Genomic DNA, 230,686 nt, shown 5'->3' with positions numbered 1-230,686 from the left:
TCGTGCATCGCAAGAATGGGGAAGAGACCCGCGTGCCGGTCACGTGCCGCCTCGACACCGCGGCCGAGGTCAGCGTCTACCAGGCCGGTGGCGTACTGCAGCGCTTCGCCAAGGATTTCCTCGGCCAGGCCTGAGGCACGCCAGTTCCGCACATGCTCTGTGGTTCGTTCGCAGAGCGTGTGCGCAGCGGCGACATTTCATTCCTGCGCGACCGTCCGGTGGCGCAGCTTCATGAGGACCAGATTCCCATGGCTCATTTTCCCCAGATCAGGATTCCTGCCACCTACATGCGTGGCGGCACCAGCAAGGGCGTGTTCTTCCGTCTGCAGGATCTCCCGCAGAGCTGCCAGGTGCCGGGTGCTGCGCGCGACAAGCTGTTCATGCGCGTGATCGGCAGCCCTGACCCGTACTCGGCGCACATCGATGGCATGGGCGGCGCCACATCGAGCACCAGCAAATGCGTCATTCTGTCGAAGAGCAGTCGCCCCGATCACGACGTCGAGTACCTCTATGGCCAGGTGTCGATCGACAAGCCCTTCGTCGACTGGAGCGGTAACTGCGGCAACCTCTCTACCGGCGCCGGTGCCTTCGCGCTGCACGCAGGGCTGGTGGACGCCTCGCGTATCCCGGACAACGGCACCTGCGTAGTGCGGATCTGGCAGGCCAACATCGGCAAAACCATCATCGCCCATGTGCCGGTAGCCAACGGGCAGGTACAGGAAACCGGCGACTTCGAGCTGGACGGTGTGACCTTTCCGGCTGCGGAAATCGTACTGGAATTCCTCGATCCGTCCGATGATGGCGAGGAGGGCGGCTCGATGTTTCCTACCGGCAACCTGGTCGACGACCTGGAGGTGCCCGGTATCGGCACGCTCAAGGCAACCATGATCAGTGCGGGCATCCCGACAGTATTTGTCAATGCCGAGGACATCGGCTATCAGGGCACGGAGTTGCGTGAGGACATCAACGGCAATCCGGAGGCGCTGGCTCGTCTGGAGTCGATTCGTGTGGCCGGTGCGCTGCGGATGGGCTTGATCAAGACCGCGGAGGAGGCGTTGACCCGCCAGCACACGCCGAAGGTTGCGTTCGTTTCCCGGCCTAAAAGCTATCGTGCGTCGTCCGGCAAGAACATCGAGGCGGGCGAGGTCGATCTGCTCGTCCGCGCACTGTCCATGGGCAAGCTGCACCACGCCATGATGGGTACCTGTGCGGTGGCCATCGGCACGGCGGCGGCGGTGCCCGGTACGCTGGTCAATCTCGCCGCGGGTGGTGGTGAGCGTCAGGCCGTGCGCTTCGGGCATCCGTCCGGCACGTTGCGCGTCGGTGCCGAGGCGAAGCAGATAGACGGCCAGTGGACCGTGACCAAAGCCATCATGAGCCGCAGCGCGCGGGTGCTGATGGAAGGCTGGGTGCGGGTCCCCGGTGATTCCTTCTAAGGCTGGTACACGACCAGGTCGAGTGGGTCCTGCGCAGATTTTTCTTGCGCCTTGAACGCAAAAAGTCCGCACCAAGCGGACTTTTTGTTGTCTAGCGAAGCGGCGGTTATTTGAGTCGACGCTCGACGCCTTTCTCCACCAGGATCTTGGCCGAGATTTCCTCGACCGAAAAATGCGTGGAGTTGATGAAGTTGATGTTCTCGCGGCGGAACAGGTTTTCCACTTCGCGCACTTCGAATTCGCATTGGGCGAAACTGGCGTAGCGGCTGTTGGGCTTGCGTTCGTTGCGGATGGCAGCCAGGCGGTCCGGGTCGATGGTGAGACCGAACAGCTTGTCCTTGTACTCCTTGAGGGCACTGGGCAGCTGCAGGCGCTCCATGTCGTCCTCGGTGAGCGGGTAGTTGGCGGCGCGGATGCCGTACTGCATCGCCATGTACAGGCAGGTTGGCGTCTTGCCGCAGCGGGAAACGCCAACCAGGATCAGGTCCGCCTTGTCGTAGTAGCGGGTGCGCGCACCATCGTCGTTGTCGAGGGCGAAATTGACTGCCTCGATACGCTCCATGTAGTTGGTGTTGTGGCTGATCGAGTGGGATTTGCCCACGGAATAGGAGGAACGTGACATCAGCTCATGTTCCAGCGGAGCAAGGAACGAAGAGAAGATATCGATCATGAAGCCATTGGATTCGGCCAGAATGTCACGGATTTCCTGGTTAACCAGCGTGTCGAAGATGATCGGCCGGCCACCGTCCTTTTCCGCGGCATTATTGATTTGCTGTACCATGGCCCGCGCTTTTTCCGCGGTGTCGATGTACGGGCGCGTCAGTTTCGTGAAAGTGATGTTCTCGAACTGTGCCAGAAGACTCTGGCCCAGGGTTTCCGCGGTGATGCCTGTGCCGTCCGAAATGAAGAAAGCAGTTCGTTTCATGTGCCTTGGGCCTTAAGTCGAGAACGGTTCCCAGCTATAGTAGGCCCTTCGCCGAGCCCGGTTGGCGGGCATTGTTACTTATTTTGCAGGGTCGGGCCACAGTCGTGCGGCCCGGCTCCGGTTGAGTTTCCAACACTAATGTGGAGAGATCACCTTGGTAGAGTACGTAGTTTCCCTCGATAAGCTCGGCAATCATGACGTTGAGCGTGTAGGGGGCAAGAACGCCTCCCTGGGCGAGATGATCAGCAACCTCGCCGGTGCCGGCGTTTCCGTACCGGGCGGTTTCGCCACGACGGCTCAGGCCTATCGCGACTTCCTCGAACTCAGCGGTCTGAACGATCAGATCCACGCTCTGCTCGATGCCCTCGATGTGGATGACGTCAACGCCCTGGCCAAGGCCGGCGCGCAGATCCGCCAGTGGGTCATGGACGCCGAGTTCCCGCCGCAGCTCGATGCCGACATTCGCAAGGCCTTCGCCGAAATGTCCGGCGGCAACGACAACATGGCCGTCGCGGTCCGCTCCTCGGCCACCGCCGAAGACCTGCCGGATGCGTCCTTCGCCGGCCAGCAGGAAACGTTCCTCAACATCCGAGGCGTGGACAACGTGATCCGCGCGGCCAAGGAAGTGTTCGCTTCCCTGTTCAACGACCGTGCCATCGCCTACCGCGTGCACCAGGGCTTCGACCACAAGCTGGTCGCCCTGTCTGCCGGTGTACAGCGCATGGTCCGCTCGGAAACCGGCACCGCTGGTGTGATGTTCACCCTCGACACCGAATCGGGCTTCCGTGATGTGGTCTTCATCACCGGCGCCTACGGCCTTGGCGAAACCGTCGTGCAGGGCGCGGTCAACCCGGACGAGTTCTACGTTCACAAGCAGACTCTGGAAGCCGGTCGCCCGGCTATCCTGCGCCGCAACCTGGGCAGCAAGGCGATCAAAATGGTCTATGGCGACGAAGCCAAGGCCGGCAAGTCGGTCAAGACTGTCGACGTCGATGCGGCCGACCGTGCGCGCTTCTGCCTGACCGATGAAGAGGTCACCAACCTCGCCAAGCAGGCGATGATCATCGAGAAGCACTACGGCCGCCCGATGGACATCGAATGGGCCAAGGACGGTGACGACGGCAAGCTGTACATCGTCCAGGCCCGTCCGGAAACCGTGAAGAGCCGCAGCAGCGCCAACGTGATGGAGCGTTACCTGCTGAAGGAGAAGGGCACCGTACTGGTCGAGGGTCGTGCCATCGGCCAGCGCATCGGCGCAGGCCCGGTCAAGGTCATCCACGACGTGAGCGAGATGGACAAGGTCCAGCCGGGCGACGTGCTGGTCTCCGACATGACCGATCCGGATTGGGAACCGGTGATGAAGCGCGCCAGCGCCATCGTCACCAACCGCGGCGGGCGTACCTGTCACGCAGCGATCATCGCCCGTGAGCTGGGTATTCCGGCAGTAGTTGGCTGCGGCAATGCCACCGAAGTCCTCAAGGATGGCCAGCGCGTTACTGTCTCCTGTGCGGAAGGCGATACCGGCCTGATCTTCGATGGCGAACTGGGCTTCGACATTCGCCAGAACTCCATCGACGCCATGCCGGAGCTGCCGTTCAAGATCATGATGAACGTCGGCAACCCGGATCGCGCCTTCGACTTCGCCCACCTGCCGAACGAAGGCGTCGGCCTGGCCCGCCTCGAGTTCATCATCAACCGCATGATCGGCGTGCACCCCAAGGCGCTGCTGAATTTCGAAGGCCTGCCGGCCGACGTGAAGAGCAGCGTCGAGAAGCGCATCGCTGGTTACGACGACCCGGTCAACTTCTATGTCGAGAAACTGGTCGAGGGCGTCAGCACCCTGGCAGCGGCGTTCTGGCCCAAGAAGGTCATCGTGCGCCTGTCGGACTTCAAGTCCAACGAGTACGCCAACCTGATCGGCGGCAAGCTGTACGAGCCGGAAGAAGAGAACCCGATGCTGGGCTTCCGCGGAGCCTCGCGCTATATCAGCGACTCGTTCCGCGACTGCTTCGAGCTTGAATGCCGCGCGATGAAGAAGGTCCGCGACGTCATGGGGCTGACCAACGTCGAGCTGATGGTGCCGTTCGTGCGCACACTGGGCGAAGCATCCCAGGTTGTCGATCTGCTGGCGAAGTACGGGCTCAAGCGTGGCGAGAATGGCCTGCGGGTCATCATGATGTGCGAGCTGCCGTCCAACGCTCTGCTGGCTGACGAGTTCCTCGAGTTCTTCGATGGTTTCTCCATCGGTTCCAACGACATGACTCAGCTGACTCTGGGCCTGGATCGCGACTCCGGCATCATTGCCCACCTGTTCGACGAGCGTAATCCGGCGGTGAAGAAGCTGCTCGCCAATGCCATCCAGGCGTGCAACAAGGCTGGCAAGTACATCGGTATCTGCGGTCAGGGCCCGTCGGATCATCCGGATCTGGCCAAGTGGCTGATGGAGCAGGGCATCGAGAGCGTGTCGCTGAACCCGGATTCCGTGCTGGACACCTGGTTCTTCCTGGCTGATCGCCAGATCTGACCGTTGCGGTAGATCGAAAACGGGGCGTCAGCCCCGTTTTCATTTGCGCCGAAAATCCCTGTCCGTTCCGCCATTGGCCGCTTGCGGCTAATATGTCGCGCCAGATGGTTCTAAGGTCGTTATTCCTAGCAGAAGGAGCTTTCCATGCAATACGTCACGCCTGATCTGTGCGACGCCTATCCTGACCTGGTGCAGGTCGTCGAACCGCTGTTCAGCAATTTCGGCGGTCGCGATTCCTTCGGCGGGGAGATCGTGACCATCAAGTGCTTCGAGGACAACTCGCTGGTCAAGGACCAGGTTGACGTCGATGGTACCGGCAAGGTGATGGTCGTCGACGGTGGTGGCTCGCTGCGCCGTGCGCTGCTGGGCGACATGCTTGCCGAGAAAGCGGCACGCAACGGTTGGGAAGGTCTGATCATTTACGGCTGCGTACGTGACGTCGACGTGCTCGCTCAGACCGAGCTGGGCGTACAGGCCCTGGCCAGCCACCCGATGAAGACCGACAAGCGTGGAATTGGCGATCTCAACGTCCCGGTGACCTTTTGCGGCGTGACGTTCCGTCCGGGCGAGTACGTGTATGCCGATAACAACGGCATCATTGTGTCGCCAGAGCCGCTGTCGATGCCCCAGTAATCCGCTGCACTGGCGGGCATGCCCGTCATCTGTTCCGAGCCCGGCTTCGCCGGGCTTTTCATGAGTGACGACGGTACATCGATGCGGGAATCTCATAGCGAGCAAAACGGTCTGATCCACGCGTTTGTTCTGGATGGCAGCGGCGGTGCCCGACAGATCGGCTATCAGGCCCTGCCGACCTTGCAACTGCAGGCGCATGAAAGCCTCTGGTTGCACTGGGATCGCAGCCAACCCCAGGCGCAGCAATGGTTGCGCAGGCAGAGCGGACTCAGTGCGTTTGCCTGCGATGTGCTGCTGGAAGAGAACACGCGGCCCCGCATGCTGGCCTTGCCTCAGGAGGAGCTGCTGCTTTTCCTGCGCGGCGTCAATCTGAACCCCGATGCGGAACCGGAAGACATGGTGTCCGTGCGGGTGTTCGCCGATCGGCAACGCGTCATTTCCCTTCGGCTGCGGCCATTGCGATCTACGGAAGTGGTCATACAGCTGCTGTCGGAGGGAAGAGGGCCGAAGACCGCGTCTGAGCTGCTGATCTATCTCGCCGAGGCGATGACCGACCGCGTCGATGACCTCGTCATGCAGCTTTCCGAGCGGATCGATAAGGAAGAAGAAGCGCTTGAGGCGAACGAGCGCTACACCCCCGAGCACGATTCGATGCTCTCCTTGCGTCGGCAGGCGGCTGGCCTGCGCCGGTTCCTGCTGCCCCAGCGGGAGCTCTACGGGCAGCTGACGCGCAACGGACTGAGCTGGTTCGTCGATGACGATACCGAGTATTGGAACGAGCTCAGCAACCGCCTGACCCGTTACCTCGAAGAGCTCGAAATGGTCCGGGAGCGGATCAATCTCGTGCTGGAGTCTGAACACCGCAGGCTGAGCGAGCGGATGAACCGGACCATGTATCTGCTTGCTATCATTACGGGCTTTTTTCTGCCGCTCAGCTTTCTCACCGGGTTGCTCGGAATCAACGTCGGGGGTATCCCAGGTGCCGACTTCCCGTACGGGTTCGCCGTAGCCTGCGTACTGATCGGCAGTATCGCCTTGCTGCAGTGGTGGATGCTTCGCCGTTTGCGTTGGCTATGAATGTGACTCCCACCCGGTCGTAGGCCGTCTAGGCGACATACTTTTGCGAGGTTTGCATGCGCGATCCCTTCGAAGAATCCCTGCGCGACCTGCTCAACAAGCCGTCCGTCCATGACGACGATGCTTGTCTGGGGCGCGTTCTGAAAACGGCCAACCGTCAGGTAGGGGCTGGCGATCTGTTCGCGCTGATCGGCCACTGGCTGCAAGCACTGATGATGGCCGCCAACAGCGGCAAAGGTCATCTCGCTCCCGTCTCTCGTCGAGGCACCTCCCACCGTTCGTTCGATAAGGCTGATTGATCATGGAATTCGATCCCTGGACCCAAAGTCTGCTGGCGGCGATGAGTTCGCTCTGGGCATCTGTCGCGGCCTTCATTCCCCGCCTTTTCGGCGCACTGGTCGTGGTGCTGCTCGGTTTCGTGGTGGCCAAGCTCCTGGACACGCTGCTTTCCAAGGTTCTCGCCAAATTGGGGCTGGATCGCCTGATGGCCGGAACCGGCCTCACCAAGTTGCTGGGACGGGCGGGCATACGCATTCCGGTATCGGCCTTGATCGGCAAGGTGGTGTACTGGTTCGTCCTCCTGATTTTCTTGGTTTCGGCTGCGGAATCGCTCGGACTGGAGCGGGTATCGGCGACCCTGGACATGCTTGCGCTCTACGTGCCGAAAGTATTCGGTGCGGCGTTGATTCTGCTGGCTGGCGTGCTGCTCGCACAGGTGCTCAGTGGTCTCGTTCGCGGCGCTGCGGAAAGCGTGGGGCTGGACTACGCCAACGGCCTGGCCCGGATTGCACAGGGTCTGGTGATCATCATCAGCATCTCGGTGGCTATTGGTCAGCTGGAGGTCAAGACCGAACTGCTGAACTACGTCATCGCCATCGTGCTGATCACCTTTGGCCTTGCGGTGGCGCTGGCGTTCGGTCTCGGTAGCCGCGAACTGGTCGGCCAGATCCTGGCAGGTATATATGTTCGCGAGCTGTACGAAGTGGGCCAGCGTGTGCGCCTGGCAGACATCGAAGGGCAGATCGAGGAGATCGGGACGGTCAAGACATTGCTGCTGACCGATGACGGCGAGCTGGCTTCGGTTGCCAACAAAGTGCTGCTCGAGCAGCGCGTCGGCAGCCGCTAGCCATCCGATTCTGGTAAAGTACGTCGCCTTTTTTCCGGTTTCCATGAATGGCGGCCGTGACTTTGATTGCCGGCTCGAAGCGTCTTGACTAAAACCCCATCGTCCATATCGCGCTACGACCCTCGCCAGCTCACCGATGAAGAGCTGGTGCAGCATGCGCATGTCGAGCTGTTTCATATTACGCGGGCCTATGAAGAACTCATGCGCCGATATCAGCGCACGCTGTTCAATGTATGTGCCCGCTATTTGGGAAACGAGCGAGACGCCGACGATGTCTGTCAGGAAGTAATGCTCAAGGTTCTATATGGCCTGAAGAACTTTGAAGGTAAGTCCAAGTTCAAGACCTGGCTATATAGCATCACTTATAATGAGTGCATCACCCAATATCGCAAAGAGCGCCGCAAGCGACGCCTGCTCGATGCGCTGAGCCTGGATCCGCTCGAGGAAGCCTCAGACGAAAAGGCGCCAAAGATCGAAGAGAAGGCCGGTCTCGACCGATGGCTCGTACATGTGAATCCAATCGATCGCGAGATATTGGTGTTGCGTTTTGTTGCTGAACTCGAGTTCCAGGAAATTGCCGATATCATGCACATGGGTTTAAGCGCGACGAAGATGCGATACAAGCGCGCGCTCGACAAGCTGCGAGAAAAATTTTCGGACACCGCTGAAACTTAATCCCGGAAACTTGTCTTATACCTTGCGAACAGCTTGGGCATACAGACAGCCGGTTTCCTTAGATTGTTCTGATTCTAACCACCAGATGGGGATTTACGGATGAAACTTAAAAACACCTTAGGCGTCGTTATCGGTTCGATGGTTGCCGCCACTTCTCTTAGCGCGCTGGCCCAAGGACAGGGTGCCGTAGAGGTGGAAGCGTTCGGCAAGCACTACTTCACCGATAGCTCGCGTGACGTACAGCGTGACGGCGAGCTCTACGGTGCTGGCGTCAGCTACTTCCTTACCGACGATGTTTCGCTGGGTCTTTCCTATGGCGAGTATCACGACCTGACCTCCAAGGATCCGGTTGGCGCCGATGGCAGCCACAAGAACATCAAGGGCAGCCTGACTTCCCTTGACGCCGCGTACCACTTCGGTGCTCCGGGTGTTGGTCTGCGTCCGTACGTTTCCGCTGGCGTTGCGCACCAGAGCATCGGCCAAGCCGATCGTGGTGGTCGTGACCGCAGCACCTTCGCCAACGTGGGTACTGGCGTGAAGTACTACTTCACCGAGAACTTCTTCGCCAAGGCGAGCGTTGACGGCATGTACAACATCGATGCCGACGAAGCCGAGTGGATGGCTGGCGTTGGTGTCGGCCTGAACTTCGGTGGCGGCGCCCGTCAGGTCGCAGCCGTTGAGCCGACTCCGGAACCGGCTCCGGCTCCGATCGTCGACACCGAGCCGGAACCGGCTCCGGAAGTCGTGCGTGTCGAACTGGACGTCAAGTTCGATTTCGACAAGTCGCGCGTCCGCGAAGAAAGCTACAGCGACATCAAGAACCTCGCTGACTTCATGCAGCAGTACCCGCAGACCACCACCGTGGTTGAAGGTCACACCGACTCCGTTGGTACCGACCAATACAACCAGCGTCTGTCCGAGCGTCGCGCCGAAGCTGTGCGCAACGTGCTGGTCAACGAGTACGGTGTTCAGGGTAATCGTGTGAACTCCGTTGGCTACGGCGAGTCCCGCCCGGTCGCTGACAACTCCACCGAGGAAGGTCGTCAGATCAACCGTCGTGTAGAGGCCGAGGTAGAAGCTCAGGTTCAGTAATGCTGAACTGAGGCCTTCAAGCTCGAAAAGCCCGGCATAGACCGGGCTTTTCTTTGCCTGCAGCAAACGTTGCCGGGGCTTCCGCCACAGCGGTGCGCTGGTGATTCCCCGGTGGGTTAGGCGGCGCACACGACTGCGCCCGGATCAGCGTCAATCGGATTCCGAAGAAATCACTGGGCATAAAAAACCCCGCCGGAGCGGGGTTTTTTATTGCCTTACGCAGTCATCAGACTTCGACGACCTTGATCTTGGCCTTTTCCGCAGCGTCACGGAACTCGGCGATCTGGTCGAAGGACAGGTAGCGATAGATGTCGGCAGCCATGCTGTCGATGTTCTTCGCGTATTCCATGTACTCTGCGACAGTCGGCAGCTTGCCGATGATGGATGCGACTGCAGCCAGCTCGGCCGATGCCAGGTAGACGTTGGTTGCGTCGCCCAGACGGTTCGGGAAGTTACGGGTCGAAGTGGAGACCACGGTCGAACCGGTCTGTACGCGCGCCTGGTTACCCATGCACAGCGAGCAGCCCGGCATTTCCATGCGCGCACCGGCCTTGCCGTAGATGCCGTAGTAGCCTTCCTCGGTCAGCTGGTGAGCGTCCATCTTGGTCGGCGGAGCCAGCCACAGACGGGTCGGGATGCCGCCCTTGACCTTGTCCAGTAGCTTACCGGCAGCGCGGAAGTGACCGATGTTGGTCATGCAGGAACCGATGAAGACTTCGTCGATCTTCTCGCCGGCAACGGTGGACAGCAGGCGGGCATCGTCCGGGTCGTTCGGTGCGCAAAGCACGGGCTCTTTCACTTCGGACAGGTCGATCTCGATCACGGCCGCGTATTCGGCGTCCTTGTCGGCTTCCAGCAGCTGCGGGTTGGCCAGCCAGGCTTCCATCGCGCGAGCGCGACGCTCCAGAGTGCGGGCATCGCCGTAGCCTTCGCTGATCATCCAGCGCAGCATGGTGATGTTCGACTTCAGGTACTCGGCGATCGACTCTTCCGGCAGCTTGATGGTGCAACCGGCAGCCGAACGCTCGGCGGAGGCGTCGGACAGCTCGAACGCCTGCTCGACGGTCAGCTGGTTCAGACCTTCGATCTCGAGGATGCGGCCGGAGAAGATGTTCTTCTTGCCTTTCTTCTCGACGGTCAGCAGGCCTTGCTGAATGGCGTAGTAGGGAATCGCATGAACCAGGTCGCGCAGGGTGATGCCAGGCTGCATCTGACCCTTGAAGCGCACCAGTACCGACTCCGGCATGTCCAGCGGCATGACGCCAGTGGCGGCGGCGAAGGCGACTAGGCCAGAACCCGCCGGGAAGGAGATACCGATCGGGAAGCGGGTGTGCGAGTCGCCGCCAGTGCCGACGGTGTCCGGCAGCAGCATGCGGTTCAGCCAGCTGTGGATGATGCCGTCGCCTGGACGCAGGGACACACCGCCGCGGGTCATGATGAAGTCCGGCAGGGTGTGGTGGGTGTTGACGTCGATCGGCTTCGGATAGGCCGCGGTGTGGCAGAACGACTGCATGACCAGGTCAGCGGAGAAGCCCAGGCAAGCCAGGTCCTTCAGCTCGTCGCGGGTCATCGGGCCAGTGGTGTCCTGGGAGCCCACGGTAGTCATCTTCGGCTCGCAGTAGGTGCCCGGGCGCACGCCCTGGCCTTCCGGCAGACCGCAGGCGCGACCGACCATCTTCTGTGCCAGGGTGAAGCCTTTGCCGCTGTCCGCCGGAGCTTCCGGCTTCTTGAACAGGGTGGACGGCGCCAGGCCCAGCTCGGCACGCGCCTTCTCGGTGAGGCCGCGGCCAATGATCAGCGGAATGCGGCCGCCGGCACGGACTTCGTCCAGCAGGACTTCGGTCTTCAGCTCGAAGGTGGTGATGACTTCTTCGGTACCGTGCTTGCAGACCTTGCCAGCGTAGGGATAGACGTCGATCACGTCGCCCATGGCCAGGTTGCTGCAGTCGAACTCGATCGGCAGGGCGCCGGCGTCTTCCATGGTGTTGTAGAAGATCGGGGCGATCTTGGTGCCGAAGCAGAAGCCGCCAGCGCGCTTGTTCGGAACGAAGGGGATGTCGTCGCCGAAGAACCACAGCACCGAGTTGGTGGCGGACTTGCGCGAAGAACCGGTACCGACCACGTCACCGACATAGGCAACCGGGAAGCCTTTGGCTTTCAGCTCTTCCATCTGCTTGATCGGACCGACGGAACCGGGTACGTCCGGGTTGATGCCGTCGCGAGCCATTTTCAGCATGGCCAGAGCGTGCAGCGGGATATCCGGGCGCGACCAGGCATCCGGAGCCGGCGACAGGTCGTCGGTGTTGGTTTCGCCAGTGACCTTGAAGACGGACAGGGTGATCTTTTCGGCAACCGCCGGGCGGTTGGTGAACCACTCGCCTTCGGCCCAGGACTGCATGACGGCCTTGGCGTGCTGGTTGCCGGCCTTGGCCTTCTCGGCGACGTCATGGAAGGCGTCGAACATCAGCAGGGTGTGCTTCAGTTGCTCGGCGGCGACTGCGCCCAGTTCCGCGCTGTCCAGCAGCTCGACCAGGGTGGCGATGTTGTAGCCGCCCTGCATGGTGCCCAGCAGTTCGACGGCACGCTGCTTGCTCAGCAGCGGAGAGGAGGTTTCGCCCTTGGCCAGGGCGGACAGGAAGCCGGCCTTGACGTAGGCAGCCTCGTCGACGCCCGCGGGGACGCGGTTGGTGATCAGGTCAACGAGGAATGCTTCTTCGCCCGCTGGCGGGTTCTTCAGCAGTTCGATCAGGCCGGCGGTCTGTTCGGCGTTCAGCGGCTGGGGCACAACGCCCTGGGCGGCACGCTCTTCTACGTGTTTGCGATAGGCTTCAAGCACAGTTTTTACCCTCATCATTGGTCCCTTGGGTGTTTCGGGACGCGCATCCGGAAGCTGTTTTCAAAGTTTTACGCTGGCGGACGAGGCCGGATGAGCAGGGAACAGGCAGCTCTGCGCATCCGGCACGTTGCCGGGTCAAACTGTGCTCGTGACGCTTTGAAAACAGCTTCGTGCGGACTATGGCGCCAAAAACGGCGGGCTGAGTCTAGCGGAAATGGCTCACGAAGTTAAGTCGAGCGCGGCTGGCCGCTGGGGTGCGAGTCGTGTCTGGCGCGCTTCTCCGGACAAGCTCGGGGCCGCCAATCACAGGGCTCGCGGAGGGATTCGGCCGATCCGCATGCAAAGCCGGGTGACCCCGGTTGGACAAAAGTCTAAGATGCGCGGCCGGCCATCAAACCTGTTCTGCCATGTCCAGCCAGCGCATCAAAACCCCATGCATAGGTCTCTGCTCGACTGTCTACGGTGACGTCGTATGCCGCGGCTGCAAGCGCTTTCACCACGAGGTGGTGAACTGGAACGCCTATGACGATATGGAAAAGCGTGCGGTATGGCGGCGGCTGGAAACCCTATTGGCTCAGGTCATGGCGGCCAAACTCGAGGTGTTCGACCCGCAGTTGCTTCGCCAGCAGTTGGAGGCCCGACAGATCCGTTTCGTCCCGGAGCAATCGCCCTATTGCTGGGCATATCAATTGATAGCTCGCGGCGCTCGGGTCATTCAGCAGCTCGAGGCCTATGGCGTCGTCCTGCTTCCGGAATTTCGCGAGTGGCCGCTACCGGAGCTGCGCGACGCGGTCGACCGGGAATTCTTTCTGCTGTCCGAAGCCCACTACGAGCGTTACATCGCGCCGCGCTTCCTGCGTGAAGGCATGGATCTGCGCATCTGAGAACGAAAGCCCGCTGCAGGGCTTTCGTTTCTACGGTCTCAATGGCGGACCAGATCTTCGAGGTGGTCGATGACGTCGTCCGGCTTGAGTACCAGCACGTCGCTTTCCAGCGTATCGAGCACCACTTCGGCGGTATTGCCCATCAGCGCGCCGGAGAAGCCCGTGCGTGCCACTGTGCCGATGACCGTGACGACGGCCTTGAGCTGATGACAGACCCTGGGGATCAGCGCATCGGCCGGACCCTCCTCGACGTGCAGCTGTGCGTCCGGAATATCGAACTCCTCCTGGAAGCGCTTGCAGGCCTCGCGATAACGCGCCTCGATGGTTTCTTTCAACTGGAACGCCGGGTCGGCCGCGGACAGCATGGCGGAAGGGTGCGCGCTGATCACATGCAGCTTGCCGTCAGCCAGGTTGGCGATCTCGTAGCCGTGGTTGACGATGGTGGCGTGGAGCGTACGGTGCTCGAGATCGGCATTGCCCACATCCACCGCAGCGAGGATGTTGCCACCGGTCCATGGGTTGTCGGTTTTCACCATCAGCACCGGGCAGGGGCAATAGCGCAGCAGCTTCCAGTCTTCCGGCGTAAGCAGGGCGCGCTTGAGCGGGTTGTCCGGCACGTGTTGCTTGACGACCAGACCACAGCCCTCGGCCTGCTGGGCAGCGATGATGGTCTGGTGCAGACTTTCGTGCCATGCCTGTTGTGTGGTGACCTGATGCCCCTCGCTTTCCAGCTGCGCACGCAGATTCGCTAGATGCCCGCTGTGATCGTGCTTGGCATCACAGGCCAACAGGTGCAGACGCGACTGGCTGACGGTCGAGATCAGGCGTGCTCGTTTCAAGGCCAGCTCTTGTGGCTGGTTCGGATCAATTACCACGAGGATGCAGCGAATGGCTTGCATGATCGGCTCCATTTCCTGATGCGGGTTGGTCAACTATAGACAAGCCTGCGACGCCAGTTGTGATGCATATCAAGGAAGACTGGCTGCCCCGCGCGGCATTCGTATAATGCCCGCCCGTTGCGGCGCGGTACCACGCGGCGAAACACTATTTTGTTCCTGAATATGCAAGGTTCGACATGCTGCCTGATCTGAACGACTTCCTCGCCTGCGCCACTCCCGCTGCCTGGGTGGACGCTGCCTTGCAGAACCAGGACGTGATGCTGATCGACCACGGCAACTGCGAGAAAAAGGCGGCGGGGTCGGCGTTCCAATTGATGTTCCGCTATGTCGACAAACCCGACCTGCAGAACAAGATGTCGCGTCTGGCGCGGGAGGAGCTGCGTCATTTCGAGCAGGTGCTGGCGATCATCCGTCGCCGCGAGATCGAGTTGCGCAATGTTGGCTCGTCTCGCTATGCCGCAGGGTTGCGCGAGCTCGTGCGCAACCACGAACCCTATCGGTTAACCGACACGCTGGTGATCGGCGCCTTTATCGAGGCGCGCTCCTGTGAGCGCTTCGCCATGCTCGTGCCGCACTTGGACGAGGAGCTGGGCAAGTTCTATCACGGGCTGCTCAAGTCGGAAGCGCGGCACTTCCAGGATTACCTCAGGCTGGCTTATCTGTATGGCGACGCCGCCGATGTGGACGCCACCATCGTTCGGGTGCGCGAGCGGGAAAGGGAACTGATCGAAAGCCCGGACAGCGAGTTCCGGTTTCACAGCGGCGTGCCGGCGGCAGCCTAGCTCAGGGCGAATGGCGCCTGGTGGTAGCCGTTTTCATCCACCTGCAATGCCCACCCCTGTCGATCCCAGTCGCCCAGCACGATCCGCTTGGCGGGTTGGCCATCTACCTCGAGGTCATGTGTCGCCGGTCGATGGGTATGGCCGTGGATCAGCGTGCGTACGCGATGCTCGGCCAGCACGCCGGGTATCAGCTCCGGGGTGACGTCGATGATGTCGCTGGCTTTCATGCGCGTCTGGGTACGGCTTTCGTTGCGTAGCTTACGGGCCAGTTTCCGGCGAGTGGCGAGTGGGAGGTTGCGCAGAACGAACAGGCTGAGGGGGTTGCGCAGCAACCGGCGTAGCCGCATGTAGCCCTCATCACGGGTGCACAGGCTGTCGCCGTGCATCAGCAGTACCGGCTCGCCGCAGAGCTGGACCACGCTCGGATCAGCCAGCAGCTTGCAGCCGGCCTTGTGGCAGAAGGTCTGGCCGAGCATGAAGTCGCGGTTGCCGTGCATCAGATAGATTCTGATGCCGCGCTCGCTCAGCGCACGCAGGGCGCCGGCAATCGACTCCTGGAACGGTGTCATGGCGTCGTCGCCAATCCAGACCTCGAAGAAGTCACCGAGAATGTACAGGGCTTCAGCCTGGGTAGCGCGCGTCGCGAGAAAATGCAGGAACGCCCGGGTGATATCCGGGCGTTCCTCTTCCAGATGCAGATCTGAGATCAGCAGGATCACTCGCGATTACTCGACGATCTCGGCCTTCTCGATCACCACGTCCTCCACCGGGACGTCCTGATGGCCGGACTTCATGGTGGTTGCCACAGCTTTGATCTTCTCGACCACATCCATGCCTTCGGTCACCTCGCCGAACACGGCATAGCCCCAGCCCTGAACGGTTGGCGCGCTGTGATCAAGGAAGTCGTTGTCCTTCACGTTGATGAAGAACTGCGCGGATGCCGAATGCGGCTCCATGGTGCGCGCCATCGCCAGAGTGCCGGTTTTGTTCGACAGGCCGTTGTTGGCCTCGTTCTTGATCGGCGCGCGGGTAGCCTTCTGCTTCATGCCCGGCTCGAAACCGCCACCCTGGATCATGAAATTGCTGATCACGCGGTGGAAGATGGTGCCGTCGTAGTGGCCGCTCTTCACGTATTCCTTGAAGTTGGCAGTGGTTTCCGGAGCCTTGTCTTCGAACAGATTGACGGTGATGACGCCGTAGTTGGTGTGCAGTTTGATCATCGTGAGGGGTTCCGTTTCGTTGGTGCGGGCGTGCCGCTGCAAGGGTCGTCGTACCGAGTGCCGCCAGTCGCTGATCGTAGCGCCGCCTGAGCGCATTGCTCTGTCAGGGGGTTGACGGGTCCGCTATGATAGGCGCTTTGAATTGGTCGGCCTACCCTGAGAGGGTACTTGCAAACTATTGCACTCGGCATGCGGCGTTGAAACCTGCCTCGCCATCGCTCACTACTTTGTAAACCTCTCTAAGCCGCATACTCGCTGATCGTTAAGGACACCATGAGCAAGCCCGAGACTCCCGCCGCTAGCAACTTTCTCCGTCCGATCGTCCAGGCTGACCTGGACTCCGGCAAGCATGCCAAGATCATCACCCGTTTCCCCCCGGAGCCCAACGGTTATCTGCACATCGGGCACGCCAAGTCGATTTGCCTGAACTTTGGCCTGGCGAAGGAGTTCGGTGGTGAGTGCAACCTGCGTTTCGATGACACCAACCCGGCCAAGGAGGACCAGGAGTACATCGACGCGATCAAGAGCGACGTACAGTGGCTTGGCTTCCAGTGGGCTGGCGAAGAGCGTTATGCCTCCGATTACTTCGATCAGCTGCATGACTGGGCCGTACATCTGATCAAGGCCGGCAAGGCGTATGTCTGCGACCTGACACCCGAGCAGGCTCGAGAATACCGCGGCAGCCTGACCGAACCGGGCACGAACAGCCCGTTCCGCGAGCGTTCGGTGGAAGAGAATCTCGACCTGTTCGCCCGCATGAAGGCCGGCGAGTTCCCGGATGGCGCCCGTGCGCTGCGGGCGAAGATCGATATGGCGTCGCCGAATATGAACCTGCGCGACCCGATCCTCTACCGCATTCGCCATGCGCACCATCACCAGACCGGCGACAAGTGGTGCATCTATCCGAGCTACGACTTCACTCACGGTCAGTCGGATGCCATCGAGGGCATCACGCATTCCATCTGCACGTTGGAATTCGAGGACCATCGTCCGTTGTACGAGTGGTTTCTGGCCAACCTGCCTGTACCGGCCCAGCCTCGCCAGTACGAGTTCGCCCGTCTCAACCTGAACTACACCATCACCAGCAAGCGCAAGCTCAAGCAGCTGGTCGATGAGAAGCATGTGAGTGGTTGGGACGACCCGCGCATGTCGACGCTCTCCGGCTTCCGGCGCCGCGGCTATACCCCAGCCTCGATCCGCAACTTCTGCGACATGATCGGCGTGAACCGCGCGGGCGGTGTTGTCGACATCGGCATGCTGGAGTTCGCGATTCGCGAAGACCTGGACGCCAACGCCGCGCGTGCCATGTGCGTGCTCAAGCCGCTCAAGGTGGTCATCACCAACTACCCGCAGGATCAGGTCGAGAATCTCGAGCTGCCACGCCATCCCAAGCAGGACATGGGAGTGCGGGTGCTGCCGTTCAGCCGCGAGATCTATATCGATGCGGGCGACTTCGAGGAAGTCCCGCCAGCGGGCTTCAAACGGCTGGTTCCCGGCGGGGAGGTGCGCCTGCGCGGCAGCTACGTGATCCGTGCGGACGAGGCCATCAAGGATGACCAGGGCAATATCGTCGAGCTGCGCTGCTCGTATGACGAAAACACCTTGGGCAAGAATCCCGAGGGCCGAAAAGTCAAAGGCGTGATCCACTGGGTGCCAGCTGCCGAAAGCGTCGAATGCGAGGTGCGCCTGTACGATCGTCTGTTCCGTTCCGCCAATCCGGAGAAGGACGAGGAGGGCGGCAGCTTCCTGGACAATATCAATCCCGAGTCGCTCGTCGTGCTCAAGGGGTGCCGCGCCGAGCCGTCGCTGGCCAATGCGGCTCCTGAAGAGCGCTTCCAGTTCGAGCGCGAAGGGTATTTCTGTGCCGACATGAAGGACAGCAAGCCCGGCGCTCCCGTGTTCAATCGCACCGTCACGCTGCGTGACTCCTGGGGTCAATGATGACGCTGGCGATCTACAACACCCTGAGCAAGGCCAAGGAGCCGTTCCGCCCCCTGGAAGGCAACAAGGTGCGCATGTACGTCTGCGGGATGACGGTCTACGACTTCTGCCATATCGGTCATGCGCGGGTGATGGTGGCGTTCGACGTGGTCACCCGCTGGCTGCGCCACCGTGGCTACGATGTCACCTACGTGCGCAACATCACTGACATCGACGACAAGATCATTCGCCGAGCCAGCGAGAACGGCGAGCCGTTCCAGGCGCTAGTCGAACGCATGATTGCGGCCATGCATGAAGATGAGACCCGCCTCAACGTGTTGCGTCCGGACGTCGAGCCTCGCGCCACCGACCATATCGCCGGCATGCATACGATGATCCAGACACTCATCGACAAGGGCTTCGCCTATGCGCCGGGCAACGGGGACGTCTACTACCGGGTCGGCAAGTTCGTCGGTTATGGCAAATTGTCGCGTCGCAAGATCGAAGACCTGAAGATCGGTGCTCGTATCGAAGTGGACGAAGCCAAGGAAGATCCGCTGGACTTCGTATTGTGGAAGGGCGCCAAGCCGGGCGAGCCGAGCTGGGATTCGCCGTGGGGGCCTGGGCGTCCCGGTTGGCATATCGAGTGTTCGGTGATGTCCACCTGCTGCCTGGGCGAGACGTTCGACATCCATGGTGGCGGCCCGGACCTGGTGTTTCCGCACCACGAGAACGAGATCGCACAGAGCGAGGCAGCCACCGGCAAGCTTTACGCGAACGCCTGGATGCACGCCGGTGCGGTGCGTGTCGATGGCGAGAAGATGTCCAAGAGCCTGGGCAATTTCTTCACCATCCGCGAAGTGCTGGAGAAGTATCACCCGGAGGTGGTGCGCTACCTGCTGGTATCCAGCCACTACCGCAGCCCGATCAACTACTCCGAAGACAGTTTGCGTGAAGCCAAGAGCGCTCTGGAGCGTTTCTACAACGGCCTCAAAGGCTTGCCGGAGGCCCAGCCTGCTGGCGGCGATGAGTTTGTTGCGCGCTTCGCTGCGGCGATGGATGACGACTTCAACTCGCCGGAAGCCTGCGCGGTGCTGTTCGAGATGATTCGTGAGGTGAACCGCCTGCGTGAGTCTGATCTGACTGCCGCGGCGGCGCTGGCTGCGCGTCTCAAGGAGCTGGCGGGCGTATTGGGCGTGCTGCAGCTTGAGCCTGGAGCCTTCCTGCAAGCGGGTGCGGCGGGGAAGGTCGATGCAGCTGAGGTCGAAGCGCTGATCGCTGCGCGACTGGCGGCCAGAGCGGAAAAGAACTGGGGCGAATCCGATCGCATCCGAGATCAGCTCACCGCGATGGGGGTGGTGCTGGAGGATGGCAAAGGCGGGACAACCTGGCGTCTAGCCGAATAGTCGAATACAAACAAGAACGGCGCCCAAGGGCGCCGTTCTTGTTTGCGTCGTTCCCGATCAGTCGTGCAAATGTTCTGCAGCGTACAGGGTATTTTCCAGCAGGCAGGCACGGGTCATCGGGCCCACGCCGCCCGGGACCGGAGTGATCCACGCCGCGCGTTCGCTGGCAGGCTCGAACTCGACATCGCCGAGCAAGCGGCCGTCGGCCTGGCGGTTGATGCCGACGTCGATGACGATTGCGCCGGGCTTGATCCACTCGCCCTTGACCAGCCCAGTGATGCCGGTGGCGACCACTACCAGGTCGGCACGCTGTACATGCTCGGCCAGATTGCGTGTGAAGCGGTGAGTCACGGTAGTGGTGCAGCCGGCGAGCAGCAGCTCCAGCGCCATTGGCCGGCCGACGATATTGGAGGCGCCCACGACTACGGCGTCCAGACCGTGCAGGTCGACCCCTGTGCTTTCCAGCAGCGTCATGATCCCCTTTGGGGTGCAAGGGCGCAGCAGCGGCATACGTTGGGCCAGGCGGCCAACGTTGTAGGGGTGGAATCCATCCACGTCCTTGTCCGGACGAATGCGCTCGAGCAGTTGCGACGCATCGAGGTGCTTTGGCAGCGGCAGCTGCACCAGGATGCCGTCAATGGAGGCGTCGTCGTTCAGCTGATCGATCAGAGCCAGCAGGTCCTCCTGGCGGGTATCGCTCGGCAGGTCATGGGCAACGGAGTTGAAACCGACTTCTTCGCAATCCTTGCGCTTGTGCGCCACATATACCTGGGAGGCCGGGTCGCTGCCCACGAGAATCACGGCGAGGCCGGGCGCGCGGAGCCCTTGGGCACGGCGCTCGGCAACACGACCAGAAATCTGTTGGCGAATATTGGCAGCAATCGTTTTACCGTCGATCAGTTTTGCGGTCATGACGCTTGATTAACCATTGGAGAGGACGAGGAAAGGGCGCGTATTCTCGCATGCCATGGTCATACGGCAAAGGCGAACCGGCTAACGGCGGCTGTAACTCCTTTATCTAACTGAAATTTTTTTGAATTTGCTGTTGACGACTGTTTGGAGCCTCTATAACATTCGCCCCGCTTGTCGAGCACAGCCTGCTGCTGGGTAAGATGGCTTAGAAGAATTAGCTTCTTCAACGGCCGGAGCTTCAAGTCTGCGCTCCGAACAGAATGCAGATAAAAGCGCCCGTAGCTCAGCTGGATAGAGCATCCGCCTTCTAAGCGGATGGTCGCAGGTTCGAGTCCTGCCGGGTGCGCCATTTCGGGCTCTGGCACAAGCAAAGCGTAATATGGTGGGCGTAGCTCAGTTGGTAGAGCACAGGATTGTGGCTCCTGGTGTCGAGGGTTCGATCCCCTTCGTCCACCCCATATTCCAGAGAACGCCAGGCGCTGCCTGGCGTTTTCGTTTAAGCCCGCTTGGCGGACGTGGTGAAATTGGTAGACACACCAGATTTAGGTTCTGGCGCCGCAAGGTGTGAGAGTTCGAGTCTCTCCGTCCGCACCATGTAACAAGCTGAAAGCCCCGGATTCCGGGGCTTTCGCGTTTCTGGCGATGTGATTTCTGTTACCCGATGAAGCCGTTGACTGAAACGGCAAAACGTCCTGCTGGATTTTGCGCTCCGCCTGGAGCGACTCTCCGGCTCTCATCCTTGATGACCGCAGCTTCATCCCTCTGAACGTTCCGATGTGTGGCGCTCGACGTTGTTCACCACCGAAATTCATCCTATGATCCATACGTAGGATGAATTTGGAGGTGGCGAATGACGTTGCAGCATGCGGAACGCTTATCGCTGGTGGAGCGCGTCATCGACCAGCTGCGCACGCAAATCACTGCCGGCTCATGGGAGTGCGGTGAGCGTATTCCTACCGAGCCCCAGCTCAGCGACATGCTCGGCGTGGGCAGAAATACCGTTCGTGAGGCGGTGCGCGCGCTGGTGCACACTGGGCTGCTGGAGGTTCGCCAGGGTGCCGGTACGTTCGTTCGGTCAAACCGGGACCCTTCGGAGTTGCTCGAAAGCCTGGACCATGCCGCGCTGCACGATCAGCTGGAAGTCCGTCGGGCTCTGGAGGTCGAAGCGGCGCGACTCGCCGCGTCACGTCGAACCGATGACGACCTGAAAGCGATCAGCGATGCGCTTGGCGCCAGAGGAAGCTGGACTGACGCGGCCTCGCTTGAGGCATTCGTCCACCGCGATGCGCAGTTTCATTTAAGCATTGTCCGGGCCAGTCACAACGCGGCACTGGTTGAGATGTACCGGTTCTTCTGGGCTGGCCTACAGAACACCATCGCCAGGACGGAAGCGGAGAAGCATCTCCCTGAGCCTACCTATCAGGCCCACGCGGCCGTCTATGAGGCCATTGTGCGTGGCTGCCCGGAGCAGGCCGCCATCGCAGCCAGCGAGCTGCTGACTCCGGCGCTACAGGCCCTTTCTTTGACAACAAAAAAAGCAACGAACAAACCGGAGTAGCCATAGACATGGATCATTCGATCGCCACTTGGGCAATCCTGCTCGCCGCTGCTTTCCTGGGTGGTGGGCTGAATGCCATCGCCGGAGGCGGTAGCTTTTTCACGTTCCCGGCCCTGGTTTATGCAGGCGTGCCGCCTGTTGCAGCAAATGCTTCGGGGACCTTTGCGCTGTTGCCGGGATACTTCGCAAGCACCTGGGGCTATCGGGAGGATCTCAAGGCTCCGGCCACGCTGAGCATGCGTTCGCTTCTCGCCATCAGCCTGGGTGGGGGTGCATTCGGCGCGGCACTTCTGCTAACGACGCCGGATGACGTGTTTCGCGCCATCGTGCCCTGGCTGCTTCTGGTTGCCACTTTGCTTTTCGCGCTCGGGCCATGGTTGCTGCGCACGTTCAAGCGCACTGCCGGCTCCGGCGAGGCCGATACCTGGGTGCAGGCCTGCGCGATCGCTGCGGTGAGTGTTTATGGTGGCTACTTCAACGGCGGACTGGGCATTGTCCTGCTGGCTGCGTTCAGCCTGCTCGGCCATAGCAACATCAACGCGATGCAGGGACTCAAGAACCTTGTGTCATCGGTATTGACCGCAATCGCAGTGTCGGTTTACGCCTTTGGAGGCGCCATATTCTGGCGTGAAGCGCTGGTAATAATGCTGGCTGCGACAGTCGGAGGGTATGTCATGGCTCGTGTCGGACGACGCCTGCCGGCAACGCTGGTGCGCGCGGTGGTAATCGTGACCGGATCGATCATGACGATACTGTTCTTCCGGAGCTGATGAGCTATGCCGCCCGTAAGGCTCGAACGGGCCAGCAGGTGCGATTCGCAAGCGCCCTGCGGCTTGCAGGTTGTGTGAGAGGCAGGGTGACTTATGCTGGTCGAGCCACTAGAATGCTTGCCCATTCTGGGGCCGGAACGCCCGGCTTATGTCTGTGCAACGAGGAAAATCCATGCAAGTTTCTGTTGAAAGCACCTCCGCTCTTGAGCGCCGCATGACCATCGGCGTGCCGGTCGAGCGCATCGAGACCGAAGTCAACAAGCGTCTGCAACAGACCGCCAGCCGTGCCAAGATCCCCGGTTTCCGCCCCGGCAAGGTGCCGATGAGCGTGATCCGTCAGCGTTATGAGGAAGCCGCTCGTCAGGAAGCGCTGGGCGACCTGATCCAGTCCACCTTCTACGAAGCCATCGTGGCCGAGAAGCTGAACCCGGCTGGCGCTCCGTCCGTCGAGCCGAAGGTATTCGAGAAGGGCAAGGATCTCGAGTACGTCGCCACCTTCGAAGTATTCCCCGAGTTTGAAGTGGCTGGTTTCGAGGCCATCGAGATCGAGCGTCTGCAGGCTGAAGTGACTGATGCCGACGTCGACAACATGCTGGAAATCCTGCGCAAGCAGAACACTCGCTTCGAGAGCGTCGAGCGTGCTGCCGAGAACGGCGACCAGGTGAACATCGACTTCGTCGGCAAGATCGACGGTGAAGCTTTTGCCGGCGGTTCGGCCAAAGGCACTCAGCTGGTGCTGGGTTCCGGCCGCATGATCCCGGGCTTCGAAGACGCCCTGGTCGGCGCCAAGGCCGGCGAAGAGCGCGTGATCACCCCGACTTTCCCCGAGGATTACCAGAACCTCGATCTGGCCGGCAAAACTGCCGAGTTCACCGTCACCGTGAATAGCGTCGCGGCTCCGCAGCTACCGGAACTCAACGAGGAGTTCTTTGCCCAGTTCGGCGTTCAGGAAGGTGGCGTGGAAGGTTTCCGCGCGGAAGTGAAAAAGAACATGGAGCGCGAACTGCGTCAGGCCATCAAGACCAAGGTGAAGAACCAGGTCATGGAAGGGCTGGTTGCGGGTAACCCGATCGAAGTGCCCAAAGCGCTGGTAGACAATGAAGTGAACCGCCTCCGCGTACAGGCGGTGCAGCAGTTCGGCGGCAACATCAAGCCAGACCAGCTGCCGGCTGAGCTGTTCCAGGAGCAGGCCAAGCGTCGTGTCGTGCTGGGTCTGATCGTAGCTGAAGTGGTCAAGCAGAAAGAGCTCAAGCCGGACGAAGCGCGCGTTCGTGAGCTGATCGAAGAAATGGCTTCCGCCTACCAGGAGCCGGAGCAGGTTGTGGCCTGGTACTACAAGAATGCTGAGCAGTTGAACGAAGTTCGCTCGGTTGTGCTCGAAGAGCAAGTTGTAGATACTGTTCTGCAGCAGGCCAAGGTGACCGACAAGTCGGTCTCCTACGAAGAAGCCGTCAAGCCTGCGGAAGCCCCGCAAGCAGCCTGATTTCTTCATATATTCGAGTGCACAAACATAAGCCAGCCTCGTGCTGGCTTATGTCTTTTGAGGCATGACATAGGGAGTATCGTTGGAACATGTCCCGCAATCCTTTTATGCAAGCTCCGGACATTCAGGCCGCCGGCGGCCTGGTCCCGATGGTGATCGAGCAATCCGCACGCGGTGAGCGCGCCTACGACATCTATTCACGCCTCCTGAAGGAGCGGGTGATTTTCATGGTTGGCCAGGTCGAGGACTACATGGCCAACCTGATCGTGGCGCAGCTGCTGTTCCTCGAGGCGGAAAACCCCGAGAAAGACATTCACCTCTATATCAATTCCCCGGGTGGCTCGGTGACCGCTGGCATGTCGATCTACGACACCATGCAGTTCATCAAGCCTAACGTCTCGACCATCTGTATCGGTCAGGCTTGCTCCATGGGAGCCCTGTTGCTGGCAGGCGGGGCGGCGGGCAAGCGTTACTGCCTGCCGCATTCGCGCATGATGATTCACCAGCCTCTGGGTGGCTTCCAGGGTCAGGCTTCGGACATCGAAATTCACGCCCGGGAAATCCTGACCATTCGCGAGCGCTTGAACAAGGTGCTTGCCCATCACACTGGCCAGCCCATGGACGTGATTGCCCGTGATACCGATCGCGACAATTTCATGAGCGGTGAAGAAGCCGTCAAATACGGCCTCATCGACCAGGTTCTGACCCAGCGCCAACTGGCCGTCTGATCGCCCCAGCCTGCGATATGTGGCTGTTCCGTGGGCTTGAAAAAGCCCACGATTGCCTTCATCTTGTGTTTCAAGCCTTCCCGATTGGATCGATCGAATGACTGACACCCGCAACGGCGAGGACTCCGGCAAACTGCTCTATTGCTCTTTTTGCGGCAAAAGCCAGCATGAAGTTCGCAAGTTGATCGCCGGGCCCTCCGTTTTCATCTGCGACGAGTGCGTCGACCTGTGCAATGACATCATCCGTGAGGAGGTGCAGGAAGCCCAGGCCGAGAGCAACGCGCATAAGCTGCCTGCGCCAAAGGAGATCAGCGGCATTCTCGACCAGTACGTCATTGGTCAGGAGCGCGCGAAAAAGATCCTCGCGGTGGCCGTGTACAACCATTACAAGCGCCTCAACCAGCGCGACAAGAAAGAAGAAGTCGAGCTGGGCAAAAGCAACATCCTGCTGATCGGTCCCACTGGCTCCGGCAAGACGCTGCTCGCCGAGACGCTGGCGCGTCTGCTCAATGTTCCGTTCACCATTGCCGATGCAACCACGCTTACCGAGGCGGGTTACGTGGGTGAAGACGTCGAGAACATCATCCAGAAGCTGCTGCAGAAGTGCGATTACGATGTGGAGAAGGCCCAGATGGGCATTGTCTATATCGATGAGATCGACAAGATCTCCCGCAAATCGGATAACCCGTCCATCACCCGAGACGTTTCCGGTGAGGGCGTGCAGCAGGCGCTGCTGAAGCTGATCGAAGGCACCGTTGCTTCCGTCCCGCCGCAGGGTGGCCGTAAGCATCCGCAGCAGGAGTTTCTGCAGGTCGACACGCGCAACATCCTGTTCATCTGCGGCGGCGCATTCGCCGGCCTGGAAAAGGTCATCCAGAGTCGCTCCACCCAGGGTGGCATCGGCTTCAACGCCGAAGTGCGCAGCAAGGACCCGGGCAAGAAGATCGGTGAAGCGCTGCGTGCGGTCGAGCCGGATGATCTGGTCAAGTTCGGCTTGATCCCCGAGTTCGTCGGTCGCCTGCCGGTGATCGCAACCCTCGACGAGCTCGACGAAGCCGCGTTGATCCAAATCCTGACCGAGCCGAAGAACGCGTTGACCAAGCAGTACGCCAAACTGTTCGAACTCGAGGGCGTGGATCTTGAATTCCGCCCGGACGCGCTGAAAGCTGTCGCTCATCGTGCACTCGAACGCAAGACGGGCGCCCGCGGTTTGCGCTCGATTCTCGAAGGCGTTCTGCTGGACACCATGTATGAAATTCCGTCGCAGAAGGACGTCAGCAAGGTGGTCATCGATGAAAGCGTGATCGAAGGCACATCCCAGCCTTTGCTGATCTACGAGAACACCGAGCCGCCAGCCAAGGCTGCGCCTGAGGCGTGATCGAACAAAGGGGCCTTCGGGCCCCTTTGTATTTGGCTCGCCGCCTTGTTTTTTGCCGAGGGTGCCCTCATCTTTGCTGCAAGGGTATAGCCCATCCGTTTACCGCCGTATGGCCGTCGTAGAGCTGAATTTATGAAAACAACCATCGAATTGCCCCTCTTGCCGCTGCGCGATGTGGTGGTTTACCCGCATATGGTGATCCCGCTTTTCGTTGGCCGTGAAAAATCCATCGAGGCGCTCGAATCCGCCATGTCCGGCGACAAGCAGATTCTCCTGCTGGCGCAGAAGAATCCGGCCGACGACGATCCGGGCGAAGATGCGCTATATCGCGTCGGCACCGTTGCTACCGTGCTGCAGCTGCTCAAGCTTCCGGACGGCACCGTCAAGGTGCTGGTCGAAGGTGAGCAGCGGGGCGTGATCGAGCGATTCGTCGAAGTCGACGATCACTGTCGAGCCGAGGTTTCGCTGATCGAGGAAGCCGATGTCGATGCACGCGAATCGGAAGTGTTTACGCGCAGCCTGCTCAGTCAGTTCGAGCAGTACGTGCAGCTTGGCAAGAAGGTCCCGGCAGAGGTGCTGTCCTCACTGAGCAGCATCGACGAGCCGGCCCGCCTGGTCGACACCATGGCGGCGCACATGGCGCTGAAGATCGAGCAGAAACAGCAGATCCTGGAGATCACCGACCTGCCTGCCCGTGTCGAGCACGTCCTGGCGTTGTTGGACGCCGAGATCGATCTGCTTCAGGTCGAGAAGCGCATTCGCGGCCGCGTGAAGAAGCAGATGGAGCGCAGCCAGCGCGAGTACTACCTGAACGAGCAGATGAAGGCCATTCAGAAGGAGCTCGGCGATATCGATGAAGGCCATAACGAAGTTGATGAGCTGAAGAAGCGTATCGAGAACGCCGGGCTCAGCAAGGATGCCTATGCCAAGGCCCAGGCGGAGCTGAACAAGCTCAAGCAGATGTCACCGATGTCGGCCGAAGCGACGGTAGTGCGGACCTATATCGACTGGCTGGTGAACGTGCCTTGGAAAGCCGCCAGCAAGGTCCGGCTGGACCTCGCCAAGGCAGAAGAGGTGCTCGACGCCGACCACTATGGTCTGGAAGAGGTCAAGGACCGCATTCTTGAATATCTCGCCGTGCAGAAGCGTGTGAAGAAGCTCAAGGGGCCGGTGCTCTGCCTGGTAGGGCCGCCCGGTGTCGGCAAGACGTCCCTCGCCGAATCCATTGCGCGTTCGACCAATCGCAAGTTTGTTCGCATGGCGCTGGGCGGTGTGCGTGACGAAGCCGAGATTCGCGGCCATCGCCGCACCTACATCGGTTCCATGCCGGGCCGGCTGATCCAGAAGATGACCAAGGTGGGCGTGCGCAACCCGCTGTTCCTGCTCGACGAGATCGACAAGATGGGCAGCGACATGCGCGGCGATCCTGCCTCGGCACTGCTCGAGGTGCTGGACCCGGAGCAGAACCACAACTTCAACGATCACTATCTGGAGGTCGACTATGACCTCTCGGACGTGATGTTCCTCTGTACCGCCAACTCGATGAACATTCCGGCGCCGTTGCTCGACCGCATGGAAGTCATCCGCCTGCCTGGCTATACCGAGGACGAGAAGGTCAACATTGCCACACGGTATCTGGCGCCCAAGCAGATTGAGGCCAATGGTCTGAAGAAGGGCGAGCTGGAGTTCCAGGAAGCCGCTATCAGGGACATCATCCGCTACTACACCCGCGAGGCCGGTGTTCGCAGCCTTGAGCGCCAGCTGGCCAAGGTGTGCCGCAAGGTGGTCAAGGAGCATGCGGCCGAGAAACGCTTCCATGTGACTGTGGATGCCGATTCTCTCGAGCATTTCCTGGGGGTTCGCAAGTTCCGTTACGGGCTCGCCGAACAGCAGGATCAGGTAGGGCAGGTCACCGGGCTGGCCTGGACTCAGGTCGGTGGCGAGCTGCTGACGATCGAGGCGGCCGTGGTACCGGGCAAAGGGCGGCTCACCAAGACCGGCTCGCTGGGCGAGGTGATGGGCGAGTCGATTACCGCGGCGCTGACGGTGGTTCGCAGCCGGGCGGTCAGCCTGGGCATTGCTGCCGATTTTCATGAAAAGCAGGACATCCATATCCACGTGCCAGAGGGCGCCACCCCCAAGGATGGCCCGAGCGCTGGTATCGGGATGTGCACGGCGCTGGTTTCTGCCCTGACGCAGATCCCGGTGCGCGCAGATGTCGCAATGACCGGCGAGATCACATTGCGTGGACAAGTGCTGGCCATTGGTGGACTGAAGGAGAAACTTCTGGCTGCGCATCGCGGCGGAATCAAGACGGTGATCATTCCGGAAGAAAATCAGCGTGATCTGAAAGAGATTCCTGAAAATATTAAGCAGGACCTGCAGATTAAACCGGTGAAGTGGATTGACGAGGTCCTGCAAATTGCGCTGCAATACGCGCCGGAGCCCTTGCCCGATGCGGCTCCCGAGATTGTTGCAAAGGACGACAAGCGCGAGCCTGATTCCAAGGAGCGAATCAGCACGCATTAGTCTGGAAGGCCACGTTGACACACTTCAGGTGCCCTTGTTTAATCGGCCTCTTGTGTCAGAGCCATCTAGCACCGCTTTGCTTACACCCGAAAATTAAAGATACGACTCAACAGAAATAAGGGGACTTAGAGTGAACAAGTCGGAACTGATCGATGCCATCGCTGCATCTGCTGATATCCCAAAAGCTGTTGCTGGCCGCGCGCTGGATGCAGTGATCGAATCCGTCACCGGCGCCCTGAAGGCTGGTGACTCCGTGGTACTGGTTGGTTTCGGTACTTTCGCTGTCAAGGAGCGCGCTGCGCGCACTGGTCGCAACCCGCAGACTGGCAAGCCGATCAACATCGCTGCTGCCAAGATCCCGGGCTTCAAAGCTGGCAAGGCTCTGAAAGACGCTGTCAACTAAGCGTTTTGTTACCCGGCCAGTCAGCGTGCGCTGCGCTGGCACGGGGCGGTTGTCGAGCAGGCCTGGCCTGCCGAGATCTGGCTTGGGGGAATAAGCCCAACCGCTCCAAAGGCTCCGAGAAGGCGCATCCCTGGATGCGCCTTTCTTTTATCCGGTTTCCACCCGCGGTGCGCAGTCTTGCGGGCCGCAGACTCCTGGGGGTCGCATGCTTCAGAACATCAGGGACAATTCACAAGGCTGGATTGCCAAAACAATCATCGGCGTCATCGTCGTGCTGCTGGCCTTGACTGGCTTCGATGCCATCTTCAATGCCGCCAGCAACGCCCAGAACGCTGCAGAAGTCAACGGCGAAGAAATTTCCCGCTACGACCTCGACCAGGCCATGAACATGCAGCGCCGGCAGCTCGCCCAGCAGCTCGGGCAGGATTTCGATCCGTCCCTGCTCGACGACCGCCTGCTGCGCGACGCGGCTCTCGGCTCGCTGATCGATCGTATGCTGCTGTTGCAGGCCGCCAAGGGCGCCAACTTCGCATTCTCGCGCGAAGCGCTCGATCAGCTGATCCTGCAGACCCCCGAGTTCCAGGTTGACGGTGCTTTCAACCCTGCCCGGTTTGATCAGGTGATCCAGCAGATGGGCTATTCCCGTCTCCAGTTCCGCCAGCTGCTCGAACAGGAAATGCTGATTGGCCAGCTGCGTGCCGGCATTTCCGGTACCGGTTTCGTTACCGATCAGCAGGTGCAAAACTTTGCCCGCCTGGAGATGCAGACCCGGGATTTCGCTACGCTGACCGTGCCGGCGCAGCACGAAGCCATTGAGGTCAGCGACAACCAGATCAACGAGTTCTACGAGGCCAATGCCGACCGTTTTCGTACCCCTGAACAGGTCGTCGTCGAATACGTCGAGCTGAAGAAGGAGTCGTTCTTCGATCAGGTCGAGGCGTCCGACGAGGAGTTGCAGGAGCTGTATCAGAAGCAGATCGCCAATCTGGCAGAACAGCGCCGCGCCGCACATATCCTGATCGAGACCGGCGGTGAACTGAGCGACGACGAGGCCAAGGCGAAGATCGACGAGATTGCCGCGCGCGTGAAGAACGGTGAGGATTTCGCCACGGTCGCCAAGGAAGTTTCCCAGGATCCGGGCTCGGCCAACGAAGGTGGCGACTTGGGCTTTGCTGGTCCAGGGGTCTACGACCCAGCATTCGAAGATGCGCTTTATGCATTGAACGAAGGCGAGGTCTCGGCACCGGTCAAGTCGGAGTTCGGCTGGCACATCATCAAGCTGCTCGGCGTCCAGTCACCGGAGGTTCCCTCTTTCGAAAGCATGAAGCCGGAGCTGGTACGCGAGCTGAAGGCCCAGCAGGTCGAGCAACGCTTCGTGGAGACCAGCAAACAGCTGGAAGATGCTGCCTTCGAAGCATCCGACCTGGCGCAGCCTGCGCAGGAACTGGGTTTGATGGTGCAGACCACCGAAGCGTTCGGGCGTGAGGGCGGCGAAGGCATCACGGCCAATCGGCAGGTCATCCAGGCCGCGTTCAGCGAGGAAGTGCTGGTGGACGGCGCCAACAGCAGCGTGATCGAACTGGACCCTGATACGGCGGTGGTGATTCGCGTCAAGGAGCACCTGAAGCCTGCGGTGATTCCGCTTGCCGACGTTCGTGACGATATCGTGCAGCAACTCCAGCGCAAGCTGGCGGCCGAAACCGCTCGTACTCAGGGTGAGCAGCTGTTGGCCGAGCTGCGCGAAGGCAAGCAACCTGAAGGGCAGTGGCAGGCGGTCGAAGCGGCCACTCGCAGCCAGGAGGGCGTCGCACCGGCGCTGCTGCAGGCAGTGTTCCGCATGCCGCGTCCGGAGCAGCAGGACAAGCCCAGCTACTCGGGCGTGGCGCTGAACAACGGCGATTACGTGGTTGTGCGACTGAACGGCGTCAATGAGGCTGACGCTGCTTTGTCCGACGAAGAGAAGCTGAACATTCGCCGCTTCCTGGCTTCGCGGATGGGGCAGCAGGACTTCGCGGCGTTCCGTCAGAAGCTGCAGGCCGAAGCGAAGATCGAGCGTTTCTGATCGAATGAATGGCTGGCAAGCTGCGAAGCCTTGCCAGCACCCACGACAACGCCCCGACTGGTTCGGGGCGTTGTCGTTTCTGCCGGGGAAGAAGCGCTACCGCAAAAGCCGGCGTGCGAGCCAGGGGCTCTGGTGCATGAAGGCGGTGTGGACCTGCACGAGTTCTGCGCCCGCACTCATGCGGGCACGCAGATGATCAGCGGTCTGGACCCCGCCGACCGAAAGCAGAGCCATGTCGGGCCCGCAGAACCGGCGCAGGTCTTCGATCTGTTGGCAGGCCTGAGCCTGCCGCTGGGCATCCTGCCAGGCCCGGTAGCGCTCTGCTGTCGCTGGTGGCCCGGGGTCGTGGGCGGCGAGCAGGCCATCGAAGCCCAGCTCGACAAGCAGGCCGGCGATAGAGAAGGGCGTGCGTTCGGGCATGCAGCGCAGCTTGGCCAGCAACGGCACGCGTCGCCGGCCGTCCTGGTTCAGTTGGCGTTGTTCTTCGCAGAGGGCGGCGAGCAGATGGCGGAGTCGTGTCGATTGCGATAGCAGCGGTGCGCTGGTCGGCCCGATCAGGTTGAGCATCAGGTAGTCGGCATGGGGCCACGCGGCCCGCAACATGGCGCGGCTCTCCGCCGAAGCCTGCCTTGCGTCCAGGGTGAGGCTGATGCCGAGACGTGCAGCGCCGTTGTGCATGACGCCGAGCTGCGCCACCTCGTTTGCGGTCAGGCTACCGATTTCGTTGAAGCCGAATCCCAGCGCAGCCACTCGCCGAGCCAACCGTCCGTAGCGATCGAAGCCTGCGGCTATTCCCACCGGGGAGGGAAACCGCAGGCCCATCGCCGTAACCGGTCGAGCGTGTCCTTCGCCAGAACAAGCACAGGCAACGCTGGCCAGTTCCAGTGCCAGGCGTTGTACCGCGCGGCTACGCAAGGCTCGCCAATCGATCCGCTTATCCATGCGCTTGTTCGAACGCCGTCATGAAAGCGATCAGCCGGCGGACGCCTGCCTGAGGCATGGCGTTATACAGGCTGGCCCGGATGCCGCCCTCGGCGGCATGCCCATGCAGGTTGTACAAGCCGTGCTGCGCCGCCTGCTGGACAAAGGTGTCGGTCAATCCTGGCTCGATGAGCCGGAAGCAGACATTGATCGTCGAGCGGTCCGGCGGATGCTGTCGGCAGCGATAGATTCGGCTGGTATCGATGTACCGGTAGAGCTCGCGACTTCTGCTCTGTGCTGCTTCGTCCATCGCCGGGAGACCGCCGTTCTGGCGGATCCAGCGCAGCATCAGCCCGGCTACATAGAGTGCAAAGGTCGGTGGGGTATTGAAACGGCTTTGCTGTTCGGCCTGGACGGCGTAACTGAATGCCGCGGGCAGGTGGCGCGGCGGCCGTCGCAATAGGTTCTGGTGAACGATGACCACGCAGAGCCCGGCAATCCCGAGGTTTTTCTGCGCACTGGCATAGATCAGCCCGAATCGCTCGACCGGAATCGGACGGGTGAGAAAGTCCGAGGTCATGTCGGCAACCAGCGGTACGGCCAACTGTGGAAAGTCCCGCAGCTGAAGTCCGTTTCCGGTTTCGTTGCTGGTGATATGGCAATAACCCGCGTCCGGCGACAAGCACCATTGCTCGAACGAGGGCAGGGCAGTGAAGGAGTGAGCTGCAGCGCTGGCGATGACGTTCACCCGAGCGTGTCGACGAGCCTCACTGATCGCCCTGCGTGCCCAGTGCCCACTTTCCAGATAGTCGGCACTCTGCCCTGGATGCAGCAGGTTGAGCGGCAGCAGCCAGAACTGGACACTGGCTCCGCCCTGCAGGAACAGCACGCGATAACTCCGGGGGATCGACAGCAGCGTACGCAAGTCTGCTTCGACTTCTTCCATCAGCCCCTTGAAGGCTGCGCTGGTGAAGGGTTGTTCCAGTATCGAAGAACCGGAGCCGCGCCAGTCCGGCATCTCTTCGCGGATCTGCGTCAGCACCTCGGCAGGCAGCATCGCCGGGCCGGCGGCGAAGTTATAGCGCTCGGCGAACTCAGTACAGGTGCAGGCCATGGCCGCCGGTCGCCATCAGAAACAGCAAGGGGATGGACAGGATGGTATTGCTGCGCGAGGAGAGAAAGGTGATCCGCGAACAGCGTACCCGCTCTTCCAGCGTCGCCGGAACGAAGCCGAGCAGCTTTTTCTGATGCGGCCAGAGCACCAGCCACAGATTGAGCAGCATCAGCGTACCGATCCAGGCCCCCAGCCCGATCACCGCTAACGGGCCCTGCAGCAGCAGCGCGTCGACCAGCCAGCCGCGCTGCCAGAGCATCACCAGGCCCGACAGCCAGACCACCAGTGAGGCATAGCGGAAGACACCGTGCTCGCGCTTCATCCGCGCCTCCAGATCGCGGGTGAGGACGGCAACGTCGACGCCGTTCTGCAGCGGCACGAAGCGCGGGTTCTGGATGAAGTTCGCGTAGTTGTGGCCGACCCAAACCAGCGCGAACAGAAGATGCGCGTAGCGCGCCAGCAGGTCGAGAACGGGCAGTTGCATGTCAGCTCACCAGCCAGTAGCGCAGCAGCAGATAACAGCCGAGTGTCAGCGCAACGCCGGCGCCTATGGTGCCGGCGAAGGAATCATGGGGCAGCTGCAATTTCCACCCCCTGGCTGGCCTGTCGTGGAATGAGCGTCCCGGCAGGATGGGCCGCGTTCTGCGCCAGCTCGACAGCCTTACGAATCAGCTGATGATGCGGCGACTTGCTGCACGCCGGGTCGGTATTGGCACCGTCGCCCGTGAGCAACAGAGCCTGACAGCGACAGCCGCCGAAGTCCTTTTCCTTCTCGTCGCAGCTGCGGCAGGGCTCGGGCATCCAGGTATCGCCGCGGTAGAGATCGAACACCGGCGAGTCGTGCCAGATCTGCTCCAGGCGTTGCTGGCGCACGTTAGGAAAGGTGATGTGCTTGAAGTTGCTGGCTTGCGAGCAGGGCAGCACGTTGCCGTTGGGCGCGACGGTCACGTGAATGGCGCCCCAACCATTCATGCAGGCCTTCGGGCGGCCTTCGTAGTAGTCCGGGATGACGAAAAAGATGGTCAGCCGCTCACCGAAGCGTTCGCGCGCGGCATGTACTTGGCCCTCGGCGCGCTGCAGCTCGGCGTGCGTCGGCATCAAGGCGTCGCGGTTGAGCAGGGCCCAGTTGTAATACTGCACGTTGGCCAGCTCCAGGTATTCCACGCCCAGCTCGACGGCAAACTCGATGATGTCCGGCACCTGGCCGATGTTCTGCCGAGTGATCGGTACGTTGAGCACCATGGGAAAGTCCATTGATTTGATCAGCTGTGCCATGCCGAGCTTGCGCTCCAGCACATCGACTCCGGCCAGCTGGCGTGCCACGTCATTGTCGGTGGACTGAAAGCCGAGCTGAATGTGGCGCAGCCCCGCATCCTTCAGGGCGCGCAGACGCGCCTCGGTCAGTCCTATGCCCGAGGTGATCAGGTTGGTGTAATAGCCCATTCGGTCGGCTTCGGCGACCAGCGTTTCGAGGTCCTTGCGCAGGGTGGGCTCGCCGCCGGAGAAGCCGATCTGCACCGCACCCATGGCGCGGGCCTGAGCCATCACGTCGATCCACTCGGCTGTGCTGAGCTCGTCCCGACGGTAATCGGCGAAGTTGCGTGGATTACTGCAGAACACGCACTGCAACGGGCATTGATATGTCAGCTCCAGCAGCAGCCAGACCGGGTTGCCGCTGCCATCAAGCCTTAGCTCTGATCCAGCCCTTGGCATGGGACACCTCCAGGAAATTCAGAACGCCTGCACGGATCGCGTCGATGGCGGATGCGTTGTAGTCGCAACCCAGCTGCTCGATCAGCTCGACGACGCTCGTGCTGCCATCGCAGCGCTTGAGAATGTCGCCAGCGGTGGCATTGAGCTTGACGATGCCTTCGGGGTAGAGCAGCACGTGGGCCTGCTGGGAATCCTCCCAGCGGAACAGAAAAGGTGGGCGGATCTCGTAGCGGTCGGTCGGCGCTATGGTTGTTGTGTTCATGGTTCAGCTCCTCGCGGAACCGGCGTGGGACGCATGGCCCGACGCCGGTCAAGGCTCAGCGCACGTAGACGTACGCGGTGACTTCGAAGCCCAGACGCAGATCGCAGAAGTCCGGATCGATCCACTGCATGGCGTATCTCCTTTCATGTTGTCGTTGGGAAATGCGGTACCGCAGCTCGAAGCTAAGGCGCTTTGCAGGGGCGTCTAATAAGACTTTGGGGTCGGTTTTGCAGGCTTTTGGTCGTGCTTTTCTTGCGCTCGGAGAATATTTGCGCTGTGGTTTTGCGCCCTTGTCCGGGGTCATTTTTGCCGCGTGGACGAGGGGCTAGCCTGTGCGGCTTTTTGGTCGAGAAACGCGCGTCGGAGATAGGCTAGAAGCCGCGATACAGCGGGCTGTGCGCCTTGGCATCTACTACCAAATGAGGAGTCCTCCGCTGCCATGGGTGCATACCGGAGCCTGGAGCGGGCTGCCTAAGATCGGTCCATGCCCTGCGCACTTCCCGGCGCAGGCTCTGACAAGCAGAAGAAGAGAGGCCCATCATGATCTACGCCCAGCCCGGTACCCCAGGCGCCGTCGTTTCCTTCAAGCCCCGTTACGGCAACTACATCGGTGGTGAGTTCGTCCCGCCGGTCAAAGGCGAGTATTTCGTCAACACCTCGCCCGTCAATGGTGAAGTGATCGCCGAATTCCCGCGTTCGGGCGCTGAAGACATCGAGAAGGCGCTGGATGCCGCGCATGCAGCCGCCGACGCCTGGGGTCGTACCTCGGTGCAGGACCGCGCCAATATCCTGCTGAAGATCGCTGATCGCATCGAAGCCAACCTGGAAAAACTTGCCGTCGCCGAAACCTGGGATAACGGCAAGGCCGTTCGTGAAACCCTGAACGCCGACGTACCGCTGGCCGCCGACCACTTCCGCTACTTCGCCGGTTGCATCCGTGCCCAGGAAGGCAGCGCCGCAGAGATCAATGAGCACACCGCGGCCTACCACTTCCACGAGCCGCTGGGCGTGGTCGGGCAGATCATTCCGTGGAACTTCCCGCTGCTGATGGCGGCCTGGAAGCTGGCACCTGCCCTGGCTGCCGGTAACTGCATCGTGCTCAAGCCGGCCGAACAGACTCCGCTGTCGATCATGGTCCTGATCGAGATCATCGGTGACCTGCTGCCAGCGGGCGTGCTGAACATCGTTCAGGGCTTCGGCCGCGAAGCTGGTCAGGCGTTGGCGACCAGCACCCGCATTGCCAAGATCGCCTTTACCGGCTCGACCCCGGTTGGCTCGCACATCATGCGTTGCGCGGCCGAGAACATCATCCCCAGCACCGTGGAACTGGGTGGCAAGAGCCCGAACATCTTCTTCGAAGACATCATGAATGCGGAGCCTGCGTTCATCGAGAAAGCCGCTGAAGGTCTGGTACTCGCCTTCTTCAACCAGGGCGAGGTCTGCACCTGCCCGTCGCGTGCGCTGATTCAGGAATCGATCTTCGAGCCCTTCATGGAAGTGGTGATGAAGAAGGTCAAGGCGATCAAGCGCGGCAACCCGCTGGATACCGACACCATGGTCGGCGCCCAGGCGTCCGAGCAGCAGTTCGACAAGATCCTTTCCTACATGGAAATCGCCCAGCAGGAAGGCGCGCAGATCCTCACCGGCGGCGCAGCCGAGAAGCTCGAAGGCGGCCTGGCCTCCGGTTACTACGTGCAGCCGACCCTGATCAAGGGTCACAACAAGATGCGTGTGTTCCAGGAAGAAATCTTCGGCCCGGTGGTCGGCGTCGCTACCTTCAAGGACGAAGCCGAAGCCCTGGCCATTGCCAACGATACCGAGTTCGGCCTGGGCGCTGGCGTCTGGACCCGCGACATCAACCGCGCCTACCGCATGGGTCGCGGCATCAAGGCCGGCCGTGTCTGGACCAACTGCTACCACCTGTATCCGGCACATGCCGCGTTCGGCGGCTACAAGAAGTCCGGTGTCGGTCGCGAAACGCACAAGATGATGCTCGACCACTATCAGCAGACCAAGAACCTGCTGGTCAGCTACGACATCAATCCGCTCGGCTTCTTCTGATGAGGGCCCCGGCGCGTGTGCTCCAGCGCGCCGGTTTATTTTGCTACGCACGTCAAGTGCAGGAACCTGCGCCGCTTCTGAAGTACCCCCTCGAACCGAGCGTATGGTTCCTATCGCAACGCGGCCCCGGCCGCGTTTTTTTTGCTCCGGACTCGACCAGCCATCGCGGCCATCGAACTCCCGCAAGCCGAAGCGCCTCACATCTGCATAGGCCAACATCGAAAGCAGAGGAGGTCACCCATGCCGCAATTGCTCGAGCCCTGCTCGCTGAAGCACCTGCGCTTGCGCAATAGAGCCGTCGTCGCACCCATGACCCGGGTCAGCGCCGAGCCCGAGGGCGCTGCCAACGAACTGATGCGCGACTACTACGCATCCTTTGCCAAAGGCGGCTTCGGGATGATCGTCAGCGAGGGTGTCTATACCGATACCGCTTATAGCCAGGGCTACTTCAACCAGCCCGGGCTCGCCACCGACGCGCACCGGGACAGCTGGAAGCCCATCGTGCAGGCGGTTCACGAAGCCGGTGCGGCGTTCATCGCGCAGCTCATGCATGGCGGTGCCCAGACCCAAGGCAACATCCATCACGCCCGCCATGTGGCTCCATCGGCAGTACAACCGAGCGGATCTCAGCTGAAGTTCTATGGCGGAGAGGGGCCTTACGCGACGCCGGCTGAAATGAGCGAAGAGGATATCCAGGAGGCCATCGCCGGTTTCGCGCTGGCGGCCCGGCACGCGCGGGAGGCCGGCTTCGATGGAGTCGAGCTGCATGGCGCCAACGGCTACCTGCTGCACGAATTCATGAGCGCCGAGTTCAACCAGCGCAGCGATCAGTGGGGCGGGACGTTTCTCGGACGCCTGCGCATGCCACTGGCGGTGATCGCTGCCGTGCGGGCGGAGGTGGGCGAGGAATTCGTGGTGGGGATGCGACTGTCGCAGAGCATGGTCTGCGACGGCCGGCTCAAATGGGAGGGCGGCGAGGAACAGGCCCGGCAGCGCTTCCGTGTACTGGCTGATGCAGGGCTCGACTATCTGCACATCACTGAGCCCGAAGCCCGCGCACCGGCCTTCGGAGAAGGCCCGAGCCTTGCCGCCATCGCCAAGGGCAGCGTAGCGATCCCGGTGATCGGCAACGGTGCCATCGTCACCGGCGAGCAGGCCGAGGCCTTGCTCGGTCGAGGCGAGATGGATCTGGTGGCGGTTGGCAAGGCGGCGCTGGCCAACAACGATTGGCCGCAACGCATTCAGCAAGGCATCGAGCTGAGCGATTTCGACGGTTCGATGTTTGTTCCCATGGCGACCATCACCAACGAACTGGCGTGGCGCAATGCCAATGATCGGCCAGCGCTGCGTTCGAGTTGACACGCCCGGCAACGAGGCGTTAGCTGAATCGCGAAACCTGGTAACAGATGGCTGCCGTTCGTCGGGCACTACCAAGGCACGGCGCTGTCTCCTTCCAAAGTACCATTCTGCTCGAAGCAGAACAGGGGGCTTAATTGGGCTGTCGGAATCTTCCGGCACCATAAAAAGAGGACCGACCTATGTGGACTAAACCCGCCTTCACCGACCTGCGTATTGGTTTCGAAGTCACCATGTACTTCGCAAACCGTTGATCGATCAGCCCCGGCTCCGGCCGGGGCTTTGCTTTTGGGGGCTGTCCATGTTCATCCGAATTCTCGGTTCCGCCGCGGGTGGAGGTTTTCCGCAGTGGAACTGCAACTGCGCCAACTGTGCGGGCCTGCGCGCCGGCACACTCAATGCAAAGGCGCGTACCCAGTCGTCCATCGCCATCAGCGACAACGGTGTCGACTGGATCCTGTGCAATGCGTCGCCGGACATCCGCGCCCAGCTCGAGTCCTTTCCGACCCTGCAGCCGGCCCGTGCGCCCCGCGACACCGCCATCGGTGCGATCGTCCTGCTGGACAGCCAGATCGATCACACCACTGGCCTGCTGACGCTGCGCGAAGGCTGCCCGCATGAAGTCTGGTGCACCGAGATGGTTCATCAGGACCTCACCACCGGCTTCCCGCTGTTCAACATGCTGGAGCACTGGAACGGCGGCCTGAAATGGAATCCGATCGCCCTGAGCGGCAACTTCAGCATTCCCTGCTGCCCGAACCTGCATATCACGCCGATCCCGCTGCGCAGCTCGGCGCCACCCTATTCGCCGCACCGCAACGACCCGCACCCGGGCGACAACATTGGTCTGCTCATCGAAGACCGCAACACCGGCGGCACACTGTTCTACGCGCCGGGGCTGGGCCAGGTCAGCGAAGAGCTGCTGGCCACCATGCGCCGGGCCGACTGCCTGCTGGTCGACGGCACGCTGTGGCGCGATGACGAGATGCTCGTGCGCGAGGTCGGCACCAAGCTCGGCAGCGAAATGGGTCATCTGCAGCAGAGCGGCCCGGGCGGCATGATCGAGGTGCTCGACGGCATGCCGGCGGTGCGCAAGATCCTCATTCATATCAACAACACCAACCCGATCCTCGACGAGGATTCCGTCGAGCGCGAGATCCTTGGCGAGCACGGGATCGAGGTCGCCTACGACGGCATGAACATCGAGCTCTGAAGCCAAGACATCGCCGCAGCCCGGCCACAGGCCGAACGAGCGCAGAACGACAAGAAAGGAACTGAAACCGTTATGAACCTGCCAGCCATGAGTCCCGCCGAATTCGAACAGGCGCTGCGCGCCAAGGGCGAGTACTACCATATCCATCACCCGTTCCACCGGGCCATGTATGCCGGGCAGGCGACGCGCGAGCAGATTCAGGGTTGGGTCGCCAACCGCTTCTACTATCAGGTCTGCATCCCGGTGAAGGATGCCGCGATCATGGCCAACTGTCCGGACCGCGACACCCGCCGCGAGTGGATTCAGCGCATCATCGACCACGATGGCGCGCCGGGTGAGGAGGGTGGCATCGAAGCCTGGCTGCGGCTGGCCGAGGCCGTGGGTCTGGACCGCGAGCAGGTGCTGTCGCAGGAGCTGGTGCTTCCCGGCGTGCGCTTCGCAGTGGATGCCTACGTGAACTTTGCCCGTCGGGCCTGCTGGCAGGAAGCAGCCAGCAGCTCGCTGACCGAACTGTTCGCACCGACCATCCACCAGTCGCGGCTGGATAGCTGGCCGCAGCACTATCCCTGGATCGACGCGTCGGGCTATGACTACTTCCGCAAGCGCCTGAAGGAAGCCCGCCGCGATGTCGAGCACGGCCTGCGCATCACCCTGGACCACTATCGCACCCGCGAGGCGCAGGAGCGCATGCTGGAGATCCTTCAGTTCAAGCTCGACGTGTTGTGGAGCATGCTGGACGCCATGAGCATGGCCTATGAGCTGGACCGACCGCCGTACCATACCGTCACCCGCGACCGGGTCTGGCACAAGGGCATCAGCTTCTGACGGGGCGCACGTCGTGCAGGGTTGGGCTTCGGCCCGCCACTGCCACGGCTGATCGACGCCCGCCCGGCCATTGACGAGAAAAGAGATGAGCGAAATTCAACTGACTCAGGTTCCATCCTTTCGCCGCGGCTTCCGCTTCCAGTGGGAGCCGGCGCAGAACTGCCACGTGCTGCTCTATCCGGAAGGTATGATCAAACTCAACGAGAGCGCCGCAGCAGTGCTGACCGAGGTGGACGGGACAAGGACCGTGGGCGCCATCGTCGCCGACTTGCAGGCTCGCTACCCGGAGGCCGAAGGCATTCAAGAGGATATCGTCGCGTTCCTGGAGGTCGCCGTTGAACGGTTCTGGATCGAGCTTCGCTAAACCCGGCTACGAGCCGGGTCCGCCGCTCTGGTTGCTGGCGGAGCTGACCTATCGTTGCCCGCTGCAGTGCCCGTACTGCTCCAATCCGCTGGACTTCGCCCGCAGCCACGATGAGCTGAGTACGGCTGAGTGGATCGAGGTATTTCGCCAGGCGCGGGAGATGGGAGCCGCCCAGCTGGGCTTTTCCGGAGGCGAGCCGCTGGTCCGTCAGGACCTTGTCGAGCTGATCGCCGCCGCGCGCGGGCTCGGCTACTACTCCAACCTGATCACCTCAGGCATCGGCCTTACCGAAGAGAAGATCGCCAGCTTCGCCGATGCCGGCCTCGACCATATCCAGATCAGCTTCCAGGCCGCAGACGAGGAGGTGAACAACCTGCTCGCCGGGTCGCAGAAGGCTTTCGCCCACAAGCTGGAAATGGCCCGTGCGGTGAAAAAACACGGCTATCCGATGGTGCTCAACTTCGTCACCCATCGGCACAACATCGACAACATCGACCAGATCATTCGTCTGTGCATCGAGCTCGAGGCCGATTTTGTCGAGCTCGCCACCTGCCAGTTCTACGGCTGGGCCGAACTTAACCGCGCCGGGCTGCTACCGAGCAAGGAGCAGCTGGTACGTGCCGAGCGGATCACCAACGAGTGGCGCGACAAGCTCGCCGCCGAAAACCATCCGTGCAAACTGATCTTCGTCACGCCCGATTATTACGAGGAACGGCCGAAAGCCTGCATGAACGGCTGGGGCAACCTGTTCCTGGACATCACCCCGGACGGCACGGCCTTGCCCTGTCACAGCGCGCGACAGTTGCCGGTGACTTTCCCGAACGTGCGCGAGCACAGCATCGAATACATCTGGCGAGACTCGTTCGGCTTCAACAGGTTTCGCGGTTACGACTGGATGCCCGAACCCTGTCGCAGCTGCGACGAGAAGGAGCGCGACTTCGGCGGCTGCCGCTGCCAGGCCTTTATGCTCACCGGCGATGCCGCCAATGCGGACCCCGTGTGCAGCAAGTCGGCACACCACGGCAAGATCCTTGCGGCTCGCGATCAGGCCGACCACGGCGCGCTGGGCCTCGATCAGCTGCAGCATCGTAACGAGAAGGCTTCCAAGCTCATCCTCAAGGTATGAAATCGCCCCGCAACGATTCGTCCATGCTTCATCCATCCGCCGAGGTGCTGCCCTATGGCTTCTGGCCCAGCGACTGGAGTGCCGAAGCCGCTGCGGCCGCTAGCCGGGACTTCGCCGAGTTGCGGGCCGGGCAGGGTGGGTTGTTCTGGATCGAGTACGACCCCGCCGAGGGTCGCTGCAGCCTGTGGTTCTGGCGGGCCGGCCACGCGTGCTGCGTGACGCCAGCCGGCTACTCGGTACGCAGTCGCGTCTATGAATACGGCGGCGGCGCGTTCTGCCTAACCGGGCAGGGGCTCGCCTTCGTCAACGAGGCGGACCAGCAGATCTACCTGCAAACGCAGGCTGACCCGGAAGCCACATCCCTGCCTGCAGCGCTGACCGAGCGTCCCGGCTGCCGTTATGGCGATCTGCAGTACGACCCCAAGGGCGCGACCGTCATCGCCCTGGAAGAGTCCAGCGAAGACAACGGTATCGTGCACCGGCTGGTGGCCTTCACGCTGTCCGACGGCGCTCGCCGTATCCTCGTCGAAGGGGCCGACTTCTACTCGTCGCCCAGGTTGGCTCCGGATGGTCGACGGTTGGCCTGGATCGAGTGGGATCGCCCGGAGCAGCCCTGGACCTCGACCCGTCTGTGCGTCGCCGAGCGTCAGGCAGACGGGGGCTGGGGCGCGGTGAAGTGCGTGGCTGGCGGCGCGGGCGGGGAGTCGCTGCAGCAACCGCGCTTCACCGAACATGGTCAGCTGATCTGTCTCAGTGACCGGTTGGGCTACTGGCAGCCTTGGGCCGAGGTCGACGGTGCGTGGGCATTGCACCCACTGATCGCAGCGGAGTCGGAGGCGACACGTAATTTCGACTGCGCGCCTGCGCCCTGGCAGCTGGGGACCAGCAGCTATGTGCCGCTGGCGGACGGCGGCCTGCTGTTGACCCATATGGTCGACGGCTACGGTTGGCTGTTCGAACACGGCGCCGGAGGCGGGCAGCAGTTGGCCAGTGCGTTCAGCCGCTGCCGCCAGCTCACTGCGGACGCCACCCACCTGTTCTGCATCGCGGGTGCAACGCATCGCGCGCCGGCGGTGCTGGCCATTGACCGGGCCAACGGCTCGGTGCGGGTTCTGGCCGGCGGAGCGACTCCGCTTGCCGCGCCACAGGTTTCGTGCCCGCAGCCCATGCGATTCCCGACCGGCAATGGTGAAACCGCCCATGCGTTCTTCTATGCGCCGCGCAACACGAACTGCCGCGGCGAGCACGGTACATTGCCACCGCTGGTGGTGTTCATCCATGGCGGACCGACGTCGGCGTGCTACCCGGTGTTCGACCCGCGCATCCAGTTCTGGACGCAGCGCGGCTTCGCCGTGGTGGACGTCAACTACCGCGGCAGCAGCGGGTTCGGCCGGGCCTACCGACAACGCCTGCGCGAGCACTGGGGTGTGGTGGATGTGGAAGACGCCTGCCAGACGGCCCGCGCACTGGCGCAGCAGGGCGCTATCGATCCGCAGCGGGTGTTCATCCGTGGCTCCAGCGCCGGCGGCTACACCGCCCTCAGCGCACTGATGGCGACCGATCTGTTTCGCGGCGGCGCCAGTCTGTATGGCGTCAGCGACCCCCTGGCGCTGCGCCGGGTCACCCACAAGTTCGAAGGCGACTATCTGGATTGGCTGATAGGAGATCCGCAGCGGGTGCCGGAGCGCTTTCGCGAGCGCGCGCCGCTGCATAACGCCGAGCGCATCGCCGCACCGGTGCTCTTCCTGCAGGGCGGGCAGGACGCCGTGGTGCTACCCGAGCAGACCGAATCCATGGTGGCAGCACTGCAGAGCCGCGGTGTCGAGGTGCAGTACCGTCTCTACCCGGACGAACGCCACGGCTTTCGTCAGGCTGCCAACCTGGCGGATGCGCTCGAGCGCGAGCTGCGCTTCTACCAGGGGCTGCTGTAGCTCTTTCCGCCGGACGGATGGCGCCGCCAGCCGTTAGGCGCATTGCTTTAACTGAGCAATGCAGTAGGCTTGCGCCCGTTGTTACAAAAAATAAAAAAGGCCGCAGTCATGAGCCCGAATATCAGCCTCCAGCGCAAGTTCGTCTCCCCTGAAATCATCTTTGGTGCCGGCTGCCGCCATAGCGTGGGCACCTGCGCGGGCAATTTCGGCGCGCGCAAGGTGCTGGTGGTTTCCGATCCGGGCGTAGTCAAGGCCGGCTGGGTGGCCGATGTGCAGGCCAGCCTCGCTCGACAGGGCATCGAGCACTGCCTGTTCACTGACGTTTCGCCCAATCCGCGCTGCGAAGAGGTGATGCTCGGTGCCGAGCTGTATCGCAGCGAGGGCTGCAACGTGATCGTTGCAGTCGGCGGCGGCAGCCCGATGGATTGCGCCAAGGGCATCGGCATCGTGGCCGCGCATGGGCGGCATATCTATGAATTCGAGGGCGTCGACACCCTGCGCGTGCCCAGCCCGCCGTTGATCCTGATTCCCACCACTGCCGGCACCTCGGCGGATGTGTCGCAGTTCGTGATCATTTCCAATCAGGAAGAGCGGATGAAGTTCTCGATCGTCAGCAAGGCCGCCGTGCCGGATGTTTCGCTGATCGATCCGGAAACCACGCTCAGCATGGACCCGTTTCTCTCCGCCTGCACCGGTATCGATGCGTTGGTGCATGCCATCGAGGCCTTCGTTTCCACCGGCCACGGCCCGCTGACCGACCCCCACGCGCTGGAGGCCATGCGACTGATCAATGGCAATCTGGTGCAGATGATCGCCAATCCTGCCGACATCGCGCTGCGTGAGCAGATCATGCTCGGCAGCATGCAGGCCGGACTGGCCTTCTCCAACGCCATCCTCGGCGCCGTGCATGCCATGTCCCACAGCCTCGGCGGCTATCTGGACCTGCCCCACGGCGTATGCAATGCCGTGCTGGTCGAGCATGTGGTGGCCTTCAACTACGACGCTGCACCTGATCGCTACCGGATAGTCGCCGAGACCCTCGGCATCGATTCACGCGGGCTGAGCCATCGACAGGTGCGCGAGCGGCTGGTGCAGCATCTGATCGATCTCAAGCAGCGCATCGGCTTCCGCGAAACCCTGAGCCTGCACGGCGTGAACCTCTCCGATATCCCGTTCCTCTCGCAACACGCCATGCAGGACCCCTGCATCCTGACCAATCCACGCTCGTCGACGCAGCGGGACGTCGAGGTGGTCTATGCCGAAGCCCTCTGATGATCAGCATCAGGCACTGACGCAACTGCTCGGCTTCGGCAGTCATTCGGCGCGCAAGAGCCACTACCCCGAGCTGCTGGCACGCCTGGAAGAGCTGGAAGCCGAACGCAATCGCTACAAATGGCTGTTCGAGCATGCGGTGCATGGCATCTTCCAGGCCAGCCTGCAGGAAGGCATCCGCGCAGCCAATCCGGCACTGGCGCGAATGCTTGGCTATGAAGGTCCGGAAGAGGCGCTCTGGGCGCTGACCGATCTGTCACACCATCTGTTCATCGGCGGCGAGGACGAGCTGCGGCAGATCCGCCACACCCTGAGCCAGCAGCACGGGCTGTTCGGTTACGAGACACGCCTGCGCCGCAAGGATGGCAGCGCCATCTACGTGGTGATGAACCTGCTGCTCAAACCGAACGAGGACGGCCTGGTGGAAGGCTTCGTCGCCGACGTCACCGAGCGCAAGCTCGCCCAGCTGCGCCTGTTGCAGCTCAATGAGGAACTGGAGCGTCGCGTCGCCGAGCGCACCTGCGAATTGCGCGAGGCACGAGATGCGGCGGAGGCCGCCAACCTCAGCAAGGACAAGTATCTCGCTGCTGCCAGCCACGACCTGCTGCAGCCGCTCAACGCTGCGCGGTTGCTCATCTCGACGCTGCGCGAGCGTGCCCTGCCGCAGGGTGAACGCCATCTGGTCGAGCGTGCGCACCAGGCGCTGGAGGGCGCCGAGGATCTGCTGACCGACCTGCTCGATATCTCCAAGCTCGACCAGGCGGCCATCAAACCGGACATCGACATCTACACGCTGGACGATGTCCTGTTGCCGCTGGTTTCCGAATTCCAACCGGTGGCGGCTGCCGCCGGGCTTCGCTTGAAGCACCACGTTCCGCGCTTCGCCGTCAGAACGGACTTCCGCCTGCTGACACGGATTCTGCGCAATTTCCTCAGCAACGCCTGCCGCTATACCGACAGCGGCGGCGTGCTGATCGGCGCGCGCAAACATGCCGGCGCGCTGCGCATCGAGGTCTGGGACACCGGAAGGGGAATCCCCCCCGAAGAGTTGCAGGCGATCTTCCTCGAGTTCAATCAGCTGGGCATCGGCAGATCGACCAAACGCAGCGGGGTGGGGCTGGGGCTGGCGATCGTCGATCGTATTGCCAACATGCTCGACTACCCCGTGCTGGTGCGTTCACGACCGGGCCGTGGCTCGGTGTTCAGCATCGACGTCCCGCTGGCCGACGCCTCGCCGCGCGAGCGCATCGCCACGCCAGTGAGCCTGCCGCAGTTGGGCGATCCGCTGCCAGGGCGACGGCTGCTGGTGATCGACAATGAGGAGAGCATTCTATTGAGCATGACCGCGCTGCTGGAGCAGTGGGGCTGCGAAGTGCTCACGGCTACCGACACGCAGAGCGCCCTGCTTGCGCTGGACGGACGGGCACCGGATGCGGTCCTCGCCGATTACCACCTGGACGGCGGCCTTACCGGCTGGGATGTGGTGTTGACGGTGCGCGAACGGTTCGGCCAGGCGCTGCCGGTGGTGATGATCACCGCTGATCGCAGCGACGAGTGCCGTCAGCAATTGCAGGGCTGCGGTGTGCCGGTGCTGAACAAGCCGGTCAAGCCCGGCAAGATGCGCTCGGTGCTCAGCCATCTGCTCGCAGGCAATTCCTCCGCGGTGGGGCTGGAAGCGAGCTGAACCCGATCTTGGTCAAGTTTTTCCCTCTGGGCTGCCGGCTAGACTGCGGTCCATGAAAGCCTACCTGCATCTGTTGCTCGTCCTGCTGCTCAGCCTCGCGCTTCCCCTGAACGGGATGGCGGCGTCGCAGCTGAGCGCAACGCCGTGTCAGATGCAGAAAGATGCCCAGGCGGCCGAGCACCCCGGCCATATGGCGCTCGCGCCGGATGAAGACGGCCACGCCCACCAGAGCAATCCGCTGTGCGACGGCGGGCATCAGTGCAAGACCGGCAGCCCGCTTGTGACGATGCTCGCCAGGCCGGCGTTGAACGCTGCGCCTCCGCTGCTCGGCGCCGCCTATCTCGAGTTCCTTCCCGCCCGTTCCGGCGCCGACGTCTGGCGTCCGCCGCGTCACTGATTCCTTCGTCACCCTGACTCGCTCTGCGCCCGCGCGCTGAGCGCCGGATGCATGCCGCCTGCGGCGTGCAGGACACCGAGGAATCTCGCCATGATGATCCGATTCTTTCGCATGGGCCGAGCGCTGCTGGCCGTGCTTCCCTTGTTCGCCTTTTGGCTGCCCGGCACGGCTGCCGGCCTGACCTTCCACGAGGCGCTGCGTCTGGCCGGCCAGCACGCGCCGTCGCTGAGTGCCGAGGCGGCCCGCGTGCAGGCCGTGCGCAGCGAAGCCATTGCCGCCGGCGAACTGCCCGACCCGAAACTGCTGCTTGGCGTACAGAGCCTGCCTATCGAGGGCTCCGAGCGCTGGAGCCTCAACGACGATGGCATGACCATGCGCATGGTCGGCCTGATGCAGGAGATGCCCAACCGCGAAAAGCGTCGGGCACGCGCCGACGTCGCCCATGCCGCAATCGGCCGCGCCGAGGCCGCACGCGAGATCGAGGCGCTGAAGGTGCGCCTGGTCACGGCCCAGGCGTGGATCGCCAGCCACGCGGTGGAACGCAAGCTGCACCTGTTTGGCGAGCTGCGGGCTGAGAATCGCCTGCTCGCTGAGGCGGTTCGCGCGCGCCTCGCCGGTGGACGTGGTCAGCTGACCGACCAGGTCGCGGCGCGTCAGGAGACGGCCCAGCTCGCCGAACGCGAGGACGAGCTGGAGCAGCAGCGCCGCCTGGCCCGCGCCGCACTGCTGCGCTGGGTTGGCGCCGAGGGCAATCAGCCGCTGAGCGGCGAGTTGCCCAGCTGGCCCATCGAGCGCCAGACGCTGCTCCATCAGTTCGAGCGGCATCCGCAACTCAGCGCCTTTGCCCCGATGGCCCGCGAAGCCCAGGCGCGCATCCGCGAGGCCACCGCTGAGAAGAGGGGTGACTGGACCTGGGAGGTCGCCTACCTCAAGCGTGGTCGCGAATTCGGCGACATGCTCAACCTGGAATTCAGCTTCGACCTGCCGGTATTCCAGCGCAGCCGGCAGAACCCGCGGATCGCCGCACGCCACGCCGAGCTCAACCGGTTGGAGGCCGAGCGCGAGGCCGTGGCGCGCGAGATTGCCGAGCAACTGGAGGCCGAGCTCGCCGAGCTGGCGCGGCTGCAGCGCGCGCTGGCGCGCAGTGGCGAGCTGCAACTGCCGCTGGCTCGCGAGAAGGTCGAGTTGGCGATGAGCAGCTACCGCGCCGGCCGCGGCGATCTGGATGCGCTGCTCGCCGCACGCAACGAGCTGATCGAAGCCCGTCTGAAGCACATCGACCTGCAAGGGCTGGAGGCCATCGCCCGGACCCGTCTGCACCTCGCCTACGGAGAAGCCAAATGAGCCGTACTGTTCTTGCAAGCATCACGCTGCTCGGCGTGGCGATCGCGGTCGGGGCGGGAGGGGGTTACTGGTTCGCCCGCCAATACGGCGACATGGCAGCGCACGGGTCGACATCCGAAGCCGGCAGCCATGCCCAGGTGCTCTATTGGTACGACCCGATGGTTCCTCAGCATCGCTTCGACAGGCCCGGCAACTCCCCCTTCATGGACATGGATCTGGTGCCGCGCTACGCCAACCAGGACGGCGACGCGGCGGCCATCAGCATCGACGCCGGCGTCACCCAGAATCTCGGCGTGCGCCTGGCCACGGTCAGGCGTGGTCCGCTCGCAAGCCGCATCGATGCAGTGGGCGTGCTCGAATACAACGCTCGCGATGTGGCACAGGTACAGACGCGCGCCGGCGGCTTCGTCGAGCGCGTCTACCGCCATGCACCGGGCGACCTGATCGAAAAGGGTGCGCCACTGGCGGATCTGTTGATCCCCGAGTGGGCCGCCGCGCAGGAGGAATACCTGGCGCTGCGCCGTGCCGGCGACGCTGCGCTGCTGGACGCCGCCCGCCAGCGCCTGCGCCTGGCCGGGATGCCGGCCTCGACGATCAGCCGGCTCGAGCGTAGCGGCAAGATCGACGCGACCATCAGCGTGATCGCACCGCTGGCCGGGGTGCTGCAGGAGCTCGAGGTGCGCGAGGGCATGACACTGGCAGCCGGAGCGCCCCTGGCGCGAATCAACGGGCTGGACAGCGTCTGGCTCGAGGTCGCGGTGCCGGAGGCGCAGAGTGCAGGCATCCATGTTGGACAGCAGGCCGCAGCACGCCTGCCGGCGCTGCCGGGCCAGGTCATCGAAGGCGAGGTGAGCGCGGTGCTGCCGGAGGCCAGCGCGGCCAGCCGCACCCTGCGCGTGCGGGTGCAACTGCCCAATCCGGGGGGACGCCTGCGCCCCGGGCTGACCGCACAAGTGGCGCTGGCCGGCAGCGAGACTGCCGCGGTGCTGCTGGTGCCCAGCGAGGCGGTGATCCGCACCGGCCGCCGGGCGCTGGTGATGCTCGCCGAAGCCGGCGGACGCTACCGCCCCGTGGAGGTCGAGACGGGCCGCGAGAGCGGCAGCCACACGGCGATCCTGCGCGGCCTGGAGGAAGGCCAGCAGGTGGTCGCCTCAGGGCAGTTCCTGCTCGATTCCGAAGCCAGCCTGCGCGGTATCGTTGCGGCGCCGATCGTCGATGCTGCCGCGCACGGCCACGTGCACGGTGCTGTCCAGCCGGCGCCCGCGCTGCATGAGGCCGAGGGAAGAGTGCTGAGTTTGGCCGGCGAGCAGCTGAGGATCGCCCACGGGCCGTTCAACACCCTGGGCATGCCCGGCATGACCATGCGCTTCTCGGTGGCCGACGTCGCACTGCTACAGGGGGTACAGCCGCAGGCCCGCATCCGTTTCGCGGTGCGCGAGACCGACCAGGGGCTGCTGATCGAGCGCCTGCAGCTATTGGAGCAGCAGCCATGATCGCCGCACTGATTCGCTGGTCCGTGCTCAATCGCTTCCTGGTGTTGCTGACCACGCTGTTGATGAGCGCGGTGGGCATCTGGGCGGTGCGTACCACGCCGATCGACGCCCTGCCGGACCTTTCCGACGTGCAGGTGATCATCCGCACGGCGTATCCGGGGCAGGCGCCGCAGATTGTCGAGAACCAGGTGACCTATCCGCTGACCACCACCATGCTCTCGGTACCGGGAGCGAAGACCGTGCGCGGCTATTCGTTCTTCGGTGACAGCTTCGTCTATGTGCTGTTCGAGGACGGTACCGATCTCTACTGGGCGCGCTCGCGGGTACTGGAATACCTCAGCCAGGTGCAGAGTCGGCTGCCGGCCGCAGCCAAGCCATCGCTGGGCCCGGACGCCACTGGCGTCGGCTGGATCTACCAGTACGCGCTGATCGACCGCAGCGGCGCACATGACCTGGCGCAACTGCGCAGCCTGCAGGACTGGTTCCTCAAGTACGAGCTGATCACCCTGCCCAACGTTGCCGAGGTGGCCACCATCGGTGGCATGGTCAAGCAGTACCAGGTGGTGCTCAACCCGCTGAAGATGGCCAGCCTGGGGGTGACCCAGGCGCAGGTGATCGAGGCGATCGAGATGGGCAATCAGGAGACTGGCGGCGCCGTGCTTGAGCTGGCCGAGGCCGAGTACATGGTGCGTGCCTCGGGCTATCTGCAAACGCTCGAGGATTTTCGCAGCATCCCGCTGCAGCTCAGCGCTGCCGGCGTGCCGACGAGCCTGGGCGATGTCGCGCACGTCCAGCTCGGCCCGGAGATGCGCCGAGGCATCGCTGAGCTGGACGGGGAGGGCGAGACCGTCGGCGGCGTGGTGATCCTGCGCAGCGGCAAGAACGCGCGGGAAACGCTGGCCGCCGTGCACGCCAGGCTCGACGAGCTGAAGGGGAGCCTGCCTGCGGGCGTCGAAATCATCACCACCTACGACCGCAGCCAGCTGATCGACCGCGCCGTGAAGAACCTCAGCTTCAAGCTGCTGGAGGAGTTCATCGTCGTCGCGCTGGTCTGCGGGCTGTTCCTCTGGCACCTGCGCTCGTCGCTGGTGGCCATCGTCTCGCTGCCGATCGGCGTGCTGATCGCCTTTGCGGTCATGCGCTATCAGGGCATCAACGCGAACATCATGTCGCTGGGCGGCATCGCCATCGCCATCGGCGCAATGGTCGATGCCGCGGTGGTGATGATCGAGAACGCCCACAAGAAGGCCGAGGCCTGGCGGCATGCCAATCCCGGCCAGGTGCTGGAGGGCGACGAGCACTGGCAGGTGATGACCCGGGCCGCGCAGGAGGTCGGGCCGGCACTGTTCTTCTGCCTGCTGATTATCACCCTGTCGTTCATCCCGGTGTTTACCCTCGAAGCCCAGGAAGGCCGGTTGTTCGGCCCGCTGGCCTTCACCAAGACCTACGCGATGGCCGCCGCCGCGGGGCTATCGGTGACCCTGGTGCCCGTGCTGATGGGCTACTGGATCCGCGGCCGGCTGCCGGACGAGACGCGCAATCCGCTCAACCGCGGGCTGATCCAGCTGTATCGTCCGGCGCTGGAAGCGGTTCTGGCGCACCCGAAGTCGACCATCGTGGTGGCGCTGCTGGTGCTGGCCACCACGCTGTGGCCTGTCTCCCGGTTGGGCGGCGAGTTCCTGCCACCGATGGACGAGGGCGACCTGCTCTACATGCCTTCTGCGCTGCCGGGGCTGTCCGCGCAGAAGGCCGTGCAGCTGCTACAGCAGACCGACCGGATGATCCGCACGGTGCCGGAGGTCGAGACGGTGTTCGGCAAGGCCGGGCGCGCCGAGTCGGCCACCGATCCGGCGCCGCTGGAGATGTTCGAGACCACCATCCGTTTCAAACCGCGCGAGCAGTGGCGTGCCGGGATGACCCCGGAGAAACTGGTCGAGGAGCTGGACCGCGCCGTGCAAGTGCCGGGGCTGACCAACATCTGGATTCCGCCAATCCGCAACCGCATCGACATGCTCGCCACCGGCATCAAGAGTCCCATCGGCGTGAAGATCGCCGGTGCCAACCTGGAGGAGATCGACCGTGTCAGCCAGCAGGTGGAAGCCGTGGCCAAGCAGGTGCCGGGGGTAAGCTCGGCGCTGGCCGAACGGCTTGTCGGCGGGCGCTACATCGATATCGACATTGACCGACGCGACGCGGCGCGCTACGGGCTGAACATTGCCGACGTGCAGTCCATCGTGGCCAGCGCCATCGGCGGCGAGACCGTCGGCGAAACCGTGGAGGGGCTGGCGCGCTACCCGATCAGCGTGCGCTACCCGCGTGAATGGCGCGACACCCCGCAGACGCTCGAGCAACTGCCGATCCTCACCCCGTTGGGCAGCCAGGTTACCCTCGGCACTGTGGCACGAGTGCGCGTCAGCGACGGCCCGCCGATGCTGCGCAGCGAGAACGCGCGGCTGGCCGGCTGGGTGTACGTCGATGTGCGTGGCCGCGACATCGCCTCGGTGGTTGCCGACCTGCGCCGGGCCGTCGCCGCCGAGGTCAGCCTGCTGCCGGGCATGAGCCTGAGTTACTCGGGGCAATTCGAATTCCTCGAACGCGCCAACGAGCGGCTCAAGCTGGTGGTGCCGGCCACGCTGCTCATCATCTTCGTGCTGCTTTACCTGACGTTCGGCCGTCTGGACGAGGCGCTGCTGATCATGCTCACGCTGCCGTTCGCGCTGACCGGAGGTGTCTGGTTCCTCTACCTGATGGGCTACAACCTGTCGGTGGCCACGGGCGTTGGCTTCATCGCGCTGGCTGGCGTCGCCGCGGAGTTCGGCGTGATCATGCTGCTCTATCTGAAGAACGCCTGGACCGAGCAGCAGCAAAAGGGGCTTCTCGACGAGGCGGCGCTGTGCGAGGCCATCCGTGAGGGCGCGGTGCAGCGTGTGCGGCCCAAGGCAATGACCGTGGCGGTGATCGTCGCCGGGCTGCTGCCGATCCTGCTCGGCGCCGGTACCGGCAGCGAGGTGATGAGCCGTATCGCCGCGCCGATGGTCGGCGGCATGCTCAGCGCGCCGTTGCTGTCGCTGTTCGTGATTCCGGCCATCTATCGGCTGATGCGCAGGCCCGGGAGGAGCCGCGCAGCCGGGCTACAGCAGCAATAGCAGCCCCGAATAGCCCAGCGACCCGAGGAGGAACGCACCGAAACGGCTGTTGCGCTCGGAAGGCAGTTCTTCCTTGAGCACATTGAGGATGATCGCCCCTGCAATAAAGGCGGTCACGGCCGATACGCCCAACTCGGACAGTTCTGTGGTTGCGCCGACCGCCCAGCCGACCAGCGTGGCGGCCGCCAGGATCCAGCGGCCGCTGCGGGCGAACAGCTGCTGATGGTCGTGCTGCAGGGCGACATCGTTGACCATGAAATGCAACGCCATGGCGACGCTGTACCAGATCAGCTCCAGTGTCTGCGCCGGATCGCGGTTGGCGAGGATGTAGCCAATCAGTGCGTTGTATCCGCCGAAGGCGGCGATATGCAGCCAGAACACGCCGGCATGAGTTGGCTCGTCGTCGGAACGCTCGCTACGGTGAGACTTGATCAGCCGCTCCAGCCCGTAGAAGCCGGCCAGGCCGATCAATGCCAGCAGGTAGGCATGATGTTCGAGGTAGCGCAGCGGGTGAAAACCGCTATCCTCCATGACCTGCTGGCCCTGTGCCAGCTCAGGTAACAGGTGAACGAATACGTAGGCCACTGCCACGCCACCGGCCATCGATAACCAGCGGCTGCGGGGCAGGCTGTGCAGCTTGCTCAGCCTGCCTGCCGCGAAGTGGGTCAGCGTCAGCACCAGAGCGGCAATGAATGTGAGCATGGGAATCCTGAGCGAAAGCCTCAGGGGTTGAGACTTTGACCGTCCATCGGCGTTCAGCATGCAGTTCGTCGGCTGCTGCGGCCGACTACTGATCTCGATCAGTTAGCGGCGTCTTGATCGGTCCGGTCGATGATTTTTTTGGTAGAGTTCGCTCCTGAAAAAGCGAGCAGCCAAGCCAGCTTTCAATACGGTCAATGAGGTGTCTGCTTGATTAGGGTGCTGGTGGTCGATGACCACGATCTGGTTCGTACGGGCATCAGTCGCATGCTGGCGGACATCTCCGGCCTTCAGGTGATAGGTCAGGCGGATTCCGGTGAAGACGCGATCCGCAAGGCTCGGGAACTCAAGCCCGATGTGGTGCTGATGGACGTCAAGATGCCGGGCATCGGTGGCCTGGAGGCGACCCGAAAGCTGCTGCGCAGCTACCCTGACCTCAAGGTCATTGCCGTCACCATCTGCGAAGAAGATCCGTTCCCTACGCGGCTGCTGCAGGCCGGGGCGGCGGGTTATCTGACCAAGGGCGCGGCCCTGGAAGAGATGGTGCAGGCCATTCGCATGGTGTTCGGCGGCCAACGCTACATCAGCCCGCAGATCGCCCAGCAGCTGGCGCTCAAGTCGTTCCAGCCCCAGCTCAGCGAATCGCCGTTCGATCTGCTTTCCGAACGGGAAATCCAGATCGCGCTGATGATCGCCAATTGTCAGAAGGTGCAGAGCATCTCCGACAAGCTCTGCCTGTCGCCGAAAACGGTGAACACCTACCGCTATCGCATCTTCGAAAAGCTGTCGATCACCAGTGATGTCGAGCTGGCCCTGCTGGCGGTCCGCCACGGGATGGTCGACACCGTCAACTGATGACAGAAGCCTTCGATTCCTCGGCGTTCCTGGCCGCCTGCAGCGGCCGGCCGGGCGTCTATCGCATGTTCGACGCGCAGGCCAAGCTGCTCTATGTCGGCAAGGCGAAGAACCTGAAAAAGCGCCTGGCCAGCTATTTCCGCAAGACCGGGCAGGCACCCAAGACCGCTGCGCTGGTGGCCAAGATCGCGCAGGTCGAGACCACCATCACCGCCAACGAAACCGAGGCGCTGCTGCTCGAGCAAACGCTGATCAAGCAGTGGCGGCCGCCGTACAACATCCTGCTGCGCGACGACAAGTCCTATCCCTATGTCTTCCTCTCGGCCGGCGAGTTTCCCCGGTTGAGCATCCATCGCGGTGCCAAGAAGGAACCCGGGCGCTATTTCGGCCCCTATCCGAGCGCCGGGGCGATTCGCGAAAGCCTGAGCCTGCTGCAGAAGGCCTTCTTCGTGCGGCAATGCGAGGACAGCTATTTCCGCAACCGCACCCGGCCCTGCCTGCAGTACCAGATCAAGCGCTGCAAGGCGCCTTGCGTGAAGCTGGTCGATCCGCAGGAGTACGCCGAAGACGTGCGTCACTCGGTGATGTTCCTCGAGGGCCGCAGCAACGCCCTCGCCGAGGAACTGTCGCGCAACATGGAAAAGGCAGCGATGAACCTGGACTTCGAGCGCGCCGCCGAGATTCGCGACCAGATCGGCATCCTGCGCCGTGTGCAGGACCAGCAGAGCATGGAAGGTGGTTCGGGCAACGTGGATATCGTCGCCGCAGTGGTCAGCCCAGGCGGCGCTTGCGTGCACCTGATCACCGTACGTGGCGGCCGCGTGCTGGGCAGCAAGAACTTCTTTCCGCAGGTGGCCATCGAGGAAAGTGTCAGCGAGGTGCTGCAGGCCTTTCTGGAGCAGTACTACCTTGGCGCTACGGAACGCGACCTGCCGAGCGAGCTGATCGTCAATGCCGTGCACGAGGATTTCGCCACGCTGATCGACGCCATTTCCGAGCTGCGCGGCGTGGAGCTCACCATCACCCATCGCGTACGCGCGACGCGGGCGCGCTGGCAGCAACTGGCGCTGACCAACGCCGAGCAGGCCCTGGGCGCGCGGCTGGCCAATCGTCAGCATCTGTCGGCGCGCTTCGAGGCGCTGGCCGAAGCGCTGGAACTCGATGAGCCGCCGATGCGGCTGGAGTGTTTCGACATCAGTCATTCCAGCGGTGAAGCGACCGTCGCCTCCTGCGTGGTGTTCGGCCCCGAAGGCCCGCTGAAATCCGATTATCGGCGCTACAACATCGAGGGCGTGACCGCTGGCGACGATTATGCAGCGATGCATCAGGCGCTCTCCCGGCGTTTCCGCAAGGCGGCAGAGGGCGAGGGCAAGCTACCGGACATCCTGCTGGTCGACGGTGGCAAGGGTCAGCTCAATATGGCCCGCGAGGTGCTGGAGGAACTGGCCGTGCCGGAACTCATCCTGCTTGGCGTGGCCAAGGGGGTCACCCGCAAGCCGGGCCTGGAAACTCTCTATCTGAACGACGCCGCGCATGAGTTCACGCTGCCGGCCGACTCGCCTGCGCTGCACCTCATCCAGCAGGTGCGCGACGAAGCGCATCGTTTCGCCATCACCGGCCATCGCGCTCGCCGCGGAAAGGCCCGGCGCACTTCGACGCTGGAGGACGTTCCGGGCATCGGACCCAAACGCCGCCGCGAACTGCTCACGCATTTCGGCGGTCTTCAGGAACTGTGCAGGGCCAGCCTCGACGAGATCGCCAAGGCGCCCGGCATCAGTAAAAAGCTGGCCGAGTCGATTTATGCGGCTCTGCACAGTGAGTAAACTGTCCCCCGAATTCCGCCGATCAGTGGTACCGATGAATATCCCGAACCTGCTCACCGTTCTGCGCGTGCTGCTGATACCCATCTTCATCCTGCTTTTCTATCTCCCGTTCTACTGGAGCTACCTGGCCGCCAGTGCCGTGTTCACCATCGCGGCGCTTACCGATTGGCTCGATGGCTATCTGGCGCGCCGGCTGGAGCAGAGCACGCCGTTCGGCGCCTTTCTCGACCCTGTCGCCGACAAGCTGATGGTGGCGGTCGCCCTGGTGCTGCTGGTGGAAGAGCATTCCAACCTCTGGCTGACACTGCCAGCCGCCATCATCATCGGCCGCGAGATCGTCGTCTCGGCACTGCGCGAGTGGATGGCCGAGCTCGGTGCCCGCGCACAGGTCGCGGTGTCGAATCTCGGCAAATGGAAGACCGCGGCGCAGATGGTGGCGCTGGTGATCCTGCTGGCCAATCCGCCGCAGCCGACAATATGGGTCGGCATGGGGTACGCATTGCTCATCGTCGCGGCAGGGTTGACGCTGTGGTCGATGATCAATTACCTGATGGCTGCCTGGCCGCACCTGAGCACTACGGAAAAGAAATAAAAACTTTTTTAATCAAAGGGTTGACGGCAGCTTTCGATTGTATAGAATGGCGCCCGTCACCAAGACAACGCGGGAATAGCTCAGTTGGTAGAGCACGACCTTGCCAAGGTCGGGGTCGCGAGTTCGAGTCTCGTTTCCCGCTCCAGTTTGTAAGATCGCGCCGCAGAAATCATGCGGCGCCTTCGTTTTGAGGCCGGTTGGCAGAGTGGTTATGCAGCGGATTGCAAATCCGTGTACGCCGGTTCGATTCCGACATCGGCCTCCATATTGAAGAGCCCCAAGCAATTCGTTGCTTGGGGCTTTTTCTTTTGCGTCCCAGAACTCGCGGCCACCGGTACTGCCAGTGAGTGGCGGCAAGCGATTCCGCCGCTGCTATCTATACTCCATGGGCGCCTCTCGCTCAGGAGAATAGCCATGCGACGCCTCTCAGCCTTTGCCTTCGCGATTCTGTTCAGCTCGCCACTGCTGGCGATGCATTGCCCCATGGACATGGCCAAGATCGACGAACTGCTCAAGACCAACCCACCGAAAGACGCGGCCACCCTGCAGCAGGTGCGCGAACTGCGCGCCGAAGGTGAGCAGTTGCATCAGGCCGGCAAGCACGCCGATTCGGTACGCGTACTGGGACGAGCGCTGTACCTGCTGGGTCAGAAACCCTGATCAGCGGACGCGGCGAACGCCAACCAGCAGCCAGAACAGCAGGCCCAGCACTGGGAAGAGGGCGATACCGATCGCCCAGAGCGCCTTTGCGCCCGCGCTTCGCTCGCTTTTGAACACGCTGATGATCGCCAGCAAGTTCAGCGCGATGAGCGCTACCGCGGCTGCGATAGCCAGGTAAGTCATCGAATCGGACACTTCACATCTCTCCTGACGGCTCAGTTTATGAGGCCGCGAACCGTGCAGGAGGGTTCCGTGCCGTTAAATGCATCAAATGATGCGATGAGCCAGGCCCGGTTCTAGGTTCAGCCCAGCAGCTGCTGGAGTTCGTCGCTGCTGGGCACCTTGCCCTCGATGAGAATATCGTCATCGACCGCCAGCGCCGGCGTGCGCATGATCCCGGCATCGATGATCGCGTTGACGTCGGTGACTTTCTCGAGCTGATATTCCAGGCCGAGGCGACGTGCCGCCGCTTCGGTATTGGCAATGAGTTGCTGGCACTTGGCGCAGCCGGAACCGTAGACGGTCAGTATCATCGTCGTCCTCACATCAGTTGGCCATAGAGATAGCCGCTGAGCGTGGCCATGACCACGACCAGCGTGCAGTACACCAGCGTCTTCTGGGTGCCCAGCACCGTGCGAATCACCAGCATGTTCGGCAGGGACAACGCAGGGCCGGCGAGCAATATCGCCAGTGCCGGACCCTTGCCCATGCCAGCGCCAAGAAGGCCTTCGACGATAGGCACTTCCGTCAGTGTGGAAAAGTACATGAAAGCGCCTAGCAGTGAAGCGAGGAGGGTAGAGGCGAAGCTGTTGTCACCCACTGCCCAGACCACCCATTGACTGGGGATCAGCCCTTCATGACCAGGACGGCCGAGCAGCACGCCGGCGACCATCACACCGCCCAGCAGCAGCGGCATGATCTGTTTGGTGAAGTCCCAACTCTGCCCGACCCACTCCAGTCCGGCAGCGTTCTCACGACTGGCCTGCAACATCAGCCCGCCGATACCGATGACCATCGCCAGTTCCGGCCATTCGGGCCGGAGCAGGGCGCTTGCAGCGACCAACCCGGCCACGACCAGCAACGGTTGTAGCGACCAGCGCCAACGGCGTACCAACAGCGCCGCCAGCAGGATGGCGAGCGCAGCGGTGATCGGCCACTTCCAGGCGTAAACGAGCATCCATGCCGGGCTTTCCGCCCTGGCCCAGTTGGCGAACACCAGGATGCTGATCATCAGGCTGAAGAGGGCGACGATGTCGCCCAGCGGATGCCCGCTGTCGTCGGCGGTGAACCCGCGGGAGCCCTTGGCGGCACGGGCGGCCTCCTCGTGACGGTAGAGCAGGTGCATGATCGCGCCGATGACCAGGGCAAAGAGGATGGCACCGACAGCCCGGGCGATACCCAGCTCGGCGCCAAGCACCTTGGCCGTCACCACGATGGCCATGACGTTGATCGCCGGCCCCGAGTAGAGAAAGGCGATGGCTGCGCCGAGCCCGGCACCGCGCCGGTAGATGCCGCCGAACAGCGGCAGTACGGTACAGGAGCATACCGCCAGCAGCGTGCCGGCGACCGAGGCAACGCCGAAGGCGATCGGCTTGGGCGAGGCCGGGCCGAGGTGCTTCATCACCGCGCCCTGGCTGATATAGACGGCCATCGCGCCTGCGATGACGAAGGCCGGCAACAGGCAAAGGATGACGTGCTCGCGGGCGTACCACTGGGTCAGGCGAAGGCCTTCGAGTACGGCATTCTCGAAGCGAGGCTGACCCAGCGGCAGGAAGAAGATCAGCAGAAATGCGGCAGACATGCCAAGCAGCACCTTGGCCTCGCCAGGGCGGTCGCGCCAGAAACGCGCCAGGTGTTTCCACAGCGAAGGGGAGGCGTCAGCCGAAGGAGCCGATCGCTCGGGCGCGGAGCTGTCCATGACCATGGTCCTGCTGGGTAGTCACGACCATGGTAGTTGGCTGGCGTGCAGCGAGGCTGATCCGCGTCAAGCGCAGGGCTATGTTCGGTTAGCCGTCAGCGCGCGGTTGTACCAGTCGCGGCTGCGATTGACGCTGCGCACCAGCCAGAGCATCACCGGCACCTCGATCAGCACGCCGACCACCGTGGCCAGTGCGGCACCTGAGTTGAAGCCGTAGAGCACGATGGCGACGGCCACCGCCAGCTCGAAGAAATTCGAGGCGCCGATCATGGCCGACGGCCCGGCCACATCGTGGCGCACCTGGAAGCGGCGATTGAGCCAATAGCCCAGCCCAGCGATCAGCAGCGTCTGCAGCAGGATGGGCACGGCCAGCATGGCGATGATCAGCGGCTGGGCGACGATGGCCTCTCCCTGAAAGGAGAACAACAGCACCAGGGTTGCCAGCAGCGCAACGATGGAGAATGGTTGCACTCTTGCCAGGGCGGCCTGGAATGTCTCTTCGCCGCGCTTGAGCAGGCGTGCGCGAATGACCTGAGCGATCGCCAGCGGGATGACGATGTACATCACTACCGAGAGCAGCAGCGTGTCCCAAGGCACTGGAATCGAAGACACACCGAGCAGCAGCGCGACGATCGGGGCGAAGGCGAACACCATCACCACATCGTTCAGTGCGACCTGGGTCAGGGTGAAGTTGGCGTTGCCGTTACAGAGGTTGCTCCATACGAAGACCATTGCGGTGCAGGGCGCCGCGCCCAGTAGGATCAAACCGGCCATGTAACTGTCCAGTTCGGCGGCCGGTAGCCAGGGCGCGAAGACCTGTTTGATGAACAGCCAGCCCAGCAGCGCCATGGTGAACGGCTTGATGGCCCAGTTGACGAAGAGCGTGATGCCCATGCTCGCCCGCTGCGCGTAGACCTCCCGCAGGGCGGAGAAGTCGATCTTCATCAGCATGGGGATGATCATCACCCAGATCAGCAGGCCGACCGGGATGTTCACATGGGCCACTTCCAGGGCGCCCACGGCCTGTGCCGCAGCGGGCATGCCAAGCCCGAGCAGCGTGCCGGCAATGATGCAGAGGAATACCCAGAGGGTGAGGTAACGCTCGAAGAAGCCCAGTGGCGCCCCGGCCTGCTTGCTGGTCACTTCGCATTGAGTGGACATCTGGAACCGTACCTTTTCTTCCTGTAGGTGGTGGGTTGTGTCGCCGCGCTAGCGGGATTGTGCGGACAGCGCTTCGACCACTTCGTTGACCGTACTTCGGGCGCTGCGCGTGACGCCGATCAGCGTGGCAGATGCCGTGCCGGTCCACTCGCCGTAGCCGACCAGCCAGAGATTGGGCTGTTTCACGGCTCGGGTCCCTGCTACCTGCACCTTGCCGTCGGCCTCCACCAGCCCGCACGGGTGAAGATGATCGAGCGCCGGGCGAAAGCCGGTGCACCAGACCACCGCATCGAGGCGAGTCTGACGGCCGTCCGCCCATTCGACGGCAGTTTCGTGCAAGCGCACAAACGGCGGTTGCGCTACCAGCACGCCACGTTCCCGCGCGTCGAGCACCGATGGCACCATGACGATATCGCCGAAGCCCCCGGGCAGGTCATCGACGCTGCGGCCCTCCTGCTGGGCCTTCCAGCGCGCGGTTGCACGCTCGAACAGCACGCGACCATCGACCTCATCGGGAAGGAATGCCGGCGGGTCCTGAGTGACCCATATGGTTTCGCCGACCTTCGAGAGTTCCGCCAGGATCTGCGCGGCTGAATTGCCGCCGCCGACCACCATCACGCGCTTGCCTGAGAAGGGCGCAGGGTCCTGGTAGTACGCTGAATGCAATTGCAGCCCCTGGAACGCCTCGCGCCCCGGATAGTCCGGAATGAAAGGCTTGCTCCAGGTGCCGGTCGCACTGATTACTGCCCGGGCCAGCCAGCGCCGATCGCCGGCCTGAACCTGCCATAGATCGTCTACGCGCCTGATCGCATCGACATGCACCGGGCGCTGAATGGGAAAGCTGTAGCGGGTCTCGTAGCGTTGCAGGTAGTCGATCACATCGTCGCGCCACGGGTTGCCCGGTTCGAGGGGGGTGGGCATCGGCCAGCCGGCGATCGAACTCCAGGCCGCCGGTGAGAACAGCCTCAACGAATTCCAGGCGTGGAGCCAGGCGCCACCCGGGGCGGGTTGATCGTCCAGCAGCAGGTAGGAAAGCGCCGTACGCCGCATGAAGTACGCGGTCGCCAGGGCCGACTGCCCGGCGCCGATGATGATCACATCGAGCACATGGGGGGCTGACATCAGCAGACTCTCATCCAAGACATTCGGTTCGCCTTATATACGAACTTGGGAATATACGCGGATTGCATTACGCCAAGCAAATTCGCCACGCCAGGGGCTGCCTTCAGTACCTGTGCGCGTAACCTGCGCTTTACTCGCATATGCGTTAAGCAATATATTCGCCTACGCATACGTTTCGCGATCATCAACCGATCGGCAAGCGTCAGAAGGGTATTTTCGTGATCGAGCACCTGACACCTACCACCGTATTCAAATGCCTGGCTGACGAGACTCGCGTGCGCATCGCCTTGCTCATCGCCCGCGAAGGCGAGTTGTGCGTGTGCGAGCTGACCTGCGCGCTGGATGAAAGCCAGCCGAAAATTTCCCGTCACCTGGCGATGCTGCGCAGCTGCGGCATGCTGGAAGATCGCCGTCAGGGCCAGTGGGTCTATTACCGTCTCCATCCGCATCTGCCTGACTGGGTCACGGACATGCTGCAACCGATTCTGGCTGCCAACAAGAACTGGCTGAGCGACAACGTGCAGCGTCTGGAGCGCATGCGCAATCGTCCCGAGCGGGCGACGGTGTGTGGCTGAATCGCATCGTTCACTCGCCACAACTTTCAGGATTACCCCATGTACGACGACCTACCCAACATCGATCCAGCGCTGCTCGATCTGCCGGATCTCGCCAAGCTGGGCCTCCCAGACGGGCCTGCGCACAAACCGCGCATCCTGCTGCTCTATGGCTCCAACCGGGAGCGCTCCTACAGTCGCTTGCTGGTTCAGGAAGCGGCGCGGCTGCTGGAGCGTTTCGGTGCCGAGACGCGCATCTTTCATCCGGCAGGGCTGCCACTGCCGGACGATGCGCCTGACAGCCATCCGAAGGTCCAGGAACTGCGCGATCTGATGCAGTGGTCGGAGGGGCAGGTGTGGTGCTCGCCGGAACGGCATGGCTCGTTGAGCGCAGTGTTCAAGGCCCAGATCGACTGGGTGCCGCTGGCCATGGGCGCGCTGCGCCCGACTCAGGGCAAGACGCTGGCGATCATGCAGGTCAGCGGCGGCTCGCAGTCATTCAATGCGCTCAATCAGATGCGCGTGCTGGGTCGCTGGATGCGCATGCTCACCATCCCCAATCAGTCCTCAGTGGCCAAGGCCTATCTCGAGTTCGACGAGGCAGGGCGGATGAAGCCCTCGGCCTATTACGACCGCGTGGTGGATGTGATGGAGGAGCTGATCAAGTTCACCCTGCTGGTACGCGGTCGCGCCGATTACCTGGTCGACCGTTACTCGGAACGCAAGGAGTCGGCCGAAGCGCTGTCCCGTCGTGTCAATCAACGCTCAATCTGACTTCCAGGAATCGCCCGCGTGTCCCATCCCTACGACATCCTCGATGTACCCGGCTGTGCCGGTCAGCTGATCTTCACGCCGTGTCCCGGCAGCAAGGGCAGCAGCCTCGACGAGGCGCTGGCCACGCTGCAGGCGGCTGGTGCCGAAGCAGTGATCACCTTGATGCCCGCCGAAGAGCTGGCCCGTAACGACGCGAGCCAGCTGCCGCAACTCTGTGCCGAACGCGACCTCGAGTGGTTTCACCTGCCCGTGGCCGACGAACAGGTGCCACTGGCGGACTTCGATCGAGCCTGGGAAGGGGCGGCAGCTCGGATCCATGAGTTGCTGGATGCCGGCAAGCGCGTCGCCATTCACTGCAAGGGTGGCTCTGGTCGTACCGGACTGATCGCAGCACGCATCCTGATCGACCGCGAAGTGCCGCGCGCGACCGCCATCGCCCGCGTCCAGGCGCTTCGACCCAAGGCTATCCAGCATCCGGCGCATGTCGGCTGGATCGAACGCTTCGGCGCATGACGGGCCTCTCATGCTGAATACGCTCGGCTTGTTCGTCATTACCGCGATAGCCGAGATCGTCGGCTGTTATCTGCCGTACCTCTGGCTGAAACAAGGCAAGAGTATCTGGTTGCTGGTTCCGGCGGCGCTTTCCCTGGCGCTGTTCGCCTGGCTGCTGTCACTGCACCCCACCGCTGCCGGACGGGTCTACGCCGCCTACGGTGGCGTTTACGTCGCTGTCGCACTGGTCTGGCTGTGGCTGGTCGACGGTGTTCGCCCCACCGGGTGGGACCTGCTCGGCTGCGCCGTGGCGTTGCTGGGCATGGCGATCATCATGTTCGCGCCGCGCAATCTCTGATCCATCATTTCAGGAGCGAGTCATCCATGAGCATAAAAGTAGGCATCAACGGTTTCGGCCGCATCGGTCGCCTGGCCCTGCGTGCGGCCTGGGATTGGCCGGAGCTGGATTTCGTGCAGATCAACGATCCGGCCGGCGATGCGGCCGCCCATGCGCACCTGCTCAATTTCGACTCTGTGCATGGTCGCTGGCAGCACGAGGCGAGCGCCGACGGCGACTGCCTGGTCATCAACGGCCAACGGGTGAAGGTCAGCGCCAACAAGGCGATCGCCGACACCGATTGGTCGGGCTGCGATCTTGTCATCGAGGCGAGCGGCAAGATGAAGACCGTTGCGGTGCTGCAGCAGTATCTGGAGCAGGGGGTCGAGCGCGTGGTGGTCAGCGCGCCGGTGAAGGAGGCGGGCGCGCTGAACGTCGTCATGGGCGTCAATGACGGCCTGTACGATCCGGCGCAGCACCGCATCGTCACCGCGGCGTCCTGCACCACCAACTGCCTGGCACCGGTGGTCAAGGTGATCCATGAGCAGCTGGGCATCCGCCACGGTTCGATCACCACCATCCATGACCTGACCAACACGCAGAGTATTCTTGATCAGCCGCACAAGGATCTGCGCCGCGCCCGCGCCTCGGGCATGAGCCTGATTCCCACCACCACCGGCTCGGCCACGGCGATCGCCGAGATATTTCCAGAGCTGCGCGGCAAGCTGAACGGCCATGCCGTGCGCGTGCCGCTGGCCAATGCCTCGCTCACCGACTGCGTGTTCGAAGTGGAGCGCGCTACCGATGCCGCCGAGGTGAACCGGCTGCTCAAGGCCGCCGCAGAGGGCGAGCTGAAAGGCATCCTCGGGTATGAGGAGCGGCCGCTGGTTTCCATCGATTACCGCACCGACCCGCGCTCGTCGATCATCGATGCGCTGTCGACCATGGTGGTCAACGGCACGCAGGTGAAGATCTACGCGTGGTACGACAACGAGTGGGGCTACGCCAACCGCACCGTTGAACTGGCGCGCAAGGTCGGGCTCGTCGACGGCCGGTAGGGCAGGCTACATCCCCTTAGGGAGGGTTGCAGCCCGCCCTGAGGGTTCGCGCCTGTATCAGTGATCCGTACACATCTTCGAGCCGCCGCCATGCACGCTCTCCAACGTCTCGCGCCGGAAATCCGCCAGTACCTGGTGGTGACCGGTAACTACTGGGCCTTCACACTCACCGACGGCGCATTGCGCATGTTGGTAGTGCTGCACTTCCATGCACTGGGCTACTCGCCCTTGCAGATCGCCGCGCTGTTCCTGTTCTACGAAATATTCGGCGTCGTCACCAACCTGATTGGCGGGTACCTCGGCGCGCGGCTTGGTCTGAACCGGACGATGAACCTCGGCTTGGCGCTGCAGGTCGCGGCCCTGCTGATGCTCACCGTACCGGCCTCATGGCTGACCGTGCCCTGGGTAATGGGTGCGCAGGCGCTTTCCGGCATCGCCAAAGACCTGAACAAGATGTCCGCCAAGAGCTCGATCAAGCTGTTGGTACCCGACAGCCAGCAGGGCACGCTTTATAAGTGGGTCGCGATTCTCACCGGCTCGAAGAATGCCCTCAAGGGAGTAGGTTTCTTCCTTGGCGGCGCGCTTCTTACGTTGCTGGGGTTCGCCGGTGCGGTTCTCTCGATGGCTGCCGTGCTGGCGCTGGTCTGGCTGGCCAGTCTGGTGCTGCTGAAAAAAGATCTCGGCAAGGCCAAGGCCAAGCCCAAGTTCCGCGACATCCTGTCCAAGAGTCGCGCGATCAACGTGTTGTCCGCGGCGCGCCTGTTCCTGTTCGGCGCGCGAGACGTGTGGTTCGTGGTGGCCTTGCCGGTGTATCTGAGCGCGGTTTTCGGCTGGGACTTCTGGATGGTCGGCGGCTTCCTTGCATGCTGGATCATCGGTTACGGCATTGTCCAGTCGGTCGCACCGGCGATCACCGGCAAACGCAGTGGCAAGGTCCCGGATGGTCGGGCGGCATGCCTATGGGCAGCTTCGCTGGCGGCATTGCCTGCGGCAATTGCGATCGGGCTGGCGACGGCTGCGTCGCCACAGTGGGTGCTGATCGGAGGATTGATGCTGTTTGGCGTGCTGTTTGCGGTGAATTCATCGCTACACAGCTATCTGATCGTCAGCTACGCCAAGGAGGACGGTGTCTCGCTGGACGTGGGTTTCTACTACATGTCCAACGCCCTGGGGCGGCTGGTGGGCACGCTGCTCTCGGGTTGGGTGTTCCAGGTCTACGGCCTGCAGGCTTGCCTGTGGGTGTCGTCCCTGTTCGTAGTGCTCGCAGCGCTTATCTCTCTGTGGTTGCCGCGACACGACGGCTAGGGCAGGGCGGGCGCCGAGCGCCCGCCTGACATGATCAATAGCTGTACTGCAGCTGCGCCCAGAGCTTCTCGGTATCCACCGAGTAATCATCGGCGTCGTAGCCGGCGTACTTGACGGTGGCCACCAGTCCTTTGACCAGCGGGATGGCATGGCTGTAGGCGACGTTGATCTCCTCGCCGTATTGCTGGCTGCCGCGTTCGGCGCGGAAATCGTGGTACCAGGCCTGCAGCGTTCCACCGAACAAAGGCAGAGTGCCGCCGAGATAGACATCCTGCACACCGTCCGCAGGCGTCAGCAGGAAGGCATCGGCCCAGCCCTGAAAGGCGTGCTTGGTAGCCAATGGCGTCTGGAAGGCCCGATTGCCCGGCCCCGAGTCGCCACCCAGGACTTCCACGCCCGCTTTAAGCGTGGCCCCCTTGAGGGCGTAACCCAGCTCGGCCAGGTAGTACTCGCTGCTCAGCTCCTGCGGATTGCCGGCGTAGTCCTGCTGGCGGGCATATTCAAGCGCATAGCTGATGCCGTGGAGGCCACCATTCAGACGCAGGCCGGTGGTCTTGCTGGACAGGGTGCCGAGCGCGGCGGTGGGTGCGGTGGCGATGTTGTCCAGTCCCAGCAGATAGCTGTAGGCGGTGGCCGTCAGCTCCGGTGAGTGCACGTACCGAGCGTTGATCAGATGGCTGTGGCCTTCGATGTTGGCGGGGTTCGCCGGGTTGTCGAAGCGATTGTCAGCCGGGCCGAAGATGGTGTTGACGTTGTCTATGTAGGCATAGGTCAGCGTCAGCTCATCGACAGGCTGTAGCTGGCCCAGCACGCCGTCGTAGGTCTGCTCGTTCTGGCGCCAGGCGACACCACCAACGAAGCGTTGATTGTCCAGATTGATCCGCTGCCGCCCGACCACAGCATTGCCGAGTGCATGGTCGTACCGCAGCAGCGCCTGATTGATCTCGCTGCCGTCGGGGTCCGGAACGGTCGAATAGTCGGTCTGGCCGTTGCGCGTGCTGTTGTACGCCGCGTCGCCCAGGCGGCTGACGTTGTCGGCCTCGACCAGCGCGGACAGGCCGTACCACTGACCGGTCTGGAAGCCGATGCGGGTGCGCAGCGTCTGCGCATTGGCATGTTTCAGCGCGTTGTCCTGGTCGATGTGCTCGTAGCGATAGCGCAGATCCAGAATCGGCTTGGCATCGGTGAACAGGTCGCTGAAGTTCTCGCCGGCGAGGATCGCCGGACTGCAGAACAGCCCGACGCTAAGCAGGCAGGGTGTCAGATGATGTGGACGCAGCTTTCTCATGTGTCGCTCCCTTGGTTGGCATCGGAGCGAACGATAGGCTGCTTACTATTTTTGCCATTGACAGCAGTCAAGGCCGAAAAAATGCTCTGCCGCGGGCATTGCAGCCCGCTTCGGGCTGCATGTGGCTCAGAAGTCAGCGTTTCGCTTAATGCGCAATGGCAGCTTTCAACATGCCGATATCGGTTGCGGCACGCTGGATCAGCGCCGCAGCGTTCGGCCCCGTTTTTTCCTGCCCGCTGCGACGACCACGACGCCAGTGCGCCATCGGCTGCAGTGCGCTGATATCCGAACGGGTTACCAGTTCTTCGAGTGATCGCTTGCTCATCGTCGCGTCCTCACATCGTCTGTTCGGGGGAGCGTCCGTGCGCCATGGGGGAGTCCTTGAGCAAAGGATGCGCGGAGTTTGTTACACTTGGTTGGCAGTGACGCGCGTGCGGACGAGCGGCGCCGGGGTGGGCCTACGGCGAAACCTCGCCGATGGCGCTGACACTGGTAATGCCGGCGTTCCAGATCATCTCGTAATGGGCGGTCTGGACAATGGATAGCACATTGCGCGGCGTCATGAGCGCCCAGCAATGCTGGCCAGGCTTGCGCACCGAGCGGTAGCGCAGACCTGCAAAGCCGTCCTGCCGGAGCTGACGACCGAACTGGCGCGCCGCGGAATAGTCGTTCGGATCGTAGATCGGGTCGGTCAGCGCGACGGTCGTGGCATCCAGCAGGCCTGCCTCGTCGAACTGGCACGACAATCCGCGAAAGACGAAGCGCTCGAAGTTCAGACCCACCACGCCGGACCAGTACAGTTCCTGGTGATGGCGCACTTCGGCCAGGGCCGTTTCCATGCTGTCGGCCAGGTAGAGCACGCCGTAGCTGCCATCGCTGAAACGCGAGCCTGAGGGATTCACATGGGTGAACGGAGCGGTGGCATAGGAGCAGCCGGGAATGCCGAACGGGATCTCGCCACGGGGAATCAGCTCGAGTCGGCCGGTCTCGTTGTGCAGGCGCGGGTTCGTCAGGGCCTGGAGCTGATAAAGCATGTCGAACTCATCGGCGTCGGCCACGTCATCGAATAGCTCGATTGGCGGAAACTTCGAGTTCACCAATCGATACGCCTGCAGCTTCGCCGGCGGCCGAACCGGCAGCCGCTTCGGCACTACCACTGCGCGCCCCGCAGGCTGTCGATCCGCCGAAATGTTTCGTACAGCGAAATCATGTCGCCCTGCGCCATGACCGCCAGCGGTGAACGGCCGTTGAAGAACTCGTTGTGATTGGGCATTCCAGGGAAACCGTAGGTGTTCTCCGGATTATCGAAGATCAGTCGCAGAGCGGCGTGGATATTGAGGATGAAACTGATGCGCTGCATCTGATCCGGATCCAGGCTCACCGACCAGTCGGCATTACGCAACTTGGCGCGCGCATGAGTGCTGCGGGAGATACGCAGAATTCGACAGGCCTGTTCAGTCGTGGCCTGCCATTTGTCCAGAATATTCACCGCAGCGCGCAATCCAGTTGTGCATTGATCCTTGGAAAAAGCGGCTACTTGAAGGGTGGCTGACATGGCAATGGTTCCGACAGTTTGTTTCTGTAGATACAGATTAGCACAAATTTATTCTACAGATTTGTAGAGACGCCGATATTGCCCGCAACTTAACGCCCAACAAACGTGAAGGGCTTGAAGTACGCACAATCGAGCGCAACCGATCTTTGAGCGGCTGATGGGATATATAGGAGGGATATTCGAATGGGCTGCGCCGGCGCCAGTTGCTGGAACCAACGGAAGTTTGGTGCCCGGAGCGGGGGTCGAACCCGCATACCCTTTCGGATGAGGGATTTTAAGTCCCTTGCGTATACCAATTTCGCCATCCGGGCGTAGGCTGCGTCGCAGCGCGCCGATGGGGAATCGGCGGCGCAGGACTATAACCAGCCTCCGAGGCCCACGCAACCAGAACGACCGGCGTTCAACCACCAGAACTGCCAGACAAGGCCCACCACCCGGGCAGCAAACGACGCACCTGCGGACGGCCAAAACGATCGTCGATCAGATGCACGACGCCCTCGTCCTGCTGTGTGCGGATCACTCGGCCGGCGGCCTGCACGACCTTTTGCAAACCAGGGTAGAGATAGGTGTAGTCGTAACCGTGGCCGCGCCCGAACAGCTCGTCGAGCCGTATCTTGAATTGTTCGTTGACCGGGTTGACCTGCGGCAGGCCAAGGGTCGCGACGAAGGCACCGATCAGGCGCTGGCCAGGCAGGTCGATACCTTCGGCGAAGGCGCCGCCAAGCACGGCGAAACCGATGCCTTCGCTGTGTTCGGTAAAGCGATCGAGAAAGGCATTGCGCGCCGCTTCCTGCATGCCGCGGGTCTGCTCCCAGAAGGGTACGTCCGGGCATTGCTCGCGCAGCAGCGCGGCGACCTGTTGCAGGTAATCGAAGCTGCTGAAGAAGGCCAGGTAGTTGCCGGGACGCTCACGGTACTGACGGGCAATCAGTTCGACCACGGCGCCCAGCGAGGCCTGCCGGTGCTGATAACGGGTCGAGACATGCTCGGCCAGGCAGACGCGCAGTTGCCGGCTTTGGAACGGCGACTCGACATCGATCCAGGCACTGCCGGCGGGCAGGCCCAGCATGTCGGCGTGGAACCTGCGCGGGCTCAGCGTGGCGGAGAACAGCACACTGGAACGCGCCTGCGCCAGGCGGGGAGCCAGAAAGGGGGCGGGAACCACATTGCGCAGACAAAGGATCGAACGACGGGCCTTGCTGCGAGCAGTCGCCTGCAACAGGCTGATGTCGAACAGAGAGTGTTCACCGAACAGCTCGGCGACACGGCAGAAATGCATGGCGTCGAAATAGGCCCGTTGCAGTTCCGCATCCAGCCCTGCGGGTTGCTCGCCCAGATAGTCGGTGATGGCGCTGACCGCCTGTTGCAGCGCGCCCAGCAGCTTGAGCGGCAACTCCGGTTGCACCTGGTAGTCCGGCAACTGCTCGCGATGCAGCTCGTTCCAGCAGCGCTGCACGCGCCCCAGCGGCCGCTTCAAGGGTGCTGGCGCCTGGCTGGCGAGGCCGGCGAAGGCGCGCTGATCGAGCTCGGCGCTGTACATGCCACGTGCCCGGTCAATCAGGTTGTGCGCCTCGTCCACCAGCAGGCAGATGCGCCAGTCGTTGGCCAGCGCCAGGCCGTGGAGGAGGGCGCTGCTATCGAAGTAATAGTTGTAGTCACCGACCACCACGTCCGCCCAGCGTGCCACCTCCTGACTGAGGTAATAGGGACAGACCTGATGGGCAAGCGCCACTTCGCGCAGGGCCGCCTGGTCGAGCAGGGGCTGCCCCAGCGCGGCGGCCCGCGCCGCGGGCAGGCGGTCGTAGAAGCCGCGGGCGAGGGGGCAGGATTCGCCATGACAGGCCTTGTCCGGGTGTTCGCAGGTCTTTTCGCGCGCCACCAGCTCCAGTACCCGCAGTCCATGGTTGGCGTTGCGTTGCAGCGTCTGCAACGCATCCAGTGCCAGGCGTCGACCGGACGTCTTGGCGGCGAGAAAGAACAGCTTGTCCAGCTGCTGCCCCGGGAATGCCTTGAGCTGCGGGAACAGGGTGCCAAGCGTCTTGCCGATGCCGGTAGGCGCCTGCGCCATAAGCGTGGTGCCCGTGCAAGCCGCCTTGTACACCGCCTCGGCCAGTTGCCGCTGGCCGGTACGAAAGTCGTCGTGGGGAAAGCGCAGGGCGGAAAGCGCCTGGTCGCGCGCAGCGCGGTGGGCCATTTCCTGTGCGGCCCAGTCGATGAACGCCTGACACTGGGTCTCGAAGAACACGCGCAGCTGTGCTGCGGTGTGACGCTCGACGAACAGCGTTTCCTTGTGGCTGGTGACGTCGAAATAGACCAGTGCCAGTTCGAGTTCATCGAGCCCGCGTGTCTGACACAGCAGCCAGCCATAGATCTTCGCCTGCGCCCAATGCAACTGGCGATGATTGGCGGGCTGGCGCTCCAGGTCGCCGCGAAAGGTCTTGATCTCTTCCAGGCGATTGCGCGCCGGGTCGTAGCCATCGGCACGGCCGCGCACGCTCAGTTGCCCGTATTGCCCCTCCAGGGCGATCTCGCGCTCGTAGCCGTCGCCACGCCTGGCGGTGACCTGGGCGTGCCCGGCGATGCCTTCCAGCGCGGTGGGCGAGGGCGTGAAGCGCAGATCCAGATCGCCGACCTTGGCGGTGAATTCGCAGAGCGCGCGCACCGCGACCCGATAGCTCACGCCATGGCCTCGGCCCACTGGACATGGCAGACGGCAATGGGCAAACCGTGCTGATGGGCGTAGTCGATCCAGCGCTTCTGGTTGTCCTGCAGGCGATCGCCCGGGCCCTTCACTTCGATCATGCGATAGCGGCGCGCTTCCGGCCACAGCTGGATCAGGTCCGGCAGGCCGGTGCGATTGCCAGTGACGTCCGCCAGGATGCGCTGGAACAGCAGCTTCAGATGCGCGGCGGGAATGCAGTCCAGCGCCTGCGCCAACAGCTGTTCGTCGAGCAGGCCCCAGGCGACGAACGCGTTATGGATGCCGAGCTTCGCCTGGAAGGTGCGCCAGATGCAGTCACGGTAGTCGTCGCTGTCGAGGCAGGCCAGGCAGGCGGCGAACAGATCGGCGCGGCGCTGGTGGAAGTCCGCGCGGTTCAGGTCGGCCGGCGCCCAGTGGAACGGGTGAAAGAACGCGCCCGGCAACGGCGCGAAGATCGCGTCCCAGCAGAGTAGGCCGAACAGCGAGCCGACCAGGGCGTTCTCCACGTAATACACCGGCGCATCCGGCCTCGTCAGATGCTCGCGCACCGCCTGCTCGACGCTGCAGGTAGGCCTCGGCAGGACCAGATCGAGCTGTTCCGGCTTGCGGCTGCGTGCACGTTCGGTCGGAATGCCCAGGCTGCGTTGCAGACGTGGCAGGATGCGCTGCAGCTGCTGCACTTCATGTTCGCTTTCCGGCGCGGCCCGGGCCTGAAGCAACAGATCCAGCGCGGCCGCTGGCTGGCCGCCGCGCTCCAATACACGAATTGCCCGCTCACGCGCACCGGGATAGCTGTTGGACGCGTGCACGCGCAAGGCCTCGTCGAGCTGGCCGAGCCGTTCGAACTGCTGGCCGATGCGCAGCAGCAGTTTGCCGCGGCGGCTTTCCAGCCAGGCATTGCCGAACGGCGCGGCCGGTACAGCCGCCAGTATCTCCGCCAGCGGCTCGCCGGCATCGAAGCGCTCGCGACAGCGATGCAGATGCAGGTAGGCGTCCAGCTCGGCACGCGAACTGAACGCTCGTGAGGCGGGGGAAAAGGACACCTGCTCGTAGCGATAAACGCCCAGATCAGCCAGCACGAACTCCGACCAGTCCTGATGGATATTGCCGAAGAACAGCAGGCGCAGCCGCTCGCAGAGTTCGTCGATGCACAGGCTGTACACCGCGTCCTCGGAGCCCGCCCACCATTGCCCGAAGGACTTGGCCAGGTCATGGTCGGCGCGCAGCCTTTCGAACAGCTCGGCCTTGCGCAGGCCGGCCGAGTTCGTGGCGCCGAACAGCTGCAGCAGTTCGCCCTTGGTCAGCAGGCCGAACAGCTGTTCCAGCGTCAGCTCACGCTCGGCATCGATCCAGCCCTGCTCGATCAATGGCGCTGCCGCCCGACGTGGACAGCCGATCTCCCCGTAGTGCAGTTTGCTGGCGCGGAACAGCGCGCCCTTGCGCATCACCATGCGCACCAGCAATGCCTGGGACGCCTGCGGCAACAGAGCGAAACGCCCGATGAAGGCGCGTTCGGCGTCGTCCAGCAGGTCGCCATGATGCTGGTCCACCCAGGCCAGGACCTGCTGAAAGTTGTCGAGATAGTAGAAGGGGTTTTCCAGGGCCTGACGCATCGCACATCCGGTAAAACTGGGGCGCGGGCGGCCCGCTCGAAAGCTGGCTATTTATACAGTTCGAGCGGTATTTGGCAATGGCCGGTGATCAGCCGAAGGGGCGGCGTGGGTGCCGCCCCGGACGCGATGGAAGGATCAGACGGTGCGCGAGAAGCGCCCGCGCTGCTCGCCGCCGAGATAGGCATCGAAAGCCATGGCGACGTTGCGCATCATCAGCTGCCCCTGCGGCAGCAGAATCAGCGCATCGTCGCGCAGCTCCACCAGACCATCGGCGACCGGCTCGGCCAGTTTGGCCAGCGAGTCGGCAAAATAGCTGCGGAAGTCGATGCCGTGCTTCTGTTCGATCTGCCGGTAATCGATACGCCCATGGCACATCAACGAGACGATCACATCGCGGCGCAGCCGATCGTCGTCGCTCAGCTTGTAACCACGGTGCACCGGCAGCATGCCGTCGTTCAGTCGCGCGTAGTACTGCGAGAGCTCCTTGACGTTCTGGCTGTAGCTGTCGGCGACCTTGCCGATGGAGGAAATGCCCAGCCCGATCAGGTCGCAGTCGGCATGGGTGGAGTAGCCCTGGAAGTTGCGCTGCAGAGTGCCGTTGGCGCGGGCCAGGGTCAGCTCGTCCTCGGGTAGCGAGAAGTGGTCCATGCCGATGTAGACGTAGCCAGCCGCGGTCAGGCGCTGAATGGTCAGCTCCAGCAGTTCCAGTTTGCGCTCGGGCGGCGGCATGTCCTCGGGGCGAATCAGCTTCTGCGCGCGCACCAGATCCGGCAGGTGCGCGTAGCTGTACGCGGCGATGCGGTCCGGGCGGATGTCGATGATCTTGCTCAGCGTGGCATCGAAGCTGGCGACGGTCTGCAGGGGCAGGCCGTAGATCAGGTCGACGCTGACCGACTTGAAGCGCGCATCACGGGCGGCCTGGACCAGTTCGCGGGTCTGCTCCTCGGTCTGGATGCGGTTGACGGCGATCTGCACCTGCTCGTCGAAGTCCTGCACGCCGAAGCTCAGACGGTTGAAGCCGAGCTTGCGCAAGCCGTGGATCTGCTCCGGGGTGACGGTGCGCGGGTCCACTTCAAGGGAGAACTCGTGGCTGTCGCTGTCATCCATGTTGAACGCCTGATGCAGGCTCGCCATCAGGTCGGCCAGCTGTTCGCTGGTGAAATAGGTCGGTGTGCCACCGCCCAGGTGCAGCTGGGTCAGCTTGCGCGAGCGGTCGAACAGCGCACCCTGCATGGCGATCTCGCGCTTGAGGTACTCGAGGTACTCGACGGCGCGCTCGGTCTTGTGGGTGATGATCTTGTTGCAGGCGCAGTAGTAGCACAGGCTCTTGCAGAACGGGATGTGGATGTACACCGACAGCGGCTTGGGCGGCTGCGCCTGATTGCTGCGCGCAGCGGCAGCGCGGTAGTCGTCCTCGGCGAAGGCCTGATGGAACTGCGGGGCAGTAGGGTAGGACGTGTAGCGTGGACCGGGACGGTCGTATTTCTCGACCAGGGCCCGGTTGAAGCTCGGCAGTTGGTCCATTGTTCGTTTCACCTAAGGGTTGAATTCGGAGTCGGAAGCGGAACGCGGTGCCACCCTCGGGTGTTTCCGGCTCAGGCAGGTCATGGGCGCGAATTATGGACGATCAGGCCTCATGCGCCGACTGTCTCAGATCAAGAATAGCGCCCCGCACCGCACCGCTGGGCGGGATGCAGGGCGCAGAAGACGCGAGACCGCGGCTGGCCTCGCGTGCGTGCTCAGAGCTTGAACTGGCCGACCAGACGGTTCAGTTCGGTAGCCAGGCGCACCAGTTCATCGCTGATCTGCGAGGTTTGTGCCGCGTCGGCCGAGGTGGTGTCGGCAATGCGGCTGATGGTGGTGATGTTGCGGTTGATCTCCTCGGCCACCGCACTCTGCTGTTCGGCAGCCGTGGCGATCTGGGTGTTCATCTCGTTGATGGTGCCCACTTCGTTGGCAATCACGCTCAGGCTCTGTGCGGCTTTCTCGACGCACTGCGAGCCGGAACGCGCACGCAGCTGCGCCTCCTTCATCGCCTGTACCGCGTTGCGCACGCCGCTTTGCAGCTGCTCGATCATGGCCTGAATTTCTTCGGTGGACTTCTGCGTGCGCGAGGCGAGGGTACGCACCTCGTCAGCCACCACCGCGAAGCCGCGGCCCTGTTCGCCGGCGCGGGCTGCTTCGATCGCGGCGTTCAGCGCCAGCAGGTTGGTCTGCTCGGCGATGCCGTTGATCACCCCGAGCACCATGTCGATGCTGGCGCTGTCGCTCTCGACCCGCTGGATCACCTCGGCGGCCTTTTCGATTTCGGCGATCAGCACTTCGATACCATCCAGCGCTTCGCTGGCGACCTTCACGCCGGCCTTCGATTCATTGTCCGCTCCGGTGGAAGCAGTTGCCGTATGGCTGGCGTTGCGCGCCACTTCCTGCACGGTGGCACTCATCTCGTTCATCGCCGAGGCGACCAGATCGGTCTCGCTGCGCTGGTCGTTGACCGCGGCCAGGGTCTTTTCCGCGACATGGGAGACGCGTTCGGACACATCGGTGAGCTGGTGCGTGACCCCGGCGACTGCTTCCAGGCTATGGCGGAACTTGCCGATCATGCGGTTGAAGGCATCGCCCATGGCGCCGATTTCATCCTTTGCACCGACCGCGACACTGCGGCTGAGATCCTCGTCTTCGGCCATGCTGTCCATGGTGTGGCGCATGGCGTTGATACGACGCAGGATCACATGGCGGACGGTCATGCACATCACCACCACGCCGACAATCAGCAACAACAACTGGATCGCGCCGCTGACGAGGATATTGCGGTCGACCTCCTGATCCAGCGCCTTGAGGTCGTAGCTGATGCGCACGGCGCCCATGACGGCGTTCTCGGCGACCTGGTGGCAGGTCAGGCAGTTGGTTCCGCGGTAGTCGGCATGGGCAAGGATCGGGTTGATCACGGTCAGCACCCGGCCGCCATCCTTCTTGTCGACCTGAATGATCGACTCGCCCGTCAACGCCTGACGATCGAGCGCGTCGGCAGGCGCCTGATGCGCGTAACCGGGACCGAACACCTTGGTCACTTCATCGCCTCGGATGATGCGCGCATCGATGACGCCGGGGCGTGCCAGGATCTTGTTTCGCAGCACCTCGCGCTGCGCCATGGTACCGGTCAGCATCATGGTGTTGATGCTGTCGAAGTACGAGTCGGCGGCATCCTTGGTCTGCTGCTCGACCACCTGCAGAACCAGCCGCTTCTCCGTGCTGGCAGCGATGAACAGCGAGGCCGACATGATCGCCACCAGCACCAGCACCAGCGCCAGGTTGATCTTCGTCTGCACGGACATTTGTCGAGGGGCGGAGTTGTTCATGGTTTTCCTTAGTACTACTGCCACGCGGGAGGTAGCTGTCACTGCACTCTTGTTTTATTGGTTTCCCATGACGACGCAGCAACGAGCTGGGCGATCTGAAGCTCGTATCGGCTAGTAGCGTGGATTCTTGAAACTTCGAAGCCGGTGGTAGCCTTGCGCCATTATGGCGCGCGCTATGGTATTGCTTTCCGAGGAATGTGAACCACGTCGCTCGACCAATGACGGAGCAAATGCAGCTTTCACTGACTCAGGTCATGAGTTCGAGGGCAGGGGCGGCGGTCCTGGTTGGCATCTTGCTGTAACCGCGCACTGCTAAAGAACAGAAGCGGCGGTATGCATCACGCCGGTGCAAACGGGCATGAGACATAGCGCCGCTTTACAGAATGGCAAAGCGATATTAGCGTTGCCGACCCGTCTGGCAGGCGATTGGAAAAGACGTCAGTGAACGGGCATCTTTTCTGCATTCCTCCGTTGCGTTCGCTGCGAACCCCTTATGAAAACGATGGTCGTAGGCTCTACGCCGGCAAGACCGGGCAACACCGCAAGGCAGCTGCTGTTCCTACAAGCAGTGCATCGATTGGAACCTTCATTTCAAGGACTCACATGATCAAGAAATGCCTTTTTCCCGCTGCCGGATATGGCACCCGTTTTCTCCCCGCAACCAAGGCCATGCCCAAGGAAATGCTGCCGGTGGTGAACAAGCCGCTGATCCAGTACGGGGTAGAGGAGGCGCTGGCGGCAGGGCTCACGCAGATCGCCATGGTCACCGGGCGCGGCAAGCGCTCGCTCGAAGACCACTTCGATATCAGCTATGAGCTCGAGCATCAGATTCGCAACACCGACAAGGAAAAGTACCTCGTCGGTATTCGTCGCCTGATCGACGAGTGCAGCTTTTCTTACACCCGTCAGGTGGAAATGAAGGGGCTGGGCCACGCGATTCTCAGCGGCCGTCCGCTGATCGGTGACGAGCCGTTCGCCGTGGTGCTGGCAGACGACCTCTGCATCAACCTCGATGGCGACCCGGTGCTGGCGCAGATGGTCAAACTGTACAACCAGTTCCGCTGCTCGATCGTGGCGATCCAGGAAGTACCGCCGGAAGAAACCAGCAAGTACGGCGTGATTGCCGGCGAGATGATTCGCGACGACATCTTCCGCGTCAGCCACATGGTCGAAAAGCCCAAGCCGGAAGACGCCCCGTCGAACCTGGCGATCATCGGCCGTTACATCCTCACCCCGGACATCTTCGAGCTGATCGAGCAGACCGAGCCGGGCAAGGGAGGTGAAATCCAGATCACCGACGCGCTGATGAAGCAGGCAAAGGACGGTTGCGTGCTGGCCTACAAATTCAAGGGACAGCGTTTCGACTGCGGTAGCGCCGAGGGATACATCGAGGCGACCAACTTCTGCTACGAGAACTTCTACCTCACCGGTAAGGCGTTCTGATCCAGTCGGGCCACCTCAGGGTGGCCCGATCGTTTTATGGCGCGGGCAATTCCTCGGCGCCCGGCCCGAGCGGCTGGCCATAGCTGAACTCCACATAGTTGCCCGCCGGGTCGCGTACCCCACAGTAGTAGCCCACCGGATAGGGCTCGTCGCGCGGCTCCCAGATCAAGCAGCCATCCGCGCGCGCCAATTCGGCTACCGCATCCACTTCCTCCCGAGTGGCCATGGCGAAACCGAAATGGCTGTAGTCGTTCTCCGCCAGCGAGCGATCCATGCCGCCCGGCATGATCACGAAGATGAATTCACGCTCCTTGCCGGGCTCGGCCATCCAGACGATGCGTGAGCCTTTGCCAGGGCGTTCGTGGAACACCCGCATTCCGCAAAACCGCGTGTAGAAGGCGATACAGGCGTCCAGGTCTGGCACATGCAGCGCCAGGTGGGTGAGGGTGGGGCGCATGGGGCACTCCTTCGGTGAATCAGGCGCAAAGCCTGGGTTATGCTGTTCGCTACAGAAGGAGACAACTCTACATGGCTTACGACTTCGATCTATTCGTCATCGGTGCGGGTTCCGGTGGCGTACGTGCGGCGCGCTTCGCTGCAGGCTTTGGCGCGAAAGTGGCCGTCGCCGAGAGCCGCTACCTGGGCGGCACCTGCGTCAACGTCGGCTGTGTGCCGAAGAAGCTGCTGGTCTACGGTGCGCACTACGCTGAGGACATCGGCCAGGCGCAGGGCTACGGCTGGACCATCGACGGCGCGACCTTCGACTGGAAGACCCTGATCGCCAACAAGGATCGCGAGATTCAGCGCCTGAACGGCATCTATCGCAGCATCCTGGTGGACAGCGGCGTGACCCTGCTGCAGGCGCATGCGCAACTGGTCGATGCACATACCGTCGAAGTCGAAGGCAAGCGCTACAGCGCCGAACATATCCTGATCGCTACCGGCGGCTGGCCGCACGTGCCGGAAATCCCGGGCCGCGAGCACGCCATCACCTCCAACGAAGCCTTCTATCTGGACGCCTTGCCGCGGCGGGTCCTGGTGGTTGGCGGCGGTTATATCGCGGTGGAGTTCGCCTCGATCTTCCATGGTTGCGGCGCCGACACTAAGCTGCTCTACCGTGGCGAGCTGTTCCTGCGTGGTTTCGATGGCTCGCTGCGCGACCATCTGAAGGACGAGATGATCAAGAAGGGCGTGGACCTCCAGTTCAACGCCGACATCGTCCATATCGACAAGCTTGCCGACGGCAGCCTGCTTGCCACCCTTGAAGACGGCCGCACCCTGGAAGCGGACTGCATCTTCTATGCAACCGGCCGCCGGCCGATGATCGACGGCCTGGGGCTCGAAGCAGCCGGCGTGGCACTGGATGCCCGTGGCTTCATTGCGGTGGATGACGAGTACCGCACCTCGGTGCCTTCGATTCTGGCGATCGGAGACGTGATCGGTCGCGTCCAGCTGACGCCCGTTGCGCTGGCCGAAGGTATGGCGGTGGCGCGGCGCCTGTTCAAACCGGAGCAGTATCGCAAGGTCGACTACTCGACCATCCCTACAGCGGTGTTCAGCCTGCCTAACATGGCAACCGTCGGGCTGACCGAGGAGCAGGCGCGGGAGCAGGGCTACAAGGTCACGCTCTTCGAAAGCCGCTTCCGTCCCATGAAGCTGACCATGACCGACAGCCTCGAACGAAGCCTGATGAAGCTGGTAGTGGATGCGCATACCGACCGCGTGCTGGGCTGCCATATGGCGGGGCCGGACGCCGGCGAAATCATGCAGGGGCTGGCCGTGGCGCTGAAGGCCGGGGCGACCAAACAGGTCTTCGACGAAACCCTGGGGATCCACCCGACGGCGGCCGAAGAGTTCGTCACCATGCGCACACCCGCCGCTATCTGAGGGCAGACAGGCGTGCCGCCCTGCGCGGCACGCCGCTCAGCTCAGTGATGATGGCCGGTTGCGGTATTCCCGGATGCCGGGGCATCGACCTCGATGCTCACTTCGGTGGTGATCTCGCTACCGCTTTCGAACTGCAGGGTTACCGGAAAACTTTCTCCGGCCACCAGTGGCTGTTTGAGGCCGAAAAGCATCACGTGATTGCCTCCCGGTTTGAATTCCACCTTGCCCGCCGCCGGCACCTCCACCGAATCGATCCGCTGCATCTTCATCATGTCGCCCTGATGCACATGGGTATGCAGCTCGGTCTTTTCCGCGCGCGGCGTCTGCGCACCGATCAGTCGCTGCGAATGCTCGCCACGATTTTCCAGAACGAAATACACCGCACCGGTGGGCGCACTCGGCGGCATCGCGCGCGACCAGGCCTGGCTGACAGCCAGCTCCCCGGCGACTGCGGGTGCTGCTGCGTGATGATCGTGGTGGTCCTGCGCGAAGGCAGGCATGCAAAGCATGGTGAAAGCGCCTGCGGCCAGTAAGCGAAGCAGCATGGAAAACTCCGATTATCGTGTGAAGAATGGCGCCATCTTACGCCGCTTGGCGCCAGGCGCTACGTTCGGTTGCATGACGGCCTCCGGGACGTTGATTCCGATCAAACACAAGCCGTCGATGCCGGACAAATCGGCTGGGGACTGCACGCAAGGATGCACATCATGAACCACTCGAAGCCGCTGTTCCTGATGCCGCGCGCGAGAGGGTATTGCACGGCGCCAATCGACTTGCCGAAACGAACCGCAACACCCACGGCTCCGAGTGCACTGCCAGCACGAATGTAGTCAAAATGCATGCAGACCGAGCAAGCGACCAATCAACAGTACTCGCTCTTCAGCGCGGCGGCGACCATAGCGCTTGAGTCGAGCACAGTGAGGCGCCGGCTGACCAGCTCAGAGGGAAGACGGAACGGCGGAACGGTGTCGGTGATCACCAACTGGTCGAATACCGGGCTCTCCAGGATTTCCGGCCCGCCGGTGAACAGGCCGTGGGCCGCCGCCGCGTGGACCTGCCGCGCGCCGGCCTTGCGGCAGGCCTCGCCGGCGCGTAACAGAGTGCCGCCGGTGCTGATCAGATCATCAACGATGATCGCGATCCGCTCGTGAACGTCGCCGACCAGCATCGTTCCGGTCACGATGTCGTTGCTGCGGTACTTCTCCATGTAGGCGCTGCCAACCGCGCGCCCGATATGCCGCTCCAGCGCCCGGCGAAAGGATTCCGCGCGCTTGGCGTCGCCGGCATCGGGGGAGACCGCTACCAGCTCGACGTCACCAGGCAGCTGCGTGAAGTGCGCAGCGAACAGCTCGGCGCTCTCGATATGCCGCGTGGGGATGCGGAACGCGTTGTCGAACGCAGCCAGGTTGTGCACCTCGAAGGTCGTCAGGCGATCTACCCGACAGGCCTCGAACAACGCCGCCACGTAGCGGGTGATGATCGGGTCCTGGGGCTGGGTACGACGCTCCTTGCGTGCATAGCAGAGATAGGGTGCGACTACCTGCACGTGGCGGGCACCGGCGTCCTTCAGGGCGCCGCAGAAGAACAACAGGCGGCAGAGCTTGTCGTTCACGCTGCGCTCGTCATCGCCGTACAACGCATGGAAGACGACGGCGTTGCGGTTTTCCACAGACGTCAGGGCGCGGGTCTTGTGCTCGCCGTCTTCGAAGGCGCGCTCTTCGAGCTCGGCCAGCTCGAGCCCCATGTGCCGTGCGACACGAGCGGCATATTCCTGGGTGCCATGCAGCGCGAACAACAGAGGAGGGCGGGTGTTCATGGATGACTCCTGCTTGGACGGGGACGAGCGGACGCGAGCTGCGGGTAGCCCAGGCCCAGTGCCTGGTGATCGAGCAGATAGAGGCGTGACTGTCGCAGCAACGCACGTGCCTGTTCAGCCTTGGCTTGGGCAGCTTCGGCTGTGGCCTGGCGCTGGGCGCTGCCGGCCAGGGTGAAGCTGCGAGTCGCCGCGCGAACCGATAGGAACAGCGGCAACGGTGCACACTCCTCGGCCTCGCCACTCTCATCCAGATAGGCTCGCAAAACAGTCGGCGCCAGATCAGCCAACTGGTGGTGCTGCAGGTCCATCAGCACGAAGGCGAGGTCATGCAGGACATCGATACAGGCAATCTCGTCGCTGAACTCGATGCCGTCGAACAGGGTAGGCCGCCCTTCGAACAGGCAGATGTTCGCCAATCGCATATCGCCATGGCAGTGCCGCACGCATCCATCGCGGCGCCGCCGGTCCAACTCTGCCGACAGCTGATCGAGCAAGGTCAACTGGTCCCGGTAGAGCGCCTGCACCGCATTTCCATCGAGCAATGCGCACTGGCGGCGCAGCTCCTGATGATTGGTCTCGATGGATCGGCGTATGCCAGCGCTGCCACCAAAGGCCGGCGTTCGCTCGGCACCGGCATGAAAACGAGCGACCTCGACGCCCAAGGTCTGCATCAGCGAGGGCGTCAGCTCGCCGGCCATGGCCATGCGATCGAACAAGGCGGACTGCGGAAAGCGCCGCATCACCACGACCCAATCCAGCACCTCGCCGTCCGCGTCGAAGGCCAGTACGCCAGCGCGATCCCGGGTGATCGCGCTCACCCTGAGGTAAAGGCCAGGTGCCGTGCGCCGGTTCAGCCGCAGCTCGGCATGGCAGGCGCGCTCGCGCTTTTCCAGCGTGAGAAAATCCAGCGACGCATAGGCGATCTCGCGCTTGAGCTTGTAAACGCGTTCGCCACACAGAAAGATCAGCGAGCCATGGGTCTCGATTCGATCGACCGTACCGCCCGGGCAGCCGTAGCTGTCAGCGCGGGAAAGAAAGCCGATGACCTCGTGCTGACCGCTCATCTGTCCCTCAGCATTCTTCGGCACGGTAGGCCCCTTGGGCGCCGTCGGCGCGCAACACGGGGCAGCTGTCTGCGAGTCTAGCTGCGCGACGGCAGGCTGCTCGACGCATCGCTGAATGAAACGCGGGACCGCCTCGCGGTTAGTACAGAACGAGAGCGAAGTGAGGGTGGTGGCAATCAGGAATGTGATGCCTGCTCAAAAAAGAGACTAGATTTTTCATATATAAATCAGTGACATAGCTTCGTTTCAGTTTAAAAAAAAGACAAAATTGGCGAAATAACATCTCATAGTCTATTTTTTAAATGCCGTCTGCGTTGTGACAGGCAATATCACCCTTGGCGATATGTTGCCGAAAGATGTTTCTCTCCAAATTTTGCAGCGAAACTATATATGACAGATCAACTAATTGTTGGGGAGCTAGTAGTCGCAAAGGGAAAGCTTGCCACAATTCAACAGATTCTTAGCGCAAAGAGCATTAGGGTAGTCGTTAAGGCAACTGGCGAAGCTTTGATGGTTTCTCAGCGCGATATTGAGAGGATTGTTGGTCTCACAGGAGGGGTGGCTGGGGGTAATGTAATAAATTTGAATGTGAATGATTATGGAGAAGACGAGCTATCGCTAGCTGTAGAGCGGTACAACGTTATTAGCCAGTGGAGGGTGAAGGAAGTAACAACCGCTCAAGCTTGTGTGAAGCTGAATTTGTCGCGGAGCTATTTTTTTCGTTTGGCTAAGATGTGTGATGAGGAAATTGGTCCTCTGTCATTGGTTCTTCAGCGGCGTGGGGTTAAGAAAGGAGTTACTAGATTAGATGAAGCTGTAGAGGTAATTGTTTTTGATGCGACTCATAAAGTTTACAATTCGAAAGGTGCTAGCTATAGCAAAGTGTGGCTCGAGGTAGATGTCGCATGTAAAGAGCAGGGGTTACCATCCCCTTGTAAAGCTACAGTTTTACGACGTGTGAAGTTAATTCTCTCAGAGAAAAAAAGAGTCAAAATCAAAGCCGGGGCCGATGCCGCAGCACAACAGTTCTCGGCGCGACCGGGAAAGAAAAAAGTCGAAAGGCCGTTGCAATGGGTGCAAATGGATCACACGTTGGTCGACATTATCCTTTTAGCGGATGATCGTATCAATGTGATTGGTCGCCCTTGGTTGACGGTGATAATTGATATATATACAAGAGTGATTGTCGGCTATTACCTCAGCCTTCACGTTCCGTCGTCAGTTTCTGTTGCGTGTGCACTTAGTCAAAGTGTGCTTCCTAAAATAGGTTTTGCCAAAAGCATGGGCATAGATCCCGTAGACTATCCCTATTATGGTAAGCCAGACGTTTTGCACATGGATAATGCTGCGGAGTTCACCAGTCCCAAATTTAAAGCTGGATGCGAGTCATTTGGAATACATCCCGAATATCGACCAGTTGGTGAAAAGCACTTTGGTGGTCATGTTGAACGATTGATTGGTACTTTCATGACGACAAAAGTCCACCTCTTAAAAGGAACAACAATGTCGAACTCAGTTGCACGAAGAGATCTCGACAGCGAAAAGAATGCCACAATGACATTCTTCGACTTTTCTCGTTGGTTTGCACGCGAAGTGGTTGTTTATCACTCGACCATTCATAGTGCGTTGAAAGTTAGTCCGCGGCAAGCTTGGTATGACTATTTTGCTCCCTCCGGTGGGCTTCCGTATCCACCGAAAATTTCAGAACCGGAGCAGCTGAAGCTTTGGTTTATGCCTCAAGAAGTACGAAAAATTAACCCCGAAGGTATAAAGTTACACGGTCAGACGTATTGGGATCCTATTTTAGTGCCCTTTGTTGGGACTAATAAGGCGGTTGTTAAATTTGATCCGTTTAATTTGAATGAGGTGTGGGTTAAGTTAAATGGACAGTTCTGCTCAATTCGTCTATCCGACTTAACGATCCAAGCACCAAATTATGAAGAATATCGTGCAAGCAGGTTACATAGGCGGCCAGTTCGAGTCGGGGCAATTGATAGTGCTGGAGGGCTTAAAGCCTACAGGGAAAAGCAGGGCATCGAGAAAGAGAGCATCGTCTTAACGCGTAAGCAAAGACGCCGAAAAGCTGCGGAAAAAGCCTATCTTGATGCCTACCCTGGTCCTATTGGCGACAATCCGGCAGTTAAGCCCGAAAAAGTCAAGCCTGACTATTCAGCTCTTCCGGAAAGATTCAGATCTGGGGGGAGCAAATGAGTAGCGAACACGTTCGATCTGACATACAGAAGTATTTATCCGCCGATGTGGATACTCGAATAGCCGCAATTCATAATGAGCTTTGGGTTGATAATAATTCCAGCGAAGCAGTTTTTAGAATGATGAATAATATTGCGGAAGTCCCAGATCGCATTAATGCCCCCGCGCTGCTCGTGATCGGCCCTGGTGGTTCGGGGAAAACGGCCATAATATCACAAATCCCGAAGCGAATTAAGAATAGTGAAGGATTGGTTGTTATATCCATGGCCGAGTCGCCTGAGATAAGCGTCAAGAAAAGCCTTAAAGCCGAACTCGCCTTGGCTCTCGGTTTGCCTCTAGCCTCTGGGGTGAGACCTAAAAGCGGCTCGGATATTATCCCAAATGAAATTAGAGAGGTTATCAGGCTTAGAAGAGTTTGGGGCTTGGTTATCGATGAATTTCATGATGCACTTTTGCGTCCTAAGCAAGAGCAGCGAGTTAATATGTCAATCCTCAAGAAATTACTTGGGGTCGAGTATGGATTGAAGTTATTTTGCTTTGGCACCGTTAGCGCGCGGAATGCCCTGCAGTCCAATGATGAATTTAAAAGGCGATTTCATGAGGTTACGCTTACGGATTGGTGTGAAGATGAGGGTTTTAGATCGTTCTTGCTAGAAGTCGAGGAATCATTGCCATTGCGAATGCCATCGCAGCTCTATTCTGAGGAGATGGTAAGGTCGATTTTATCTATTACCTATGGCCGAATGGACAAGACTCTCGAGTTGATTAGAAGTGCTGCATGTTATGCAGTAAAGCTAGGCGTTGAGAAAATTGATCTGAATATGCTGCAGCGTGCAAACAAAAATCTCTGGGGCTACTAGATGTGAGATTAAGTGCGCTACTAACGCCGAATTTTGACGAGACGCTATCGTCATGGCTTTTTCGGTGCAGCCTTAATCGGCATATAATAAAATTTACGCGCCTGGAATTGGCCGAACGTCCGTTGCATTGGTGGGAAGGGCTAGAGTTCAGGTCCGCTGATCCAGATGTTGATTTTTTTTCAGCGTCTCAACGCCTGGGGGAAGGGCGTGAGGACATTAATCCAGAATGGTTGAGTGTTTATTTCGGTTTACGTAATGGAACTGCAGTTGAATGGAGTTATCGCCGTTTCTTTTGTCCGGACTGTTTGCGAAATGACGTAGCCAATGGTCATTTACCTATATGGCGAAAAAGTTGGTGCTATTCCCATTCATGTATTTGCAGTATGCATAAAAAGGAATTGGTCGCGCTATCTGATGCGTCTCGTTACTCGAAAGCGTGGGATGCTTTTGTCCAAGAATGTAATTCGGTCTCAAGAAGTAATGTGGCGGAAGACCCATGGTTTTCACGTTTCCGCTCTACCACTCTTATGAAGATTGAGCACTTTCTTACTGGTAGCAGAGCTAGTCGGAGATATATCGTGGTTGATTTATTCAATAAGTTATTCTGTATTTTTCTTCAAGCTCCTTTTCATGGTGGTCGAGGTGGATCTGCGAGAATCCATTTTCAGACAGAGAGAGGTATGCGGTTTTCTGATCCGACCTCCTTTGAGCAAAGCATATTCAAGGGGGCTTCCATCGCGGACCCGCCAAGTAGATTTGGAAGCATGATATTTGCTGCTTCATTGCTAGATATTATTCCTTATTCAAGATTTTTGATGTTCATTGAAGCGTGTGAGGATGCAAAGATTGGTCTACTAATATCTAGGGACTTACATCGGGCTGCAGCCTTTCCTTATGTCGATGGGGCCGGGTATAGAGCACTGCATCGTTATTTGGGTGGTTTTCCCAGGAAGGACTTTCCGTTATTGGATCGCCACCTTCAACTCCAAGAGGTCAGATATGCTCGTGAGGGTGTGCTCGGCCTGCATTTGTTCGGAACAGTTCTTGACTAGCGGTTGTTAGTCTACGCAACTCTGTTCGTGCATAAATATGACAAATCGTGAATCTTGTTTCTGCCTATGAAAAGGTATTTTGGTACTGCGGAAAATTGACAAGCTGAAGCAAGTAATTCCTATCCTTACTTGTCAACTCAAAATCCATCAATGATCGGTCGATACCGATCGCATTGGGCATCAAGGGGCGCTGTACTAGGGCGTTTTTTCATTGGGGCAGGTTATGCCTCCAACGCAACGCGCATCCATTTTGGAATTTTGGATGTCATTAGTTTCGCTAGGTCTTCAGGTCTAAGCGCCTTTTTAATTGTGACAATACACTCCGGGGTAGAGTTGTCTTTACCGAGGTAAAATAATGCGCTGATGGCGGTGCCTACCTCGGTTCCGCAGTGCTGCATGACCATTGGCGGAGCATGAACCAAACGGATTTCAGCTTTCCCTATAAAAATTGATCGACTGGGGCCGCTTGTGTAATAGATCGGAATAAGCGGCATTTGGGTGCTCAGTCCAAACAATCTGACCGCATCTGCGCCATGAAGCTGCAGAACCTGGTGGTTCTGGCTGGCAATCAAATTTGTCACTTGCCATACGTTTGGGCGAACCCATGCTGTGTATTGACCGGGTTTCGGTCGCATGTAGATTCCTCGATACACCCGCTCAAGTTCACCTCGGTTGACCAGTCGATTTATTGCTTTAGATACGGCGCTTCTCGTTCCAAATTCCGCGAATCGCCGGATACTGAATGGCTGTCCTTTGGGAGTCAGCTTGACTCGTTGAGCAACGCGGGCAGTTACCGAAAGGACTCTATCAGCGCGGATCATTACTTACCCTATGGCTATAGCGTGTAGTTTAATGACGAACTGAAGAGCGGCTGATGGAAAGCAATTACCCTTCGTCGATATTCATCATCTTGCGCATCAATCACCAGGCACTCTTCGAGGCGCCCTAACGAGAAAATTTGGTTAGCTGACGGGTAATGCCTGAGCAGGCTTTTTGCATAGCTGCGGATGTCCTGGGGCAGCTCAGTGTTGCGAGAGAGTTCTCGTAGGAACTCTTCGGTCTTGATGACGCTGCGGGTTCTCTCGTGGGGAAGGGTCAATGCGTTGCCTCCTGATTCAGCCAACCACAAAAGCCGACGTCTGAGCTCTGATATCTACATAAGAAATCAAAAGCAAGCCAGCAACTGCTGACGATAGTGCTTGGAAAAGCTGACCTGGTAGCTTGGTTCGGGGGCAGAGTCTTCCAGAGAGATGCGGGACGTAGCGACGGCTCCAAATACCTGTGCGTTGCTATTTTCAGTACTGCCATCCACTCTGTCGACATTGTCGGCAGACCCAATCAAGCCGGAAATGGAGCTTGAGGTATAGGTTGGCATCTGGACCTCGTTAAGCACCGCCAGGTCATCCGGCAGATCATCTGCAATTCTTTCCGCCATGCACTTCAATGCCGGCTCCGCCAACATGAATAGCCACGCTTGATCATCGGGCTCGCCTGTGCGTCGAAGCACTCGCCCTAGTACTTGTCGGTAATGCAGCTCGGTGCGGATGCGGCTCAGGTAGCAACATACCTGAAGGCGTGGGATGTCCGTACCTTCACTGATCATTCCCACAGCGATAATCCAGCGGCAGTTGCTGTGTCTGAACTCATTGATCACTTGTTGTGCGGCGGGAGTTATGTTGGTCACGATGCGGCAATCGTCACCCCGGGCTTCCAGGGCCCGGGCAATTTGCTGGGCGTGTTCGATATCGGTGGCAACCACCAAACCTGCTGCATCAAGCTTGATCAGGCGAAGCTCATCCAGCTTGCTGCACCCACGACTGAGCAACTGATCGATCACTTCGTCATGGCGCAGCAGCTCTTCGTAGGTGACAGGGGATTCGCCCAATAGTTTGGCGATGCTCGGAAACATCCTGACAGTGCACTCTGTGTCCAGCTCTTCGGTAAGTTTCACCTTTTGATTGTCGAGCAGGACAATGCGGGGAGCGCGGCATACCTGATCAGTGATGGCTTCTTTCAGTCCGTAGCGGTAGTCGCAGATCAGATGCCCTTCGGGGCTCGAATAGCGAGCCAGAGCAATGGGCCGGTCGTCTGAACGCCAAGGCGTACCAGATAGCGCCAAGGTGAAAGTGGCCCTGTCTTGTATTCGCTGAAGAATTTGCTGGCCCCAAGAGTTGCTTAGTGATAGATCGTGGCCGGCGCAGTGGTGAATCTCGTCAAACACCGCAAACACTCGATAGTCAGTGAGGAGTTGCCAGAACGCCTCATCTCGGTACTCCATGGCCTGATAGGTGAACGCTGCGCCTGCTGCGCCGAGTTGGCCGTCAAAGCGTCTACCGAGAACGGCAGCAAAGGATGCGCGAAAGCCCTCGACCACCTGGCAAGATGGCGCGAAGCAGAGCACCAGATCGATTTTGCCCTGACCAAGTAGCCTGCTGGCCAGTTCAGCCGCCATGCGCGTCTTGCCGGCGCCTGGCGTCGCTTGGCAGAAGAAGTGGGGTGTGGATTTAAATCGTTCAAGCGCTTTGTCGATGCAGCGGCGCTGCCAGTTTCGCAGTTGTGTGGTCATCGTGCGGAGGCAAGTGTCTTGAGCGTCTTTTCGATGGCGCGGAGATGGCCCAGCAGGCGTGAGCTTCGGTCTCTGGCCTCCAGATACTCGCTTTCGACCTTGTCGCGGAGATGCGGCATATCCTCAAGAAGCAGCTTATATCGCTCCGCCTCGCCCATCGATGCCAGGAAGTCCAATCGGACCTCTTTGAGAAGCGTCTCCAGATGCTGATCCATACCGGGTGAGGGTTCAGGCGACACTGCTGCATTATCGGAAGTTGATGGTGCCCGGTCTGGCTCACCAGCAGTCTTACGGCTGTTCTCGAACCCGTTGTCAATCAACTCTAGCTGCAGATGTGTCGGGATGGATAAGAGGTGGTAGACCTGTCCCCGTACGCGGCGCTCTTCGTCATGCACGAGCCAACCTATGCGTAACATTCGGCGTATCTGTTCATACACATAGCGGCGCACATCGCCGATGCGATAGGTCATGCCTTCGAGGCGCTTGGCGTAGGCATCGCGCAGTTCACGAATCGTGAATCGTGTGCGGCCTTCCTCCTGAAGCAGCTCATACAGCCGCCTGTCGAAGGTGAACGAGGCTGATTTCATTGCGGCACCAGAGAGGATAGCGCGAAAAATACGGATTATAGTCCGTGGCCTGTGCGTCCGTAAACGCATGATATTGCCGTCTCAGCGGAATTGAGACGGTCATGGATAAGTTGGCGAAAGCGTTGGGCGAACGCATCCGAGCGCAGAGAAAGGCCTGCCGGATTTCTCAGGATGCCCTGGCGCTGGCCTGCAGCATCGACCGCAGCTATATGGGGCGGATTGAGCGGGGTGAAGTAAGCATCACCGTAGAGAAGCTGTATCGAATTGCACGCCAGCTCGCCTGTGACCCGGCCTATCTGCTACCTAAACTGTCCGAACTGAAACCAACCTGAATGATCCTGGGTTGAAAGTCGCAGCTGACCGCCGCGCGGCGGGGCAAGTGATCCACGTCCTCGAGTATTGGTTTGTCGATCTAGTCGTCTCGGCCAGCTTTGCTTTTTGCTGGCGGAGCCGATTTATCTACTGCCACGGTTGCGCGCTCGGCATTCCGTGGCTGTCGGCGGGTGCCTTGCCTGGCCTTGGACTTGCTCAAGCGGTCCAGTTCGCCCTGTAGATCCTGATTGCGCTGCTCCAGGACCAGCTTGATGGCTTCTATCGCGCTGAGTTGGCTCTGCAGAGCTTCAAGGGCCAGAGCTTTCTGATCCAGCAGACGTTGCTGGGCCTGCTGATCCTTGTGCAGCTGCCTTGCTTCGGTGAGAAGGCGCGCGTTGTCGCGATTCAGCTGGGTCAGTTCGTCCTGCTTGACGATTAACGTCTGCTGCAGCTGACGCGTTTCCTGTTGCAACTGCTGCACCTGCGACTCGTGTCGACGCTGTTCCTGTTCGCGCTGTTCCTTGCTGGCCTGCCGGTAGTGCTCCAGGGTGTCGCGTGCATGTTGGTGCTTTTCCTCTAGCGAATGGATCTGTGCGTCGCGATCCTGTAGCCGCTCCTCCAGATCGCGATTGGCCTGCTGCAGGCGGGCGTTCTCGACCTCGGTCTGCTGCCGCTGCTCGCGTGCTTGCTGCAGCTCGTGATGAGTCGCCTGAAGTCGTTCGGCGTCGAGGGCAGCCTGACCTTCCAGCTGTTGGATGCGGCTTTCGGCCTGTTGAATCCGCTGCTGGTAGTCGATCCGTTCGCGGCCCAACTGTTCCCGCTCGCCGGCGACGGCGGCTTGCGCCTCCTCCTGCAACTGGTCGGCCAGTTGGCTCACCAGGTTGGCTAATTGCTCGCTCAGCGAAAGCGGCACCGCCCCGCGGCTGCGGTCGGCGGGTTCCAGCTCTTTCAGGTAGCGGTGAATGGTGGTCTTCGAACCGGTATTGCCCAGTTCAACCCGTATCGCATCGATGCTCGGGTGCTCGCCGCGGGCGAGGAGGGCGGTGCGAGCCTTCTGTACCACCGCCTTGTTGATACCGCCACGCGCCATGTTGGCCTCCTACAATTACGTACTGTATTACATACCCTGTATTTACATTCTATGTTTCAGCGAAAGTTTGCACTAGAAGGAAGCTGAATTAAAATTGGATAATCACGAATTATTCAATATGAATGGCGCAGACGGTCGTTCATTGGCCGTTTTGCAGTACATAAAGGGCATCTCAGTCGATGAAAGACGTCGGGCGCTACCTACAAGCCGGTACGCGGGAAAACACCCGCCGCAGCTATCAGTCGGCCATCGAGCACTTCGAAGTGGCGTGGGGCGGCTTTCTGCCCGCAACAGGCGATAGCGTTGTCCGCTACTTGGTGGACTATGCAGATACGCTGAGCGTGAACACGTTGAAGCAACGCTTAGCCGCTCTCGCTCAATGGCATATCACCCAAGGCTTTCCCGACCCAACGAAGACTCCCACGGTGCGTCAGGTACTCAAGGGCATCCGCACCCTGCATCCGGCACAGGTCAAGCAAGCTGCCCCTCTGCAGCTGCAGCACTTGGAGCAGGCAGCTCAATGGCTGGATCAGGAATCAGAGCGAGCTCGGATGCGGGGCGATTTAGCGAACCTGCTGCGCTGTCGGCGCGACATGGCATTGCTGCTGATCGGTTTCTGGCGAGGCTTTCGCAGCGATGAGCTCTGCCGGCTGCAGGTCGAGCATATTCAGGCCGAAGCAGGCGCAGGCATGCGTCTTTTCCTGCCGCAGAGCAAGGGCGACCGAGAAAATCTCGGTACGACGCACTACACGCCGGCGCTAAAGCGACTATGCCCGGTACAGGCCTATCTCGACTGGATCAGTGCGGCAGGTATCGTTCGAGGAGCCGTGTTCCGCCGCCTGGATCGCTGGGGGCATCTCAGCGAGGATGCTTTACACCCGGGTAGCCTGATCAGCCTGCTGCGTCAGATTCTTCGACGCGCCGGGATTTCGGCTGAACTTTATACCAGTCACTCCTTGCGCCGCGGCTTCGCTACATGGGCCACGGCCAATGGATGGGACCTCAAAGGCTTGATGACCTATGTGGGCTGGAAAGACATCAAATCGGCCATGCGGTACATCGATCCCACTATTTCATTTGGTGGCCTGGCGGTCAGGCCCGCTGTTGAATCTAATACTGGCACTTTGACGCAGCTGCCAGCTTCTCACTAACATCGATGCACGACAGGAGTGACGGTGAAATGAGTACGCAGACCAGCATCGAATGGACGGAAATGACCTGGAACCCCATTGTGGGTTGCACCAAGGTGTCGCCCGGATGCAAACACTGCTATGCGGAAAACATGGCCTACCGGCTGCAGGCTATGGGAACGCCGGGCTATGAAAACGGCTTTCGTTTGAGCCTGCGACCGGAGAAGTTGCAGGAGCCGCTACAGCGCAAGAAACCGACCATTTACTTCGTCAACTCAATGTCTGACCTGTTCCATGAGCATGTACCGGACGAGTACATCGACCAGGTATTCGAGGTGATCAGAAAGGCTTCCCAGCACACCTTCCAAATCCTCACCAAGCGTGCCGAGCGCCTAGCCGTGTATTTCAGCAAGCGGACACCTCCAATCAATGCCTGGCTGGGGGTGTCGGTTGAGGACCGCGAATATGGTGTGCCGAGGATCGATTGCCTGCGTCAGGTAGATGCCACGATTCGCTTCCTCTCTGCTGAACCGCTGTTAGAAGATTTGGGTGAGTTGGACCTGACCGACATTCACTGGGTCATTGTCGGCGGTGAGTCGGGTCCCAAGGCCCGCCCGATGAAACAGGAATGGGTCGACAACGTTCATCGCCAGTGCGACGCCTCTGGCTCAGCGTTTTTCTTCAAACAATGGGGGGGATGGGGCGCTGATGGCGTGAAACGCTCGAAGAAAGCCAATGGTCGACTGTTGAACGGCCAGACCTGGGATGGAATCCCGCTGCTCAATCTCGCCTGATACCAAGGGATACCGCATGGCCAAGGATGATGAGAAATACCGTTGGGATTGGGGCACGCAGACCTTCCCGACCATCGATCCGCACAGCAAGATCAAACATCAGATTATCGACGAGTACATCCAGACTTACATCGACGTGCTGATGCGAAATCAGTTGATGCCAGAACTGGGCCTGTCGATCGTCGATGGCTTCAGTGGCGGAGGTATCTACCACGACGGCGCAGGTGGGAATCACTTCGGCTCTCCTGTGATTGCACTGGAGGCGATTCAGGCTTCGGAGGTCCGCAACAACCTGGAGCGCATCAAGCCGCGTCTCATTCGCTCCCAGCACTATTTCGTGGATGTGAAGCCCGAGAACATTGCCTGCTTGCATTCGGTATTGGCCGCGCGTGGTCATGCCCCTCGGCTTGGCCAAGATGTGCATCTGCATAGCGCTGAATTCACAGAAGCATTGCCGACCATCGCTCAAAAGCTCAAGCATTTCGGCAAAGGTGAGCGTGTGCTCTTCCTGCTGGATCAGTACGGCTATGGCGACGTACCGTTCCCCAAGATCAAATGGATTTTCCAGAACCTCGGTAATGCCGAGGTGCTGCTGACCTTCAACGTCGATTTTCTGGTCACTTACCTGGCCGACCGCCAAGCGAATCGGAAGGCCATCGCTAATATCGGATTGGATCACCATGTGCCGTGGAGCATGCTGAAAGAGCTGAAGGCTCATCAGCCGCGCAATTGGCAGTACCTGATCCAGCGTTTTCTGTCTGACGGGATCAAGCAGGAAAGCGGTGCCCAGTACATGACCGTGTTCTTCATTCGCCCTGCTGGCAGCAGCCCGATGGCCTATTGGTTTATCCATCTGGCGAACAACTACCGCGCTAACGATGTGATGAAGAAGATCCACTGGAAATACGGCAACAACTTTTCCCATATGCTGTCGCCTTCCAGCTTTTTCGGCTACGACGCCAATCGGGATATCGCCGTGACAGGTCAGCACGATTTGCTGTTGGATGAGCATCACTTCGACGATGCCACCGATGACCGCATCCGAGGAGAACTTTCAGAGCTCTTGCCCGAACAGGTCTACGAGGTAGAACGGCAACCTTTTTTGGGTCTGATGAGCGGATTGACCAACTACACCATGGCTGACGAGCTTCGCGTAAAGCAGGCACTCGACATTGCTGTCGCGACCGGTGATCTGCTGGCGGTCGACAAGAACGGCAAAACAAGGCGTCGAAAAGGCACAAGCATCAAGTCGACAGATATCCTGATAGCGCCCCCGCAAAGACCCATCTTCTTCGTGCCACCTCTGAAGAAATCCAGTTCAGAAAACTGAGGGGCGGCATCGCTCTTCGGGTGGTCGGTTCGCCTCCAACGGTAGTGGTACTGGCATGATACAAGCAGTAGTTTTCGATGTGTTTGGCACGCTTCTCCAGATAGATGAGCGCCGCCATCCTTTCCGCCAACTGATGCAGCACCTGCGGCTTCAGGGCAGAACACCAAGGCCGGATGACGCACGGACTCTGATGACTCGAAATCTGGGTTTGGCTGGAGCTGCCGATTATTTCGGTGCGCAGTTGAGCAACTCTGAGTTAGCTAGCCTTGAAAGCGACCTTTTCACCGAGCTGGCCAGCGTTCGCCTTTTCGATGATGCGTTGGAGTCGCTAAATCAGCTAAAGAACGCCGGCCTGAAGCTCGCGTTGTGCTCCAATCTCGCAGCCCCATATGCGATTCCAGCCAAACTGTTACTGCCGTCGTTCGATGTTTACGGATGGAGCTTTGAGGTTGGGGCAATAAAGCCTGAGCCTGCAATCTATCGTCAGATGATCGAACAGCTTGGCTGCGAAGCCTCCGCCATCGCAATGATCGGTGACACGTTGCAAGCCGATATGCTTGGTCCAATTGGGCAAGGCATGCGGGGCTACCACCTACAGCGTGAAGGAAAAGCCGATCAGTGCGGCTTCGTCTCGCTGATGGACTTTGCAGCCCACGTTCTGCAATACCCACCATCCGTTAATGGCTAAAGCTGCGTCGCCAGTTCTAGCTGTCGCCGCTAGACCCGGATGGCTTACAGGCATGACGACACCCTTTTTCTGTAACGGGAGCTCCTTCAGCTCTTGAGCGCCAGAATACGCCGAGCGCCGTTGAGAACGATGAATCCCACAACAGTACCGATAATCAGGTCTGGGTAGTTGGATCCACTCCAAGCGACGAGCGCTCCGGCGACTATGACGCCCACGTTGATGACCACATCATTGGCGGAAAATATCCAGCTCGCTTTCATGTGGGCCCCGCCTTCCCTGTGTTTGGAAATCAGCAGCAAACAACCCATGTTGGCGAGCAATGCCAGGAATGCGACGGCCATCATTATCAGCGACTCGGGCTCGCTGCCGAATACAAAGCGTCTAAATACCTCTACGAGCACGCCGAGAGCCAAAATCAGCTGGAGCACACCAGCAAGGTGTGCAGCACGCACCTGCAGGCTGACGCTACGCCCCACCGCATAAAGGGCTAGGCCGTACACTGCCGCGTCAGCGAACATGTCGAGCGAGTCGGCAATCAGACCCGCGGACCTGGCGACCAGACCAGCGGTCATCTCTACCACGAACATGAAGGCGTTGATGCCTAACAGTAAACGTAGGGAGCGGGACTCCTGTGTAGATTCCGCCGAATTCTCGACGGCTTTAATCATCTCCGGGTCTGCAGTGACGGTTTTCTGAAGTGTGGCGCCTAGCCCTAACGCCGCCAGCTTTGTAGTTATGGGCTCAACGGCCCCGTCATGCATGACGTCTAATCGACGGTCCGATAAATCAAAAGTCAGTTTCCGAATTCCGTCCAAACTATTCAGCGCCAAGCGGATCATTCGCTCTTCTGATGGACAATCCATCTTGGGCACGGCGTAAACACTGACCCATTGCCCCGTCGTATCGGAATGATTTTGCACACCGGCATCGGCGGCTGGTGTCGCATCGCAGCCGCAGGGACCATCGGACTTGCTCATGATACGGCTCCACTTGAAATCGAAGATGGGGTCATTAAAAGCCCTATAGCTACTACAAGGTCAATAATGCAGAGCCGATAAGGATTCACACGATGCGCATTGGTCAATTAGCAAGGCTAATAGGGATTGATACACAGACGATCCGCTTCTATGAGCAGCAGGGCTTGCTGCCACCGCCTGATCGCCAGGCGAACGGCTATCGTGTCTACACCGAGAAGCATGGCGAGCGGCTAGCCTTCATCCGGAGCTGCCGAATCCTGAATCTGTCACTTCCAGAGATTCACGCACTCCAACGCTACCAGGATGACCCTCGCCAGCCTTGTACGGCCGTTAATGCCTTGCTCGATGAACACATTTCTCAAGTCAAGTCGCAGATAACCGCTCTGCAGTCACTCGAACGACAACTCGTATCACTGCGGGCTAATTGCAGTGATGGGCGGGAAGTTGAGGCTTGTGGAATTCTCGCTGGCATTAGCGAGGACGCGTGCATTAAATTAATGGCGTTGGGGCTTACTGGCCTGTTAGCCGTTGTTTATACCAACCGGGGCGCTCAAAAACTCAACCGTATGGATCTTCCCATCAGGGGTCTTAACCTTCATCTCGTACGTTTGAACTTTGCCGTTAGTTCTATAGCTCTGAATCATTCCGGTCGTACCGGTCGTCCCTGCAGGTGCTATGCTCAGCACTTTACCTTCTTTAACAAGTAATTTAAGGGTGGGATTTGTTACTGACGCACTCTCAAGGCGCTGCATTGTTAGTTCCCCTTCGTCTTCAGCCATAGCGAGCGAAGAAGCAGCGGCCAGAAAGAACGGCAGGATTACTTTAGCAGGGCGGTTCATTTGTTACCCTCTTGGGTTAGTAGATACCTTTAGATTAAAGGGTTGACCCTTACCAGAAGATGTTCTTCGCATTACAAAGCAGTAATTAACCATCGCTTTCTGCCGATTCGGCTCTGTTTTAAACTCATCGTTTTTGTAGACCATCCCACGCTCGATTAGGCCATGCATGCATTACATGCATGCATTAAATGTATGGCGTTGGTCTGATGGGGAGTGGGTACCAAGCCGTATCACTTTGAATCAGGCGTGCCGAGGAAAGGTGAGTTCGAATGTGGTCCGACCGTCTTTGCTGGCGACGGCCACGTGGCCTTTGTGGAGGTTCATCACTGAACGGACAATAGCTAGCCCCAATCCTGCCCCACGAGGTTGTATGCCGTTAACGCGGTAAAAGCGGTCGAACAGGTGCGGGAGATGATCCGATTCGATAGTCGCGCCATGATTGGTGACAGCCAGCGAGACGATGTCTATGTCCTTCTCAAGTATCTTAATTTCGACCGTGCTGCCAGTATTCGAATGCCGCAACGCGTTGGATAGCAGGTTGGAAATGGCCCGTTGGACCATAAGCCGATTTCCTAGAACTATGGCATCGCCCGTTACCGTCGTTGCGACTCCGGCTTCTTCGGCGAGGACTTCGAGGTATTCACAGACGCGATTCGCCTCACTTCCCAGGGATAGTTGTTCGAGTTTCAGTGCTGGGCTGGCGTGGCTGGCCTGGGCGAGAAACAGCATGTCTGACACGATTCGATCCATGCGTTCGAGCTCTTCGACCGACGATTCGAGCACTTCCCTATATTGCTCCTTGCTTCGCTCACGCACCAATGTCACCTGCGCCTTGCCTATCAGGTTATTTAGGGGAGTCTTCAACTCATGGGCCACATCGTCCGAGAATTGTGACAGTTGCTGAACTCCGTCATCGAGTCGATGAAGCATTACGTTGAGGCTGTGCGCCAATTCCTGAAGCTCTAGTGGAAGCTGATCGCTGCGGATTCGGGGTGACAGATCCTGCGTCGATACCTTTGTCGCCAAGGCCCGAAACTTGCGAAGCGGTCGCAAACCGTTGTTAGCAACTAGCCATCCAGCCAACCCGATCAACATCAGCAGCATCGGCACAGTCACTAAGGCCGAGCGCAGGAATGCAGCCACTAGCAGTTGATCGGCACTGCGATCTTGCGTAAGTAAAAGCGTCATTGGAGCCAGTCCCGGGACCTGTATTTGCTTGCGCCCGGTTAGCATCTGCACGCCGTCTTCCGTGGTCCAGCCTAGGTATTCACCGTCTCTGTTCACAAGATCCATCTGCTGCGGCGCATGGGCGAACCGGCCGATACTAAAAATGGGGGATTTGGCTCTATCGCCGATGACGGTAATCGAAAGGTTGTCATGGCCGAGTACCGTATCGCTCAGTGCGTGTTGCCAGGAGCGGCCCATACGGGCTTTGGTGTCTTCTAGGAGTCCATGATCGATCTGCGAGAGCTTGGCCGTCACTTCCTCCTGGGCGCGCAGTTCCAGTTGGCGCACAAGTACCCAGTAGCTCAGTGCAATCAACAGCGCGACCAAGACGGCGCCGGTCAATGTGATTTGAAGCGCGAGACGCGATGCGAGGCTGAGTGGCTTCAAGGCCGCGCCTCCAGCACGTAGCCGACACCGCGAATGGTGTGTATCAGGCGATCGCCAAAGGGTTCGTCCACCTTCATCCGTAGGCGACGGATTGCAACATCCACCACATTGGTATCGCAGTCGAAGTTAATGTCCCAGACCAAGGCGGTAATTTCGGTGCGCGTCAGCACCTCGCCAGTCCGGCGCATGAGCAGGTGCAGTAACGCAAATTCTTTGCTGGTGAGATCAATACGCTGACCACTCCGGTAGGCCCGATGCCGGCCAGGGTCCAGTTCGAGGTCGGCTACACGCAGGTTGCTTGGAAGTGCGACTGCCTCGCCTCGCCGCAACAGTGTCCGGATACGAGCGAGCAGCTCGGGGAACTGGAACGGCTTGACCATATAGTCGTCGGCGCCCGACTCCAGGCCGCGGACCTTTTGCTCTAAGCGGCCATTGGCCGTCAGCATGATGACGCGTGTCTGCTTACGTCGCCTGATGAGTTCGAGCACCTCCCACCCATCCATGGTTGGCAGATTTACATCCAGTAGCACGATGTCATAGTCGTTCTGCAGTGCCAGGTGAAATCCATCGAGCCCATCATCCGCTCGATCAACCGTGTAACCACATTCGATAAGGCCCTGCTGCAGGTAGTCCGCAGCTTTGTTTTCGTCTTCTACAACCAGGATGCGCATGTTTTCAGGTAGCTCGGCAAGGAGGTAGGGTGCCGGTTAAACGGAACCAAAAATAATCTATGTAGTAACTATAAGGTCAAGACAAAAGCGACCTGGCCCTAGCGTGAAAGACAGAAGCGAAGATCTGCCTAGGGAAGCGCGAAGCACTCTAGCGCCGTAAAAGACCTGCAGGGCCATCTTGCAGATTTGTAATCTACTGGTCATTTGGTTGACTGGCAGCGCAAGGAGGCTCACTCAAGCAAAAAAAGGCGCCCCTATGGGCGCCTGAAACACATCTTCAAACCAAGGGAGCAAAAAACGAAGATGTGGTGTTGCCCGTGGTGCTTCACAGGATCGAGAGCGGGTACTCGGCGATGAATCGAACCTCATTGAGGTCGGACTCGAAAGCAGTCGCCCGTGTTGTAGCCTGGCGCACCCGCAGAGAGAGGTCCTTGAACGAGCCTGTCTGTACAACGTAGCGTGCTTCGACGTCGCGTTCCCAGCGCTTCTGTCCGGACAGAGGCGCGCCGTTATCGTCTTGGCGCATATATACCTCATTTGCGTTGCTGTAATCGGCGCCCCAGCCGCGGGCGTAGCGAGTCATGAACGTAAGCCCAGGTATGCCGTAACCCGCCATGTTCAGGTCATAACGCAGCATCCAGGACTGCTCTTTAGGTGAGTTGAAATCACTGTACTGGATGGAGTTATTCAGGTAGATCGAGTCCGCTTGGCGCAAGTAGTCAAAGTCGTTGTTACCGTTGTTTCGCTGATACGACGCCGTGACGGTGTGCGCGCCGAAGGCGACACCCAGGCTGGAACTCCAGATGTTGTTGTTGAACTCGCCCAGCAGCTCGCGGCCTTCGTCGATTGCCTTGTAGTAATTGAAGCTGCCCAGCAGCGCGACGACATCAGAAAGCGGATAGGTGGCCGATAGACCGAAGTAATGTTGGTTCCAAGCGTCCTTAAGCCGGCTGGTGTACAGACTAAGACTGAGATTTTCGTTCACGCTATAGTCGCCGCCTGCGTAGCCGAGCCAAGGCGCGTCCACGGCCCCGCCGTAGAAGGTGACGAAGTCATCGTTCGTGTTGCTGGTATTGGGCTGGCTCATCGCGTGCAGGCGGCCGCCCTGGAGGGTGAGGTCGTCCAGCGAGTTGTTCACAACGGTGACACCCTTGAAAGACTCCGGCAGCAGCCGTGCGTCACCAAAGTGCACGACAGGAGTAGCGGGAAATACATCGCCTGCCTTGATCTCGGTGCCCAAGAACCGTGCTTTCACGGCCCCCCCTACTCGAGAAAAGTCATCCTCGGCATCGCCGGCGCTATTGTAGGGGAGAAGATCGACGGTTCCGCCAGCACCGGAACGTCCTGATCCAGAATCGAGTTTGAGGCCGAGCATGGCGAAGGCGTCGACGCCGATCCCCACCGAGCCTTGGGTATATCCGGACTCAAAGAATGCCATCAGTCCGTGAGCCCATTCCTCAGAATAGCCATTGCCGGTGGCGCTCCCACCGTCGCGAAAATCTCGGTTGAAATAAAAGTTGCGATTTATCAGCGAAAGCGTGCTGCCTTCGATGAAGCCCTCCGCTGTTTCCGATTGGGCAAAGACCGGGGCGCTGCCCAGTGCCAGTGAAAGGGCTGTAAGTGAAAGGGCGGCCTTTTTGCTCATGATGATGCTCCTGATATACGGCATGTCAGCGCTCGAATGACGCCTTCGCCTTTTTGTTCGAGTGCCGGGCGATGATCTTCCCCTGTAAATGACCGCAGGATTAGCGGTAAATGACGATCTCGTAATCTTGAGCGGTGCAATCGCAGATATTCCTTGGATTACAAATTTGTAATGTCGTAGTCACCCGGCCGATATCCGCGCTTATCTAAAGTCACGCCGCTTAGCCATCAGCTATCTGGCCGGTTTAGTGCGGCTGAGGAAACGCTATCGACGAAGGGGGCACTGCACTGCAGTGTTGCGTATGTATCAAAAGAAACGCTTGTATCTGCTTGCTAGCGGGCTGCTTGGGCTCGGGCTGGCACTAATGTCGCTCGAGGTGGGCGCGCAAGACGGTCTGACACTGGAGCGGGCCGTGTCCCTTGCGTATGAACGCAACCCAGAATTTTCCGCTGCGCGGTCGGAGATCGGCATCGCAAGCGGTCTGCGCCGCCAAGCTGGGGTTATCCCGAACCCGGAATTAGGATTCGAGGTGGAAGACACTCAGTCCGATCGCCAGACTCGCTCAATCACAATCACTCAGCCGATCGAGTTAGGCGGCAAGCGCGGCGCTCGAATCGGTGTGGCGGACGCCAATCGCTCGATGGTGGATGCCGACCTTGACTTTCGACGCCAGGGGTTGCGTGCAGATGTGATCCAGGCTTTCTTCGCCGCCTTGCGTGCCCAGGAGGGCATGCAACTGGCCGAGGCCTCTCTGTCATTGGCCGAGCGGGCTGCTAAGGTCGCCGACGCACAGGTCGATGCCGGAAAAGTTTCGCCAGTGGAGGCGACGCGCGCCGATATGCAACTGGCGACCGTACAACTGGACCTGCGGCGAGCACGCCAGGAATGGGACAACGCTCGACAGATGCTAGCGCGCCTGCTCGGGACCGACGCACCGGAGTTTGGCAGTTTGCTGGGCAGTTTCGAACACCTGCCAGATGTGCCTAGCGAATCTGCATTATTGGCGCGCGTGCGTGAGAGTGCCGATATGCGTAGGGCTCTGCGCCAAGTGGCCTTGAGTGAAGCCGAGCTGGGGCTTCAGCGAAGCCAGCGCTACCCGGACATAAGCGTCAGTATCGGTAGCCAGTACGACGAAATCGAGCGTGAGCGCGTCAACCTCGTCGGCCTCTCTGTTCCGCTGCCTTTATTCGATCGTAACCAAGGCAATGTTCTGGCGGCCGCACGGCGGGCGGAGCAGGCGCGTGATCTTCGTAATGCGGCAGAGCTGCGCGTTCGTGCGGAGATCCAGCAGGCCCTTCGCGACTGGCGTACCGCACGTGCAGACGTCGAGGAAATACGCAACCGGATACTGCCGGCAGGACAGCGAACCGTGGAAGCGGCCACACGTGGTTTCAGTCTTGGCCGCTTCGCGTTCCTCGACGTGCTCGACGCACAGCGTGCGCTGATAGATGCACGCACGCGCTATCTGCAGTCATTGCAAGCCGTGGTCGACGCCTGGGCGCGTATCGAGCGGCTGTACGGACCTACCACTACCTTCGAATGACCGAAACGCCGCCATTACGTATTGGCGGTGGGGGAGCTTGCATGAAAAAACAGACGGGAATCGCTCTGGCGGTCGCTTTGGTACTGCTGACCGGCGTTGGCGTAAAACAGGGCTTCGTTCTTGAGGCGCAGGCCAGCGATAACAAGGCTGAGCACGCCGAGGATGGCCACGCGCATGAGGATGGAGAAAGCGGTCACGAGGAATCTGAGAACGACCATGGGGACGAAGACGGTCATGACGCTGAAGGCGATGGCCACGGCCATGGTGACGAAAGCGGTCATGGCGGTGAGGAGGACGAGCACGGCAACGAAACGCATGCCGAAGGTGAGATTGAGCTTTCCGAAGAGCAGATACGTGCCGCAGGCATTCAGCTAAGCAAGGCCGGACCGGCTGAAATCGGCTCGTCTGTATCTTTGCCGGGCGAGCTGCGTTTCGACGAAGACCGTACCGCACATGTCGTGCCCCGTGTGGCCGGCGTTGTCGAATCGGTTTCGGTCAACCTGGGTGACCAAGTGAAGAAGGGCCAGTTGCTGGCGGTTATCGCCAGCGAGCAGCTGTCCGAGCAGCGTAGTGAGCTGGCTGCCGCCGAGCAGCGCCTCCGGCTGGCTCGCACCTTGTTCGAGCGTGAGCGCACCCTATGGCAGGAGCGTATCTCTGCAGAACAGGACTATTTGCAGGCCCAGCAGAGCCTGCGCGTAGCAGAAATCGACTTGCGTAATGCCCAAGAAAAAACACGGGCGCTGGGCGGCGGAAGTGGCGCAGGCGTAGGCAACCGCTACGAGCTGCGCGCACCTTTCGATGCAGTGGTCGTCGAGAAGCATATTGTGCTGGGCGAGCGTGTGGATGAAACGACCAGCGTCTTCACTCTGACTGATTTGTCGCGGGTTTGGGCCACGTTCAGCGTACCTGCCCGTGATTTGATGCGCGTAACCGTCGGCCGAGAAGTCGAAGTTGTTGCCGGCGAGCTAGGCGTGCGAACAATGGGGAAGGTCGCCCATGTGGGCAGCCTGCTGGGCGAGCAGACGCGTGCCGCGACAGCCCGCGTGACCCTGGCCAACCCCGATGGGGCTTGGCGTCCCGGTCTTTTCGTGACGGTCCGAGTTAGCGCCGACGGACGTAGTGTTCCGGTCACGGTTCCAGTCGAGGCGGTCCAGACCGTCGAAAACGCGCCGACGGTTTTCGTTCGCACGCCGCACGGCTTCCAGGCGCACCCGGTTTCGCTGGGCCAGCGCGACGAAAATCGCGTGGAAATTCGTGACGGATTGCAGGCCGGCCAACAGATCGCGACCGCTGGCAGCTTCATCCTGAAATCCGAACTCGGCAAAGGCTCCGCCGAGCACGTTCACTGATCCTCCGGATACCTAACTCATGTTCGAACGTATTCTTCGCTTCGCCATCGAGCAGCGCTGGCTAGTGCTGCTGGCGGTCTTGGGCATGGCGGGCGTCGGGGTTTATAGCTATCAGCGCTTACCTATCGACGCTGTGCCCGACATCACCAATGTACAGGTTCAAATTAACGCCGCAGTCCCAGGCGCGTCGCCGCTTGAAACCGAGCAACGCGTTACCTTCCCCATCGAGACGGCGATGGCCGGCTTGCCCCACCTGCGCCAGACACGTTCATTATCGCGCTCCGGGTTCGCTCAGATCACCGTAATCTTTGATGATGGCACCGATCTCTATTTCGCCCGGCAATTGGTGAGTGAACGGCTGCAGGCCGCGAGCAACGAGCTTCCGCAGGGCGTGGAGGTCACTCTCGGTCCCATCTCCACCGGCCTGGGGGAAATCTTCCTCTGGACGGTCGAGGCCGAGCCCGAGGCGCGCCGTCCTGATGGTCAGCCCTACACGCCGACCGACCTGCGTGAAATCCAGGACTGGATCATCAAGCCGCAGCTGCGAAACGTTCGAGGCGTTGCCGAGATCAACACGATCGGTGGCTTCGCCAAAGAGTATCAGGTAGCGCCCGATCCGAAGCGCATGGCCGCTTACCGAATCACTCTGGAACAGCTCGTCGTTGCGCTTGAGCGCAACAATGCCAACGTCGGCGCCGGCTTCATTGAGCGTAACGGCGAACAGTTGTCGATCCGCACACCTGGCCAGCTCGGCTCCCCCGCGGACATTGGCAATATCGTCCTGAGCAACGCAGGCGGCGCGCCCGTGCGGGTTCGCGATATTGCCGAAGTGGGGATCGGTCGTGAGCTGCGTTCAGGGGCAGCCACCGACAATGGACGCGAGGTGGTCCTTGGGACCGCGTTCATGCTGGTAGGAGAAAATAGCCGTAGCGTGTCGCAGGCCGTCGCGCAGCGCTTGGAGATTATCAACCAGAACCTGCCAAAAGGCGTAAGCGCGATAACGGTCTATGACCGGACCGACCTCGTAGACAAGGCAATCGCCACGGTTCGCAAGAACCTGATCGAAGGCGCGATCCTGGTTATCGCCGTGCTGTTTCTCTTCCTCGGCAACCTGCGTGCAGCCCTGATCACAGCAATGGTCATCCCGTTGTCCATGCTGTTCACCTTCACCGGCATGGCCACCAACAAAGTCAGTGCCAACCTCATGAGCCTAGGGGCTCTCGACTTCGGCATCATCGTCGACGGTGCGGTGGTCATCGTCGAAAACGCCATTCGCCGGCTTGCCCACGCGCAGGAAAAACATGGCAGGATTCTGACCCGTAGCGAGCGTTTCCACGAAGTATTCGCGGCGGCCAAGGAGGCACGGCGTCCGCTCATCTACGGCCAGCTGATCATCATGGTGGTCTACCTGCCCATCTTTGCGCTCACTGGTGTCGAGGGGAAGATGTTCCACCCCATGGCATTCACCGTGGTAATCGCACTGTTGGGTGCCATGATTCTATCGGTCACCTTCGTGCCCGCTGCTGTTGCGCTTTTTGTCACCGGTAAGGTGCAAGAGAAGGACAACCGCCTGATGCGCGCGGCGCGCAATGGCTATGCGCCCGTGCTCGACTGGGTCATGCGTCATCGCACATTGGTATTCAGTGGCGCCGTCGCTAGCGTGCTGCTGTCTGCCCTGCTGGTGATGCGAATGGGTAGCGAGTTCATTCCGAGCCTTAGCGAGGGTGATTTTGCGCTTCAAGCTCTGCGCGTTCCAGGGACCAGCCTCTCCCAATCCGTGGATATGCAGCAGCGGCTGGAAAAGGCAATTGCCGAGCAGGTCCCGGAGGTCAAGCGTACATTTGCCCGAACCGGCACCGCCGAGATCGCGGCTGACCCGATGCCGCCGAATATTTCGGACAGCTATGTGATGCTCAAGCCCAAGGAAGAATGGCCAGATCCGGACAAATCCCGCGAGCAGCTCATTGAGGACATCCAAAAGGCGGCCGCATCTGTGCCGGGCAGCAACTATGAGATGTCTCAGCCGATCCAGTTACGCTTTAACGAGCTAATTTCCGGAGTTCGCAGCGATGTGGCCGTTAAGGTGTTCGGGGACGACATGGATATTCTCAACAAAACAGCTGATGACATCGCGGCGATATTGCAAGACGTACCAGGCGCTTCCGAAGTTAAAGTGGAGCAGACGACGGGCCTCCCATTGCTGAGCGTCAATGTGGATCGTGACAAGGCGGCACGCTTCGGGCTCAACATCGGCGATGTGCAGGATACCGTCGCCGCCGCGATTGGCGGACGGGAAGCCGGAACCTTTTTTGAGGGTGACCGTCGTTTCGACATCGTTGTTCGTCTTTCCGATACGCTGCGTGCCGATCCGGATGTGCTGGCTCGCCTGCCGATTCCGGTGCCAGCGGTAGCGGGTGCTGCCAACGACCGAATCGACTTTATCCCGCTGGCTGAGGTTGCCACGCTGGAATTCGTGCTGGGCCCGAATCAGATCAGCCGTGAGGATGGCAAGCGTCTGGTGGTGGTAAGCGCCAACGTTCGAGGGCGTGACATTGGCAGTTTCGTCCAAGATGCGTCTGCAGCAATCGCTGAACGAAACCCGGTACCGCCCGGTTACTGGACGACGTGGGGTGGGCAGTTCGAGCAGCTGCAGGCTGCCGCCAAGCGCCTGCAGCTGGTCGTCCCACTCGCCTTACTGCTGGTCTTCGTGCTGCTGTTCATGATGTTCAACACACTGCGCGATGGGCTGGTCGTCTTCACTGGCATTCCGTTCGCGCTTACTGGGGGAATTCTTGCACTCTGGCTCCGGGACATTCCCCTCTCAATTTCCGCTGGCGTCGGGTTCATCGCGTTGTCGGGTGTGGCAGTACTCAACGGACTGGTGATGATTGCTTTCATTAAAGGATTGCTAGAGGAAGGCCGGCCTTTATCCGAGGCTGTGCGTGAGGGCGCACTGGTGCGATTGCGCCCAGTCCTGATGACAGCGCTGGTGGCGTCGCTCGGCTTCGTCCCAATGGCGTTGGCCACAGGGACCGGCGCGGAAGTCCAACGGCCTCTGGCGACCGTGGTCATTGGCGGCATCCTGTCCTCGACAGCACTGACGCTGCTGGTATTGCCTGCGCTCTATTACACGGCTCTGCAGCGCCGCATGAAACGCAACGAAGAGGATGAGGACGCGAGCTGATATTGGTTTTCTCCCAACGTAGGCCAGGCTTGATGCTTGGCCTTTTTATGAATATCCAATCGAAGCTTCGAAGGGTCACTGAAAGGATTTGTGGCCCCAATGCGCTGGTAACGACTGACGGGTACGTTATCGAGAAACAAAAAAAGCGCCTCGAAAGGCGCTTAAATACAGCTTTACCAACGGGATTCGGAAGCTATCGGAGGCGAAGATTGTTCGGGTGAAGCGGTTATTCAGTTTTGGATTCTTTCTTTATTTGCATATTGCTCTGATCCGGGCGCGGATTCTTAGCTTCTAGTCCGTCTATTTTTTCTTCACCAGACTCGGTTTCGTGAATCCGTTTTTGTTCTGCACGAAACTTTTCGTTAAATTTCATTGAACGATCGTAGCCGTCTCCTGCATAGGATAATGCGGAGCCGAAGATTACCGATCCAACAATAATAGCTTTCAACAGATTCATATGGGCAGTCCTCGCTAAATTCAAAGTGGCTTGTTGAGCTTTCCCGGTGAGCTCTACAGGTTCTAACGAATTTTGCGCGACTGAAGATAACGGCAGTGTGAGCCAAACATTACATTATTGAAATGTAATCTTCCGCTGTGCAGCTTGAACCACGAAAGATGATGTGAAGATTACAAATCTGTCATATTCAGATCATGACAAGGGTTAGCCAGTTATCGGCGTATTGAAGGCAATGGCGCACGAACTCGGGCGATGATGGTCGGATTTCTGTCAACGGTTTGGAGGCTGTCTCCGTGTCAGACGGTACAAAGGCACTAGTATATTTATTTGTTGCTATAGACGACCGTTTGGCTTCCTGTGCTTAGTCTTTTTTTAGATTTTTAAGGGTGGTTAAAAACCAATGGGCCACGAACATAACCATAACACCGAAGCTATAGGCGATAAGCGTCTAATTGCTGCTATAGGCGTTAACGCCGCATTAACACTGGCACAAATAGTCGGTGGAATACTCTCTGGTAGCTTATCACTCATTGCTGACGCGCTACATAATTTGAGCGATGCCGCATCACTGGTTATTGCGCTGATCGCACGTAAGATCGGTCGCAGACCGCCAGATGCATTTAAAACCTTTGGCTATCGACGCAGTGAAACCATAGCGGCTTTGATCAACTTGGTCACCCTGATCATCGTCGGTCTCTATCTTATTTACGAGGCCATAGGCCGGTTGTTTTCCCCGCAGCCCATTGAAGGTTGGACAGTGGTCGTGGTCGCGGGAATAGCCTTGGTTGTAGATATCGTCACGGCCTTTCTCACCTACACAATGTCCAAGAACAGCATGAATATAAAGGCGGCATTCTTGCACAATGTGTCGGATGCGCTGGCCTCCGTCGGCGTTGTTATCGCCGGGACATTGATACTTCTGTATGGGTGGTACTGGGCGGATACTGTACTGACACTGATGATTGCTGGCTACGTGCTCTGGCAAGGCTTTAGCATGCTGCCTAAAACCATCCATCTGTTAATGGAGGGCGCGCCAGAAGGCGTTTCCGTCGCTGATATAATCAATGTCATGGAACAAGTAAACGACGTCGAGGGCGTTCACCACGTGCATGTTTGGGAAATCGCTGAGCATACAATTGCACTGGAAGCACATGTTGTCATCAAGAAGGCGAGTCTGCCTGGGATCGAACGAGTGAAGACTGATTTGAAACGTGTACTCCATGAGCAATTCAAAATCAGCCACTCGACACTCGAGATGGAGCTAGACGGCAGTGTTTGTCTCGACACCAAGCAGACCGACAATCACTGCAGCGAAGCATAAGCTTACTATGCGCTACAATTAAAACAAGGTATTAACAGAGCGAATAGCCGAATATCACTTATTGGCGCTATGCCCTCGACCTGCGACATATTTCAGGTATATAGATAAGCAGCTCGTCACGATAAAATTCAGCTAACTCAAGTGCACCTGCCGCAGGCTGACGCGATAGCAAGTCTCCTAGCCACTACCACTGACAACGCTCAGATCCAGCGGCGGACGCGGGCGCGGTAGCGAACGAATGATTCGCCGAACAGCGCCTCTAGCGCCCACTCTTCGGGTGCGATCTGGAAACGGTTCATGTACAGCACGAAGGCAACCACGCCCAGCAGGGTTAGAGGCGAGCCCAGGGCCAGCGCCCAAGCTGCTAGGATGATGGCGAAGCCCAGATACATGGGGTTGCGGCTGTACTGGTAGATGGTTCACCTCGTTGCAGTTTATCGCTTAACGGGGTGTCCACTCGTGCTGGGCAAGATCAGAACAGCGTCCGCTCATGTCGGACGTCTTCTGAAGCCATACCAGTTGCTGTATCAATCACGTATAGCCATTGATCCTTGCTCAGCGAACGCGCTCCATTGCTCCCTGGAATACGTCTTCCCCGTGAAGGAAGGCGGTTAGAGGCGAATGGGTTGACCTCGGTTAGATCCTCACCAACGGCATAGACAAAGAGGCATTTGCATACAGATATGCACTTATTAAGGGGCGCCTGAGATAGGCCCAATGGTGGGCCGGATAGCGGAGGAGGGGTGCATCCTGAGGAGGTAGATCGATCGCTTTTGGGATTGTGCCAATTGAAAGGCCGCCAGTCGGCATTGACCATGTAGCTGTCTGACTCATGCGCCATCCGACTGCCAATGCGAGTGAACCTGTCCCTTACAACCGGCCCAACCCAGCTGCTCGGCGGCTTAAGGCAGAATGCTACGAAGCTCTCGCTATCCGAGTGGTTGAGCTCTAGGAGCGGCTTCTGGGCCTCCAGGAGCGACCAAAGGAGTAAGCGCTCTGCATCAGTGCGGTAGCTGTTGAATGTTGTCTCGTTATCGCTGCAGGTTTTTAGGAAAGCACGTACTGCAACGTATCCCTCCTTGGCGCGAAGCGCCGCTGGAAACCCTTCCAGAAATGCGCGCACCTCAGGTAGCTCATATCGCAGCTCTGGGGATTGAAACTCAAGCTTTTTGAAGCGAGTAAGCACCTCAAAAAGAGGTTGTGGCGCGATCTTCATGACGTTGATCCCGGCTCTAAGCCCTAATAGCCATCGGCGTGCGTACCCGAGCGCGACGTGCGTTGTACTCATTCAGGCTAGTTCCGGATGCTTAGGGGATCAACTGATCGAGAGATGCGTGACCGAATCGAATGGACGCTCCGGTGAACTGAAGATTAGAAACGGCGAAGCACGTGAACCAAAGATTGGAAACGGGAGGGCACAGAGTGAACCGAAGGTTAGAAACGGAGAGCTCAATCCCGTTTCGAATCTGTAGTTACCAGAAATTCGAATCTTTAGTTCAGATCACTAAAGAATGCATCTAAATCAGCGCTTCTGGATCAGTATAGAGCAATATCCGGGTCTGGTGATTATCGGATATTACAAGCACCTTGACCGCAAGCTGGTCGTTACTTCACTCACGGTAATATCTGCCGTAGGTGTAAGCGATACTCGTAATACGTAGATCTCGCTGCAGTTCGGCGGGCTCGCGGGTTTGAGCAGCACTCCTCGCGCCACTGTCCCTCAAAAACCTGAGGCTAGATCCAAGTAAAACATTCCAATGATCACCACATTCTCCTGAAGAGGTAATAGCCGCATGCACCTGTCTGAGAGCTCCTTGAACAATATCTCGATATTTGACGAACAGAAAGCCCCGGACGCCCATAGCTAGTCTCCAACATGGGTACTCCCTCATCTTGCTCCGGCAACGGCGATAGACCTCGGCTTTTCCGGTAGCGTTTCAGATAGGGCAAGAATTTTGGGTTGACTGCGAGCCTTTGCGACGGCGTGCCTGGAGCATCTAGCACCAGCCACCACTTGCCGTCCTCAAGCACGAAGCAATCCATACTTGGACAGTATTCGCCAGATTTTGCGAGATCCGCAGCTCGCAAGTACATAAAAACCGTCGCCGCCACTATAAAAAGAGCACGCTCGTCTGTCGGATTGACTACTGCGCGGCACTCTAGAATCCGTAATACATGATATAGCTGGTCTGAACTAAGATATCTGCGAACAGGGTAAATCCCACTCTCTGCATTTCCATTGTGCGATCGAGACGCAGTGACCGGATTGAGTGCTGCCGCATCTTCTGCATGGAGAAAATTGTAAAAAGAACTACAGATGCTGTGTATCTGTCGCAAGGTACCCGTAAACGGTCGATAGGAGTCAGCCTCTGTTTGGCTTCGAATATCGAAAGGTCGCCAGCCTTCGTTAAAAGTCCAATTCCCATCATCTTGAATAAATCGGACCGCCGGCGAAGCACCGACCCAATTCGAAGGTGGCTTTTTGCAGAAAGAGAGGAACTGTCCAAATTGATCACGGTTTAACGTCAACGCCGATTTTCCGGCAAAAACCCAGCTCCAAAGAAGCAAGCGCTCAACAAATGTACGGTAATTACCGAAAGTCCCCGGGGCACGGTTATGGCGCGCAAGGAAGCGCAGGCTCCATTTAAAATCCTTCTCGACATCAAGCTCAGTCGAGAAACTCTTGAGGTAGGCCGCAACACAGGGGTAGCGAGCATAATACTGCTCGATGCCCAGGACCATTGACTCGGGACCGGCAAAGAGTGGATGCGGGTCTATGGTGTATGCTGGCATCGGAGACTCCAGCGGCCGGTGGCGAAATCTAGAGTTGCTTTCCGTAACCGTAGCAGAGCATTTCTAGTCTTGTTTTTATTTTTTTTAACCAGTCAAAATTGCTTCAGGAGTCCACTTTTTTGACTGTATATCGGCGGGCAACGAAAGGGTCTCCAGGATCCTGCAGCTTCAATATCATTGATTAATCTGTATTTTTTTTGAGCAAGATTTGTCTCTTTTATTGTCAGGAGCCACAACAGCCGAGGATACGGAGCTGGCAGACGCAACTCACATCCAATTTAACATAATATAGATTATGCGAACTCACATGATATTCCTGCAGGTGCTCGGCCAGCCACTTTTATCGCTCGTCGACCCTGCAGTTGACGCGCCGATCACGCTCGCTTCGATTGCATTTACGCTCTTCCTCGGAATGCTGCGCGAAATTCGCTGGGTTTGAGGCCAGCCTGCTTTCTGAAGAATCGGCTGAAATACGCAGCGTCGGCGTAGCCCAGGTCATGGGCGATCTGCTGAATGTCCAATGCGGTATATGCAAGCTGTCGTTGTGCTTCGCGCACGATGCGTTCGTTGATGACGGCTGTCGGCGATTCGCCGAGTTCTTCGCGGCAGGCTCTGCCCAGCGTGGCCGGCGTGATGCCCAGCGCTTCGGCATACAGTGCGAGCGGCCAATGCTGCTTGAAGTGCTGATCGATCAGTTCGCGGAACTGACCGAGCAATGCCGAGCGTCTGCCGTTGGCCGGCCTTGCGGTCAGGGTCGGCTGATTGAGCCGTGTGATCTGTACCAGCAAGGCGATCAGCAAGGCATGGCCGGCCGCCACGTTGTCGCGTTCCTGGCCTTGCGCTTCGTTCTGAATCAGCTGAATCAGTGGCCAGATGGGTTCCGTGCCATCCGCAATCCAAGGCAAGGGAATCACCACCGGACGCTGCATCATTGCCAGCAGATCGCTGGAGAGAATACGTGCCATGGACTCCAGCGGCCGTTGCGCTGCCGTGATGACCGGGCCATCGGTCTCCGCGCTATAGCGAAACGCATGCACGGTGCGTTGCGGCAGCAGGATCAGGCACGGCGCATGGAATGCCATGCGACTGTTCTCCAGCGATACCTCGCCCTGGCCGTTGCGTACGTAGACGACCTGCAGCAACGCATCGTGCTGATGGGGCCGGATTTCGCGCTGATGCATGTCGCCGCGGTCACTGATCCACTCCAGATGCAGCAGATCCTGCCACGCCGGCAACGCGGCCTGGCCGTACAGCGCGTAATTGGGAATGCGTCTGCTCATGGGAGGCCCAGAAGTCGAAACAACGAAAGTGCGCTGATTGTCCTGTTGCTTGTTCAATTTGTCACATGTGGATGTCGTTAAATGTCACGTCAACGCGTGCCGGCCGCCCTCTCCCGCCCTTGGCCCACGCCTCTCGAACAATACGCCTATGACCATGCCAACCTGGCGCGAATGGCTGTTCTCGGCCAAGGCGCTGATTGCCGCCCTGATGGCGCTGTACATCGCACTGGCGATACCACTGGACAACCCGTACTGGGCGATGGCCTCCGTATATGTCGTGTCGCACCCGTTGTCCGGCGCGACACGCTCGAAGGGGATCTACCGAGCCCTGGGCACGCTGCTCGGCGCCGCCGCGTCGGTCGTGCTGCTGCCGGCCTTTGCCCAGCAGCCGATCATGCTGAGCCTGACAATGTCGCTGTGGATCGGCGCCCTGCTCTACCTGTCGCTGCTGGATCGCTCGCCGCGCAGCTACATCTTTCTGCTGGCGGCCTACACGGTGCCGCTGATCAGCCTGGCCGAGGTCAATCATCCCGCGACCATCTTCGATGTCGCGCTCGCACGCTCTGAGGAAATCCTGCTCGGCATCGTTTGCGCCAGCGTCGTCAATTCGGTGCTGTTTCCCAGCCGTATCGCGCCGACGCTGAGTGCAAAGATGGACGCGCTGCTGCGCGATGGCCGAGCCGCAGCCAGCCGCATGCTCAACGCGCGGCATTTGGGCGAAGCCGACCAGCGGGCGCTGAACGCGCTGCTGGTAGACGTCATGGGTCTGGACGGCATGCTCACGCACCTCGACTACGACAGCCGCAGCTACAGCTCGACGGTCCAGGCCCGTGAATTCCGTGCACGCATGGCCATGCTGATGCCGCAGCTGATTTCCACCGCGGACTCGCTGCACCGGTTGCAGCGGGAGCCGCACGGCCTGCTGCCGGAGCTGGAGGAATACCTGCAGGCGGTGGATCGCTGGATTCAGGGCGATGCGCCATCCAGCGACGCCGACCAGTTGCGTGAGCGCAGCCTGCAGCTAGGCACGTGGCTGAGTGCGGCCCATCCGACACAGGCGCTGGCCATCGACAGCGCCTTGCGCCAACTGCGCGCGCTGCTCGACCTCTGGCAGGACTGCCTGGCGCTGCGGCAGCAGTTTGCCGACGAGCGTGCCGACAGGCTCCCGGCGCTGCGCTATCACGCCCAGCAGCTGGCCGGCGGCCGGCGCCATCATGATTACGGCCTGCAGGGGTTCACCGCTGCTTCCGTGGCGCTGTCGGTGTTCTGCCTGAGCATGCTGTGGTTCGTTTCCGGCTGGCAGCACGGCTACAGCGGCGTGTTTATCGCCGCCGTGGCGGGTTGCTTCTTCGCCGGTCAGGACAACCCGGCGCCATTCATCAGGTCGTTCCTTGCCGCCACACTGGTCTCAATCAGCGCCGCCGGCATCTACCTGTTCGCGCTGATGCCCAACGTGCACGACTTCGGCAGCCTGGCCACGCTGCTCGCCGGGCCGTTGCTGCTGCTCGGGACGCTCGCCGGTCGTCCGCAGCATGCCGGAACGGTGATCCTGGTGGCGGTCCAGACGATCTCCAGCATCACCATCCAGCGTGCCTACCAGGCGGATTTTCAACTGTTCGCCGATATTGCCCTGTCCACTGCCTTGGGCGTGGTGTTCGCCCTGGTCTGGGCGCGGTTGACCCGTCCGTTCGGCACGCTCTGGGCCGCGCGTCGGCTAGTACGCCACGGCTGGCAGAATCTGGCGCAGCTCGCGGACCTGAGCCGCGGCGCCAATACGGTCGCCAGCGCATCGGCGTTCGTCGATCGTATCGCTCAGCTGCTGCCTCGACTGACACAACTCGGTGACCAGGGCCTGGCGCTGAACGATGTCACCCGCGAGCTGCGGGTCTGCTTTCGCTTGCTGGAATTACGCGAGCTACGCCCAAGCGGCCTCCTGCGCCGACAGCTGACGCCGGTCCTGACGATGATTCAGACGTATTTTCGCGATTGCGCCACGGCGCAGCGTGAACTGCCGCCCCCGGCCGCCCTGCGCCATGCCTTGGAAAGCACCGTTGTGTGTCTGCAGCAGGAGGCCCGGCAGGCGGCGCAAGCCCTCCACGGCCTGCGACTGGCCCTGTTCCCGGACGCGCCGGCCAGCGTGCCGTGTCGACCATCCACCGGGCCCGCTGACGCAGGTGCCTTCGCATGACGGGCCATCTCAATCTCTACGGCGTCTATGTGCCAGTCCTGCTGGTGACAATGCTGGCGGCCTATGGCCTGAAGAGCCTATTGGCCGCGCTGTTGCAGCGTGTCGGCTTCTACCGCTGGGTCTGGCACCCGCCGCTGTTCAATCTCGCCCTGTACATCATCGTGCTCGGCGCCCTGTTCTATTTCGTAGCGCGGATTTGAATCGTGAAGAACTGGATACCCACCGCCGGCTCGGTACTGCTGACCCTGCTGGCTGTAGCCATCGCCACCGTCGTCAGCCTGCACCTGTGGGACTACTACATGGAAGCGCCCTGGACCCGTGATGGGCATGTACATGCCGATATCGTCCAGGTCGCGCCGGATGTGTCCGGGCTGGTCACCGAACTGCGGGTGCGCGACAACCAGCGTGTCACGCGTGGCCAGGTGCTGTTCGTGATCGATCGGGCGCGCTTCCAGCTGGCCGTCGACGAAGCGAAGGCCACCGTGCTGGAGCGCCGCGCACAGCTGGAGCAGGCGCAGCGCGAAGCCCGACGCAACCGCGTGCTGAAGGATCTGATCGCCGCCGAGACGGTGGAAATCGGCGACACCCAGGTCAAGCGGGCCGAAGCGGCACTGGCAACCGCTGAGGCGGCCCTTGGCGTGGCGCAGCTGGACCTGGAGCGCACCAGCGTACTCAGTCCCGTGGACGGCTATCTGGGCGACCAGACCATGCGGGTCGGCGACTACGTGAAAACCGGCACGCCGGTGCTGTCCATCGTCGACACCAACTCCCTGCGCGTCGAAGGCTACTTCGAGGAAACCAAGCTGCACGCCATCGAAATCGGCCAGCCGGTAGACATCCACGTCATGGGCGAAACGCAGCACCTGCGCGGCCACGTGCAGAGCATCGCCGCCGGTATCGAGGATCGTGACCGGGTCCGCGGCAACTCGCTGTTGCCCAATATCGACCCGAGTTTCAACTGGGTGCGCCTGGCGCAGCGGATTCCGGTTCGGGTGGTGCTCGACGAAGGCCAGCCGAGCGACATCCGCCTCGTGGTCGGCCGCACGGCTACCCTCTCGGTGCTGCCGTGGCCGGCCGCCGACGCGAGCAGCGCGACACCATGAGCCGCTACCTGTACCCCGCCCTGGCCCTGCTCGTCACACTGCTCGCCGCTTGCAGTGCGGTCGGCCCGGACTACCGCGTACCGGACCAGGCCGTGGTGCGCCAGGCTGCAGCGCAGGCGCCATTCGATGCGCTCGGCAATCCAGAAGTCGAACAGACGCCGCTGCCGGACGGCTGGTGGCAGCTGTACGACGATCCCCTGCTCGACAGGCTGGTGCGCGAGGCGCTGGCGGGCAACCGTGACATACGCCAGGCCCATCACAACCTGCGTCAGGCCTATCAGGGCTTCCAGATGGCCCATCACGCCCAGGAAGTGGTGGTGGGTGGCGACGGTTCACTGGCGCGCGGCCAGCTGTCCAGCGAGGCGCTGGCGCTGGAAGAGAAGCTGCCGGTGATGAACCTGGCCGATGCCGGCCTCGCCGTGAGCTATCAGCTGGACCTGTTCGGCCGGCTGCGGCGCGGCGCCGAAGCCGCCGGCGCGACAGCCGACGCCAGTGCGTCGCTGCTCGAGGCGGCACGCATCAGTGCGGTAGCCGGGGTCGTGCGCAGCTATATGACGGCCTGCCATGCCGGCGAAGAGCTGGCCATCGCCGAACACTCGCTGGCGATCCAGCAGCGCCAGCTTGAGGTGGCCTCCCGCCTGCTCGCTGGCGGCCGCGGCAATGAAGTGGATGTTGCCCGCGCCCGAGCGCAGGTCGAGACCCTGCGCGCCGAGCTGCCTCCCTTCGAGGCGAAGAAGGCCGCGGCGTTGTATCGGCTCGCCGCCCTGCTCGGTCACACACCGGGCGAGCTGCCTGAAGGTGCCGCGGCCTGCAACCACGCCCCACAGCTGAGTCAGCCGATTCCGCTTGGTGACGGCGCCGCCCTGCTCCGCCGACGCCCCGACATTCGCGCAGCCGAACGAAGCCTGGCTGCGGCCACGGCACAGATCGGCGTGGCCACGGCGATGATGTACCCACAGATCAGTCTCGGCGGCACGGCAGGCTACACCGGCATGCTCGAACACCTCGGCGATGCGGTGACGCGGCGCTGGGCATTCGGCCCTTCGATCAGCTGGCACTTTCCAACCCAGGTCGATCGCGCTCGGGTGCGTGCCATGGAGGCCGGAGCAGACGCCGCCCTCGCCCGCTTCGACGGTGTGGTGCTGGAGGCACTGAGGGAAACCCAGACCCTGCTCAGCCGCTATGCGCATGATCTGCAGCGCGACCAGGCGTTGCACGAGGCGCGTGACGCGGCTCGCAACGCCGCCGATCACACCCGCCGGCTGTACCAGGAGGGTCGCCTGGGTTATCTCGACAGCCTGGACGCCGAGCGCACCCTGGCCAACGCCCAGGCCGCGCTGGCCGCCTCGCAGGCGCAGCTTTCACTGGATCAGGTCGACCTGTTCCTTGCCCTTGGTGGAGGCTGGCGCACGAGCCAGCCGCCCGCCGCCAGCCAGGAGGGCGAAGGTTGATGGACATGCTGCATGCGATGCGCGCCTTCGTCCGGGTCGTCGACACCGGTAGCTTCACCGCGGCAGCCAGGCAGACCGACACCTCCACGGCGCAGGTGTCGCGCCTGGTCAGCGAGCTGGAGAACCATCTGCACGCCCGCCTGCTGCAGCGCACCACCCGGCGTCTGGCGCTGACCGAGGTCGGTGCACGCTTTCTCGAGCGTTCCCGCGAGATACTGGCGCAGCTCGATGACGCCCGGCAGGAAGCCTGTGGCGCGCACCTCATGCCGCGCGGTCGCCTGCGGGTGCACTCCACCACCGGCCTCGGCATCCAGCTCCTGTCCGGCCTCGCCGGGCACTACTGCGAGCGCTATCCGGAGGTCAGCCTCGATCTGAGCCTGTCCCAACGCCAACCGGACCTGCTGGAAGCCGGGCTGGACGTGATCATCACCCTGTCTCGTGACCTGCCCGACTCGGAATTGATCGCCCAGCGGCTCGGGCCGGTGTTTCACGTCGTCTGCGCCGCACCGAGCTATCTCCAGCGGCATGGCGTGCCGCGACGGCCGACCGATCTGCATGACCACCGCTGCCTGCGGCTGCTCGATCCGGTGTTCGCCGACGACTGGCACTTCGTCGGCGACGGCGTCGAAGAGGTGATCCGCCCCGGCGAGACGTTCAAGGTGAATGTCGCCGAAGCCATGGCCAGCGCCGCCGAAGCCGGCATGGGTATCTGCCTGCTGCCTGACTACGTGGCGGCGCCGGCGCTGCAGCGCGGGACGCTGTTGCGCCTGCTGCCGCAGTACCGACTGCAGGAAAAGCAGATTCATGCGCTCTACCCCTCCCGCCGCTTTCTCGACGCGAAGATCAGGACCTGGCTGGACTTTCTCGCTCAGGCACTGCCGCGCGCCTTCGACGACTATCACCGGGTGCTGCGGGACGAGACGCATTGGGCCTGAACGATTGTTGCGCGCTCGGTAAAGGTGTTTCACCGGCGGCGCGGTTTTTCCGGCCCAGCGCGCTTCCTAGAATTGGCGGGTGGCAGCGGACGGGCAACCCTCAGTTCCGCGTTGCTGGCCGAATTGCTCCGTCGGCCAGCCGTCCGGCCACCTTCAGGCTGCTCCCCTCGTGGCAGCCTCGTTTATTCCTGACGCCCGCTGCTCGGCGGGCGTCGCTTGCAAGACCTGCCAATGCCCGTCGAAGCGTCTCGGGCGTGCAGGCGTTTCTGGAGGTTACCCGTGAAAAGACTGATCTGGATCGCCGCCCTGGCTTTCAGCGCCCAGCTGGCGCATGCCGCCGATGAGCCCAAGCCCTACCAGTACGGCGACAAGCTCGACATCGCCAAGGTCGTCTCGATGGACGTGCCCGCAGGCGGCTGCGAGATCGTGCAGGCCAGGATGACGTACGTGGACTCCAAAGGCGAAACCCACGAAACCACCTACCTGCGTCAGGGTCCGGACTGCATGGACCACTGAAAACGAAGTGCGACCGCCAATCGGTTGCGCCCGCTGACGCCTCAATAGCGCTGTGTGATCGACGCGCTATTGCCGGTGCCGTTCTGGATGATGGCCGTGGCGGGCACCGGGAATTCGAACTGTGTCGTCTGATTCAGCAGCGCGACGTTGCCATCGCCAGTCTGGGCGATTGACACGGTGCTGTAGGGAGTATGCTGCACCACATCGATTTCGTTGGCCGAACCGTTCTGGGCGATGTCGAGCACCGGGCTGTCATAGATCTGGTCGATATTGACGCGGTTGTCGTTGCCAACCGTATTGCCTCGAATGATCCCGTCACGGGTCGCCTGCCGGGCGTTCAGTTCGTTGCCGCTACCCTCCTGGGTGAAGGTGAGGCTACTGAAACCGGCCCATTGCGTTACCTGCGCGCGGTTAGCGCTACCGAGCTGTCTCAACTCGACCTGGCCGACGTAGTAGCGCCCGCCTTGCTGGTTGACCGCCGCTTCATTCGAGCCGCCGTCCTGATACACCGAGACCAATCCGCCATAAGGCAGGAAACCCTGCTCGATCGTGATCCGGTTGTCGTTGCCGAGCTGGTCGGTACGGGCGCTGCCGGCCCACTCCTGACTGATCTCGGTCAGGTTGTTCGTGCCAACGGAGCGGCTGTCGGCCTCGTTCATGTAATACAGCTGCGTAACCCGGTGAACATTGCCCGCTCCCTCTTGGTGAATGTTCGCCTGTGCGCCATTGCCATCCATCTGACTGACCTCGGCGAGGTTGTCCGTCCCGAGCTGAACGATGGATGCCGAATGTCCGGAGTAGATATCTCCGATCTGAATGACGCTTGCCTGGTTGGACGATCCGTTCTGCACCACTTCAGTCCAATTGTCGAGATTGAGCTGGTTCGTCTGCACCCGATTGTCACCGCCGTCCTGCCTGACCCGCGAATAATTGCGATCCCCCTGCTGCACCTGGCTTGCCGAGTTCCAGCCGTTCTGCTCGAGAATGATTTCGTTGTCATTTCCGGTCTGGGTGGCGGCGGTCTGTGCCAGCGCCAGTGCCGGCAGCGAGCCGAATAGAAAGCAAGCGATCAGCGGTTTATGCGAGAACATAGGGAACACTCCTTTGAAAGTCGTCGTCGGCCGACATCATGCTGACCCTGTCTGGCGTGTCCCTGCCGCTGCCACTCCCTGAACGCGCCGACTGTTTTGCCTGGCGCCGCGGAGCAAGTATTGCCTGTTCGGTGCAGACGAAACGGCGTTCGGACGGATGGCGGCTTAATCCTGTGCATGTTCGGTCCCCAATGCGCGCTACGCCCAATCCCGTACAGATTCCACCAGGTTGCGCTCCGTCCGCGCTGGACCTTTGCGGGCGAACCCGTCGCGCTTGAGCGGTCGGCTAACCATCGCGCTCTCCCGGGCACACCCGATGTCGGCGGCGCCTCGATCGCCAACCGCCCGATGGTCGGAACCCGGTCGGGCAGGTCCGCTCTACAGCCTATGCCACCGTGAGGAGGACCCGCCAATGCCTGCCCTGTCCGCAACCCCTGATTGCTGCTGGAGCGCCAGCGCGCCGCGTGGCGACTTTCCGCGCCTGACCGGCCACAGCGAATGCGACGTGGTGGTGGTCGGCGCCGGCATCGTCGGGCTGAGCGCCGCCATGACGCTATGCGAAGCCGGCAAGTCCGTCGTGGTGCTCGAAGCCCGCGAGGTCGGCGGACAGGTCACCGGGCGCTCCACCGCAAAGGTCACCACCCAGCATGCGCTGATCTATCGCTACCTGATCGATACCTTCGGCCAGGAACTGGCGCAGTGCTACGCCGACGCCAACCGCGAAGCCGTGGAGCGTATTCGTCACTGGGTCACCGAGCACGCCATCGATTGCGACTACGAGCGTCAGTCCGCCTACGCCTATGCGTGCTCGGCGGACTGGCGCCCAGCCATCGACGATGAAGCCGAAGCGGCGCGCCGCCTGGGCTTCGCGGCACGGGTCATCGACCAGCCGCCCCTGCCCTTCGCCACCGCCGGCGCACTGGAATTTCCGGATCAGGCCCAGTTCAACCCGACACGCTATCTGATCGGCCTGGCCAACTCGCTGCACGCCCGCGGCGGGCGCATCCATCAGCACACTCGCGCGACGAGCTTCGAGCGCCAGGGGCGCTGGCAGGTTGGCTTCGATGGCGGAAGTGTGGAAGCCGATCAGGTCATCCTCGCTACGCACATGCCGGTGGAAACGCCGGTCGACCTCGTCAGCCCGACTCAGCCGCGTTGCCACGTGGCCATGGCCTTTCGTCCGCAGGACGGCGCGCATCTGGACGGCATGTTCATCGGCGTCGACGAGCCGACTCATTCCATCCGCATGGGCCGTGATGACCAGGGGCCGCTGTTCATCGTACTCGGTCCGCGCTTCAGGACCGGCCAGGACGCAGACGTTGCCAGGCGGTTCGTCGAACTCGAACACTGGGCGCGCGGCCACCTGCCAGTGGGTGAGGCCGTCTGGCGCTGGTGCAACGAGGATTACGACACCGCCGACCGGGTCGCCTATGCCGGCGAGCCGGACCCGGAACAATCCCCCGGCCTGTTCGTGGCCACCGGTTTCAACGGCTGGGGTATCAGCAACGGCACCGCCGTCGGGCTGGGCATGGCCCGCCAGATCATCACCGGCCGCTGCCCGTGGAAGCAGCTCTACGACCCCAACCGTCCCTCCCCTGATGACTTCAATCAGAGCAGAGATAGCCAGACCAGGGTCGACGACCTTAATGCCATCGGCCCGGGCGAAGGCGGCGTAATCACCCGCGGCGATGAACAGCTCGCAGTGTGGCGCGACGATGCCGGCACCCTGCATGCCGTGTCCGCGGCCTGCACCCACATGGGTTGCAGCGTGACCTGGAACAACGCCGACCGGACCTGGGACTGCCCCTGCCACGGCTCGATCTTCCAGGCGGACGGCGAAGTCATCCACGGCCCCGCCATCGAACCGCTGGCCGCCCGCTCGCTTTGAGCCTTTCTGCAGGGCACCGCACTGGCGGATCCCTGCGTCACGCACGTGGCATGCCGCCCAGGGACGCCGTCGGCCTAATTCAACGCGAGCCTCGACCGATGGACGGCCAACGCCGCAACACGCTGCAGGATTTCCCATGCATTCCGACGACCATGACAGCTCCCGACGCAAGCTCATCCAGGGTGCGGCCGCAACCTTCGCCGCCGGCATGGTGTTGCCGGGCTTTGCCCAGGCCGCAGATGCCGACGCCACGCCGCAGGCGGCGCCCGCACCGCTGCGCGATCCCAAGGCTCTGCATCCGCAACCGCCCTTCGACAAGCAGTCGCAGCCCTGGCCCGGCCTTGCGCGGGACATGCAGCCACCGCCGGATCATGGCGAAAAGAGCTACCGCGGCTCCAACCGGCTTGCCGGGCGCAAGGCGCTGATCACCGGCGGAGACTCGGGAATCGGGCGTGCCGCAGCGATCGCCTTTGCCCGCGAAGGCGCCGATGTCGCCATCGGTTACCTGCCGGACGAGGAGCCGGATGCACAGGCAGTCGTGGCGCTGATCCGCGACGTCGGACGCAAGGCGGTGGCGCTGCCCGGTGACATCCGCGATGAGGCCTTCTGTCGTTCGATGGTCCAGAAGGCGGTGGAGGAACTGGGCGGGCTGGACGTTCTGGTCAACAACGCCGCGCGACAGAGCAGCGAGCAATCGATCCTCGACATTTCCAACGAGGCGTTCGATTGGACGCTCAAGACCAATCTCTATGCCATGTTCTGGATCACCAAGGCCGCCGTGCCGCATATGCCGGCGGGCGCTTCGATCATCAACACCTCCTCGGTCACCACCTACGACCCACCTGCCAACCTGCTGGATTACTCACTGACCAAGGCGGCAATCACCAATTTCAGCAAGGGGCTGGCCAAGCAGCTGATCGACAAAGGCATCCGGGTGAACGCCGTGGCGCCCGGACCGTTCTGGACGCCCCTGCAGGTCAGCGGTGGGCAGACCATGGAGAACCTGCAGCGCTTCGGCGGCGATACGCCCATGAGCCGCCCGGGCCAGCCGGCCGAAATCGCCCCGCTGTACGTGCTCTTGGCGTCCACCGAGGCCAGCTACGTAACCGGCCAGGTGTTCGGCGCCTCCGGCGGCAACGGTCAGCCCTAGCGCCGGGCCTGTGCCGCCTGCTGAAGGCGGCTTCAGCGCTTGTCCTTGCGGTGTCCTGGCAGGATCGCGCCGAGCACCTGCTTGGCGGTCTGCTTGATGATGCCGGCCTGGTCCGGATCGCCATGCAGCAGCACCGAGGCGTAGGCCTTGGCCTGCTCCAGCTTGATGTGCGGCGGCAGCGGCGGCACGTTGGGATCGGTACGAAACTCCAGCAGCACCGGGCGATCGGCGGCCAGTGCCTGCTCCCAGGCGGCGGCCACCTGGTCCTCACGGTCGCAGAAGATGCCCTGCAGCCCAATCAGCTCGGCGAAGCGGTGATACGGCACGTCGGGCAGATTCTGCGAAGCCTCGAATTTCGGATCGCCCTCCATCACGCGCTGCTCCCAGGTCACCTGGTTGAGGTCCTGGTTGTTGAACACGCAGCAGATCCACTGGTGGTTCTGCCACTGGCTCCAGTACTTGGCCACCGTGATCAGCTCGGCCATGTTGTTCATCTGCATGGCGCCGTCGCCGACCAAAGCCACCACCGGGCGGTCCGGATGGGCGAACTTCGCGGCGATGGCATAGGGCACCGCGGCGCCCATGGACGCCAGCCCGCCGGACAGGGACCCCATCATTCCACGCCGCATGCGGATATCGCGGGCATACCAGTTGGCGCAGGAGCCGGAGTCGCTGGTGATGATGGCCCGCTCCGGCAAGCGCGGCGACAGTTCCCAGGCCACACGCTGCGGGTTGATCGGGTCGGCGGCCGCCATTGCCCGCTCTTCCAGCGTGCGGTCCCAATCGGCGCGCCATGCTTCGACCTGTTGCTGCCAGCTGCGATCGCTCTTCTTCTCCAGCAGCGGCAAGAGCGCGCGCAACGTTTCGCCGGCCTCGCCGTGCAGATTCACCTCCATGGGGTAACGGATGCTCAGCATGTCGGGCTTGAGCTCGATCTGCACACCCCTGGCCTGACCTTCCTCCGGCAGGAACTCGGAATAGGGAAAGCCCGAGCCGATCATCAGCAGCGTGTCGCATTCATTCATCAGCTTGTAGCTGGGCTCGGTGCCGAGCAGGCCGATGGAACCGGTGACCCAGGGCAGATCATCGGGCACTGCCGCCTTGCCCAGCAGCGCCTTGGCCACGCCGGCGCCCAGCGTCTCGGCCACGGCAATGACCTCGTCGGTGGCCTGCAGCGCGCCAGCGCCGACCAGAATGGCGACCTTGCTGCCGGCGTTGAGCACCTCGGCGGCGCGCTGCAGGTCCGCGTCATAGGGAACGATCTTCGGCCGGCTGTAGCCGATACCGGAAAGCACGGCACCGTGAGTCCTCGGCGGCTCGCTGTAGGGCGCCTCCTGCAGGTCGTTGGGCAGGATGATGGCGGCGACCTTGCGCTCGCCGATTGCGCTGCGAATGGCCCGATCCACCAGGTGGCGTACCTGTGCCGGCGCGCTGGCCTGCTGGACGAAGGCGCCCGCGACATCCTTGAACATCGCCGGCAGGTCGATCTCCTGCTGATAGTGCGCGCCCAGCGCGGTGCGGGCCTGCTGCCCGGCGATCGCGAGCACCGGCACATGATCCAGACGCGCGTCGTACAGCCCGGTCAGCAGGTGTGAGGCGCCCGGCCCCGACGTGGCCAGGCAGACACCCAACCCACCGCCGAACTTGGCATCGGCCGAGGCCATGAAGGCGGCCATCTCCTCGTGCCGAGCCTGGATGAAGCGAATCTTGCCTCCCGCCCGGTTCAGCGCACCGAGCACGCCGTTGATGCCGTCGCCGGGATAACCATAGATGCGCCGCACGCCCCACTGGTAAAGCCGCTCGACCAGGTAATCTCCGACTGTCATGCCACTCATGCTGCCTCCTCTGATAGTTGCGTGCGCACTGGCGGGATGCCGATGCGGGCCCAGTCGCCGCATCAGGCGTTCAGGCGGTCGCGAATCTTTTTGGTCAGGCGCTGGCGGGTCTTGCCGATGGCCGCCCAGGGGTCGTCGTCACCCAGTTCCTGCAGGCGTTCCAGCAGGTTGCGCACCGTCCACAGGTTGGCGCCCTTGAGGTCCGCCAGCTCGTCGCGGTGGATGGGTACGGAAACCGGCAGACCCTCGCGGGCGCGTACCGAGTACGGCGCGACGGTGCTGGCGCCACGGCTGTTGCGCAGGTAGTCGATGAAGATGCGTCCGACCCGGTTCTTCGGCCCGCTGACCGCGGAGAAATGGGACGGCAGGAGTTTTGCCAGATGCCTGGCAATCGCCTGACTGAAGGATTTCACCTCGCTCCAGTCATGCACGGGGTCGAGCGGTACGACGATGTGCAGCCCTTTGCCGCCGCTGGTCTTGAGAAACGATGCCAGGCCGATCTCGTCCAGCAGCGTCTGGGTCAGCTGGGTCGCCTCGAGCATGCGCTTCCACGGCAGGGCCGGATCGGGGTCGAGGTCCAGCACGAAGCGGTCAGGGTGCTCGAGATCGGGCGCCACGGCGTTCCAGCTGTGCAGCTCGATAGTGCCCATCTGCGCGGCGCCGACCAGCGCCTCGGCGCTGTCTATCACCAGCAGCGCGCCGTGCTTCGGATCGAGCGCCGGGTCCAGCTGGGTGATATGCGGGATGGCCAGCTTGTCGGCGTGCTTCTGGAAGAAGAGCTCGCCGGTGATGCCTTCAGGCGCGCGGACCAGCGCCAGCGGCCGGTTCTGCAATTGCGGCAGCGCCCAGGGGGCGATCTGCGCGTAGAAGCGGGCCAGTTCGATCTTGGTGATGCCGCTGCTGGGGTCGATGACCCGTTCGGGATTGGAAATCTTGATCCGACCGCTGCCGAGGGGATCGGCCTTGCCGGCGACGTTCGCCTTTACCCTGGCGACTGGTTTGGCCCGCTCGTGGGTGATGGCCTCGGCCGGCTTGTCGGTTCGCAGGCCGTGGAACACCGAGTGGCGCACCACACCCTGACGAGTCATTTCGGCATAGGCGACTTCGCACATCAGCTCCGGCTTGAGCCACTGCGCGCCACGTGCATCGGCTGCTGGGGGTGCCTTGGCCAGCGGGCTTTTATCGGTTTCCAGCTTCTTCAGCTTCTTGTGCAGGCTCTGCAGCGTTGCATGGTTGAAGCCGGTGCCGACCTTGCCGGCGTAACGCAGCTCGCCCTTGTCGTCGTGCAGGCCGAGCAGCAGCGCGCCGAAACCGGTGCGGGTACCCTTTGGCTGGGTATAGCCGACGATGATGAATTCCTGCCGGTTGCTGCATTTGATCTTCACCCAGCTGCTACTGCGTCGCGAGGTGTAGGTGCTGCCAGCGCGCTTGCCGATCAGCCCTTCGAGTTTCATCTGGCAGGCGCTTTCCAGAATGCTGTTCGGCTGCTCGGTGAAGTCCTCGGAGAAGCGCAGCAGCTCGCTGTCACTGCGCTCCAGCACCTCGCGCAGCGCTGCGCGGCGCTGCTCCAACGCCACCTCGCGCAGGTCCATGCCGTTCAGGTAAGGCATGTCGAACAGGTAATAGAGAATGCTGCCGCTGCGCCCCGCCTCGAAAGCGTTCTGCAAGGCCTGGAAGTCAGGCGTGCCCTCCTCGTTCGGCACCACCACCTCGCCATCCAGCCACCCGGACTCGAGCCCGAGTCCCGCAAGCGCCGCGGCCTGCTGGGGCATCTTCGCCGTCCAGTCGTGGCCGTTGCGGGTAAACAGCCTGACCTCGCCAGAGTCGATGCGCGCGAGCATCCGGTAGCCGTCGAACTTGATTTCGTACCGCCAGTCCCCGCCCGGTACCGTATCGACCAGGGTGGCCAGCTGCGGTTTGAAATGCTCCGGTAGCTCGGCCGGAACCGCCCCCTCGAGCGCGACCACCTTTGCTTTTCGCCTGGCCGGTGTCCGCTTTTTGGCGGGCGCCTTGACTGGCGCAGGCGGGGTTTCGGCCACGCGGGCCTTCGCGCCGCGCTTGCGCGGCACCAGGGTGCGGTCACTGAGCACGCTGTCGGGCTCGGCGGTGACGATGTCGTACTCGCTCTCCTCGCGCGCCGCCTCGTCACGGGATTTGATGAGGAACCACTGCTCCTTCTTCCCGTCCATCTGCGTGCGCACCAGGTTCCAGCTGCCGGCAAGCTTCTCGCCTTCCAGGCTGAACTTGAGCTTGCCCTTGCGATAGCCCTCCTGCGGGTCGCCCTGTGGCGTCCACACGCCACGGTCCCAGACGATCACGTCGCCGGCACCGTAATGCCCTTCGGGGATGTTCCCTTCGAAGGTGGCGTACTCCAGCGGGTGGTCTTCCACGTGTACGGCCAGCCGGCGCACGCCAGGGTCCAGGCTTGGCCCCTTGGGAATCGCCCAGCTCTTCAGGGTGCCGTCCAGTTCCAGGCGGAAGTCGTAATGCAGACGCGTGGCGTCGTGCTTCTGGATGCAGTACTGCAGCGCCTGGCTCTTGCGGGACTTCGGCCGTGCCTTGCCGGCGGGTTCCGGCGTGGCGGCGAAGTCACGCATGCGTTGGTAATCTTCGAGCGCCATGGCCAACCTCCGCGAGCTATGCCGGCGGCTATTCCAGCTTGCCGGCGTCGGTGGAAGTGTCGTTGGGGCCGCCCGGCGCCGAATGCCGGTCCGGACCGGTTGAAGGTTCCTCGCTGCCCGGCTGTGGTGCCACCAGCTGGCCGTCTTCGGTCACGGTACGGCCCTTGTGATCCTTGCGGGTTTCCACTTCTTCCTGCGGCGTGGGGTTGCCCATCGGGCTCGGACGTGACCCGGTATCGTCACGCGGCGTGCCGGCGGGAAACTGCGCCATCGCAGGCGCCGCAACCATTGCACTGAGCATTGCGCTGAGCAGCAGTCTTTTCATGTGGGGTCTCCGCGTAGGCTGGGTAGTCATGGCTGTTACTTAATTTGGTCATCCCCCGCTGGTATGAGTTCAGGAGGGCGGCGACCGGTCCGCCCGACGGGTTCCGATAAGCGGCACTGGTCTGAAAAGGCTAGCTAGAGCGCCCGGGCGACTTAATCCGCTCAATGGACATATCGCCGCATTTACAAGGCGAACAGTGCTGCTACGGTTGAAGGACGTCGGAACGCCAGCGGTGCGCAGCGGATGCTGTACTGCGCTTCAGTCACCTCCTTTGCTAGGGAGGATTTATGAATACGCGTCTTCCTCTGTTCAAGATCGAAGCCATCCTGCACACCTACCTGCGGCCGTTTCAGTGTGAATGCCGCGATGCTTCCGACAGTTCGCTCAGCGTGCGCCTCTACCATGAACCGCCAGATGAGGAACTGACCGTTCTCGGCATCTCCTACGACCAATGCCGCGACGCGGCCAATCTGGTGCGTCTGGCTCAGGAACTGCGCATCGAAATGTGCGCCACCCGCAGCACGCTGCCCGCCGAAACGAATCGGAGCGTGCGCACGGAGTGACCCGGCTCAGCGCGGCGCACGCGCCGCTCGGCCCCCGGCGGCCTGCCCCCGGCCCATGTACTTGAGAAACACATCGTGGCCGTAGCTGTGGGAGTGGGTCGCCTTCTGCCGGCCGAATCGCTGCCAGGCGCGTTCGTGCAGGTAGAACACCACGGTGTTGCACAGCGGCTCGATTAGGGCGACTGCGCCACCGATAACGACGCTTCCGGTCAACGCATAAACGACGATGAAAGCCGTAGCAAAGTGCAGCACGGCGAAGGTCAGGGTCTTGACGAGCGGTCGTGGTCTCATGGACGGCTCCCGACGGACAGGCACGGCCGTTTGCGGTCCTGCAACGGCCCTGCGAAAGAGGATGGGGAAGGCCCGGCCGAGGTGGCCGGGCAATCAGGCAAGCCGTCTCAGCGCTTGGCTTCGACGTTGGGTTCCAGCGCGCGGGTCAGGTAGGCCTGGGTCAGCTCCGCCAGGTGGTCGCGCAGCCAGTCGGCCATGGCGACCTCTTCCACCAGGATGCGCTCGCAGACTTCCTTGGTCTGCATGTCGCCAACCGCTTCGGCGGCGGCAATCAGGATCTTGTAGGAGGCGATTTCGAGATTCTCGAAGACGTAGCCCATCTGCGCGCCTTTGACGATCTCGTCATTGACCATCATGCCGCCCATGGCCTGCCCCATCGCCATCATCTTGCCGCCGAGGTCCTTGAGGCCGGAATAGGACTTGTCGTAGCGCTGCAGGCAGCCTTCGATCAGCTTGGCCTGGTTCTGCGTCTCGGTGATGTGCTGCTCGATCCGCGCCTTGAGTTCGGGGTAATGCTCGATACGGCTGGCCTGCTTGTTCAGCATGGTCTCGGCCTGCGCTTCCATGGCATGCGCATCGCGCAGCCACTCGATGAGGCGTTCGGTACGGACGTCGTTGCCGGTCTGTGCACTTTGCATGGGATCACTCCTCAGGTCTGGAAAAGTCGGGGGTCGAATGTGGCCCGCTTGGTTTTGTGAGAGACCCTGCCAGCAAGAGTTCCCCCTACCCGACCGGCGCGCCCCCAGGCGCAACGGCCTGAACTTTTGCCAGACACAGCCTGTCACTGGCCCTGACGAACGGTTAACCGGAGCCCCCCGCCATCGAACTGCCCGCCTATCTCTTGCAATGGGACCAGTACATCAGCCAGCCAGCGCTGCGCACGCTCGCTGCAGCCTTGTTCGTGGTGCTGATCCTCAGCCTGTTCGGCCGTCTGCTGACTGCTCTGATGCTGCGCCTGGCGCGGGCCTTCCTGTTCACCCGCGAGCTGTCCGAACAGCTGGAAAAGCCCATTCGCGTGCTGCTGCCACTGATGGGCCTGCAGGGCGTCTGGACCTCGGCGCCTGATGACCTGCTGCTGATCGACGGCGCACGGCATGTGACCACGCTTCTGATCATCGGCACCCTGACCTGGCTGGTGATGCGCCTGCTGCGCGGCCTTCAGCAGTTCATCCAGCTGCGCAACCCGGTGGATGTCGTCGACAACCTGCGTGCCCGGCAGATCCAGACGCAATCTCGGGTATTGCTGCGGACCCTGGCGTTCTTCGTTCTGCTGATCGGTGCCGCGGCGATGCTGATGACCTTCCCCGGCGCACGCCAGTTCGGTGCCAGCCTGCTGGCTTCGGCGGGGCTTGCAGGTCTTGCGGTGGGCTTTGCCGCGAGGCCGGTACTGGCCAACCTGATCGCCGGACTGCAGATCGCCATGACCCAGCCGATCCGCCTGGATGACGTGGTGATCGTCGAGAACGAGTGGGGCCGCATCGAGGAAATCACCGGCACTTACGTGGTGGTGCGGATCTGGGACGACCGCCGGCTGGTCGTGCCGCTGCAGTACTTTATCGAAAAGCCTTTCCAGAACTGGACCCGTCGTGGCTCGAGCCTGATCGGCACGGTGTTTCTCTGGGCCGACTACAGCCTGCCTCTGGAGCCGCTGCGCGAGGAGCTGCGGCGGCTCTGCAAGGACGTTCCCGAACTGTGGGACGGCCGGGTCTGCGTGCTGCAGGTGACCGATGCCAGCGAGAAGTCCATCCAGCTGCGCGCCCTGGTCAGCTCCCCGGATTCGTCGCGCAACTGGGACCTGCGCTGCCACATCCGCGAGAACCTGCTGGGCTTCATCCAGCGGCAGTACCCGCATTCGCTGCCGCAGGTCCGGGCCGATCTGAGCGTCGGACACAAGCAGCGCGTCGATATGTCGCAGCCGGAGCACGTCGAGCCGGAACGCCAGCCTCCGGTTTAGGCGTCAGGCGCCTTCACCCTGCTCGAGCTTCTCCACCAGCTGCGCATACTTGTTTTCCAGCTGGGTCAGGCCGTGCCGCGCCGCCTGCTTGCGAATCTCGACGCGGTCGCCGTCGAACTGCACCGTTTCGCTCACCACCACCTGTCGCTCGCCCCGCATCAGTGCATAGGCGTAGCACTGCGTGCCGCCTTCATCCTCCTGATCGTCGTCGGCCACGCCGGTATTGGCCACTGCCAGCGTGGCGACACTCGCGTTCAGCGCACCGATGGCCATCTCGCGGGCCACCTCTTCGCTGGTCAGGCCGAATTTCTCGATGGTCTCGAAATCCACGTTGAGCAGGCGGTTCTTGGCTTTCGGCGAGTAGACGACGAACCCGCTGTCGAGCACCTGGCCGCAACCCGGGATGTCTCCCAGCAGCGAGGCCATCAAACCGCAGGTACAGGATTCCGCGGTGGTCAGCTTGAGTTCCTCGCGCTGCAGGAATGCCACGACTCGTTCGATCTCTTGCATGTTTTTTGCTCCGCCACAAATGGGCCTTCAGGTTCGTGTTCTGAATTCGGAGCGGGTTGGCCTGGCGCGAGTTCCGACCGCGGTCGTCTGTTCTAGTTTTTTAAGAACTTCTACCGCGACATCGGGTCTGGTTTTTGGTAGGGCCGGCGCAGCTCTACCTGCCCTCGCGGCAGCTCCTAACAATCGTTTTTGCCTGGTCGTGTTCATGGTATGTGGCGGTCATCAGATCGTTGCATGGGAGAAATATGCTCGTAGCTGGCACCGGCACCTGGAACGCCGGGGCTCTGGGGAGATCGTGATGAGTATTGCCGCTGTGAACGCCCGGCCTCTCGGACTACCGAAGGCCCAACCCGCTGTGCCCCCGGTTACTCGCCCTGCTCTGCAGATTCGCAGTAGCCACGATGACAAACGCAAGATCCTGTTCGTGACCTCCGAGCTGACCGACCTGGTCAAGACCGGCGGGCTCGCCGACGTGTCCGCCGCCCTGCCCCGAGCACTTGGCGCACGCCACGATGTGCGTGTGCTGATTCCCGGTTATTCGCAAGTGATCAACAGCGGCCACCCTATCCGCATTGTCGGCTCGCTGAGCGGATACGCCGAGGTACCCGGCTGCCGCATCGGCCGCATCGACATGCCGGATGGCCTGATCATCTATGTGCTGATCAGCCCTGAACTCTACGAGCGCGATGGTTCACCCTACGTCGACGGACACGGCAACGACTGGCTGGACAACCCGGTCCGCTTCGCCCGCCTCGGCCTGGCCGCTGCCGAGATCGCCGCCGGCACCGCCTGCATCAGCTGGGCGCCAGAGCTGGTCCACGCCCATGACTGGCCGGCAGGTCTGGCACCGGCGTACATGCACTGGCGCGGACTGTCGACGCCCAGCGTGTTCACCATCCACAACCTCGCCTATCAGGGCAACATCGACATGTCCCAGCGGCGTCAGCTGGGCATTCCCGGCGAGGCCTGCGACCCGGAGCGCATGGAGTTCTACGGCAAGCTGTCGCTGCTCAAGGCCGGCATCGCCTATGCCAATCACGTCACCACCGTGAGCTCGACCTACGCCAGGGAGATCACCACGCCGGAGTTCGGCTGCGGCATGGAAGGGTTCCTCAGCATGAAGGCCCGCCAGGGCCTGCTCAGCGGCTTGCTCAACGGCATCGACGAAAGCTGGGAGCCGGAGAGCGACCCTTACCTCGTCAGCGGCTTCAGTGCCCGTGACTGGGCCGGCAAGCAGGCCAATGCCGCCTATGTGCGGGACGCGTTCGGGCTGGAGATGCGCGACGCTCCGCTGTTCGCCGTGGTCTCGCGCCTGGTGCATCAGAAAGGCGTGGACCTGACCCTCGATGTGGCCCATGCCATCGTCGAAGGCGGCGGTCAGCTGGCCATTCTCGGCCAGGGCGAGAGCCAGATCGAAGCGCAGGTCCGTCAGCTGGCCGAGCAGTATCCCGGACAGGTAGGAGCGCACATCGGCTTCAACGAGACCGACGCGCGCCGTCTGTTCGCCGGCAGCGACTTCCTGCTCATGCCGTCACGCTACGAGCCCTGCGGCCTGAGCCAGATGTACGCCCAGCGCTACGCCTCGCTGCCCATCGCCCGGCGTACCGGCGGGCTGGCGGACTCCATCGAGGACGGCATCACCGGCTTCCTGTTCGACGCACCCGACGCGGCCAGCTATCGCCAGGCCGTACAGCGCGCCCTGGCGGTGCATCACCACCCTGAACTGCTCGGCGCCATGCGCTGCCGGGCCATGGCGGCCGGATTCTTCTGGCGCCATGCCATCGAACCCTATGACGCGCTCTATCAGCAGCTGCTCGGGGAGCGCCGCGAGGTTCGTCTTTTAATCTGAAGAGGCTATTCAATGCACAAGCAGCGTGCCTTTATCGGGCATCACGGTCCGGAACTGCTGGATGACGGGACCACCCGCTTCAGGATCTGGGCGCCCGATGCGCAAAACGTCAGTCTGATCGTGGTTGGCGCCCAAACGCTGCCGATGACCGCCAACGAAGATGGCTGGTACAGCATCGATGCCCCTTACGGAGCCGGCACCCTCTACCGCTTTCTCATCGACGATGAGTTACAGGTGCCGGACCCCGCCTCCCGCGCCCAGGCCGGCGACGTGCACGCGCCCAGCCTGGTCGTCGACACCAGCAGCAACTATCTGTGGCGCAACCCGAACTGGCTGGGCCGTCCCTGGGAGGAAACCGTCCTCTACGAGATGCACGTCGGGCTGTACGGCGGCTTCACCGCCATGGAAAAACACCTCGCCGACCTGGCGGAGCTTGGCGTTACCGCCATCGAGCTGATGCCGATCGCTGAATTCCCCGGCGATCGCAACTGGGGCTACGACGGCGTCCTGCCCTATGCGCCGGAAGCCGCCTACGGAAGCCCGGAAGAACTCAAACACCTGATCGACACCGCCCACGGGCTGGGCCTGATGGTCTTTCTCGACGTGGTCTACAACCACTTCGGGCCAGACGGCAACTACCTGGGCCGCTATGCCAAGCACTTCTTCCGCCACGACCAGCAGACGCCCTGGGGCGACGGCATCGATTTCCGCCGCCGCGAAGTGCGCGACTTCTTCATCGACAACACCCTGATGTGGCTGTTGGACTACCGCTTCGATGGGCTGCGCTTCGACGCCGTGCATGCGATTCCCGACCGCAGTTTCCTCACCGAGCTGGCCGAGCGCGTGCACGCCAGCGTCGAGCCTGGCCGCCACGTGCACCTGGTACTGGAAAACGAGGACAACCGCGCCAGCCTGCTGACCGCCGGCTTCACTGCGCAGTGGAACGACGACGGCCACAACGTGCTGCATGCCCTGCTCACCGACGAGAGCCAGGGCTACTACGCCGACTATCACCAGGACGCCACGACCAAGCTGGCGCGTTTCCTCGGTGAAGGCTTCATCTACCAGGGGCAGAACAATCGTCGCGGTGAAGCACGTGGCGAGCCCAGCGGCCATCTGCCGCCGACCTCCTTCGTGCTGTTCCTGCAAAACCATGATCAGACCGGCAACCGCGCCTTCGGCGAGCGCCTGGTCAGCCTGGCCGATGCCGACGCATTGCGTGCTGCTACCGCCGTGCTGCTGCTGTCGCCCATGGTGCCTCTGTTGTTCATGGGCGAGGAATGGGGGGCGCGCCAACCATTCCTGTTCTTCACCAGCCACCACGGCGAACTGGCCGATGCAGTGCGCGAAGGGCGGCGCAACGAGTTCGCCGAGTTTGCCGAGTTCGCCGACGAAGCCACCCGCGAGCGCATTCCCGACCCCAACGCGGTTTCCACCTTCGAAAATTCGCGCCCGGATTTCAGCGCCCGCCAGGAACCTGGGCATGCCGAATGGTATGCGCTGTATCGCGAGTTGCTGAGTATCCGCCACCGGGAGATCGTGCCGCGCCTGCAGGGTGCGCGCTTTCTCGAATCCCGTGTGCTGGCGCAAGCGGCGGTGCTGTCCCGCTGGCAGCTCGGCGATGGCAGCCGGCTGCGTCTGGAGCTCAACCTTGGCACCCAGGGCGCACCCCTTCCGACGGCATCGATCAGCGGCGAGCTGCTGTTCGCCAGCCGCGAGGCCACGCATGCGCATGACCAGTTGGCACCTCGTATGGCCAGGCTGTATCTGGAGAAAGCCACATGAGTGACGAAGCCCTGATCCGCCTGGCTGACGCTGCCGGGTTGTCCATCGACTGGGTGGACGCCGACAACCGTCAGCAGCGGGTGGAGCCGCAAGTACTGCGTGAAGTGCTCGGTTGCCTCGGACTCGAAGCAGATACCGATCAGCAGATCGAAGCCAGCCTGAAAGTCATCGCGCATCAGAACAACCACGGCGGTGTACCGCCGCTGCTGACCTGCGACCAGAACGCCGTGCTGGAGCTGGCGGCCTACTTCCCGCCGTCCAGCCGTTACGAACTGATGGCCGAACAGGGCGATGTGCTGCACGGCACGCTGGACGACCAGGCACGGCTGCATGTGCCGGACACCCCGGGCTATCACCGCCTGAGGATCGACGAAACCGAACTGACCGTGGCGGTCGCGCCGCCCTCGTGCCCCACGGTTGCGCAGCTCGCCGGCCCGAACGCCTGGGGGCTGACGGCCCAGCTGTACAGCCTGCGCCGACCAGGCGACGGCGGGCTGGGCGACACCCAGGCGCTGGAAGCCCTGGTGCGCAATGCCGGTGCCCATGGAGCCGACGCGCTAGGCATCAGCCCGGTGCATGCGATGTTCGGTGCGCATATCAATCAGTACAGTCCCTACTCGCCCTCCAGCCGACTGTTCTACAACGTGCTGCACGCGGCGCCGGGCTCCATTCTCGGCGAGTGGCCGGTGCGTCAGGCCATCGAGGCGTGCGGACTCGGCGAGGAACTGGAGCGCCTAGAGCGACTGGACCTGATCGACTGGCCTGCCGTGGCGCAATCGCGTCAGCGCCTGCTGCGCCAGCTGTTCGACGACTTCAGCCAGGGCGAGAACCCGCAACAGGCCGATTTCGACAGTTTTCGCGCCAATGGCGGCGAAGCGCTGGAGAACCATTGCCGTTTCGAGGCGCTGCACCACCATCTGCGTGACGCCGAAGGCCATCCGCAGCATTGGCGCAACTGGCCGCAGGACTACCGCGACCCGGCCAGCCCGGCAGTGGAACGCTTCGCCCGCGAACATGCCGACGAGGTCAGCTATCACGCCTTCGGCCAGTGGCTGATGGCGCGCGGGCTCGAGCGCGCACAGGTTGCCGCACGCAGCGCAGGCATGCGCATCGGTCTGGTCTCCGACCTTGCCGTCGGCGCCGACGGCGGTGGCAGCCAGGCCTGGAGCCGCCAGGGCGAACTGCTCGCTTCGCTGAGCGTCGGCGCACCGCCGGATGTGATGAACCGCGACGGACAGAACTGGGGCATCTCCGCGTTCTCACCCTGGGGCCTGCGTCAGCATGGCTTCCGGGCCTATATCGAAATGCTGCGCGCCAATCTCGCCCACGCCGGCGGCATGCGCATCGACCACGTGCTGGGCCTCAAGCGCCTGTGGGTGGTGCCGGCCGGCGCCGACCCCAAGCGCGGCGTGTACCTCAACTTCCCCTTCGACGACATGCTGCGCCTGCTCTGCCTGGAGGCCTGGCGGCATCAGGCGGTGATCCTCGGCGAGGATCTCGGCACCATTCCCCACGGGTTTCGTGACGTGCTCGCCGCCAAGGGCATCCTCGGCATGCGGGTACTGCTGTTCGAACAGCACGACGGCCATTTCCAGCGTGCCGACCAGTATTCCGACCAGGCCCTGGCGACCAGTACCACCCACGACATCCCGACCCTGAGGGGCTGGTGGAACGGCCATGACATCGACTGGCGCATCAAGGTCGGTCAGGTGCAGGAAGCCGATCGCGATCAGCAATGGCGTTCCCGTGAACATGAGCGCGCCGGGCTCAACCGTGCGCTCTGCGAGGATGGCGGAAAAGATCCTCATCATCTGCTGAGCGCCGAACAAGCCGTCGATGCCGCGGCCTGTTTTCTCGGCCACACCCGCGCGCCGCTGGTGCTGTTTCCGGTCGAGGACGCCCTCGGCCTGGAGGAACAGACCAACATGCCGGGCATCGTCGAAACCCACCCCAACTGGCGTCGCCGCTATCCCGGCGACAGTGCAACGCTGCTCGACGGCGAAGCCAGCCGCCGGCGCCTGGAATGCCTGGCGCAGGCACGCCGCAACCATCGTGGAGCTGCGCATCGATGAAAGACCTTACCGCGACCCTGCGACTACAGTTTCACCGCGACTTCACTCTGGATCACGCCACCGCACTGGTGGATTACTTTGCCGAACTCGGCATCAGCCACATCTACGCTTCACCGCTGCTCACGGCCCGCCCGGGTTCCATGCACGGCTATGACGTGATCGACCCGACCCGCATCAACCCGGAACTGGGCGGCGAGCCGGCGCTGCAGCGTCTCGTCGAGGCCCTGCGCGGCAAGGGCATGGGACTGATCCTGGACATCGTCTCCAACCACATGGCCGTGGGTGGTTCCGGTAACGCCTGGTGGCTGGACGTGCTCGAATGGGGTCGCCGCAGCCCCTATGCGCAGTTCTTCGACATCGAATGGAATTCGCCGGACCCCCTGCTCGAAGGGCAGCTGCTGGTGCCCTTCCTGGGCAGTGACTATGGCGAGGCGCTGCAACAGGGCACCGTTAAACTGCGCCTGGATATCGACAATGGCGCCCTGTACGCCGAGCACTACGAGCATCGCTTCCCGATCACCCCGCCGAGCTACGGCGAGGTACTGCGCGCCGCCGAGCATCCGCAGCTGCGGGCGCTGGCACAGCATTTCGATGCACTGAAGACCGAGCCGGCGCCTTACCAGACCGCTCGCCTGCTGCGTGCCGACCTGGCCGAACAGCTGCAGGACGCTGAAACGCGACAGGCGCTGGAGCAGGCGCTGAACTGCTACGACTCGACCAGCGAGGACGGCTTCAAACGTCTGCACGGCCTCCTTGAACGCCAGCATTATCGACTGGCCAGCTGGCGCACCGCCGGCGACGACATCAACTGGCGACGCTTCTTCGACATCAACGAGCTGGGCGGCCTGCGCGTCGAGCGGCCGGTGGTTTTCGAGGAAACCCACGCCAAGATCTTCGAGCTGATCGGCGACGGCCTGGTCGACGGCCTGCGCATCGACCACATCGACGGTCTGGCCGACCCACGCGGCTACTGCCGGCGCCTGCGCCGTCGTGTCGACCGGCTCAATGCCGGCCGTCCGCCAGAAGCGGTACAGGATCACGTGCCCATCTACGTCGAAAAGATCCTCGCCGGTGGCGAGCGGCTGCATGACGACTGGGGCGTGGACGGCACCACCGGCTACGAGTTCATGAACCAGGTGTCGCTGCTGCAGCACGACCCGGCTGGCGAAGCGCTGCTCTGCTCGCTGTGGAGCGAGACCAGCGGGCGCACCACCGATTTCATGGAAGAGGCCCGCCAGGCCCGCCAGCTGGTGCTGACCGGCCCCTTGGCCGGCGATTTCGAAACCGTCGCCCAGGCGTTGCTACAGGTGGCTCGCGGCGACGTGATGACTCGCGACATCACCCTCGGCGCGATCCGTCGAGCGCTGCTGGAGCTGATCATTCACTTCCCGGTGTACCGCACCTATATCGCTGCGTCAGGCCGGCGCGAGGCGGACGAGCCGTTCTTCCAGCAGGCGCTGGACGGCGCGAAGACGACCCTGAGCGAAGCGGACTGGCCGCTGCTGGAGCATCTGCAGCGCTGGTTGGGCGGCGAAAGCCTGCGTCAGCTGCCGCGCCACCTGCGCAAGATTCGCCGCTACGCCTGCACACGCTTCCAGCAGCTGACCTCGCCGGCGGCCGCCAAGGCCGTCGAAGACACCGCCTGCTACCGCTCCGGCATCCTGCTCTCGCGCAACGACGTGGGCTTCGACCCGCAGCACTTCAGCGCACCCGCGCAGGCCTTTCACGATGAATGCCTGCAACGCGTCGAGCATTTCCCGCGCAACCTGCTGACCACCGCCACCCACGATCACAAGCGCGGCGAGGACACCCGTGCGCGCATCGCGGTGCTCAGCGAGCGCGCCGACTGGTTCGCCGGCAAGGTCCGCCACTGGCGCGAACTGGCAGCAGGACAGATCCGCCAGCTGGACGATGGCCCCGCGCCCTCGCCCGCCGACGAGCTGATGCTGTTCCAGATCCTGCTCGGCAGCTGGCCGCTGGACCTGCGTGCGGACGACCGACCCGCCATGGAGCAGTACAGCGCGCGCATTCTGCAATGGCAGGAAAAGGCCTTGCGCGAAGCCAAGCTGCGCACCACCTGGAGCGATCCCAACGGCGACTACGAAGGCGCCTGCCGGCAATACGTGGAGCACCTGCTGCTGGCCGCCGAAGGCGCACCATTGCGGGACGAAATCGCTGCCGCAGCCGCTGAGCTGGCGCCCGCCGGTGCATTGAACAGCCTCGTGCAGACCTTGCTGCGCATGACCACTCCCGGCGTGCCGGATCTCTACCAGGGCGCCGAGTTCTGGGACCTGAGCCTGGTGGACCCGGACAATCGCCGCCCCGTGGACTTCGCGGCGCGCCGCAACAGCCTCGAGCAGCCCGCAACGCCTGACCAGCTGCTGCAAAGCTGGCATGACGGTCGCATCAAACAGCTGGTGATCAGCCGCACGCTGCAGGCCCGTCGACGTTTTCCGCGGCTGTTCACCGAGGGCCGTTATCTGCCGCTTTCGGTGAGCGGCGAGCAGGCCGAGCGCCTGCTCGCCTTCGCTCGCGAACTGGACGGGCAATGGCTGGTGGTGGTGGTGCCGCGGCTGGCTGCCGGCCTGCTGAGCGACAGCAGACAACCTCGGATTCCAGCGCAGCGTTGGGGCGATACCCGTATCGCATTGCCCGAGGCGCTGGACGGTAGTGAGTTCGAGCGACTTTTCGACGGAACGACAGTCACATCCCAACAAGCCAGCCTCGAGGCTGCGCGCGTTCTGGACGGCTTGTCGGTGGCCGTCCTGCATACGTCTACGAGAGCAACAGGAGAATCCCAACAATGAGTGCAGAAGAAAAACGTATCCGCGAGTTCGCCTACCAGATCTGGCAGTCCGAAGGCTGCCCGCACGGTGAGGAAGAGCGTCACTGGGAGATGGCTCGCAAGCTGGTCGAGGCCGAAAAGGGGGCCCCCGTGGCCAAACCGGCGACCCGCGCGCGCAAAACCGCCACCAAGCCCACCGACGCCACACCGAAGGTCAAGGAAGCGCCGGCTGCGAAGCCCCGCGCGAGCCGTGCCAGTGCCAAGGCTGATACCGCCAAGGCGGACACCGACGCCAAGGCCGGTACACCGGAAACCATCAAGAAGACCCGTACCCCGCGCGCAACGAAGGAAAGCTGACCGGCGGCAGGCAATCTTGTCGGCGTCGGTTCGGTCCAATGACCGTCCGCGCCGACAGGCGCTTCGCTGTGCCTTCCTGAATCCGTCCTTGGAGTTTTCATGAGTAAGAAAAAGCCCCACGCGCCACAGGTCATGACCCCTTCCAGGATTCGCGAGGGCCTGCCCTTCCCTCTCGGGGCGACCTGGGACGGCTTGGGCGTGAATTTCGCCATCTTTTCCGCACACGCCACCAAAGTGGAGCTGTGCCTGTTCGATGCCAGCGGTGAAACCGAGATCGAGCGCATCGAACTGCCCGAGTACACCGACGAGATCTGGCACGGCTACCTGCCCGACGCCCACCCCGGTCAGATCTATGGCTATCGCGTGCACGGGCCCTACGACCCGGAGAACGGTCATCGCTTCAACCCCAACAAGCTGCTGATCGACCCCTACGCCAAACAACTGGTGGGCGAGCTGAAATGGTCGGAAGCGCTGTTCGGCTACACCATCGGCCATCCCGACGGCGATCTCAGCTTCGACGAGCGCGACAGCGCACCTTTCGTGCCCAAGTGCAAGATCATCGACCCGGCCTTCACCTGGGGCCGCGACCATCCGGTGCAGGTGCCCTGGGACAAGACGATCATCTACGAGACCCACGTGCGCGGTTACACCATGCGCCACCCGTCCGTGGCCGACGACGTCCGCGGCACCTTCGCCGGCTTCAAGACGCCGGAGGTCATCGACTACATCCGCAAGCTCGGCGTCTCTTCCATCGAGTTCCTGCCCATTCATGCCTTCGTCCAGGACCAGCATCTGCTGGAAAAGGGCATGAGCAACTACTGGGGCTACAACAGCATCGCCTTCTTCGCACCGCATCCGAAGTACCTGGCCAGCGGCAAGATCACCGAATTCAAGGAAATGGTCGCGCACCTGCACAATGCCGACCTCGAGGTGATCCTCGACGTGGTCTACAACCACACGGCCGAAGGCAACGAGCTGGGCCCGACGCTGTCCATGCGCGGCATCGACAACGCCTCCTACTATCGCCTGATGCCGGACGACAAGCGCTACTACATCAACGATTCCGGCACCGGCAATACGCTGGACATGAGCCACCCCTGCGTACTGCAAATGGTCACCGATTCGCTGCGCTACTGGGCCACCGAGATGCACGTGGACGGCTTCCGCTTCGACCTGGCGACCATTCTCGGTCGCGAGCACTACGGCTTCGACGAGCGTCACGGCTTCCTCGTCGCCTGTCGCCAGGACCCGGTGCTGGCCAAGACCAAGCTGATCGCCGAACCCTGGGACTGCGGCCCCGGCGGCTATCAGGTCGGTGGCTTCCCACCGGGCTGGGCCGAGTGGAACGACCAGTTCCGCGACACCGTGCGGTCGTTCTGGAAAGGGGATGACGGCCAGCTGGCCGACTTCGCCAGCCGCCTGACCGGCTCCGGCGACCTCTACAACCAGCGCGGGCGTCGGCCGTTCAGCTCGGTCAACTTCGTCACCGCCCACGACGGCTTCACCCTCAAGGACCTAGTGTCGTACAACCACAAGCACAACGAGGACAACGACGAGGACAACCGCGACGGCAGCGACAACAACCTGTCCTGGAACCACGGCGTGGAAGGCCACAGCGACGATCCGGAGATCAACGAGCTGCGCTATCGGCAGATGCGCAACTTCCTCGCCACGCTGCTGTTCTCCCAGGGCACCCCGATGATCGTCGCCGGTGACGAGTTCGCCCGGACCCAGCACGGCAACAACAACGCCTATTGCCAGGACAGCGAGATCGGCTGGGTGAACTGGGACATCAGCGAGGACAGCTACGGCCTGCTGGGCTTCGCCCGCAAGCTGATCCGCCTGCGTCAGCGCTTCCCGATGCTGCGCCGCAGCCGTTTCCTGGTCGGCGCCTACAACGAGGAACTGGGGGTCAAGGATGTCACCTGGCTGGCGCCGAATGCCGAAGAGATGACCATCGAGCAGTGGGAAGATGCACACAACCGCTGCATGGGCATGCTCCTCGACGGCCGCGCCCAGCCGACCGGCATCCGCCGCGCCGGTTCGGATGCGACGCTGCTGATCATCGTCAACTCGCACCACGACCTGGTGAATTTCACGCTGCCCGAGGTGCCCCAAGGCATCTACTGGAACCGCCTGATCGACACCAACCACCCCACCGCGCGGCCGGAACGTTTCGACTTCAACGACGAGTACGCCGTCACCGGCCGCTCGCTGTTGCTGCTGGAACTGATCAAGGCTGACGAGTGATGAAGCGCCCCGGACCGTGACAGGTTCGGGGCGACGTCGCTTGGCCTGTCGCGTTCTTACGTTGTCGGCTGCCCACACCGCTGCGGCGTGGGCTCCCGCTTCGGCCGGCCGAGGCGTCCCGTCTGCAGTTCTCGCAACGAAAAAATCCACCTGGAAAAAACGACATGCGGCAGTGAACCTCGCCGCGTGACGCCAGTCCCAAAATCCAGCGCGGCCCCCTTAAACAACCAACGGATTCGTTCTGCTCGTCGCCGGCAGCCTTGTCTTTTCCGTGATGGATCACACGTCATGCTCTCTCTGCGACCGCTCATCTATCCCCTTCTGCTGCTGATCGGGCTGGCTCCGCTGGCTCCCAGCTTCGCCTCCAGCAAGCAAGCGAAAGCAACCGACAAACCGGGCTCGGTACGGCTGCTCATCAACCGTGCCGGCAGCGGCAAGGCCATGGATGTCAGCAATACCCTGGAGGTACCGGTGGAGGTGACGCTGCGCCTGACGCGCATGGTCAACGTGGCGGGCGTCGGCAACGGCGTGATCCGCAAGACGGTGCCGGCCAACAGCCGGGTACGCGTCGCCACGCTGAGCAAGCGTCAGGCGGGCGGGCCGATCATGTTCAAGCACTCGTTCAGCTATGCGCTGATCTTCTCGCCGGAGCCGGATCAGCCCGGTGTCGTCGATGGCCCGGCCTACGCCCTGCCGTGGCAAGGAGGACCGTTCCGGATCTCCCAGGGCGCCGGCGGCGACTTCAGTCACAACTCGCCGAGCGGCCGTTATGCGGTGGATATCGCGATGCCGGTGGGCACGCCCATCGTCGCGGCCCGCGCCGGGACCGTGGTGAAGGTTCGCGACGGCCAGGGCGGGCGGCTGCCCGACCCGGCCGGCAACCATGTGCGCATCGAGCACGACGACGGCACCCACAGCGCCTATCTGCACCTGAGCCGGGGCTCGGTGCGGGTCAAGCCGGGGCAGCGCGTGGAAGTCGGCACGCTGCTCGGCAAGTCCGGCAATACGGGCCGCAGTACCGGCCCACACCTGCATTTCGTGGTACAGAAGCCCTACGGCGCGGCGATGGTGTCGATCCCCTTCCGCTTCAACCAGCCGGTGGAATCGCTGCCCAACTTCGCGCTGAGCAGCCAGTGATGAACTAGAGCATGCGCTGCATGATGTCGTCGCGCTTCACCAGCCGGTGATACAGCGCAGCGCCGATATGCCCGATCACCAGCAGTACGGTCAGCCAGGCCAGCGGCGAGTGCAGACCACCGATCGAGGCCGCCCAGGCGATCTCAGGCCCCTTCTCCACCAGCTGCTGGCCGAACACCTTCAGACCGTAGCCATTGCCGACCAGATAGAGCACGCCGGTGATCGGCATCGCCACCATGCAGGCATACAGCGCCAGGTGCCCAGCCTTGACCAGCCAGGCCGTGGCCGGGTCGTGCAGCGGCCGTCGGCTCAGCTGGCTGGCCGACCAGAAGATGCGCAGCAGCACCAGAACCAGCAGCACGGCCCCCAGAGAAACGTGCCAGGGCACCAGCGTCTGCCCGACCCAGTGCTCCCCCTCTTCGATGCGGTCACCCAGCTTGAGGAACTGCCAGACGATCAGCAGCGCCATCAGCCAGTGAAATACCCGCGAAACGGTGCCATAACGGCTTCTGGAATCCAGCGCGCGGTTTTCGGCCGGCTGTGCGGCTGGCTCGGCACCGGCTTCGGTCTGCCAGGCGATGCCAAGCGGCTCCTCGCCGGCCATGCGCGCCAGGTGATCGGCGACCACCTTCTGCAACTGCTGCAGCTGTGCCCGATCGGTGGACTCCAATCTTGCGTCCAGCACGCCCTCGTTGGCGCGCAGGCTGCAGCGGCCGAGCGGCAGTTCGATGTCGCCGCCCTGCTCGTCCAGCTGCACGGGAAACTTGTGCCGCCAGTGATTGCACAGGCGCTTGATCAGGCGCGACGGATTGCTCGCCGTGATTCGGCTTTGTGATCGGTACATGGTGTTCCCCTCGATGAAATGTGCGCGTCAGCCAAAACGGTAGGCCGACAGCGTGGTGTGCATGACGCGGTCGCTGAAGACCTTGCGTCCGTTCGAATCACCCGCTGCGCCGGCAGCCACCAGCAGCGGGATCAGGTGTTCCTCGGCCCTCGGCGGATGACACAGGCGCGCCGCCGGAGCATCTTCCCAGCGCTGCAGCGCCCGGTCTCGCTCGCCGGGCGGCAGTTCGACCGCAGCGGTGAGCCAATGATCGAATTCGTCCGAAATCGGAGCGAAACGCGGGTCGCCATAGCCGCGCATGTTGTGAAAGCTCATGCCGCTGCCGACGATCAGCACGCCCTCGCCGCGCAACGCGTGCAGCGCGCGACCGGCCTCGATGTGTGCCCGCGGGTCGAGGTCGCTGCGCAACGAGAGTTGCACCACCGGGATGTCCGCGTCCGGGAACATCAGCTTCAGCGGGATGAACATGCCGTGGTCGAAGCCACGCTGGGCATCCTCACGACCGCCAAGTGCCGCACCGTCGAGCAAGCCGGCGATTCGGCTGGCCAGTGCCGGATCGCCCGGTGCCGGGTAGCGCAGTTCGTAGGTGTGCGGCGGAAAGCCGTGATAGTCGTAAATCAGCGTGGGGCGTGCGGCCGTGGTCACGCTGAAGGTCGGCTGCAGCCAATGGCCGGAAGCCAGGACGATGGCGGTCGGCCTCGCCGGCAGCCTCGCGGCGAGGCCCTTGAGGAAGTCCGCCATGGCATTCCAGGCGGTTGGCGGGTTCCAGTCCATGAAGAAACAAGGGCCGGCACCGTGCGGTACGAACAGGGTCGGCATGGTCTGGCCGACGCCCAACGAGCTGAAAGAGGTCATCGCATGAACTCCCGGAACGGATATGCAGGCATCATGGCTTACACTCAGAGGTGCGAGAACCTGGCATTACAAGGCGACACCTTTTACTGATAGTGAGAAATACCATGCTCGATCGCATCACCGGCATGCGTGTGTTCGTTCGCGCTGCCAGCGCTGGAAGCCTGTCGGCAGCAGCGCGGCACCTGGACATGTCCCCGGCCATGGCCAGCAAGCACGTGGATGCGCTGGAACGTCGCCTGGGCGTCAAGCTCTTCCATCGCAGCACCCGCCGCCTGAGCCTGACCGAGGCAGGCGGCAACTACCTGGAGGCTTGCCAGCGCATCCTCCCGGAGATCGACGAGGCGGAAGCCAGCGTCGCCTCCCAGCGGGTGGAAGCCACCGGGCTGCTACGGATGAACGTGCCCCTGACCTTCGGCACGCAGTTCATCGCCCCGCTGATCCCCGAATTCAGCCGCCGCCATCCGGCGGTAAAGGTGGAGCTGGGCCTGACCGACAGTCAGGTCGACCTGCTCGATGGTGGCTGGGACATGGCCGTGCGCATCGGCCGACTCGAGGACAGTCCCTTGCAGGCCAGGCGTCTGGCAGATTGCCCGCTGCTGGTGTGCGCCGCGCCGAGCTATCTGGACCAGCGGGGCGTACCGCGCAGTGTCGCTGACCTCGGTCAGCACAACTGCCTGGGCTACAGCCTTTCGGCGCTGGCGGGGGGCAAGCACTGGGCCTTCGGCGAGCACGCCGAGCTGCGCGTCGCCGTCAGCGGCGACCTGCTCGCCAACAACGGCGAGGCGCTGGTGGCGGCGGCCGTGGGCGGCCAGGGGGTGATCTATCAGCCGCAGTTCATCGTCGCCTCCGCCCTGCGCAGCGGCGAGCTGGTGGCGCTGGAGCTGGACCAGCCGTGCATGGGGCTGGGTGGCATTCATGTGGTCTACCCGCCTGACCGGCGGCCGCCGGCCAAGGTCCGGGTCATGATCGATTACCTGGTCGACGCCTTTGCCGGCGAGCTGCCCTGGAGCCTGCCGCCCGCCTGACCGCCCTTCCCGCCTTCAGCCGGTCACCCTAGTCGTCCGCAGCAGCCTTACCCCCCTAGAAAGCGGCGAGCCCACGTCGCATCGAACTCGCCGCACCAGAAAAAGATGAACCGCCAACGCCGGGAAAAGTCGGAACAGATGTGCCCGGCGAATCCCGTCGTGCGCGCGAGTATTCCAGTACCCCGCGGAGCCTTCGATCCGAACATTCGCGCCGGTCTTCTTTCCCGCCGTGCAGCCTGCTCGTCCGCTCCGCCAGCATCCGTCCCGGTCCGCGAGCCGGGCCAATGGAGTGACCATGAAAGCTGTTGTCTACCACGCCGTTGGCGATATCCGTTTCGAAGACGTGCCGGAACCACGCATCCTGGCGCCCACCGATGCCATTGTGCGCATCACCGCATCGGCGATCTGCGGCACCGACCTGCATTTCGTGCGGGGCACCGTGAGCGGCATGCAGCCGGGCACCATTCTCGGCCACGAAGGTGTCGGCATCGTCGAAGCCCTGGGCGCCGATGTGCGCAACCTGCAGATCGGCGATCGGGTCGTCATCCCCTCCACCATCGCCTGTGGCAACTGTTCCTACTGCCGGGCCGGCTACTTCGCCCAGTGCGATGGCGCCAACCCGAACGGCAAGGAGGCCGGCACCTCGTTCTATGGCGGTCCGCAGACCACCGGACCATTCCATGGTCTGCAGGCTGAGAAGGCCCGTATCCCGTTCGCCAACATCGGACTGGTCAAACTGCCACCGGAGATCAGCGACGATCAGGCGATTTTGCTTTCGGACATCTTCCCCACCGGCTACTTCGGCGCCGAGATGGCCGAGGTGGGTAGTGGCGACACCGTGGCGGTGTTCGGGTGCGGCCCGGTGGGCCAGTTCGCCATTGCCAGCGCCAAGCTGCTGGGCGCTGGCCGGGTGTTCGCCATCGACCGCCATGACGATCGTCTGCGCATGGCGCAGCGCCAGGGCGCGGAGGCGATCAACTTCGATCGCGAAGACCCCGTCGAGACGCTCAAGCGGCTCACCGGCGGTATCGGTGTGGACCGGGTGATCGATGCCGTGGGCGTGGATGCCGAACATGGTTGCTGCGGCGCCGCGGCGACCTCCAGCTCGGCTCAGGGTCAGCTCTGGCAGCCCGGCGATGCTCCCTCCCAGGCGCTGGAATGGGCGGTGCAGAGCATCGCCAAGGCCGGCACGCTGTCGATCATAGGCGTCTACCCGCCAGATGCGGTGACCTTCCCCATCGGCATGGCGATGAACAAGAACATCACCATCAACATGGGCAACTGCCACCACCGCAAGTACATCCCGCGGCTGATCGAGATGGTCCAGGCGCGGCGTATCGACCCGGCGAAGATCCTCACCCAGGTGAAGCCGATGACCGACGTGATCGCGGCCTTCGAGTCGTTCGATCGACGACAGAACGGCTGGATCAAGGTTGAACTGCAGCCGCAACGCAGCGATGCGCGCGGCAGCGAAGAGCGGGTGCTGGATGAGGCGGTGGCCGAAACCTTCCCCGCCAGCGACCCGACCAGCATGCAGAATCCACGCTGACCCGAGGGCAGGCCATGGCGGGTATCCACATCGGCATCTCCGGTTGGCGTTACGCGCCCTGGCGCGGCGACTTCTACCCCAAGGGGCTGACGCAGAAAAAGGAGCTGCGTTTCGCCTCTCGGGCGGTGAGCAGCATCGAGATCAACGGTTCGTTCTATTCACTGCAGACCCCGGAGCGCTACGCGGACTGGTACGAGGACACGCCCGAGGGCTTCGTCTTCAGCATCAAGGGGCCGCGCTACATCACCCACATCCGCCGGCTCAACGAGGTGGAAAAGCCGCTGGCCAACTTCTTCGCCTCGGGCATCTTCCAGCTCAAGGAAAAGATGGGGCCGATCCTCTGGCAGTTCCCACCCTCGTTCAAGTTCGATCCCGAGCTGTTCGAATCCTTCCTCCGCCAGCTGCCCCACGACAGCGAAGCGGCGCTGGCTATCGCCAAGGGTTGCGAACCACGCATGGAAGGTCGCAGCTACCTGGCCATCGACCGCAAGCGCCCCATGCGCCATGCGGTGGAGATCCGCCACACGAGCTTCGTCGATCCCGCCTTCGTCGACCTGCTGCGCAAGTACCGGGTCGCCCTGGTGGTGGCCGATACCGCAGGCAAATGGCCGCACCAGGAAGACCTCACCAGCGACTTCGTCTACATCCGCCTGCACGGTGCCGAGGAGCTCTACACCAGCGGCTACACCGATGCCGCACTGGATGACTGGTGTCAGCGGATCAGACGCTGGAGCGAGGGCAGCCAGCCCGACGACGCACGGCTGATCAGCGAGAAGAAACCGCGGGCCCGGCGTTCGCGGGACGTGTACTGCTATTTTGACAACGACGTGAAGGTTCGCGCGCCCTACGACGCGCGGCAACTGCTGCGCCGGCTCGGCCTGGACGAACAGCTGCAGGCCACGCCCGGTCAACTAGAAGGAGCAATGGTTTGACCCTGGACAAAGACCATCCCATCGAAAGCGCCGATCTCGATGCCCACATGGCAACGGCGGTCAATTCGATCCGCATCCTCACGGTGAACACCCACAAGGGCTTCACCGCCCTCAACCGCCGCTTCATCCTGCCGGAGCTGCGCGAAGCGGTGCGCAGCGTGTCAGCGGACGTGGTGTTCCTGCAGGAGGTGCTGGGCACTCACGAAAAGCACGCGATGCGCTTTCACAACTGGCCGAAGACGCCCCAGTACGAGTTTCTCGCCGACAGCATCTGGACCGATTTCGCCTACGGGCGCAATGCGGTCTATCCCGACGGCGACCATGGCAACGCCCTGCTCTCGAAATTTCCCATCATCCGCTACGAGAACCTCGACATCTCCATCGCCGGCCCCGAGCGTCGCGGCCTGCTGCACAGCGTGCTGCAAGTGCCGGGGCACGAGGAGTTCCATGCCATCTGCGTGCACCTAGGGCTGCGTGAGTCGCATCGCGCGCAACAGCTGGAGCTGCTCTGCAACCTGCTCGACTCGCTGCCCCAGGGTGCCCCGGTGGTGGTGGCCGGTGACTTCAACGACTGGCGGCTACGGGCTACGCACACCCTGGACCGCTGCGCCGGCCTGCACGAAGTGTTCGCCGTCGCCCACGGTCAGGTCGCCAAGACCTTCCCCGCGCGCTGGCCGATGCTGCGCCTGGACCGCATCTATGTGCGCAATGCCACCAGTCACAAGCCGCGAATACTTGGTAACAAACCTTGGACGCACTTGTCCGATCATCTGCCCCTAGCGGTGGAGATACATCTATGAGTTACCACTGGAGAGACGGGAATCGCCTTCAGTTACTGGAAAACGGCGAAGAGTTCTTTCCTCGAGTGTTCGAGGTCATCGCCCAGGCCAAGAAAGAGGTGTTGCTGGAAACCTTCATCCTGTTTCAGGACAAGGTCGGCAACGAGTTGCAGAAAGCCCTGATCGCTGCGGCAGAGAATGGCGCCAGCGTCGACGTCACGGTCGACGGCTACGGCTCGGCCGACCTGCATGGCGAGTTCGTTACGGCCATGACCCGTGTGGGCGTACGCATCCACATGTTCGACCCCGGCAAGCGTCTGCTCGGCCGCCGGCTCAACGTGTTCCGCCGTATGCACCGCAAGATCGTGGTGGTCGATGGCGAGGTTGCCTTCATCGGCGGCATCAACTTCTCTGCCGATCACCTCGGTGACTTCGGCCCTGCTGCCAAGCAGGACTACGCCCTACAGGTGGAAGGCCCGGTGGTGCGCGACATCCATCACTTCGCCCTGAGCCAGATCGCCCCGAACAAGCCGCCGCAGCACCGCTGGTGGCGACGCCGCGTGCGCCAGCAGACGCCGGGCTACGGCGGCATCAGCCGCGGCGAGGCACGCGCACTGTTCGTCGTTCGCGACAACGATCAGCACCGCAACGACATCGAAGAGCACTACCTGCAAGCGATTCGAGATGCCCGCTCCAGGTTATTGATTGCAAACGCTTATTTCTTTCCCGGATACCGCGTACTGCGGGAAATCCGCAATGCCGCGCGACGCGGTGTACGGGTGCGGCTGATCCTCCAGGGCGAGCCGGACATGCCCATCGCCAAGTTCGGCGCGCGCATGCTCTACAACTACCTGATGCGCGACGGCGTGGAAATTCACGAATACTGCCGCCGACCGTTGCACGGCAAGGTGGCGCTGGCTGACTACGAATGGTCGACGGTGGGTTCGAGCAACCTCGACCCGCTGAGCCTGTCGCTGAATCTGGAAGCCAACCTGATCATCCGCGACCACGTGTTCAATCGACACCTGCACGAGCGGCTCGATCATCTGCTGCAGACCGACTGCCGGCGCATCCCCCTTGAACGGATCATCCGCGGCTTCTGGTGGCGCGCACCGCTGGCGTTTCTGATCTTCCATTTCCTGCGGCACTTCCCTGGACTGGTGAACCTGTTCCCCGAGCACAAGCCGCGCCTGGAGCTGATCGACGCCGACGCATCGCCACTCGATACCGTGCCCGCCCCCATTCAGCGAGAACAACGATGAGCGAGACCACCCAGGGCGAGGCGAAGAGCGGCTGGCGCCGTCGCTGGCCGCTGATCAAGAAGATCCTGACGTACGTCTTCTTCGCGCTGGTTGCCGGCCTGCTGATCGGCCTGGCGCGCAACCTCGACTGGCAGGAGGTCTACAACACTTTGCGCAACTACCAGGCGAAGACCCTGTGGATGGCGGGAGCGGCGGCATTCGGCAGTTATGTCGTGTACTGCTTCTTCGATGTGCTGGGTAAACGCTATGCGCGCCACGACCTGCCGGTCCGGCAGATCCTTCCGGTGACCTTCGTCTGCTATGCCTTCAATCTCAACCTGAGCGCCTGGGTGGGCGGCATCGCCCTGCGCTTTCGCCTGTACTCGCGCCTTGGCCTGAAGCCCGCGCAGATCACGCGGGTGTTCACCATGAGCATCCTGACCAACTGGCTGGGCTACATGTGGCTGGCAGGGCTCATCTTCGCCATGGGCTGGATCGAGCCTCCGGCCAGCTGGGAGATCGGCTTCACCGCCCTGCGCGTGGTAGGCGGTGGCCTGTTGGTGGCGTGCGTGGTGTACCTGGGCCTGTGCGGCTTTTCCAGACGGCGTTCCTGGACCATCCGCGGCCACGAGATCCAGCTGCCATCGCTGCGCCTGGCGCTGATCCAGCTGGTCCTCGGGGCGGCCAACTGGTCGCTGATGGCGCTGGTGGTCTATTACATGCTGTCGCAGCAGGCGGACTATCCCGAGGTGCTGGGCATCCTGATGATCAGCAGCATCGCCGGCGTGGTCGCCCACATTCCCGCCGGGCTCGGGGTGATCGAGGCGGTGTTCGTCGCCATGCTCGCCGACGAGATGAGCAAGGGCGCCATCGTCGGCGGCCTGATCGGCTATCGGGTGATCTACTTCCTGATCCCGCTGCTGTTCGCCACACTGGTCTACGTGGTGCTCGAAGCGCGGGCAAAGAAGCTGCGCAGCAGCAACCAGGCCGGTGACCAGGAGCCGGTTTCCCAGGAAACGGGCTGAGGGACCGCGGCATCTGTGGGACGCGGTCTTGATCGCGCATCGCTGTGCAGCCCGCCGCCACGCGTTAACAAGCTGTTGAATTCACCTCTTAAAAAAACGCCGCTCAGGTTGCCCCGAGCGGCGTTCTTCATCGCTGCAGCCTTCAGACCTGCGGTCGCAATACCAGCACGCCCAGCGGCGGCAGGGTCAGCGACAGCGAAACCTTCTCGCCGTGACTCTCCACCGGCTCGGCCAGGATGCCGCCGCCGTTGCCGGTATTGGAGCCGCCGTAGCACTCGGCGTCGCTGTTGAACACCTCCAGCCACCTGGCATCCACCGGCACGCCGATGCGATAGCCCTCGCGCACCACCGGGGTGAAGTTGCCGACCACCAGCAGCGGATGGCCGGTCGAACTCTTGCGCAGCCAGGCGAATACGCTGTTGGCGCGATCGTCGCCGATCAGCCACTGGAAACCGCGCGGGTCGCTGTCCAGTTCGTGCAGCGCCGACTCCTGGCTATACAGGCGGTTAAGGTCGCGCACCAGGTTCTGCACGCCACGGTGATCAGCGTCTTCCAGCAGATGCCAATCCAGCTCGCGGTCGTGGTTCCACTCGCGCCACTGACCGAACTCGCTGCCCATGAACAGCAGCTTCTTGCCCGGGTGGGTCCACATGAATGACAGGTAGGCGCGCAGGTTGGCGAACTTCTGCCAGCGGTCGCCCGGCATCTTGTCGATCAGCGAGCCCTTGCCGTGCACCACCTCGTCATGGGAGATCGGCAGCACGAAATGCTCGGAATAGGCGTAGACCATGCCGAAGGTCAGCTTGTCGTGATGGTACTGCCGGTGGATCGGATCTTCCTGAATGTACTTGAGCGTGTCGTGCATCCAGCCCATGTTCCACTTGTAGGAAAAGCCCAGCCCACCTTCGCTGGTCGGCTTGCTGACGCCGGGAAAGGCGGTGGACTCCTCGGCGATCACCAGCGCGCCGGGGGTCTCGGTGGCCACCACATCGTTCAGGTGACGAAGGAAATCGATCGCCTCCAGGTTCTCGCGCCCGCCATGGCGGTTGGGAATCCATTCGCCGTCCTTGCGCGAATAATCCCGGTAGAGCATCGAGGCCACCGCATCCACGCGCAGCGCATCGACGTGGAACTCGCGCAGCCAATGCAACGCCGAGGCCAGCATGAAGCCGTGCACCTCGGTGCGGCCGAGGTTGTAGATGTAGGTATCCCAGTCCTGGTGGAAGCCCTCGAACGGGTGGGCGTACTCGTACAGCGCAGTGCCATCGAACTCGCCTAGGCCATGAGCGTCGGTGGGGAAATGCGCCGGCACCCAGTCGAGGATCACGCCGATACCGGCGTTGTGGCAGGCGTCGACGAACTCGGCGAAGTCGTGGGCGTTACCGTAGCGCGCGCTGGGGGCGAACTGCGAAAGCAGCTGGTAACCCCAGGAGCCGCCGAACGGGTGCTCCATGATCGGCATCAGCTCGATATGGGTGAAGCCCATGTCCACCACGTAAGGGATCAGCCGCTCGGCCAGCTCGTGCCAGTTGTACATTCGCCCGTCGTCGCCACCTTCGCGGCGCCACGATCCGGCATGCAGCTCGTAGATGCTCATCGGCGCCTCGAGTGACTGGCGCGCGGACCGCTGTTGCAGCCAGGCCTGGTCCTTCCACTGATAATCCAGTGGCCGGGCGATGACCGATGCGGTTCCCGGCGGATGCTCGGTGGCGAGTGCGACGGGATCAGCCTTCAGCGGCAGGATGCCGTTGGGGCCGAGAATCTCGTACTTGTAGGTATCGCCGGGCTGCAGGCGCGGAATAAACAGCTCCCATACGCCGGACGGAAAGCGCAGCCGCATCGGGTGTCGGCGTCCGTCCCAGCCATTGAAGCTGCCGACTACCGAGACGCGCCGCGCATTGGGTGCCCATACGGCGAAACGCACACCCTGCACTCCGTCGACCTCGATCACTTGGGAACCGAACACCCGGCCGATCTGCCGATGGTTGCCCTCGGAGAACAGATGCATGTCCAGCTCGCCCAGCTGCGGACCGAAGCTGTACGGGTCTTCGGTGATCTGCTCACCACCGGCCCAGCGGATGCGCAGCAGGTAGGGTTGCTGGTGAGTCAGACGGGCGACGAAGAAGCCGGGCACCTGGCCCTGCTCCATCACCGTCAGCAATTGCTGGTTGCGGTCCAGCACTTCCGCGCCCAATGCGTTGGGCAGGTAGGCGCGCACCACCATTGCTTCGCCATCGGGGTGCGGCCCAAGAATGGAGAACGGGTTGCCATGCTCGGCTCGCACCAGAGCATCTACATCGGCGTCACTAGGCATCAGGGTTTCCCCTGGCATGGTCAGGGCCGGGCGATCAGTCATTGGAATCTCCATCGAAAAGCTGTTGTGCCAGGGCCATCAGCCCCTGTAGCGGGACGGGCAACCAGGTCGGACGGTTCTCCGCTTCGTAAACGATCTCGTACGCGCATTTCTCCAGGCTGAACAGCAGCAGTGCAGCATTCGCGCCATCCTGCTCCTGCCAGGCATGTGGCAGCTCCCGGGTGGCATCGCGGTACGCATCGAGGAAGGCTTGTTGTGCGCTGCGCTGGTAGCTCGCGGCAATGCGCTGGCGAGCCTGGTCGGCCTCCGGCGTGCTGTCGCTGACCTGTGCACCACGAATGGTCATGGCTGCGGCGTACTCGAACGAGCGCAGCAAGCCTGAGACATCCTTGAACGGGCTGTGTTTCGCCCGTCGTTCGTCCAGCGAACGGGCCGGCTCGCCCTCGAAGTCGATGAAGTACGCATCGCCCTGCACCACCAGAACCTGCCCGAGGTGCAGGTCGCCATGCACGCGGGTGCGCACGCCCCCCACCGTTCTAGCGGCCAGACGTTTCACTTGTGCGAGCAGCTGATCGCGGCGCTGGAGCAGCTGCCCCACCGCGGCGGCATCCCTGCGCTCGAGAGTGGAACGGTGTTCGTCGATCCGCTGCAGTGCCTGCTCGAGCTGGGCGCTGATGCTCTGCGCCCACTGCTCGACGTTCGCCGGGCTGGTGATTTCGTAGGCAAATGCGGCATCGTCGGTGTCCGCTGCCAGGGCCATGTGCATCTCGCCCAGACGCTGCCCGAGCAGCCGGTTAAAGGCCTGCAACTCGTCGAGGGCACTGAACTGGTTCTCGTGCATCGATACACCGCCGGCGATTTCGTCGCGTACGGCGCGGTCGAGGTTGTTCAGCGACCAGACCCAGGCGTCACCCTGGCTGTCGAGGAAGTGCTGGATCACCATCAGCGCCACCGGCTCGCCCTGCTTGTTGATCCGGCTGACCTGCCCGAGCATGCCGGAAATATGGGCGAAACCGCGCGCGGTGAGGAACCCGCCCATTTCCAGTTCAGGGTGAATCCCCGCTGCCACGCGACGGAGCAGCTTGATCATCACCTTGTTGTCGATGATCGCCGAACTGTTGGACTGCTCTGCCGAAATGAATCGTACCTCGGGCTGCTCCGGCAACTGCAGATCGTCCAGTTGCGGCATCGGCACGAAGCGGATTTCACCGTCGCTGCACGGCAACACCCGCTCGTCGCGCAGTCCCTGGATCACAGCGGCGCTGAACTGCTCGAGGGCGAAGGCATCGGTCATCAACCCCACCTGCGGGCCGCGGCGTACTCGGGCCAATGCCAGCTGCTGGGGCAGCGCGGTGCCGAAATCAGACTCGTCGAGGAAGCCCAGCGGCAACTGGTAGAGGTCGCTGCGCCCGGCCGATTCCACGCAGAGTTCGCTGAGCAGCACCGGCCGGTTCGGGTCGCCGAAGGGTATGCAGTAGCTGATGCGGATCGAGTCGATTGCCACATCCTTGGCCGCGAACCAGCGCCGCTTCGGCAGATAGGCCGGCAGCGACTCGGCTTCCAGCGTGCGTCGATTGGCGGCGGTCAGGGTGTCGAGGCGCTTGAGTACCAGGGTCTGGAAGTCCGGCATGGTCTCCACCGGCTCCTGATGCCAGCTGGGCATCTGGTTGGTGGGCGCCAGCTGGAACCAGTAGAACCCGTAGGGCGGCAGCGTCAGCAGGTAGGGCAGCTGGCCGATGGGTGGAAAGGCGCTGCCGCCGACCATCTCCACCGGGACCATGCCGGCGTACTGCGACATTTCCAGTTCCGCCGCCTGGGCCGAACGCGAGACATTGGCCACGCAGAAGATGATCTCGGTCTGGCCATCCGGCCCGGTGAATTCGCGCAGATAGGCCAGGATGCGCCGGTTGCTCGGCGCCAGCATCTTCAGCGTGCCGCGGCCGAAGGCCTTGAACTGCTTGCGGATGGTGAGCATCCGCCGTGTCCAGTTCAGCAGCGAATGCGGGTCGCGCTGCTGCGCCTCCACGTTGATGGTGTAGTAGCCGTAGAGCGGGTCCATCACCGGCGGCAGCACCAGGTTCGGCGGGTCGGCGCGGGAGAAACCGCCGTTGCGGTCCACCGACCACTGCATGGGCGTGCGCACACCGTCGCGATCGCCGAGGAAGATGTTGTCGCCCATGCCGATCTCGTCACCGTAGTAGATTACCGGCGTGCCCGGCATGGAGAGCAGCAGGCTGTTGAGCAGTTCGATGCGGCGACGGTCGCGCTCCAGCAGCGGGGCCAGACGCCGACGGATGCCGAGGTTGATGCGTGCCCGCTTGTCCGAGGCGTAGTAGTTCCACAGATAGTCACGCTCGCGATCGGTGACCATTTCCAGAGTCAGCTCATCGTGGTTGCGCAGGAAGATCGCCCACTGACAGTTGTCCGGGATGTCCGGCGTCTGCCGCAGGATGTCGGTGATCGGAAAGCGGTCTTCCTGGGCGATGGCCATGTACATGCGCGGCATCAGCGGGAAGTGGAACGCCATGTGGCATTCGTCGCCAGGGCCGCCGTCTTCGCCGCCGAAATACAGCTGGGTATCCTCCGGCCACTGGTTGGCCTCGGCCAGCAACATGCGATCGGGATAGTTGGCGTCGATCTCGGCGCGGATGGCCTTGAGCACCGCGTGGGTCTCGGGCAGGTTTTCGTTGTTGGTGCCGTCACGCTCGACCAGGTAGGGAATCGCGTCCAGGCGCAGACCGTCGATGCCCATGTCCAGCCAGAAGCGCATGACGGCCAGTACCGCCTTCATCACCTGCGGGTTGTCGAAGTTCAGATCCGGCTGGTGGGAATAGAAGCGGTGCCAGAAGTACTGCTTGGCCACCGGGTCCCAGGTCCAGTTGGACTTCTCGGTGTCGAGAAAGATGATCCGCGTGCCCTGGTATTTGTCGTCGGTGTCGGACCAGACGTAGAAATTGCGCGCCGCCGAGCCCTTCTTCGCCTTGCGCGCCCGCTGAAACCAGGGGTGCTGGTCCGATGTGTGGTTGATGACCAGCTCGGTGATCACCCGCAGCCCGCGCTTGTGCGCTTCGGCAATGAAGCGCCGTGCATCGGCCATGTTGCCGTACTCGGGATGCACGCCGCGGTAATCGGCAATGTCGTAGCCATCGTCACGCCGCGGCGAGGGATAGAACGGCAGCAGCCAGATGGTGTTCACGCCCAGGTCGGCGATGTAATCCAGCTTCTCGATCAGCCCGACGAAGTCACCAACGCCGTCATTGTTGGAGTCGTAGAAGGATTTCAGGTGCACCTGGTACACCACCGCGTCCTTGTACCAGAGCGGATCCTTGATGAATGCGGCCGGTTTGCGCGGTTTTGCCATGTTGTTCATTCCTGTCGCAATGAAGGGCCGCGGTCGTTCGCAGCCCGGGCAACGACGAAACTGCAGCTGGAACCAACATCAACAAATCAATGCAACATGCTGATTTTCTACAGATTCCAGCCACATCCGAGAAACTACTTGAGGTCGGGGTCCGGTCGCTGGGCAGTCAGGCGCCAGATTCCGAATGGCAGATGCCACGGTTCGATACGCATCCACTGGGTCTTGCCGTACCAGGTCCAGCGATGCCCGTTCATCAGGTCTTCGCCCTGTGTATGCGCGTCGTCCGGCAGGCCGAGCTCCCACAACGGCAGTTCGAAATGCGCTTCCTGCGCGTTGTGCGGATCGAGGCTGATGGCCACCAGGATGAAGTTGGACAGGTCCGGCGAGCGCTTGCCGAAGTAGAGGATGTTGTCGTTCCACGCCAGGTAGGGTTTGAAACCCAGGTGCGTCTGCAGCGCCGGGTTCTGCCGGCGGATACGGTTGAGCTGGGCGATCTCGGCCACGATGTTGCCCGGCGCCTGATAGTTGCGCGGCCGGATCTGATACTTCTCCGAATCCAGGTACTCCTCCTTCCCCGGAATCGCCGCCGACTCGCACAGCTCGAAGCCCGAGTACATGCCCCACAGCCCCGAGCCCATGGTTGCCAGTGCCGCGCGGATCAGAAAACCGGCGCGACCGGAGTCCTGCAGGAAGAACGGGTTGATGTCCGGTGTATTGACGAAGAAGTTCGGCCGGTAGCAGTCGCGCAGCGGCGGCTCGTTCAGCTCGCTGAAGTACTCGGAAAGCTCCGCTTTGGTATTGCGCCAGGTGAAATAGGTATAGCTCTGGCTGAAGCCGACCTTGCCGAGGCGCGCCATCATGCCCGGGCGGGTGAAGGCCTCGGAGAGGAACATCACGTCGCGGTCGCGCTCGCGTATATCGGCGATCAGCCACTCCCAGAACGGCAACGGCTTGGTGTGTGGGTTGTCGACGCGAAAGATCTTCACGCCCTGCTCCACCCAGTGCCAGACCACGTCACGTAGCGCGATCCAGAGGTCGGGCATGGCGTCCTCGGCGTAGAAGTCGACGTTGACGATGTCCTGGTATTTCTTCGGTGGGTTCTCGGCGTACTTGATGGTGCCGTCCGGGCGCCAGGAGAACCAGCCCGGATGCTCCTTGAGCCAGGGGTGGTCCTGGGAGCACTGGATGGCGAAGTCCAGAGCGATCTCCAGGCCATGCTCGCGGGCCGCAGCCACCAGTTCGCGGAAATCGCTCAGCGCGCCCAGCTGCGGGTGAATGGCGTCGTGACCACCCTCTTCGCTGCCGATGGCATAGGGGCTGCCCGGGTCGTTCGGGCCGGCTTGCAGGCTGTTGTTCGGACCCTTGCGGTGCTGGCGCCCGATGGGGTGGATCGGCGGGAAATACAGCACGTCGAAGCCCATGTCGCGGATCGCTGGCAGACGCTTGTGCACGTCGCGGAAGGTGCCGTGTCGATTGGGGTCATCGGTCTCCGAGCGCGGGAACAGTTCGTACCAGCTGGCGAACTGGGCCAGCGGACGTTCGACATCCAGCGGATAGACCGGGCTGCGACTGCAGTGCTCGCGCGGGTCGGCCGCGGCCATGGCTGCAGCGGTTTCCGCCGCCAGCAACAGCGACACGCGTTCGTCTTCCAGGTGCGCCGAGCCCAGCCGGTGCAGCAGGTCGTCGAGGATCGCGCGGTTCTCGCCCTGGGCGCGCGCTACGGCCTTCTCCAGCAGCAGCCGGCCCTCTTCCAGCTCCAGCTGAACCGGCACGCCGGCGGTGTGCTTCTTCGACAGCTCGTAGCGATAGCTTTCGAACACGTCCCACCAGGCCTCGATGACGAACTCGTGTTCGGCCACCTGGGTCGGGGTGAACTGGCCTTGCCAGTTGTCGTTGCCGAGCAGCTTCAATCGCGCGCGGCGCCAGTTGCTCTCGCCTTTCTCGCGCCAACAGACGGCGGCGGCCAGCTGGTCGTGCCCATCGGCGAAGATCCGGCTGGTCACCATCACCGGCTGGCCGATGATCGCCTTGGCGGCGAAGCGACCGTCATCCACCACCGGCAAGGTGGATTCGATGGCGATGCGCGGCATCTGCAAGGCTTGTTCGAGTCGAGGGTGAATCGTCGCGTTGGGCTGTGCATCGCTCATCGAACGGGCTCCTGAGGCGCAAGGGTTCGGATTGCCCGAGCCGCCTCTGGATGCGTCATCGTGCGGTTCGGGTGCCGACCCGCGGATGGCGGTTTTTGTCGGCTCTATCTTCCGAGCCGAGGGGCTGGGGAAAGTTCAGCGTTTTCCGGCCGCCAGGCAGCCCGTCCGGCGGCCGGTCGACCGGCCCGCAGGAGCGATTGCAGCCGGCTGTCGCCGGGCGCTGGAGAGCCGACGTCTGGCCGGAACCGCTGCCCTGTGGCGCCCCTCAATGAAGAACGTTCAGCACAGTCGCAAACCCCAGAAAAGGAGGAGGACGACCATGACGCATGCACGCCCCGATGTGCCACAGCCCGACCCGATCGTGCACGACCAGCCGGGCGACGTGCCGCAGGTACCCTGTGCCGACGAGCTGGACGAGCACAAACCCGGCTCCCCCTATGGCAACCAGACGGTGGTGGATGCCGATAGCGCGCAGCCGGCCTGAGTGCTACTCGCCAAAGACCAGCAGGGGGTTGTAGCCGCTTCTGGCATAGACGCCCTCGTCGGCCAGCATCAGGTCCAGCGGCAGGCTGGCAAGATCGTCGGCGACCGGGTCAGCGCGGCCCTGCAGTTGCCGCAGCACGATCTTCAGGTAGCTTTCGCAGGCGCCGCAGGCTTCCGCCTGTACCGGCAAGAATGGCTCGCCCTGCTCATCGTCCAGCCCCAGATAGAGCAGCTGCCCACCCGTCTCGCAGTTGCTGCACTTGACCCGCTCCAGGTGCCATTCCGTTGCACACAGCGCGCAGTGCAGGAAGCGCACGCCGCTGCGATACGGTTCGTTGTGCACCACGCTCGCTACGGGCGGCGAGCCACAGCACGGGCACAAGGCCCGCGCCTCGGCCAGCGGTTGCGCTGGCGGACGTGGCAAGGCCGCCGCCAGGCGCACCCAGGCCACCTGCAGCGCGGCTGCCACCAGCGGCATCAGCCCGCGGATATCGGCGCTGCCGGCGCGCTGTTCCAGTACATCCTCGGCGATCGCCTGCAGTGCATCGGCATTCGCGTCACGCAGGGCTTGCAGCAGCGGTCTCTGCCGCTCACCGACGTGCAGCGCCAGCGCATCGAGGATCGAGCGCAGATCACCCTGCCAGTCCAGATCGCGGCGCAACGCACGAAAGCCCAGCGGCGGCATGCGATGCTCCAAAGCCTGATCGAAGGCATCCGGCGCCGGACGCCAGGACGGTTCGCGCCCACTCAGGACCTGATGCTGGGCCTGCGCCAGGCGCGCCATGAAGTCGAGAAACTCGTCCAGCGCCGGCACCATGACCATCAGCTCGCGCAGGCGCAGCGCACGGCGGCTGAACAACTGGTCGTCCGGCAGGACTACCTGCGGCGGTTCCATGATGGTGGTGGGTGCGCTGCCGAATTCGTGGCTCGCGGGGCCGCGTTTTCCTTTCATGCTCGATTCCCTTGTTGGTCAGTCATGTTCGGGGTCTGGACGCCGCGGCATCGCCGGGCTCGCGATGGGGCAAGGCCGTCTCGTCGCCACGTTTCTCGCCGGCCATGACCTCGTCGTACCAGAGCTTGTGGTGATGCCGGGCCCAGGCCGGGCTGACCCGGCCCTGGGTCATCGCGCGGATCGAGCCCTTGACCCAGATGGCCGAGTAGACGTGGATGATCAGCGTGAGGATGGCGACGAAGGCCGTCAGCGCGTGGATCAATGCCGCCCAGCGCAGCGCCCAGATCGGCATTTCACTGGCCACCCAGGGCCGCCAGAGCACCACACCGGTTACCAGCAGCACTGGTACCGTGGCCAGGAACACCCAGTACACCAGCTTTTGCCCGGCGTTGTTCTGCCCCACCGGCGGAAGGCGCTCGTCCCGGTTGGACAACACGTCGCCGATCTGCCGCGCCCATTGCACGTCGTAGCGGCGGAACAGATTGGCGCGAAAGAAACGCACCGCCTGGATCAGGAAGAACAGCGTCATGAACACACCGATGTACGGGTGCACGATGCGCGTCGGCTCCGGCCCGCCGAACAGCGCGGTTAGGCCGAAGAACGCCGGGTAGAACAGCGCCAGTCCGCTCAGGGTGAGCAGCACGAAACAGATCGCGACGATCCAGTGATTGGCCCGCGCCCAGGGGCCATAGCGCAGGATGCCCTTGCGTACGTTGGAATGACTCATGGCCGCCGCTCCTCGTCACGCAGATCCTGTTCACGGTCCGCCGCGGCGTTTTCCGCCTCGGGGTCGTCCTCCGGTTCTTCCTTCGGTCCCTTGGTCATGTAGTGGAAGAAGCCGGCCAGCACCGAGACGCCCAGTACCGCGGACATGATCGGCTTGGTCACGCCCTTCCACAGCTCCACCGTCGGGCTGATATGCGGGTCCTTCGGCAGGCCGCTGTAGATCTCCGGCTTGTCGGCATGCTGCAGCACGTAGACCACATGGGTGCCGCCGACGCCGGCCGGGTCGTAGATGCCGGCGTTCTCGAAGCCACGCTCCTTGAGCTTCTCGACCCGATGCGCGCCGTAGTCAAGCATCTGCTCCTTGGTGCCGAACTGGATCGAGCCGGTCGGGCAGCTCTTCACGCAGGCCGGCTCCAGACCGTGATAGACGCGGTCGGAGCAGAGCGTGCACTTGTAGGCCTTGTTGTCCTTCTTCGAGATGCGCGGGATGTTGAAGGGGCACCCGGCCACGCAATAGCCGCAGCCGATGCAGTGCTCGGAATTGAAGTCGACGATGCCGTTGGCGTACTGCACGATGGCACCGGGCGACGGGCAGGCCTTCAGGCAGCCCGGGTCCGCGCAGTGCATGCAGTTGTCCTTGCGGATCAGCCACTCCAGGTCGCCTTCCTCGTTCTCGTACTCGGAAAAGCGCATGACCTCGAACGACGACGGGGTCAGGTCCTGCGGGGCATTGTAGGTGCCGTCGCATTCGCCGACCTCGTCGCGTAGGTCGTTCCATTCCATGCACGCCACCTGGCAGGCCTTGCAGCCGATGCACACCGACACGTCGATCAGCTTGGTCACCTTCTCCACGCCGCCGGAGCGGATCTGCGGCGAAGGCTCGGTGGTCGCCGAACGCGCGATGATGTTCTGCAGGTTGATCTGGTCACCTCGCATCAGGCGTCTCCTATAGCTTCTCGACGTTCACCAGGAACGACTTGAATTCCGGGGTCTGGGTGTTGCCGTCGCCCACGAAGGGGGTCAGCGTATTGGTCAGGTGAGCCTTTCTCGCCACACCGGTGAAGCCCCAGTGGATCGGGATACCGACCTGATGCACGGTGCGCCCGTCCACCTGCAGCGGACGCAGGCGCTTGGTCACCACCGCCACCGCATCGATATGCCCGCGCTTGGAGCGCACCCGCACCTTTTCCCCCGCGGCGATGCCCAGCTCGCCAGCCAGCACCTCGCCGATCTCGACGAACTTTTCCGGCTGGACGATGGCGTTGAGCAGCACGTGGGTCGTCCAGTAGTGGAAGTGTTCGGTGAGGCGGTAGGTGGTCGCCGCATACGGAAACTCTTCGTAGGTGCCGAAGGTATGTCGATCTTCGGCGAAGATGCGGGCAACCGGGTTGTGGTAGGCCAGCGGATTGTCGGGGTGCAGCGGATTGTTGGGGATCGGCGATTCCAGCGGCTCGTAGTGCTCGGGGAACGGCCCCTCGCCTAGCCACTCGCTGGCGAAGAAGTGCCCGGTGCCGCTCTCGGTGAGGATGAACGGCTTGACGTCATCTTCCGGCGGCGCGGCCACGGGGTAGTCCGGTACGTCGGCACCGACCCAGCGTTCGCCGTTCCACCAGACCAGCGCACGGTTCGGGTCCCACGGCGTGCCGTCAGGTCGGGCCGACGCGCGGTTGTAGAGAATCCGCCGGTTCAGCGGCCAGGCCCAGGCCCAGCCGAGGGTGACACCGATGTCGTAAGGGTCCGAGTTGTCGCGCCGGTCCATCATGTTGCCCTGCTCGGTCCAGGCGCCCGAGTAGATCCAGCAGCCGCAGGACGTCGAACCGTCCGCGCGCAGCTCGCCGAAGTCGTTGAGCAGCTCGCCCTTGCGACGGATGATCCGCCCCTGGTCATCGATGTCCGCCAGCGCGCGGCCGTTGTATTCCTTGGCCAGCTCCGACGCGGCGGGATGCGCCGGGTCGCTGTAGTCCCAGGTCAGGTTGAGGATCGGCTCGGGGAAGGCGCCGCCCTCCTGCTGGTAGAGCTTCTGCAGGCGGTGGAACAATCCGGCGAGAATCGCCGTGTCGGTCTTCGCCTCGCCGGGCGGCGGTGCCGCCTGGTGGTGCCACTGCAGCCAGCGCGAGCTGTTGGTGATCGAGCCGTCGTCCTCGGCGAAGGTGGTGGTCGGCAGGCGGAACACCGCGGTCTGGATCTGGCTCGGATCGACGTCGTTGAACTCGCCATGGTTCTTCCAGAACTCGCCGGTCTCGGTGGCCAATGGATCCATGATCACCAGCCACTTGAGCTTCGACAGTCCATCCAGCACCTTCGCCTTGTTCGGGAAGGCCGCGAGGATGTTGAAGCCCTGGCAGAAGGCGCCGGTCATCTTGCCCTTGGTCATGTCGTTGACCGCATAGAGCACGTCGTACAGCGGCTCGGAGAGCTTCGGCAACCAGTCGTAGCACCAGTTGTTCTCGGCGCTGGCGGCATCACCGTAGAACGCCTTCATCATGCTGACGAAGAACCGCTCGTAGTGCTTCCAGTACGACACCTGGTTGGGCAACAGCGGCTGGCGCACCTTCTGCCGGATGTAGTCCTCATAGCGCTGGGCGCCAGCCGCCGGCAGCGTCATGTAGCCGGTCAGCAGGTTGGAGAGCAGGCCGATGTCGGTCAGCCCCTGGATGTTGGAGTGCCCGCGCAGCGCGTTGACCCCGCCTCCCGGCATGCCCATGTTGCCCAGCAGCAGCTGGACCATGGCGCCGGTGCGGATCATCTGCGCGCCGATGGAATGCTGGGTCCAGCCCAGGGCATAGAGGATGGTCATGGTCTTGTCGGGCGCCGCGCTCTGCGCCAGCAGTTCCCAAAGCTGCAGAACCTTGGCCTGCGGCATGCCACAGACACGCTCGACCATCTCCACCGTGTAACGGCTGTAATGCTTGCGCATCATCTGGAACACGCAGCGCGGGTGCTGCAGCGTTTCGTCGCGACGGACGAAGCCCTGCTCGTCCAGGTCGAAGTTCCACGTGGCCTTGTCGTACTGGTGGCGCTCCTCGTCGTAGCCGGTGAACAGCCCGTCGTTGAATTCGAAGCCTTCACGCACCAGGTGCGCCGCATCGGTGTAGTGCAGCACGTATTCGTGGGCGTAGCGATCGTTCTCGATCAGGTAGCTGATCAGCCCGCCGAGGAAGACGATATCGGTCCCGGTGCGAATCCAGGCGTGATAGTCCGCCACCGCAGTGGTGCGGTTGTAGCGAGGGTCGATGGAGATCAGGATCGCGTCGCTGCGCTCCTTGGCCTGCATGACCCAGCGGAAGCCCACCGGATGCGCCTCGGCCGAATTCCCGCCCATGGACAGGATGATGTTGGCATTGCGGATGTCGACCCAGCTGTTGGTCATGGCACCGCGACCGAATGAAGGGGCAAGACCTGCCACCGTCGGTCCGTGTCAGACGCGCGCCTGGTTGTCGAGTTTGAGAATACCCAGCGCCCGGGAGATCTTCTGCGTGAGGTAGGCCGTCTCGTTGGTGCACGCCGAGGCCGCCACCATGGAGGTGGTCATCCAACGGTTGACCAGCTGTCCCTGGTCATCGTGGGTCTCGAAGTTGCGGTCGCGGTCGTCCTTCATCAGGCGGGCGATGCGGTCGAGCGCCTCGTCCCAGCTGATGCGCTTCCACTCGTCGGTACCTGGCTCGCGCACCTGCGGGTAGCGCACCCGCGAATCGCTCTTGATGAAATCGAGCACGCCGGCGCCCCGTGGGCAGAGCGAACCGCGGCTGACCGGATGATCCGGGTCGCCCTCGACATGGAAGATATGGTCATGGCTGTTGATCGCGCCGTCGCCGCGCGCGTACAGCAGCATGCCGCAGCCCACCGAACAATAGGTGCAGATGTTGCGGGTGACCTTCGCACCGGTGAGCTTGAAATGCCGCACCGAGGCCAGCGCCTCCAGCGGGGCGAACCCCATCATCGCCATGCTGGAAGCGCCCAATCCGGCTGCGCCGAACTTGAGAAACTGCCGCCGGGATACTCGTGCCGTCATCGGTATCTCCTGTCATGAATGCTCGGCTCAACTGCTAGAGGGTCGACTGGGTACGGCTGGCAGAGGTTCAGACGGAATGACGGGCGGCTCTACCGCCGGAGGTGCAGGGAGGTCGGAATGCGCTGCGTCCCCGTCGGAAGCGTGACTTCGAGGGTGCACAAAGGGCCGCTTAGCGGCCCTCGCGCAACCGCTCGAGCAGCTCCCGTCCCAGCCGCTGGCGGGTGTTGCCGTAGTCGGACCAGGGGTCGTCGCTGCGCGTGCTCAGGTAGTCGCGGACGTTGCCCAGCCGCCACTGATCGGCGCCTTCCAGGTGGCGCACTTCTTCCAGGCTCACCGGCAGCGACACGCCAAGGCCGGGCCGTGCCCGCACCGAGTAGGCTGCGACCGTACTGGCGCCCTTCTGGTTGCGCAGGTAGTCGACGAAAATGCGCCCGACACGATTCTGCGGGCCCATCTTGTCGACGATCAGCTGCGGCGACTCCCGCGCCAGCCGCTCCGTCACCGAGCGCGCGAAGCTGCGCGCGCAATCCCAGTCGTGGCGCCGCTCGATCGGCACCACCACATGCATCCCGCGCCCGCCGCTGGTCTTGAGGAAGGCGCGCAACCCCAGCTCGTTCAGCAGCGCCAGGGTCAGCTCGGTAGCCTCGACCATGCTCGCCCAGGGCAGTGCCGGGTCCGGATCCAGATCGAAGATCACCCGGTCCGGTCGCTCGATGCGATCGCTGCGGGCGTTCCAGGTATGGAATTCGACGCTGCCCATCTGCACCGCCTCGATGACGGCGGTGATGTTGTCGGCCTGGATCAACCGGGCGTGCTCGGGATCGAGGTTTTTCGGCAGCGCGCGCATGTGCGGCATCTTCAACCGGCCGCAATGACGCTGGAAGAAGCTCTCGCCGCCGATACCTTCCGGCGCACGGACGATGGAAAGCGGTCGCCCGGCGAGCTGTGGCACCAGCCGGTCCGCCACCGCCAGGTAATACTCTGCCAGCGCCAGCTTGGTGGTGCCGCTGGCCTCGTCGACCACCCGCTGATGGCTGCTGATGCCGACACCGCCTACCAGTGGGCGAGCGCTGTCCTTTCGCGCGGCCATGCCTCAGCTGGCCTTCTTGCTGGATTTGCTGCTCGCCGCCGGTGCCTTGCGTGTGCGTGACGAGCTGGACGACTTGCTGGTCTTGGCCTTGCTCGCAGGCTTGGATTTGGCTGGCGCCTTTTCCGGCGCATCGTCCTCTTCGTCCGCCTCGGCGGCGCGCGCCTTGCCCGGCTTGGCAGCCAGGCTGCGCTTGAGCAGCTCGGTGAGGTCGATGACATCCGCCGAGCGGCGATCCACCGCCTCTTCCGGCCCGCCCACGGCTTCCAGCTTGCCTTCGCGCGCCTTCTTCTCCACCAGGTCCATGATCTGGTCCTGGAAGGTGTCCTTGTACTGCTCCGGCTTCCACTTCTCGGTCATGTCTTCCACCAGACGCTTGGCCATGTCCAGTTCGCGCTCGGCCAGGTCCGGATCGAGCGCTTCGTCCTTCAGTTCGAGGTATTCGACGCCGCGCACCTCGTCGGCCCAGCGCAGGGTGTTCATCACCAGCGCCTTGCCCAGCGGCATCACCACCGCCAGATGCTGCTTGTTGCGCAGCACCACGTTGGCGATGCCGACCTTGCCGGTCTGGATCAGCGTCTCGCGCAAGAGCGCATATACCTTTTCCCCGCGCCGGTCCGGGGTCAGGTAGTACGGCGTGTCGATATAGAGAAAGGAGATGTCCTTGGCATCGACGAAGGCGACGATGTCCACGGTCTGCGTGGCCTTGGGATGCGCCGCCTTGATCTCGTCGTCGCTGATGACCACGTAGTGGCCCTTCTCGTACTCGACGCCCTTGACGATGTTCTCGCTGTCGATGTCCTCGCCGGTGGTCTTGTTGATGCGCTTGTAACCGACCCGATCCATGCTTCGCTTGTCCAGCCAGTCGAAATCGATGCCCTGCCGTGTAGTGGCCGGCACCAGCGCCACCGGGATGTGTACCAGTCCGAAACTGACCGCGCCTTTCCAGATCGTGCGTGGCATACCCTGTACTCCTTCGTAGGTGCCGGCCTGCGGTCAGCCGTTGACCACGGTGCCGCCGTTGACGTGAATCACCTGCCCACTGACATAGGACGCATCGCTGCTGGCCAGATAGACGTAGGCCGGCGCCACCTCTTCAGGCTGGCCGGGCCGTTTCATCGGCACGTTGGAGCCGAATTCGGCGACCTTGTCGGCATCGAAGGTGGAGGGAATCAGGGGCGTCCAGATCGGTCCCGGCGCCACCGAGTTCACCCGGATGCCGCGCTCGGCCAGGCTCATGGCCAGGGCACGGGTGAAGGCGACGATGGCGCCCTTGGTGGAGGAATAGTCGATCAGCATCGGGTTGCCCTTGTAGGCGGTCACCGAGCTGGTGTTGATGATCGAGGCGCCTTCCTGCAGGTGCGGCAACGCCACCTGGGTCAGCTGGAACATGCCGAACACGTTGGTACGGAAGGTCTGCTCCCACTGCTCCGGCGGAATGTCCTCGAAACGATCGCGGGGATGCTGCTCGGCAGCATTGTTGACCAGGATGTCCAGCTTGCCGAACTGCGCCAGCGTCTCGTCGACGACCTTGCGGCAGACATCGCGGTCGGCCACGTCACCGGCGAAGGTCAGGCAGCGCCGGCCGTGTTGCTCGACGTCCTTGCGTGTCTGCTCGGCATCCTGGTGTTGGTCGAGGTAGAGGATGGCCACGTCGGCACCTTCGCGGGCGAACAGCACCGCCACCGAGCGGCCGATACCACTGTCGCCACCGGTGATGATGGCGACCTTGCCGGCGAGCTTGCCGGCCGCCTTGTAGTCCTCCCCGCGATATTGCGGCCGCGGGTTCATCAGCCCTTCCTTGCCGGGTTCTGCCTGCTTCTGTGGGGGTAGGGTCTGATTGTCATCGGCCATGGAAAATCCTCCGTCAAGGTAGTGAGCCTGTCTTCGGAGGACTGGAACGGCGCGCGAAAAGTTTCTGCGGGGCGATGAGAGGGCCCGGCCACGGGGCCCTCGCGGATCAGGAAAGCGTCAGGACGACACGACCACGCGGGATGCCGCTTTCGACGTAACGATGGGCCTCGATGGCCTGCTCGAAAGGAAACTGCCGGTCGACCTGCGGACGCACCAGGCGGTCGACGGTCAGTTGGTTGATGTGTTGCAGCGCGCGTTCGACGGCCTCGCGGTTCTGCTCGATCCCGAGTTCCGGCTGCCCGGTGAAGTCGCACAGGCAATGCAGGAAGAACTTGAAGTTCTTCTTGAACGCCGCGCAGACCGGCAGCGCGGTCTCGTTGCCGCCGTTCATGCCATAGAGGATCAGCTTGCCCAGCGGCGCCATGACATCGCCGAGCAGCTTCATCTGCGAGCCGCCACAGGCATCCAGTACCACCTCGACACCGCGCCCTTCGGTCAGCTTCTGCAGGCGACCGACCAGGTCTTCCTCCTCGGTGACGATCACCGTCTCGGCACCCAGTTCACGCAGGTAGTCACGGTCCTCGCTGGTGTCACAGGTGGCGATCACCCGCCCGCCCAGCGCCTTGGCCAGCTGCACGGCAGCCGGGCCGGTGCAATGCGCGGCCTGGTTGATCAGCACGTACTGACCGGGCTCCAGCTGAGCCAGTTCGACCAGGGCGAAATAGCTCACCAGCATCGGCGTATAGTGGATCGCCGCCTCGCTGGCGCTGAGCATGTCCGGGTAATGCACCAGGGCCTGCTGAGGCAGCAGCGCGTGTTCGGCATACAGCGGGTACTGATTGAGATCGTGGGCGGGGAAACCCGCCACCTGGTCGCCGACGCTGAAGCCCTGGACGCCCTCGCCCACCGCCAGCACCTCGCCCGCCACCTCGCTGCCGAGCCCGGCAGGCAGACGCGCATGGCGCGGCGCCAGGTCCTGCCGCCAGAGCACGTCGTTCCAGCTCACGCCGACGGCGCGCACGCCGATCAGGACCTCGCCCGGGCCGGCAACCGGCACCGCGCGCTCTTCCTGACGCAATACGTCGGCCGGGCCGAACTGATGAAAACGGATGATGCGGGACATTGCGACCCCTCGCTTACTACTGTGCAAACGGACTCTATCGTCAGTATCGTCACAACTCCAGCGAGCGACGCGGATTCCCATCGATAGTTGCCATGCACGGCAATGATGGGTTTGCGTATGTATCCCCGCGGGGCGCATCGCAGGTTTGTGCATTTCGAAAGCGGAATCGGGCATGCGCTCGTCTGCGCAAGCTGTCTAGAATGCAGCGACCCACCGAACCGGACCGTGGTCCGGCCACCAGGCTCGACGTGAACCAGGCATGAATCGCAACGACCTTCGCCGTGTTGACCTCAATCTGCTGATCGTCTTCGAAACGCTGATGCACGAGCGCAGCGTGACCCGCGCCGCCGAGAAGCTCTTTCTCGGCCAGCCGGCGATCAGCGCCGCGCTGGCCCGCCTGCGCGCGCTGTTCGACGACCCGCTGTTCGTGCGCACCGGTCGCAGCATGGAACCCACTGCCCGCGCGCTGGACATCGCTCAGCTGTTGTCGCCGGCGCTGGACTCGATCTCCACCGCCGTCAGCCGCGCCTCCACCTTCGACCCGGCCACCAGCACCCAGGTGTTTCGCATCGGCCTGACCGATGAGGTCGAGTTCGCCCTGCTACCGCCGCTGCTGCGTCGCCTGCGCGCCGAGGCACCGGACGTGGTGCTGGTGGTGCGGCGCGCCAACTACCTGTTGATGCCCGGCCTGCTGGCATCCGGCGAGATTTCGGTGGGCGTCTGCTACACCGAGGAACTGCCGGCCAACGCCAAGCGCAAGGTATTGCGCCGGCCCAAACCGATGCTGCTGCGGGCCGACAGCATTCCCGGCCGACTGAGCATGGAGGACTACTGCAGCCGTCCCCATGCCATGGTTTCCTTTGCCGGCGACCTCAACGGTTACATCGATGAGGAACTGGCGCTGCACGGCTGCAAGCGCAAGGTGGTGCTGGCGGTGCCGCAGTTCAACGGCCTGGCCAGCCTGCTCGCCGGCACCGATATCATCGCAACCGTCCCGGATTACGCCGCGGCCGCGCTGGCGGCCAACGGCGGCGTGCGTGCCGAGCCCTTGCCTTTCCAGACCAGCCAGGACTTCGAACTGTCCATGGCTTGGCGCGGCGCTCAGGACAACGATCCCGCCGAACGCTGGTTGCGCTCGCGTATCCAGATGTTCGTCGGCGACCCGGATAGCCTGTAGGGTGGAAAACGGCGCAGCCTATTCCACGCGTAGACGCCCTCCGACACTCTGCCTCGTCATTCCAGTGCCCTGCCCCAGCGGCTCTTTACCAGCCGGGCTAGCGCTCGGTTGGAGGAATGACCCCGGGGTCGTTTTTCCACCCTGCCGATATCGCGTCGGCCTGATGTTCGATGCCCAACCATCACCGTCAATGATATTCACCTTCGGCTCGTTCGATTTCTGCTGAACGGCTTGACCACGCAGACTCCTGCCATCAACAAATCCGACTTGCGGAGTCAAGCATGGAACGTTCGCTCAACGCCTTGCGTTTTCCCCTCATTGCCGTGGCGGTGCTGATCACCGCCGCCTGCGGCAAGGCACCGGAGGCCACCCAGTCGGGCATGCCACCGCCCGCCGTCAGCGTCGCCGAGGTCATCGAACAACCGGTGACCGAGTGGGACGAGCTCACCGGCCGCCTGGAAGCTCCGGAGTCGGTGGAGATTCGCCCACGCGTGTCCGGTTTCATCGACAAGGTGGCCTTCGAGGAAGGTGCGCTGGTGAAGAAAGGCGATCTCTTGTTCCAGATCGACCCGCGCCCGTTCCAGGCCGAGGTCAAGCGTCTGCAGGCGCAGCTGCAACAGGCCCGCGCCACCCAGCAGCGTACCGTGGCGGAAGCCGAACGGGGTGAGCGTCTGCGGCAAAAGAATGCGATCTCCGCCGAACTGGCCGATGCCCGCGTGAGTGCCGCCAGCGAAGCGAAGTCGGCAGTCGCGGCGATCCAGGCGCAGCTGGACAAGGCCCAGCTGGACCTGTCCTTCACTCGCGTGACGGCGCCCATCGACGGCCGCGTCGGCCGCGCACTGATCACCTCCGGCAACCTGGTCAATGCAGGCGAGGCCCTACTGACCACGCTGGTCTCCACCGACAAGGTCTACGCCTACTTCGAAGCGGATGAGCGCACCTACCTCAAGTACCGCGAACTGGCCCGCAATGGCGACCGCGGCGAGACCACGCCGGTCTACCTCGGCCTGTCCGACGAGGATGGCCACCCGCACCTGGGCCACATGAACTTCATCGACAACCAGGTCGACCCGCGCACCGGCACCATTCGCGGCCGCGCGGTGTTCGACAACCGCGACGGCAGCTTTACCCCCGGTCTGTACGCGCGCCTGAAGCTGGTCGGCAGCGCCACCTACGACGCCGTGCTGATCAAGGACGTGGCGGTCGGCACGGACCTGGGCAAGAAGTTCGTTCTGGTCCTGGCCGAGGACGGCACCGTGGCCTACCGGCCGGTGGAGCTCGGGCCCAAGCTCGAAGGCCTGCGTATCGTTCGCAGCGGCCTGGCCAAGGGCGAGAGCATCGTGGTCAACGGCCTGCAGCGGGTACGCCCGGGCAGCCAGGTGCAGCCGGAGAGCGTACCGATGGCCGATGCCGAGACCCTCGCGACCCTCGATCGCCAGCGCCGCGCGATCAGCGAGGCGATGAAACCGCAGGTGGTCGAGCGCACGCTGGCCCAGCGCCCGAGCAGCTGAGCATCGTTCGACAGCTGCTCTGAACCCCGGCGCGCCAGGCGCGCCCATCCGATCGATCCGCCAGGGCGCGCCCGCCGCGCCCTACCCCGGAGTGCGCCATGAATTTCTCGCAATTCTTTATCAAACGGCCGATTTTCGCCGCCGTGCTGTCGCTGGTGATCCTCATCGGCGGCGCCATCTCGCTGTTCCAGTTGCCGATCAGCGAATACCCGGAAGTCGTTCCACCCACCGTGGTGGTGCGGGCCAACTTCCCCGGCGCCAACCCCAAGGTGATCGGCGAGACCGTTGCCTCGCCGCTGGAACAGGCCATCACCGGCGTCGAGGGCATGCTCTACATGTCGTCCCAGGCGACCGCCGACGGCAAGCTGACGCTGACCATCACCTTCGCCCTCGGCACCGACCTGGACAACGCCCAGGTGCAGGTGCAGAACCGGGTGACGCGCACCATGCCGACCCTGCCCACCGAAGTGCAGCGCCTGGGCGTGACCGTGGACAAGGCCTCCCCCGACCTGACCATGGTGGTGCACCTGACCTCGCCGGATAACCGCTACGACATGCTCTACCTGTCCAACTACGCCGCACTCAACGTCAAGGACGAGCTGGCGCGACTGGACGGTGTGGGCGACGTGCAGCTGTTCGGCCTGGGCAACTATTCCCTGCGGGTCTGGCTCGACCCGAACAAGGTCGCCCAGCGCAACCTCACCGCCACCGACGTGGTCAACGCCATCCGCGAGCAGAACCGTCAGGTCGCCGCCGGTGCACTGGGCGCACCACCAGCGCCGGGCGCCACCGACTTCCAGCTGTCGATCAACACCCAGGGGCGCCTGGTGGACGAGGAGGAGTTCGAGAACATCATCGTGCGCGCCGGCGAGGACGGCGAGATCACCCGCCTGAAGGACATCGCCCGCATCGAACTGGGTTCCAGCCAGTACGCCCTGCGCTCGTTGCTGAACAACCAGCCGGCGGTGGCCATCCCGATCTTCCAGCGGCCGGGCTCCAATGCCATCGCCATCTCGGACCTGGTGCGCGAGCGCATGGCCGAGCTGAAGCAGAGCTTCCCCCAGGGCGTGGATTACGAGATCGTCTACGACCCGACCATCTTCGTGCGCGGCTCCATCGAGGCGGTGGTGCATACCCTGCTCGAGGCCATCGTGCTGGTGGTGCTGGTGGTGATCCTGTTCCTGCAGACCTGGCGCGCCTCGATCATTCCGCTGGCCGCCGTGCCGGTGTCGCTGATCGGCACCTTCGCGGTGATGCACCTCCTCGGTTTCTCGCTCAACGCGCTGTCGCTGTTCGGCCTGGTGCTGGCCATCGGCATCGTGGTGGATGACGCCATCGTCGTGGTGGAGAACGTCGAGCGTAACATCGGCCTCGGCAAGTCGCCGGTAGAGGCGACCCGCCAGGCCATGAAGGAAGTCACCGGGCCGATCATCGCCACCGCCCTGGTGCTCTGTGCGGTGTTCATCCCGACTGCGTTCATTTCCGGCCTCACCGGGCAGTTCTACCAGCAGTTCGCGCTGACCATCGCGATTTCGACGGTGATCTCGGCGTTCAACTCGCTGACCCTGTCGCCGGCCCTGGCCGCTACCCTGCTCAAGGCCCACGATGCGCCCAAGGACGGTTTCTCGCGGCTGCTCGACCGACTGTTCGGCGGCTGGCTGTTCCGCCCCTTCAACCGCATGTTCGACCGCGCCAGCCATGGTTACGTTGGCATGGTACGGCGCATCCTGCGCGGCAGTGCCGTGGCCCTGCTGGTCTACGTCGGCCTGGTGGGCCTGGGGTACATGGGCTTCGCCACCACCCCGACCGGCTTCGTTCCGCAGCAGGACAAGCAATACCTGGTCGCCTTCGCCCAGTTGCCGGACGCCGCTACCCTGGACCGCACCGAGGACGTGATCAAGCGCATGTCGGAAATCGCCGGCAAGCATCCGGGCGTTGAAAACACCGTGGCCTTCCCGGGGCTGTCGATCAACGGTTTCACCAACAGCCCCAACAGCGGCATCGTCTTCGTCGCACTGAAGGACTTCAGCGAGCGCAGGGACCAGAGCCTGTCCGCGGGCGCCATCGCCGCTGAGCTCAACGGTCAGTTCGGCGTCATTCAGGAAGCCTTCCTGGCGATCTTCCCGCCGCCGCCCGTGCAGGGCCTGGGGACCATCGGCGGGTTCCGCGTGCAGGTGCAGGACCGCGGCAACCTGGGCTACGAGGAGCTGTACACCCAGGTGCAGAACGTCATCGCCAAGAGTGCCGACTATCCGGAGCTGGCCGGCCTGTTCACCAGCTATCAGGTCAACGTGCCGCAGGTGGATGCCGATATCGACCGCGAGAAGGCCAAGACCCATGGCGTGGCCATCGACGACATCTTCGACACCATGCAGGTCTACCTGGGCTCGCTGTACGCCAACGACTTCAATCGCTTCGGTCGCACCTATCAGGTCAACGTCCAGGCCGACCAGAAGTTCCGCCTGGCACCGGAGCAGATCGGCCAGCTGAAGGTACGCAACAACCGCGGCGAGATGGTCCCGCTGTCGACCTTCGTCAACGTCAAGGACAGCGCCGGCCCGGACCGGGTGATGCATTACAACGGTTTTCTCACCGCCGAGATCAACGGCGCTGCCGCACCGGGCTACAGCTCGGGGCAGGCCGAGGCGGCCATGGAACGTCTGCTCCAGGCCGAGCTGCCCAACGGCATGACCTACGAGTGGACCGAGCTGACCTACCAGCAGATCCTCGCCGGCAACACCGCGGTCTTCGTCTTCCCGCTCTGCGTGCTCCTGGCCTTCCTGGTGCTGGCAGCGCAGTACGAAAGCTGGAGCCTGCCGCTGGCGGTGATCCTGATCGTGCCGATGACGCTGCTCTCGGCCATCACCGGGGTGATCCTGGCCGGTAGCGACAACAACGTCTTCACCCAGATCGGCCTGATCGTGCTGGTGGGCCTGGCGTGCAAGAACGCGATCCTGATCGTCGAGTTCGCCAAGGACAAGCAGGAGGAAGGCATGGACCGGCTCGCCGCCACCCTGGAGGCCTGCCGCCTGCGCCTGCGGCCGATCCTGATGACCAGCTTCGCCTTCATCATGGGCGTGGTACCGCTGGTGCTTTCCAGCGGGGCCGGCGCCGAGATGCGCCATGCCATGGGCGTGGCGGTGTTCTCCGGGATGCTCGGGGTGACCTTCTTCGGGCTGCTGCTGACCCCGGTGTTCTATCTGGTGATTCGCGCCTTCGTCGAGAAGCGCGAAGCGCGCAAAGCGGTATTCAAGGAGGCCCGCGCATGAAGTTCTTCGCCCTTTCCCTGCTCGCCCTGACCATCACCGGTTGCGCCGTCGGCCCGGATTACCGCGCGCCGCAACCGGAGCCGGCCCGGCTGCTTCAGGCCGAGCGCGGCGATCACGACCGCTCGCGCTTCGAGGCGGCCTGGTGGCGGCAGTTCGAGGACCCGACACTGGATGCCCTGGTCGGCGAAGCACTGGCTGAAAACCGCGAGCTGCGTATCGCCTATGCCCGTCTGCGTGCGGCGCGGGCTATTCGCGATGATGTCGGCAATGATCGTCTGCCCACCGTCACCGCAGGTGCGCGCGCCGATATCGGCAAGGCCCAGCAACCCGGTTTCAGCGAAGAGCGGGTGAACGCCGAGCGTTACGATCTGGGCCTGGACATGGCCTGGGAGCTGGACCTGTTCGGCCGTATCCAGCGCAGCCTGGAGGCCAGCGAAGCGCAGGCCGAAGCTGCCGAGGCCGAGCTCTATCAGCTACAGGTCAGCCTGATCGCCGAACTGGTGGATGCCTATGGTCAGCTGCGCGGTGTCCAGCTGCGCGAGCGGATCGCTCGCGACAACCTGGCCAACCAGCGCAATTCCCATGAACTGACCGAGCAGCTGCGCGAAGCGGGTGTCGGCAGCGAACTCGATGTGCTACGCGCCGACGCCCGTCTGGCGGCCACCGAGGCGAGCCTGCCACAGCTGCAGGCGCAGCAGACGCGCGCCCGCAACCGCATCGCCACCCTGCTCGGCCAGCGCGCCGATCAGCTCAGCGTCGACCTCTCGCCGCGCGAGCTGCCGGCGATTGCCAAGGCGCTGCCGATCGGCGACCCCGGCGAGTTGTTGCGCCGACGCCCGGACATTCGTGCGGCTGAACGCCAGCTGGCCGCCGCGACTGCAAACGTCGGCGTGGCCACAGCCGATCTGTTTCCGCGGGTGAGTCTGTCGGGCTTTCTCGGCTTCATCGCCGGACGCGGCTCGCAGATCGGCTCCAGCGCCGCACAGGCCTGGGGCGTAGCGCCCAGCATCAGCTGGGCGGCGTTCGACCTGGGCAGCGTGCGCGCCCGTCTGCGCGGTGCCGAGGCGGATGCCGACGCCGCGCTCGCCGGTTATGAGCAGCAGGTGTTACTGGCATTGGAGGAATCGGAAAACGCCTTCAGCGACTACGCCCGCGCCCAGGACCGCCTGCTGTCGCTGCTGCGCCAGTCCACCGCCAGCCGCGCCGCCGCACAGCAGGCGGAAATTCGCTACCGCGAAGGCACGGCGGACTTTCTCGTACTGCTCGATGCCGAGCGCGAACGGTTGCTGGCCGAAGACGCCCAGGCCCAGGCCGAAGTCGAGCTGTATCGCGGCGTAGTTGCCATCTACAAGGCGCTCGGTGGCGGCTGGAGGCCGAGCGCCTGATACCGGCTCTCTCGTTGGATCGCCTCCTGGTCGATCACTTCTGCCCCGGGTGCTGCAACGCCGCGGGGGATTTTTTTTGCCGCTCAGCAGCACCACTCTTTTGTCCGCCTCGCTCTTGAGCGAAGCACGCCGTGCCTGGCTGCCGATGAATCCACCGGCTGGCGCCAGCTTCGTCCCGTTTGTATTGTCGGAGGCGGACAACAATCCGGACTGACCCAGATGCCCCTAGGAGCGCTCATGAACCCATCCGTGTCCAGCCAGCTCCAGCAGGCACTGGCGCTGCTGCAGCGTTACCTGGGCGGGAACCTGCTGGCCGTGCATCTGTTCGGCTCGGCCGTTGTCGGTGGCCTGAAACCCGGCAGCGATCTCGACCTGCTCGTTACCGTCGCCGCCCCCCTGCCGACAGCCACGCGCCACTCGCTGATGCGCGAGCTGCTGATGATTTCCGCCTGGCCGGCCAACGAGCGAATGCGCCCGCTGGAAGTCACCTGGGTGGTACACCACTCGGTACGGCCCTGGCGTTATCCGGCAATGCGCGAACTGCAATTCGGCGAATGGCTGCGCGCCGATATCGAAGCCGGCCGCATCGAGCCTCCCCAGGAGGACCACGATCTGGCCATTCTTCTGCACCAGGCGCGCAAGAACGGCGTCTGTCTGATCGGCCCTGGCGCGGCCGAATTGTTCGACCCGGTGCCCGAGGAGGACATGCGCCAAGCCTTGCGCGACACGCTGGCGCAATGGCGCGAGCCCGCCGACTGGCAGGGAGACGAGTGCAACGTGGTGTTGGCCGTGGCGCGCATCTGGCTCACTCTGACCACGGACGCCATCGCTCCGAAGGATGTCGCAGCGATCTGGCTGCTCGAGCGTCTGCCGGATGAGCACCGTGCCGTGCTGGAGAAAGCCAGCCAGGCCTATCGGGGCGATGCGATCGAAAAGCCTGCCCTGAAACCAAAGGCGGTGGAGGCGTTCATCCGGCATGCGCAAATGCGGCTGCAGCCGTCGCAACCAACAGGAGCAGAGCGATGATGACCACCGACCAGATCGCCGCCTTCTGCCTGGCTCTGCCCGGCACCCGTGAAGATCTCAAGTGGGGCAGCAATCGGGTGTTTTCCGTGGCGGGCAACAAGATGTTCGCCGTTCTCGATTTCCTTGGCGAGAACCTGGCATTCAAGGTCCACAGCGACCTCTTCCTGGGTTTCGTGGACCGTCCCGGCATCCGCCCTGCTCCTTACCTGGCACGGGCGCACTGGATCAGCATGAGCAGTCGGCAGATCCCCATCGGTGACGACGAGCTGCGCGACCTGCTGACCCGCGCGCACCAGCTGGTGGTACGCAAGCTGCCAAAGCGCCTGCAACCCGGGCTGTTACTGGATCTGGACTGAGTCAGCGCTGGACGGATCAGTCGCAGCGAACCGACGGCGATGCACGCAGGCGATATCGAATCCTCCTGTCATTGCAGCGGCTGCGCCGGTCTCCTCCGCCCTCGGCGCTTCAGACCTGCCGGGCCAGCCGGTGTACCCGTGGCTGCTAGGCCACGGTCGCTGGGCCACCGGCAAAATGTGACGTAGTGCCGCTCCCGCCGGCTTGGCTCGGCAAAGCGCTTTAAGTCGTCACTCATCTTTGGCATAAGGAGCGGCTGAAAGCCGAGAAGCGTCCCCGCGGTCGGTCCGCATGGATGCACTGCCAACCAACCAGAATAAAGAGTCTTTCATGAAGCCGATCATTACCCTTGCCGGGCTCGTGCTGGCTGCCGCCAGCGCCTTCGCCCAGGCAGAGCCCATCGTCATCAAGTTCTCTCACGTAGTGGCCGAGGATACCCCCAAGGGCAAGGGTGCGTTGATGTTCAAACGCCTCGCGGAGGAACGCCTGCCCGGCCAGGTCAGCGTGGAGGTCTACCCCAATTCGACGCTGTTCGGTGATGCCACGGAACTGGAAGCGTTGCGCAACAACGAAGTGCAGCTGCTCGCCCCGTCGCTTGCGAAGTTCGAGCAGTACACCAAGCAGCTGCAGGTTTTCGACCTGCCGTTCCTGTTCGACGACATCGATGCCGTCAACCGCTTTCAGAAACGCACCAAGGGCAAGCAGCTGCTGCGCTCGATGGAAGACAAGAACATCACGGGTCTGGCGTACTGGCACAACGGCATGAAGCAGCTTTCGGCCACCCGCATGCTGCGCCTGCCGGGTGATGCGTCCGGGCTGAGCTTCCGCATCCAGCCGTCCGCAGTACTCGAAGCGCAGTTCGGCGCGGTGGGTGCCACCACCCAGAAGATCGCCTTCGCCGACGTCTACGACGCGCTGCGCACCGGCACCGTACAGGGCGCGGAGAACCCCTGGTCGAATATCTACAGCAAGAAAATGCACACCGTGCAGCCCTACATCATCGAAACCGACCATGGCGTGCTGGACTACATGGTGGTGAGCAACACACGCTTCTGGATGAGCATGCCGCACAAGATCCGCTTCGAACTGGAGGCGATTCTCGACGAGGTCAGCTTCATGGTGAACCGCGAGGCGGAGGAGCTGAACCAGGCCGATCGCGAGCGGATTCGCAAGGCGGGTACCTCCGAGATCGTTACCCTGACGCCGGAAGAGCGCGAGCGCTGGCGCGAAGCGATGCGCCCCGTCTGGAAGGAGTTCGAACCGATGATCGGCGCGGACATCATCAAGGCCGCCGAGACCGTCAACCGCAAGCAGCGCGACTGACGAACATCCAGATGAAAAAAGCCCCGCCAGCTGGCGGGGCTTTTTTGTGTGGCCTGCTCAGGGCTTGCCAGTGCCCGTGGATAGCAGTGGATCCTGTTCCAGCTGCTGCGCGTCCCAGCCGCCGCCCAGTGCAGCGATCAGCAGGACGCTGGCGGTCAGGCGATCCCCCAGCAGGGTCAGGTTGGTGCGCTGGTTGTTCAACGCGGTGGTCTGCACGGTGGCCACGCTGAGGAAGTCGACGGTACCTGCGCGGTACTGGTTTTCGATCAGGCGCAGGGACTCCTGTGCGGCCTCCAGCGCCTCGCGCTGCACCACCGCCTCCTGTTCCAGCACGCGCAGCTGCACCAGGTAGTTCTCCACTTCGCGGAAGCTGTCGAGCACGGTCTGGCGGTAGTTGGCGACCGTCTGGTCGTAGCTGGCCTCGGCCCGCTCCAATTCCGCACGACGGCTACCGAAGTCGAGCAGGGTCAGCGCCAGTTGCGGCCCCAGCGACCAGAAACGGTTCGGCACGCTGAACAGGTCGCTGAAGCTGCTGTTGCGATAGCCACCGCTGGCCGACAGTGTCAGGTCCGGATACCAGGCGGCTTCCGCCACGCCGATGTTGGCATTGGCGGCCATCACCTGGCGCTCGGCCGAGGCAATGTCGGGGCGCCGCTCCAGCAACTGGGACGGCACCGCCAGCGGTACATCGGGCAGCGCCGGGATGTACTCGCGTACGGCGATCTCCAGCTCCGACGGCGCGACGCCCACCAGCACCGCGATGGCATGCTCCATCTGCGCCCGCTGCCACTTGAGGTCGATGGCTTGCGCCTGGGTACTCTTGAGCTGCGTCTGCGCCTGGCTGACATCGGACCGGGGCACGATGCCGGCGCGGTACTGGTTCTCGGTCAGCCGCAGCGAGCGCGCATAGGCTTCAACGGTCTGGTCGAGCAGCCGCTGGTGTTCGTCGATCACCCGCAGCTGCAGGTAGGTCTGCACCAGCTCGGCCTGCAGGCTCAGGCGAGCCGCCGCAAGGTCCGCCGCGCTGGCCTGCATGTTCGCCCGATTGGCTTCGAGGTTGCGCCGCAGCCGGCCCCAGATGTCGGCCTCCCAGGATGCGCTCAGGCCCGCTTCGTAGGTTTCGCCGACACCACTGGCAAAACTTCCGCTGGTGGTATCCGAGCGGCTGCCACCCTGCGCCGAGCGCGTGACGCCTGCGTTGCCGGAGAGGATCGGAAACAGCTGCGAGCGCGCGCCACGAACCAGTGCCCGCGCCTGACGGAACTGCGCCTCGGCCGCGGCGAGGTTCTGGTTCGAGACATTCAGCCGCGCCACCAGCGCATCGAGTTCGGCATCGCCGTACAGCCGCCACCACTCGCCCCGTTGCAGCGCATCGGCCGGCGCGGCGGGTTTCCAGCCTTCGGCCTGCTTGAATTCGCTGGCCACAGGCAGATCCGGTCGCTGGTAGTCGGGGCCGAGCGTGCAGGCTGCCAACGACAGCGTGAGCATGGCTACCGCCAGGGGGCGCAGGACATGGTTCAGCAATGAGGGGTGCAACGACGACGAGTTCATAGCGAGTTTTCCAGGGCGGCATCGGTGCGCACACCGCGCCAGCTGTTGAAACGGTGGCGCAGACGATCCAGGTACAGATAGACCACCGGCGTGGTGTAGAGCGTGAGGATCTGGCTCAGCAGCAGACCGCCGATGATGGTCAGACCCAGCGGCTGGCGCATCTCGGCCCCTTCCGCACCGCCGAGCAGCAGCGGCAGCGCACCGAGGATCGCCGCCATGGTGGTCATCAGGATCGGTCGGAACCGCAGCAGACAGGCGCGATGGATCGAATCGGCGGGCGACAGCTTGTCCTGGCGTTCGAACTGCAACGCCAGGTCGATCATCAGGATCGCGTTCTTCTTCACCACCCCGATCAGCAGGAACAGCCCGAGCAGCGAAATCAGGCTGAACTGGTCGCCGGTAAGGATGATCGCCAGCAAGGCGCCTACCCCGGCCGAGGGCAAGGTGGAGAGGATGGTCAGCGGATGGATGTAGCTTTCGTAGAGGATGCCCAGCACGATGTAGACCAGCAGCAAGGCGCCGAGAATCATCAGCGGCTGGCCTTCCTGGGTCGTCTGGAACGCGCTGCCGGTGCCGCCGAGCCGCCCCTGCACCTCGCTCGGCAGTCCGATGGCCGCTACCGCGCGTTCGATGGCCAGCGTCGCCTGGTCGAGGCTGACGCCGGGGGCCAGGTCGAAGTCGATGTTCTCGGCGGCGAACTGCCCATCGTGGCTGACCCGATCTTCCTCCAGGCTGCGCTCGTAATGGGCGAAGGCCGCCAGCGGCACCCGCCGGCCATCGCCGGTGACGACGTGGATCTGCTCCAGCACCTCGGGGTACTGCGCGTAGCTCGGGTCGATCTCCATCACCACCTGATACTGGTTGAGCGATTCGTAGATGGTCGAGATCTGCCGCTGGCTGAAAGCATTGTTGAGCAGCGTGGTCACTGTGCTCATGTCGATGCCCAGGCGCTTGGCCGCGTCACGGTCGATCTTCAGGCTGATCTGCTGCGCGCCCTCGCCGTCGTTGGCGTCAATGCTGGTAAGCTCCGGCAGTTCGGATAGCGCCCGGGTTACCCGCGGTACCCAGGTACGCAGGTCGTTGAGATCGCTCGCCAACAGCGTATAGGCGTAGGCCGAGCTGCTCTGCCGACCACCGCCAAACTGCAGGTCCTGGTCGGCCATGAGGAACATGCGTCCACCGGGCACTTTCGGCTGGTTCTTGCGGATGCGCTCGATGACCTTCTGCGCCGAAATCTTGCGCTCGCCAAGCGGTTTCAGCCGCACGATCATGAAGGCATTGTTGATGCCGCCCTGCCCGCCGATGAAGCCGGCCACGCTTTCCACCGCCGGGTCGGCGAGGACTGCCTTGCGGAAGATTTCCATCTTCGGCTGCATGACCTGGAACGACATGCCGTCGTCACCGCGGATGAAACCGGTGATCTGTCCGGTGTCCTGCTGCGGCAGGAAGGTCTTGGGCACCTGCACGTAGAGCACCACGTTCAGCGCGATGGTCGCCAGCAGGCTCAGCAAGGTGATGCGCCGATGACGCAGCGCCCAGCTCAGCGAGCGATCGTAGTAGCGCAGCAGCCATTGATGGGCGTCGTGGCTCCAGCGCTGCAGACGCCCTTCCTTCTCCGGTTCGTGCGGTTTGAGCCAACGGGCGCAGAGCATCGGCGTCAGGGTCAGCGAAACCACCAGCGACACCAGGATCGCCGCGGCCAGTGTGATGGAGAACTCGCGGAACAGCCGCTCGACGATGCCGCCCATGTAAAGGATGGAAACGAACACCACCACCAGCGACAGGTTCATAGACAACAGCGTGAAACCCACCTCGCGGGTGCCGACGTAGGCCGCCTTCAGCGGTGGCATGCCGTCGTCGATATGCCGTGCGATGTTCTCCAGCACCACGATGGCGTCGTCCACCACCAGGCCAGCAGCCAGGATCAATGCCATCAGCGACAGCACGTTGAGCGAGAACCCGAACAGGTACATGACGGCAAAGGTGCCCACCAGCGACACCGGCACCGCCAGCGCCGGGATCAATGCGGTGCGCAGGCGGCCGAGGAACAGGAACACCAGCACGATGACCAGGCCCACCGCGATCAGCAGCGTGCGCTCGGCCTCGTGCAGCGTCGCGCGAATCACCGGCGAGCGATCCATGGCGATGTTCAGGTCGACGCTGCCCGGCATGATCGCCTGCAGGGCCGGCAGCTCGCGGCGGATGCCTTCGATGGTCTCGATGATGTTGGCACCGGCCTGGCGGTTGACGATCAGCAACACCGCCTGCTCGTTGTTGAAGAAGCCGCTGTTGTAGCGATCCTCCACCGAATCCCGCACCCGTGCCACGTCGCCGAGACGCAGCGCGGCGCCATCCTGGTAGCGGATGATCAGCGGCGTGTAGTCGGCCGCCTGGTGCAGCTGGTCGTTGGCGCGCACCTGCCAGTGCTGATCGGCGTCCTCCACCATGCCCTTGGGCCGGCGCACGTTGCCGTTGGCGATGGTCTGGCGCACCTCGTCCAGCGACACACCGTACTGCTCCAGCTGCTGCGGCTGCAGTTCCACCCGTACCGCGGGCAGCGAGCTGCCGCCGACCTGGATTTCGCCGACGCCGGACACCTGCGACAGCTTCTGCGCCAGGATGGTGGAGCCGATGTCGTACAGCTCGGCCTTGCCCAGCACCTCCGATGTCAGCGAAAGCACCATGATCGGTGCCTGGGACGGATTGATCTTGCGGTAGGTGGGCATGCTGCGCATCCCGCTGGGCAACAGGTTGCGCGAGGCGTTGATGGCGGCCTGCACGTCGCGGGCAGCGCCGTTGATATCGCGATCCAGATCGAACTGGATGATGATCCGGGTCGAGCCCTGGCTGCTGCGACTGGTCATCTGGCTGACACCGGCGATGCTGCCCAGCGAGCGCTCCAGTGGCGTAGCCACACTGGAGGCCATGATCTCCGGGCTGGCGCCAGGCAGGCTGGCCTGCACGGTGATCACCGGAAAATCCATGTTCGGCAGCGGCGACACCGGTAGCAGGCCGAAGCTGACTCCACCCAGCAGCAGGATCGCCAGGCTGAGCAGCATGGTCGCCACCGGGCGGGCGATGAACGGGGCGGAAAGGTTCATGCCTGCCCCCGCGCGATTGCAGTCCGGCTCACGCTTGCGCCTCCGCCAGCGGCTCGCGACGGCGCCCGAAGCGCTGGCCGAGGCGGTCGAAGAAGAGGTAGATCACCGGTGTGGTGAACAGTGTCAGCAGCTGGCTGAGCAGCAGGCCGCCCACCAGCACCAGGCCGAGCGGCTGGCGCAGTTCAGCACCGGATCCGGATGCCAGCATCAGCGGAATCGCACCGAACAGCGCCGCCAGGGTGGTCATCAGGATCGGCCGGAAGCGCAGCAGTGCCGCGCGGTAGATCGCATCCTGCGGGCTCATGCCTTGCTGCCGTTCGGCCTCCAGGGCAAAGTCGATCATCATGATCGCGTTCTTCTTGACGATGCCGATCAACAGGATGATGCCGATGATCGCGATCAGCCCCAGGTCGTTGCCGGTCAGCAGCAAGGCGAGCAAGGCGCCTACCGCTGCCGAGGGCAGCGTCGAGAGGATGGTGATCGGGTGGATGTAGCTCTCGTAGAGCACGCCGAGCACGATGTACATGGTCACCACCGCGGCGAGAATCAGCAGCAGCGTGCTCGACAGCGAGGCGCGGAACGCTTCCGCGGCGCCCTGGAAGCGCGTCTGGATGCCGGCAGGCAGGCCGATCTCCTGCTCCACCGCCTCGATCACCTGCACCGCCTTGCCCAGCGACACGCCACTGGCCAGGTTGAACGAGAGCGTCACCGCCGGGAACTGGCCGATATGGTTGATCAGCAGCGGGGCGTTGCGCTGCTCCAGCGTCGCCAGGCTGGACAGCCGTACCGGCGTGCCACCTTCGCTTTGCACGAACAACTGTTCCAGCGCCTGCGGACCCAGGCGGTTGCCCGCCTCCGCTTCCAGCACCACGCGGTACTGGCTGGCCTGGGTGAAGATGGTGGAAATCTGCCGCTGGCCGAAGGCGTCGTACAGCGCATCGGTGATGTCCGCGACCTGGATACCCAGTCGCGCCGCCGCGTCGCGATCGATGTCCAGGTAGATCTGCAGGCCATTGCTCTGCAGGTCGCTGGCCACGTCGGTCAGTTCCGGCCTTTCGCGCAGGGCCTCGACCAGGCGCGGCGTCCACTCCTGCAGCAACTCGCTATTCGGCGTTTCCAGGCTGAACTGGAACTGCGTGCGGCTGACGCGATCCTCGATGGACAGGTCCTGTACCGGCTGCAGATACAGCTCGATACCCGGCACCTTGGCCAGCTCCGGCCGCAGGCGATCGATCACCTGACTGGCGGTCAGGTCGCGCTCGCCGTGGGGCTTGAGGTTGATCAGCAGACGCCCGCTGTTGAGCGTGACGTTGTCGCCGTCCACACCGATATAGGACGACAGACTGTCCACCGCCGGGTCGGCGAGGATCACCCGGGCCAGTGCCTGCTGGCGCTCGCTCATGGCGCGGAAGGAGATCGATTGGGGCGCCTCGCTGATGCCCTGGATGACGCCGGTGTCCTGCACCGGGAAGAACCCCTTGGGTACGGCGAGGTAGAGCACCACCGTCAGCCCCAGCGTGGCCACCGCCACCAGCAGGGTCAGGGTCTGGTGGCGCAGCACCCAGGTCAGCCAGCGCGAGTAGCCGCCGATCAACCGCTCGACCCAGTCCGGCTTGGCCTCGGCGACACTGTGCGGCTTGAGCAGCTTGGCGCACATCATCGGCGTCAGGGTCAGCGAGACCACCAGCGAGATGAGGATGGCCACCGCCAGGGTGATGGCGAACTCGCGGAACAACCGGCCCACCACGTCCTGCATGAACAGCAGCGGGATCAGCACGGCGATCAGCGAGAAGGTCAGCGAAATCAGCGTGAAGCCGATCTGCCTGGCACCCTTGAGTGCGGCATTGAGGGGTGTCTCGCCCTCTTCCAGATGCCGCGCGATGTTCTCCAGCATGACGATGGCATCGTCCACCACGAAGCCGGTGGCGATGGTCAGCGCCATCAGCGTCAGGTTGTTCAACGAGAAGCCGCACAGGTACATCACGGCGAAGGTGCCGACCAGCGACAGCGGCACCGCGATCGACGGGATCACCGTGGCCGACAGCTTCTTGAGAAAGACAAAGGTCACCATCACCACCAGGAAGGTGGCGAGCATCAGCTCGTGCTGCACGTCCCGCACTGCAGCGCGGATGGTCTGGGTGCGGTCGGTGAGCACCACCACGTCCAGCCCGGCCGGCATGCTGGCCTTCACTTCCGGCAACAGCGCCTGGATGCGCTCGACCACCTCGATGACGTTGGCGCCCGGCTGGCGCTGGATGTTCAGCAGCACCGCCTGGCTGTCATTGGCCCAGGCGGCCAGGCGCTCGTTCTCGGCACCGTCGACGATATCGGCGACGTCCTTCAGGCGCAGGGCCGCACCGTCCTGGTAGGTCAGGATCAGCTCGGCGTATTCCTCCGGTGTCTTCAACTGGTCGTTGGCATCGAGCATCGACACCCGGGTCGGCCCGTCGAAGTTGCCCTTGGGCTGGTTGACGTTGGAGCTGGTGATCAGCGAACGCACGTCTGCCAGCGACAGCCCATAGGCCGCCAGCGCCTCGGGGTTGGTGCGGATACGTACCGCCGGGCGCTGACCGCCGGCGATGCTGACCATCCCCACTCCGCTGATCTGCGCCAGCTTCTGCGCCATGCGCGTATCGACCAGATCGTGCAGCTTGGGCAACGGCAGCGACTCGGAAGTCACCGCCAGCGTCAGTACCGGCGTGTCGGCCGGATTGACCTTGTTGTACACCGGCGGTGCCGGCAGGTCGTTGGGCAACAGATTGTTCGCCCCGTTGATCGCCGCCTGCACCTCCTGCTCGGCCACATCCAGTGCGACATCCAGCGAAAAGCGCAGGGTGATCACCGAGGCGCCGCCGGAACTGGTCGACGACATCTGTGCCAGCCCCGGCATCTGGCCGAACTGGCGCTCCAGCGGCGCGGTCACGGCGCTGGTCATCACCTCCGGGCTGGCGCCCGGATAAAGCGTCATCACGCGGATGGTCGGGTAATCCACCTGCGGCAGCGCAGCCACTGGCAGCAGCTTGTAGGCGATCAAGCCGGCCAGCAGGATCGCGACCATGCTCAGCGTGGTCGCGACCGGGCGCAGGATGAACAGGCGGGAGATGTTCATTGTGCCTCGCGCTCCGCGGCCTCGCCGCCACCGAGCACCGGGTTCTCGGCGGCCTCTTCGGCCATGCGGCGACTGCCGACCACTTCCACCTCGGCACCGTCACGCAGTCGGTCGGTCCCCTCCATCACTACCCGCTCACCCACCTCGAGCCCCTCGAGCACCACCGTCGTCTCGCCGTTGCTCGGCCCGGCCTTGAGCAGACGCAGCTGAACCTTGCTGTCCTCGCCAACGACGTAGGCGAAGGTGCCGCGCGAGCCGAACTGCAGCGCCGCGGTCGGAATCAGCACGGCATCGCGCAGGGTTTCGACCCGCAGGCGAACATTGACGAACTGGTTGGGGATGAGCAGTTCCTGCTCGTTGTCGAAACGCGCCTTCAGCCGCAGGGTGCCGGTGGTGGCGTCGATCTGGTTGTCGATGCTCTCCAGCACGCCCTCGCCGAACATGACCTTTTCACCACGGTCGCAGATCTGCACCACGAGCTTGTCGCCCTGGCGGTAGCGGGTCAGCACCGGCAGCAGATCGCCTTCCGGCAGCGTGAAGCTGATCGACATCGGTTGTGTCTGGGTGATCACCACCAGCGGCGTGGTGTCGTTGGCAGCGACCAGATTGCCGACATCGAGCTGTCGCAGACCGACGCGGCCATCGATGGGCGCGCGGATCTGGGTGAACTCCAGGTTCAGTCGCGCTTCGTTGACCGCCGCCTGATTGGCCGCCAGGGTGCCCTGGTACTGGCTGACCAGCGCTTCCTGGGTATCCAGGGTCTGCTTGGCGATGCTGTCGTCGGCGTACAGCCCGCGATAACGCTCGAAGTCGACCTGGGCATTCTTCAGCTGCGCGCGATTCTGCTGCAGGGTGCCTTCCGCCTGCTGCAACGCCACCTTGTAAGGGCGCGGATCGATCACGGCGAGCAGATCGCCCTTCTTGACGCGCTGTCCCTCTTCGAAGCGCAGCTCGACCAGCTCGCCCGCCACACGGCTGCGCAGGTTCACCGTGTTGAGTGGCGTGACGCTGCCGAGTGCCTTGTTGAACACCTCGAACTCGCCCTGCTCCACCTTGGCGACTCGCACGGGAACCGCCCCGCCGAACGCACCGAAGCCCGGACGCCCGCCCGGGCGCTGCGGCGCTTCGTTGTTGGGAGCAGGCCACAGCCACCAGAGCAGCGCTGCGATGGCAATGACGACGAGGATCAGGAGCGCCCAGCGGAGGCTGGAGCGCGCGGGAGTGGGATGCGTCTCGGACATGAACGGAGTTCGCTTGAAAAGGAGCGTGAACCATAAGCAGTCGCGAACCGCTCGCAAAGTGCCTTTACGGCATTTTTACGTATCGACATGTATGCGAACGGGTCGGCGCGGCAGACCGGAACCATGCGGCAGGTCTTAAGTCTATTTAACGTTCTTCTCGCGGCTCCGCGGCGAGAAAAACGCTGTAAGCGGGCCTCGCGCCGTGCAGCACGTCGAAATCGGACATTGTCGTGTCGTTAACCGGTCATTGCATCGATGACCGCATAGGATCAAGGAATGAATGTATCGCTGGTCATTCTGGCGTTGACTGTCGCCAGTTTTCTTCTGGGTTTTCTTCGCGACCTGTTCATTGCCCGCTCTTTCGGCCTCAGCTGGGAAGCGGATCTCATCTTCGTTGCGCTCATCCTGCCGCTGTTCTTCGAGAACTTCCTCGGCCTGGCATTGCGCGACACCATGATTCCCTACCTCCAGAAGCTACGCAGCCAGTCGCAGTCTCTGTTCGAATCCGTCGCGCGCTGGCTCTACTGGCGCATCATGCTGCTCGGTGGCGCAGCCTGCGCGCTGATCCTGCTGACCAGCTACTGGGTGCTCAACGCCCTGGCGCCGGGCTGGACGCCCGAGCAGGTCGCCAACGGCCAGCTGGTTTTCTGCGTCGGCGCGCTGCTGATCGGCGTCCAGGCCGCGCTGTACTGCCAGGGCGCGCTACTGAACATGGACAACGTGTTCATCATGCCGATGACCCGCACCCTGCTGCTCAATGCCGGCGCGATCATCGGCATTCTGCTGTTCGAGCCCAGCGGCATGGTCATTTTTCTCGGCATGCTGCTGCCGCAGGTGGTGCTGATCGTCCTGCAGCATCGGCGCATCCATTACCTGCGCGGTGAGGCGATGCCGCTCGAGAAAGGCCATGGCAGCCAGTTCGGCCTGGCTTTCGCGCCCATTCTGCTGGCAGCCGGTGCGCAGCAGGCCTGCATACTGGCCGAGCGGATGTTCGCCTCGTTCCTTGAGGAAGGTAGCATCACCATGCTGTCGTTCGCGTTCCGTATCGTCACGATCCCGCTGACCCTGTATGCCATGTCGGTGCTGTCGGTGCTGTTCCCGCAGTTCTCCTCCAGCTGGAACGACGAGGACCACAACGCCCACGCCGCGGTGATCCGCAAGGGGCTGCTGGCGACTCTGCTGTTCCTGGTGCCGGCGACCGTGGTGCTGTGCTCCTTCCCGGAAGCCGTGGTGGCGGTCCTGCTGGAACGCGGCGAATTCGGCGCTGCGCAGACCCAGGCCACCGCCTCGCTGATGGTCATCTACGCGCTCGGCCTGCCGGCTATGGGTCTCGCGCTGCTCTGGGGGCGCGCGCTGCTTGCGCAGCATCAGGCTCGCCTGTTCCTGGTCATCACATTGATCAGCTCGACCATGACCATCGCGCTCGATGCAGTGCTCTATCGGCATTACGGCGCCGCAGGGCTGGCGCTGGCGTTCTCCAGCGGCGCCGCGCTGCAGGCACTGTTCATGGGCCTGTTCGTCTATCGCGCCTCGCCGCGCGGTGCCGGCGTACCGGTGCTGGTGCGCTGGCTGGCGACGGCAACCGTGCTGGCGGTGGCGCTGCATTTCGTACCGCAGCCAGAGGGGTTCATCCAGCTGTGCCTGTATATCGGCCTGGTGCTGATAGGCTTCGCCGCTGGCGTGATGCTGCTGGGTGAGCGGGATCTGTTCAAACCTGGCTACTGGTCCATGCGCAAGGCCTGAGGGGCGTAAACGGCGGTAAGCGATTGCCGCATCTTCCCGCAATCAATCGCACAAACGAAAAGGCCGCTGCAGATGCAGCGGCCTTTTGCTGTGCGCGTCGCGCTCAACCACCCAGGGCAAGCATCCCCATCGTGTTGATGCAGGGGGCCGTCCAGCCTTCCGACTTCGACTCGACTTCCACCAGCCGCGGTTTGCGCTGCTCCATGACGATATCCAGGGCGCGGCTCGGCAGGATGTCGATATCGTCGAAGGTAATGATCTGGCCAGGCTCGACGGCACGCTTGAGCGCCGTCTTGCGCAGCAGGCCGATCGGCACGTGGTCCGGATGCTGGGCCAGCTTGATCGCCTCACCGCGGAACTGGAAGCCGCCGATGCCACGCTCGATCAGCTCGCCCGGCTTCATGGCGCGCTTGGCGATGGCGGCAACCCCGAGGGTCGGCTCGGTCGAGTTGTTGAGCAGCACGCCGCCGCCGCTGAGCACGCGGCGTACGGTCTTGCCCACTTCCAGCGAGCACAGATGGAACGGCCGCACCAGCGTGTAGAACGGGCCGCGTCCGAGCTTGAAATACTCGATGGCCCGGGCTTGATCCTCGTCGTGCCTGCCCACCAGGAACACGCCGCCAGCCGGATAGCCGGAGGGGATCACGTAATCGACGATGGGCTGCCCGACCCGTTCGGCCATCATGCCGAGCAGGCTGGCGCTGTCGTCCAAATTGGTCGAGGCGAGACCTTCCATACCCTGACGGGTGATGGTCGCACCCAGCCCGTTGCCGATGATCACCTGCTCGATCTGCACCTTGGTGCCGTCGGTGAAGGATGTCGTCTGATCGACGCTGATGCCTTGCCGGTTGGCCCAGTAGGCCATGTCCTCGGGGGAAGGGTCATGGTTCAGATAGCCCTTCATGTTGCCGTAGACCAGCGGCTGGAAGCCCATCTGCAGCGCATCCTCACGCAAGGCCGCCAGCGAACCGGGCTGATCGCCCTCGGCTTCCGTGAGAAAGCCCTTGCCCGCCAGGTACGAACCTGTGGTGACCTGCAACTCGGCGTTGACAGTCACGACCTTCAAGCCGGCTTCGAAGGCGCGCTCAATGACGGCCGTTCCGTGGAACACATCACCACTGCACTCGACGATCAGATCGGAATTGTCGATCAGCTCGTCCAGCGAATTGGTAAGGACGTCCGCCAGCGGGAAGTCGGTCATCGTCGAAAGTGGTCGGCGCGTGAGGACACGGGAAATCTGCATGTCCTGATAGTGCTGTTTGATCAACCGGACGAAGCCGTGGGCGATCATTCCGGTTCCGGATACACCGATTCTTTTGATTTCTGAGGTAGGCATAACTGAATCCATTCAATGGGCATCAGCTCTATGACAGCAGCCGTGCGAAAAGATTTTTTAAAAAAGCTGCCTAATTGCCATGTTTGTGGCGCTGCGCTCACCCTTGAAATCCTGGGCACGGGCATGACGGAAAGTAGTTGGCCACCTCGGTTTGCGCTAATTGACGACGACAGACGGTTTCGCTTGAACTGCTGGCTTTCCGTCGCCAAAAAAAAACGGCGAGCCCCATCAGGGCTCGCCGCCGAGCTGCTAGCGGTGCACTTCAGCCAAGCGAGGCGATGGCCGCCTCGTAGTTCGGCTCGCTGCCGATCTCGCTGACCAGTTCGCTGTGCAGTACGCGGTCCTGCTCATCCAGCACGATCACCGCGCGTGCGGCGACGCCTGCCAGAGGGCCGCTGGCCAGGGCCACGCCGTAGTCGCGAAGGAATTCGGCACCGCGCATGGTGGACAGGTTGACCACGTTCTCCAGCCCTTCGGCACCACAGAAACGCTTCTGCGCGAACGGCAGGTCGGCGGAAATGCAGAGCACCACGGTGTTTGCCAGGGCGCTGGCCTGGGCGTTGAACTTGCGTACCGAGGTGGCGCAGGTCGGCGTATCGACGCTTGGGAAGATGTTGAGGATCTTGCGCTTGCCGGCAAAGGCCGCAAGCTCGACGTCGGCGAGGTCGGCGCCTACCAGGCGAAACGGCTTGGCCTGCTGGCCGGCCTGCGGAAACTCGCCGGCTACCTGGACGGGGGTGCCTTTCAGGGTGACTTCTGTCATTGCTTCGCTCCTCGATGGGTGACACGAAAAGGCCGCGGGGCCATCAGCCCCACGGCCTGAAAGAGGGCCCGAGTGTAGCCTCGGACCGCCGATCGGTGAACCGCCAGCTAGGGCGATTACCGACCGTTATCGGACATCAGCTGCGCGCGAAATACTCCTTGGTCAGCTTCACCACGACCGGGCTCAGCAGCAGCAACGAGACCAGGTTGGGGATCGCCATCAGGCCGTTGAGCGTATCGGCCAGCAGCCAGGCGAAGTCCAGCTGAGCGATCGCACCGAAGGGCACCGCCAGCACCCAGATCACGCGGAACGGCCAGATGGCCTTGGTACCCACCAGGAATTCCCAGCACTTTTCGCCGAAGTAGCTCCAGCCAAGGATGGTGGTGAAGGCGAAGACCACCAGCGCGATGGTCAGGATCACCCCACCGATGCCCGGCATCGCCGACTCGAAAGCCGCCGCAGACAAAGCCGCGCCGCTGGCGCCGCTGGTCCAGACGCCGGTACAGATGATCGCCAGGCCGGTCATCGAGCAGACGATGATGGTGTCGATGAACGTGCCCAGCATACCGATCATGCCCGAGCGCACCGAGCTGGTGGTCGTACCGGCGGCCTGGGCGATACCGGCGGTACCGAGACCGGCCTCGTTGGAGAAGATCCCGCGCGCGACACCGAAGCGGATTGCGGCAATCACCGCGGCACCGGCGAAACCGCCAGTGGCGGCGATCGGCGTGAAGGCATGGGTGAAGATCAGGTCGAACGCGGCCGGGATCGCGGAGGCATTCACCACCAGCACCACCGCGGCAGCGATCAGGTAGGCCAGGCACATGAAGGGAACCAGCGACGCGGCCACAACGCCGATGCGGCGGATACCGCCGAGAATCACCAGGCCGACCACGACCATGGTGATCAGGCCGGTCGCCCACAGCGGCACCGAGAAGGTGGTTTCCAGCGCGTGGGCCATGCTGTTGACCTGCACCATGTTGCCAATGCCGAAGCCGGCCAGCCCACCGAAGATGGCGAACGCAGTGCCAAGCCAGACCCACTTCTTGCCCAGCCCGTTCTTGATGGCATACATCGGGCCGCCGACATGCTCGCCACGGTCGTCCTTTTCGCGGTAGTGAACCGCCAGCACGACCTCGCAGTACTTGGTGGCCATACCGACCAGCGCGGTGCACCACATCCAGAACAGCGCGCCCGGGCCGCCGAGGAAGATCGCCGTGGCGACGCCGGCGATGTTGCCGGTACCTACCGTTGCGGCCAGCGACGTCATCAACGCCTGGAACGGGCTGATCTCGCCGGTGGATTCGTCGCCCTTGGCACGACCGCGCCACATCAGGGCGAAGCCGGTACCAATGCGGGTCAGCGGCATGAACTTGAGCATGATCATCAGCACCAGGCCGGTGCCAAGGATCAGGACCAACATGGGCGGGCCCCAGACGAGGCCGTTAATGGTGTTGACGAGGTTGTTCAGAAATTCCATTCGAGCACCTTATTTCTTATAGGCGAGTTCCCTCGCGTTGGGGTCGCGCTACCGTGGAGCCGTTGAAAAACATGACGCTTGTGGCGGTGGTTTTTCAGCGACCAGGTAACGACGATTCCGATCCGCCTCTGGAGCTTGTAAGCGCTGAGGTCGACAGCACTTTGCAAGACTCGTGCTAGAGCGTTGCGCGGCGGTGACCGCGACGGTCGGAAGCGTGGATGCTACCACTGCATTCGCTCGTTGGGCGCGGGGCAATCGCGCCAGATTCGATGATCGAATCGACGCCGGAATCAGACCGAACGGTCAAACCCTGCAAGCCCGCGTCCGCCGAATCGCAAATGGCACGGAAAGCGAACTCAGCGTAGCCCAGTCTGGTGCACGCGCCAGTGGTCGCTGACTCGCACTGGTGCGGCGGCGCGGCAAGGGAGCGGCCTGACCGGCGCACGGCGTCGGACGCCACGCACCAGCGCCGTGCCGCGGTCAGAAATCGCGGCGATAGAAGACGTCGAGCGAACTGGCCAGGCCGCTTGCCGCTTCGAGAAAGATACGTCGGGTCAGCTGATAACGCAGGGCAATGGTGTTGGTCGGTTCGAACACGCCCACGCCGTAGCGCAACGCCAGACGTTCGGTAAGCCGTCCGGTGGCGACCACACTGGTGCCGGCGCCCGTTCCCTCTGTGTCGAGCTGGAAGTCCTGGATGCCGAGCCGCTGCGCGAGTCCGCCGGTGATCGATGAACTGCCAGCCAGGCCGAGCCCCAGCGCGGCCTGGGCCAGCAGATTGTTATCGCCGGAATCGGCGCCCAATGGCCGACCCAGGACGAGATAGGCCAACGCCTGTTCCTGACTCATGGCCGGTTCGGAGAACACATCGATACGCGGTTGCTCGGCGCTGCCGGTGATGCGCAGGCCGGCAACGACGTTCTCCGCCTCGATCCGGCGGATCGCCTCGATATTGAGGAACGGCTGGCTGATCAGGCCGGTGAACAGCAGCTCGGCCCGGCGGATGGTCAGCCGCTGGCCATAGGCGCGATAGCGGCCGTTCTTCAGCTGCAGCTCGCCACGGGCATCCAGGTTGTCGCCGATATGCAGGTAACCGGCAAGGTCGGCGGTCAGGCCGAAGCCGGAGAAGCGCAGGCGGTCCTGGCCGACCTCCACATCGATATCCATCTTCACCGCCAGTGGCGTGGCCTCCTCCTCGGCTTCCCGGCCGACGATCACGGTGTCCTCTGAGACCTTCACCGTCGCCGGAGGCAGTTCACGCACGGTGATCGCGCCCCGTGGCACCTCGACCCGACCGCTGACCGCCAGCTGCTGGCCACTCAGCACGATGCGCAGATCCGGCTCGACCTCGAGATCCGCGTAGGGCTCGACCACCACCGGCAGGCGGTCGCCCTTGATGGCCAGGTCCAGGTCCAGCTCGTCCTGCCAATCCAGCGTACCGCTGAGGCTGCCGCGCCCCTGCTCGCCGGCACGCCAGCCGCCATCGATGTTCAGGCGCTCGCCCTCGATCAGCAGGCGTACCCGCAGATCCTCGAAGGTGGTAGGCAGTTCGCTGCCGGCGATTTCGCCGCCGGTCAGCAGCAATTGGCCGTTCAGGGTGGGTTGCTGCAGGCTGCCGGCGAGCTGGCCACTGCCATTCAACTCGCCGCGCAGGCGCTCCACCATCGGCACGAAGGGTCGTGCCACTGCGAGATCGAGACCGCTGAGGCGGAACTCGCCGTCGATCGGCTTGGCTTCGGGACGCGGGTCGATACGCAGCTGCACGTCCAGGTCGCCCAATTCGCCACCGGCAAAGCGCAGCTCGCTGTCGACCCGTTCAGGCCGCAGGCGGCTATTGAGCGCCAGGGTCTGGTAGGGAAAGTCGTGCCACTGATCCGCATCGCGGATACGCAACACGCCGGGGCCGGCGTCGACCTGCACCTGCCCGTTGGGCCCTGCCGCAGGCAGATCCAGTTCGATGTCCGCGTTCAGCTCACCCTGCCAGGCGAAATCCTCGGGCAGGTAGTCGGCCAGGGATTGCAGGGCGAAGTCGCGCAGCCGATAGCGGATCCGCGGATCAGGCATCAGCCGCTGATCTTCGGCGCAAAGGCTGGCGGGACCGGAAAGCCAGCAGTGCGCGCCGAGATCGAGGCGGCCATCGGCCAGGCGCTGCAACCACGCCGGGCGTTGTAGCGCCCAGTTCTGTTGCTGCGCGCTGAGCTCGCCGCGGGTGAGCCGGCCGATCCAGTCATCGCCGCGTAGACCACCGTCGAAGGCCAGCAACAGGTCGAGCAGTGGCCCCTGCAGTTCCAGCTCGGCCTGGTGCTGCGCGGCGGTGCCCTGGCCGTTCAGCTGCAGGGTTCCCAGGTCGGTTTCGCCGGCGCGGATGCGCTCCGCACTCAAGGTCAGGCGGCCACGCTCGCCTTCGGACAACTCGCCCTGGACGCTCAGCCGCCGCGCCCGGTTGTCCTGATAGCCAAGGTTGCGACCGTCGAGTGCGACGGTGCCACTCGGTGCATCCGCGGTTCCGCCGAGCCTGATCTCGCCGGCGAGCTGGCCGTGCAGATCAGGCCAGAGCTGCGCCAACCGGCTCAGTTCCAGCTGCAGTTGCCCGTCCAGCGTCTGCGCCCAGCGGCCGCTGCCATGCACACGGTTGTCTCCCATGCGCAGATCGATGCTGGGCAGGTTCCAGCTTTCGCCCTGTCCGTCGGCCTGTAATTGCAGGCTGGTGGCCTGCCCACGCAGCCGGCCAGCGATGTCCAGCTGGGCCTCGGCCTGCAGAAGTTCGTCGCGCAGCGCGCCGCTGGAGCGCAACGTGCCACCGAGCCTGCCCGGCAGCTCCGCCAGCCAGTAGGCGGGATCGAGATCGCTCAGCGCCAGGTCGGCCCTCCAGTCGATGCCGTCCGCGAAACCGACGCTCAGCGAACCGCTGGCGCTGCCCTGCCCGGCCCGCAGCGCCAGCTGCGGTAGATGCACGGCTTCGAGATTGCCGCTGACCGGACTCGCCAGCGTGAAATCCCCGGCCGGTCCGGTGATAGACGAGTCGAAGTTGCCGAGGTAGTTACCGTTGTCGTACTGGACCTGCGCGTTAAGTTCGCGCAGCGTCACAGGCGGCTCCTCGAGCTCGGGGTAGAGCCGGCGCCAGGGAAAGTCGCGCCACGCCAGCTCGGCGTTGGCGGCCAGGCCGTCCTGCCAGGCGACGTCGCCGCTCAGGCGCACCCGGCGCTGTTGGCCGGCATCCAGTTCGAGCACGGAGATCTGCGCGCCGCTCGGATTGACCACGCCTTCGAGCGCCAGGCGCACGGCGCCACCCTCGCCCGGCAGGCGACCAGTACCGAGCAGGCGGTAGCCGTCTCCCATGTTGCCGCTGGCAGTGAGCTCCAGCTCATGCACACGCAGGGTTTCGGGCAGATCGGGCACGGCCTTGAAGCCGTCGGCGGTGAGCCTGATGGTCGCCGGCAGCTGCTCGTCCAGCGCACGGACATGACCGCTTAGCATGCCGTCGAGGTAACCCTGGCTTTCGACCTCGAGCCGCACCTGCTCGCGCAGATCACCCTCGATGGCAATCTGCAGGGCCCACGGCTGCTCGTCCGGCGAGCGCAGTGCGGCCTGCCCTTGCAGCTGCAGCGGCCATGCACCACTGGGCTGCAGACGGCCGTCGAGCACCAGGTCGAGGTCATCCCGGCGCAGCTCCAGACGGTGGATGTCCAAGCCGTCCGCGCGCCAGTCGGCCTGCACGTGCAGACGACGCAGCTGTTCGCTTTCGTTGAGCGTCAGCCGCCCGATCTCGATACGCTCGACCTGCAGCGCCAACGGCAGCTTCAGCTCCGGCAGGCTGAACGGCTCGGCGTTCGGGTCAGGCTCGGATGGGGCGAAACTGAGTTCGATATCCCCGGTCACCAGCTCTTCGATGCACAGAGTGCGTTTGAGCAGGCACGCCGGTGACCAGGCCAGACGCGGTTGTTGCACCTCGACGCGATCCTCGCCCTGCGTCCAGACCAGGCGCTCGGCCTGCCAGCGCTGGCCGAGCCGGCCTTCGAACGCTTCCACGTTGAGCCCAGGCACTTGCGCCAACAGCCAACGACTACCGCTCGTGGTGCCCAGCAGCGTGCCAAGGCCGATCATAACCAGCAGCAGCAAGGCCAGCAGCGTCAAGCCAATACCCCACAACAGCCGCCTCACAGTTCCGGCCCCATGGAGAAGTGCAGCCGCACGCCACCCTCGCTATCCAGCGGGTGGGCCAGGTCGACGCGAATCGGCCCGACCGGCGAGACCCAGCGCACGCCGACACCGACTGCGCTCTTCAGGGTCGGGATCTCCAGCGAATTGAATGCGTTGCCCTGATCGACGAAGGTCGCGATCCGCCATTTCTCGGCGATGGAATACTGATACTCGGCGCTGACAGCGAACTGATAGCGACCGCCGATCTTGTCGCCGTCGGAGTTGGTTGGCGACAGGCTCTGATAGTCGTAGCCACGCACGCTCTGATCGCCACCGGCGAAATAGCGCAGCGATGGCGGCACGTTGACGTATTCATCCGTCCAGTTGCCGCCCAGTTGCACCCGACCGAGGAAGCGATGGCGCTGCCCCAGGGTGGTCAGCCCGCGCAGCAGCACATTGGCGTGGATCAGGTCGGCATCGGAAAACACGCCGTCCTTGGCCGCCGCCACTTCGAACTGCAGGCGGTAGCCCTGGCTGGGATCGATGCGGTTGTCGCTACGCAGGTAGCTGTAAGCGACGCCGGGCATCAGCAGCGTGCTCAGCCCTGAATCGTCGCCGAGGCGGTATTCCTCGTGCTGCCATTTCAGCGAGAGCACCCGTAACCAGCCACCGGGCAGGCGGCTGTGCCATTCCGGGCCGACCTTGAGCAGACGGCTCAGCGTGTCAGTGCCGGCAATCTCCTCGTACTGGTAACCACCGACGAAGCGCAGCTTGTCGGTCAGCGGCGGATCGAGCGGAATGTCGTACCAGAGCCCGACGTTCTGCCGCGGTGCGGAGAGTTCGGTTTCCGCGCCATAGCTGTGCCCTTGCGGGTTGACCCAGTGGCGCGTCCAGTTCAGGCGGATGCGCGGCCCGACGTCGGTGGAATAGCCAAGGCCGAGGCCGAAGGTGCGCGGCTTGCGGGTGGTCAGGGCAACGGCGACGGGAATGCGCTGCTCACTGGCGCTGGCGGGGTTGGCATCGACCCGCACGCCCTCGAAATAGCCGCTGGACTGCAGCGCTTGGCTGAGTTCGGCGATCAGCTCGGAGTCATAGGGCGTATCGGCCTTGAACGGCACCATGCGCGAGAGCAGGTCGTCATCGAATGGCGCATCGCCCTCGAAGCGCACGTCGCCGAGGCGATAGCGCGGCCCGCTGTCGAATACCAGCTCGACATCGGCGGTGTTCTCCCGGGGGTCGACCGCCAGGCGCTGGCGGGTGAAGCGCCCGTCGAAATAGCCGTAGCGCGAGGCCTGGTTGAGGAACTGCTGCTTCACGTCCTCGTAGCGACCATGATTGAGTACGTCACCCTGACGCAGGCTGCGCTGGGCGACGCGAAAGCCCGAAAACTCGGCCGCTGGCCCTTCCAGGCGCACGGTGATGTTGCGCAAGCGCACCGGTTCGCCGGTCCGCACTCGCAGCACCAGGGTCGGTTCCTCCCCCTCGCGCACATCGGTTCGGATGCGGCTGCGGTAATAGCCAAGCGCCTGCAGCGCTTTCTCAGCCTGACGCTGCGCCACCCGGCTGTAGCGCAGCAGCTCGCGCGCATCCCGATCGCCCAGGTCGCCGATGTAGTTTTCGATATTCTCCCGCAACGCGCGGTTTTCCGGCTCGACCCGTACGTCCAGCTCGGCCGCGCCGGCCTGGACGCCGCTCAACATCAGGATCGCGATTGCGGCTACCAGCAGGCCGACTCGGTTCGTTTTACGCATGGCGCGCAATGCTAGCACGGGCTGTCTGGCATGCCCGAGCACGCGGGCCAGAGGGTGTGTAAGGCGACTTTGCGGGGGGACGGGCATCGGCTGACATCGCGAGACTTCAGTCCAATCAGACTGACCCGGCCGGATAAAATTCGCCCACACCTAGCGTGCCGCTTCCATCCGCCGGGGCGCCGGATGGAAGAAGACGTGTTCGACGACCGGCCCTACTGCCACCTGGCCGATTTCTTCGTAGCCTTGCCGTTGATAGAAGTTCAGGTAGCGCGGGTTGCCGGTGTCGATGACCAGGCCCTGGGAGGTTTCGTCCTCGGCGCACCACTCATGCACTGCTTCCAGCAACTGCTCGCCATAATGCTGGCCCTGGAACTGCGGGTGCACGCCAAGCAACGGCAGCAGGTGCACGGCACCGCTGGGCAGGCAGGCGAGCACCGCGGCGTGGTAATCCAGGTAGCGCCGCGTGCAGCGAAAACCGGCAGTCAGCAGCATCCGTGCCCGCCAGGCCCAGCTCTCGGTAATGTCCAGCCGACGCTGCGGCGGCGCGATCAGCGCAACGGCGATCAGCCGGTCGTTCAGCAACAGCCCCAGCGCCGGTTGCTGTTGCAGGAAATGCTGGTTCACCAGTTCACGCACCGTGGCGCGGACCCGCTGCTGATAGCCCGGGCGGTCGGCCTCGAAGAGATAGGCAAAGGTCGGTTCGTGGCGGTAAGCGTGATACAGCAGCGAACGGGTTTCGCGGTCGTAACCACTGTCGAGCGTGCGAACCTCGGCGGACATCGGCATGACGACTCTCGGCTTTTCATGATGGATGATTGCAACTTAGCAGCGCTTCGCGCGGCCCGCCATGTCGACGGATGACCAGCGGTGCGCGGCACGACAATCGCCATGACGGTGCCTTTGTACCCGTCACGTGGTGTCTCTAGAATCAGCCCTTCAAGTCCATCAGTTACGGTGCGCGCCGTTGATGCGCGGCGCCGACAGCGTCCTCTTCCATGGAACTCTCATGAAAATTGTTTCCTTCAACATCAACGGCTTACGAGCCAGACCTCACCAGCTTTCTGCGATCATCGACAAGCATCAGCCGGACGTCATCGGCCTGCAGGAAACCAAGGTGGCCGACGAGCAGTTCCCGCAGGCGGAGATCGAGGCCCTCGGCTATCACGTCCACTATCACGGACAGAAAGGTCACTACGGCGTCGCCCTGCTCTCGCGCCAGGCGCCGCTGGAAGTTCACAAGGGCTTTCCCAGCGACGGCGAGGAGTCGCAGAAGCGTTTCATCTGGGGCCGTTTCGCCGATGCAAACGGCCAACCGGTCACCGTCATGAACGGCTACTTTCCCCAGGGGGAAAGCCGCGCCCATCCGGTGAAGTTTCCTGCCAAGACCAAGTTCTATGCCGATCTGCAGGCCCTGCTCGAACAGCGTTTCAGCCCGGACGAATCGCTGGCGCTGATGGGTGACTTCAATATCTCGCCGCAGGATTGCGACATCGGCATCGGCGAGGTGAACGCCAAGCGCTGGCTGCGCACCGGCAAGTGCAGCTTCCTGCCGGAGGAGCGCGAGTGGCTGGAGCGGATCAAAGGCTGGGGCCTGCAGGACAGCTTCCGCACCCTCAATCCGGATGTGGTCGATCGATTCAGCTGGTTCGACTATCGCAGCCGTGGCTTCGAGGACGAGCCGCGTCGCGGCCTGCGCATCGACTACATCCTCACCACCCATGCGCTGCATGAACGGGTGACCGATTGCGGCGTGGACTACGATATCCGCGCGATGGAGAAGCCGTCCGACCACTGTCCGGTCTGGATCGAGCTGCGTTGAACGCCATCGATACCACGCCGGGCGCGCCGTCTGTCATCTTTCGGTAACCGGATCGTCTTAATCTCGCGGCCTTCAACAAGGAGGTCGCACGATGGCGCCATGTTTCGCTGCTGGACGGTTCTGGATTCGGCTTTTCTCTCCTCTGCTGCTGGCGGTGGCAGCCAGCAGCTCGACCGGCGCCCTCGCCGCACTGCCGATCCCGGCAGACGGGTCCGCGGTACTGCGCATCCACGGCTCCAACACCGTTGGCGCCAAGCTGGCCCCCATGCTCATCGCCGGGCTGTTCGAAGCCGAGGGCTTTCAGGACATCAGCATTCGGCCGACCGAGGTCGAGAACGAGCAGCGGGTCAGCGCTCGCACGCCTCAGGGCAAAGCGGTAATCGCCACGGTGGCCGCGCATGGCACCGGTACCGGCTTCGCTGGGCTTAAGAATGGTCAGGGTGATCTCGCAGCAGCGTCCAGGCCGATCAAAACCAGCGAGCGCGCCGAGCTGGCCGAGCTGGGGGACATGCGAAGCGCCAAGGCGGAACAGGTGATTGCCATCGATGGCCTGGCCATCGTCGTGCATCCGGGCAACCCCGTCGATTCATTGACCACCGCGCAACTCGCCCGGCTGTTCGCCGGCGAAATCCGCAACTGGCGCGAGCTCGGCGGACAGGACCTGCCGGTGCGGCTGCACGCGCGCGATGACCGTTCCGGTACCTACGACACCTTCAACGAGCTGGTATTGGCGCGTCAGGGCAAGTCGCTCTGGAGCGATGCCCGCCGCTATGAATCCAACGACGAGCTGTCCCGGGCGGTCACCCTGGATGCAGGCGCCATCGGCTTCACCGGCCTGGCCTCGCTGGGCAAGGCCAAGGCGCTGGCCATCGCCGATGGCGACTCGCAACCGATGCTGCCCTCCCGCGCCCTGGTCGCGACCGAAGACTACCCGTTGTCGCGCCGGCTGTTCCTCTATGCCCATCCGCGCAAACAGTCGCCCTGGACCGAGGCCTACATCGAGTTCATCCATAGCAAGGCCGGCCAGACCATCGTCGAGCGATCCGGCTACGTCGCCCAGCATGTCGAGGCGATTCGGCAAACCGCCCTTGCCGACATGCCCGCCTTCTATCAACAGCTGGCGAGCGAAGCCCAGCGCCTGACGGTCAACTTCCGCTTCGAGGAAGGCAGCGCCCAGCTGGACAACAAGGCCCAGCGTGACCTCGAGCGGGTCGTCGAATACCTGCGCGATAACGGCAAACTCACCGACAGCGCGGCGTTGGTGGGCTTCGGCGATGCGACGGGCGATCCGGCGCGCGCGGCACTGCTGTCCAAGCTGCGCGCCATGACGGTGCGCCGCGAACTCAACAAACGAGGAGTGTTTCTCAAGGAAATCAATGGGATGGGTTCCGAACTTCCAGTTGCCTCCAACGATGCGGGAAGCGGCCGGGTGAAGAACCGCCGGGTGGAAGTCTGGGTCTACTAGCAGTGCAAGATCGTATCGGCGACCGGCCACCGGCGTACTGTCTCGGTGCCGGCGCCGCGTTTAAGCTCGGCGGATTTCCAGCAGCAGGAATCCTCCATGTACCTCGTCTGTGGTGAAGCGCTTTTCGATGTGTTCACGGGCCCGGGCGCCAGCGGCAATCGCCTGAATCTGGAAGCGGTGGCCGGCGGTTCGCCGTATAACGTGGCGGTCGGCCTGGCGCGACTGGACGTCAAGGCGGCGCTGCTCGGCGGATTGTCCAACGATCACTTTGGCCAGCGCCTGCTCGGTCTGCTGCAGAAGGAAGGCGTCGATACCGGGCAGCTGGTGATCTTCGATGCACCGACCACGCTGGCGATGGTTGCGCTGGGCAACGATGGCGCGCCGGTCTACAGCTTTCGCGGTGACGGCTGTGCCGACCGTCTGCTGCAGCCCGAGCAGTTGCGGCCGCTGCCCGACAGGGTCCGCGGCATCCACTTCGGTTCCTACTCGCTGGTGGCCTCGCCCATCGCCGAGACGCTGCTGGAACTGCTGCGCCGTGAACAGGCACAACGCCTGATTTCCCTCGACCCGAACGTGCGGCTCAACGTCGAGCCTGATCTTGCCCGCTGGCGCGAGCGGGTCGAGGCCTTCGCCGAGCAGGCCCATCTGATCAAGGTCAGTGACGAGGATCTGCGCCTGCTTTACCCGGGCGTCGAACCACATGGCATTGCCGAGCGCTGGCTGGGCAACCGCGCCGAGCTGGTGGTGATCACGCGGGGTGGCGATGGCGCGCAGCTGTTCAGCCGGCAGCACGGCCAGCTCGCTATCGCTGCGCAGCCAGTGACGGTGTGCGACAGCGTAGGCGCTGGCGACACGTTCCAGGCCGCCCTGCTGGCCTACCTGACCGAACAACGGCTGGATACCCCAGCGGGGCTCGCACAGATGTCGCCGGCACAGCTGCAGGCCATGCTCGAATTCGCCAGCAAGGCGGCAGCCATCACCTGTTCCAGACGTGGTCCGGAGCTGCCTTACCGATACGAAATTGCCTGAGCGATTTTGCCATCGTCGCCAGAGCGGCTATAACGCTTCGATGCCTTTCTCGACAACGGACCCTGCATGAGAGCGTTGAAGATCTCCGACCCGTCCTACGAACTCATGGACGATCACCATGGCAACTCACTGATCTACCGCGAGCACGGTTTCCCCTGCCCTCTGGTGCGCTGGCACAACCACAAGGAGTACGAGCTGCATCTGATCGTCGCCAGCTCGGGCAAGGTTTTCGTCGGCGACTACGTGGGCAATTTCGGGCCGAACAGCCTGTTTCTCACCGGTCCGCACCTGCCGCACAACTGGATCAGCCAGGTCGAGGAAGGCGAAGTCGTGGCCAAGCGCGACATGCTGGTCAACTTCACCGACGAAATGCTGGAGGCCGGCCACAGCGTGTTCTCCGAGCTGCGCAGTTTCACGCCGATGCTCGAACGCTCGCGTTACGGCATCGAATTTCGATGCCCCAGCACCATCGACCAGGCCGGCGAGCTGATGCAGCGGATCGCCGACAGCCGCGGCGCCACTCGCCTCGGCTACTTTCTGATCATGCTCGAGCTGCTGGCGCGGTGCGACGACTACCAGCTGCTCTCCGGCGCCACCTCGGCACAGCTGAGCGACGAACACCATGCCGACCGCACCAACATGGCGGTCAACTACATCTTCGAGCACTACATGCGTGAACTGCCGCTGGAAGAAGTCGCCAGCCATCTCGGGATGAAACCCACCTACTTCTCGCGCTTCTTCAAGCGCGCCACCGGCCGCTGCTATGTCGAGTTCGTCAACAGCCTGCGCATCAGCAAGTCCTGCGAGCTGTTGCTCGATCAGGACAAGCCGGTTACCGACGTCTGCTTCGAGTCGGGCTTCAACAACCTGTCCAATTTCAATCGCCGCTTTCAGCAGCTCAAGGGCATGACGCCGTCCTGCTATCGCCGCCTGGTCGAACAACGGCTAACCGAACAGAACCTGGCCGGCTGATACGCTTCCGGCCAGCCGAATTCGACGCCCTCTTCCTCGTCCGTTGCTCCGCACACCTCTCTAAGGTCATGGAAAAGCCTTGTTCTTGAGCCTCTTGAAGGCGTCTGGGTAGTGGCACCGTGGGCGGTCGACCTCAGTCCAAGGAGTGCAAAAACGTATCGGTAGAAGTGCAGTCACGGCTTTGTCGCGCTGCCACTTCGGGCGCTGTAATGCCCACGAGACGCTCGTAGCGCAGTACGCGGGCAACAACAAAAACAATAACTGCTTCAGGTTCCGGCCTGGAGGGGAGTCCACGAATGAAAGCATTCCACTTGCTGCTCGGCACCGCCTGCATCGCCTCGCTCGGCATGGCCCAGGCCGCCGAAACCCTCACCGTCTCCACCGTCAACAACGCGGACATGATCCGCATGCAGCGCCTCTCCAAGACCTTCGAACGGCAGCACCCCGACATCAAGCTCAACTGGGTGGTGCTGGAGGAAAACGTCCTGCGTCAGCGCCTGACCACCGACATCGCCACCAACGGTGGGCAGTTCGACGTGCTGACCATCGGTATGTACGAAGCCTCGCTGTGGGGCGACAAGGGTTGGCTCGCTCCGATGACCGACCTCCCTGACGACTACGACCTGGACGACGTATTCCCCTCGGTTCGCGAAGGCCTTTCGGTCGATGGCACCCTCTACGCGCTGCCCTTCTATGCCGAAAGCTCGATGACCTACTACCGCACCGACCTGTTCGAACAGGCCGGCCTGCAAATGCCCGAACACCCCACCTGGACCCAGATGGCCGAGTTCGCCGAGAAGCTGCACAAGCCTGGCGAGGACCAGTACGGCATCTGCCTGCGCGGCAAGGCCGGCTGGGGCGAGAACATGGCGCTGGTCACCACCGTCGCCAACGCCTTCGGCGCGCGCTGGTTCGATGAGAAGTGGCAACCCGAATTCGACGGCCCCGAATGGACCAAGGCGGCCAGGTTCTATGTCGACCTGCTCAGCCAATACGGCCCGCCCGGTGCCTCCAGCAATGGCTTCAACGAAAACCTGGCGCTGTTCAACAGCGGCAAATGCGCCATGTGGGTCGATGCGACCGTTGCCGGCTCCTTCGTGACCGATGAATCGCAGAGCAAGGTCGCCGACAAGGTCGGTTTCACCTTCGCACCGCAGGAGACCACCGACAAGGGCTCGGCCTGGCTGTACTCCTGGGCACTGGCGATCCCGACCAGCTCCCAGCAGAAGGATGCCGCCAAGGCCTTCACCGCCTGGGCGACTTCCAAGGACTACGCCAAGCTCGTCGCCGAGACCGATGGCGTCGCCAACGTGCCGCCGGGCACGCGCGAGTCCACCTACAACGAGCAATACATGGCGGCCGCGCCGTTCGCGGAGATCACCCTGGAGTCGCTCAAGCAGGCCGATCCCGCCTCACCATCGGCCAAGCCGGTGCCCTACGTCGGTATCCAGCTGGTCACCATCCCTGAGTTCCAGGCCATCGGTACCCAGGTCGGCAAGATGTTCTCCGCCGCGCTGACCGGGCAGATGCCGGTCGAGCAGATGCTTACCGCGGTGCAGCAGTCGACCACCCGCGAAATGAAACGCGCCGGTTATCCCAAGTAGACCAGCCGCACGTCCCGTGAAGGCGTAAACCCGCGAGGGCTCCGCGAGCCCTCATCGGCCCCTCTTCAGCCGGAGCATCATCATGGCGACCACCACGACTGCCTTGCCCAAGGCCCCTGCGAGCAACGCATCACCACAACCTGCCGAGCGCCGCCGGCCGAGGTTGGCCCCGAGCTGGTTCCTGGTCAGCCCTTCGGTCGCGCTGTTGCTGCTGTGGATGCTGGTACCACTGGCGATGACCCTGTACTTCTCGCTCGTGCGCTACAACCTGCTCTATCCGGGCGAAAAGGATTTCGTCGGGCTGGAGAACTTCCACTACTTCCTGACCGATGCCGGCTTCATCCCGGGCATGACCAACACCCTGATCCTGGTCGGCAGCGTGCTGCTGATCAGCGTGGTACTCGGTGTGCTCATCTCGGCATTGCTGGAGGCAGCGGACTTCGCCGGGCGCGGGATCGTCCGCGTGCTGCTGATCTCGCCGTTCTTCATCATGCCGACCGTCAGCGCCCTGGTCTGGAAGAACCTCATCTATCACCCGGTCTCGGGCATTCTCGCGGCGGTATGGAAGTTCTTCGGCGCACAGCCGGTGGACTGGCTCGCACAGCATCCGCTGGCGTCCATCGTGATCATCGTGTCCTGGCAGTGGCTGCCCTTCGCGATCCTGATCCTGATGACGGCCATGCAGTCCCTCGATCAGGAACAGAAGGAAGCCGCCCGCCTCGATGGTGCCGGCCCCATCGCCATCTTCTGGCACCTGACCTTACCCCACCTGGCCCGGCCCATCGCCGTGGTGGTGATGATCGAGACCATTTTCCTGCTTTCGGTATTCGCCGAGATCTTCACCACCACCAGCGGTGGTCCCGGCTACGCATCCACCAACCTCGCGTACCTGATCTACAACCAGGCACTGCTGCAGTTCGATGTCGGCATGGCCTCGGCCGGCGGCCTGATCGCGGTGGTGATCGCCAACATCGCGGCGATCATCCTGGTGCGGATGCTCGGCAAGAATCTCACCGAGAAATATTGAGGACAGACCGATGCTGACGCTCAAACAAAGTCGCCGCCTCAACACCCTGGTGGTCGGGCTGTTCGCCTGGGCCGTGGCGCTGCTGCTGTTCTTCCCGATCTTCTGGATGCTGCTGACCAGCCTGAAGACCGAGATCGACGCCTTCGCCACGCCGCCGCAGTTCATCTTCACGCCGACGCTGGAAAACTACCTGCACATCCAGGACCGCAGCGGCTACTTCAAGTACGCCTGGAACTCGGTGACCATTTCCTTCGGCGCGACCGCCCTGGGCATGCTGATCGCCATTCCCGCCGCGTATTCGATGGCCTTCTACGAGACCAAGCGCACCAAGGGCACGCTGCTCTGGATGCTCTCGACCAAGATGCTGCCGCCGGTGGGCGTGCTGGTGCCGATCTACCTCTTGGCCAAGCAGTTCGGCCTGCTCGACAGCCGCGCGGTGCTGATCATCATCTACACGCTGATCAACCTGCCGATCCTCGTGTGGATGATCTACACCTACTTCAAGGACATCCCCCGCGACATCCTCGAAGCGGCCCGCATGGACGGTGCCACGCTGCTGCAGGAGATGCTTCGCGTGCTCCTGCCGATCAGCAAGGGCGGGCTCGCCTCGACCATGTTGCTGTCGCTGATCCTGTGCTGGAACGAAGCCTTCTGGTCGCTGAACCTGACCTCGTCCAACGCCGCGCCGCTGACCGCGCTGATCGCCTCCTACTCCAGCCCCGAAGGCCTGTTCTGGGCCAAGCTCTCGGCTGTCTCCACCCTCGCCTGCGCCCCCATCCTGATCTTCGGCTGGATCAGCCAGAAGCAGCTGGTGCGCGGCCTGTCGTTCGGCGCCGTGAAATGAGCGCCGCCTGACAACCAAGAACAACTGAGGATTCGAACATGGCAGACCTGAAGATCCACAATCTGAAGAAAGGCTTCGAAGGCAACGAGATCATCAAGGGCATCGACCTGGACATCCGCGACCGCGAATTCGTCGTCTTCGTCGGCCCCTCCGGCTGTGGCAAGTCCACCCTGCTGCGCCTGATCGCCGGGCTCGAGGAGGTCAGCAGCGGGCGGATCGAACTGGACGGGCGCGACATCACCGATGTCAGCCCGGCCAAGCGCGACCTTGCCATGGTGTTCCAGACCTATGCGCTCTACCCGCACATGACGGTGCGCAAGAACATGTCCTTCGCCCTGGACCTGGCCGGTGCCGACAAACAGGAGGTTGCCCGCAAGATCGAAGCGGCCGCGCGCACCCTGGAGCTGGAACCGCTGCTCGAACGCAAGCCACGCCAGCTCTCCGGCGGCCAGCGCCAGCGCGTCGCCATCGGCCGCGCCATCGTGCGCAACCCCAAGGTGTTTCTCTTCGATGAGCCGCTGTCCAACCTCGATGCCGCGCTGCGTGTACAGATGCGCCTGGAGCTTTCGCGCCTGCACCAGGAACTGCAGGCCACGATGATCTACGTGACCCATGATCAGGTCGAGGCCATGACCCTGGCCGACAAGGTGGTGGTGCTCAACGGCGGGCGCATCGAGCAGGTCGGCTCGCCCATGGAGCTCTATCACCATCCGGCCAACCTCTTCGTCGCGGGCTTTCTCGGCACGCCGAAGATGGGCTTTCTCAACGGCCGCGCAAGCCGTGTCGAAGCCAGCGGCTGCGAAGTCGAGCTCGACGCCGGTTGTCGCCTGTTCCTGCCGGTGAGCGGCGCCACGCTGAAGGCGGGCGATCCGGTCACCCTCGGCATCCGCCCGGAGCACCTCAACCGTGGCAGCGAAGGCACCTGCCAGTTGACCGTGAAGGCCGACGTCAGTGAACGGCTGGGCAGCGACACCTATTGCCACGTCGTCACCGGCAACGGCGAGCAGCTGACCATGCGCATTCGTGGCGACTTCACCCCGCGCTACGGCGAGTCGCTGTCGCTGACGCTGGAGGCCGCCCATTGCCACCTCTTCGACAGTAGCGGTCAGGCGGTCGGCCAGTCGCTCCAGCAGGTGGCCTGACACCCGACGTCGCGCCCAGCTCTTCCAACGGCAGCTCGCTGCGCCCGTAAAGGCAGCGATCCCGCCCCCGGCTTTTCCACATTCAAGCCCAGCGAGGCCCGAGATGAAGTTGAAAGAAGCGAATCTGCCACAGCTGCCGGCCCCTATCGCGCGACCCGACTACTGCCTGGCCGAGGTCTCCACCGGCATCGCCCACATCGGCGTGGGCGGCTTTCACCGCGCCCACCAGGCGGCCTACACCGATGCGCTGATGAACACCGGCGAGGGTCTGGAATGGGGCATCTGCGGCATCGGCACACGCGCCGAGGAACGCTCGATGCGCGACGCGCTGGCCGCGCAGGACTATCTCTACACCCTGGTCGAGCTCGACGACCGGCCTGACACCGAGGTCCGGGTGATCGGCAGCATTCGCGACATGCTGCTGGTGGACGAGGATGGTTCCGAGGCGGTGGTTGCTCGCCTGGCCGATCCGGCGATTCGCATCGTCTCGCTGACCATCACCGAGGGCGGCTATTGCCTGGACGACAGCACCGGCCAGTTCAATGCGCAACTGCCCCAGATTCAACACGACCTGCAGCACCCGCGCCGTCCGGTCAGCGTGTTCGGTCTGCTCTGCGCGGCGCTGGCCAAGCGCCGCGGCGACGGTGTCGGCCCCTTCACGGTGATGTCCTGCGACAACCTCCCCCACAACGGCGACGTGACCCGCAAGGCCACGCTGGCGTTCGCCGGCCTGGTCGACCCCGACCTGGCCCGCTGGATCGAGCGCAACGTCAGCTTTCCCAACGCCATGGTCGACCGCATCACGCCCATGACCAGCACGGCGCATCGCCAAGACCTCAAGCGTCAGCACGGCCTCGATGACGCCTGGCCGGTGGTCTGCGAACCCTTCGTGCAATGGGTACTGGAAGACCGCTTTGTCGCCGGTCGGCCGGCCTGGGAAAAGGTCGGCGTGCAGTTCACCGACGACGTTTCGCCCTATGAGGAGATGAAGATCAAGCTGCTCAACGGCAGCCACCTCGCGCTGACCTACCTGGGCTTCCTGCGCGGTTATCGCTTCGTCCACGAAACCATGGCCGATCCGCTGTTCGCCGAGTACATCCGCCGCTACATGGACGAGGACGTCACTCCGCAACTGGCTCCCGTGCCAGGCATCGATCTCGCCCGCTACAAGCAGACCCTGATCGAGCGCTTCTCCAACTGCGCCATTGCCGACCAGCTGGAGCGGGTGTGCTCCGACGGCTCGTCGAAGTTTCCCAAGTTCACCGTGCCGACCATCAACCGCCTGATTGCCGATAAGGCCGCCCTGGACCGGGCCGCCCTGGTGGTCGCCGCCTGGGCGCTGTATCTGCGGGGCGTCGATGAAAACGGCGAGCGGTACCGCATCCCCGATCCGCGCGCGGATTTCTGCCAGTCGCTCGTCGCGGAGGACGACGATCTCACCGAACGCCTGCTGGGGCGCGAGGAAATCTTCGGCACGCAGATTCCGCGTTCGCTCGCCTTCCGCGATGCCTTCGAGCGCAACCTGCTGCGGCTGCGCACGCTGGGGGTGAGCGGCACCCTTGATCTGTTGCTGACGCAGTGAGGGACCCGGCATGTTTCTCGGGATCGATTGCGGTACTCAGGGCACCAAGGCGCTGTTGCTCGACGCCAGCAGCGGACGCGTGCTCGGCCAGGGCTCGGCCGGCCACGATCTGATCAGCGGGCCCAACGGCCGGCGCGAGCAGGACACCGGGCAGTGGACCGCCACTTTCGCCAGCGCTACCGCGGCAGCTCTGGCCGAGGCCGGGGTCGACGGCGGCGCCGTGCTGGGCATTGGTGTCTCCGGGCAGCAGCATGGACTGGTCACGCTCGATGCCGCGGGCCGCGTCTTGCGCCCGGCCAAGCTGTGGTGCGACACGGAGTCGGCTGCGGAGAATCAGCGCCTGCTCGACTGGCTGGGCGGTGAACAGGGTTCGCTGCAGCGCCTCGGTATCGTCATCGCGCCGGGCTACACGGTTTCCAAGCTGCTGTGGATGAAGGAGCAGCACCCCGCGCTGTTCGCACGCATCGCCCATATCCTGCTGCCCCACGACTACCTCAACTACTGGCTGACCGGACGGTGCGCGAGCGAATACGGCGATGCCTCCGGCACCGGCTATTTCGACGTGCGCGCGCGGCAATGGGCACCCGACATCCTGCGCCATATCGATGCCGACGGCCGTCTGGAGGCCGCGCTGCCCGAGCTGATCGAGTCCCACCAGCCGGTCGGCCGCATCCGGCCCGAACTGGCTGCCCGGTTGGGGCTCAATCCGCAGGCCATGGTGGCAAGCGGCGGTGGCGACAACATGATGGGCGCCATCGGTACCGGCAATATCCGCCCCGGCGCCATCACCATGAGCCTGGGCACCTCCGGCACGCTCTACGCCTTTTCCGGCGAACCCCGTATCAGCCCGCAGCCGGCGGTGGCTACCTTCTGCTCGTCCAGCGGGGGCTGGCTGCCGCTGATCTGCACCATGAACCTGACCAATGCCAACGCGGCGATGCGCGGGCTGCTGGAGCTGGACCTGGAGACGTTCAACGCGCTGGTGGCACAAGCGCCGATCGGCTGCGAGGGTGTCACCATGCTGCCCTTTCTAAACGGCGAGCGCGTCCCCGCCCTGCCCCAGGCCAGCGCCAGCCTGCACGGTCTGACCGCCGACAACCTGAGCCGCGCCAACCTCTGCCGCGCCGTGCTCGAAGGCGTGACCTTCGGCCTGCGCTACGGGCTGGACCTGCTGCGCGAAAGCGGCATTCGCAGCGAGCGGATCCAGCTGATCGGTGGTGGCGCGAAGAACCCGCTATGGCGACAGATCGTCGCCGACCTGATGGCCACGCCGGTGGTCTGCACCCGCCACAGCGAGGCCGCGGCGCTGGGCGGCGCGATCCAGGCGGCATGGTGCCATGCGCGACAGCAGGATCCCGAAGCCAGCCTCCAAGCCATCTGCTCGCGCTGCGTCAGCCTGGACGAAGACACCGCGGTCGCGCCAGTCACCGAGTCGGTCCGGGCCTATGAGCAGGCCTATCGGCGCTATCGGCAGCTGGTGGCGAGCACCTACGGCGGGCAGACACCGCCGGAGCTGACGCCGGTCGCCTCCTGAGGCGTAGCGCTCGATTACAGGCCAACGGCCATAAAAAAGGCAAAGCCACGGTGTGTGGCTTTGCCTTTGGTCCTCTCCCCGGGACGACGCCTCAGCGGCTGCGCAGCGCCTCACGCGGCACGTACTTGCCCAGCTCGTGACGGGCGATGGCCACCCGGTGCACCTCATCCGGGCCATCGGCCAGGCGCAGGGTACGCTGCATCGCCCACCAGTGCGCCAGCGGGAAGTCCTCGGAAACCCCGGCGCCACCGTGAATCTGGATGGCGCGGTCGATGACCTTCAGCGCGACGTTGGGTGCGACCACCTTGATCTGCGCGATCTCGCTGGCGGCGATCTTGTTACCCACGGTGTCCATCATGTACGCCGCGTTCAGTGTCAGCAGGCGCGCCATGTTGATCTCGATGCGGCACTCGGCGATGTGGTCGAAGTTCGCGCCCAGCCGGGCCAGCGGCTTGCCGAAGGCGGTACGGCTGACGGCACGTTCGCACATCAGCTTCAGTGCGCGTTCCGCGACACCGATCGAGCGCATGCAGTGGTGGATGCGGCCCGGGCCGAGACGCCCCTGGGCGATCTCGAAGCCGCGGCCTTCACCGAGGATGACGTTCTCGTACGGTACCCGCACGTTTTCCAGCAGCACTTCCGCGTGGCCGTGCGGGGCGTCGTCGTAGCCGAACACCGGCAGCGGACGCAGCACCTTCACGCCGGGAGTATCCATCGGCACCAGAATCATCGAGTGCTGGGCGTGCCGCGGTGCATCCGGGTTGGTCAGACCCATGAAGATCATGATCTTGCAGCGCGGGTCGCAGGCGCCGGAGGTCCACCACTTGCGACCGTTGATGACCCACTCGTCACCCTCGCGCACCGCGCGGGCTTCCATGTTGGTGGCGTCGGACGAAGCCACGCCGGGCTCGGTCATGCCGAAGGCCGAACGGATTTCGCCGCGCAGCAACGGTTCCAGCCACTCGCGCTTCTGCGCCTCGCTGCCGTAGCGCACCAGCACTTCCATGTTGCCGGTATCCGGCGCCGAGCAGTTGAACGCTTCCGGGCCGAGGCCCGAGCTGCCCATGATTTCCGCCAGCGGTGCGTATTCGGTGTTGGTCAGGCCGGCGCCCAGTTCCGATTCCGGCAGGAACAGATTCCACAGCCCCTCTGCCTTGGCCTTGGCCTTGAGCTCCTCGACGATAGCGGTCGGCTGCCAGCGGTCACCCTCGGCGACCTGCTGGTAGAACACCTTTTCGGCGGGATAGACATGAGCATCCATGAACGCTTGCACGCGCTCTCTCAGCTCTTGAACCTTCGGGGAGTAGGCGAAATTCATGGGCGACAACCTTCTGGCAGGTAATGTTTTGTAGTTTTGAATGCTAGAGGAGGCCCAGCGATTTATCGAAGCTATTTTCCTCGTGTATAAACATTCATCACCGATATATGATCGGCGAATTCCGATACTCGCCGGAGAGCACAACAATGAACCTGAACAAGGTCGATCTGAATCTTTTCATCGTCTTCGATGCCATCTACACCGAGGCCAACCTGACCCGTGCCGGGCAGATCGTCGGCATCACCCAGCCCGCTGTTTCCAACGCCCTTGCCCGCTTGCGCGAGACGTTCAACGATCCGCTGTTCGTGCGCACCGCCCAGGGCATGGTGCCGACGCCGATGGCGCAGAACATCATCGGCCCGGTGCGCAATGCGCTGCAGCTGCTGCGGGTATCGGTGCAGGAAAGCCGCACCTTCAGCCCGGCGCAGGCAAACAAGACGTTCCGCATCAGCATGACCGACCTCACCGAGGCGGTGATGCTGCCGCCGCTGTTCCAGCGCCTGCGCCGCCTGGCACCGAACGTGAAGATCGAGAGCATGCTGGCCAAGCGCCGCGAGACGACCAAGGAACTGGCCGCCGGCCGCCTGGACTTCGCCATGGATGCTCCACTCAACACCGACCCGCAGGTGCGTCACGTCAAGCTGCTGGAAGACCGTTACATCTGCGCCATGCGCCGCGGCCACCCGCTGGCCAAGGACAAGCTCACCCTGGAGCAATACCTGTCGCTGTCGCACATCCACATTTCCAGCCGCCGCAGCGGGCTCGGTCTGGTGGACCTGGCATTGGGCAAGATGGGCCTGCAGCGCAAGATCGCCCTGCGCTCGCAGCACTACCTGATGGCGACCCAGGTGATCGACCAGACCGACATGGCGGTGACCGTTCCCGAGCGTTTCGCCCGGCGGCACAACCTGCACCAGGTCGATCTGCCGGTGGACATCATGCCGCTGGAAACCCACATCTACTGGCATGAAAGCACCGATCAGGACCCGGCCAACCGCTGGATGCGCGAGCAGATGATCGAGATCGCCCAGCAGGTCACGGCGCAGCAGGATCTCTGATTCCCTGGCGGGTGAAAGCCCGCCTCAGGCGCTGTCGCGCATCACCACTTCGAAGCCCACGTCGATACAGCGCTCGGCCGGCTGCTGACCTCGCATCAGGCTCAGCAGCATCTGCGCCGCGAGTTCGCCGATCTCGCCACGCCGGGTGCGTACCGTGCTCAGCGCCGGATGCATCCAGGCCGCCGCCGGTAGGTCGTTGAAGCCGGCGATCGCCAGCCGCCCCGGCACTTCGAGCCCCAGCTGATGGGCACGAAACAGCGCACCGAGGGCCAGGTCGTCGTTGTTGAAGAACACCGCGTCGATCTGCGGATGCTGCGCCAGCAGCCGATCCAGCAGCTCGGCACCCAGACCGATGGATGACAGCTGCGGCGTCAGCAGCTCCAGGGTCGGCTCATAACGCCCGGCCTCGCGCATTGCCTGGCGATAGCCTTCGGCGCGCTGCAGGGTGCGCGGGTCCAGCTGCGCCGCGGCGAACGCAACGTGACGATAGCCGCGCTCGAGCAGCGTGCGGGTCATCGCCGCGCCGGCCTGCAATTGCGAGAAGCCGACGCAATAGCTGTCCGCCTGATCGCTCAGCTCCATCAGCGTGACCCGTGGCGCCGTGTAGCTGGCCAGCACTGCCCGCGCCGCCTCGCTGCGCTCGAAACCGGTGAGCAGCAGTCCGGCCGGCTGATGGGCCAGGTACGCGCGCAGCAGGCGTTCATCCTCCTCGGGCCGATAGTGGCTGACGCCAATCATCATTTCGTAGCCCGCCGGCATCAGCACCCGCTGGATGGCCTCGACGGTATCGACGAACACGGCGTTGGACAGCGAGGGGATGATCACCGCCACCAGGTTGGAGCGCGAACTGGCCAGGCTGCGCGCCGCGGGGTGCGGCACATAGCCGAGCGCCTTGACCGCCTGCTCGACCCGCTCACGCAATGCATCGGAAACCAGCTCCGGTTGTGACAACGCGCGGGATGCCGACATCAGCGAGCAGCCGGCGTTGCGTGCGACATCGGACAGGGTTACCCGCTCGGCGGAGCGGCGACGGCGTGTGGTCATGCGCAATCCCATGGGTCGAAAGCGGCGGATTCTAGCAGCGGGCAGGAGCCGATCGGCTCCTAGCGCGCGGCCTTTTCGACTTCGGCCTGGACCTGGTCGAACAGCTCCTGGCCGACGGCGTCGATCACCGTCTGGATCGCCGGCTGCGCCTGTTCGCGCATGCGCTGGATCTCCTCCGGGCTGACCTCGTTGATCTGCATGCCGTGCTCCTTCAGCGCCGCCAGGGCCTGGCTCGCCTCGCGACGGGTGTCCTCGCGCTCGGCATCACGCGCCTTCTGGGCCGCCGCCATGATGATGCCCTGCTCGGTTTCCGAGAGCCCGTCCCACCAGCGCTTGGACGCCGTGACGATCCAGGGGCTGTAGACGTGATTGGTCACGCTGAGGAACTTCTGCACTTCATAGAACTTGGAGGACAGGATGGTGTTGTAGGGGTTTTCCTGGCCGTCCACCGCCTTGGTTTCCAGCGCAGTGAACAGCTCGGAGAACGGCAGCGGCACCGCATTGGCGCCCATGCGCTTGAAGGTGTCGATGAACACCGGATTGGGCATCACGCGCAGTTTGATGCCATTGAAGTCCTCGAACTTCTCGATTGGCCGCGCGCTGTTGGTCACGTTGCGAAAGCCATTCTCCCAGTAGACCAACCCGACCAGCCCCTTTTCCTCGAGCTTGTCCATGATCTGCCGACCCACCGGCCCGTCCAGTACCTGATCGGCCTGGCCAGGATCGGTGAAGAGAAACGGCGTGTCCCACACCGCCATTTCCTTGGTGATGCCAACCAGCGTCGCGGTCGAGCCAACCATCATTTCCTGTGCGCCGCCGATCAGCGCGTTCTGCATCTGGTCGTCCGAGCCGAGGCTGGCCGAACCAAACGTACGCACTTTCAGCTTGCCGTCCGAAGCCTTGGCCACCTCTTCGGCGAGCAGTTTCACTGCCCTGCCCTGGTTGCTGTCTTCGTTGAGGCCGTAGCCGAAGCGGATCATGCGCGGGCGGATGTCGTCCGCGGCGTGGACCTGGCCGAGGCCGAGTGTGCTGCCGAGCAATGCGGCGGTCAGGGTGCTGATGATGAGTCGTTTCATGGAGCGGTACCTTTCTTGTTGTTGGGCTGTTGGGTGTGTCGTTGGAGTTGCACGACCGGCGTTACCGCAGCCAGGCCAGGGGTACGGTGATGATCGAGGGCACGGCTATGAGCAGTCCGACGATCATCAGGTAGACGAGGAAGAACGGCATCACGCCCCGCACCAGGGTTTCCATGCGCAGCCGGCCGATGCCGCCGACCACGTTGAGCACGGTGCCTACCGGCGGGGTGATCAGCCCGATGGAACCGATCAGCACGAACATCACGCCGAAATACACCGGATCGATGCCGGCCTTGATCGCGATCGGCGCCAGCACCGGACCGAGGATCAGAATGGTCGGGGTCAGGTCCAGCACCATGCCGACGGCGATCATCAGCAGCATGATGGCGACCATCAGCAGCTTCGGGTCCTGCGCCAGCGGACCGAGCATCGCCGCGATCTCGTCGGGCAGCTGGGCCAGGGTGATCATGTACGCCGATACCGTCGCCGCGGCGCAGAGAAACATCACCGACGCCGTGGTGCGGCTGGCACGCGTGAGCACCTCGACCAGCCCGGCCCAGGTCAGTTCGCGATACAGCAGGGTCGAGACCGCCAGCGCGTAGACCGCGGCGACCACGGCGGCTTCGGTCGGGGTGAACAGCCCGCCGCGCAGGCCGCCGACGATGATCACCGGCAGCATCAGCGCCGCCGCCCCATCGACCAGCACGCGGCGGCGCACGGCACCGCTGGCCTTTTCCTGCTTCGGTTCGTCGATCCGCCGGGCGATCAGCGTCCAGGCGACGATCAGGCCCATGCCCATGATCAGCCCCGGCACCATGCCGGCCAGAAACAGCTGGCTGATCGACGTGCCGGTCACCACGCCGTAGATCACGAACGGCATCGACGGCGGAATGATCGGGGCGATGATCCCGCCCGCCGCCACCAGGCCCGACGACGAACTCAGCGGGTAGCCGCGCTCGCGCATCATCGGCAGCAGCAGCGTCGCCAGCGCGGCGGTATCGGCCAATGCCGAGCCGGACATGCTGGCCAACAGCACCGAAGCGGCAATCGCCACGTAACCCAAGCCGCCACGCTTGTGGCCGAAATAGGCCTGCGCCATGGCGATGATGCGCCGTGAGATGCCGCCCGCATTCATCAGCTCGCCGGCCAGGATGAAGAACGGCACAGCCAGCAGCGGGAAGCTGTCGGCGCCAGCCTGCAGGTTCTGCGCGAGCAGCTGCACGTCCCAGAAATCCAGGTACCACATCAGCACCGAGCCGGTGAGCAGCAGTGCGAAGGCGATGGGCATGCCAAGCGTCATGAAGCCCAGCAACGAAGAGAGGAAGACGACGACGGTCATGAAAGGTCCTCGGTTGGGCAGTGCCCGTATTGTTCTGAATGCGGCATCGCTCAGTCCGCCGTGATGTTCGCGGTGGCTGCTGCCGCCGGCTGGTCGCGCCGCCAGACATTCACCAGCTGCACCAGCGCCAGTACAGCCATGGCAAGCATGCTCGCCGCTACCGGCAGCATTGCCAGGCCCAGCGGGTAACCGACCACCGGGCTGTTGATGGTCCAGCCGAACTGCATCTGGTTCCATCCGCCCCAGGCCGCCAGACAACTCGCGCTCGCCACCAGCAGCCAGCTCAGCGAGTCGACCAGCCGGCGCAGCAGATGAGGGAAACGGTCACGCAGCATGGCGAAGCTCATCAGCTCGCCGCGGCGCATGCTCGAAGCGACGCCGACGAAAACCAGCCAGACGAATGCCAGCCGTGACAGTTCCTCGGCACCCGTCCAGCCGGTGCCAAAGGCGTAACGCAGCACCACGCTGGAAAACACCACGATGACCATGAAGGCCATCAGCGCGGCCATCAGCCAGTCGGTCAGGAGGTCGAAACGCTGCGCCAACGCGCCGCTGTAGATCGGCGCATTGGTCAGCGGTGGCGCCGTGGTAGCGCTATCAAACGGACGCGCGGAAAGATCGACGCGGGACTCGATCAGTTCATCCAGATCGGCGCCGCGCATCCATTCGACGATTTGCAGCAACACCACGTCGCGGGGCTGACTGGCATCGACGGTCAACACGCCTGGCTCACCCTCGGGCGATTCGAGGGTGGCGAACTGGCTGTCGACCAGGGAGATCGGCATGAAGTGCCCCGGTCGCGCACCGACGCGCTGCACCGCGGTGTCGTAATCGATGGCCAGATGGGCGAAGCGCAGTCCCGGGACGGCACTGCGCAAGAGCTCACGATAGCTGCGCTTGAGCGCCGAGCAGGCCAGGACGAAGCCACTGCCGCTATCGAGCGTGCGCTGCATCTCGCCGACCAGGGCGTGCAGCCATTGCACGCGGTCGGTATCGGACAACGGTGTACCGGCACGCATGCGCGCGACGTTTTCCGCAGGGTGAAAGTTATCCGCCTCGATGTGCGGCAGGCCGAGCGCGTCGGCGACGGCGTGGCTGGTATCGGTCTTGCCCGAACCGCTGACGCCCATGACAACCAGGACCGGCAACGCGGTAGCCCGGGAAGGCTGCTTTGAAGGCATGAAGAAATCCGTCGTTGTTGTGCTTGTTTGGCCGGATGTTAGCGCTATCAAACATACAGATAAAACTACCGCTCGTCGCGCCTGACCAGACCCAGTGCCGACAGCGCAACGGCTGGACGATCGACAAGCGCGGCAAGGCGACTACAATCGCGCCCCTCAATGCATGAGGACAGCGACATGCCCAAAGCCATGGCCCGCCACATTCTGGTCAAGACCGAAGCCGAAGCCGCGCAGCTGAAGAAGCGCCTGGCTAACGGCGAGGCGTTCGACGTGCTGGCCCGCAAGTATTCGACCTGCCCGTCCGGCAAGAAAGGCGGCGACCTCGGCGAAGTGCGCCCTGGGCAGATGGTGCGCAGCATCGATCAGGTGATCTTCAAGAAGCCGCTGCGTGAGGTGCATGGCCCGGTAAAGAGCCAGTTCGGCTATCACCTGGTGCAGGTGTTCTACCGCGACTGACTCAGATGCCCGTGGCCGAAGCGCTGCAGCTGCATCTCCCGCAGCCGGCTCAGCGTGCGGCGGAACGGGAACGCCAGATACCCCTCGGTATACAGCTCGTCCAGGGCCACCTCGGCTTCGATATACAGCGGAATCCGCCGGTCGTAGCACTCGTCGACCAGGGCGATGAAGCGCCGCACCGCATCGTCCCGGGCGGCGAGCGTCGGCAGCTGGCGGTCTCCGGCGACCACTCGCGTCGCCGCATCCTCGGTGCCACGGGCGATGCGTCCTTCCCGCGGCGCGCCACCCAGACGCGGTACATCACTGATCAGTATGGCGGTGAAGCGATCGCACAGCTCGATGAAGTCCAGCGCCGAGAACGGCTGTTCGCAAAGGTCGGCGAAGCGACACCAGAGCACCGCTTGGTCATGGCGCACCACCGCCAGGGGGCGACGGCCCAGGGATAGCGGCTCGCCGCTGCCAGGGCCTCCGGCCAGGCTGGCGAACACGGCCGCCAGCGCCGAGGCAGCTCCGGGCGCGGCGACCCAGTAGCGCCGCTGCGCAGCACCCGGATGCAGGCGGTGATCGGTGTCCCCGTCCACGCTCAGCACCTGCATGTGCCGAACGATGGCATCGATGGCCGGCAGAAAACGTTCGCGATTGAAGCCATCGGCGTACAGCTGCTCCGGTGGCTGGTTGGAGGTGGCGACGACTACCACGCCGTGCTCGAAGAGCACCTGGAACAGCCGACCGAGGATGATCGCGTCGCCGATGTCGCCGACGAACAACTCGTCGAAGCACAGCACGCGAATTTCCTCCGAAAGCCCTTTCGCCAGCGCCTGCAACGGATCGGCCGTGCCATTGAGCTGGTACAGCCGAACATGTACCCAGCGCATGAAGTGGTGAAAGTGCTGGCGGCGCGCAGGCACGGGAACGCAAGCGTGGAAGATGTCCATCAGCCAGGTCTTGCCACGGCCGACCGGGCCCCACAGGTAGACCCCGGACGGCGCGCCGTCAGCGCAACGCAACGCCTGGTGGCAGGCCTCGAGCAGTTGCGCGGCGCGCTGCTGCGCGGGATCCCGCACAAAGCCACCCTGCGCAAGGGCCTGCTGGTAACGTTGCAGCGGGGAATCGTCGTGCATGGTCATCGGCGCAAAGCGCTCATGGTAACGGCCCTCGCTCAGGCATGCTCGGCCTGTAGCAATCGCGCGGCCTGCTCGCCGAGTGCATCGAGCAGCATTGCCTGCGCCGGCAGCGGCTGCTCGTGCACCCGGGTAAGGGCATAGAGCGGCACGCTGATGGCGGGCTCTAGCAAACGCGTCTGCACCTCGCCGCCATCGGTCGCCAGCGCGGTGAATGGATCGACCAGGGCCACGCCCTGCCCCGCCGATACCAGCTGGCGCGCCAGCTGATAGGTCTGCACCCAGGTGACCACGCGCGGCGGTGGGTCGAGCTCTTCGAGATGCCCCCGCAGCAGGCTGCCAAGGGCATCGCGGGTATCCAGGCCGATCAGCGCCCGGCCCGCCAGCGCCTGCAACCGGACTGGCGTGTCCAGCTCCTCTTGCGCCCAGCACCCGGGCGGCGCAATCACCCGCATGCGTCCTTCGGTGAGCATGCAGCTGCACAGGCCGGGGTGTTCCACTGCCTGCAGCGTCAGGCCGAGGTCCGCCTCGCGTAGCAGCAAGGCCTCGACGATCTCCACAGTGTGCTGAGTGGCGAGCTGGCAGGCGGTGCGCGGAAAACGCTCGCGCCAGCGCTGCAAGGCCATCGGCAGCAGCGCCTGGGCCAGTGCGGGGGTACAAATCAGACGCAGGGCTCGGGCGTCGCCTCGCCCGAGATTGTCCGCCAGGCGGCGCAGGTTCTGCAGGTCGATGGCGAGGCGCTCGGTCTGCTGCTGCAGCAGTCGCGCCTCGGCGGTGGGCTGCAGTTTGCCGCGCACCCGATCGAACAGGGCGAAGCCGAGCTGCTGCTCGGCATGCTTGAGAATCTTGCTCGCCGCCGGCTGGGAGATATGCAGCAGCTCGGCCGCGGCAGTGAGGCTGCCGGTTTGCAGAATCGCCTGGAACAGTTCGATATGACGCAGACGCATGTGCGGCCCTCCTCCAGCCCCGAGCATAACCGCAGGTTATGGCTGGCCTCCATCCTTTCATTGGCCGCCTCGCTGGCTGGCGCCTAGGCTGCGCTGATCGAATACGAGGAGCAGTGCATGCGTGTTGCAGTCGTCGGCGGCGGCGTCATCGGGCTGGCCACCGCTTATTCTCTGGTGCGCCAAGGGCACTCGGTCGAGCTGATCGAACGGCGTGACGACGTGGGTCTGGAAACCAGCTTCGCGAACGGCGGCCAGCTGAGCTATCGCTACGTCTCGCCCCTGGCCGATGCCGGCGTGCCGCTGCAGGCACTGGGCTGGATGTTGCGCGGGCAGACGGCGCCCCTGCGCTTCAGTCCGCGGGCGAGCCTGCGGCAATGGCGCTGGTGCCTGCGCTTCCTGGTGGCCTGCCGGCGCTCGGTCAACCGCCGCAACGCCGCTCATCTGCTGCGCCTGGCCCTGCACAGCCAACAGGTTCTGCGCAGCTGGCGCGAGGAGGACCGATTGGACGGCTTCGCCTGGCGCGCCAACGGCAAGCTGGTGATCTACCGTGATCGGGCAAGCCTCGCCAAAGGCGCTGCGGCGCTGGATGAGCGGTCCGGTCAACGGCTGCTGGATGCGGCTCAATGTGTGGAGATCGAACCTGCACTGGCGCCACTGAGCGCCGCATTGCAGGGCGGCATCTACTCGCCAGGTGACGAGGTCGCCGATTGCCAACGGTTCTGCCACCAGCTGCTGCAGCGGCTGCGGTCCACGCCAGCGTTCCGCCTGCACACCGGGCAGGCGGTGGACGCGCTGCCCAGCGACGGTCGCAGCGTGCGTGCCGTGCGTATCGGCCGGGAGGAGATCACCGTCGATCATGTGGTGATCGCCGCCGGAACATCCAGCGTCGGGCTGCTGCGGCCCCTGGGCATCGATCTGCCGATCTATCCGCTCAAGGGCTACAGCCTGACCCTGCCGCTGGGCGAACGGAGCCAGGTGCCGCAGACCAACGTCACCGATTACGACAACAAGGTCGTCTATGCCCGCCTGGACGATCAGCTGCGCGTCGCGGCCATGGTGGATATCGGCGGCTGGGACAGCGCACTCGACCACAAACGCATCGCGACGCTGCAGCGCCTGGCTGGCGCGACCTTCCCCGACGCGGGGGACTACCGGCACGCCCGCCAATGGGCAGGTCTGCGCCCGGCCACACCGGAGGGCACGCCGCTCATCGGCCGCAGCGGCATCGATAATCTCTGGCTCAACGTCGGCCATGGCAGCCTGGGCTTCACGCTCGCCTGCGGCAGCGCCGACCTGCTCGCCAGCGAAATCGGCGGTTCGCCGCCAGCGGTTTCGCTGCAGGGGCTGAGCCTAACCTGCTGACCTCACAGCCGTACCGTTCCGACTAAACCAACAAGAGGGAACCACGATGAACCACCAGATCCGTATCGGCCTGTTCGGCATCACCCTGGCAGGCGCGCTGGCGATGACGAGCCCAGGCGCGCTCGCCCAGGAGCGTTTCGTCACCATCGGCACCGGCGGCCAGACCGGCGTGTACTACACCGCCGGCCAGTCGGTGTGCCGCTTCCTCAATCGCGCGGAGGTGAAGCCGGCCATCAAGTGCAACGCACCCTCCACCGCCGGCAGCGTGACCAACATCGTGGCGTTGCAGAAAGGTGAGTACGATTTCGGTTTCATCCAGTCCGACCATCAGCACAAGGCCTTGCAAGGCCTGGCCCCGTTCGACCACGACGGTGCCGTCGACGAGCTACGCGCGGTGTTCTCGCTGCAATCGGAAATTCTCACCGTGGTGGTGCGCGAGGACAGCGGCATCCGTGATCTGGATGGCCTGGAAGGCAAACGCGTGAACATCGGTGTGCCCGGCTCCGGCAGCCGCGATACCTTCGAGGAAGTCATGAAGGCCAAAGGCTGGAGCAATGCCAGCTTCGCCCTGGCCGCCGAACTCAAACCCGCGGAGATGGCCTCGGCACTGGGCGACAACAACCTGGACGCCATCACCTATGTGGTGGGCCATCCCAGTGGTGCGATCCAGGAGGCACTGACGAACGTGAAGGCGCGGATCATCCCGGTCGAGGGCGAGGCGATCGACGCCCTGCTCGCCAAGGCCGACTACTACAGCGCGGCACCGATCCCCGGCGGGCTCTATCCGGGTGTCGATGAAGCGGTCCCCTCGATCGGCGGCAAGGCGGTTCTGGCCACCACCAGCAAGACCGACCCCGAAGTCGTCTACCAGCTGGTCAAGTCGGTGTTCGACAACCTCGAACGATTCAAGCGCCTGCATCCGGCCTTCGCCGAGCTTCAAGCCGAGGACATGATCCGCGTCGGCCTGACCGCGCCCCTGCACGAGGGCGCGGAACGTTACTACCGGGAAAAAGGCTGGCTGTGACGCAGCCGACCGCCGTCAGAGCGCCAGGGACAGGCTCAAGCTGAGGTTGCGCGGGTCACCCGGCATCACCCAGACGTTGCTGTACGAGCGCTCGTAGTAGGTACGGTCGAAGGCGTTGTTCAGGTTGACTCCCAGCGTCAGGTTCTGCGTGGCCTGGTAGCGCGCGAGCAGATCGACCGTGGTGTAGGACGGCAGTTCGAAGTCGCTGAGGGCCTGCCCTGCCCGATCGCCCACATAGTTCAGCGCACCGCCCAGGGAAAGACCGCGCAGATCGCCATCCTGGAACTCGTAGGTGGTCAGCAGGCTGCCGCTGTGGCGCGGCACGTTGAGCAGGCGACTGCCGCGCGCCAGGGTGTTGTCGCGGGTCACTTCCGCATCCACGTAGGCGTAGGCGCCGATCACTCGAATGGCGTCGGTGAGCTGGCCGGCGAGCTGCAGATCCACACCACGGCTGCGAACTTCGCCCGCAGCGATCTGGAAGCCATCGTTGGCCGGATCGCTGGTCAGCACATTCTCCTTGGTCAGGTGGAATGCCGCGGCGGTCAGGCCCAGACGGCCATCGAACAGGTCGAGTTTGACGCCCGCCTCGTAGCCCATGCCCTCTTCCGGATCGAAGGTCGCGCCACTGGCAGCGGCTCCGTTATTCGGTTTGAACGACTGCGAAGCGTTGGCGAACAAGCCGACCTCCGGCAACAGCTGGTAGAGCACGCCGACCCGAGGCGTGATCTTTTCGTGCGTCTGCTCGGCTCGCCGGCCGCTCACCTCGTTGTCCAGGCGCTGTTCGTAATGATCGTAACGGGCCCCGACCACGCCGAACAGCTTGTCGGTCAGACGCATCTGGTCCTGCAGATTCAGTGCGCGGTTGTGCACCAACTCGTTGCGATCGACCGTGCGGGCCGGATTGAACGCCGGTCGCGGTGAGCCATAGACGGGATTGTAGAGGTCGATACTGCGCAGGTTGTCGGAACGCAGCATGAATTCGCTCAAGGCATAGCGTTCGTACTCGGTGCCGATCAGCAGCTGATGTTCGATCGAACCGGTGTCCACCCGGCCGTGCAGTTCCAGTTGGGTGATCGCGTCCTGCCAGTCATAGTCGCGATAGCGCAAGTTGCGCGACAGCGTTCGGCCGTCTGCTGCGACCGCCGCTGCTTCGGTGGCATAGCCGTCCATGCGCCCCTGCTTGTAGTGACTGGCCAGGCGCAGTGTCCAGACCTCGTTGAGGTCGTGTTCGAGTTCGGCCTGCAGCGTTTCGTTGTCGTTGCTGATCGGACCATCGGAGGGTTCGCCATAGAAGGCCGAGCGGGACACCCGGCCCAGGTTGCCGCCCGGTGCGACCACCCCGCGGTCGAAGGTCTGCCGGTTGCGCACTACCTCAGCCTGCACCAGCAACCGCGTATCGGGGCTCAGCTCCCAGCTGAAGGACGGCGCCACGAACTGCCGCTCGGATTCGCGATGGTCGCGGAAACTCTTGTTGTCTTCGACGGCGATGTTCATGCGGTACAGCACGTTGCCGTCTTCATCCAGCGGCGTGTTCACGTCCAACGCGCTGCGGTAGCGATCCCAACGCCCGGCGCTCAGGTCGAGACGGGCGAAGCTATCCAGCTGCGGCCGCTTGCTGACGATGTTGATGGTGCCGCCCGGATCGCCACGGCCGTACAGGCTGGCGGACGGTCCCTTGAGAACCTCGACACGTTCGATGCTCGCCGCGTCCGGCGGGTTCATGTAGCCCCGGTTGACGCTGAAGCCATCCTTGTAGAACTCGCTGGTGGTCAGCCCGCGGACGCTGTACTCGTACATCGTAAGGCCGCCGAAGTCGTTCTGCCGTGCAACGCCCCCGGCGAAGTCCAACGCCCTTTCCACTCGCGGGCTGTCCAGGTCATCCAGCACCGAGGCCGGGACGACGCTGATCGACTGCGGTATTTCCTCGATGGGCGTATCGGTCCTGGTGGCACTGCGCGTGCGCTTGGCGCGATAACCCTGCACCGGTCCGTCGGCACGTTCCTGATCGGCAGTGATGACGACCGAATCCAGCACCGCCGCCTCCTGCGCGCCCGCCAGCGGCGCACCCGCCAGCATCAATGCCGCTCCGGCACCCACCCACTTCAATACCGCGACTTTCTCACTCATGCCTAATGCTCAAAGGTAACGACGTTATATCGTAACAATGCTGTCCGTTTGGCTTGGCGCTGTCAATGGAACGATTCGCATCTGCTTCGCCGCGAAAGGCCAATGCCTCGATCGCTGCGTGCGGCCCAGCTTACTCCGATGGCGTAGCTATGCGACAATGCGCGCCTTTCGCTCGGCCGCAATCCCCGCATTCGTTCTGACAGCCGGCCTCCGTCGCTGTCGTACTCCTCACACTGCAGGATCACCAGCTCCTTCGCTGCGAGCTGGAGCGCCGAGTATTGCTGCCGGATCGGCGATGCACGCCGCCACATACATTGATAGGTAAGTCCTTGATCTCCACCGCCAACATCACCATGCAGTTCGGTGCCAAGCCGCTGTTCGAAAACGTCTCCGTCAAATTCGGCGGCGGCAACCGCTACGGTCTCATCGGCGCCAACGGCTGCGGCAAGTCGACCTTCATGAAGATCCTCGGTGGCGAGCTGGAGCCATCGGCCGGCCAGGTGATGCTCGAGCCCAACGTGCGTCTGGGCAAGCTGCGCCAGGATCAGTTCGCCTATGAAGATTTCAGCGTGATCGACACGGTGATCATGGGTCACACCGAGCTGTGGAAGGTGAAGGCCGAGCGCGACCGCATCTACTCGCTGCCGGAAATGAGCGAAGAAGACGGCATGGCTGTCGCCGAGCTGGAGGTGCAATTCGCTGAGTTCGACGGCTACACCGCGGAATCGCGCGCCGGCGAGCTGCTGCTCGGCCTCGGCATCCCGCTCGATCAGCATTTCGGCCCGATGAGTGCCGTGGCGCCCGGCTGGAAGCTGCGCGTATTGCTGGCCCAGGCGCTGTTCTCCGACCCGGAAGTGCTGCTACTGGACGAACCGACCAACCACCTGGACATCAACACCATCCGCTGGCTGGAATCGATTCTCACGGCGCGCAACAGCACCATGATCATCATTTCCCACGACCGCCACTTCCTCAACAGCGTCTGCACCCACATGGCCGACCTGGATTATGGCGAGCTGCGGCTGTTCCCGGGCAACTACGACGAATACATGACCGCCGCGACCCAGGCCCGTGAACGTCTGCTGTCGGACAACGCCAAGAAGAAGGCGCAGATCGCCGAACTGCAGACCTTCGTCAGCCGCTTCTCGGCCAACGCCTCCAAGGCCAAGCAGGCCACCAGCCGCGCCAAGCTGATCGACAAGATCCAGCTCGACGAAGTGAAGCCGTCCAGTCGCGTCAGCCCGTTCATCCGTTTCGAGCAGTACAAGAAGCTGCATCGCCAGGCGGTCACGCTGGAGCGCGTCAGCCAGGGCTATGACGGCACGCCGCTGTTCCGGAACCTGAATCTGCAGGTCGAAGCCGGCGAGCGCGTGGCCATCATCGGTCCGAACGGCATCGGCAAGACCACCCTGCTGCGCACTCTGGTCGGTGAATTGCCACCCATGTCCGGTGAAGTGAAATGGACCGAAAGTGCCGACGTGGGCTATTTCGCCCAGGACCACGCCGAGGACTTCGAGGACGACGTCACCCTCTTCGACTGGATGGGCCAGTGGACCCAGGGCGGCGAACAACTGGTACGCGGTACCCTTGGCCGCATGCTGTTCTCCAACGACGAGATCAACAAATCGGTCAAGGTCATTTCCGGTGGTGAACAAGGCCGCATGCTGTTCGGCAAGCTGATCCTGAAGAAACCCAACGTGCTGGTGATGGACGAACCAACCAACCACCTGGACATGGAATCCATCGAGGCGCTGAACCTGGCGCTGGAGAACTATCCGGGCACGCTGATCTTCGTCAGCCATGACCGCGAATTCGTCAGCTCCCTGGCCACACGCATCATCGAACTGTCGGAAAACGGCGTCACCGATTTCAGCGGCAGCTACGACGACTACCTGCGCAGCCAGGGCGTACAGGTCTGACCGTCGAATCAGCCCCCCCAAAAAAAAGCCCCGCACTAGCGGGGCTTTTCATTTCGTTGATGCTCTAGCCGACAGCCGTGCTCCAGTCGATCATGCCCAGCTGCCAGGTCGCCAGGATCAGCAACCCGAAACCGATCCGGTACCAGGCAAACGCGGCATAGCTGTGGTTGCCGATGAATTTCAGCAGTGCCCGCACGGCCAGCATGGCGAAGATGAACGAAGTGACGAAGCCGATGGCGAACACGGCAAAGTCACCCGGCTGGAACAGATCGCGGTACTTGTAGCCGGAGTAGACCGCAGCACCGACCATGGTGGGCATTGCCAGAAAGAACGAGAACTCGGTGGCGGCCTTGCGCGACAGGCCGAACAGCAGCCCGCCGATGATGGTCGAGCCCGACCGCGAGGTGCCCGGCACCAGCGCCAGACACTGAGCGAAACCGACCTTCAAGGCCAGCGTCCAGGTCATGTCATCGACTGTCTCAGCGCGGATCGCGTGATCACGACGCTCGGCCCAAAGCATGACGATGCCTCCGATGACCAGCGCGGCGGCCACGGTGATCGGGTTGAACAGGTATTCGTGAATCAGATCGGCAAAGGCCACGCCGAGCACCACGGCCGGCAT

General features: G+C 62.9%; 188 protein-coding genes, 6 tRNA genes and 2 pseudogenes (2 of these 196 cut by a window edge). 112 read left to right on the top strand and 84 right to left on the bottom strand.

Annotation, left to right across the window (positions count from 1 at the left end; genetic code table 11):
- Window positions 1–134 carry the final stretch of a Fe/S-dependent 2-methylisocitrate dehydratase AcnD gene (acnD, locus tag ACVRRC_RS16015; RefSeq protein WP_014596647.1) on the top strand. 2,470 nt of this gene lie to the left of the window's left edge, so only the last 134 of its 2,604 coding nucleotides appear in the window; its start codon lies off the left edge, out of view; its stop codon occupies window positions 132–134.
- A 114-nt stretch (window positions 135–248) separates the two neighbouring features.
- Window positions 249–1,436: a 2-methylaconitate cis-trans isomerase PrpF gene (gene prpF / locus ACVRRC_RS16010; RefSeq protein WP_043942320.1), complete on the top strand. Its 1,188-nt coding sequence runs from the start codon at window positions 249–251 to the stop codon at window positions 1,434–1,436.
- Window positions 1,437–1,542: 106 nt separating this feature from the next.
- Here prpF and ppsR read toward each other — a convergent pair whose 3' ends face one another.
- Entirely contained in the window at window positions 1,543–2,361 is an 819-nt protein-coding gene (ppsR, locus tag ACVRRC_RS16005; RefSeq protein ID WP_011913178.1) for a posphoenolpyruvate synthetase regulatory kinase/phosphorylase PpsR, read from the bottom strand.
- A 154-nt stretch (window positions 2,362–2,515) separates the two neighbouring features.
- On the opposite strand from ppsR, the gene ppsA reads away from it, so the two are divergent.
- The 7 genes from ppsA (at window position 2,516) to ACVRRC_RS15970 (ending at window position 9,488) form a co-directional block, all read left to right on the top strand.
- Window positions 2,516–4,885, top strand: coding sequence for a phosphoenolpyruvate synthase (gene ppsA, locus ACVRRC_RS16000; RefSeq protein WP_020306355.1), 2,370 nt, complete (start codon window positions 2,516–2,518; stop codon window positions 4,883–4,885).
- A gap of 144 nt (window positions 4,886–5,029) precedes the next feature.
- Window positions 5,030–5,518, top strand: coding sequence for a ribonuclease E activity regulator RraA (gene rraA / locus ACVRRC_RS15995; protein WP_011913180.1), 489 nt, complete (start codon window positions 5,030–5,032; stop codon window positions 5,516–5,518).
- An 81-nt stretch (window positions 5,519–5,599) separates the two neighbouring features.
- On the top strand, window positions 5,600–6,595 hold the full coding sequence (locus ACVRRC_RS15990) for a zinc transporter ZntB (protein ID WP_020306356.1): 996 nt from the start codon (window positions 5,600–5,602) through the stop codon (window positions 6,593–6,595).
- A gap of 56 nt (window positions 6,596–6,651) precedes the next feature.
- Window positions 6,652–6,894: a hypothetical protein gene (locus ACVRRC_RS15985; protein WP_013982738.1), complete on the top strand. Its 243-nt coding sequence runs from the start codon at window positions 6,652–6,654 to the stop codon at window positions 6,892–6,894.
- Window positions 6,895–6,896: 2 nt separating this feature from the next.
- The gene (locus tag ACVRRC_RS15980) at window positions 6,897–7,721 is read left to right on the top strand and encodes a mechanosensitive ion channel family protein (protein ID WP_017245061.1); all 825 of its coding nucleotides are present in this window, start codon (window positions 6,897–6,899) and stop codon (window positions 7,719–7,721) included.
- 84 nt (window positions 7,722–7,805) lie between these two features.
- Window positions 7,806–8,396: an RNA polymerase sigma factor SigX gene (gene sigX, locus ACVRRC_RS15975; protein WP_017245062.1), complete on the top strand. Its 591-nt coding sequence runs from the start codon at window positions 7,806–7,808 to the stop codon at window positions 8,394–8,396.
- Between the two features lie 99 nt (window positions 8,397–8,495).
- Complete coding sequence (locus ACVRRC_RS15970) at window positions 8,496–9,488, top strand: OmpA family protein (RefSeq protein WP_017245063.1); 993 nt, start codon at window positions 8,496–8,498, stop codon at window positions 9,486–9,488.
- Between the two features lie 226 nt (window positions 9,489–9,714).
- Here the strand turns inward: ACVRRC_RS15970 and acnB are convergent, their stop codons facing one another.
- A complete protein-coding gene (gene acnB, locus ACVRRC_RS15965) occupies window positions 9,715–12,324 on the bottom strand; it encodes a bifunctional aconitate hydratase 2/2-methylisocitrate dehydratase (protein ID WP_045159013.1) in 2,610 nt (869 codons plus the stop codon).
- A gap of 407 nt (window positions 12,325–12,731) precedes the next feature.
- On the opposite strand from acnB, the gene ACVRRC_RS15960 reads away from it, so the two are divergent.
- Window positions 12,732–13,208, top strand: a complete 477-nt coding sequence (locus ACVRRC_RS15960; protein WP_013982744.1) for a DUF1289 domain-containing protein — start codon at window positions 12,732–12,734, stop codon at window positions 13,206–13,208.
- A 38-nt stretch (window positions 13,209–13,246) separates the two neighbouring features.
- Here ACVRRC_RS15960 and ACVRRC_RS15955 read toward each other — a convergent pair whose 3' ends face one another.
- A complete protein-coding gene (locus ACVRRC_RS15955) occupies window positions 13,247–14,107 on the bottom strand; it encodes a universal stress protein (protein ID WP_011913188.1) in 861 nt (286 codons plus the stop codon).
- Between the two features lie 176 nt (window positions 14,108–14,283).
- Here ACVRRC_RS15955 and ACVRRC_RS15950 point away from each other — a divergent pair, with 176 nt between their 5' ends.
- Window positions 14,284–14,889: a MiaE family protein gene (locus ACVRRC_RS15950; protein ID WP_048329219.1), complete on the top strand. Its 606-nt coding sequence runs from the start codon at window positions 14,284–14,286 to the stop codon at window positions 14,887–14,889.
- Here the strand turns inward: ACVRRC_RS15950 and lpxH are convergent.
- Both lpxH and ACVRRC_RS15940 read right to left on the bottom strand, forming a co-directional pair.
- Entirely contained in the window at window positions 14,886–15,608 is a 723-nt protein-coding gene (gene lpxH, locus ACVRRC_RS15945) for a UDP-2,3-diacylglucosamine diphosphatase (RefSeq protein WP_236450463.1), read from the bottom strand. The genes ACVRRC_RS15950 and lpxH overlap by 4 nt on opposite strands.
- 6 nt (window positions 15,609–15,614) lie before the next feature.
- Window positions 15,615–16,109, bottom strand: coding sequence for a peptidylprolyl isomerase (locus tag ACVRRC_RS15940; protein ID WP_013982747.1), 495 nt, complete (start codon window positions 16,107–16,109; stop codon window positions 15,615–15,617).
- Window positions 16,110–16,382: 273 nt separating this feature from the next.
- Between ACVRRC_RS15940 and ACVRRC_RS15935 the strand changes: the two genes are divergently transcribed.
- Complete coding sequence (locus tag ACVRRC_RS15935; RefSeq protein WP_019406238.1) at window positions 16,383–18,050, top strand: glutamine--tRNA ligase/YqeY domain fusion protein; 1,668 nt, start codon at window positions 16,383–16,385, stop codon at window positions 18,048–18,050.
- Window positions 18,050–19,435 carry a cysteine--tRNA ligase gene (cysS, locus tag ACVRRC_RS15930; RefSeq protein WP_026006545.1) on the top strand — a complete coding sequence of 462 codons (1,386 nt, stop codon included), beginning with the start codon at window positions 18,050–18,052 and terminating at the stop codon, window positions 19,433–19,435. Before ACVRRC_RS15935 ends, cysS begins: the two co-directional genes overlap by 1 nt.
- Before the next feature lie 57 nt (window positions 19,436–19,492).
- Here cysS and folD read toward each other — a convergent pair whose 3' ends face one another.
- The gene (folD, locus tag ACVRRC_RS15925; protein ID WP_045159016.1) at window positions 19,493–20,347 is read right to left on the bottom strand and encodes a bifunctional methylenetetrahydrofolate dehydrogenase/methenyltetrahydrofolate cyclohydrolase FolD; all 855 of its coding nucleotides are present in this window, start codon (window positions 20,345–20,347) and stop codon (window positions 19,493–19,495) included.
- Window positions 20,348–20,619: 272 nt separating this feature from the next.
- Here folD and ACVRRC_RS15920 point away from each other — a divergent pair.
- The 11 genes from ACVRRC_RS15920 to ACVRRC_RS15870 all read left to right on the top strand — a co-directional run bounded on the left by ACVRRC_RS15920 (window position 20,620) and on the right by ACVRRC_RS15870 (window position 31,258).
- Window positions 20,620–20,696, top strand: a tRNA-Arg gene (locus ACVRRC_RS15920).
- A 33-nt stretch (window positions 20,697–20,729) separates the two neighbouring features.
- Window positions 20,730–20,805, top strand: a tRNA-His gene (locus ACVRRC_RS15915).
- Window positions 20,806–20,856: 51 nt separating this feature from the next.
- Window positions 20,857–20,941: transfer RNA gene (locus ACVRRC_RS15910), tRNA-Leu, on the top strand.
- A gap of 256 nt (window positions 20,942–21,197) precedes the next feature.
- Window positions 21,198–21,905, top strand: a complete 708-nt coding sequence (locus tag ACVRRC_RS15905; RefSeq protein ID WP_013982750.1) for a FadR/GntR family transcriptional regulator — start codon at window positions 21,198–21,200, stop codon at window positions 21,903–21,905.
- Window positions 21,906–21,913: 8 nt separating this feature from the next.
- Window positions 21,914–22,675 (top strand): sulfite exporter TauE/SafE family protein, encoded by a 762-nt coding sequence (locus ACVRRC_RS15900; protein ID WP_472997223.1) that lies wholly within the window; start codon window positions 21,914–21,916, stop codon window positions 22,673–22,675.
- Window positions 22,676–22,847: 172 nt separating this feature from the next.
- Window positions 22,848–24,158, top strand: coding sequence for a trigger factor (tig, locus tag ACVRRC_RS15895; protein WP_011913197.1), 1,311 nt, complete (start codon window positions 22,848–22,850; stop codon window positions 24,156–24,158).
- A gap of 89 nt (window positions 24,159–24,247) precedes the next feature.
- Window positions 24,248–24,886, top strand: coding sequence for an ATP-dependent Clp endopeptidase proteolytic subunit ClpP (gene clpP, locus ACVRRC_RS15890; RefSeq protein ID WP_013982753.1), 639 nt, complete (start codon window positions 24,248–24,250; stop codon window positions 24,884–24,886).
- Window positions 24,887–24,983: 97 nt separating this feature from the next.
- Window positions 24,984–26,264, top strand: a complete 1,281-nt coding sequence (gene clpX, locus ACVRRC_RS15885) for an ATP-dependent Clp protease ATP-binding subunit ClpX (protein WP_013982754.1) — start codon at window positions 24,984–24,986, stop codon at window positions 26,262–26,264.
- Between the two features lie 132 nt (window positions 26,265–26,396).
- The gene (gene lon / locus ACVRRC_RS15880; protein WP_084899330.1) at window positions 26,397–28,793 is read left to right on the top strand and encodes an endopeptidase La; all 2,397 of its coding nucleotides are present in this window, start codon (window positions 26,397–26,399) and stop codon (window positions 28,791–28,793) included.
- A gap of 130 nt (window positions 28,794–28,923) precedes the next feature.
- The gene (gene hupB / locus ACVRRC_RS15875; RefSeq protein ID WP_003282502.1) at window positions 28,924–29,196 is read left to right on the top strand and encodes a nucleoid-associated protein HU-beta; all 273 of its coding nucleotides are present in this window, start codon (window positions 28,924–28,926) and stop codon (window positions 29,194–29,196) included.
- Between the two features lie 205 nt (window positions 29,197–29,401).
- Window positions 29,402–31,258, top strand: coding sequence for a SurA N-terminal domain-containing protein (locus ACVRRC_RS15870; protein WP_472997222.1), 1,857 nt, complete (start codon window positions 29,402–29,404; stop codon window positions 31,256–31,258).
- 96 nt (window positions 31,259–31,354) lie between these two features.
- Here ACVRRC_RS15870 and ACVRRC_RS15865 read toward each other — a convergent pair whose 3' ends face one another.
- The 6 genes from ACVRRC_RS15865 to pqqA (ACVRRC_RS15840) form a co-directional block, all read right to left on the bottom strand.
- The gene (locus ACVRRC_RS15865) at window positions 31,355–32,200 is read right to left on the bottom strand and encodes a dihydroorotate dehydrogenase (protein ID WP_472997220.1); all 846 of its coding nucleotides are present in this window, start codon (window positions 32,198–32,200) and stop codon (window positions 31,355–31,357) included.
- Window positions 32,193–33,293 carry a 3-phosphoserine/phosphohydroxythreonine transaminase gene (gene serC, locus ACVRRC_RS15860; RefSeq protein WP_472997219.1) on the bottom strand — a complete coding sequence of 367 codons (1,101 nt, stop codon included), beginning with the start codon at window positions 33,291–33,293 and terminating at the stop codon, window positions 32,193–32,195. Before serC ends, ACVRRC_RS15865 begins: the two co-directional genes overlap by 8 nt.
- Window positions 33,274–33,777, bottom strand: a complete 504-nt coding sequence (locus tag ACVRRC_RS15855) for a urate hydroxylase PuuD (RefSeq protein WP_019406230.1) — start codon at window positions 33,775–33,777, stop codon at window positions 33,274–33,276. The genes serC and ACVRRC_RS15855 overlap by 20 nt, the downstream gene beginning before the upstream one ends.
- A gap of 83 nt (window positions 33,778–33,860) precedes the next feature.
- On the bottom strand, window positions 33,861–35,006 hold the full coding sequence (pqqE, locus tag ACVRRC_RS15850) for a pyrroloquinoline quinone biosynthesis protein PqqE (RefSeq protein ID WP_472997218.1): 1,146 nt from the start codon (window positions 35,004–35,006) through the stop codon (window positions 33,861–33,863).
- On the bottom strand, window positions 34,975–35,268 hold the full coding sequence (pqqD, locus tag ACVRRC_RS15845) for a pyrroloquinoline quinone biosynthesis peptide chaperone PqqD (RefSeq protein WP_170801014.1): 294 nt from the start codon (window positions 35,266–35,268) through the stop codon (window positions 34,975–34,977). The genes pqqE (ACVRRC_RS15850) and pqqD (ACVRRC_RS15845) overlap by 32 nt, the downstream gene beginning before the upstream one ends.
- A gap of 55 nt (window positions 35,269–35,323) precedes the next feature.
- Window positions 35,324–35,572, bottom strand: coding sequence for a pyrroloquinoline quinone precursor peptide PqqA (pqqA, locus tag ACVRRC_RS15840; protein WP_472997217.1), 249 nt, complete (start codon window positions 35,570–35,572; stop codon window positions 35,324–35,326).
- Between the two features lie 236 nt (window positions 35,573–35,808).
- Here pqqA (ACVRRC_RS15840) and exaC point away from each other — a divergent pair, with 236 nt between their 5' ends.
- The 14 genes from exaC to ACVRRC_RS15770 all read left to right on the top strand — a co-directional run bounded on the left by exaC (window position 35,809) and on the right by ACVRRC_RS15770 (window position 53,480).
- Entirely contained in the window at window positions 35,809–37,329 is a 1,521-nt protein-coding gene (exaC, locus tag ACVRRC_RS15835) for an acetaldehyde dehydrogenase ExaC (RefSeq protein WP_011913206.1), read from the top strand.
- Window positions 37,330–37,569: 240 nt separating this feature from the next.
- On the top strand, window positions 37,570–38,688 hold the full coding sequence (locus ACVRRC_RS15830; RefSeq protein WP_472997216.1) for an oxidoreductase: 1,119 nt from the start codon (window positions 37,570–37,572) through the stop codon (window positions 38,686–38,688).
- Window positions 38,689–38,867: 179 nt separating this feature from the next.
- Complete coding sequence (gene pqqA / locus ACVRRC_RS15825; protein WP_003253598.1) at window positions 38,868–38,939, top strand: pyrroloquinoline quinone precursor peptide PqqA; 72 nt, start codon at window positions 38,868–38,870, stop codon at window positions 38,937–38,939.
- Window positions 38,940–38,986: 47 nt separating this feature from the next.
- Window positions 38,987–39,898: a pyrroloquinoline quinone biosynthesis protein PqqB gene (gene pqqB, locus ACVRRC_RS15820; RefSeq protein WP_020306366.1), complete on the top strand. Its 912-nt coding sequence runs from the start codon at window positions 38,987–38,989 to the stop codon at window positions 39,896–39,898.
- A 72-nt stretch (window positions 39,899–39,970) separates the two neighbouring features.
- Window positions 39,971–40,723 (top strand): pyrroloquinoline-quinone synthase PqqC, encoded by a 753-nt coding sequence (gene pqqC, locus ACVRRC_RS15815; protein WP_013982760.1) that lies wholly within the window; start codon window positions 39,971–39,973, stop codon window positions 40,721–40,723.
- An 85-nt stretch (window positions 40,724–40,808) separates the two neighbouring features.
- Window positions 40,809–41,087 carry a pyrroloquinoline quinone biosynthesis peptide chaperone PqqD gene (gene pqqD / locus ACVRRC_RS15810; RefSeq protein WP_011913210.1) on the top strand — a complete coding sequence of 93 codons (279 nt, stop codon included), beginning with the start codon at window positions 40,809–40,811 and terminating at the stop codon, window positions 41,085–41,087.
- Window positions 41,059–42,213, top strand: a complete 1,155-nt coding sequence (gene pqqE / locus ACVRRC_RS15805) for a pyrroloquinoline quinone biosynthesis protein PqqE (protein ID WP_068506918.1) — start codon at window positions 41,059–41,061, stop codon at window positions 42,211–42,213. The genes pqqD (ACVRRC_RS15810) and pqqE (ACVRRC_RS15805) overlap by 29 nt, the downstream gene beginning before the upstream one ends.
- The gene (locus ACVRRC_RS15800) at window positions 42,210–44,144 is read left to right on the top strand and encodes an alpha/beta hydrolase family protein (protein ID WP_472997215.1); all 1,935 of its coding nucleotides are present in this window, start codon (window positions 42,210–42,212) and stop codon (window positions 44,142–44,144) included. Before pqqE (ACVRRC_RS15805) ends, ACVRRC_RS15800 begins: the two co-directional genes overlap by 4 nt.
- Window positions 44,145–44,252: 108 nt before the next feature.
- Window positions 44,253–45,416, top strand: a complete 1,164-nt coding sequence (ercA, locus tag ACVRRC_RS15795) for an alcohol dehydrogenase-like regulatory protein ErcA (protein WP_017245086.1) — start codon at window positions 44,253–44,255, stop codon at window positions 45,414–45,416.
- Entirely contained in the window at window positions 45,400–47,100 is a 1,701-nt protein-coding gene (locus tag ACVRRC_RS15790) for a hybrid sensor histidine kinase/response regulator (protein ID WP_472997214.1), read from the top strand. Before ercA ends, ACVRRC_RS15790 begins: the two co-directional genes overlap by 17 nt.
- Window positions 47,101–47,152: 52 nt before the next feature.
- Window positions 47,153–47,497, top strand: coding sequence for a hypothetical protein (locus ACVRRC_RS15785; protein ID WP_234493133.1), 345 nt, complete (start codon window positions 47,153–47,155; stop codon window positions 47,495–47,497).
- A 90-nt stretch (window positions 47,498–47,587) separates the two neighbouring features.
- Window positions 47,588–48,841: a TolC family protein gene (locus ACVRRC_RS15780; RefSeq protein WP_472997213.1), complete on the top strand. Its 1,254-nt coding sequence runs from the start codon at window positions 47,588–47,590 to the stop codon at window positions 48,839–48,841.
- The gene (locus tag ACVRRC_RS15775) at window positions 48,838–50,334 is read left to right on the top strand and encodes an efflux RND transporter periplasmic adaptor subunit (RefSeq protein WP_472997212.1); all 1,497 of its coding nucleotides are present in this window, start codon (window positions 48,838–48,840) and stop codon (window positions 50,332–50,334) included. Before ACVRRC_RS15780 ends, ACVRRC_RS15775 begins: the two co-directional genes overlap by 4 nt.
- A complete protein-coding gene (locus tag ACVRRC_RS15770) occupies window positions 50,331–53,480 on the top strand; it encodes an efflux RND transporter permease subunit (RefSeq protein ID WP_472997210.1) in 3,150 nt (1,049 codons plus the stop codon). Before ACVRRC_RS15775 ends, ACVRRC_RS15770 begins: the two co-directional genes overlap by 4 nt.
- Here ACVRRC_RS15770 and ACVRRC_RS15765 read toward each other — a convergent pair.
- The gene (locus tag ACVRRC_RS15765) at window positions 53,466–54,182 is read right to left on the bottom strand and encodes a hypothetical protein (RefSeq protein ID WP_045159033.1); all 717 of its coding nucleotides are present in this window, start codon (window positions 54,180–54,182) and stop codon (window positions 53,466–53,468) included. The two genes, ACVRRC_RS15770 and ACVRRC_RS15765, sit on opposite strands and share 15 nt — an antisense overlap.
- A 207-nt stretch (window positions 54,183–54,389) precedes the next feature.
- On the opposite strand from ACVRRC_RS15765, the gene gacA reads away from it, so the two are divergent.
- The 6 genes from gacA to ACVRRC_RS15735 all read left to right on the top strand — a co-directional run bounded on the left by gacA (window position 54,390) and on the right by ACVRRC_RS15735 (window position 58,109).
- The gene (gene gacA, locus ACVRRC_RS15760; protein ID WP_003284948.1) at window positions 54,390–55,034 is read left to right on the top strand and encodes a response regulator transcription factor GacA; all 645 of its coding nucleotides are present in this window, start codon (window positions 54,390–54,392) and stop codon (window positions 55,032–55,034) included.
- Window positions 55,034–56,857, top strand: a complete 1,824-nt coding sequence (gene uvrC, locus ACVRRC_RS15755; RefSeq protein ID WP_013982771.1) for an excinuclease ABC subunit UvrC — start codon at window positions 55,034–55,036, stop codon at window positions 56,855–56,857. Before gacA ends, uvrC begins: the two co-directional genes overlap by 1 nt.
- Window positions 56,858–56,891: 34 nt before the next feature.
- Window positions 56,892–57,449: a CDP-diacylglycerol--glycerol-3-phosphate 3-phosphatidyltransferase gene (gene pgsA, locus ACVRRC_RS15750; RefSeq protein WP_013982772.1), complete on the top strand. Its 558-nt coding sequence runs from the start codon at window positions 56,892–56,894 to the stop codon at window positions 57,447–57,449.
- Between the two features lie 69 nt (window positions 57,450–57,518).
- Window positions 57,519–57,594: transfer RNA gene (locus ACVRRC_RS15745), tRNA-Gly, on the top strand.
- Window positions 57,595–57,640: 46 nt separating this feature from the next.
- A tRNA-Cys gene (locus ACVRRC_RS15740) sits at window positions 57,641–57,714 on the top strand.
- A 149-nt stretch (window positions 57,715–57,863) separates the two neighbouring features.
- The gene (locus ACVRRC_RS15735) at window positions 57,864–58,109 is read left to right on the top strand and encodes a hypothetical protein (RefSeq protein ID WP_011913223.1); all 246 of its coding nucleotides are present in this window, start codon (window positions 57,864–57,866) and stop codon (window positions 58,107–58,109) included.
- Here the strand turns inward: ACVRRC_RS15735 and ACVRRC_RS15730 are convergent, their stop codons facing one another.
- From ACVRRC_RS15730 to ACVRRC_RS15710, 5 genes are all read right to left on the bottom strand, one after another.
- A complete protein-coding gene (locus ACVRRC_RS15730) occupies window positions 58,110–58,292 on the bottom strand; it encodes a PLD nuclease N-terminal domain-containing protein (RefSeq protein WP_192475843.1) in 183 nt (60 codons plus the stop codon).
- A 119-nt stretch (window positions 58,293–58,411) separates the two neighbouring features.
- Window positions 58,412–58,642, bottom strand: a complete 231-nt coding sequence (locus tag ACVRRC_RS15725) for a thioredoxin family protein (RefSeq protein WP_048329199.1) — start codon at window positions 58,640–58,642, stop codon at window positions 58,412–58,414.
- Window positions 58,643–58,650: 8 nt separating this feature from the next.
- Window positions 58,651–60,027, bottom strand: coding sequence for a permease (locus tag ACVRRC_RS15720; RefSeq protein WP_472997209.1), 1,377 nt, complete (start codon window positions 60,025–60,027; stop codon window positions 58,651–58,653).
- A gap of 78 nt (window positions 60,028–60,105) precedes the next feature.
- Window positions 60,106–61,188, bottom strand: a complete 1,083-nt coding sequence (arsB, locus tag ACVRRC_RS15715; RefSeq protein WP_125886059.1) for an ACR3 family arsenite efflux transporter — start codon at window positions 61,186–61,188, stop codon at window positions 60,106–60,108.
- A 48-nt stretch (window positions 61,189–61,236) separates the two neighbouring features.
- Window positions 61,237–62,310: an ArsO family NAD(P)H-dependent flavin-containing monooxygenase gene (locus ACVRRC_RS15710; protein WP_472997208.1), complete on the bottom strand. Its 1,074-nt coding sequence runs from the start codon at window positions 62,308–62,310 to the stop codon at window positions 61,237–61,239.
- A 218-nt stretch (window positions 62,311–62,528) separates the two neighbouring features.
- Here ACVRRC_RS15710 and ACVRRC_RS15705 point away from each other — a divergent pair, with 218 nt between their 5' ends.
- From ACVRRC_RS15705 to arsJ, 6 genes are all read left to right on the top strand, one after another.
- Window positions 62,529–62,885: a metalloregulator ArsR/SmtB family transcription factor gene (locus ACVRRC_RS15705; RefSeq protein ID WP_011913229.1), complete on the top strand. Its 357-nt coding sequence runs from the start codon at window positions 62,529–62,531 to the stop codon at window positions 62,883–62,885.
- Between the two features lie 39 nt (window positions 62,886–62,924).
- Window positions 62,925–63,638: an arsenical resistance protein ArsH gene (gene arsH, locus ACVRRC_RS15700; protein ID WP_472997207.1), complete on the top strand. Its 714-nt coding sequence runs from the start codon at window positions 62,925–62,927 to the stop codon at window positions 63,636–63,638.
- A gap of 18 nt (window positions 63,639–63,656) precedes the next feature.
- The gene (locus ACVRRC_RS15695; protein WP_106443220.1) at window positions 63,657–64,151 is read left to right on the top strand and encodes a cyclin-dependent kinase inhibitor 3 family protein; all 495 of its coding nucleotides are present in this window, start codon (window positions 63,657–63,659) and stop codon (window positions 64,149–64,151) included.
- Between the two features lie 10 nt (window positions 64,152–64,161).
- Window positions 64,162–64,488: a YnfA family protein gene (locus tag ACVRRC_RS15690; RefSeq protein WP_013982778.1), complete on the top strand. Its 327-nt coding sequence runs from the start codon at window positions 64,162–64,164 to the stop codon at window positions 64,486–64,488.
- Between the two features lie 26 nt (window positions 64,489–64,514).
- Entirely contained in the window at window positions 64,515–65,525 is a 1,011-nt protein-coding gene (locus ACVRRC_RS15685) for an ArsJ-associated glyceraldehyde-3-phosphate dehydrogenase (RefSeq protein WP_106443219.1), read from the top strand.
- A 90-nt stretch (window positions 65,526–65,615) separates the two neighbouring features.
- Window positions 65,616–66,830, top strand: coding sequence for an organoarsenical effux MFS transporter ArsJ (gene arsJ, locus ACVRRC_RS15680; protein WP_011913234.1), 1,215 nt, complete (start codon window positions 65,616–65,618; stop codon window positions 66,828–66,830).
- 34 nt (window positions 66,831–66,864) lie between these two features.
- On the opposite strand, the gene ACVRRC_RS15675 is transcribed toward arsJ, so the two are convergent.
- The 9 genes from ACVRRC_RS15675 to ACVRRC_RS15635 form a co-directional block, all read right to left on the bottom strand.
- The gene (locus tag ACVRRC_RS15675; RefSeq protein ID WP_079328319.1) at window positions 66,865–68,118 is read right to left on the bottom strand and encodes an alginate export family protein; all 1,254 of its coding nucleotides are present in this window, start codon (window positions 68,116–68,118) and stop codon (window positions 66,865–66,867) included.
- A 145-nt stretch (window positions 68,119–68,263) separates the two neighbouring features.
- On the bottom strand, window positions 68,264–68,443 hold the full coding sequence (locus ACVRRC_RS15670; protein WP_013982782.1) for a hypothetical protein: 180 nt from the start codon (window positions 68,441–68,443) through the stop codon (window positions 68,264–68,266).
- Between the two features lie 133 nt (window positions 68,444–68,576).
- Window positions 68,577–69,269, bottom strand: coding sequence for an RES family NAD+ phosphorylase (locus tag ACVRRC_RS15665; RefSeq protein WP_102841107.1), 693 nt, complete (start codon window positions 69,267–69,269; stop codon window positions 68,577–68,579).
- The gene (locus ACVRRC_RS15660) at window positions 69,269–69,673 is read right to left on the bottom strand and encodes an antitoxin Xre-like helix-turn-helix domain-containing protein (protein WP_026012474.1); all 405 of its coding nucleotides are present in this window, start codon (window positions 69,671–69,673) and stop codon (window positions 69,269–69,271) included. Before ACVRRC_RS15660 ends, ACVRRC_RS15665 begins: the two co-directional genes overlap by 1 nt.
- A 224-nt stretch (window positions 69,674–69,897) precedes the next feature.
- Window positions 69,898–69,984 (bottom strand) — tRNA-Leu (locus ACVRRC_RS15655).
- Between the two features lie 89 nt (window positions 69,985–70,073).
- Window positions 70,074–72,353, bottom strand: a complete 2,280-nt coding sequence (locus ACVRRC_RS15650) for a helicase C-terminal domain-containing protein (RefSeq protein ID WP_472997205.1) — start codon at window positions 72,351–72,353, stop codon at window positions 70,074–70,076.
- Complete coding sequence (locus ACVRRC_RS15645) at window positions 72,350–73,987, bottom strand: VRR-NUC domain-containing protein (protein ID WP_472997204.1); 1,638 nt, start codon at window positions 73,985–73,987, stop codon at window positions 72,350–72,352. The genes ACVRRC_RS15650 and ACVRRC_RS15645 overlap by 4 nt, the downstream gene beginning before the upstream one ends.
- Window positions 73,988–74,122: 135 nt before the next feature.
- On the bottom strand, window positions 74,123–75,511 hold the full coding sequence (gene hemN, locus ACVRRC_RS15640; RefSeq protein WP_011913241.1) for an oxygen-independent coproporphyrinogen III oxidase: 1,389 nt from the start codon (window positions 75,509–75,511) through the stop codon (window positions 74,123–74,125).
- A gap of 215 nt (window positions 75,512–75,726) precedes the next feature.
- On the bottom strand, window positions 75,727–77,346 hold the full coding sequence (locus ACVRRC_RS15635) for a methyl-accepting chemotaxis protein (protein ID WP_013982787.1): 1,620 nt from the start codon (window positions 77,344–77,346) through the stop codon (window positions 75,727–75,729).
- Between the two features lie 603 nt (window positions 77,347–77,949).
- Here ACVRRC_RS15635 and galU point away from each other — a divergent pair.
- Window positions 77,950–78,789, top strand: coding sequence for a UTP--glucose-1-phosphate uridylyltransferase GalU (gene galU, locus ACVRRC_RS15630; RefSeq protein WP_013982788.1), 840 nt, complete (start codon window positions 77,950–77,952; stop codon window positions 78,787–78,789).
- Between the two features lie 34 nt (window positions 78,790–78,823).
- Here galU and ACVRRC_RS15625 read toward each other — a convergent pair whose 3' ends face one another.
- Window positions 78,824–79,246, bottom strand: a complete 423-nt coding sequence (locus tag ACVRRC_RS15625; protein ID WP_017246406.1) for a VOC family protein — start codon at window positions 79,244–79,246, stop codon at window positions 78,824–78,826.
- Between the two features lie 71 nt (window positions 79,247–79,317).
- Between ACVRRC_RS15625 and gorA the strand changes: the two genes are divergently transcribed.
- On the top strand, window positions 79,318–80,676 hold the full coding sequence (gene gorA / locus ACVRRC_RS15620) for a glutathione-disulfide reductase (RefSeq protein WP_020306413.1): 1,359 nt from the start codon (window positions 79,318–79,320) through the stop codon (window positions 80,674–80,676).
- Window positions 80,677–80,717: 41 nt separating this feature from the next.
- Here the strand turns inward: gorA and ACVRRC_RS15615 are convergent, their stop codons facing one another.
- The 3 genes from ACVRRC_RS15615 to ACVRRC_RS15605 all read right to left on the bottom strand — a co-directional run bounded on the left by ACVRRC_RS15615 (window position 80,718) and on the right by ACVRRC_RS15605 (window position 83,556).
- Window positions 80,718–81,221 (bottom strand): copper chaperone PCu(A)C, encoded by a 504-nt coding sequence (locus ACVRRC_RS15615; RefSeq protein WP_014596699.1) that lies wholly within the window; start codon window positions 81,219–81,221, stop codon window positions 80,718–80,720.
- A 317-nt stretch (window positions 81,222–81,538) separates the two neighbouring features.
- Window positions 81,539–82,492 (bottom strand): ribose-phosphate diphosphokinase, encoded by a 954-nt coding sequence (locus ACVRRC_RS15610; RefSeq protein WP_472997203.1) that lies wholly within the window; start codon window positions 82,490–82,492, stop codon window positions 81,539–81,541.
- On the bottom strand, window positions 82,489–83,556 hold the full coding sequence (locus ACVRRC_RS15605; RefSeq protein ID WP_472997304.1) for a phosphotransferase: 1,068 nt from the start codon (window positions 83,554–83,556) through the stop codon (window positions 82,489–82,491). Before ACVRRC_RS15605 ends, ACVRRC_RS15610 begins: the two co-directional genes overlap by 4 nt.
- Before the next feature lie 390 nt (window positions 83,557–83,946).
- On the opposite strand from ACVRRC_RS15605, the gene ACVRRC_RS15600 reads away from it, so the two are divergent.
- The 3 genes from ACVRRC_RS15600 to ACVRRC_RS15590 all read left to right on the top strand — a co-directional run bounded on the left by ACVRRC_RS15600 (window position 83,947) and on the right by ACVRRC_RS15590 (window position 87,679).
- A complete protein-coding gene (locus ACVRRC_RS15600) occupies window positions 83,947–85,767 on the top strand; it encodes a Mu transposase C-terminal domain-containing protein (protein ID WP_080965150.1) in 1,821 nt (606 codons plus the stop codon).
- Window positions 85,764–86,627 (top strand): TniB family NTP-binding protein, encoded by an 864-nt coding sequence (locus ACVRRC_RS15595; RefSeq protein WP_053069166.1) that lies wholly within the window; start codon window positions 85,764–85,766, stop codon window positions 86,625–86,627. The genes ACVRRC_RS15600 and ACVRRC_RS15595 overlap by 4 nt, the downstream gene beginning before the upstream one ends.
- Window positions 86,628–86,734: 107 nt before the next feature.
- Window positions 86,735–87,679, top strand: coding sequence for a hypothetical protein (locus tag ACVRRC_RS15590; RefSeq protein ID WP_138412860.1), 945 nt, complete (start codon window positions 86,735–86,737; stop codon window positions 87,677–87,679).
- Window positions 87,680–87,900: 221 nt separating this feature from the next.
- Here the strand turns inward: ACVRRC_RS15590 and ACVRRC_RS15585 are convergent, their stop codons facing one another.
- The 4 genes from ACVRRC_RS15585 to ACVRRC_RS15570 all read right to left on the bottom strand — a co-directional run bounded on the left by ACVRRC_RS15585 (window position 87,901) and on the right by ACVRRC_RS15570 (window position 90,832).
- A complete protein-coding gene (locus tag ACVRRC_RS15585; RefSeq protein ID WP_080965149.1) occupies window positions 87,901–88,500 on the bottom strand; it encodes a DUF6088 family protein in 600 nt (199 codons plus the stop codon).
- A gap of 14 nt (window positions 88,501–88,514) precedes the next feature.
- On the bottom strand, window positions 88,515–88,778 hold the full coding sequence (locus ACVRRC_RS15580) for a BPSL0761 family protein (RefSeq protein WP_048329185.1): 264 nt from the start codon (window positions 88,776–88,778) through the stop codon (window positions 88,515–88,517).
- Between the two features lie 66 nt (window positions 88,779–88,844).
- Window positions 88,845–90,245, bottom strand: coding sequence for a DEAD/DEAH box helicase (locus ACVRRC_RS15575; RefSeq protein ID WP_048329184.1), 1,401 nt, complete (start codon window positions 90,243–90,245; stop codon window positions 88,845–88,847).
- Window positions 90,242–90,832, bottom strand: coding sequence for a hypothetical protein (locus tag ACVRRC_RS15570; protein WP_048329182.1), 591 nt, complete (start codon window positions 90,830–90,832; stop codon window positions 90,242–90,244). The genes ACVRRC_RS15575 and ACVRRC_RS15570 overlap by 4 nt, the downstream gene beginning before the upstream one ends.
- Before the next feature lie 101 nt (window positions 90,833–90,933).
- Here ACVRRC_RS15570 and ACVRRC_RS15565 point away from each other — a divergent pair, with 101 nt between their 5' ends.
- Window positions 90,934–91,164, top strand: coding sequence for a helix-turn-helix domain-containing protein (locus ACVRRC_RS15565; protein WP_048329181.1), 231 nt, complete (start codon window positions 90,934–90,936; stop codon window positions 91,162–91,164).
- A gap of 80 nt (window positions 91,165–91,244) precedes the next feature.
- On the opposite strand, the gene ACVRRC_RS15560 is transcribed toward ACVRRC_RS15565, so the two are convergent.
- Window positions 91,245–92,234, bottom strand: coding sequence for a DNA-binding protein (locus ACVRRC_RS15560; protein ID WP_472997201.1), 990 nt, complete (start codon window positions 92,232–92,234; stop codon window positions 91,245–91,247).
- Between the two features lie 179 nt (window positions 92,235–92,413).
- Here ACVRRC_RS15560 and ACVRRC_RS15555 point away from each other — a divergent pair, with 179 nt between their 5' ends.
- From ACVRRC_RS15555 to ACVRRC_RS15540, 4 genes are read left to right on the top strand one after another with little or no spacing between them, the layout of a single operon-like run.
- Window positions 92,414–93,385, top strand: a complete 972-nt coding sequence (locus tag ACVRRC_RS15555; RefSeq protein WP_048329179.1) for a site-specific integrase — start codon at window positions 92,414–92,416, stop codon at window positions 93,383–93,385.
- 29 nt (window positions 93,386–93,414) lie between these two features.
- Window positions 93,415–94,158 carry a phage Gp37/Gp68 family protein gene (locus tag ACVRRC_RS15550; protein WP_122076016.1) on the top strand — a complete coding sequence of 248 codons (744 nt, stop codon included), beginning with the start codon at window positions 93,415–93,417 and terminating at the stop codon, window positions 94,156–94,158.
- 16 nt (window positions 94,159–94,174) lie between these two features.
- Entirely contained in the window at window positions 94,175–95,488 is a 1,314-nt protein-coding gene (locus tag ACVRRC_RS15545) for a three-Cys-motif partner protein TcmP (protein WP_048329177.1), read from the top strand.
- A 55-nt stretch (window positions 95,489–95,543) separates the two neighbouring features.
- Window positions 95,544–96,176: an HAD family hydrolase gene (locus ACVRRC_RS15540; protein WP_011914453.1), complete on the top strand. Its 633-nt coding sequence runs from the start codon at window positions 95,544–95,546 to the stop codon at window positions 96,174–96,176.
- A gap of 86 nt (window positions 96,177–96,262) precedes the next feature.
- Here ACVRRC_RS15540 and ACVRRC_RS15535 read toward each other — a convergent pair whose 3' ends face one another.
- Entirely contained in the window at window positions 96,263–97,153 is an 891-nt protein-coding gene (locus ACVRRC_RS15535) for a cation efflux transmembrane domain-containing protein (protein ID WP_011914454.1), read from the bottom strand.
- Between the two features lie 92 nt (window positions 97,154–97,245).
- Here ACVRRC_RS15535 and cadR point away from each other — a divergent pair.
- Window positions 97,246–97,632, top strand: a pseudogene (gene cadR / locus ACVRRC_RS15530) (Cd(II)/Pb(II)-responsive transcriptional regulator); the annotation flags it as partial.
- Between the two features lie 42 nt (window positions 97,633–97,674).
- On the opposite strand, the gene ACVRRC_RS15525 reads toward cadR, so the two are convergent.
- The 4 genes from ACVRRC_RS15525 to ACVRRC_RS15510 form a co-directional block, all read right to left on the bottom strand.
- On the bottom strand, window positions 97,675–97,992 hold the full coding sequence (locus tag ACVRRC_RS15525) for a co-regulatory protein PtrA N-terminal domain-containing protein (protein WP_472997199.1): 318 nt from the start codon (window positions 97,990–97,992) through the stop codon (window positions 97,675–97,677).
- Window positions 97,993–98,232: 240 nt separating this feature from the next.
- Entirely contained in the window at window positions 98,233–99,606 is a 1,374-nt protein-coding gene (locus ACVRRC_RS15520; protein ID WP_014597623.1) for a heavy metal sensor histidine kinase, read from the bottom strand.
- Window positions 99,603–100,277, bottom strand: a complete 675-nt coding sequence (locus ACVRRC_RS15515) for a heavy metal response regulator transcription factor (protein ID WP_020307700.1) — start codon at window positions 100,275–100,277, stop codon at window positions 99,603–99,605. The genes ACVRRC_RS15520 and ACVRRC_RS15515 overlap by 4 nt, the downstream gene beginning before the upstream one ends.
- Window positions 100,278–100,602: 325 nt before the next feature.
- Window positions 100,603–101,922 carry an OprD family porin gene (locus ACVRRC_RS15510; RefSeq protein WP_084899568.1) on the bottom strand — a complete coding sequence of 440 codons (1,320 nt, stop codon included), beginning with the start codon at window positions 101,920–101,922 and terminating at the stop codon, window positions 100,603–100,605.
- Window positions 101,923–102,223: 301 nt separating this feature from the next.
- Here ACVRRC_RS15510 and ACVRRC_RS15505 point away from each other — a divergent pair, with 301 nt between their 5' ends.
- Genes ACVRRC_RS15505 through ACVRRC_RS15495 form a run of 3 tightly spaced genes read left to right on the top strand, consistent with a single transcriptional unit; the run spans window position 102,224 to window position 107,998 of the window.
- Window positions 102,224–103,465, top strand: a complete 1,242-nt coding sequence (locus ACVRRC_RS15505; RefSeq protein ID WP_048329176.1) for a TolC family protein — start codon at window positions 102,224–102,226, stop codon at window positions 103,463–103,465.
- A gap of 41 nt (window positions 103,466–103,506) precedes the next feature.
- Complete coding sequence (locus tag ACVRRC_RS15500) at window positions 103,507–104,814, top strand: efflux RND transporter periplasmic adaptor subunit (protein WP_013982155.1); 1,308 nt, start codon at window positions 103,507–103,509, stop codon at window positions 104,812–104,814.
- A 19-nt stretch (window positions 104,815–104,833) separates the two neighbouring features.
- Window positions 104,834–107,998, top strand: coding sequence for a CusA/CzcA family heavy metal efflux RND transporter (locus ACVRRC_RS15495; RefSeq protein ID WP_020307698.1), 3,165 nt, complete (start codon window positions 104,834–104,836; stop codon window positions 107,996–107,998).
- A 226-nt stretch (window positions 107,999–108,224) separates the two neighbouring features.
- Here the strand turns inward: ACVRRC_RS15495 and ACVRRC_RS15490 are convergent, their stop codons facing one another.
- Entirely contained in the window at window positions 108,225–108,455 is a 231-nt protein-coding gene (locus ACVRRC_RS15490) for a hypothetical protein (RefSeq protein WP_003282470.1), read from the bottom strand.
- A gap of 400 nt (window positions 108,456–108,855) precedes the next feature.
- On the opposite strand from ACVRRC_RS15490, the gene ACVRRC_RS15485 reads away from it, so the two are divergent.
- A complete protein-coding gene (locus tag ACVRRC_RS15485) occupies window positions 108,856–109,776 on the top strand; it encodes a cation diffusion facilitator family transporter (RefSeq protein ID WP_011914465.1) in 921 nt (306 codons plus the stop codon).
- A gap of 200 nt (window positions 109,777–109,976) precedes the next feature.
- Here the strand turns inward: ACVRRC_RS15485 and ACVRRC_RS15480 are convergent.
- From ACVRRC_RS15480 to ACVRRC_RS15470, 3 genes and pseudogenes are all read right to left on the bottom strand, one after another.
- A pseudogene (locus ACVRRC_RS15480) lies at window positions 109,977–110,192 on the bottom strand (methyltransferase family protein); the annotation flags it as partial.
- Between the two features lie 1,345 nt (window positions 110,193–111,537).
- Window positions 111,538–112,569, bottom strand: a complete 1,032-nt coding sequence (locus ACVRRC_RS15475; protein ID WP_472997198.1) for an integrase — start codon at window positions 112,567–112,569, stop codon at window positions 111,538–111,540.
- A 395-nt stretch (window positions 112,570–112,964) separates the two neighbouring features.
- Window positions 112,965–113,849 carry a helix-turn-helix domain-containing protein gene (locus ACVRRC_RS15470; protein WP_013982794.1) on the bottom strand — a complete coding sequence of 295 codons (885 nt, stop codon included), beginning with the start codon at window positions 113,847–113,849 and terminating at the stop codon, window positions 112,965–112,967.
- 148 nt (window positions 113,850–113,997) lie between these two features.
- Here ACVRRC_RS15470 and ACVRRC_RS15465 point away from each other — a divergent pair, with 148 nt between their 5' ends.
- From ACVRRC_RS15465 to ACVRRC_RS15440, 6 genes are all read left to right on the top strand, one after another.
- Window positions 113,998–116,037: an FUSC family protein gene (locus ACVRRC_RS15465; protein ID WP_472997197.1), complete on the top strand. Its 2,040-nt coding sequence runs from the start codon at window positions 113,998–114,000 to the stop codon at window positions 116,035–116,037.
- Window positions 116,034–116,237 (top strand): DUF1656 domain-containing protein, encoded by a 204-nt coding sequence (locus ACVRRC_RS15460; protein WP_049338722.1) that lies wholly within the window; start codon window positions 116,034–116,036, stop codon window positions 116,235–116,237. The genes ACVRRC_RS15465 and ACVRRC_RS15460 overlap by 4 nt, the downstream gene beginning before the upstream one ends.
- A 3-nt stretch (window positions 116,238–116,240) precedes the next feature.
- Window positions 116,241–117,140 (top strand): efflux RND transporter periplasmic adaptor subunit, encoded by a 900-nt coding sequence (locus ACVRRC_RS15455; RefSeq protein WP_125853889.1) that lies wholly within the window; start codon window positions 116,241–116,243, stop codon window positions 117,138–117,140.
- Window positions 117,137–118,591 carry an efflux transporter outer membrane subunit gene (locus ACVRRC_RS15450; RefSeq protein WP_200631471.1) on the top strand — a complete coding sequence of 485 codons (1,455 nt, stop codon included), beginning with the start codon at window positions 117,137–117,139 and terminating at the stop codon, window positions 118,589–118,591. The genes ACVRRC_RS15455 and ACVRRC_RS15450 overlap by 4 nt, the downstream gene beginning before the upstream one ends.
- Window positions 118,591–119,526: a LysR family transcriptional regulator gene (locus tag ACVRRC_RS15445; RefSeq protein ID WP_125886062.1), complete on the top strand. Its 936-nt coding sequence runs from the start codon at window positions 118,591–118,593 to the stop codon at window positions 119,524–119,526. Before ACVRRC_RS15450 ends, ACVRRC_RS15445 begins: the two co-directional genes overlap by 1 nt.
- Window positions 119,527–119,805: 279 nt before the next feature.
- A complete protein-coding gene (locus tag ACVRRC_RS15440; RefSeq protein ID WP_013982800.1) occupies window positions 119,806–120,042 on the top strand; it encodes a DUF2790 domain-containing protein in 237 nt (78 codons plus the stop codon).
- 41 nt (window positions 120,043–120,083) lie between these two features.
- Here ACVRRC_RS15440 and ACVRRC_RS15435 read toward each other — a convergent pair whose 3' ends face one another.
- Window positions 120,084–121,133, bottom strand: coding sequence for a hypothetical protein (locus ACVRRC_RS15435; protein ID WP_472997196.1), 1,050 nt, complete (start codon window positions 121,131–121,133; stop codon window positions 120,084–120,086).
- Window positions 121,134–121,545: 412 nt separating this feature from the next.
- On the opposite strand from ACVRRC_RS15435, the gene ACVRRC_RS15430 reads away from it, so the two are divergent.
- Together ACVRRC_RS15430 and ACVRRC_RS15425 are read left to right on the top strand one after the other, a co-directional pair.
- On the top strand, window positions 121,546–123,021 hold the full coding sequence (locus ACVRRC_RS15430) for an FAD-dependent oxidoreductase (RefSeq protein ID WP_472997195.1): 1,476 nt from the start codon (window positions 121,546–121,548) through the stop codon (window positions 123,019–123,021).
- A 136-nt stretch (window positions 123,022–123,157) separates the two neighbouring features.
- A complete protein-coding gene (locus ACVRRC_RS15425) occupies window positions 123,158–124,171 on the top strand; it encodes an SDR family oxidoreductase (RefSeq protein ID WP_048329164.1) in 1,014 nt (337 codons plus the stop codon).
- A 32-nt stretch (window positions 124,172–124,203) separates the two neighbouring features.
- On the opposite strand, the gene ACVRRC_RS15420 is transcribed toward ACVRRC_RS15425, so the two are convergent.
- The 3 genes from ACVRRC_RS15420 to ACVRRC_RS15410 form a co-directional block, all read right to left on the bottom strand.
- On the bottom strand, window positions 124,204–126,006 hold the full coding sequence (locus ACVRRC_RS15420; RefSeq protein WP_472997194.1) for a thiamine pyrophosphate-requiring protein: 1,803 nt from the start codon (window positions 126,004–126,006) through the stop codon (window positions 124,204–124,206).
- A 62-nt stretch (window positions 126,007–126,068) separates the two neighbouring features.
- On the bottom strand, window positions 126,069–128,627 hold the full coding sequence (gene ligD, locus ACVRRC_RS15415) for a DNA ligase D (RefSeq protein WP_048329160.1): 2,559 nt from the start codon (window positions 128,625–128,627) through the stop codon (window positions 126,069–126,071).
- A 28-nt stretch (window positions 128,628–128,655) separates the two neighbouring features.
- Window positions 128,656–128,952 (bottom strand): hypothetical protein, encoded by a 297-nt coding sequence (locus ACVRRC_RS15410; protein WP_048329158.1) that lies wholly within the window; start codon window positions 128,950–128,952, stop codon window positions 128,656–128,658.
- A 287-nt stretch (window positions 128,953–129,239) separates the two neighbouring features.
- Here ACVRRC_RS15410 and ACVRRC_RS15405 point away from each other — a divergent pair, with 287 nt between their 5' ends.
- On the top strand, window positions 129,240–129,515 hold the full coding sequence (locus ACVRRC_RS15405) for a DUF1652 domain-containing protein (protein WP_013982807.1): 276 nt from the start codon (window positions 129,240–129,242) through the stop codon (window positions 129,513–129,515).
- Between the two features lie 6 nt (window positions 129,516–129,521).
- Here ACVRRC_RS15405 and ACVRRC_RS15400 read toward each other — a convergent pair whose 3' ends face one another.
- Complete coding sequence (locus ACVRRC_RS15400) at window positions 129,522–129,806, bottom strand: DUF2061 domain-containing protein (protein WP_019406137.1); 285 nt, start codon at window positions 129,804–129,806, stop codon at window positions 129,522–129,524.
- 107 nt (window positions 129,807–129,913) lie between these two features.
- Window positions 129,914–130,444 (bottom strand): ferritin-like domain-containing protein, encoded by a 531-nt coding sequence (locus ACVRRC_RS15395; protein WP_013982809.1) that lies wholly within the window; start codon window positions 130,442–130,444, stop codon window positions 129,914–129,916.
- Between the two features lie 203 nt (window positions 130,445–130,647).
- On the opposite strand from ACVRRC_RS15395, the gene ACVRRC_RS15390 reads away from it, so the two are divergent.
- Window positions 130,648–131,760, top strand: a complete 1,113-nt coding sequence (locus tag ACVRRC_RS15390; protein ID WP_014596716.1) for a mechanosensitive ion channel family protein — start codon at window positions 130,648–130,650, stop codon at window positions 131,758–131,760.
- Between the two features lie 3 nt (window positions 131,761–131,763).
- On the opposite strand, the gene ACVRRC_RS15385 is transcribed toward ACVRRC_RS15390, so the two are convergent.
- Complete coding sequence (locus ACVRRC_RS15385) at window positions 131,764–132,270, bottom strand: CinA family protein (protein ID WP_014596717.1); 507 nt, start codon at window positions 132,268–132,270, stop codon at window positions 131,764–131,766.
- Between the two features lie 298 nt (window positions 132,271–132,568).
- Here ACVRRC_RS15385 and glgA point away from each other — a divergent pair, with 298 nt between their 5' ends.
- The 7 genes from glgA to ACVRRC_RS15350 all read left to right on the top strand — a co-directional run bounded on the left by glgA (window position 132,569) and on the right by ACVRRC_RS15350 (window position 144,505).
- A complete protein-coding gene (gene glgA, locus ACVRRC_RS15380; protein ID WP_045159056.1) occupies window positions 132,569–134,119 on the top strand; it encodes a glycogen synthase GlgA in 1,551 nt (516 codons plus the stop codon).
- A 12-nt stretch (window positions 134,120–134,131) separates the two neighbouring features.
- A complete protein-coding gene (treZ, locus tag ACVRRC_RS15375) occupies window positions 134,132–135,904 on the top strand; it encodes a malto-oligosyltrehalose trehalohydrolase (RefSeq protein WP_472997193.1) in 1,773 nt (590 codons plus the stop codon).
- On the top strand, window positions 135,901–137,976 hold the full coding sequence (gene malQ, locus ACVRRC_RS15370) for a 4-alpha-glucanotransferase (protein ID WP_192475740.1): 2,076 nt from the start codon (window positions 135,901–135,903) through the stop codon (window positions 137,974–137,976). The genes treZ and malQ overlap by 4 nt, the downstream gene beginning before the upstream one ends.
- Entirely contained in the window at window positions 137,973–140,783 is a 2,811-nt protein-coding gene (locus tag ACVRRC_RS15365) for a malto-oligosyltrehalose synthase (RefSeq protein WP_472997192.1), read from the top strand. The genes malQ and ACVRRC_RS15365 overlap by 4 nt, the downstream gene beginning before the upstream one ends.
- Complete coding sequence (locus tag ACVRRC_RS15360; protein WP_472997191.1) at window positions 140,780–141,118, top strand: DUF2934 domain-containing protein; 339 nt, start codon at window positions 140,780–140,782, stop codon at window positions 141,116–141,118. The genes ACVRRC_RS15365 and ACVRRC_RS15360 overlap by 4 nt, the downstream gene beginning before the upstream one ends.
- A 99-nt stretch (window positions 141,119–141,217) precedes the next feature.
- Window positions 141,218–143,368 carry a glycogen debranching protein GlgX gene (glgX, locus tag ACVRRC_RS15355; RefSeq protein ID WP_017244531.1) on the top strand — a complete coding sequence of 717 codons (2,151 nt, stop codon included), beginning with the start codon at window positions 141,218–141,220 and terminating at the stop codon, window positions 143,366–143,368.
- Window positions 143,369–143,656: 288 nt separating this feature from the next.
- The gene (locus tag ACVRRC_RS15350; protein ID WP_011913275.1) at window positions 143,657–144,505 is read left to right on the top strand and encodes a M23 family metallopeptidase; all 849 of its coding nucleotides are present in this window, start codon (window positions 143,657–143,659) and stop codon (window positions 144,503–144,505) included.
- 4 nt (window positions 144,506–144,509) lie between these two features.
- Here ACVRRC_RS15350 and ACVRRC_RS15345 read toward each other — a convergent pair whose 3' ends face one another.
- Both ACVRRC_RS15345 and ACVRRC_RS15340 read right to left on the bottom strand, forming a co-directional pair.
- Window positions 144,510–145,349, bottom strand: coding sequence for a DUF2218 domain-containing protein (locus ACVRRC_RS15345; protein WP_472997190.1), 840 nt, complete (start codon window positions 145,347–145,349; stop codon window positions 144,510–144,512).
- A gap of 27 nt (window positions 145,350–145,376) precedes the next feature.
- Window positions 145,377–146,204 carry a DODA-type extradiol aromatic ring-opening family dioxygenase gene (locus ACVRRC_RS15340; protein ID WP_472997189.1) on the bottom strand — a complete coding sequence of 276 codons (828 nt, stop codon included), beginning with the start codon at window positions 146,202–146,204 and terminating at the stop codon, window positions 145,377–145,379.
- A gap of 104 nt (window positions 146,205–146,308) precedes the next feature.
- On the opposite strand from ACVRRC_RS15340, the gene ACVRRC_RS15335 reads away from it, so the two are divergent.
- The 6 genes from ACVRRC_RS15335 to ACVRRC_RS15310 all read left to right on the top strand — a co-directional run bounded on the left by ACVRRC_RS15335 (window position 146,309) and on the right by ACVRRC_RS15310 (window position 152,755).
- A complete protein-coding gene (locus tag ACVRRC_RS15335; RefSeq protein WP_017244535.1) occupies window positions 146,309–147,229 on the top strand; it encodes a LysR family transcriptional regulator in 921 nt (306 codons plus the stop codon).
- A 295-nt stretch (window positions 147,230–147,524) separates the two neighbouring features.
- Entirely contained in the window at window positions 147,525–148,778 is a 1,254-nt protein-coding gene (locus ACVRRC_RS15330; RefSeq protein ID WP_472997188.1) for a zinc-dependent alcohol dehydrogenase, read from the top strand.
- 14 nt (window positions 148,779–148,792) lie between these two features.
- The gene (locus tag ACVRRC_RS15325) at window positions 148,793–149,710 is read left to right on the top strand and encodes a DUF72 domain-containing protein (protein WP_011913280.1); all 918 of its coding nucleotides are present in this window, start codon (window positions 148,793–148,795) and stop codon (window positions 149,708–149,710) included.
- Complete coding sequence (locus ACVRRC_RS15320) at window positions 149,707–150,510, top strand: endonuclease/exonuclease/phosphatase family protein (protein WP_011913281.1); 804 nt, start codon at window positions 149,707–149,709, stop codon at window positions 150,508–150,510. The genes ACVRRC_RS15325 and ACVRRC_RS15320 overlap by 4 nt, the downstream gene beginning before the upstream one ends.
- The gene (gene clsB / locus ACVRRC_RS15315; RefSeq protein WP_011913282.1) at window positions 150,507–151,751 is read left to right on the top strand and encodes a cardiolipin synthase ClsB; all 1,245 of its coding nucleotides are present in this window, start codon (window positions 150,507–150,509) and stop codon (window positions 151,749–151,751) included. The genes ACVRRC_RS15320 and clsB overlap by 4 nt, the downstream gene beginning before the upstream one ends.
- Window positions 151,748–152,755, top strand: a complete 1,008-nt coding sequence (locus ACVRRC_RS15310; protein WP_013982824.1) for a lysylphosphatidylglycerol synthase domain-containing protein — start codon at window positions 151,748–151,750, stop codon at window positions 152,753–152,755. Before clsB ends, ACVRRC_RS15310 begins: the two co-directional genes overlap by 4 nt.
- Before the next feature lie 142 nt (window positions 152,756–152,897).
- Here ACVRRC_RS15310 and glgB read toward each other — a convergent pair whose 3' ends face one another.
- The 3 genes from glgB to ACVRRC_RS15295 form a co-directional block, all read right to left on the bottom strand.
- Complete coding sequence (gene glgB / locus ACVRRC_RS15305; protein WP_014596729.1) at window positions 152,898–155,111, bottom strand: 1,4-alpha-glucan branching protein GlgB; 2,214 nt, start codon at window positions 155,109–155,111, stop codon at window positions 152,898–152,900.
- Window positions 155,104–158,430, bottom strand: coding sequence for a maltose alpha-D-glucosyltransferase (gene treS / locus ACVRRC_RS15300; protein WP_472997187.1), 3,327 nt, complete (start codon window positions 158,428–158,430; stop codon window positions 155,104–155,106). Before treS ends, glgB begins: the two co-directional genes overlap by 8 nt.
- A gap of 134 nt (window positions 158,431–158,564) precedes the next feature.
- On the bottom strand, window positions 158,565–160,577 hold the full coding sequence (locus tag ACVRRC_RS15295; RefSeq protein ID WP_472997186.1) for an alpha-1,4-glucan--maltose-1-phosphate maltosyltransferase: 2,013 nt from the start codon (window positions 160,575–160,577) through the stop codon (window positions 158,565–158,567).
- Between the two features lie 319 nt (window positions 160,578–160,896).
- Between ACVRRC_RS15295 and ACVRRC_RS15290 the strand changes: the two genes are divergently transcribed.
- On the top strand, window positions 160,897–161,061 hold the full coding sequence (locus tag ACVRRC_RS15290; RefSeq protein WP_013982827.1) for a hypothetical protein: 165 nt from the start codon (window positions 160,897–160,899) through the stop codon (window positions 161,059–161,061).
- 3 nt (window positions 161,062–161,064) lie between these two features.
- On the opposite strand, the gene fdhE is transcribed toward ACVRRC_RS15290, so the two are convergent.
- From fdhE to ACVRRC_RS15250, 8 genes are all read right to left on the bottom strand, one after another.
- Window positions 161,065–162,012: a formate dehydrogenase accessory protein FdhE gene (gene fdhE / locus ACVRRC_RS15285; RefSeq protein ID WP_011913288.1), complete on the bottom strand. Its 948-nt coding sequence runs from the start codon at window positions 162,010–162,012 to the stop codon at window positions 161,065–161,067.
- A 22-nt stretch (window positions 162,013–162,034) separates the two neighbouring features.
- Window positions 162,035–162,739 carry a formate dehydrogenase subunit gamma gene (locus tag ACVRRC_RS15280; RefSeq protein ID WP_011913289.1) on the bottom strand — a complete coding sequence of 235 codons (705 nt, stop codon included), beginning with the start codon at window positions 162,737–162,739 and terminating at the stop codon, window positions 162,035–162,037.
- A complete protein-coding gene (gene fdxH / locus ACVRRC_RS15275) occupies window positions 162,736–163,674 on the bottom strand; it encodes a formate dehydrogenase subunit beta (protein WP_011913290.1) in 939 nt (312 codons plus the stop codon). The genes ACVRRC_RS15280 and fdxH overlap by 4 nt, the downstream gene beginning before the upstream one ends.
- A 10-nt stretch (window positions 163,675–163,684) precedes the next feature.
- Window positions 163,685–166,750, bottom strand: coding sequence for a formate dehydrogenase-N subunit alpha (gene fdnG / locus ACVRRC_RS15270; protein WP_472997185.1), 3,066 nt, complete (start codon window positions 166,748–166,750; stop codon window positions 163,685–163,687).
- A gap of 169 nt (window positions 166,751–166,919) precedes the next feature.
- Window positions 166,920–167,840 (bottom strand): non-homologous end-joining DNA ligase, encoded by a 921-nt coding sequence (gene ligD, locus ACVRRC_RS15265; protein ID WP_019406123.1) that lies wholly within the window; start codon window positions 167,838–167,840, stop codon window positions 166,920–166,922.
- Window positions 167,841–167,843: 3 nt separating this feature from the next.
- Complete coding sequence (gene ku / locus ACVRRC_RS15260; RefSeq protein ID WP_014596735.1) at window positions 167,844–168,800, bottom strand: non-homologous end joining protein Ku; 957 nt, start codon at window positions 168,798–168,800, stop codon at window positions 167,844–167,846.
- A 33-nt stretch (window positions 168,801–168,833) separates the two neighbouring features.
- Window positions 168,834–169,691 (bottom strand): SDR family oxidoreductase, encoded by an 858-nt coding sequence (locus ACVRRC_RS15255; protein ID WP_011913295.1) that lies wholly within the window; start codon window positions 169,689–169,691, stop codon window positions 168,834–168,836.
- 106 nt (window positions 169,692–169,797) lie between these two features.
- On the bottom strand, window positions 169,798–170,814 hold the full coding sequence (locus ACVRRC_RS15250; RefSeq protein ID WP_011913296.1) for a zinc-dependent alcohol dehydrogenase family protein: 1,017 nt from the start codon (window positions 170,812–170,814) through the stop codon (window positions 169,798–169,800).
- Window positions 170,815–171,073: 259 nt separating this feature from the next.
- Here ACVRRC_RS15250 and ACVRRC_RS15245 point away from each other — a divergent pair, with 259 nt between their 5' ends.
- From ACVRRC_RS15245 to ACVRRC_RS15215, 7 genes are all read left to right on the top strand, one after another.
- Complete coding sequence (locus ACVRRC_RS15245; protein WP_013982836.1) at window positions 171,074–171,991, top strand: LysR substrate-binding domain-containing protein; 918 nt, start codon at window positions 171,074–171,076, stop codon at window positions 171,989–171,991.
- Window positions 171,992–172,272: 281 nt separating this feature from the next.
- Window positions 172,273–173,502, top strand: coding sequence for a multidrug efflux RND transporter periplasmic adaptor subunit MexE (mexE, locus tag ACVRRC_RS15240; RefSeq protein WP_011913298.1), 1,230 nt, complete (start codon window positions 172,273–172,275; stop codon window positions 173,500–173,502).
- Between the two features lie 98 nt (window positions 173,503–173,600).
- Window positions 173,601–176,771: an efflux RND transporter permease subunit gene (locus tag ACVRRC_RS15235; protein WP_013982838.1), complete on the top strand. Its 3,171-nt coding sequence runs from the start codon at window positions 173,601–173,603 to the stop codon at window positions 176,769–176,771.
- Entirely contained in the window at window positions 176,768–178,156 is a 1,389-nt protein-coding gene (locus ACVRRC_RS15230; protein ID WP_472997184.1) for an efflux transporter outer membrane subunit, read from the top strand. The genes ACVRRC_RS15235 and ACVRRC_RS15230 overlap by 4 nt, the downstream gene beginning before the upstream one ends.
- 237 nt (window positions 178,157–178,393) lie before the next feature.
- Complete coding sequence (locus tag ACVRRC_RS15225) at window positions 178,394–179,182, top strand: aminoglycoside adenylyltransferase family protein (RefSeq protein ID WP_472997183.1); 789 nt, start codon at window positions 178,394–178,396, stop codon at window positions 179,180–179,182.
- Window positions 179,182–179,538, top strand: coding sequence for an MmcQ/YjbR family DNA-binding protein (locus tag ACVRRC_RS15220; RefSeq protein ID WP_045159131.1), 357 nt, complete (start codon window positions 179,182–179,184; stop codon window positions 179,536–179,538). The genes ACVRRC_RS15225 and ACVRRC_RS15220 overlap by 1 nt, the downstream gene beginning before the upstream one ends.
- A 328-nt stretch (window positions 179,539–179,866) precedes the next feature.
- Window positions 179,867–180,859 carry a TRAP transporter substrate-binding protein gene (locus ACVRRC_RS15215; protein WP_013982843.1) on the top strand — a complete coding sequence of 331 codons (993 nt, stop codon included), beginning with the start codon at window positions 179,867–179,869 and terminating at the stop codon, window positions 180,857–180,859.
- 57 nt (window positions 180,860–180,916) lie between these two features.
- Here ACVRRC_RS15215 and ACVRRC_RS15210 read toward each other — a convergent pair whose 3' ends face one another.
- From ACVRRC_RS15210 to ACVRRC_RS15195, 4 genes are read right to left on the bottom strand one after another with little or no spacing between them, the layout of a single operon-like run.
- Window positions 180,917–182,410: an efflux transporter outer membrane subunit gene (locus tag ACVRRC_RS15210; protein ID WP_472997182.1), complete on the bottom strand. Its 1,494-nt coding sequence runs from the start codon at window positions 182,408–182,410 to the stop codon at window positions 180,917–180,919.
- Window positions 182,407–185,511, bottom strand: coding sequence for an efflux RND transporter permease subunit (locus tag ACVRRC_RS15205; protein WP_186416537.1), 3,105 nt, complete (start codon window positions 185,509–185,511; stop codon window positions 182,407–182,409). The genes ACVRRC_RS15210 and ACVRRC_RS15205 overlap by 4 nt, the downstream gene beginning before the upstream one ends.
- 28 nt (window positions 185,512–185,539) lie before the next feature.
- Window positions 185,540–188,620: an MdtB/MuxB family multidrug efflux RND transporter permease subunit gene (locus ACVRRC_RS15200; protein ID WP_186416538.1), complete on the bottom strand. Its 3,081-nt coding sequence runs from the start codon at window positions 188,618–188,620 to the stop codon at window positions 185,540–185,542.
- Window positions 188,617–189,861 carry an MdtA/MuxA family multidrug efflux RND transporter periplasmic adaptor subunit gene (locus tag ACVRRC_RS15195; RefSeq protein WP_472997181.1) on the bottom strand — a complete coding sequence of 415 codons (1,245 nt, stop codon included), beginning with the start codon at window positions 189,859–189,861 and terminating at the stop codon, window positions 188,617–188,619. The genes ACVRRC_RS15200 and ACVRRC_RS15195 overlap by 4 nt, the downstream gene beginning before the upstream one ends.
- Before the next feature lie 276 nt (window positions 189,862–190,137).
- Between ACVRRC_RS15195 and murJ the strand changes: the two genes are divergently transcribed.
- Window positions 190,138–191,604 carry a murein biosynthesis integral membrane protein MurJ gene (murJ, locus tag ACVRRC_RS15190; RefSeq protein ID WP_011913308.1) on the top strand — a complete coding sequence of 489 codons (1,467 nt, stop codon included), beginning with the start codon at window positions 190,138–190,140 and terminating at the stop codon, window positions 191,602–191,604.
- 103 nt (window positions 191,605–191,707) lie between these two features.
- On the opposite strand, the gene ACVRRC_RS15185 is transcribed toward murJ, so the two are convergent.
- The 6 genes from ACVRRC_RS15185 to ACVRRC_RS15160 all read right to left on the bottom strand — a co-directional run bounded on the left by ACVRRC_RS15185 (window position 191,708) and on the right by ACVRRC_RS15160 (window position 201,860).
- Window positions 191,708–192,895 carry an NAD(P)-dependent oxidoreductase gene (locus ACVRRC_RS15185; RefSeq protein WP_011913309.1) on the bottom strand — a complete coding sequence of 396 codons (1,188 nt, stop codon included), beginning with the start codon at window positions 192,893–192,895 and terminating at the stop codon, window positions 191,708–191,710.
- A 307-nt stretch (window positions 192,896–193,202) separates the two neighbouring features.
- Window positions 193,203–193,703 carry a thiol peroxidase gene (tpx, locus tag ACVRRC_RS15180; protein ID WP_011913311.1) on the bottom strand — a complete coding sequence of 167 codons (501 nt, stop codon included), beginning with the start codon at window positions 193,701–193,703 and terminating at the stop codon, window positions 193,203–193,205.
- Window positions 193,704–193,839: 136 nt separating this feature from the next.
- On the bottom strand, window positions 193,840–195,183 hold the full coding sequence (locus ACVRRC_RS15175) for an alanine/glycine:cation symporter family protein (protein ID WP_011913312.1): 1,344 nt from the start codon (window positions 195,181–195,183) through the stop codon (window positions 193,840–193,842).
- A gap of 480 nt (window positions 195,184–195,663) precedes the next feature.
- Window positions 195,664–199,344, bottom strand: coding sequence for a translocation/assembly module TamB domain-containing protein (locus ACVRRC_RS15170; RefSeq protein ID WP_472997180.1), 3,681 nt, complete (start codon window positions 199,342–199,344; stop codon window positions 195,664–195,666).
- Window positions 199,341–201,023: an autotransporter assembly complex protein TamA gene (locus ACVRRC_RS15165; RefSeq protein ID WP_234492909.1), complete on the bottom strand. Its 1,683-nt coding sequence runs from the start codon at window positions 201,021–201,023 to the stop codon at window positions 199,341–199,343. The genes ACVRRC_RS15170 and ACVRRC_RS15165 overlap by 4 nt, the downstream gene beginning before the upstream one ends.
- A gap of 201 nt (window positions 201,024–201,224) precedes the next feature.
- Window positions 201,225–201,860, bottom strand: coding sequence for a GNAT family N-acetyltransferase (locus tag ACVRRC_RS15160; RefSeq protein ID WP_011913315.1), 636 nt, complete (start codon window positions 201,858–201,860; stop codon window positions 201,225–201,227).
- A 220-nt stretch (window positions 201,861–202,080) separates the two neighbouring features.
- Between ACVRRC_RS15160 and xthA the strand changes: the two genes are divergently transcribed.
- From xthA to xylB, 10 genes are all read left to right on the top strand, one after another.
- Complete coding sequence (gene xthA / locus ACVRRC_RS15155; RefSeq protein ID WP_256068679.1) at window positions 202,081–202,893, top strand: exodeoxyribonuclease III; 813 nt, start codon at window positions 202,081–202,083, stop codon at window positions 202,891–202,893.
- Between the two features lie 91 nt (window positions 202,894–202,984).
- Window positions 202,985–204,358 (top strand): phosphate ABC transporter substrate-binding/OmpA family protein, encoded by a 1,374-nt coding sequence (locus ACVRRC_RS15150; protein WP_048329125.1) that lies wholly within the window; start codon window positions 202,985–202,987, stop codon window positions 204,356–204,358.
- A 96-nt stretch (window positions 204,359–204,454) separates the two neighbouring features.
- The gene (locus ACVRRC_RS15145) at window positions 204,455–205,387 is read left to right on the top strand and encodes a carbohydrate kinase family protein (protein ID WP_407043374.1); all 933 of its coding nucleotides are present in this window, start codon (window positions 204,455–204,457) and stop codon (window positions 205,385–205,387) included.
- A 66-nt stretch (window positions 205,388–205,453) separates the two neighbouring features.
- Entirely contained in the window at window positions 205,454–206,359 is a 906-nt protein-coding gene (locus ACVRRC_RS15140) for an AraC family transcriptional regulator (RefSeq protein ID WP_011913319.1), read from the top strand.
- Between the two features lie 296 nt (window positions 206,360–206,655).
- Window positions 206,656–207,963, top strand: a complete 1,308-nt coding sequence (locus ACVRRC_RS15135; protein ID WP_472997179.1) for an ABC transporter substrate-binding protein — start codon at window positions 206,656–206,658, stop codon at window positions 207,961–207,963.
- A gap of 82 nt (window positions 207,964–208,045) precedes the next feature.
- Window positions 208,046–208,990, top strand: a complete 945-nt coding sequence (locus ACVRRC_RS15130) for a carbohydrate ABC transporter permease (RefSeq protein ID WP_017244559.1) — start codon at window positions 208,046–208,048, stop codon at window positions 208,988–208,990.
- Window positions 208,991–209,000: 10 nt separating this feature from the next.
- Complete coding sequence (locus ACVRRC_RS15125; protein WP_011913322.1) at window positions 209,001–209,834, top strand: carbohydrate ABC transporter permease; 834 nt, start codon at window positions 209,001–209,003, stop codon at window positions 209,832–209,834.
- Between the two features lie 38 nt (window positions 209,835–209,872).
- Complete coding sequence (locus ACVRRC_RS15120) at window positions 209,873–210,976, top strand: ABC transporter ATP-binding protein (RefSeq protein WP_472997178.1); 1,104 nt, start codon at window positions 209,873–209,875, stop codon at window positions 210,974–210,976.
- A 103-nt stretch (window positions 210,977–211,079) separates the two neighbouring features.
- On the top strand, window positions 211,080–212,558 hold the full coding sequence (locus ACVRRC_RS15115) for a mannitol dehydrogenase family protein (RefSeq protein ID WP_472997177.1): 1,479 nt from the start codon (window positions 211,080–211,082) through the stop codon (window positions 212,556–212,558).
- A 10-nt stretch (window positions 212,559–212,568) separates the two neighbouring features.
- Window positions 212,569–214,092: a xylulokinase gene (gene xylB, locus ACVRRC_RS15110; protein WP_049339841.1), complete on the top strand. Its 1,524-nt coding sequence runs from the start codon at window positions 212,569–212,571 to the stop codon at window positions 214,090–214,092.
- A 91-nt stretch (window positions 214,093–214,183) separates the two neighbouring features.
- Here the strand turns inward: xylB and ACVRRC_RS15105 are convergent, their stop codons facing one another.
- Window positions 214,184–215,410, bottom strand: a complete 1,227-nt coding sequence (locus ACVRRC_RS15105) for an acyl-CoA dehydrogenase (protein ID WP_013982861.1) — start codon at window positions 215,408–215,410, stop codon at window positions 214,184–214,186.
- A gap of 146 nt (window positions 215,411–215,556) precedes the next feature.
- Between ACVRRC_RS15105 and ACVRRC_RS15100 the strand changes: the two genes are divergently transcribed.
- The gene (locus tag ACVRRC_RS15100) at window positions 215,557–216,468 is read left to right on the top strand and encodes a LysR family transcriptional regulator (RefSeq protein WP_011913327.1); all 912 of its coding nucleotides are present in this window, start codon (window positions 215,557–215,559) and stop codon (window positions 216,466–216,468) included.
- Window positions 216,469–216,492: 24 nt separating this feature from the next.
- Here the strand turns inward: ACVRRC_RS15100 and gntR are convergent, their stop codons facing one another.
- The 4 genes from gntR to ACVRRC_RS15080 all read right to left on the bottom strand — a co-directional run bounded on the left by gntR (window position 216,493) and on the right by ACVRRC_RS15080 (window position 221,057).
- Window positions 216,493–217,512, bottom strand: coding sequence for an HTH-type transcriptional regulator GntR (gntR, locus tag ACVRRC_RS15095; RefSeq protein ID WP_014596756.1), 1,020 nt, complete (start codon window positions 217,510–217,512; stop codon window positions 216,493–216,495).
- A gap of 59 nt (window positions 217,513–217,571) precedes the next feature.
- Window positions 217,572–218,588 (bottom strand): TRAP transporter substrate-binding protein, encoded by a 1,017-nt coding sequence (locus ACVRRC_RS15090; RefSeq protein WP_049339840.1) that lies wholly within the window; start codon window positions 218,586–218,588, stop codon window positions 217,572–217,574.
- A 61-nt stretch (window positions 218,589–218,649) separates the two neighbouring features.
- Window positions 218,650–219,927, bottom strand: a complete 1,278-nt coding sequence (locus ACVRRC_RS15085) for a TRAP transporter large permease (protein WP_472997176.1) — start codon at window positions 219,925–219,927, stop codon at window positions 218,650–218,652.
- A 50-nt stretch (window positions 219,928–219,977) separates the two neighbouring features.
- The gene (locus ACVRRC_RS15080; RefSeq protein WP_049339188.1) at window positions 219,978–221,057 is read right to left on the bottom strand and encodes a gluconokinase, GntK/IdnK-type; all 1,080 of its coding nucleotides are present in this window, start codon (window positions 221,055–221,057) and stop codon (window positions 219,978–219,980) included.
- Window positions 221,058–221,285: 228 nt separating this feature from the next.
- On the opposite strand from ACVRRC_RS15080, the gene ACVRRC_RS15075 reads away from it, so the two are divergent.
- Window positions 221,286–221,564 carry a peptidylprolyl isomerase gene (locus ACVRRC_RS15075; RefSeq protein WP_011913333.1) on the top strand — a complete coding sequence of 93 codons (279 nt, stop codon included), beginning with the start codon at window positions 221,286–221,288 and terminating at the stop codon, window positions 221,562–221,564.
- Here the strand turns inward: ACVRRC_RS15075 and zapE are convergent.
- Together zapE and ACVRRC_RS15065 are read right to left on the bottom strand one after the other, a co-directional pair.
- On the bottom strand, window positions 221,552–222,691 hold the full coding sequence (gene zapE / locus ACVRRC_RS15070) for a cell division protein ZapE (protein ID WP_193390130.1): 1,140 nt from the start codon (window positions 222,689–222,691) through the stop codon (window positions 221,552–221,554). The two genes, ACVRRC_RS15075 and zapE, sit on opposite strands and share 13 nt — an antisense overlap.
- Before the next feature lie 32 nt (window positions 222,692–222,723).
- Entirely contained in the window at window positions 222,724–223,632 is a 909-nt protein-coding gene (locus ACVRRC_RS15065) for a LysR family transcriptional regulator (RefSeq protein WP_013982867.1), read from the bottom strand.
- A 117-nt stretch (window positions 223,633–223,749) separates the two neighbouring features.
- On the opposite strand from ACVRRC_RS15065, the gene ACVRRC_RS15060 reads away from it, so the two are divergent.
- Both ACVRRC_RS15060 and ACVRRC_RS15055 read left to right on the top strand, forming a co-directional pair.
- Window positions 223,750–224,994, top strand: a complete 1,245-nt coding sequence (locus tag ACVRRC_RS15060; RefSeq protein ID WP_472997175.1) for a D-amino acid dehydrogenase — start codon at window positions 223,750–223,752, stop codon at window positions 224,992–224,994.
- Between the two features lie 46 nt (window positions 224,995–225,040).
- A complete protein-coding gene (locus ACVRRC_RS15055) occupies window positions 225,041–226,018 on the top strand; it encodes a TAXI family TRAP transporter solute-binding subunit (protein WP_472997173.1) in 978 nt (325 codons plus the stop codon).
- Between the two features lie 15 nt (window positions 226,019–226,033).
- On the opposite strand, the gene ACVRRC_RS15050 is transcribed toward ACVRRC_RS15055, so the two are convergent.
- A complete protein-coding gene (locus ACVRRC_RS15050; protein WP_472997172.1) occupies window positions 226,034–228,145 on the bottom strand; it encodes a TonB-dependent siderophore receptor in 2,112 nt (703 codons plus the stop codon).
- A 329-nt stretch (window positions 228,146–228,474) separates the two neighbouring features.
- Between ACVRRC_RS15050 and ACVRRC_RS15045 the strand changes: the two genes are divergently transcribed.
- Complete coding sequence (locus ACVRRC_RS15045; RefSeq protein WP_017244570.1) at window positions 228,475–230,064, top strand: ABC-F family ATPase; 1,590 nt, start codon at window positions 228,475–228,477, stop codon at window positions 230,062–230,064.
- Window positions 230,065–230,128: 64 nt separating this feature from the next.
- Here ACVRRC_RS15045 and ACVRRC_RS15040 read toward each other — a convergent pair whose 3' ends face one another.
- Window positions 230,129–230,686, bottom strand: partial view of an undecaprenyl-diphosphate phosphatase gene (locus ACVRRC_RS15040; RefSeq protein WP_013982872.1) — the 3' portion only. The gene runs 273 nt beyond the window's last position; the window shows 558 of its 831 coding nt (coding positions 274–831); its start codon lies off the right edge, out of view; its stop codon occupies window positions 230,129–230,131.

This window comes from Stutzerimonas sp. LR2 (assembly GCF_055755175.1).
The sequence above is the reverse complement of the archived record's forward strand: the minus strand, read 5'-3'. Positions and strand labels throughout refer to the sequence as shown.

Coding starts and splice junctions, on each gene's coding strand:
- prpF (WP_043942320.1), top strand. CDS start 249: ATGGCTCATTTTCCCCAGATCAGGATTCCTGCCACCTACATGCGTGGC.
- ppsR (WP_011913178.1), bottom strand. CDS start 2,361: ATGAAACGAACTGCTTTCTTCATTTCGGACGGCACAGGCATCACCGCG.
- rraA (WP_011913180.1), top strand. CDS start 5,030: ATGCAATACGTCACGCCTGATCTGTGCGACGCCTATCCTGACCTGGTG.
- ACVRRC_RS15990 (WP_020306356.1), top strand. CDS start 5,600: ATGCGGGAATCTCATAGCGAGCAAAACGGTCTGATCCACGCGTTTGTT.
- ACVRRC_RS15985 (WP_013982738.1), top strand. CDS start 6,652: ATGCGCGATCCCTTCGAAGAATCCCTGCGCGACCTGCTCAACAAGCCG.
- ACVRRC_RS15980 (WP_017245061.1), top strand. CDS start 6,897: ATGGAATTCGATCCCTGGACCCAAAGTCTGCTGGCGGCGATGAGTTCG.
- ACVRRC_RS15970 (WP_017245063.1), top strand. CDS start 8,496: ATGAAACTTAAAAACACCTTAGGCGTCGTTATCGGTTCGATGGTTGCC.
- ACVRRC_RS15960 (WP_013982744.1), top strand. CDS start 12,732: ATGTCCAGCCAGCGCATCAAAACCCCATGCATAGGTCTCTGCTCGACT.
- ACVRRC_RS15955 (WP_011913188.1), bottom strand. CDS start 14,107: ATGCAAGCCATTCGCTGCATCCTCGTGGTAATTGATCCGAACCAGCCA.
- ACVRRC_RS15950 (WP_048329219.1), top strand. CDS start 14,284: ATGCTGCCTGATCTGAACGACTTCCTCGCCTGCGCCACTCCCGCTGCC.
- ACVRRC_RS15940 (WP_013982747.1), bottom strand. CDS start 16,109: ATGATCAAACTGCACACCAACTACGGCGTCATCACCGTCAATCTGTTC.
- ACVRRC_RS15935 (WP_019406238.1), top strand. CDS start 16,383: ATGAGCAAGCCCGAGACTCCCGCCGCTAGCAACTTTCTCCGTCCGATC.
- cysS (WP_026006545.1), top strand. CDS start 18,050: ATGACGCTGGCGATCTACAACACCCTGAGCAAGGCCAAGGAGCCGTTC.
- folD (WP_045159016.1), bottom strand. CDS start 20,347: ATGACCGCAAAACTGATCGACGGTAAAACGATTGCTGCCAATATTCGC.
- ACVRRC_RS15905 (WP_013982750.1), top strand. CDS start 21,198: ATGACGTTGCAGCATGCGGAACGCTTATCGCTGGTGGAGCGCGTCATC.
- ACVRRC_RS15900 (WP_472997223.1), top strand. CDS start 21,914: ATGGATCATTCGATCGCCACTTGGGCAATCCTGCTCGCCGCTGCTTTC.
- tig (WP_011913197.1), top strand. CDS start 22,848: ATGCAAGTTTCTGTTGAAAGCACCTCCGCTCTTGAGCGCCGCATGACC.
- clpP (WP_013982753.1), top strand. CDS start 24,248: ATGTCCCGCAATCCTTTTATGCAAGCTCCGGACATTCAGGCCGCCGGC.
- clpX (WP_013982754.1), top strand. CDS start 24,984: ATGACTGACACCCGCAACGGCGAGGACTCCGGCAAACTGCTCTATTGC.
- lon (WP_084899330.1), top strand. CDS start 26,397: ATGAAAACAACCATCGAATTGCCCCTCTTGCCGCTGCGCGATGTGGTG.
- ACVRRC_RS15870 (WP_472997222.1), top strand. CDS start 29,402: ATGCTTCAGAACATCAGGGACAATTCACAAGGCTGGATTGCCAAAACA.
- ACVRRC_RS15865 (WP_472997220.1), bottom strand. CDS start 32,200: ATGGATAAGCGGATCGATTGGCGAGCCTTGCGTAGCCGCGCGGTACAA.
- serC (WP_472997219.1), bottom strand. CDS start 33,293: ATGGCCTGCACCTGTACTGAGTTCGCCGAGCGCTATAACTTCGCCGCC.
- ACVRRC_RS15855 (WP_019406230.1), bottom strand. CDS start 33,777: ATGCAACTGCCCGTTCTCGACCTGCTGGCGCGCTACGCGCATCTTCTG.
- pqqE (WP_472997218.1), bottom strand. CDS start 35,006: ATGCCAAGGGCTGGATCAGAGCTAAGGCTTGATGGCAGCGGCAACCCG.
- pqqD (WP_170801014.1), bottom strand. CDS start 35,268: ATGAACACAACAACCATAGCGCCGACCGACCGCTACGAGATCCGCCCA.
- pqqA (WP_472997217.1), bottom strand. CDS start 35,572: ATGACCCCGGACAAGGGCGCAAAACCACAGCGCAAATATTCTCCGAGC.
- exaC (WP_011913206.1), top strand. CDS start 35,809: ATGATCTACGCCCAGCCCGGTACCCCAGGCGCCGTCGTTTCCTTCAAG.
- ACVRRC_RS15830 (WP_472997216.1), top strand. CDS start 37,570: ATGCCGCAATTGCTCGAGCCCTGCTCGCTGAAGCACCTGCGCTTGCGC.
- pqqB (WP_020306366.1), top strand. CDS start 38,987: ATGTTCATCCGAATTCTCGGTTCCGCCGCGGGTGGAGGTTTTCCGCAG.
- pqqC (WP_013982760.1), top strand. CDS start 39,971: ATGAACCTGCCAGCCATGAGTCCCGCCGAATTCGAACAGGCGCTGCGC.
- pqqD (WP_011913210.1), top strand. CDS start 40,809: ATGAGCGAAATTCAACTGACTCAGGTTCCATCCTTTCGCCGCGGCTTC.
- ACVRRC_RS15800 (WP_472997215.1), top strand. CDS start 42,210: ATGAAATCGCCCCGCAACGATTCGTCCATGCTTCATCCATCCGCCGAG.
- ercA (WP_017245086.1), top strand. CDS start 44,253: ATGAGCCCGAATATCAGCCTCCAGCGCAAGTTCGTCTCCCCTGAAATC.
- ACVRRC_RS15790 (WP_472997214.1), top strand. CDS start 45,400: ATGCCGAAGCCCTCTGATGATCAGCATCAGGCACTGACGCAACTGCTC.
- ACVRRC_RS15785 (WP_234493133.1), top strand. CDS start 47,153: ATGAAAGCCTACCTGCATCTGTTGCTCGTCCTGCTGCTCAGCCTCGCG.
- ACVRRC_RS15780 (WP_472997213.1), top strand. CDS start 47,588: ATGATGATCCGATTCTTTCGCATGGGCCGAGCGCTGCTGGCCGTGCTT.
- ACVRRC_RS15775 (WP_472997212.1), top strand. CDS start 48,838: ATGAGCCGTACTGTTCTTGCAAGCATCACGCTGCTCGGCGTGGCGATC.
- ACVRRC_RS15770 (WP_472997210.1), top strand. CDS start 50,331: ATGATCGCCGCACTGATTCGCTGGTCCGTGCTCAATCGCTTCCTGGTG.
- ACVRRC_RS15765 (WP_045159033.1), bottom strand. CDS start 54,182: ATGCTCACATTCATTGCCGCTCTGGTGCTGACGCTGACCCACTTCGCG.
- uvrC (WP_013982771.1), top strand. CDS start 55,034: ATGACAGAAGCCTTCGATTCCTCGGCGTTCCTGGCCGCCTGCAGCGGC.
- pgsA (WP_013982772.1), top strand. CDS start 56,892: ATGAATATCCCGAACCTGCTCACCGTTCTGCGCGTGCTGCTGATACCC.
- ACVRRC_RS15735 (WP_011913223.1), top strand. CDS start 57,864: ATGCGACGCCTCTCAGCCTTTGCCTTCGCGATTCTGTTCAGCTCGCCA.
- ACVRRC_RS15730 (WP_192475843.1), bottom strand. CDS start 58,292: ATGACTTACCTGGCTATCGCAGCCGCGGTAGCGCTCATCGCGCTGAAC.
- ACVRRC_RS15725 (WP_048329199.1), bottom strand. CDS start 58,642: ATGATACTGACCGTCTACGGTTCCGGCTGCGCCAAGTGCCAGCAACTC.
- ACVRRC_RS15720 (WP_472997209.1), bottom strand. CDS start 60,027: ATGGACAGCTCCGCGCCCGAGCGATCGGCTCCTTCGGCTGACGCCTCC.
- arsB (WP_125886059.1), bottom strand. CDS start 61,188: ATGTCCACTCAATGCGAAGTGACCAGCAAGCAGGCCGGGGCGCCACTG.
- ACVRRC_RS15710 (WP_472997208.1), bottom strand. CDS start 62,310: ATGTCAGCCCCCCATGTGCTCGATGTGATCATCATCGGCGCCGGGCAG.
- arsH (WP_472997207.1), top strand. CDS start 62,925: ATGTACGACGACCTACCCAACATCGATCCAGCGCTGCTCGATCTGCCG.
- ACVRRC_RS15690 (WP_013982778.1), top strand. CDS start 64,162: ATGCTGAATACGCTCGGCTTGTTCGTCATTACCGCGATAGCCGAGATC.
- ACVRRC_RS15685 (WP_106443219.1), top strand. CDS start 64,515: ATGAGCATAAAAGTAGGCATCAACGGTTTCGGCCGCATCGGTCGCCTG.
- arsJ (WP_011913234.1), top strand. CDS start 65,616: ATGCACGCTCTCCAACGTCTCGCGCCGGAAATCCGCCAGTACCTGGTG.
- ACVRRC_RS15675 (WP_079328319.1), bottom strand. CDS start 68,118: ATGAGAAAGCTGCGTCCACATCATCTGACACCCTGCCTGCTTAGCGTC.
- ACVRRC_RS15670 (WP_013982782.1), bottom strand. CDS start 68,443: ATGAGCAAGCGATCACTCGAAGAACTGGTAACCCGTTCGGATATCAGC.
- ACVRRC_RS15660 (WP_026012474.1), bottom strand. CDS start 69,673: ATGTCAGCCACCCTTCAAGTAGCCGCTTTTTCCAAGGATCAATGCACA.
- ACVRRC_RS15645 (WP_472997204.1), bottom strand. CDS start 73,987: ATGCGTCAGGCCCTGGAAAACCCCTTCTACTATCTCGACAACTTTCAG.
- hemN (WP_011913241.1), bottom strand. CDS start 75,511: ATGGACCAACTGCCGAGCTTCAACCGGGCCCTGGTCGAGAAATACGAC.
- ACVRRC_RS15635 (WP_013982787.1), bottom strand. CDS start 77,346: ATGAACAACTCCGCCCCTCGACAAATGTCCGTGCAGACGAAGATCAAC.
- galU (WP_013982788.1), top strand. CDS start 77,950: ATGATCAAGAAATGCCTTTTTCCCGCTGCCGGATATGGCACCCGTTTT.
- ACVRRC_RS15625 (WP_017246406.1), bottom strand. CDS start 79,246: ATGCGCCCCACCCTCACCCACCTGGCGCTGCATGTGCCAGACCTGGAC.
- gorA (WP_020306413.1), top strand. CDS start 79,318: ATGGCTTACGACTTCGATCTATTCGTCATCGGTGCGGGTTCCGGTGGC.
- ACVRRC_RS15615 (WP_014596699.1), bottom strand. CDS start 81,221: ATGCTGCTTCGCTTACTGGCCGCAGGCGCTTTCACCATGCTTTGCATG.
- ACVRRC_RS15610 (WP_472997203.1), bottom strand. CDS start 82,492: ATGAACACCCGCCCTCCTCTGTTGTTCGCGCTGCATGGCACCCAGGAA.
- ACVRRC_RS15605 (WP_472997304.1), bottom strand. CDS start 83,556: ATGAGCGGTCAGCACGAGGTCATCGGCTTTCTTTCCCGCGCTGACAGC.
- ACVRRC_RS15600 (WP_080965150.1), top strand. CDS start 83,947: ATGACAGATCAACTAATTGTTGGGGAGCTAGTAGTCGCAAAGGGAAAG.
- ACVRRC_RS15595 (WP_053069166.1), top strand. CDS start 85,764: ATGAGTAGCGAACACGTTCGATCTGACATACAGAAGTATTTATCCGCC.
- ACVRRC_RS15585 (WP_080965149.1), bottom strand. CDS start 88,500: ATGATCCGCGCTGATAGAGTCCTTTCGGTAACTGCCCGCGTTGCTCAA.
- ACVRRC_RS15575 (WP_048329184.1), bottom strand. CDS start 90,245: ATGACCACACAACTGCGAAACTGGCAGCGCCGCTGCATCGACAAAGCG.
- ACVRRC_RS15570 (WP_048329182.1), bottom strand. CDS start 90,832: ATGAAATCAGCCTCGTTCACCTTCGACAGGCGGCTGTATGAGCTGCTT.
- ACVRRC_RS15565 (WP_048329181.1), top strand. CDS start 90,934: ATGGATAAGTTGGCGAAAGCGTTGGGCGAACGCATCCGAGCGCAGAGA.
- ACVRRC_RS15560 (WP_472997201.1), bottom strand. CDS start 92,234: ATGGCGCGTGGCGGTATCAACAAGGCGGTGGTACAGAAGGCTCGCACC.
- ACVRRC_RS15555 (WP_048329179.1), top strand. CDS start 92,414: ATGAAAGACGTCGGGCGCTACCTACAAGCCGGTACGCGGGAAAACACC.
- ACVRRC_RS15550 (WP_122076016.1), top strand. CDS start 93,415: ATGAGTACGCAGACCAGCATCGAATGGACGGAAATGACCTGGAACCCC.
- ACVRRC_RS15545 (WP_048329177.1), top strand. CDS start 94,175: ATGGCCAAGGATGATGAGAAATACCGTTGGGATTGGGGCACGCAGACC.
- ACVRRC_RS15540 (WP_011914453.1), top strand. CDS start 95,544: ATGATACAAGCAGTAGTTTTCGATGTGTTTGGCACGCTTCTCCAGATA.
- ACVRRC_RS15535 (WP_011914454.1), bottom strand. CDS start 97,153: ATGAGCAAGTCCGATGGTCCCTGCGGCTGCGATGCGACACCAGCCGCC.
- ACVRRC_RS15525 (WP_472997199.1), bottom strand. CDS start 97,992: ATGAACCGCCCTGCTAAAGTAATCCTGCCGTTCTTTCTGGCCGCTGCT.
- ACVRRC_RS15515 (WP_020307700.1), bottom strand. CDS start 100,277: ATGCGCATCCTGGTTGTAGAAGACGAAAACAAAGCTGCGGACTACCTG.
- ACVRRC_RS15510 (WP_084899568.1), bottom strand. CDS start 101,922: ATGAGCAAAAAGGCCGCCCTTTCACTTACAGCCCTTTCACTGGCACTG.
- ACVRRC_RS15505 (WP_048329176.1), top strand. CDS start 102,224: ATGTATCAAAAGAAACGCTTGTATCTGCTTGCTAGCGGGCTGCTTGGG.
- ACVRRC_RS15500 (WP_013982155.1), top strand. CDS start 103,507: ATGAAAAAACAGACGGGAATCGCTCTGGCGGTCGCTTTGGTACTGCTG.
- ACVRRC_RS15495 (WP_020307698.1), top strand. CDS start 104,834: ATGTTCGAACGTATTCTTCGCTTCGCCATCGAGCAGCGCTGGCTAGTG.
- ACVRRC_RS15490 (WP_003282470.1), bottom strand. CDS start 108,455: ATGAATCTGTTGAAAGCTATTATTGTTGGATCGGTAATCTTCGGCTCC.
- ACVRRC_RS15485 (WP_011914465.1), top strand. CDS start 108,856: ATGGGCCACGAACATAACCATAACACCGAAGCTATAGGCGATAAGCGT.
- ACVRRC_RS15475 (WP_472997198.1), bottom strand. CDS start 112,569: ATGCCAGCATACACCATAGACCCGCATCCACTCTTTGCCGGTCCCGAG.
- ACVRRC_RS15470 (WP_013982794.1), bottom strand. CDS start 113,849: ATGAGCAGACGCATTCCCAATTACGCGCTGTACGGCCAGGCCGCGTTG.
- ACVRRC_RS15465 (WP_472997197.1), top strand. CDS start 113,998: ATGACCATGCCAACCTGGCGCGAATGGCTGTTCTCGGCCAAGGCGCTG.
- ACVRRC_RS15460 (WP_049338722.1), top strand. CDS start 116,034: ATGACGGGCCATCTCAATCTCTACGGCGTCTATGTGCCAGTCCTGCTG.
- ACVRRC_RS15450 (WP_200631471.1), top strand. CDS start 117,137: ATGAGCCGCTACCTGTACCCCGCCCTGGCCCTGCTCGTCACACTGCTC.
- ACVRRC_RS15445 (WP_125886062.1), top strand. CDS start 118,591: ATGGACATGCTGCATGCGATGCGCGCCTTCGTCCGGGTCGTCGACACC.
- ACVRRC_RS15435 (WP_472997196.1), bottom strand. CDS start 121,133: ATGTTCTCGCATAAACCGCTGATCGCTTGCTTTCTATTCGGCTCGCTG.
- ACVRRC_RS15430 (WP_472997195.1), top strand. CDS start 121,546: ATGCCTGCCCTGTCCGCAACCCCTGATTGCTGCTGGAGCGCCAGCGCG.
- ACVRRC_RS15425 (WP_048329164.1), top strand. CDS start 123,158: ATGCATTCCGACGACCATGACAGCTCCCGACGCAAGCTCATCCAGGGT.
- ACVRRC_RS15420 (WP_472997194.1), bottom strand. CDS start 126,006: ATGAGTGGCATGACAGTCGGAGATTACCTGGTCGAGCGGCTTTACCAG.
- ligD (WP_048329160.1), bottom strand. CDS start 128,627: ATGGCGCTCGAAGATTACCAACGCATGCGTGACTTCGCCGCCACGCCG.
- ACVRRC_RS15410 (WP_048329158.1), bottom strand. CDS start 128,952: ATGAAAAGACTGCTGCTCAGCGCAATGCTCAGTGCAATGGTTGCGGCG.
- ACVRRC_RS15405 (WP_013982807.1), top strand. CDS start 129,240: ATGAATACGCGTCTTCCTCTGTTCAAGATCGAAGCCATCCTGCACACC.
- ACVRRC_RS15400 (WP_019406137.1), bottom strand. CDS start 129,806: ATGAGACCACGACCGCTCGTCAAGACCCTGACCTTCGCCGTGCTGCAC.
- ACVRRC_RS15395 (WP_013982809.1), bottom strand. CDS start 130,444: ATGCAAAGTGCACAGACCGGCAACGACGTCCGTACCGAACGCCTCATC.
- ACVRRC_RS15385 (WP_014596717.1), bottom strand. CDS start 132,270: ATGCAAGAGATCGAACGAGTCGTGGCATTCCTGCAGCGCGAGGAACTC.
- glgA (WP_045159056.1), top strand. CDS start 132,569: ATGAGTATTGCCGCTGTGAACGCCCGGCCTCTCGGACTACCGAAGGCC.
- treZ (WP_472997193.1), top strand. CDS start 134,132: ATGCACAAGCAGCGTGCCTTTATCGGGCATCACGGTCCGGAACTGCTG.
- malQ (WP_192475740.1), top strand. CDS start 135,901: ATGAGTGACGAAGCCCTGATCCGCCTGGCTGACGCTGCCGGGTTGTCC.
- ACVRRC_RS15365 (WP_472997192.1), top strand. CDS start 137,973: ATGAAAGACCTTACCGCGACCCTGCGACTACAGTTTCACCGCGACTTC.
- ACVRRC_RS15360 (WP_472997191.1), top strand. CDS start 140,780: ATGAGTGCAGAAGAAAAACGTATCCGCGAGTTCGCCTACCAGATCTGG.
- glgX (WP_017244531.1), top strand. CDS start 141,218: ATGAGTAAGAAAAAGCCCCACGCGCCACAGGTCATGACCCCTTCCAGG.
- ACVRRC_RS15350 (WP_011913275.1), top strand. CDS start 143,657: ATGCTCTCTCTGCGACCGCTCATCTATCCCCTTCTGCTGCTGATCGGG.
- ACVRRC_RS15345 (WP_472997190.1), bottom strand. CDS start 145,349: ATGTACCGATCACAAAGCCGAATCACGGCGAGCAATCCGTCGCGCCTG.
- ACVRRC_RS15340 (WP_472997189.1), bottom strand. CDS start 146,204: ATGACCTCTTTCAGCTCGTTGGGCGTCGGCCAGACCATGCCGACCCTG.
- ACVRRC_RS15335 (WP_017244535.1), top strand. CDS start 146,309: ATGCTCGATCGCATCACCGGCATGCGTGTGTTCGTTCGCGCTGCCAGC.
- ACVRRC_RS15330 (WP_472997188.1), top strand. CDS start 147,525: ATGAAAGCTGTTGTCTACCACGCCGTTGGCGATATCCGTTTCGAAGAC.
- ACVRRC_RS15325 (WP_011913280.1), top strand. CDS start 148,793: ATGGCGGGTATCCACATCGGCATCTCCGGTTGGCGTTACGCGCCCTGG.
- clsB (WP_011913282.1), top strand. CDS start 150,507: ATGAGTTACCACTGGAGAGACGGGAATCGCCTTCAGTTACTGGAAAAC.
- ACVRRC_RS15310 (WP_013982824.1), top strand. CDS start 151,748: ATGAGCGAGACCACCCAGGGCGAGGCGAAGAGCGGCTGGCGCCGTCGC.
- glgB (WP_014596729.1), bottom strand. CDS start 155,111: ATGACTGATCGCCCGGCCCTGACCATGCCAGGGGAAACCCTGATGCCT.
- treS (WP_472997187.1), bottom strand. CDS start 158,430: ATGGCAAAACCGCGCAAACCGGCCGCATTCATCAAGGATCCGCTCTGG.
- ACVRRC_RS15295 (WP_472997186.1), bottom strand. CDS start 160,577: ATGAGCGATGCACAGCCCAACGCGACGATTCACCCTCGACTCGAACAA.
- ACVRRC_RS15290 (WP_013982827.1), top strand. CDS start 160,897: ATGACGCATGCACGCCCCGATGTGCCACAGCCCGACCCGATCGTGCAC.
- fdhE (WP_011913288.1), bottom strand. CDS start 162,012: ATGAAAGGAAAACGCGGCCCCGCGAGCCACGAATTCGGCAGCGCACCC.
- ACVRRC_RS15280 (WP_011913289.1), bottom strand. CDS start 162,739: ATGAGTCATTCCAACGTACGCAAGGGCATCCTGCGCTATGGCCCCTGG.
- fdxH (WP_011913290.1), bottom strand. CDS start 163,674: ATGCGAGGTGACCAGATCAACCTGCAGAACATCATCGCGCGTTCGGCG.
- ligD (WP_019406123.1), bottom strand. CDS start 167,840: ATGGCCGCGCGAAAGGACAGCGCTCGCCCACTGGTAGGCGGTGTCGGC.
- ku (WP_014596735.1), bottom strand. CDS start 168,800: ATGCCACGCACGATCTGGAAAGGCGCGGTCAGTTTCGGACTGGTACAC.
- ACVRRC_RS15255 (WP_011913295.1), bottom strand. CDS start 169,691: ATGGCCGATGACAATCAGACCCTACCCCCACAGAAGCAGGCAGAACCC.
- ACVRRC_RS15250 (WP_011913296.1), bottom strand. CDS start 170,814: ATGTCCCGCATCATCCGTTTTCATCAGTTCGGCCCGGCCGACGTATTG.
- ACVRRC_RS15245 (WP_013982836.1), top strand. CDS start 171,074: ATGAATCGCAACGACCTTCGCCGTGTTGACCTCAATCTGCTGATCGTC.
- mexE (WP_011913298.1), top strand. CDS start 172,273: ATGGAACGTTCGCTCAACGCCTTGCGTTTTCCCCTCATTGCCGTGGCG.
- ACVRRC_RS15235 (WP_013982838.1), top strand. CDS start 173,601: ATGAATTTCTCGCAATTCTTTATCAAACGGCCGATTTTCGCCGCCGTG.
- ACVRRC_RS15230 (WP_472997184.1), top strand. CDS start 176,768: ATGAAGTTCTTCGCCCTTTCCCTGCTCGCCCTGACCATCACCGGTTGC.
- ACVRRC_RS15225 (WP_472997183.1), top strand. CDS start 178,394: ATGAACCCATCCGTGTCCAGCCAGCTCCAGCAGGCACTGGCGCTGCTG.
- ACVRRC_RS15220 (WP_045159131.1), top strand. CDS start 179,182: ATGACCACCGACCAGATCGCCGCCTTCTGCCTGGCTCTGCCCGGCACC.
- ACVRRC_RS15215 (WP_013982843.1), top strand. CDS start 179,867: ATGAAGCCGATCATTACCCTTGCCGGGCTCGTGCTGGCTGCCGCCAGC.
- ACVRRC_RS15210 (WP_472997182.1), bottom strand. CDS start 182,410: ATGAACTCGTCGTCGTTGCACCCCTCATTGCTGAACCATGTCCTGCGC.
- ACVRRC_RS15205 (WP_186416537.1), bottom strand. CDS start 185,511: ATGAACCTTTCCGCCCCGTTCATCGCCCGCCCGGTGGCGACCATGCTG.
- ACVRRC_RS15200 (WP_186416538.1), bottom strand. CDS start 188,620: ATGAACATCTCCCGCCTGTTCATCCTGCGCCCGGTCGCGACCACGCTG.
- ACVRRC_RS15195 (WP_472997181.1), bottom strand. CDS start 189,861: ATGTCCGAGACGCATCCCACTCCCGCGCGCTCCAGCCTCCGCTGGGCG.
- murJ (WP_011913308.1), top strand. CDS start 190,138: ATGAATGTATCGCTGGTCATTCTGGCGTTGACTGTCGCCAGTTTTCTT.
- ACVRRC_RS15185 (WP_011913309.1), bottom strand. CDS start 192,895: ATGATCGCCCACGGCTTCGTCCGGTTGATCAAACAGCACTATCAGGAC.
- tpx (WP_011913311.1), bottom strand. CDS start 193,703: ATGACAGAAGTCACCCTGAAAGGCACCCCCGTCCAGGTAGCCGGCGAG.
- ACVRRC_RS15175 (WP_011913312.1), bottom strand. CDS start 195,183: ATGGAATTTCTGAACAACCTCGTCAACACCATTAACGGCCTCGTCTGG.
- ACVRRC_RS15165 (WP_234492909.1), bottom strand. CDS start 201,023: ATGTTGAGCGGCGTCCAGGCCGGCGCGGCCGAGCTGGACGTACGGGTC.
- ACVRRC_RS15160 (WP_011913315.1), bottom strand. CDS start 201,860: ATGCCGATGTCCGCCGAGGTTCGCACGCTCGACAGTGGTTACGACCGC.
- xthA (WP_256068679.1), top strand. CDS start 202,081: ATGAAAATTGTTTCCTTCAACATCAACGGCTTACGAGCCAGACCTCAC.
- ACVRRC_RS15150 (WP_048329125.1), top strand. CDS start 202,985: ATGGCGCCATGTTTCGCTGCTGGACGGTTCTGGATTCGGCTTTTCTCT.
- ACVRRC_RS15145 (WP_407043374.1), top strand. CDS start 204,455: ATGTACCTCGTCTGTGGTGAAGCGCTTTTCGATGTGTTCACGGGCCCG.
- ACVRRC_RS15140 (WP_011913319.1), top strand. CDS start 205,454: ATGAGAGCGTTGAAGATCTCCGACCCGTCCTACGAACTCATGGACGAT.
- ACVRRC_RS15135 (WP_472997179.1), top strand. CDS start 206,656: ATGAAAGCATTCCACTTGCTGCTCGGCACCGCCTGCATCGCCTCGCTC.
- ACVRRC_RS15130 (WP_017244559.1), top strand. CDS start 208,046: ATGGCGACCACCACGACTGCCTTGCCCAAGGCCCCTGCGAGCAACGCA.
- ACVRRC_RS15125 (WP_011913322.1), top strand. CDS start 209,001: ATGCTGACGCTCAAACAAAGTCGCCGCCTCAACACCCTGGTGGTCGGG.
- ACVRRC_RS15120 (WP_472997178.1), top strand. CDS start 209,873: ATGGCAGACCTGAAGATCCACAATCTGAAGAAAGGCTTCGAAGGCAAC.
- ACVRRC_RS15115 (WP_472997177.1), top strand. CDS start 211,080: ATGAAGTTGAAAGAAGCGAATCTGCCACAGCTGCCGGCCCCTATCGCG.
- xylB (WP_049339841.1), top strand. CDS start 212,569: ATGTTTCTCGGGATCGATTGCGGTACTCAGGGCACCAAGGCGCTGTTG.
- ACVRRC_RS15105 (WP_013982861.1), bottom strand. CDS start 215,410: ATGAATTTCGCCTACTCCCCGAAGGTTCAAGAGCTGAGAGAGCGCGTG.
- ACVRRC_RS15100 (WP_011913327.1), top strand. CDS start 215,557: ATGAACCTGAACAAGGTCGATCTGAATCTTTTCATCGTCTTCGATGCC.
- gntR (WP_014596756.1), bottom strand. CDS start 217,512: ATGACCACACGCCGTCGCCGCTCCGCCGAGCGGGTAACCCTGTCCGAT.
- ACVRRC_RS15090 (WP_049339840.1), bottom strand. CDS start 218,588: ATGAAACGACTCATCATCAGCACCCTGACCGCCGCATTGCTCGGCAGC.
- ACVRRC_RS15085 (WP_472997176.1), bottom strand. CDS start 219,927: ATGACCGTCGTCGTCTTCCTCTCTTCGTTGCTGGGCTTCATGACGCTT.
- ACVRRC_RS15080 (WP_049339188.1), bottom strand. CDS start 221,057: ATGGGCGTCAGCGGTTCGGGCAAGACCGATACCAGCCACGCCGTCGCC.
- ACVRRC_RS15075 (WP_011913333.1), top strand. CDS start 221,286: ATGCCCAAAGCCATGGCCCGCCACATTCTGGTCAAGACCGAAGCCGAA.
- zapE (WP_193390130.1), bottom strand. CDS start 222,691: ATGACCATGCACGACGATTCCCCGCTGCAACGTTACCAGCAGGCCCTT.
- ACVRRC_RS15065 (WP_013982867.1), bottom strand. CDS start 223,632: ATGCGTCTGCGTCATATCGAACTGTTCCAGGCGATTCTGCAAACCGGC.
- ACVRRC_RS15060 (WP_472997175.1), top strand. CDS start 223,750: ATGCGTGTTGCAGTCGTCGGCGGCGGCGTCATCGGGCTGGCCACCGCT.
- ACVRRC_RS15055 (WP_472997173.1), top strand. CDS start 225,041: ATGAACCACCAGATCCGTATCGGCCTGTTCGGCATCACCCTGGCAGGC.
- ACVRRC_RS15050 (WP_472997172.1), bottom strand. CDS start 228,145: ATGAGTGAGAAAGTCGCGGTATTGAAGTGGGTGGGTGCCGGAGCGGCA.